Below are 230,686 nucleotides of genomic sequence, written 5' to 3'. Positions count from 1 at the left end.
TAATGTTTCTAACGAACGCTCGATTTCAGTACGTAAAGATTCGTGAATTAATTCTCTGTCAGGATTTGGAGATTCTCCAGAACGTAATACGTCATAAAGGTTAGAGTCTTCACCTTCTACAAGAGGTGCATCCATTGATAAGTGACGACCAGAGTTTTTCATAGACTCTTTTACGTCATTTACAGTCATGTCAAGTTCTTTTGCAATTTCTTCAGCAGAAGGAGGACGCTCATTAGACTGCTCTAATAACGCATACATTTTGTTGATTTTATTGATAGAACCAATTTTGTTTAATGGTAAACGAACAATACGTGATTGTTCTGCAAGAGCCTGAAGGATCGATTGACGAATCCACCATACGGCATAAGAAATGAATTTGAAACCACGAGTTTCATCAAAACGTTGTGCAGCTTTAATAAGACCTAAGTTTCCTTCATTAATTAAATCAGGAAGAGTTAATCCTTGATTTTGATATTGTTTAGCAACCGATACAACGAAACGTAGGTTGGCTTTTGTTAATTTTTCTAAAGCTCTTTGATCACCAGCCTTTATTCTTTGTGCTAATTCTACCTCTTCATCAGCGGTAATTAGGTCAACTTTTCCGATTTCTTGTAGATATTTATCTAACGATGCAGTTTCACGATTGGTTACCTGCTTGGTGATTTTAAGTTGTCTCATGTTATTTGTCTCCTCAATTTTTAAGTGTACAAGTTATTATACGTATGAAGTATCAAAAAAGTTACAACTATTTTAAAAATATTTTATTTTTTTTGAAAAAAGCCTTAACTATTTTTATTTAGTTAAGGCTTTTGTGTTTTTTAGGAAATCAAAAATAAAATCTTAAATAATTGATTTTTATTTATTTGTGTTTATTTTACGGTTATGTTTTTTGAAACATAAACCGGTTTCCCATCTTCTGTAAAACCTTCAAGAACAACTTCAAAATTTCCTTTTAAATCTGAAGTAAAGAAAGATAATGTGTCTTCTTTTTTGTCCAGAGATAAATTTGGTGTCCATAATAACTGATATCTATAATCAGGAATTCTTTTTAAATTATTTCCGGCAGTGTAATCTGGAGTGTAATACACTTTTTCCGGATTTGGTCTTTGAATATCGGTTGACTTTAAATATTTCTTTACATAGTTTGTTGCAAAATCATAGTTTTTGGTTTCAAAACTAATAAGACCGCCGTATAAATCAGAACCATATACATAAGGTTCTGATATAAGACTTACTTTAGTTACATTGGCCATATTATAATCAAAAAGATCATTTGCATTTTGAATTTGAAGACCATCGACCATTATTAATGGAGGACCGTAAGATTCTAAGTCTTTATGGTCATTTCTAACGCGTAAATCATATTTGCCATTATTGCGTCTGTAATAAAGTTCGATAATTACCTCGACTACGTTTTCTTTTAGAGTTGGAAAACGAGTATAATCATCAAGTACATAGGTTTTTTCGATGGTATTAAAAAACGGACTTACAACAGCTTCCTGCATTAAGCTGTCTTTTTTAATTTGATAATACCCATTTTGAATCTGGCTTGCAGTTGAGCGATCTTCAATTTCTTTTTTAAGATCAGGCGTTAGATTCAGCTTTGATGTAAACTGCAATTTTGAGGTATCAAATTGCGGAAGCGGATCTAATGCAATCGTGTAATCATCTGGATTTTTATCCAGAACCTGAATAATCGCACTAGAAAAATTAGGGTATTGATCTAATAAAAAGGCAAATTTTCCCTGAGCATTTGTTTTTACTATTTTCAAAACATATTCTTTTCCCGGTAATGAAAGCGAAAGTGATTTATTACTTAAATCAGAATTTGTTTTAGAGGTAATAGAACCCGTTATCAATTCAGATCTTAATTCAGGAATATAAGTAAATGTATTTTTAATATCGTTAGAATAATTGTTTGCTGTTTTATATGCAAACTCCTGCGGCGTTGTTTGTCTTAAAGTAGGGATCTGGTCTACTTTTCTAATAGAAACAGAATAATTTCCTTTTTCAATAGATTCTGTAAGCGATTTTATCTTTAAGCTGGCCTTTTCTCTCGTATAATAACTTTCTTTATCCAATTCAAAATCAATTCTTTTTTCATTATTAAGAATAGCAGTATTAGATGAATTTTGAGCTGTTATGGTACTGTGTTTTTGAGTAATATCAAAAGTTACATTGTCATTTGGTTCCTGAGTTTGAAAAGGATTAATAATAAAAATATCAATTTCAAAAGCTTGCAAATCAGGATTGTTTAACATCCATTTTGTATAGGCAATTAATTTATAATTACCTGTTTTTAAAGTTGTAGGTATAAAGTAGTCTCCAGAACCAATTCCTTTTTCCAGAAATACTTTGTTTTTTTGAAATGATTTTTTCTCATTGTCTACCAGTTCAATATAAGCTATTTTGCTTATTAAACTAGGTTTGTTATTAAGCGGATTTAAACAATAAACTTTATAAAACAGAGTTTCTCCGGTTAAAAAAGTTGTGGTATTAGAATGGAGGAAAATAGTTTCCTGAGATGCTGTTGTTAATTTACCGCTGCTATTTCCTTGGGCAAAAACCGAGGAAAAAATCAGCAGTAATATTAAAATAAAAAATTGTTTCGTTCGGTCCAAAATTAAGGCTGGATTATATATTGAAAATTGTTTCATAATTTAAAAAAGAATTAATCTACCCAAAAAGGAGGAACAATGTTAGATGAAAAAGAAGTACAGTCTCCGCATGGTGTTTTTACTAAATAAAACAAATCGACATAGTTCCATGAAAACAAAACTTTACCTTTTGTACGAATTAAAGAACGTAATACTGGTCCTCTACACGGAAGGTCTCCATCGCAATCTTTATATTCTTCTGGCTCACAGTCAGATTCGTAGTAAGGAGGCAGGCGTTCATTTGGAAACAAATCGGCATAATTGAAATAAATTCTTTCAGTAGAAACGGAAGAAACTTCAAAGAATCCAATTACTTTTTCTTCAGGATTTTCGACAGATTTTATGTTTCCATAAAAGAATCCGGGTTGTTTTGGAGAAAGAACACTTCCGGATGTTGATAAGTCTCGCAATGTTTTGTAAAAAGTATAGGCTGCTAAATTTTGAACATATTGTTTTACAAGTATGCTGTAACGATGTGATATAATGTAATTTTGATCGCTGATGAAACGTACCGGAAAATGTACGCGGTCTTCACTAAGGCCGCTTGTATTGTTTAAAATTATAGCATCTGATTTTTTAGTAGAAAAGCAAGTTTTAGCCTCTTTAGTTCTGGGCATTACTGAAACTACTTCTTGCATTGGAGATGGCGGTGTTCCTTCAATAGGGTTTCCTGGGTTTGCAGGAATTGTAACTACACTAGCTTCTTCAAAATACCACCTTGGTGCTATAATTTTATAGGTTTCGGTGTATTCGTATCTATAGTATTTGGAAGTATTAGCAGGATCAAAACTGTTTACATTTATTTGAACGCCTCTTTGTCCGTTAACATTTTCAACGGTAGCAGTAACATTATCAATTTTGGTTTCGGTAGTTAAAACCTGTTCATCAGAAGTGTAATTTTTACCTTCTCTTGTTTTAATTTTTAATTGATATTTTCTTCCTGGCTCAGCTCTAAAAGCAGTTATAGAGGCATAAACGGTATCTTTTTCTTCAAACTGGTATTCATTTCCTTTGTCATCGGTTATAAAAACATTTGCGCCTTTTTCAAATCTAGGGCCTGTTTCTTCCAACTGATAAACCTGAGAAACTCTTATGGTTTGATTTTTTAATTCGTTTGTAATGGTTCCTTCTACAACAAGTGCGCTTTCAAAATCAGTATTCTGAAAAACATATTGTTCAGTACAGCCAGTTAGTGCTAATGCAAGAACCAGGAAAAGTGATATTTTGTGAAAATATTTCATGATATTAAAACTTGAAATTATAAGTTATACTAGGAATTGGGATAGAGAAAATGGATGTTTTATAAGCTTTAATCTGTCCTTTGTCTGTTACAAAAAATACAGAATAAGGGTTGTTTCTTCCTAAAACATTATATACTGATATATTCCAAAAACTATGAGCTAATTTTTTTATTTTATGATTTCCTTCGATATTAAGACCAATATCTAATCTATAATAATCCGGGATTCTAAATTTATTACGATCACTGTATACGGTATACTGTGCATTTCCGTAATCATAAGTTCCAATAGGATATGTAATTGGGCGTCCTGTTTGGTAAACAAAATTACTTGAAAAACTATAACGTTTTGTAATTCTGTAATTTAAAACAGCACTAAAGTCGTGAGGCTTATCAAAGTTAGAAGCAAAAAACTTTCCGTTGTTTACTTTTTCTTCATTAAACTGACTGTTTAATTTAATTAATGATCTTGAATAAGTATATCCTAACCATCCGTTAAGACGTCCTTCTGTCTTTTTTAATAAAACTTCAACTCCGTATGCTTTACCTTTACCTTGTAAAAGTTCGGTTTCTATATTTTTGTTTAATAATAATTCAGCACCAACTTTATAATCTAAAATGTTATTCGATTTTTTGTAATAACCTTCCAGACTTAATTCGTACTCATTGTTCTTTAAGTTTTTGTAAAAGCCTAATGAAACCTGCTGTGCGTCTTCTGGTTTAACATTTAAATCTGAAAGTTTCCAGATGTCAGTTGGAGACTGTGTTGTATTATTTGATAATAAATGAATGTACTGATATGTTTTGTCATAACTTGCTCTTACAGAGAAATCATCTGTTAAGAAATAACGTGCAGCCACTCTTGGTTCAAATCCGCCGTAACTTTTAATTACTTCGTTGTTTTTGTACTCTTTTGTTTCTACAACAGTTGCATCGCTAATTGGCAGGTTTTGTTCATAAACGCGCTGTGAAGCTTTTCCTAATGCAGAAAATCTAGAGTAACGTAATCCAAAATCAAGTAAAAGTTTATCTGTGATTTTAAAATTATCTCCTATATAAACCGCAGATTCTATGCCTCTTTCTTTGTCAATTTCTATAGGAATTAAGGTAGATTCCGGATTTTCGGGTCTTAAATATCCTGGATTAATACCATATAATTTACTTGATATACCGTATGAAATTTTATGTTTTTCACTGTATAAGTAAGTCATTTTTAGAGCTGCCTGTGTATCATTAATTTTATATCCAAAATCGAATGAATTTACGCTTGGCGATTGATAATCAATATTGAATTTGTACTCACTGTTGGTTAAAATTAAAGAACCTTTATTTTTTTCATTAAAAGTATGATTCCATTTTAATGTTGCCAGTCTGTTGCTGTATTTGTACAATGAATCTGATGATACACTGAATTTATCATGGCTGTAATAAGCCGTAGCTTCAATATCGTTGTTGGCATTAAATTTATGATTGTACTTTAAGATGATATCATAAAATGAAGCCTGACTATTTTTTAAATCTTCGTCATCCAATGTTTTTAAAATCCAATCAGAATAACTGGCTCTTCCTCCGGCAACAAGACTTGATTTTCCTTTAACAATAGGAGTAGAAATCATGACGTTACTCGTAGCAGGTCCGATACCGCCTTCACCTTCAAATTTATTGAAATTACCTGTTTTTGATGTAATATCGAAAACAGATGACAATCTTCCTCCAAATTCGGCAGGAATACTTCCTTTATAAATGTCAACTTTTTTAGTTGTATAAGGATTTAATGCTGTAAAAAATCCGAAAAAGTGCGACGGATTATATAAAACAGCTTGATCCAGTAAAAACAAGTTTTGGTCTTCTTTTCCGCCTCTTACATTGTATCCAGAAGAACCTTCTCCAGCAGTTTTTATACCCGGCAGAGTTAAGGCTACTTTAAGAATGTCGCGTTCTCCTAATACAAGAGGAACATTTTTAATTCCTTCGGCATCAATTGTGGTTACGCCGGTAATGGCGGCTTTTGCATTTTTACTTTTCGCGGTTTTAATTAAAACTTCGTCTAGTTGATTTACATTGTCAACGAGATTAAAGTTTAATGTTCCGTCATTATAAACCATGATCTTTTTAGATACTTTGTCGTAAGCAAATGTTTCAGTTTCGACCGTGCTGATTCCTGGAGGAACCTGTAGTTTATAATGTCCGTCTTTATCCGTTACGGTAGAAAATTCGGTATTTGGAACTTTCACCATAATATTAGCAATTCCAGCTTTGTTTTTTCCGCCTTTTATATATCCGGAAAGGGTGTAAGTTTTCTTTTTTTGACCTTTTGATTCTTTTCCAATAAGTATGAGGTCCCTCATATTTTTATTAGGATTTCGAGTATTTGTCTTTTTTAAAGAATCGTACTGCTGATAAAATATAGGAACAACAGCAACACCATTTTCGTCTTTTTCAAGAGGAATACCAAAATAATCATCCGGAAGTTCATTATATATAATACTATTGTTAGTTAATATAATTTTATTATCGGCGATGAAATAATTAATGCTGGTATTTTGAAATATGTCTTCGAGAATTTCGGCAATTCGAACTTCTTTAAATTGTTTTGTTATAGAGGTACTGTCAGACTCCATCCATTTTTCGTCAAAATAAAACTTAAAATAAGAGGTTTGTTCTATGTTTTGAATGGCAGTTTTAAGATTAGCATTTTTAAATTCTACAGAAACTTTATCACTAATAATTTGAGAATAAATAAGGTTCTGAAAGGTCAATAAAAATAGTAGTAGCGTAATTTTTTTCATTTAGTTAGAACTTTTTTTAAAAAAACTATTAATTTGTTTTGTTAGATTTTGCATGAACTGGTTTTTATCTGATTGTTCTAACTTTTTTTCAGCTTGGTAGTAATCATTAATTTCTTTTTTAAAGGCTGGAAAGAGTTTTTTTATGTCTTTTTTTGAATCGACCTTGTAGAAAAAGTTGTTGTATTTAAAGATGTATTCTGTTTTATATATAAAATTATAATGCACGATATCAGATTGAAATACTTTTATTTTTTCTTTCTTGTGTTTGATGTAAAGCGAAACATTGGGCCCAATATAACTCTCTTCGTAAATGCCATTTACGATGCTGGGAAACTTAATAGTTTCAGATTTTAGATAGGTGAATTTTTTGTCTTTAATAAAGAAATAATCAATTTTATCCTTTACAAGATTAATTGCCAGATTATCTGTTTGATCTTTTTGTTTAAAAACTACCTGATCATCCAGGATATCGTATTTAAGATTGGAGTTGGAATAGATTTCGCCGTCAAAGCTTATATCTCCAACAGTAAATTCGTTTAAATAGTATCTGTGTGCGTTTGGTATTGGTCGAAATGGTTCACTGTGAAGAACACCATTATTAATGCTTAAATTGTCTTTTCCGACAGCATTGTCAAAATAATCATACAACGAGGCTTTGTCATTAGATTGGCAATATAAATAAGAAACGTTCAATAACATGCTAAATATCAGGAGATATATAGCCTTTTTTTGAGAATTTTTCAAAGGATTAACTGGTTTAAATGATTTGTTTTGGTCGATCTCAAATGTATTAAAAAAAAATATAACAAAGTTTATGTTTTTGTGTTAAATTGTAGTAATATGTTTGCGTTTCCTGTATTTGTTGAGAATTATAGCTAATATTTTAAGAGATGATTGTTGAAAAAACAAAACCCTAATTCATTAGTTTGAATTAGGGTTTTTACATAAAAGAATTTTGGGCAAAAATTATCTTTAATATTGTTTATTCATAAAAGTCATCTGAACTATCCAGAATTTGATCAAATATTTTTTTTAACGATTTTATATATAATGGAAAAGAAATGGCAAGTAAAAAATATTCTATTCTTAAAACGGTTACATCATCTAGTATTTTATATAAACTAGGAATGATAATAGCTAAAGAAACCGCAATACCAACCCAGGGATTGTTTTTTATTTTTTTTAAAGTTGGTAAAATTTTCATTTCCGGTTGTTTTACTGTGGCTGTTTTCATCTATACTATTTTGATTTAGGTAGATCAAAAGTAAAATTGATCTGGGGCTATTGTTATGAAAATGTCATGAAAGCCTTATTTTATGTCACGAAATATGTGAATTTGCTTATCGTTTAAAACTTTTTGCTTCAAAAAACAAAAAATCCTCTTTGTTTAAAGAGGATTTTTCTGTGATGGAATATTTTAAATTCTTACCGTTACGATAGAATGTTCATGTTTTTTATGAAATCCTTATATGTATCGCTTAGGTTTATTCGATGGTTTCCTTTTAATATGATGAGATTATCAGTAAGGAAAATTTCTTCTATTTTATCTGTATTTACAATTGTATTGCGATGTGTTTTTATGAATTTACTTTTATCAAGAAGTTCACTGATTTTGGTCAATGAAATTAAGATTACAAATTTTTCTTTTTCAGTAATAATGTTACAGTAACGTTCCTCGACTTCAATGTAAAGAATATCTTCTAAGGCTACTTTCTTTAAAGAATTTTTCTTTTTGATGAATAATGAATCGTTGCTGATAACCGTATTTTGCTCCTCGCTTAAAAATACATTTGTCTGTTCATAAAATTTTTCGACAGCCATTTCTATAGCATACAAAATTTCCAGTTCATTAAAAGGTTTCATTAAAAAACTGAAAGGTTTGGTAAGTTTTGCCCGTTCAAAAATCTGACGATCCTGAGAACTGGTTAAAAATACAAAAGGTTTCGATGCCTGCGGTATTATATTAATCGATTCAGCAAAGGTTATTCCGTCTGGTTTTCCTTCTAGAAAAACGTCAATAATTATTACATCGACAGAAGTTTCGTAAAATAACTTTAATGCATCTGTGAAGTTTTTTGCCACTCCTGCTACGTTATAATTATTCTGAAGCAATACTTTTGCAAGAGCATCACTTTGTTCAGGAGTATCCTCTATAATTAAAACATTAATATTGTCCATTTCATTTAGATTTAGGGAAAGTTAATATCATTTTAGTTCCTTTATTAAGTTCACTTTCTATTTCAAATGTTCCTCCATTTTTCTTAATCATCTGCTTGCACAATTGCAAACCTAAACCGGTTCCAATGATTTCCGAATTGCTTTTTTTGGCTAGTAATTCGCCTTCCTGAAGCAATTCATCAATAGTATTTCTGCTCATTCCAATTCCTGTGTCCTGAATAATGACCTGACAGAAATCAGCATCGATTTCATTTGCAGAAAAGGTAATTTGTCCGTTTTCTTTAGAAAACTTGATAGCGTTATCTAATAAATTTCTAAAAACAATTTTAAGTGAATCAAGGTCAACAAATAAAAAGATGCTTTTTGAAACCTGATTTTCGAATGTAATAGCTTTGTCGAGTAATAAAGGCTTATAGTTAAATTCGATTTGTTGTATGATAGAAAATAAATGAACTGATTCTTTGTTGAAATAAAGCTGCTTCGTTTGTAATAAAGCCCAATGCAATAAATTATCTAAAAGACTGTAAGCGCCATTTGCAATACTGCTGTTTTGAATAATTAATTGATTTAATTCGTCGTAATTTTTTGTTTCCAGCGTGGCTGATAATTTAGAATTACTGGTTTTTAAAGCATTTACCGAGGAGCGTAAATCGTGGCTGACAATCGAAAACAACTGATCTTTGGTGGCGTTTAATTCGTCGAGTTTGTTTTTTTGACGTAATATCGTTTTGCCATTTTTTACTTTTTGGGCATATAAATATATTCCTCCTGTTAATACCAATAAAAGTCCCGTTGCCGAGAAAAAGAAAATATTACGCTGTGTGTTTTTTAATTTGTTTTCTACTTGTAAAACTTTGATTTCTTTTTGCTTTTGAGCTACAGCAAATTTTTTCTCAAAATCAGCAACTGCCCAGATTTTATTTTGATTGTTTAAAGAATCTTTCCATTGTTCTGCTTCTTTTCTGTAATCTAAAGCTTTTTTGTAATTGCCTCTGTTTTCTTCAACTGCGGCCATGTTTTTTGAAGCAACACTTTTTATATGAAAATCGCTGATCTTTTTAGAAAGTAAATGGGCTTTTTCAAAATATGGTATTGCTTGTTGATCTTTATATTGAACGTAATACAAATTTGCCAGACTATTGTAAGCATTGTAAAGTTCAATGTGAGTTTTTTCTTTTATCAATAGATTTTTTAAAAGATATATTTCGGCTTGATCAAATTGTTTTAAAAAGCTATAAGTATTTCCTAATCCTTCATAGGTCTTTGCTAAACTATAATTTTGTTTTTGTATTTCAGGTAATTTTAAAACCTCATGATAATGCTGAATCGCTTTTGTAAATTCTTTTAATTGAAAAAGAGTTCCTGCTAAATAAATTTTGTTTAAAGTTGAAAAAATAAAACTATTAGAGACTAAACGAAATTCATATTTCGCTTCCTTATATAGATTTTTTTGATAAAAACTTACTCCTCTAAAAAAATGGCTATAATCTAAAAGTTCTTTTGCAGAACCAGAAGTTATTTGCTTCATAGAGTAAATGAGAGTTGAATCCCAATCCTTTTTTAGAAAAAAAGATTGGGACTTAACAAAATTATAGTCTGATTTAAACTCAAAAGATTTTTTAAGAAGTATAGTTTTTAATAAATCATTTTCTGATTTTACTTGAGCATAATTTGTTGTAAATATTGTCAGTAAAATAAAAAGGACATTTATTTTTTTTACCATCTCATTCTAAGTTATTATAATCTTAGGGTTTTACATTTACTTCTGTTCCTCTAGAAGTTTCTGGGTCAACATTTCTAAGATAAGCGATAACTGTTTCTATTTGAGTTACGTCAGTAGAGTAATAATTAATTTCTACGTACCAAACATCACAAGTTTCAGGAGTGTCTTCAGTATAATCGTAATCGAAATAAATTTCAAGAGTTGTGCCTTTTAGTGTGGGAACTGAAACGATAGGATTTTGGGTAAATTCAGAGTTTATGTATAAAGTAGCTCTAATCTTTAATGTAGGTAGTCCTCCTGCGCTAATGTAGCTTTCTACCGAAACAAGTGGAGGTAAGGGGTGTTGAAGGTGGTTTGTGTCTTCAAACGTAAATTCTTTGGTATTAATTCTTGTGTTTTGAACAACTTTATAACGCGTTGATTCTAGGGTTGCTTCCATGAATAGGGGTTTTAGGGTTAATAAATTTATTTTTGGTAGGTTAAAGATATTTTATTTCTTTAAAAAAATGTAAGTTTTGCCCTCTTTTTTTATAATTTTTACATTTTCTTCATGAAATAATGTATAATATTAACATTACGGTACGTTTTGAAAAACGAAAAACCCCAACTCAAATAAATGAATTGGGGTTTTCTATAAATAAACCTTTAGTAAACTAAGATCTGATTACTCTTTTTTGTCCTCACGCGGAGGTCTTGGCACAAGTGCTTTTTTAGACACTTTTTCTTTTTTAGTTTTAGGGTCAACTCCTAAGTATTTTACTTGGAATACATCTCCCATTTTAACTACATCGGCAACATTTTCAGTACGTTCCCAAGCAAGTTCAGATACGTGAAGCAATACTTCGTTTCCTGGGGCAGCAGTATATTCTACTACAGCTCCAAAATCAAGCATTTTAATTACTTTAACTTCGTAAGCTTCTCCCATTTGAGGTTTGAAAGTAATAGATTGGATTTTTGCCAATACTGCTTCAATTCCAGCTGGATCTGTACCTAAGATTTCAATAACACCTTGCTCATCAACTTCGTTAATCACGATAGTTGTACCAGTAGCTTTTTGTAATTCTTGAATTACTTTTCCACCAGGTCCAATTAATGCTCCAATAAAGTTTCCAGGAATAGTTCTGGTAATGATTTTTGGTGCGTGTGCTTTAACGTCAGCTCTTGGAGCTGCAATTGTCTCAGTTAATTTTCCTAAAATGTGTAAACGTCCGTCGCGTGCCTGACCTAAAGCCTGCTCCATAATATCATAACGTAATCCGTCAATTTTGATATCCATTTGACAAGCAGTAATTCCATCTGCAGTTCCGGTTACTTTAAAGTCCATATCTCCTAAGTGATCCTCATCACCTAAAATGTCTGACAATACAGCAAATTTCTCTCCATCAGTAATTAATCCCATAGCAATTCCAGAAACTGGTTTTACCATTTGAACTCCAGCATCCATTAAAGCCATAGTTCCAGCACAAACAGTTGCCATAGAAGAAGAACCGTTAGATTCTAAAACTTCAGAAACAACACGAATTGTATAAGGACAATCTGCAGGAATCATATTTTTTAATGCTCTTTGAGCTAAGTTACCGTGACCAACTTCTCTTCTTGAAGTTCCTCTTAATGGTTTTGCTTCACCAGTAGAGAAAGGAGGAAAGTTATAGTGTAAGTAGAATTTTTCTTCACCTTGTTCAGACGGAGAATCGATTTGGTTTGCTTCTCTAGAAGTTCCTAAAGTTACAGTTGCCAAAGCTTGAGTTTCTCCACGTGTAAATAAAGAAGAACCGTGAACTCTTGGTAAGTAATCCGTTTCACACCAAATTGGTCTGATTTCTGTAGTTTTTCTACCATCTAAACGAATTCCTTTTTCAAGGATTACATTACGAACAGCTTCTTTGTTTGTTTTGTAGAAATATTTCCCTACTAAACCAGCTAGATCTGCGTTTTCAGCATATTCTTCTTCTGTAAATAAAGCTTTAGCTTCGTCTTTTACAGCTGCGAATTTTTCGCCTCTTTCGCTTTTTCCAGAAGCTTCTTGTGCAATTGCATAGCATTTGTCGTAAGCAGCAGCTTTTACTTTTGCGTAAACAGCTTCGTCTTCGATTTCACCTTCGTATGTTCTGTATTCTGGAGCGCCAATCGCTGCTCTTAGTTTTTGCTGAGCAGCAATTTGAACTTTAATAGCTTCGTGAGCAAATTTGATAGCTTCTACCATTTCTGCTTCTGAGATTTCTTTCATTTCACCTTCAACCATTGCAACAGAATCCATAGAAGCTCCAATCATCATATCGATATCAGATTTTTCTAAGTCTTCTCTACTTGGGTTGATAACAAATTTTCCGTCGATACGTGCAACACGTACTTCAGAAATTAAGTTATAAAAAGGGATATCTGAAACAGCTAATGCTGCAGATGCCGCTAAACCAGCTAAAGCATCAGGCATAACAGTTTCGTCATGAGACATTAATTGAATCATAACTTGTGTTTCAGCGTGGTAATCGTCTGGGAAAAGCGGACGTAAAACACGGTCTACTAATCTCATTGTTAATACTTCGCTGTCGCTTGGACGAGCTTCTCTTTTAAAGAAACCTCCTGGGAAACGACCAGCGGCAGCAAATTTTTCGCGGTAATCTACCGTTAATGGTAAAAAATCAACGCCAGGGTTAGAAGTGCGAGCTGAAACTGCTGTTGCAAGTATCATCGTGTCGCCCATTCTTACTACTACAGAACCGTCAGCTTGTTTAGCTAAACGACCTGTCTCGATTGTGATGCTTCTGCCATCACCTAAATCGATCTTTTCTACAAATAATTGTGGAATCATAATTTTTCCTTATTGGTTATACAATGGGTTTTAGTTGTGTTGTAGTTGTTGTTGTGTGTAGTTGTTGTTTCTAAAACCCAATGAAAAACCAAACTTTTTTTCTTGTAAAATGCTTGTAATGTAAAAACAAAAAGAGGCACTCTCGCACCTCTTTTCTATATTGATTATTTTCTGATATTCAATACTTTGATAATCTCACGATATCTGTTGATCTCTTTCTTTTTCAAGTAATCTAACAAAGCTCTTCTTTTACCTACTAATAGTACAAGAGAACGCTCAGTGTTGTAATCGTGACGATTTTTTTTCAAGTGTTCAGTTAAGTGAGAAATTCTGTAAGTGAACAATGCAATTTGACCTTCTGCGCTTCCAGTGTTTGTTGCACCACCGTGTTGTGCGAAAATCTCTTCTTTCTTTTCTTTAGTTAAATACATTCCAATATTATTTAATGATTTTTATGTATGTCATTACAACTTTTGTAAGACGGGTGCAAAATTAGATTAAAAAAACAGAAAAATCAAAAAAAAATAAAAGAATCTAAAAATAAGGCTGTAAGAAATTCTATTTTAATGATTTGGAGACTTTTTTACCGGTTAGTTTTTCATTTTGAGACGAATAAGACAGTTTTATATTGTTTGCATCTATACTTGTTCCCGAAACTAAAATTCCTTTATCATAATTATCTGTAAATGTGATTTTACGCGCAAGGTCATTTCCTTGCCAGACACCTTGTTTCAATCCGGCTTTAACAGTTCCTTTTTGCGTTATGAATTTATCGGTTTCTTCATATTCTCCTTCGCCATCAACTACACTTTGATTTTTATTTTCATCCCAAAAATTTAGAATCAAAGTTTGTGTCTTTTTGGTTTTAGGATCCCACGAATTTTGTTTCTCCCATTTTTTACTTTGGTTTTCGTACCAATTAATCTCCTTACCTGATTTATGATCGTCAGAATAATTTACAACAGCTTCTTTTGCTCCGTTTTTATAATAATAAATAAACTCTCCATCTTTCTTTAAAACATCTCTGTCTAAAGTTGTTCCGGTCATTTTCTTTCTTCCGTTTTTGTAAAAATCAGTTACAACATAACGAACGCTTTTTTGAGAATAATTTGTAATTACTCTGGTGTAGCTGTAGTTTTCGGGCACAGTTTCATTATTTAATGAGTCTAGAAAAATTTTCTTTGAGACTACATTAATTTGAGCAAATAGGCTTACTGAAAAGACAAGGTGAAATAAGAGGATTATGGTTCTATTCATTTAGACCTATTTTTTATATTAAAAATAGTGCTTTTAGAATAGTTTAGCAACTTCTTGGTTTACAAACTCCAGAAATCTTTCGTCAGCTTCTGTAAAAGGATCAATAACGTGACTGTCAATATCGATTTGACCAATATTTACTCCGTTTACAAATAACGGCACTACGATTTCAGATTTTACCGTTAAACTGCAGGCGATATAATTGTCTTGTGCTTTAACATCCGGCACTACAAAATTCGCATTGCTTTCGGCAACCTGACCGCAGATTCCTTTTCCAAAAGGAATAACAGTATGATCAGTTTCTGCACCCACATAAGGACCCAAATGAAGTGTTTTGTTTTCGTGGTTGGCGAAATAGAATCCTACCCAATTGTAATATTCTACATTTTCGTTTAATAATTGGCAGACAGCTAATAGTTTTTCGTCTCTAACTTTATTGTTATCAGATACTATAGTGCTTATTTTTGGTTGTAATTCTTGAAATGTCATGATTTGAAAATTTTATACAAAAGTATTTAAAGCTAAACTCAAAAAATACATAAATTTGAAAAAAAAATCTGTTGAGAAAATATCTACTCCAATTCAAACCTTTTTTAATTTTTATAGGTACTTTTTTTACTGCTTATATTGCACTTACTGTTGCGTATAAATTTTATCTAAACAGTTTAAGAGCTGATGAAGTTGATGCAGTTACAAATTGGGTTGGCCGTAATGTCGAGCAATTACTTCTGTTGTTTGATTATGATATTAAGGTACAAAAAAGTTTTGCATCTCCCTGGTTAGAAGTTTGGTTCAATAACCAAAATATCATTCGTATTGTGGAGGGCTGTAATGCTGTGAGTGTTACAATTTTGTTCGTCTCTTTTGTGCTTGCTTTTTCGGGTAAATTAAAAGCCACATTACTTTATATTTTGTTTGGAATCGTCTTTATTTATATTTTAAACGTAATTCGAATTGCATTGTTAACGGTTCTGTTATTTTATTTTCCTGAAAAATCACACTTTTTGCATGGCGTTTTGTTTCCATTAGCTATTTATGGTTCTGTATTTCTTTTATGGGTTGTTTGGGTTAATAAATTCTCAAAGTATGCTAAGTAAATTAAAAGAACAAAAAGGGAAAATTTTCATTTCAGTGCTAATTGTTTTCTGTTTTGGTTTAATAAGAGCTTTTGAAAAATCGTTGTTCTACGATCCATTTTTAGAATATTTTGAATCTAGTGCTAAAAATTTGCCTTTGCCCAAAATCGAATCGTTTAAGCTTTTTTACAATCTGGTATTTCGTTTTGTTTTAAATACAGTTTTGTCACTCGCTTTAATTTATACGCTTTTTAGAGATAAAGGAGTCTTGAGCTTTAGTATCTTCCTATACGGTTTTTTTGCGATAATACTTTTCGCATTGTTTTTTATAATAGTTGGTTATTTTCCTGAAAACACCTGGCTTCTTTTCTACGTACGCAGATTTATAATTCAGCCTATATTTGTGCTTTTGTTTATTCCGGCATTTTATTATCAGTTTCAAAATTTAAAAAAATAACATTTTATTAGATTTTTATTCGAGACATTTTAGGTATTTTTGCCGTATGAGTAAAAAGTGCACAGTATTATTTTTAGCGTTCCTACTGTTGGTTTCCAACATTGGGTTTGCTTTTGATGTGCATTATTGCGGCGGAGAAATAGCATCTGTTTCTTTAAACACTTCTGTTTCTGCATCACCTGAAAAGAAATGCTGCGGCGATGCTAAAGAAGAAAAATCTTCTTGCTGTAAGGATAAAGTGGTTCATCTTGAAAAAAAATCAGATGATGCTACTTTTAAAATTTTCTTTTTTCAGCTTGCATTTCCGGCGGTAATTCAGGAATACACACCGATTACGTTTTTGTCAATTCCAAATTTCAAAAACAATCAAATCATTTCGTATTATTCTGATGCGAATGCGCCCCCCTTATTCAAACTATATAATCAATACATTTTTTATTCCTGATTTTAATTTTTTAGAATCAAGCCTTCTTTGTATGGCTTGTACCTTATTGTTTGGGTTTTTTAGTTGAGAAACGTCAAACAAAAATTTTCTAAAAACATTAAAATCTTTTTTTATGCAAAAAAATATCATGCTTTTTGTGGTGTTTTTGCTTTCTGTTTCTGCGTTTTCACAAGAAAACTTAGAGGAAGTAAAAATTACAAAAAAGCAAAAAGGAATTAAAAAATCGTATACACTTACTTCAAATACCTCTTTAATTACAAGCAAAGAATTACTAAAAGCAGCTTGTTGTAATCTAGCCGAAAGCTTTGAAACGAATCCGTCAATCGATGTGAATTTTTCAGACGCATTAACGGGAACTAAGCAAATTAAAATGCTGGGATTAACAAGCCCGTATTTAATGATTACCGAAGAAAATATTCCTTCGGTGCGTGGTGCTTCTCAGGCGTATGGTTTATCTTTTACGCCTGGAACCTGGATAGAAAGCGTTCAAATTACCAAAGGTGCCGGAAGTGTTATTAATGGATACGAAAGTATTTCGGGACAAATTAATACCGAATTGTTAAAGCCACTAAATGACGTTCCATTTTTTCTGAATGCTTATGGTTCTACTGATTCCAGATTTGAGCTGAATACGCATTTCAACAAAAAAATATCCGATAAATGGGCGACAAGTTTGTTTGTTCATGGAAATGCGCGTGTGGCAAAAAATGACATGAATAATGACGGATTTCTGGATAATCCGCTAGGGAAACAAATTAATGTTTTAAACCGTTACCAATATTATGATCCGGAAAGCGGTTTGGTAAGTTTTATCAATTTTAGATATATGAATGATAAAAAACAAACCGGAGAAGTTGATTTTGATAAAGACCGTGACCGTGGTACAACCAATCATTGGGGATCTGAGATCAATACAGAGCGTTTTGATGTTTCTACAAAAATTGGTTATGTCTTTAAAGATATGCCGTATCAGAGTATTGGGTTTCAAAATGCATTTAACAGCCACAAACAAGATTCTTATTTTGGGTTGAACTTATACGATATTAAACAGAATAGTTTTTATTCTAATTTAATTTTCAATTCGATTATCAATAATACGATGCATAAGTTTACTACTGGTTTGAACTTTTCATACGATCAATATCAGGAATTTGTGAATGCTAACGATTACAGCCGAATCGATAATTCGGTTGGAGCATTTTTTGAATATACGTATGATAACACCGATAATTTTAGTGTGATTTTAGGCGGAAGAGTTGATAATCATAATCGTTTGGGCTTTTTTGTAACCCCTCGTTTACATGTTCGATACAATCCTTGGAAAAATGGAGTAATTCGTTTTTCTGCCGGTAGAGGAAAACGTTCGGCTAATATTTTTGCAGAAAATCAACAGCTTTTTGCAAGTTCAAGAACGTTCTCAATTTTAGATAATAACGGAAAAATTTATGGTTTAAATCCTGAAATTGCATGGAATTACGGAATCAGCTTTTCGCAGAAATTTAAAATTTTCAATAAAAATGCCGAAGCAGGATTTGATTTCTACAGAACCGATTTTCAAAATCAGGCCGTTGTTGATATCATGCAGAGTCCGCAGGATGTTTTGTTTTATAATTTGAAAGGAAGTTCTTTTGCAAACAGTTTTCAGTTTGAGTTCAATTACGAGCTGATTCATAATTTAAATTTAAGAACGGCTTATAAATATTATGACATCCAAACAGATTATTTAAGAGGAACTTTTCAGCGTCCGCTTCAGGCGAAACATCGTTTTCTTGGAAATTTAGAATACGAAACAACGATGAATAACGATAAACAATGGAAATTTGATTTTACGTTTAACTGGTCAGGAAAACAACAGTTACCTTATACGGCATCAAATCCTGCAGCAGATCAGTTTCCGGATTTCTCACCTTCTTATGCGGTTATGAATGCTCAGGTTACGAGAGGGTTTTCATCGGTTTTTGAAGTGTATGTAGGAGGAGAAAATATTGGAAATTATAAGCAGCAAAAAGCAATCCTAGGTGCAAATGATCCTTTTGGACCAAACTTTGATGCATCTGTAGCTTATGCACCAATTTTTGGGCAGATGTATTATGCCGGATTGAGATTTAAAATAAAATAAGTAAACAATAATAATTTTATAACACTAAATAATAGACGAAATGAGAAATTTGATTTTAATCGCAATGATCACTTTTTTAGGATTTTCAGCTCAGGCTCAAACTAAAAAGAATAAGAATTTAAAATATACAACCGAAGTAAACGGTAATTGTGAACAATGTAAAAAACGTATTGAAAAAGCGGCATACGGCGTTCCGGGCGTAAAGACTGCAACCTGGGATATCAGCTCGCATCAACTGGCTGTAATTTTAAATGAAGAGAAATCTTCTACAGCAGATTTAAATGCTGCAGTTGCAAAAGCAGGCCATGATACCAAAGAGGTTAAAGCAACCGATGTTGCCTACGAAAACTTACATTCTTGCTGCAAGTACGAAAGAGAAAAATAATTTTTAAAGCCCGAGTTTATATTCGGGCTTTTTTAATAGTTAATTTATCTTTAAAATATGGCATTTTATTGTGGTTAAGGCAAATTATTGTTAATTTCACGAACTTATAATATAACCAAATTCATTTTATGAGTAATTTTGATTGGACCCAGTTAATAAACCCTGAATTTTATATAACTTTAAGTATCGGAGGTTTTCAGATTGGGCTGTTTATTGTTCTGTTTATTGTATTTGCAGAAACAGGACTTTTTGCAGGTTTTTTTCTACCAGGAGATAGTTTGCTTTTTTTAGCTGGTATTTATAGCCGCGATCTAATTCAGAATGTTGTTTATATCCCAAGCGATTTCATAAATGTGTTTTTGTTATCAACAGCCGTTGCCATTATGGGGGTTTTAGGTAATATGACGGGTTACTGGTTTGGAGCAAAAAGCGGTTATTACTTGTTTAAAAAAGAAGATACATTTTGGTTTAAAAAGAAATACCTTTTACAATCGAAAGATTTCTTTGAAAAATACGGAGGTAAAGCTATTATCTATGCTCGTTTCCTTCCAATCTTTAGAACTTTTGCACCTATTATTGCCGGAATAGTTTCTATGGATAAAAAGAAGTTTATGTTTTTTAACATCTTAAGTTCTTTCTTGTGGTCGTTCATTTTAATTTTTGCCGGACATTATTTGTACGGAGTTTTCCTAAAACAAGGAATTGATTTAAAACACCATATTGAATACATTATTATTATAATTGTTATTATATCTACATTCCCGGTTCTTATGAAACTTTTGAAGAAGAAACCAGTTGAAAAAATATAATTAAAGAATAAAAATTATAAAGTCCGAAGTTCTAAACTTCGGACTTTTTTTATGGCTGTTATTCAGGTTATTTCTATCAAGTCTTATCATTGTCAGCGATTGAAACCTCTTGTAAATTATAGTAATTATATATTGTGCCCCAGTGGTTGAAACCGCTGGCAATATTTGTATTATGGATATGGATTGGGCTGGACGTTAAAAAGAAGTAATAAAGCTGTAAATCAGATTTTTAAAAATCTGATTTACAGCTTTATATTAAATAGTTTATTGTTCTATACAGAAAGGTTATTTATCTGTAAATTGGAATTTGGAATTTATATTTTGATCATTTAAGTATTACCATTCATTTACTTTATTGGCATCCATTTTTAAGAAGATAAACAGTAAAATTGTGAATCCCCAAAGTCCGGAACCTCCATAAGAAAAGAAGGGCAGAGGGACCCCAATTGTAGGGAAAATTCCAATAACCATTGCAATGTTTACAAAGAAGTGTATAAATAAAATTCCGGCTACGCAATATCCGTAAACCCGGCTGAATTTAGTTTTTTGCCTTTCGGCTAAATAAATTACCCTTAAGAATAAACCGGTAAAAAGTAAAATTACGACTAAAGAACCCGCAAATCCCCATTCTTCACCAACGGTTGTAAAAATGTAATCTGTATGTTGTTCCGGAACGAATCCTCCTTTAGTTTGAGTTCCTTCTAAGAATCCTTTTCCAATCCATCCTCCAGATCCAATAGCAATTTCTGATTGGTTGGTGTTATAACCAATACCTTTCATGTCTACTGTTTTTCCTAAAAGAATATTGAAACGGTCTCTATGGTGTTGTTTAAAAACATTGTCAAAAACATAATCTACAGATAGAACAAAGCCCGAAATTAAGGCCAATAAAATAGCGCTTAAAAGAAGGTTTCTGTCCACAGCCCTGCCTTTAAAATGTATGATTATTAAAACGCCTAATGCGATTAAAATAACTACGTATGGCTCTAAAATAAGAGTTAAAACGAATAATAGAATCGTTATAAATCCTGTCCAAACATACCATGATGGCAGTCCTTCTCTAAATAAAACAAGAATAAAAACGCTGTAAATTAACGCACTACCAGGATCGGGCTGTGGTAAAATAAGCATTACGGGCAGAAATACAATGGCTAAAGCTTGTATTTGCCTATTGGTTTCCTTGAGGTTGATTTGGGTGTCACTTAAATATTTGGCTAGTGCCAATGATGTTGCGGCTTTTGCAAATTCAGAAGGCTGAAGCGTAAAACTTCCAATGGCATACCAGCATCGCTGACCTGCAATTGTTTTTCCGAATAGAAATAATCCGGCTAAAGACAACAGCGCAACCACAAAGATTATACTGGCGTATTTCTCGTAAAATTTTCCATCAACAAAAAGCACAACAAAAATTAAAGGAATAGTACATCCAATAAAAATTAATTGTTTTTGATAGGTTCCATCTGTTGATAATAACGAAGAGGAATAGATATTCAGCCACCCTAATGTTACTAACGCAATGTAGATAAAGACACTTATCCAGTCGATGTTATTTTTTACACTTTGATTTTTCATTTGAAATAATCTTGTTAGTTCTTTTTAGTAGTGTCTATTGTTGTTTTTTTAACTTCAGTTTTCGGTACCGTTGTAACAGGTGCTTTAGGAGTAACGATTTTAGCTCTTAAAACAGAATCTTTTGGTGTAGATTCGATTGCACTTGCTTCGTTCATTCCGCCTAGTTTAGCATATTCGCCGGCTAAGCTTTTGTTTAAAACACGAATCTCTAAATCGGTTCTTGTGATTTTCTTTCTTAAATATTTTTCGATCATCAAACTCGCAATAGGTCCTGCAACAGTTGCTCCAAAACCTCCATTTTCAATCATAACCGCGATAGCGATTTTTGGATTGTCTTTTGGTGCAAACGCAACAAATATCGAGTGATCCTTAAGCTGTGTTCTTTTACCATTAATTTTTGCAAAGTTTTCTGCTGTACCTGTTTTTCCGCAAATATCAATTCCGTTTACCCTAAGTGAAGCTGCTGTTCCTTTGTTGTAAACATCAAATAATCCGCTTATAACCGGTGGGAAATATTTTTGATCAACTGTAGTTACGTGTTTCGTTGTAAACTTCGAGTCGATTTTTTTACCTTCAATTTTTTTAATGATATGAGGCGTGTAATAATACCCTTGATTCGCAACGGTTGCCATCATATTGGCCAATTGAATAGGGGTCATTAAAACCTCACCCTGCCCAATAGCGTTAGATACAATTGTTGAACTTCTCCAGCCTCCATTAGGATAAATTCTTTTATATGTTTTAGAAGTCGGAATATTTCCTTTTTTACCTGTTGGTAAATCGTAACCCATAAATTGTCCTAATCCAAAACTTTTTACGTGGCCGCTCCATACGTCTACTGCTTTGCCCGGATCTTTATATTTGTTAATCGTTAACATATAAGCCTGACCAAAATAGGTATTACAAGAAAGGTAAATTCCGTTATGTAATTGATGAGGTCCAAAACCGTGGCATTTCATAAAACGGCCGCCACCATAACTAAATCCGTGGTGACACATAAAAGTTGTCTGCTCGTTAACAACACCTTCCTGAAGTGCCACTAAACCAGTTAAGATTTTAAATGGCGAACCAGGAGGGTACTCTGCTAAAAGTCCTCGGTCGTATAAAGGTTTTGCAATAGAATCATGATATAAAAGCGTGTAGTTTTTAGATCTTTGTCTTCCAACTAAAATACCCGGATCGTAAGATGGGGCAGTTACCAAAGCTAGAATTTCACCAGATTTTGGTTCAATTGCGACAATTCCACCTCTTTTATTAATCATTAATTCTTCGCCGTATTTTTGAAGCTCGGCATCAATAGATAAATTGATGTCTTCTCCTGCAACAGCGATTGTATCGTATCGTCCTTCTTTATAAGGACCGATTTCTCTATTGTACTTGTCTTTTTGAATGTATTTTACACCTTTTATACCGCGTAAAATATCTTCGTAGCTTTCTTCAACACCTTGTTTTCCAATTAAATCTCCACTGTTATAATAAGGATTCTTTTTAATTAAGTTCTCGTTTACCTGAGTGATGAAACCAAAAATATTCGCACCATAATCTACTTCGTAATCACGAAGTGAACGTTTTTGAAAATAAAAACCTTCATACTTTCTGATTTTCTCCTGGAAAGCGGCGAATTCATTTTTATTTAACTGCGATAAGAATACAGATGGAAGTCTAGGGCTGTAAACCTTTGCCTTTGCAATTCTTTTTTCATAATCCTCACGGGTAATGTTTAAAAGCGAGCAAAATTCATCGACATTAAGGTCTTTTCCAATTTCTCTTGGAATAACCATGATATCGTATGATGCCTGATTAGCAACTAATAATTTACCATTTCGGTCATAAATATATCCACGTTCCGGATAGTCATAGACTTTTTTTATCGCATTATTTTCTGATTTCAATTTAAACGAATCATCAATAATCTGCAGATAAAATATCCGAGTCACTAGCAAAGATGCTGCAATAATAATTAAAGAGGGCAGCAGAACTTTTCTCATCGTTTATTGGGCTTAATAAGATAAATTATTATAATGGAAGTGATTATTGTAAAAATGGTGCTGAACAATGTTCGCAGTAAAATGTCTATTATGAACTTAAACTCAAAAGCTTCTAATGTAAATAATACAATATGATGCAATAAAACAGAAACTAATATGAACGAAAACCGCTCAGGAGTTAAAGAGTCGTTTAGTTTAATGGTTTGATATTCATAACTTAATCCAAACGAGAATTTAAAGAAATAAGGCCTGTAATAGGCTAATATTACGCAGGCTGTCGCATGAATTCCGCCAGAATTACAAAACATATCCATTACTAATCCTAATAGAAAACTAGAGATAATTAATCCGGCTCTGTTACTATTTACGGGATATAAAATAATATACAAGATATACGGAAAAGGACTTATGTATCCTAAAAAATTCATGTTGTTAAAAATAACGACCTGAACTAACAGCAACATAATAAAACGAAAAATATTTACTAACAAAGCGCTATTCATTTTTTTCCTTGCTTTTCTTTTCTAAATTAATAAGTTCTTCTCTGTCTTTACTTTTAATAATATAAACGTGGCCAAGGTTTGTCATGTCGTTAAACAATTTTACCCTTATTACGTAAAAACTTGAATTTTCTTTTTTGTATATGTTTTCTACCGTACCAATGTTAATTCCTTCAGGGAAAATTACAGATTGCCCTCCGGTTACAATAGTGTCTCCTTTTCTTACAGAGGCTAATCTAGGAACATCTTCCAGTTGAACGAATCCGGTGCTTTTTCCATCCCATGTTAAAGAACCAAAGTGATTTGTTTTCTTTAATTTAGCATTGATCTGCGATTTCATGTTCAAAATACTCACCACAGTAGAATATCTTGGCGAAGTATTGTCTACAACTCCAATGATCCCTAAGCTGTTAATAACTCCCATATCCGGTTTAACTCCTTCGTTTTTTCCAGAGTTTAGCGTGATAAAGTTTTCGTGTGTATTGTATGAATTATGGATAACTTTTGAAACGATAATATCAGCAGGTTTTACTCCTTTGATACTATCTGGCAATGGTGCTTTTGTAGTGTCTTCCTTGTTGAATAAAAGACTTTTTAACCTTGCGTTTTCAAGTACAAGTTCGTCATTTTCGGCTCTTAAATTCAAATATTCGTTTACACGATTAATTCTTTCATAAACACCTCCGCTTAAAAAATTAGCTGAACTGATTACTCTGCTTCTGTGATAGGAATGCGATTGAATTGTGAGAGTCAACGAAATACCTAAAAGCAGCAAAAACAGCAATCGATTACTGTTTCTTATAATGAAATTAAAAATTTGCTGCATTTCGTGTCTGGTTATTTTGTTTCAGGATATGCTTTAAGGTTTCAAACTTTACAAGGGTCAAATATTAAAAATCTGACCCTGATAAAAGTATATTGATTGTTATTTTTGAATCTTATTTGATTAAGATACTTTTAAATTTTGCAATGTTTTTAAGCGCCATTCCTGTACCGCGAACAACTGCTCTTAACGGATCTTCAGCAATGTAAACAGGTAAATCTGTTTTTTGAGAAATACGTTTGTCAAGACCTCTTAACATAGATCCTCCACCAGCTAAATAAATACCAGTATTGTAAATATCGGCAGCTAACTCAGGAGGAGTCTGAGATAATGTTTCCATTACGGCATCCTCAATACGCTGAATTGATTTGTCTAATGCTTTTGCGATTTCACGGTAAGAAACATCAACTTGCTTAGGTTTACCTGTAAGCAAATCTCTACCTTGAACTGACATATCTTCTGGCGGTCCATCTAAATCTTCGATAGCCGCTCCAATTTGAATTTTAATTTTTTCTGCAGTACTTTCTCCCACAAAAAGATTGTGTTGTGTACGCATGTAGTAAACGATATCATTTGTGAAAACGTCACCTGCAATTTTTACAGATTTATCACAAACAATTCCGCCTAATGCGATAACTGCAATTTCTGTTGTACCACCTCCAATATCAACAATCATGTTTCCTTTTGGCTGCATGATATCGATACCAATACCAATTGCGGCTGCCATTGGCTCATGAATTAAGTAAACTTCTTTTCCGTTTACTCTTTCACAAGATTCTTTTACCGCTCTCATCTCCACCTCAGTAATACCAGAAGGAATACAAACTACCATGCGTAAAGCCGGAGTAAACATTCTTTTCTTTAATGCCGGAATACTTTTAATGAACATATTGATCATTTTTTCCGAAGCATCAAAATCTGCAATTACACCATCTTTCAAAGGCCTTATGGTCTTGATGTTTTCATGCGTTTTACCTTGCATCATGTTGGCTTCTTTACCAACAGCAATGATTTTGCCTGATACTCTATCACGTGCAACGATAGACGGACTATCAATAACAACTTTATCATTATGTATGATTAAAGTGTTTGCGGTTCCAAGGTCTATCGCAATATCCTCGGTCATGAAATCAAAAAATCCCATAAGTTTTTTAGGGGTTTAAAATGTTATAAAATTATTTATCGAACAAAGTTAAACAAATTAATGTTTAAAATGACGTGTTCCTGTAAATACCATTGCAAGATTATTTTCATTGCAATAATTTATGCTTAATTCGTCTTTTATTGAGCCTCCCGGCTGAATTACAGCAGTTATTCCTGCTTTTTTAGCTAATTCTACACAATCCGGAAATGGGAAAAATGCATCACTTGCCATCGAAGCACCGGTTAAATCAAATCCAAAAGCTTTTGCTTTGTCAACAGCTTGAACTAAAGCGTCAACTCTTGAAGTCTGACCTGTACCTGAAGAAATCAATGTCCCGTTTTTTGCAAATACAATTGTGTTTGATTTTGTATTCTTGCAAATTTTAGAAGCAAAGATCAAATCTTCGATCTCTTGAGCAGTAGGTTCTGTAATTGTAACGGTTTTTAAATGCTCTTTATTATCTGTAATATTATTTCTGTCCTGAATTAACAAACCATTAAGACATGTTCTAACTTGTCTTGAAGGTAATTCAACTTCATTTTTAACTAATATAATTCTGTTTTTCTTTTCTTGTAAAATAGTAATTGCCTCATCATCATAACTTGGAGCAATTACGACTTCGCAGAATAATTTGTTAATTTCTTGTGCAGCAGCTACGTCGATTTTAGTATTTGCAATCAAAACGCCGCCAAATGCTGATGTAGGATCGCAGGCCAAAGCTGCTAAATAAGCTTCGCTGATGGTTTTTCTTGAAGCTAAACCACAAGCATTATTATGTTTTAAAATAGCAAATGTTGGTCCGTCTGTCTTAAATTCATTTATTAAGTTTACAGCCGCATCTACGTCTAATAAGTTGTTGTAAGATAACTCTTTTCCGTGAACTTTTTTGAACATAGCGTCAAAATCTCCAAAGAAAAAACCTTTTTGGTGTGGGTTTTCGCCATATCTTAAAACTTGTCCGCCAGCAATACTTTCTTTGTAGATCGTTTCGTCTGTGTTGAAGTAGTTAAAAATTGCACCGTCATAATGAGAAGAAACGTGGAACGCTTTAGTAGCTAACAATCTTCTGTTTTCAAGAGTTGTAGCACCATTTTGTTCTGTAATTAAATCTAAAAGTAAACTGTATTCGTTAACCGAAGCAACAATTACCGTGTCTTTGAAATTTTTTGCACCAGCACGAATTAATGAAATGCCGCCAATATCAATTTTTTCAATAATATCTTGTTCACTTGCACCAGAAGCAACTGTTTTTTCAAAAGGATACAAATCAACAATTACCAAATCAATTTGAGGAATATCAAATTCTTTCATTTGCTGTACATCACTTTCGTTATCCTGACGATTTAAAATTCCGCCAAAAATTTTCGGATGCAATGTTTTTACTCTTCCTCCAAGAATTTCAGGGAATGAAGTAATATCTTCTACAGGAACTACCGGAATTCCAAGGTTTTTAATGAAATCTTCTGTTCCTCCAGTTGAGTAAAGTGTTACGTTTTGCTCGTGTAATTTTCTAACGATTGGCTCTAATCCATCTTTCGAAAAAACAGATATTAACGCTGATTGTATTTTTTTAGTTGTGCTCATTGTGTAGTTATGATTTTCAGACTGCAAAAGTAGTTTTTTTATATATTATTTTAAAAGATTTAGTGTAACAATCTCTTAAAAAAATCTACTGATGAGTAAGTTAACTTTTATTAGGTTTTTGTTTTTAAATTATTGAATTTTACTTGTTTGAAAAATACTACTATATGCTTCTTTATCTAAGATTATTAAAAGAAAGTTTAAGCTTTGCCATAAACGCATTGCGAAATAATAAATTACGAACTTTATTGTCCTTGTTAGGAGTTACGATTGGTATTTTTTCAATTATTGCCGTCTTGGCTGCGGTTGATTCTTTAGATAAAAAAATCTCTAAAGATTTGAGCAGCTTAGATAAAAATACGATTTATTTAATGAAATTCTGCTTTGGACCGTCTGAAATTCCACAATGGAAGAGAGAACAGTTTCCAAATGTAAAATACGACGAGTATGTTGGTCTGAAAAATTCGCTTAATAATACAGATCAGGTTGGGTATCAGCTTTGGGTTAAAAGTGAAACCTTAAAGTATGATTCTAAAACGGTGGCAGATGTTAAGATTAATCCATCTTCATTTGAGATGGGAGATATCGACGGATTAAGTTTTGATAAAGGAAGATTTTATAACGAATCTGAATCTAATTCGGGAACCGCTGTAATTGTTTTAGGGTATGATATTGCTGAAGGGCTTTTTGGAAGCAGCGATCCTATTGGAAAAAATATTCGTTTATACGGACAGCGCTTTACGGTAATTGGAGTTATTGCAAAACAGGGGGCAGGTTTTTTTGGAGATAGTAACGATACATCAGTTTATCTTCCTGCAAATTTTCTTCGAAGAATGTATGGTGATAACGATGCGATGACTCCAATGATTATTTTAAAGCCGGTAAAAGGAGTCGATATGGAAGCTTATAAAGCGGAAATAGCGCAAAAACTTAGAGCAATTCGAGGAATGAAGGCAGGCGAAATGGATAATTTCTTTATAAATGTGCTTTCTGGTTTTACTGATTTCATTGACGGAATTTTAGGCCAAATGAATTTTGTTGGGTGGATTATCAGTGGATTTTCTCTTTTGGTAGGCGGTTTCGGAATTGCGAATATTATGTTTGTTTCGGTTAAAGAAAGAACAAATTTAATTGGGATTCAAAAATCATTGGGAGCAAAAAACCGATTCATATTATTTCAGTTTTTGTTTGAAGCTATAATTCTGTCTGTAATTGGCGGTATAATTGGGTTGTTAATGGTTTGGGGAATTGCGCTTATTTTAACTAAGGTGCTTGATTTTGAATTTGTTTTAAGTTTAGGAAATATTCTTTTAGGAACTGGTTTAGCTGCGCTTATTGGATTAATTTCGGGAATTCTGCCTGCAATTTCAGCAGCAAATTTAGATCCGGTAGAGGCTATTCGAACCGGAATGTAGCATATCGTTTTTGTTATGTAATATTATTTTTTGAAGATTAGAGTTAGTTGAATTTCATTTTTTGTTAGTATTAATTTAAATCACTAAACAAATGAGCCTTATCCTAAAAACTGTTGATACTGTTGAGTCTATTTCCAGAGATGATTTTAAAAAGAACTATTTAGATAAAAGAAAACCTCTTATTATAAAGGGACTGACAAAAGACTGGCCTGCAAGAGAAAAATGGTCTACAGATTATTTTAAGGAAATTGCAGGCGATATTGAGGTAAAGTTAGTCGATAATTCTAAAGCCGATCCAGCTAAAGTAATTAATGCTTCTATTGCCACTATGAAATTTGGCGACTACCTTGATTTGATAAAAAGAGAGCCAACGCAATTACGTATTTTTTTCTTTAATCTTTTTAAACACAAACCCGAATTGGTTCATGATGTAAAAATTCCAAAAGAACTAATGGGCGGTTTTATAGAAAGTATGCCTGCTATGTTTTTTGGAGGCTCGGATGCTTTTACCTTTTTGCATTACGATATTGATTTACCGCATCTTTTTCATACCCATTTTGGAGGTAGAAAACATATTATCTTGTTTGATTATAAATGGAAAAAAAGACTGTACTGTGTTCCTAATACAACTTATGCTTTAGAAGATTACGATGTTGCGAATCCTGATTTTGAAAAATTTCCCGCTTTAAAAGGTGTAGAAGGTTACGAGGTCTTTCTGGAACATGGCGATACTTTATTCATGCCAACGGGAATGTGGCACTGGATGCGATACATTGACGGTTCTTTTTCTTTAAGTCTTCGTGCATGGGATCAATCTATAACCCGAAAAATGGCCAGTGTTTGGAGTTTGTTTATGCATGGCGCAGTAGACAGTGCTGTAAAAATCATTTTTAGAGAACGTTATGCAATTTGGCGCGAAAAGCTGGCATTTAAAATAGCAGCAAAAGAATTAAAAAAGGATTTGAAAAAAGCAGGATAATATATGCGATTTAGGTAAAAAAAATCCCATCAGCCGAAGCAAATGGGATTTGTATATTTAGAAGTTCGAAAACTATCTAATTGTATTATTTTGAATCAAATCGATATACAAATTAATTTTGTCTTTCAATTCTTTTCTAGGCGTGATAAAGTCTAAGAAACCGTGCTCTAATAAGAACTCAGCAGTTTGAAAACCTTCTGGTAAATCTTTTCCTGTAGTATCACGAACAACACGCGGACCAGCAAAACCAATCAAAGCGCCCGGCTCAGAGATGTTAATGTCTCCTAACATTGCGTAAGATGCAGTTGTTCCTCCAGTTGTTGGATCTGTACAAAGAGAGATGTAAGGTAATTTAGCTTCTGCTAATTGAGCCAGTTTTACAGATGTTTTTGCTAATTGCATTAAAGAATAAGCAGCTTCCATCATACGAGCCCCGCCAGATTTAGAAATCATAACAAAAGGCAGTTTGTTTTTGATCGCGTGATCAATACCTCTTGCAATTTTTTCACCTACAACTGCTCCCATAGATCCGCCGATAAAGGCAAAATCCATACAGCAAATTACAAGTTCCTTTCCTTTAGATTTTCCTACTCCCGTACGTACAGCGTCTTTAAGATGAGTTTTTTCCATTACATCTTTTAATCTTTCTGCATATTTTTTTGTATCCACAAAATGCAGAGGATCTTTAGATGTCATGTTTTTATCTAACTCAACAAATTCGTTGTTGTCGAATAAAATTTCAAAATAGGTTGCGCTTCCAATTCGAACGTGAAAATCATCTTCAGGACTTACGAATAAGTTTCTTGCTAATTCGTCTGCATCAATAATTTTTCCAGTAGGAGATTTGTACCACAATCCTTTCGGAACGTCCATCTTGTCTTCTGTCGCGGTCGTAATCCCTTTTTCTTGTCTTTTAAACCAAGCCATTTTTTTAATTTTAGAATGTAGATTTTAAAGTTTAGATTTTTAATCCGATTCGAAAAATTAGATTTCAGGCTTTTTTAGAAGTCTGAAATCTAAAATCAGAAATCTAAAATTTAAAGCGTGTTTACGTTATTTAAATCTGCAAAAGCTTGTTCAAGTCTTGCGTTGAATGTTACTTCGCTTTCACGAACCCATTTTCTTGGGTCATAATATTTCTTGTTAGGAACATCAGCACCTTCTGGGTTACCAATTTGTGTTTTTAAATACTCGATATTGTTTACCATGTAATCACGGATTCCTTCAGTATAAGCAAACTGTAAATCAGTATCAATGTTCATTTTGATAACTCCGTATCCAATAGCTTCTCTAATTTCTTCAATTGTAGAACCTGAACCTCCGTGGAAAACGAAATCTACTGGGTTAGATCCAGTGTTGAATTTGTTTTGAACGAAATCCTGAGAATTTTTTAAGATTTTTGGAGTTAATTTTACGTTTCCTGGTTTGTAAACACCGTGAACGTTTCCAAAAGCAGCTGCAATTGTAAATTTAGGGCTTACTTTAGATAATTCTTCGTAAGCGTAAGCTACTTCTTCTGGTTGTGTATATAATTTAGAGCTGTCTACGTCTGAGTTGTCAACGCCATCTTCTTCGCCGCCTGTAATACCAAGCTCGATTTCTAATGTCATTCCCATTTTGCTCATTCTAGCTAAATATTCTTTACAGATTTCGATGTTCTCTTCGATTGGCTCCTCAGACAAATCGATCATGTGAGAACTAAATAATGGTTTTCCTGTTTCTGCAAAATGTTTTTCAGAAGCATCTAATAAACCGTCGATCCAAGGCAATAATTTTTTTGCACAGTGGTCAGTATGTAAAATTACGGTTGCACCGTAAGCTTCTGCTAAAGTGTGAATGTGTTTTGCTCCAGCGATTCCACCAGCGATTGCTGATTTTTCACCTGCATTAGATAAACCTTTTCCAGCGTTGAATTGTGCTCCTCCGTTAGAAAATTGAATGATAACCGGTGCATTTAATTTTGCTGCAGTTTCAAGAACTCCATTGATTGTGCTAGATCCTGTAACGTTTACTGCAGGTAAAGCAAAACCTTTTTCTTTCGCATAATTAAAAATCTCCTGAACTTGATCTCCTGTAGCTACTCCGGGTTTAATATTGTGTGCCATTGTAATTTTTTTTATAGTTGTTTTTAGTTTTTAGGTTGCAAAAATAAGAATTAATTAGCATTAGAACGGATAATTTATCCCAAAATTTAAAACCGAGTGACCAAAATTGTATTCTTTAAACCATCTGTCTCCCTCTGGATGCGCCGGATTATAAGTCTTAAAGCCTAAATCCAAACGAATAACAAAGAAGCTTAAATCGTATCGTAAACCAAATCCTGAACCCAAAGCAATTTCAGCTAAATCGTTTACGCTGTTAAATTTTGCCTTATCATCAATAACATTATCGAGCACATTCCAGATATTTCCGGCGTCTGCAAAGATAGCTCCCTTAACATCACCAAAGATTTTAAAACGGAATTCGGCACTAAGGGCAATTTTCATATTTGCCTCGTTAAAATCGTTTAAAGCATTTGTGCTTCCGGGACCAAGAGAGTAGGGCTGCCAAGCTCTGTTGTCATTTGATCCTCCAGAATAATAACTTCGTGAAAACGGAATATAGTTTGAATTACCAAACGGAATAGCAATTCCAAAAAAGCTTCTAACGGCTAATACTTTTTCTTTTCCAAAATCCCAGTGTTTGATATAATCGAATTCTCCTTTAATATATTCAGCATACGCTAAACCAAAGATTTCATAATTACCGTTTGCATTTTTTGGTAAATTCGAAAGACTTGAAATACCGGACAATAAAGTTCCTGCCGATTCTATTTTTGTTTTAAACTGATAGAAATTATTATCGGCTAAATCTTTTTTAGTGGTTTTGGTAAAGGTGTAGCTCGAAGCTAAAATAAAGTCATTCTCTGTTAAACGAACTCTTCTTTCTTCGATACTTTCTACATCTTTATATTCTGCAGATCCTGGCGTTAAAGCCGTTTGTCCGGTTAATACTTCTTTTGTGAAATTATTAGCTCCGGTTGGAATAGTTAAATTTCCAGTTTCCGGATCAATATTCGCAGGATCAATATTGTATGTACTGGCAATATTGTTTAATTCCCTGTAGGATGATGTATAAACATTATAGTAATTATTAGGATTTAGATTTCGAACATATTGAGCGTTCAATAAATCAAATTTTACCGTATTATGTCTTTTAGGAGACCAATTGTATGAAAACCCTCCAGTAAAATTCTCCTTATCTAAACCGATATTTTGCTGTTTTGAAAAACCTGATGTTATGGATGTAGAAGGAATCATTCTTTTTGGAATAATTTTCTCTGTTCCAAAAGGAAGTAGAATTCTTGGGAAATTCAGCTTTAAATCCAATCCATATTCCGAAACGTTAAAAAAGTTATCGTTTGGATTTGCCATATCTTTAGATGAACCAATATTAGCACGTGCCGATATTTCTAATGTTTCCGCCCTGTTAAATACATTTCGGATTGTTTCCGAAATACTGGCTCCAATTCCGAAATCCTGAATATTGGAATGCGTAACATCTAGTGTTGCTCCAAAACTGTATTTTTTTCTTGGTGTTAAATAAACATTCGCAATTAAAGACTGTGCAGTCGAATCGCGTTTGTCTACTTCATATTGAATAGATGGATAATTGAAAATTTTAAGATTGTTTAAATAACGAGACGAAAGCGTTGTTCTGGTGTCAGAAAAAGTACTTCCCTTGTTAATAAAGATGGCATCTGTAATAGCGCGTGGTTTGTATTTTAATTTCTTGTAGCTGTATAAATTGAAATTATTATAGGTTGTACTATCGTTGATTTTCTTTTTTGCATTGGCAGGAGAATAATCAGTATAGATGTTTACATCACTTATAGTATACAATTTAAAAGGTTCCGTTCTGCTTGAATCTCTTTCCTGTATATTATTGTTGTTAATTATTAAAGTTACGTCGGCTTTGTTTTTTTTGCCAATAGTATCAATATCAAAAGTTACATAAGTTGGCTGAAAGAAATAAGCTCCGTGATTTCTAAAATAAGTGGTAATACGGTTTTTTTCTTCTTCAAAATCAGAAGTTTTATATTGATTTCCTGATTTTAAAAATGATGGTTCTGTGTTCGTTCTATGTAATGAATCCAGCGCTGGAGTCAATATCTTGTTTCTAATAGTATCAAGCGTATAAGCCGGACCAGTAGTGATGTTGTAATTTATTTGAGCTTTCTTTCTGGCAACGCTGTCAATTGTGTAATCTGTAGATACATTAAAATAACCATTATTGAAATAGTAGTATTTTAAACGCAGTAAAGATTTTTTAGTTTTAGATGTGTCGATAATTACAGGCGGTTCTCCTGTGTTTTTTAAAAACTCATGTATTCCTTTATATAAAAAAGACTGACCTAATCTGTCTACTTGTTTTGCAGATAAAAATTTTGCCTGACGTTCATATAAACCGGGATTATTTTTGAATTTAGCCTCATAAGTAGAATCCGGATTTAAATTAGCCAGATTGTACATGTTTAAACGTAGTTTATAACCCAAAAGTGTACCATTTGGTTTTTGGTACATTTGATTTGAGGCATTTTCGTCGTTTGTAGACTTTCCGTTTACGAGAATATTGTTTTTTACAAGAAGTTTTTTTCCATCCGGAACTCTTTTTACAGCATTACAAGCGCAAATAAGTATTGCTATTAGGATAAATGCTGTTATTTTTGTGGAATTATTTTTCAAGTGTTTTTTAATATTTAATTCAAAAGTACATTATTTTATGGTTAGTAAAAACCAAATAAAGCTTATATCAAGTTTACATCAAAAAAAGCAGCGTTTCGCAAATCAATTATTTTTTGCCGAGGGAGTAAAAGTAATTCAGGAATTGCTGCAATCCAATTTTGAATTAGAACATTTATACACCACGTTAAATGATTTTGAAGAAGTTCAATCTTCAAAACGAACTCTTATTAATGAACAAGAACTAAAAAAAATAAGTGCTTTAACAACTCCAAATTCTTGTCTGGCGGTTTTTAAAATGCCCGTCGAAAATCAAATTACAAATTCAGGTTTAATTCTGGCTTTAGACGATATTCGCGATCCCGGAAATTTAGGAACCATAATGCGTCTTTGCGACTGGTTTGGGATTAGACAAATCGTTTGTTCTAAAGAAACGGTTGATATTTATAATCCAAAAGTAGTTCAGGCTACAATGGGATCTATTACCAGAGTAAACGTAAATTATGTTGATCTTAAAACTTTTATAAGTCAGACAGAACTTCCTGTTTTTGGAACATTTATGGATGGAGATAACATTTATCAATCTAATCTGCCTCAAAACGGAATCATTATTATGGGTAATGAAGCAAATGGTATTTCTGCAGAGATCGAAAAAATAGTTACCCGCCGACTCACAATTCCAAGATTTGGAGAGCTGCAAAAAACCGAAAGTTTAAATGTAGCTACAGCAACAGCAATTATTCTAAGTGAATTTAAACGAAATAGTTAAGATATTGTTTTAATGAAATGTGAAATTTATTAAAATCGCTCTTGATTTCATTGAATCAATATTATCTGTCCACGGACTTGGGCCGTTTATAGGTTTATCACGAATTAATTCATCAGTAATACCAAACATTCCTCTTATAGAAGGAGAGAAAATAAAGTATTCTGTAAAGAAATCAATTCCAAAACCTACTTCATAAGCAGCGGTCCATTGTTTTACTCTAAATTTATTCTCGAAGTTATCATCTGTAGATTTTGCATTACTTGATAAATTTAGTGTGGTAGACATCCCTCCAACTAAGTACGGGCGAATGTTTCCGGTTCTTAATGCTGAAAACTTTAGTAGTAACGGAAAGTGAATATAAGTACTATTTACTTCACGTAAATAATCTTTTTCGAGAGCAAAATTCGGATAATATAAATCACGTTTTGTATAGTATAAACCAGGTTCGAAACGTAAATTAATGTACTCCTGAAGCCTTAAATCAGCTACAACACCCACATTAAATCCGGTTGTTTTTTTTACCTGAATATCTTCCTGAACGGGAGTTTTGTAATCGAATTTAAAGTCGAAGCTGTTAAAGCCTAAATAATAACCAAAGTAAAGGCGTTGTTTCTGCCAGTTTTCAAGGTTAATAATAGGATCCTTGCTAAACATGCTTTTAGCAAATTGAGAATATCCTTTTGTCGTTAAGACTAATAAAATGACGATTACAATTTTTCTCATACTATTTTTTAGATGCTGAATAAATGGTTGCTACACCAAAAGTTTGCGGCATTGCTACAACATCTATAAACCCAGTTTTTCTTAAAATATTGTTTAAAGCTTCTCCATAAGGAAATGCTGCTGCAGATTCAGATAAGTATCCGTAAGCAGAGTTGTCTTTAGAAAACAATTTTCCTATAACCGGAAGTATATTTTTGCTGTAAAATTTATATCCTTGTTTATATGGTGTTTTATCCGGAACAGAAGTTTCTAAAATAACAAAAACTCCGTTTGGTTTTAAAACTCGTAAAATTTCAGCAAAACCTTTCTCTAGATTTTCAAAATTACGCACCCCAAAACCTACCGTAATGGCGTCAAAGTAATTGTCTTCAAAAGGAATGTTTTCAGAATCGCCTAAAACCAAATCAATAACATTCGATAGTTTCTTTTCTTCAACTTTCTTTTTCCCAACTTCAAGCATTCCGGCCGAAATATCAAGACCAATTATTTTTTCGGCTTTTGTTTGAGCCATTAAAATAGCAAGGTCACCTGTGCCGGTAGCAATATCAAGGATTATTTTTGGTTTAGAATCAGAAACTATTTTCAATACTTTTTTTCTCCATTTAGTATCAATACCAAATGAAATTACGCGATTCAAATTATCGTAGTTCCCGGAGATGTTATCAAACATTTGGGCAACCTGCTCTTTTTTACCTAAAGAAGAGTCTTTATATGGAGTTATTTTTTCAGACATTATTATAATTTACGCAAATATAAACAATCTAGATTAACTGTAATTGAGTTTTTTAAAATGTCATTTAAATGTTTTAAAACAGCTGGAAAAATAAGCTGTTGATACATTTTTGAAGCATCACCTAAAGTGGGTATTTTGAAAAAATCACCTGAAGTGGGTATTGTGTCATGAGGATATAATGCACAACTTTGCTAAAGTAAAAAATGATAAAATTAAATGATTGATAGAATCAATTGACTTAATCAAACAGTTGCTTTTTTTGCACTGGCAATTGTTTGTTCAAGTAAGTAGTTTTTAAAGTGTTGTTCTTGGGGGAATACTATTTTAAAAAGTGCGAAATACGTTCTTAGGATTAAATTTGTTTTTGGAAATTTTAATTTTCTTGCCTTTAATATCTTAGTGGTATTTGTTATTAAAGGCGTCTTTTGAGATTCGTCTCAATTAACATTAAATGTTATTCAGTTATTTCGAATGCTTCTTTGGCATTTGTGATTTTTACAAAAACTATTTCTTGAGCAAGTCAAGATTAAAAAATCAATCGCTTTTTAAAAAACATCCTTCAAAAGAGGATGTTTTTTTTTATCCTTTATTTTCGGATGTAAGTTTCATAAGTATAATCGTAAAGATGTTTTTCGTCTTTAAAATTTTCTTCAGATTCTACTAACTGCCATTCGGTTTTGCTGAATTTTGGAAAAAAAGCATCTGCATCAAAAGTGTGGTGTACTTTAGTAATCTCAATTATGTCAGCAAAAGGCAAGGCTAAATTATAGATTTCGCCGCCGCCAATAACATACGAATCTTCATTTTCAGGACAAGCTGCAATAGCATTTTCAATGCTGTCTACAACAATGCATCCTTCCGGATTGTAATCTTTTTGTCGTGTTATTACAATATGAGTTCTATTTGGTAAAGGTTTAGGGAAACTTTCAAAAGTTTTTCTTCCCATTATGATATGATGATTAGTAGTAAGTGCTTTAAATCTTTTAAAATCATTTGGCAGGTGCCATACTAATTCATTGTTTTTACCCAGGGCATTGTTTTCGGCAACAGCCGCTATCATTATAATCATGGTATGCTGTAACTAAATTTTATTCTCAGTGTCTTCGTTTATTTTCGATTCTAATTGACTTATTCTTTTTTGCTGTAAAGCAACAAGTCTGTCAATTTGCTCTCTTTCCCATTTTTTGTTCATAAAACGATCTGTGATATACACTTTTATGAAATGTAAAATGAAAATAAAAAGCCAGATGGTAATACCCCAAACGCACCAGTTTTGAGTTGTTCCTTGTCCAAAACCAAAAAATCTATTGGCAATAAATAAAAATAAACTTCCAAGCAGGAAAAGAACAAAATGAAGATATAGGATCTTTTTTTGTCTTAATCGTCTTCGGGCATACTCATATTGTTCGTGCGCTTCTTTTTCCATAAGATAAAAATGAGATTATAAAGTTAAAATTTATTTTTAAAAGACAATATTTTGAGTGTAGAATATTTGTTATAAAAAGGCTTATCAATTTGAAATACAAAATTTTAAGCGTCTAAAATTATGGATTCAATTAAAAACATAAGCTGTTTTTTCTATTATCGTAAATCGATTATGTGCTATTCGATGTTTGACGGAATTTACTTAATTTTAGAGGTATAAATCTAAAAACTAAACAGTTATGTCTTTGAAGAAGCAATTTATTAAAACAAAACCAGTTGTTAAAGTTACATTTTCTATTGATGCCAAAGATGCTGATTCGGCAGCAGTTGTTGGTGATTTTAATAATTGGGATGCAGCGGAAGGAACTTTAAGTAAGTTGAAAAACGGAACGTTTAAAGCTACTTATGATTTGGTTAAAGACGCGATTTACGAGTTTAAATACGTAATCGACGGCATTTATATTAACGATCCTGAAGCCGATTTTTACAAATGGAATGATTATGCCGGAAGTGAAAATGGTGTTTTGGTTGTATAAAAAAATCCGCTTAAATTTTAAGCGGATTTTTTTATAATTATACTGCGACACTTCCTTTTATGGCAGGATGCGGATCGTAATCTAAAAGGGTAAAATCATTAAAATCAAAATCAAAAATGTTTTTAATCTCCGGATTTAAAATCATTTTTGGTAATGGTTTTGGATCACGGGTTAATTGCAATTCTAACTGCTCAAAATGATTATTATAGATGTGCGCGTCTCCAAATGTGTGAATAAAATCTCCTGGCTCTAAATCGCATACTTGAGCAATCATCATAGTCAATAATGCGTAAGAAGCAATATTAAAAGGAACACCTAAAAATATATCGGCACTACGCTGGTATAACTGACAAGATAATTTTCCTTTTGTTTCGCCTTTTTCTAAATCTGGTGCTGCCACATAGAACTGAAAAAAGGCATGACATGGAGGTAAAGCAGCTTTGTTATTGGCTACATTTTCTTCAAAAGATTTTTTAGTATCTGGTAAAACCGAAGGATTCCATGCCGAAACGAGCATTCTGCGGCTGTTCGGATTTGTTTTTAATTCGGTAATTAATTCAGAAATCTGATCAATTTCCTCGCTGTTCCAGTTTCTCCATTGATGACCATAAACAGGTCCTAAATCGCCATTAGAATCGGCCCATTCGTCCCAGATTTTAACTCCGTTTTCCTGAAGATATTTTACGTTTGTATCGCCTTTTAAAAACCAAAGCAATTCGTAAATGATCGATTTTAAGTGTAATTTTTTGGTAGTAACCATTGGGAAACCTTCACTTAAATCAAAACGCATTTGGTAACCAAAAACACTTTTTGTTCCGGTTCCAGTTCGGTCTCCTTTTTGACAGCCGTTTTCTAAAACGTGTTTTACTAAATCTAAGTATTGTTTCATGTTTTGTTTATTTGGTTATTCGTTTAATTGTTTAATCGATTTAACGAATAAACAAATCAACGATTAAACAATAATTTTATCTTTTCGAGATTTCGTCTCTAATTTTTGCTGCTTTTTCGTAATCTTCCTGAGAAACGGCCTGATCTAACAATTCGTTTAATTCCTGAAGACTATGTTTTGCATATACATCGCCAGACTGATTGCTTTCTTCTTCGTGCCCGAAAGTTTCAGGATTAGAAAGTACATCGTCGATTTCCTGAGAACCCTGATCAGAATCTGAAGAGTTTGATTTCAAATAAATTCCTGCTTTGTCTAAGATGTTTTTATAAGTAAAAATAGGAGCGTTAAAACGCAAAGCCAAAGCGATTGCATCAGAAGTTCTGGCATCGATAATTTCTTCGATTTTATCTCTTTCGCAGATTAAGCTGGAATAAAAAACACCGTCTACTAATTTATGAATGATCACTTGCTTTACAACAATATCAAATCTTTCGGCGAAATTTTTAAATAAATCGTGTGTTAACGGGCGAGGAGGTTTTATTTCTTTTTCTAAGGCAATAGCGATCGATTGGGCTTCAAAAGCACCAATAACGATAGGTAATTTTCTTTCACCATCAACTTCATTCAAAATTAAGGCATAAGCGCCATTTTGAGTTTGGCTGTATGAAATTCCTTTTATGGATAGTTTTACTAGACTCATATATGTTTGTAAAAAAGGCACTTAGCGCCTCGTTTTAATGCTTTTTTTGATTGGAAAATAAAAGTGCAATTTTAATCAAAAAATATGGAACAAAAAAGCTGCCTATAAACAAAGATACAATATCTTGTTTTTAGGCAGCAATATTTTTAAAGAGAATTCTTGAATTAAGAATGTTGTGCTTTAAAAGCTTTTAATTTCTCTGTTAATTTAGGTACAATTTCGAAAGCATCACCAACAATTCCGTAATCAGCCACTTTAAAGAAAGGCGCTTCTGGGTCGTTATTGATAACCACTTTTACTTTTGATGAGTTAATACCGGCAATGTGCTGGATAGCTCCAGAAATACCTATTGCAATGTATAAGTTTGTTGCAACTGGCTTTCCTGTTTGTCCAACGTGCTCGCTGTGAGGTCTCCATCCTAAATCTGAAACTGGTTTAGAACATGCAGTTGCAGCACCTAAAACAGCAGCAAGATCTTCAACTAATCCCCAGTTTTCAGGACCTTTTAAACCACGTCCGCCAGAAACTACGATATCAGCATCAGCGATAGAAACTTTTCCGGTAACTTTTTCTACAGATTCTACTTTTACACCAAAATCATTGTCTCCAATTGTTGGGTTAAAATTTTCTTCTGCCGCAGATCCTGCGTTTTCGAAAATTCCGTAAGAGTTTTTAGCTAAACCAAGAACTTTTACATCTGTACTGATTTCAGTAATGTTGAAAGCTTTGTTTGAGAAAGCATTTCTTTTTACCTGGAAAGGTGAAGTGCTAACTGGTAATCCTACAACATTTGATGCAAAACCAGCTTCTAAAGCTACTGCAACTAATGATGAAAGGTAGATACTGTCTGTTGTAGAAGAAAGTAAAACCAATTTTGTTCCTTCTTTTTGAGCAGCTTGTTTAATTACATCAGCATAAGCTTTAGCAGTAAAACCAGCTAATTTATCGTTGTTTACTTTTAGAACTTTGTCAACGCCGTATTTTGCTAATTCGCTTACATCGCTGATGTTTACAGTTAAAGCTGTAACAGTTGTTCCTAAACTTTCGGCTACTTTTTTAGCGTAAGAAGCTAATTCGAAAGCTACTTTTTTAAATTTTCCTTCTGCAGATTCTGCATATATTAATATTGACATAACAATTTTAGATTTTAGATTTTAGATTTCAGATTTTAAAAATTGAAATCTAAAAGGATTATTGATTTTAGATTTTGAAGTGAATCAAATGTTGAACTTTAGATTTTGTATTGCAATCAGCAATCTAAAATCTAAATTCTACAATCTTAAATCACCTTAGCCTCGTTGTGTAATAAATTGATTAACTCATCTAAATTATCAGGAGAAACTAATTTCACTGCTGATTTTGGAGCTGGTTTTTCAAATTTCACCGCTTTTGTATTTACAGGAGCATCAACCGGCTCAAGAATAGTTAAAGCTTTAGTTCTCGCTGTCATGATTCCTCTCATGTTCGGGATACGTAAATCTTTTTCTTCAACAAGACCTTTTTGGCCGCCAATAATTAATGGTAAAGTTGTGCTTACCGTCTCTTTTCCTCCGTCGATTTCACGAACAGCTTTTACATTATTTCCTTCTACAGTAATAGCTGTACAAGAGTTTAAGAAGTTTGAGCCTAAAATACCAGCAATCATTCCAGGAACCATTCCTCCATTATAATCTAAAGATTCTTTTCCTGCAATTACAAGATCGTAACCTCCGTTTTTAATCACTTCTGCTAATTGTTTTGCAACAAAAAATCCGTCAGTTGGATTTGCATTTACACGAATTGCTTCGTTTGCACCAATTGCCAAAGCTTTACGCAATGTTGGTTCAGTATCAGGACCTCCAACGTTTACAACTGTTACATTTGCACCTTGCTGTTCTTGAAACCAGATAGCGCGTGTAAGACCAAATTCGTCGTTAGGATTAATTACATATTGTACACCATTAGTGTCAAATTCTGAATCACCGTTGGTAAAGTTGATTTTTGAAGTAGTATCAGGCACATGGCTGATGCAAACTAGTATTTTCATAAGTATATATTTTGAATTTATAATATGCTTTTACAAATTTAGAATTTAATTTGGAATAATTATACTATGCATGCATAATATTTTTTAAAACTATTACGATTTCGAAGATTATATGGTTTTGGCTGATTTTCATCGGAATCTAAAAATAAAAAAGCATTCATTTTATCTGATTATTAGGAATTTTACAATATTTGATGCCTCAAAGATGAATTAAATTTAATGTAATAAATACTAATTTTTGATTTTTTACGTTTTTGTTGGAAGAATTTGGGAGAGACAATAATTAACAAATAGAATAAAGTTTGTATAAAAAAAACTTTAGCAGATTTAAGTGTGAATAATACGCTATTATATCGATTTCGTAAATGGCGCAATTAAGTTTTAAAAGTTAAAAGCTAAAGGGAGAAAGAACTTCATGCGATTTTAAATTCAATTTATGCTTTTAAGTTATTTAAAATATTTATTTTTGCTCTTCAGAAAATTCAACATACAATATAAAATATGAGAACAATACAATTTAGAGAGGCCATTTGTGAAGCGATGAGCGAAGAAATGCGTCACGATGAATCCATATATTTAATGGGCGAAGAAGTTGCAGAATACAATGGAGCATACAAAGCTTCAAAAGGAATGCTTGCTGAGTTTGGTGAAAAAAGAGTAATCGATACTCCAATTGCTGAGCTTGGTTTTACAGGGATTGCAGTAGGTTCAGCTATGAACGGAAACCGTCCTATTGTAGAGTATATGACATTTAACTTCTGTTTAGTTGGTATTGATCAAATTATTAATAATGCTGCTAAAATGCGTCAAATGACTGGAGGGCAATTTAATGTGCCAATCGTTTTCCGCGGACCAACTGCTTCTGCAGGTCAATTAGGAGCAACTCACTCACAAGCTTTAGAAAACTGGTTTGCAAATACTCCTGGTCTTAAAGTTGTTGTACCTTCAACTCCTTATGATGCAAAAGGACTTTTAAAATCTGCAATTCGCGATAACGATCCTGTAATTTTTATGGAATCTGAGCAAATGTATGGTGATAAAGGTGAAGTGCCAGACGGAGAATACACGATTCCATTAGGAGTTGCTGATATTAAACGTGAAGGGACTGATGTAACTATTGTTTCTTTCGGTAAAATCATTAAAGAAGCTTTTATTGCTGCTGATGAATTAGCTAAAGAAGGAATCTCTTGTGAGATTATCGACTTAAGAACAGTTCGTCCTATGGATAAAGACGCCATTCTTAAATCTGTCAAAAAAACAAATCGTTTAGTAATTCTTGAAGAAGCCTGGCCGTTTGCTAGTATTTCTTCTGAAATTACATATATCGTTCAAGAACAAGCTTTCGACTTCCTTGATGCGCCAATTCAACGTATTACAACTGCAGATACTCCTGCACCATATTCGCCGGTATTATTAAAAGACTGGTTACCAAATGCAGGTGATGTAGTAAAAGCAGTTAAAAAAGTATTATACAAATAATACACATTTAAAATACTCACAAAACTTCATCATTCATAGTTAATTGATGAAGTTTTTTTTTGCCCAGACGATGAAAAGAATAATTTTACTCAGCCTATTTTTTGTATTCGCATTTGCGACAATTGCTACTGCACAAACTAAAGTGAGCGGAATTGTTTTGGACAAGTCTAACCAGCCAATACCTTTTGCTAATGTTGTTTTTAAAGGTTCAAATACCGGAATTGTTTCTAACGAAGACGGTCGTTTTTATCTGGAATCTCCAAATACGTATACTGCTTTATTGGTAAGTTCTGCTGGATTTTCGGATAGAGAAGTTCCTTTGCCGAAAGCGGTAAATTATGACTTTAAAATTGTTTTAAGTGAAGCCGAGGTATTAAGCGAAGTTGTAATATATACTGGAAAAACATCGAAAAAAAACAATCCAGCTTTGGATATTTTGAGGAAAATATGGGAAAGAAAACGTAAAAACGGTCTTTATCAATTCAATCAATATCAAATGCAGAAGTATGAGAAAGTGGAGTTCGACATGAATACCATTGACAGTGCTTTTATGAAAAATAAACTCTTTAAAGGAATGGAGTTTGTTTTTAATCATGTTGATACTTCAGATGTTACGGGAAAAACATACCTTCCAATTTTCATCAACGAATCTGTTTATGATGTTTACGGAGATAATAAAATAAAGAAAGTAAAAGAAAATCTTACCGGAAATAAAATGTCTGGTTTCAATGGAAATCAGCAGATTTTAGCTTTCGTAAAAGACCTTTATTCAGATTATAACATTTACGACAATCACCTTAAATTTTTTGATAAAAGTTTTACAAGCCCGCTTTCAAGAACCGGAATTGATGTTTACAATTACGTGTTGAAAGACAGTGCTTTTATTGATAAAAAATGGTGTTACAATATTGTCTTTTATCCAAGACGTAAAAACGAATTGACTTTTAAAGGAGATTTCTGGGTAAACGATACCACTTTTGCCATTAAGAAAATTAATATGGGCGTAACCAAAAGCGCCAATATTAACTGGGTAAAAGATATTTATATCGAACAGGAATTTGAGGTAGATAACGACTCTGTATTTCTACTAACCCGCGATTATATGATGTCTGATTTTGCTTTAAATAAAAAAGAAAAATCAAAAGGTGTTTACGGAAAACGAACGACACTGTATCGCAATCACAAATTCAATATTCAGAAACCAGAGAAATTCTATAAGGAAGAAGTCAATTTTATTGACAATGCAGTTTATGAACGACCGCCTGAGTTTTGGGAAGAAAATCGTTTTGAAAAATTAAATAAAGACGAAGCCGGAATTTATAAAATGCTCGATACCTTACAAACCGTCAAGCGATTCAAGCAGTTATATAGTCTCGTCTCGATTTTAGGAAGTGGTTATGTCGAGTTTAAGAACTTCGATTTTGGACCTATATTCTCTACATTTGGATACAATGAAGTCGAAGGATTGAGGATAAGGGCAGGAGGAAGAACTTATTTTGGACCAAACGATCCGTGGCGTATACAAGCTTATACGGCTTATGGTTTTGATGATAATAAATTCAAATACGGGGTTTCTGGAAAATGGATGGTTGACAAGAAAAACCGACTTATTATTTCGGGAGGAAACAGGCGCGATATTGAACAAATAGGAGCCAGTTTAACCACAACAAACGATATTTTAGGACGAAGTTTTGCGTCTTCGGCTTTGTTTACAACAGGAAGCAACGGAAAATTAACCAATATTAATTTGAGTAACGTTTCGATCGAAATGGAACCTAAAAAGAACTTTATTGTTCAGGCAGGTTTCTCTTATCGAACATTAGAGTCGGCATCAAAAACATTTAGTTTAGATTACTATACTACTTTGCCAAGTGCAGCAAACCCAATGGGTGTTGTTAAAAGTGATGTAAAACAAACGGAAGCTAATATTCAGTTTGAGTATATGCCAAACCGTAAAACTATTGGGTACGGAGTAGAAAGAGATTTAGTCGACAGCCCTTTCAGTCATTTCTTTGTAAACTTTAGTTATGGTCTTAAAGGAGTTCTAGATAGTGATTTTGCTTACGAAAAAATCCAGATTTTCTATAAACAGCCCATTATCATTGGACCTTTAGGAAGATCTAATATTATTTTAGAAACAGGAAAAACATTCGGAACAATTCCGTTAGGATTAATGAGTGTAATTCCGGGTAACCAGACTTATTTTACTATTGAAAATACCTTTAGTAACCTTAATTTCTATGAATTCGTAACCGATCAGTATACCACTTTACAATGGAATCATGATTTTGGCGGAAGATTATTTGCCAGAATTCCATTTATGCGAAAGTTGAACTGGAGAGAGTTTATAGGGGTAAGAGCAGTTCACGGAACTATTTCTAAAGCTAATCGCGAAATAAACGCTTCTGGACTTCCTTATAATGCACCAGAAAATGTATACTGGGAATACAACGCCGGAATTGGAAATATCTTCAAAGTTTTCCGTCTTGATTTTTCATGGAGAGGAAACTATTTAGATATGCCAGATGCTCATAAATTTGCTATAAAAGGATCTTTTGGATTCTACTTTTAATAGTTTAGCAGCAAAGCTTCAAAGTTACAGAGTCGCAAAGATTTAAAATCTTTGTGGCTTTTTTTTATGCTTATTTTTTTGCCCACGGATTTTACAGGTTTAACAGATTAAATCAGATATAGTTTTTCAATTGAGAATTGTTTAATCTGTGCTTATCAGTATAATCAGTAAAATCTGTGGGCAAAAAACGCTGCAAGAATTGCGGCAATTTTTAATTAATTTTGAAATGGACTTAAAACGATTTTATGCAAGAAGCCATTGATTTTCTAACCAATAAAAATCCAATATTTAGCGAAATAATCGAAAAATATGGGTTGCCGCCAATTCCTAAACGTCCGCAAGGTTTCGAAACTTTAGTATTATTAATTCTCGAGCAGCAGGTTTCTATAGATTCGGCGAAAGCCACATTCTTAAAAATAAAAGGATATACAACATGTAATCCGGAAACAATGGCTGTTTTACCAGATGAAGAATATCGAAATCTTGGAGTAAGCCGTCAAAAAACAAAATACATTAAGATTTTATCCGAAGCGATTTTAAACAAAGAATTAGATGTCGAAAGTTTAGCTTTAAAATCGGCAGTACAGGTCCGCGAAGAGCTTATTAAGTTAAAAGGCATAGGAAACTGGACTATTGACATCTATTTGATGTTTTGTCTTCAGGAGCCTGATTTGATTCCGCTGGGAGATATTGCAGTTGTAAATACTATCAAGGAATTACTCGATATTCACGACAAACAGGAAATGGAAATTCATGCCCAGCAATGGAGTCCGTACCGGTCTTATGCGACATATTTACTGTGGCATTACTACCTAAATAAACGAAACAGGAAAATTACATATTAACTGTCTGTTATTTAAAAGAAAAAGTATGTAGATTAATGCAGTTTTTTATTGTAGAAAAGGATTGTTTGGTTACTTTTGCAACCGAAATTATAGATATAATAAAAACAAAAATGACCGCAGACAAACTAACAACTTTCGATGTATTAATCGAAATACCAAGAGGAAGCAGAAATAAATACGAGTACGATTTTGAAATTAAAAGAATGCGTTTCGACAGAATGTTATTCTCTTCAATGATGTACCCGGCAGATTACGGATTTATTCCAGAAACTTTAGCTCTTGACGGCGACCCTCTTGATGTATTGGTTTTAGTAAACGAACCAACTTTTCCTGGATGTGTTATGGAAGTAAAACCAATTGGTGTTTTTCACATGGCAGACGATAAAGGACCAGACGAAAAAATCATTTGTGTACCAGTTTCAGATCCAATCTGGAATTCATTAACAGATTTATCAGATATTAACCCTCACTTAGTAAAAGAAATCGAACATTTCTTCCAGGTTTACAAAGATCTTGAAAACAAAAAAGTAGATGTAGAAGGCTGGGGCGACGTAAACGAAGCGTATGCAATTATCGCTGAGTGTACAAAACGTTTTGATGATATTGAAAATAAACCGGCTGGATTATTTAGTATTAAATAATTTTAACCCTATTCTGATATAAAAAAAGCAATACTGCCGTTAGGAGTATTGCTTTTTTGTTTAAATTCGTTTTAGTTAGTTTATTCAATATTAACCAAAACCAATAATATATTATGAATTCATTTATGATTTACCTGCCAATAGTCATGGCAGTTTTAGGATTACTTTTCATGGGAATAAAAAGGAGTTGGGTTTTAAAACAAGATGCCGGAGATGGTAAGATGAAAGAGATTTCAGATTACATTTATGAAGGAGCCTTAGCTTTCTTAAAAGCCGAATATAAACTATTAACCATCTTTGTAATTATTGCCAGCTTAGCTTTGGCAGGAATTACTTTTATTCCGGGCGTAAAAACACATTTATTAATCGTAATTGCATTCATTTTTGGGGCATTATTTTCGGCTTATGCAGGAAATATTGGTATGAAAATAGCAACTAAAACAAACGTAAGAACTACTCAGGCAGCTCGTACAAGTTTACCGCAGGCATTAAAAGTCTCTTTTGGAGGCGGAACCGTAATGGGTTTAGGCGTTGCAGGTTTAGCAGTATTGGGCTTAACAGGTTTTTTTATAATTTTCTTTAATTTATTTTCTGGCGGAGTCTGGAAAGACACCGAAACCATGACTGTTGTTTTAGAAACATTAGCAGGGTTTTCACTTGGTGCAGAATCTATTGCTTTGTTTGCCAGAGTTGGGGGCGGAATTTACACAAAAGCAGCCGATGTTGGTGCTGATTTAGTAGGTAAAGTTGAAGCCGGAATTCCGGAAGATGATCCTCGTAACCCTGCAACCATTGCAGATAACGTTGGAGATAACGTGGGTGACGTTGCCGGTATGGGAGCCGATTTATTCGGATCGTATGTAGCAACTGTTTTGGCAGCCATGGTTTTAGGAAACTATGTTATAAAAGATATGGGTGGCAGTATCAATGACGCTTTTGGCGGTATTGGTCCAATTTTGCTGCCAATGGCAATTGCCGGTTTCGGAATTATATTCTCGATTATCGGAACGCTTTTAGTAAAAATCTCTGACGATAATGCAAAAGAAGCACAAGTACAGAAAGCATTAAATATAGGAAACTGGGTTTCTATTGTTTTAACAGCGGTTGCTTGTTTCTTTTTAGTTCAATATATGCTTCCTGAAACAATGCAGATGAGTTTCTTTGGTGAAGGATCAAAAGCGATTTCATCAATGCGTGTTTTCTATGCCACTTTGGTAGGGTTAGTTGTGGGTGGAGCCATTTCATCAGTAACAGAATATTATACAGGATTAGGAACAAAACCAGTTATGGCTATTGTTCAAAAATCGTCTACAGGAGCAGGAACAAACGTAATTGCTGGTTTAGCAACCGGAATGATTTCGACTTTTCCAACTGTATTATTGTTTGCCGTAGCAATCTGGATTTCGTATGCATTGGCAGGATTTTATGGAGTGGCGCTGGCAGCTTCGGCAATGATGGCAACAACAGCAATGCAATTAGCAATTGATGCTTTCGGGCCAATCTCTGATAATGCCGGAGGAATTGCAGAAATGAGCGAATTACCAAAAGAAGTTCGTACAAGAACGGATATTTTAGACTCTGTAGGAAACACAACCGCAGCAACCGGAAAAGGATTTGCAATTGCTTCTGCAGCTTTAACTTCATTGGCATTATTTGCAGCTTATGTGACCTTTACAGGAATTGACGGAATTAATATTTTTAAAGCACCTGTTTTAGCGATGTTATTTGTGGGTGGTATGATTCCGGTAGTTTTCTCTGCTTTAGCGATGAATTCTGTTGGAAAAGCGGCCATGGATATGGTTTATGAAGTACGTCGTCAGTTTAAGGAAATTCCTGGAATTATGGAAGGAACCGGAAAACCGGAATACGGAAAATGCGTTGAGATTTCTACTAAAGCAGCTTTACGTGAAATGATGCTTCCAGGAATTTTAACGATTGGTTTTCCAATTGCAATTGTACTTTTAGGAAAATTAGTTTACTCAGACAACAATCAGTTAATTGCTGAAATGTTAGGAGGATATATGGCAGGAGTTACCGTTTCTGGAGTGCTTTGGGCCGTTTTCCAAAACAATGCCGGAGGTGCATGGGACAATGCTAAAAAATCTTTTGAAGCCGGAGTGATGATCAATGGCGAAATGACATATAAAGGTTCTGATGCACATAAAGCGGCCGTAACCGGAGATACAGTTGGAGATCCGTTTAAAGATACATCCGGGCCTTCTATGAACATCTTAATTAAGTTGACCTGTTTGATTGGATTAGTAATTGCACCAATTTTAGGTGAAGGACATTCTTCGTCAGATATAGCAGGAAAAGCGTCTTGCTGTGCTAAAACAGAAATGCATGCCGGAGTTTCTAAATGCGGAGACATGTCTGGAATGACAAAAGAAGAATGTATTAAAATGTGTAAAGAAAAAGGCTGTTCTGAAGAAGAAACAGCTAAATGTTTAGCTCATTTTGATGCAACCGGAAAATATCAAAAAACAGATTGTTTTGATGTAACTAAATACGATAAAACATCAGTTCGTGTTGATTTACGAAATGAAAATGGCAAAGCCGTTGGAACTGTAACAAAAACTGAAAATGGTAAAACAACCACCGAAGTTTACGAAGGAACAGAAGAAGAAGTCGAAGCCAAAATCAGTACAGCAACTGCTAAATAAGATAACTTTGACAAAGTTTAAAACTTTGTCAAAGTTCCTTAAAAATAAAATGCCTCTAAACTATTTAGAGGCATTTTTTTTATAGATTTAAAGCATATTCTTTAATCAGAGTTGAAGCAGGAATATGAAGTCTTTCATTTAAAACCCTTATCTGTTTTATTGTTAAGGCTCTTTTGCGATTAAACAATTCAGATACTCTTGAACGACTGTTTAAAATAATGCCTAAATCAGCATCAGTTAATCCGTTTTGTTCCATCATAAATTTGATAGCCTCAATAGGGTCAGGTTCAGGAATTGGATAATGTATTTGTTCATACTTTTCAATAAGAGTAACTAGAATATCCAGCTCATCTCCTTCAATAGTATCCGGTTTGGCATCAAAAAGAAAATTGACTCTTTCTAATGCCACATTATAGTCGTGTTCTGTTTTTATTGGCTTTATATTCATCTTATAAATTTTTAATATCATTTAAGTCATCGTATTCATTATGTGTTCCAATAAAAAGGATATACACAATTTGTGTATCATAATTAATTTTAACTATTAAACGATAATGATTTCCACATATATTGAAGACAACTTTGTTGTTGCCAACAAAATCTGCGGTACCAAAAAAAGATTTTATAACGTTAGAATTCGCAAAATTGTTTTTATCAAAAACCTGATACCATGCTAACAGTTGTTGTTTTGAATTGGGAAATCGTTCCCAAAAATTTTGCAGCGTTTTCTTTGCTATTATTCTCATTATTATTTTACAAATATAATTATTTTTTTCCCGAATTGGGAAATTGTTTTTTAAAGCATTATAAAAGTAAGAAAATATTTATAATAAAAAATGCCTCTAAAATTATTTAGAGGCATTTTTTATTTAGTGTAAATTCGTGCAATTAGTGTTTTAAAACAAACCGTTTAGTTCAGCATCAATTCTATTAATGATGTCTCCTAAATCTTCTGGATTATCAACAAAATTAATGTTGTCAACATCTATAATTAATAATTTTCCTTTAGTATAAGTCTGGATCCAGGCTTCGTATCTTTCGTTCAAACGGCTCAAATAATCAATAGAAATGGAGTTTTCGTATTCGCGTCCGCGTTTATGAATTTGTCCCACTAAATTAGGGATAGAACTTCTTAAATAAATCAATAAATCCGGTGCTTTTACCAACGATTCCATTAGTTCGAATAAAGACGTGTAGTTTTCAAAATCACGGCTTGTCATCAATCCCATCGAATACAAATTGGGAGCAAAAATATGAGCATCTTCATAAATCGTTCTGTCCTGAATGATTTTTTTACCGCTTTCGCGAATTTGTAAAACCTGGCGGAAACGACTGTTCAGGAAATAAATTTGTAAATTAAAAGACCAGCGTTCCATTTGGTGATAGAAATCGTCTAAGTACGGATTATCAACTACATCTTCATAGTGAGGCTCCCATTTAAAATGTTTAGCTAATAATTTAGTTAATGTGGTTTTTCCTGCGCCTATGTTTCCTGCTATTGCTATGTGCATTACGGTATTACGATTTTATAATTTACAATTTGTTTTGTTGTAAAAATAGATAAAATTTGGTCTTTGTAATAGAATTTGTCAAACGTTTTTTCTAAAATTTCAATTTCAGAACCTGAGTTAACATCTGCTTTGCTAATATCTCTCAAAAACAACAAATTAGCTTTGCTTAAAATGTATTTTTGACTGCTGATTATTTCGATTTTATCAAAATCTGGAACAGCTCCCAGGCTCGAAATTTTTCCGAAAATATCGCACGAAAACCAGTTGTTTTTTTTATCAATCCAAAAGAAACTATTAAAGTCTGTTTGGTAATATTTTATACCTTCGGTTAACGGAATTGAAACCGTTTTGTATTCATTTTTTAAATAATCAAACAGTCCTATCTGCTGATTTAAAGTATTAAAAATCCAAAGCTGGTTTTGAGTCGACATTCCAATTGCGCTGACAACTATAGGAATTGTGTTTTGCGAAAAATTAATCTCGGTCATTTTATTCAGCTGATTGTCTAATAAAACAACGCTGTTAAAATCTTCATAGAATAATACAATTTTTAGCGGATTCTGGATATCAGCTTTTGTAATATTCCCTAAAGAAACATTTTTATATTCGAATATTTCGTTTCCTTTGATTTTGCTGAAAACATTGTTTCGTATCTGATACAAATAGCCAAACGAATCGTAACCAATAAATTGATCGGCATCTGTTTTAAATTTTGAAATTACCGAAGCAGTTATTCTTTGGCTTTGCCCAAAAAAAGTCGAAAACGAGCACGCAATAAATAGCAGTAAGAAAATTTGGCGCTGTGTTTTGCTCATAATGTTATAATTTCGAAAAGCCAAAGTACGAAAACTGTATCAAAGAAAACCTTAAAATTACAGTTTTGGCTCATTTTTGCGTTTAAACCTTTTCAAACTCAGGTAGTCTTACAAATACCCGATTTTGTCGATTCCATTTTGGTATTGATATATTTAACTTTCAGGATCTTAAAATTAATAATAAATTTGAGTGTAAGTTTTACAAGACTTTACCACAAAAAGAAAAACACATGAAAAAACTATCATACTTATTTTTACTACTTGCTTTCAGTCAGGTTCAGGCGCAAAAAGATTTTCAGGGAATGGCTGTTTACGAATCTAAAACCCAGGCTCCTAAATTTGAAGGAATGAGAGCCGGAAATCGCGATATAACACCGGAAATGCAAAAAACGATGGAAGACCGCATGAAAAAGATGCTGGAAAAAACGTTTATATTAAATTTTGATAAAACAGCTTCTATTTATAAAGAAGAAGAAAAACTCGAAAGTCCAGGACAGCAGGGCGGAGGCATGCGAGTTATGATGAACTCGTTTATGGGTGGTGGCGGCACTTTTTATAAAGATGTAAAAACAAAGTCGTATACCGTTGACAAGGAGTTTATGGGAAAAGAATTTCTGGTTGTAGATTCTCTGCCAAAATTAAACTGGAAACTGGAACAGGAAACCAAACAAATTGGCGGTTATAATTGTTTTAAAGCGACGGTGGTAAAAGAAGCGAGTAAAACAGATTTTAGAAACTTTAGACCAAAAAATAACGACGCTAAAAAAGACGAAGTAAAAAAGACTTCGGGAGAAACTAAAACCAATTTTGAAGACAACTTCGAGATACCAAAAGAAATTATCGTTATCGCTTGGTATACACCGGAAATCCCGGTTAATCAGGGACCGGAAAACTATTGGGGACTTCCTGGTTTAATTTTGGAAGTAAACGATGGAAAAACAACGATTTTATGCTCTAAAATTGTTTTAAATGCAAAAGATAAAGTCGAGATAAAACCATCTAAAAAAGGAAAAGTAGTCAGCCAAAAAGAATATGACGAAACGGTAATTAAAAAAATGGAAGAATTTAGAGAAATGAACCGCGGACGTGCAAGCGTGCCGGCAATGCCAATGGGGAGATAAAATTTGTAAAACGGCAAATTCCAAATTCCAAATCTCAAATCCCAAAATCTAAATCCCAAAATCCAACTTCCAATATTCTGATAATGAATAAGACACTTTTTATATTTGCCTTACTGTTTACTTCTATATGCTTTTCTCAAAGTGTTCGTTTTGATGGATTTATTCAGGATGAGAAAAAAAATCCGTTAGAAATGGCCAATATTATGGCGGTTAATAACGCCACAAAAGCCATGGATTCTTATGGGATAACCAACGATAAAGGAAAGTTTCAGCTTACTTTAAAACCCAATACTTCTTATACGGTTAAAGTAAGTTACTTAGGAATGAAATCTAAAGAAATTGCCGTTGCGACAAAAACTGAAAATATGGTTCAGAATATTGTTTTAGACGGCGCCGGAATAGAACTCGAAGGTGTTGAAATTGTTCGCGAAATGCCCGTTTCAATCAAAGGAGATACGATTGTTTACAATGCCGATTCTTTCAAATCAGGAACCGAAAAAAAACTCGAAGATGTTTTGAAAAAACTGCCGGGAGTTGAGGTAAATGCCGATGGTGAAATTGAAGTTGAAGGAAAAAAAGTAACCAAATTAATGGTCGAAGGAAAGGATTTTTTTGACGGTGATACCAAACTCGGCGTTAAAAATATCCCTGCAGATGCGATTGATAAAGTTCAGGTTTTAAGAAATTACAATGAAGTAAGTGCCTTAAAAGGTCTTGAAAACGATCAGGACAATGTGGCTATGAATATTAAACTGAAAGAAGGTAAAAAGAACTTTTGGTTTGGAGATGTAACCGCCGGAATTGGGGTTGCAGAGCTGGACAGCCGTTATATTATTAACCCAAAAGTATTTTACTACAGCCCTAAATACAGTATTAATTTAATTACCAATTTTAATAATATTGGCGAATTACCTCTTACGGCTCAGGATTATTTTAAGTTTATGGGCGGATTTAAAAATATGATGAAAAAGGGTGGCAGCAATTTTAATGTTTCATCTAATGACTTAGGAATTTCGGTTTTAAGAAACAATCGGGCTAAAGAAATTGAAACCAAATTTGGCGCAACAAACTTTTCTTATTCTCCAACAAAAACATGGAATATAAGTGGTTTTGGAATTCTTTCGACTTCAAAAACCGATTTAGAAACCAAATCGCAGACCACGATTTTAGAATCTGGAGATCAGCAAAAACGGGATGAAGAAACACATCAAAAAAATAATTTAGGACTTTTTAAATTAAGTTCTACTTATAAGCCAAATGATAAATTTCAGTTTGATTATGATATCCTGACCAAATTATCTAAACAAGAAGAAAATACAGATTTACTGCGTGAATCTGTCGTGAATGATGTTTCGGGAATTGAGACTATTCTAACCGATAAGAAACAAGATCCAACATCCATAAATCAAAACCTGAGTTTGTATTACACACAAAGCGAGAAGAATATTTTTGCTTTTGAAATGCAGCATTTATATCAGGACGAAAATCCTTTTTATAATGCCAATTTACGCACACAGCCTTTTGACTTGGCGGGTTATACTGCCGGACAGAATAGAAATGACTTAAACCAAAATCGTTTTGTAAAAACCAATAAACTCGACGCAAAACTGGATTACTACTATATGGTAACGCCAAAAAGCAACATCAATATTACGGTGGGAAATACTTATTCGTATCAAAATTTCAACTCTCATATATTTCAAATTTTAGATAACGGAGATAGAAATGATCTCAATGATCCTAAAAATAATAATGACGTAGATTATAGTTTTAATGATGCTTTTGCAGCCTTTTATTATAAAATCCTAACAGGAAAATTTACGCTGACACCTGGAGTAAGCGTCCATTCATATAAAATGACAAATACGCAGGAAGGAACCAGTTTCTCTCAAAACTTCACCAAAATACTGCCGGATTTTTTCGCTTTATATCAAATTAAAAAATCAGAAACGCTGACGTATAATTTCTCCTTAACAAACGATTTTACCGATATTAATCAATTAGCGACGGGTTATGTTTTATCAGATTACAGCAGTTTGTTTCGTGGTAATAGAACTTTAGAAAATGCTACTTCGCAAGTTCATACGCTTCGTTATTTTAAATACAATATGTTCAATTTTGAGAATATTTTTGCCAATGCAACCTATACTAAAAAAGTAGATGCGATTAAAACAGCAGCTGATTTTGATGGAATTAACCAATCTTCAACGCCTTATAATTCAAATTTAGCCGATGAAACTTTTTCAGGAATGGGAAATTACGGACGTTCTTTTTTAAAGAATTATAAAGCCTCTGTAAATGCAAGTTTCAATTGGTCAAAATTCAACAATATTCAAAATGAAAAATTGTCAACAACCGAAAGTTTTGTGCAGAGTTATACCATAAAAGCATCAACAAATTATAAAAACCTCCCTAATATTGAATTTGGTTATAATCTTTTGGTGAACAAATACAGCGGTTCAACTTTTTATACAGATAAGCCTTTTGCCAGATTAGATTATTACTTTTTAGACAGTTTTTCTTTTGTTTCAGAATATGAATTCTACCATTATTATAACGGAAACAAAACCGTTGATAACGAATATGATTTTTTAAGTGCCAGTTTAATTTATCAGAAGAAAAACAGCAAATGGGAATACAAAGTTTCCGCAACCAATTTATTAAATACGACTTATCTTAACGACGACAGTTTCTCGCAGTTCTCTACAAGAGTGTCTCAATACACTGTACAGCCTCGTTACATCATATTTTCTATGAAATACAATTTGTAGTATTTTAATTGCAATATTATAGCTTTTTGTGATTTGTTTAATGCAGAATCAAATATCTTTGTGTTCGACTAATAACAACAAAAACAATAATCATGCGTAATTTTATTTGGAGTTTTTCACTCTTGTTTGCCGGAATGTCTGTTTCCTTCGCTCAAACAAATGGTATCGAAAAAGGAACTTATTTATCTACAAACAAAGGCGAAAAAATAAAATTAAATTTATTAGATGATAATAAATACGAATTGGTTTTTTATTCCGGAGATTACGAAATAAAAGGCGATTCGCTGGTTTTTTCTAAAAAAGCCAAAACACAAAACAGATTTGATATTGCTTACACAAATGATAAAAAAGCAAAAAAAATCAAAATTAAATTTCTAGACCCTTCGTATTATTCATTTTATATAGGAACTCAAAAAGGAGCTGAAGCGGTTCAATACCAAAGAGTTTCGGATATTAAAACGAAAGTAGATCCGGAATGGGCCAAAACAGATTTAGAATTTGATATCGATAAAACAGATTTTCTATATCTGGTTTACGAAGATTATAACGGACAAAGCGATGTAAGTAAATATGCATTGCCAAAAGACGTTTCGGAAATAGCAATTGACTATCAGTTAGAATTGATAAACGATATGAAAATTGCAGGTTTTTATGATAGAAAAACAAACGAGTTAAAAATCTCTGAACAATCAGGAAAAAATCCGCTGGTGTTTGTAAACGAAAAAACACCACAGCCGGTAAAAGTGCCAAAAGTGGTGCCGATAGAAAATCAAACCATAACCAATTGGACCTATCCCGGAAAGCAAAATACTTTATTAGATGACGATTTTGGAACTGCAGTCGCTGTTGACACTACTGCCGTTGCTGGTTATGCCCTTGATACCACAAGTTATACAAAATATGATTTTAAATTTAAAGTAGAAAAAAGCATCAAAAGTGCTATTGCAGCAACAAAAGAAGCAAATAATAAATTTTTGGTAACGCTTGTTGATACTAAAAATGCATCGGCAAAAGAAGAATTTAATACTTTTATTAAAGATCAGGAAATACAAATAGGATACAATATGTATGATAAATACAATCCGTTGTACGATGTTTTTAATTATTATTTGGCTGGAGCCGATGATAAAAAATGGCTGAAAAACAATAAAATTACAAACGACCCGGCTGTATTTGTGGTAAACGGAAATGGCGATGTATTAGCTTCGGCAAAATCTAACCTATCAGACAAACAGTATCAGTTTAGTTATTACGGAGATTTTTACCGAAAACTCTTGCGTGCCGATGCCTTTGTTTCTATCGATAAAACTTTAAAAAACAAAAAAGCTTCGGATGCTGATTTGATTAAAACCTTCAATAAAGCGGCTTTATTAGAAACATCATACGATTACGATTCAGAATTTGTGGTTGACGAAACAAATCCAACTGAATTTATAATTACAAAATCGAATTTAGACAGAAAAGAAGTTGCGCAAAGCTGGAAAAAACTAATAGAAGCACATCAAAAAGATACAAAACCAGATATGTATTTGGTAGAAACTATTGTAAAAGAAATTAAAAATCAAGGTTTTTCAAAACAGCTTTTTAATGAAGATCGAATTCTAAACGATACAGATTTCTTAGCAATCGATTATTTATTAAAACATTCTGATGAAATCGAGAACAATCGTACCGCTTTTAATAGTAAAGAAGGAGAAATCCATAATGTTGGAAATGCCATTGCTGAAATCTCGAATGCATTTCAGCTAAACATATACGCTTCTCAAGATGGAGTTTCGGGGCAGATGAACAAAGACAAAATCAATTCGACGTATAAAAAGATCATTGCAGCAGGGAAAGGAAACTTTGAATCGTACAGAAACTATTTTGACTATTTAGGCCAAACAGAAGATAAAGACGGTTCGAACACCACTTACCTAAGAGAATTTAGCACCTACTTTGATTCTAATTTAGCATCGGCAAGTCCAATTGAAAAATTAGACGCTATTTTTTCTACTTTAGATTCGAGTTCCAGCTATTCTTATGACGGATGGAATTCTTTTAAAGAATATCATTCTAATCTTTGTAACAATGCAGCCTGGACTGCAGTTTTAAAACCGGCAAATTCTAACTTTATTAAAGATGCCATAAAATGGTCTGAGTACAGTTTGGTTGTAACAAAAAATAACCCGTATTATTTAGACACGCTGGCGCAGTTATACTACAAAGACGGACAAAAAGATAAAGCTATTGCAACACAGACTTTAGCCGTGAAATATATAACTGCTGTTGGAGAAGAAGAAACTGCAAATGAAATAAAAGAAACGTTAGGGAAGATGCAAAACGGAACTTACTAAAGTTAAACGACTAGAATAAAAATAAAAACCCGACAAGATTTTAAATTTTGTCGGGTTTTCTTTTTTCTATTTTTTAATGCCTGCCATTACTTTTATCTGGTAATTTATTGGGACTTTTTTATTGTTTTTAATCTTGCCATTAGCACTTAGATAATGAATTAAAATGATGTATTTAGAATTCTCTATTCTTTGTTCAATTTTCTTATTTGATTCATAATCGTTTTTAAAGTCAGGATTTGAATTGATAAAATCGTTTATTTTAAGCGGCATTATATCTTGATTAATTTGTAGTTCCTGACCATAATCTGTGGTTTTTGATTTAATCGTATACGTTGTATTGTTTATAGTAATGCATTTACTGCATTCAAATGAACTGTTTTTACTTAAATCAAACGTGAAATCGTAACCATGAATGTTAGTAACTGCATTATTGTTGCTTTCATAAAAATAATAACTAAAAGAATCATTCTCTTTTGCCTTTTGTTCATATTCAGATCGATACTCAAAACCTAAGCTTGCTACAATCTCACTTGGTCCGGGATCTTTATCTTTTTTGTATAATGGCTCTAATTTTTTAGGCGCGTACGTAACCAAAACTTCAAAATTGTAATTTCTCTTTAGAAAGAATACAACACTGCTTAATTCCTTCTCTTGTTCAAAAGTTAGTTTTTTGCCGTCTGCTTTTTGCAACAGGCTTTCGAATCGCGATAACTGACTGTATTTTGAAACAGAATCAGCACTTTGCGGCCCCACAATCGAGAATAATCCCGCCAAACACATACTTATAGGAATGAATTTTATTTTTGGATGTTTTGAAATTAGAAAATACCCTACAACAACCGCAAGCCAGATTGATAATAAGAGAACATAATAGCGTTCATGCGTAAATCCATAAAGATTAATTCGGTATAGAATGGCCCAAAACAACAACGCTAAAAGCGGAATTAATAAGAAATAAAACCAGCGGTTGAATGTTCGCATCCATAAATTACCATTTTCATTTGCAATAGGATGAACCAGTAAAAAAGAAAGAATTCCGACAATAGCAAAAGCCAAAACCAAATACGAAACCCAGCCTACAGGCAGTGAAAGCGTAATAAGGATCTTAGCTTCATAACATATTAAGATTACCAAATAAATACTTATTAAAGGTAATAAAACAAATTGAGTGAAATTTTTAAGTCCTTTTGGGTAAACTAATTGAAGCGGGAATTCTTTATTATTGGTTTCAGGAACGCCGTTTAAAAAGAAAATAGTATTAAAAATTCCTGCGATAACGAAAAACAGATATCCGTAGATTTTGCTGTCAAATTCTACTTTAAACAATTGATCAACAGCTAAAAATGCTAAAGCTAATCCAGCATAAAGAACAACGCTGTATAAACCTGAAGTAAGAATTCGTAAAAAAAGCTGTTTGTTAAACTCCCAAAACTCTTCCTGATTGTATTCTCTAGGAATAAAACCAGCGAAAGAAACAAGTAAATGCAAAGCAAGGTTGAGTACAAAAAACTGCTGTGTTTCGACATCTGATACTCTTTCTCCAAAATTAAATACAAAAGCAATTAATGGTACACTAAATACTAAGCTGACTGCAAATCGTATGATATTGTTTTTTTGTTTTGCCCCAAAAAACAAACTTGCCGAGAAAAACCATACCAAGCACAATGAACAACTCATGATGGCCTTTAAATAGAATTCGCTATAATTTGTATAATCTTGTCTAATATTTAAAATAGCGAAGATAGTACCGCAAATTGCTGTAATAGTTTCTAAAGGAAATCTCAGAATGGTTTTCTGTGCTGCCTTTAGCACGCTTTGTAACGAAGGAAGTCTGCTCATATTTTAGTCAGTTATTTTGCATAAAGTAAGGTAAAATGTAAAGGATAAGCAAATAAAATAATAAAGCAGAAAACTCAAATTACGCCAAATAAAAAGGCTGTCTATTTTTAGACAGCCTTTCTTGTATATTGAATTTAGATTTTAAAATTATAATCCAAATGCAGTTTTTACCTGGTCAACAAAATCAAGTTTTTCCCATGTAAACAATTCAACAGTAACCGTTTTTTCGTTTCCTCCAGGAGCAGAGAAAGTTTTAGTAACCGTTTCTGGTTTACGTCCCATGTGTCCGTAAGCAGCAGTTTCGCTGTAAATAGGGTTTCTTAATTTTAATCTTTGCTCAATAAAGTAAGGACGCATATCAAAAATAGCTTCTACTTTTTTAGCGATTTCACCGTTAGTTAAGTTTACTTTAGAAGTTCCGTAAGTTTCAATGAAAATTCCCATTGGCTCAGCAACTCCAATTGCGTAAGAAACCTGAACTAAGATTTCGTCAGCAACACCAGCAGCAACTAAGTTTTTAGCGATATGACGTGTAGCATAAGCAGCACTTCTATCTACCTTACTTGGATCTTTTCCAGAGAATGCACCACCACCGTGAGCACCTTTTCCACCGTAAGTATCTACGATAATTTTTCTTCCAGTTAAACCAGTATCTCCGTGAGGTCCTCCAATAACGAATTTTCCTGTTGGGTTAATATGGTAATTGATTTTATCGTTAAATAAGTGAGCGTGCTCTGGATTTTTAGCGATAATTCTTGGAATCAGGATTTCGATAATATCTTTTTTGATTTTAGCAAGCATTGTCGCTTCTTCATCAAAATCATCGTGTTGAGTTGAGATAACAATTGCATCAATACGAGTTGGTTTGTTATCGTCGCTGTATTCTAAAGTTACCTGAGATTTAGCATCTGGACGTAAATACGTGATTGCTGCGTTTTCGCGTCTTAAAATAGCTAACTCTTGTAATAATTTATGAGATAAATCAAGCGCCAATGGCATGAAGTTTTCAGTTTCGTTTGTAGCGTAACCAAACATCATTCCTTGATCTCCAGCACCTTGCTCTTCTGGCTTAGCTCTGTCAACACCTTGGTTAATGTCTGCAGACTGCTCGTGAATTGCCGAAAGAATTCCACAAGAATTCGCTTCAAACATATATTCACTTTTAGTATATCCAATTTTACGGATTACCTCACGTGCAATTTGTTGTACATCTAGATAAGTATTTGATTTTACCTCACCTGCTAAAATAACCTGACCAGTAGTAACTAATGTTTCGCAAGCTACTTTTGAATCAGCATCAAATGCCAGAAAGTTATCAATTAAAGCATCCGAAATTTGATCTGCAACTTTGTCTGGATGCCCTTCACTAACAGATTCTGACGTAAATAAATAAGCCATAATAATTTATTAAATTAACATTAAGCGAGGAAAAGTAATTGCTGAAAGTGCTAAAGGAGTATTCCTGCTTTAGCATTTTTTACTACCAAAATATAGCTTTCGGCATCCATAACGAACCATTTCATTATGAAGAGGTTGCAATCAGTTCAAATTTTTCCTCTGTATTCGCGTGCAAAGGTATAAAACCATTTTGATTTGCAAATCAAAGTTCAACTTTTTTTATTTTTTACAACAGAAATTTAACAGAAGTATATTAGTTTGATAGGGTAATAGAAAATATTTTAGCTTTTGTTTGGTCGATTAAAAAATAGTTCGCACATTTGCCCCAAGAAAATTAAAAGAAAAATGAAATTTACAGTTTGCAATATGATGTCTTGTAAGATGCCGGAGTTATCCGCAGAGACGCTATTGTAATTTTTTATAAAAATACAAAAGGACCTCTGCGAAAAGCAGAGGTTTTTTTTTGTTCAAAATGAAATAAACTATAAATATTCTTTAAGCCAAAAACCACTAATTAATCACTTAAAAGCAATGAAAAAAAATGTACTAATTGTTTTAGGCCTGCTCACATTTTCAGGTGTTTATGCTCAGGAAAATAAAAAAGAGCAGGATAGTCTAAAAAATAATGAATTATCAGAAGTTACAATTATTGGATCTAGAAGTAAGAATAGAGTAAAAACAGAAGTACCGGTTCCGGTTGATGTTTTTAATATTGCCGATATTACAAAAGGAGCACCGCAAACGAGTGTGACTCAAATTTTAAATTATGTTGCACCTTCTTTTACAAGTAACGCAACATCTACAGCAGATGCAACAGATCACGTTGATCCAGCACAATTAAGAGGATTAGGACCAGATCAGGTTTTGATTCTGGTAAACGGAAAAAGAAGGCATACAAGTGCATTAGTAAACATAAACGGATCGCCGGGAAGAGGATCTGTTGGAACGGACTTAAATGCGATTCCATCTTTTGCAATCGAAAGAATCGAAGTTTTAAGAGACGGTGCTGCTGCACAATACGGTTCAGACGCAATTGCGGGAGTTATTAATATTGTATTGAAAAAAGACGCAAAATACCTTTCAGGAGGAATTCAGTACGGAACCAATTTGTCATCAGGATCTAACAATTTTAAAGGCGGAGCCGATGGACAAACCGTACAAGTCGATTTAAACTACGGAACTTCATTAGGTAAACCGGGAAGTTTCTTAAACGTTACCGGAACAGCCGTTACAAGACAAGCAACAAGCAGAGCCGGAATTAGAAACAATGGTGTTTTTAATGCATACAATGCGGTAGAAAACAGAGCAGCCCAAAACGGAGTTGCCATAAATTCATTGTTCAGTAATATTAATACGACTACAAACTCGGCACAAATCCTTAACTCTTTAAAGCAATATGCGCCACAGGTTAATTATTTTACAACGGCACAGCAAAATGCCATCTCATCTGCAACAACAATTGCACAAATGCAGACAGCGCTTAATTTTGATGTAACAAATAACGAATTAGCCTATAGAGGACAAGAGAGAAGTGACTATAATATGAGTGTTGGTCAGTCAGAACTAGCTTCTGGACAAGCGTATTATAATGCAAAATATCCATTAACAGAAACGACTTCATTGTACTCATTTGGAGGATTATCGTATAGAAATGGTAAATCGTATGCATTCAACAGGCTTCCTAATGGTTCAGGAACTTTTACTCAGGTATATCAAAACGGATTTTTACCAGAAATAGAATCGTCTATATTAGATGCTTCGGCAGCACTTGGAGTTACCACAAATGTATTAGGTTTTGATACCGATTTAAGTACAAATCTTGGAACAAACTCTTTTCAATACGATGTAAACAATACGATTAATGCAACCCTTGGAACAAATTCGGCGTCTAGTTTTGATGCTGGTAAAGTTTCGTTTTTACAAAGCACAACCAATTTAGATTTCAGCCGAAAATTTGATTTTCTGTCTGGTTTAAACGTTGCTTTTGGAGGAGAATTTAGATACGAAAATTATCAGATTAAAGCAGGAGAAGAAGCTTCATACGGATTATATGATGTAAACGGAGCTTTGGTTTCGGGAATTCTGCCAAGTACTTCACCATTAATTGTAACTGATTTCTTTGGAAACAAACGTGGAGCAGGAGCGCAGGGATTTTCAGGTTTCCAGCCTTCAGATGCTAAAGAAAAAGACAGAAAAAGCGGCGCAGCATATATCGACTTAGAATTAAATGCAACCGAAAACTGGCTGATAAATGGAGCTGCTCGTTATGAAAACTATTCAGATTTTGGAAGCACAGTTACCTTTAAATTAGCTTCTCTTTTAAAATTGACAGACAATATCAATTGGAGAATCTCTGGGCAAACAGGATTTAGAGCGCCATCATTACAACAAAAATATTTTGAATCAAGTTCAACTCAGTTTATAAATGGATCACCATATCAGGTAGGTTATTTTACAAATGATTCTCAGGCAGCAAAAAGTATTGGGGTAGAAAATTTAAGACCAGAAAAATCAAAAAGCATCAGTACAGGATTTACATTTAAAATTCCGGAAGCAAATATTACAATTGCAACAGATGCTTATTTTACAAGAATCAACGACAGAATTGTTTTATCAGGACAATACGCAAGACCAACAGATGCGCAGATAAATGCAGCAACGTCGCAGACACAAAAAGACGCCTTGACATTGTTTCAGCAGGCATTTGACTTAAAAGGTGTAGAAAGAGCATCGTTCTGGACAAACGGAATTGACTCAGAAACAAAAGGAATCGATGTGGTAATTTCTCAAAAATATGATGTAATTCAGGATTTCGTGATCAGAAACGATTTGGCATTAAGCTATAACGAAACAAAAAGAGTAGGAGATTTGCATGTACCGCAATCTATTATTGATGCAGGAGGAGATCCTTTTAAATATTCATTCTTTCCGGAGTCAAGCCGTATTTATTTAGAAGAAGCAATCCCTAAATTGAAAGCCAATTTAATGACTACTTTCAGCATCAAGAAATTAGACATTTATTTAAGAAATAGTTATTTCGGAAAAGTTACAGATCCTGGAGCTACAGATGTTAATTTAGATGGATACGCTTCTGTTTACGAACATCCGGAATACAGCGCAAAATTAGTAACCGATTTATCTTTAGGATATCAAATAAACGAACATTTTAGAGCCACAATTGGATTTAATAATATAGGAGATGTTTATCCGGACAGAAATAATCCTTCGACTCCGGCATTTACAAATACAACTCCAACTTTATCTCCGGCACCAAGTACAGACTTAACAAATGCAAATCAGTTTGCCTATTCAAGAGCAGTATCGCAATTTGGATTAAACGGAAGATTTGGTTTCGCGCGTTTAAGTTTTAAATTCTAAAAAAGATAGGCCGCAGATTATACAGATTAAACGGATTGGCACTGATTTTTTTTGCATCAATGTGATTTTTTATACTGATAGTATCGGGATTGAACTTAAATTCTAAAAAAAAATAGGTCACAGATTTTAAGGATTAAACGAATTAGCACTGATTTTTAAAATCAATGTAATCTTTTTAATCTGTGGCTAACCTTTTTCAACCCATGTAAATGGTTTTTATAATACATTAAATAAAAAGAAACCCGTGTCAATCCGTTTAATCCGTAATCCCGATAGCTATCGGGAGTGGGCTGTTTTTTAAAGAGGAAGCCCTTATTTACGGGCCTATAAAAAAATTAGTGTTAAATATCAAAATTTTATTTGGCAGTTAAATAAATAAATATTACATTTACTCTATCAAATTAGTCGAGTTTAAAAAGAATTAAATTTTAAATAGAAATGAAAACAATAGCAAGAAAAAATATGATGTGTTGTAGTATGATGCAAATGTGCATCCAACCTTGCTGTTGCCAAAAGTAAAAGATACAATCTTTGTTATAGTTACACTATAAGCCCTTTTGGTCGCCATCCGAAAGGGCTTTTTTCATTTCAACACTTTAAATTAAACATCATGAAAACACTAAATTCAATAGCGGTAGAATATTTATTGAGAAACGATTCTCAAAAAAATAACAATATATCAGAAGAAACAACAAGAGAAGTAATAAGGATAAATACAGAGCAGAATATCAAAGCTCAGAAATCATTACTATTTCAAATGTATGATCTTGAAGAAGAAGGCGAAGATTTTTTAGCCTAAATCTAAATTAAAATTTCAAAAATCAATTAACAATATATATAAGTATTAACAATACCTAAAAAACTAAGAAATCATGAGTACACACAAATTTGCAACAAACGCATTACACGCAGGACACGACGTAACTAAAAACTCTGGAACAAGAGCAGTGCCAATTTATCAAACATCATCATATGTTTTTAATAACGCAGATCATGCCGCTAATTTATTTGGTCTTGCCGAAGCAGGATTTATTTACACGAGATTAAATAATCCAACAAACGATGTTTTAGAACAACGGCTTGCAGCGCTCGAAGGTGGTATTGGAGCAGTAGTTACAGCATCTGGAGCATCGGCAATTTCAACGACTTTATTGACTTTGTTAAGAGCCGGAGATCATATTGTAGCATCAAATAGTTTGTACGGAGGAACTTATAACCTTTTAAATGTAACATTACCGCGTTTAGGAATTACAACAACATTTGTAGATCCTTCAAATCCTGAAAATTTTACCAAAGCTGCAAAAGAAAATACAAGAGCTTTCTTTGTAGAATCTTTAGGAAATCCAAAATTAGATGTTTTAGACCTAAAAGGAATTTCGGCGCAGGCCAAAGCATTCAAAGTGCCTTTTATAGTAGATAATACAGTTGCGACACCTTATTTATTAAACCCAATTAAATATGGTGCCGATATTGTAATTCATTCACTGACAAAATATATTGCCGGAAACGGAACTTCGTTAGGAGGTGCCATTATCGATGCCGGAAGTTTTGACTGGGCTAACGGAAAATTCCCTGAATTTACAGAACCTTCTGCAGGATATCACGGATTAGTATATCACGAAGCTATAGGAAATGCTGCTTTTATTGCAAAAGCAAGAATCGAAGGATTGCGTGATTTTGGAGCGGCTTTGAGTCCGTTTAATGCTTTCCAGATTATTCAGGGATTAGAAACGCTGCCAATTAGAATTAAAAAACACAGTGAAAATGCTTTGGCTTTAGCCGAATGGTTAGAGAAACAAGATGAGGTAGTCTGGGTAAACTATCCAGGTCTAAAATCAAATAAATATTATGATTTAGCCAAAGAATATCTTCCGGAAGGACAAAGTGGTATTATCACTTTTGGATTAAAAGGAGGTTTTGACGCCGCTAAAAAAGTGGTAGATGAAACGAAATTGTTTTCTCTGCTGGCTAATATTGGCGATACTAAATCGCTGATCATTCACCCTGCAAGTACCACGCACCAGCAATTGTCTGAAGAAGATCAATTGTCAACGGGAGTATCGAAAGATTTAGTCCGACTTTCTGTTGGAATAGAAGATGTTGAAGATTTAATTGCCGATTTGAAAGCGGTTTTTGAAAACGTTGCGCAATCGCAATACAGCATCAATAAGAATTAGGTTTTTTTGTTTTTTGTTTGAAAAATTGCCTTTAGCAGCGTGAGTTCTGCTAGAGGTGATTTTTTATTAAAAAATCCACCATAAATTTAAAATTATGTCAAAGCTTAAAATAAATATTATTCTATTTGGAATAGGAAATATAGGAAGCACATTAATCAATCAGATTATAGAAAGTCAGGAGTTTTTTCTGCAAAGTAAAAATGTCGATTTTCATTTTCCCATCATTACCAATTCTACAGTAGCTTTTTTCGAGAAAGAAGGCGTAGGATATGCTTGGGAAACCAATTTTAGAGAATTGGCCGTTCCTTTTAGAGTCGAAGATATTATTGAATTTGCAAAAGAAAACGAATTCGAAAATCTTATTGCAGTTGATGCAACAGCAAGCGATGAGTTAATTGGACATTACAATACCTTAATCGAAAACGGATTTAATATTGTTGCCGTAAATAAAAAAGCCAATACACTGCCAATAGACCTTTATAAGCAGTTAAGAGAAAATCTTAAGAAATACGACAAAGAGTTTTTGTATGAAACATCGGTTGATACAGGATTTCCGGTTTTACAGACTTTAAGAGATTTATATTATTCAGGAGAAAAAATAACAAAAATTAGAGGCGTATTTTCAGATAACCTCAGTTATGTCTTTAATCGTTTTTCTTCCGAAGAAAATACATTTTCGGCTGTTTTAAAAGATGCCAGCCTGCTCGGCTTAATGCGATCTACTTTTAAAGAAGATTTATCAGGAAATGATACCGCAAGAAAACTGTTGATTTTAACTCGTGAAATTGGTAAAGAATTTGAGTTTTCAGACATTAAAATCAATTCGCTTATAGGAGAAGAGCATTTAGAGAAAAACGGAATTCTGAATAAAGAGGCCATAGACAGATCTTTTAAGATTGCCAAAATAACTCAAAAAGACAATCACGTTTTGCGATATATAGGAGAATTTGATGTAGAGAAAAACACTTTAGAAGTAAAATTAGTTTCAGAACCCATAACTTCGGCAATAGGACAATTAAAAGGTTCCGATTCTATTTTTGAAATTTATACCCAGTCGTATGCCAATACGCCAATTGTGCTTCAAAGTGCTTCGCCATGCAAGCAGGCAATTTCAAGAGGCTTAATAACCGATATTTTGAAAGTTGCCGAAAAAATAAAAAATAAAGAAGCCGTCTGGCTGTAGTGTTTTCGATATTAGCGAGTAGTTCTTTGATAGATTGAAACAGAAAAGTTAGTTAAATTTTTGTAAGACAAAACTTTCTTTATCTCAATTCTTAATTTTGTAAGATGTTTTTTAACGTTAAAATACTGTTTTTTAACGTTTTTTAAGAAAAAATGCGCTTTTATAACTTGCGAATCTGAAAAAATATTCGCACATTTGTAAGGCAAGTAAGGTATGTTAAAAACAGCCCGTTAATTGTTAAAATAATTAAACGCTTTTTAGATAATTAATCAGATCAAAAAAGCTCATAAAAAAAACTAAATGCAAGATTTTTTTAAAATAACAGTCAAAACGCAAATGAATAAGTCCCTACAGATGAACAAGATGTTTAATGTCGCACATATTTGTGTACGCGTCTGTTGATACTAAAAGTATATATAAGTTCTATAAAAACTTAAACCCTTTTGGTATTAAAAACCCAAAAGGGTTTTTTTATTCCATTTAGCTTGCATAACAAAGAATTAAAGAAATAATAAAGATTAAAATATAACTAACATAAACTTAAACATCATGAGCACAATTAACTACTTAAGAAAAAAACTTTTCAGAAGCAAAATCGAAAGAAATAATCCCCCGCCAGTAAACGAGTTAATCCACCCAAGTTTCGGAATAACTGAAACAGATAAAAAAGCGGAGAAAAAAGCACCAAATTCATTATTGTTTTTGATGTATTCAAAAGAAAATGAAACCCTTTTCATCTAACTTGAAAAGCACTCATAAATTAGGTTAAAAACCTGCTTAAATTTACTGGGCAATTTGTTCGGTAATTTTTTGCGTACAATAGTTTCTGATTGAAGTATGTTTAAGAAATTGAGCAATCAGTTTCGATAAAATTTGTTAGTTTAAGAAATTAGTAGTTAATTTGCACCGTTAAGTTCAAACACGTATTGAAATGTTATAAAGAAAGGACGAGGGATTAGACCCGATGAATCCTTAGCAACCCTTCGTTAAATCGAAGAAGGTGCTGCATTCTACCACGCCCAAACGTGGAAAGATAACAACAAGAATTTTTCTAGTTTCAACTCTAGACTTTCTTTCTAATATTTCCACACAAATCAAAATTAAAAAGATTTGAAATTGGAAAATATACCAAGTCCCATCCTAATACAAGATTTCATCACCGAAAGTGGTGCACTATATCCGTCGTTACCGTTAAGTTTTACACTTTCTGGTCTTCCTTTGCATACCGCTCCAATTGTTTTGGTTAATCATGCCCTGACAGGAAATGCCGATGTTACCGGCGAAAACGGCTGGTGGAGCGATTTAATTGGAGATGATAAAACAATAGATACCGGCAAGTATACGGTTCTGGCATTTAATGTTCCCGGAAACGGAACAGATTCTTTTATAATCGAAAACTATCAGGATTTTACAACCAGAGACATTGCGAGAATTTTCATCAAAGGATTAAAAGCCTTAAACATAGAACAGGTATTTGCCATAATTGGCGGTTCTGTCGGCGGCGGTATTGCCTGGGAAATTTTGGCATTGGAACCCAACATTACCGAAAATCTAATTCCTATTGCAACTGATTGGAAATCGACTGACTGGATGATTGCTAACTGCTATCTGCAGGAACAAATTTTAAACAATTCGTCTAAACCAATCGAAGATGCGAGAATTCACGCTATGCTGTGTTACCGTTCTCCGGAATCATTCAAAGAAAAATTTCAACGCACCATCAACCAGGATCTTTTGATTTTTAATATTGAAAGCTGGCTGGCGCATCACGGCAAAAAACTGCAGAAACGTTATCAATTAGCATCTTATAAATTGATGAACCAACTGCTTAAAACCATAGATATTACCAGAAATAGCGAGGATTTCGAGGCTTTAATATCCAAAACAAACGCAGCGATTCATATCGTGGCAATCAATTCAGATTTATTTTTTACACCAAAAGAAAATCTGGAAACTTACAATGAATTAAAGAAATTTAAAAACAATGTTTTTTACAGCGAAATAGATTCGGTTCACGGACATGACGCTTTTTTAATCGAGTACAAACAATTAGATCATTTACTTGCCGATATTTTTAAGGCAGAAACAATAGCAAAATAAAATGAAAATATTAAAATTTGGAGGTAAATCATTATCAAACGGAGAAGGACTTAACAAAGTAGTTTCGATCATTTCTGATAAAGTAAATCAAGGCGAAAAAATTGCCGTAGTCGTTTCTGCCCGTGGAAATGCAACAGATGAATTAGAAGATATTTTAAGAATTGCGGCTAAAAACGGAAACTACAAACCGTTGTTAGAAAGCTTTAAAGCCTATCAGATTTCAGATTTTCCTCAAGTTGATCTATCTGAAGAATTTAATATTTTAGATAAACTTTTTGAAGGTGTAAGTCTTATTGGCGATTACAGCAATAAAATTAAAGATCAGATTTTGTCTAAAGGCGAATTGCTTTCGGCTAAATTATTGACTTCAATTTTAGTTGGAAAAGGAATTCCCGCCAATTTTGTAGATACAAGAGAGTTATTAAAAACCGATTCGAAATTTGGAGACGCACAGCCTTTAGAACAATTGTCTAAGAAAAACGTAATCAATTATTTCAAATTACATAACGGAGAAACGGTAAATATCGTTACTGGTTTCATTGGTTCAAATAATAACAACGACACCACAACTTTAGGAAGAAACGGAAGTAATTACACGGCTTCGTTAATTGCTAATTATTTAGATGCCGAAGAACTTCAAAATTTTACACACGTTGACGGAATCTACACGGCAAATCCTGATTTAGTAGCCGATGCTAAAAAAATCGAATACCTGTCGTTTAATGAAGCGAATGAATTAGCCAATTTTGGAGCAACAATTCTGCACGCTAAAACGATTATTCCGTTGTTAGAAAAAAACATTCCGCTTCGTATTTTAAATACATTCAATCACGAAAACCACGGAACTTTAATCACTTCAAATTCGGCTAAAGAAGGAATCAAAACACTTTCTGTTTTAGAAAATGTGTCTTTGGTAAATCTGGAAGGACGCGGATTACTTGGGAAATCAGGAGTAGATGCCCGAATTTTTAAAGTAATGGGCGATCATAACATCAGCGTAAGCATCATTTCTCAAGGTTCTTCAGAAAGAGGAATTGGATTGGTTGTGGCCAAAGATAAAGCAACGCTTGCAATGGTTGAATTAGAAAAAGAGTTCGAAAACGACTTTTATTCTAAAGATGTAAACCAGATTACAGTAACAGATAATGTGTCTGTAATTTCAATTATCGGTCAGGATTTAAGTACTTTCCATAAACCTTATACAGCATTAATTAAAAATAAAATAGTTCCAATATTATTCAACAATACAGTTACGGGTAAAAACGTGAGTTTGGTTGTGAAAAAAGAAGAACTAAACAAAGCTTTAAACGTAATTCACGGAGAGATTTTTGGAGTTTCTAAAAAAATCAACATCGCTATTTTCGGTCACGGATTAGTGGGAGGAACGTTGATTAACCAAATTTTAGAATCGGCTTCTGCAATTGAAAAACGTAAAGATGTTAAGCTGAATGTTTTTGCGATTGCCAATTCTAAAAAATTGCTTTTAAATAAAAACGGCGTAACTTCAAACTGGAAAACAGATATTGAATCTAAAGGGGAGTCTTACACAATAAAAGACATTATCGCTTATGCAAATGAATATCATTTAGAGAATTTAATTGCAATTGATAATACAGCAAGTGCTGCTTTTGTAGAAAATTATATTCCGCTTGTAGAAAGCAGTTTCGATTTAATTTCGTCAAATAAAGTTGCCAATACATTAAGTTATGGTTTCTATAAAGAATTGAGAAAAGCTTTAGCAGAAAATCAAAAGAATTATTTATACGAAACCAATGTTGGTGCGGGATTACCTTTAATTGATACGATTAAGTTACTGCATCTTTCTGGTGAAAACATCACAAAAATAAAAGGAGTATTTTCGGGAACATTAAGCTATTTATTCAATAATTTCTCTGCAAAAGATGCTCCGTTCAGCGAAATTCTGCAGGAAGCAATTGATAATGGATATACAGAACCAGACCCGCGTGAGGATTTATGCGGAAATGATGTGGGAAGAAAATTATTGATTTTGGCAAGAGAATTAGATTTACAAAATGAGTTTGAAGAAATCTCTATTCAAAACCTAATTCCGGAACATTTACGCGAAGGAAACGTTGCCGATTTCTTAACCAAATTAAAAGAATTCGACCCAATTTACGATAAAATAAAAGCAGACCAAAAACCAAATCATGTATTAAGATACATTGGCGAATTGTCTGGTGATTTGCAAAATGACAAAGGAGATCTAGAAGTAAAATTAGTTTCGGTACCTTCAGATACAGCTTTAGGCGGTTTAAAAGGTTCTGATTCTTTCTTCGAAATTTACACAGAATCTTACGGAGATCGTCCAATTGTTATTCAAGGAGCTGGTGCAGGTTCTGCGGTAACAGCAAGAGGAGTTTTTGGAGATATTTTGAGATTGTCAGATAAAGGATAAAAAGTCTAGTTGTCCTTGCGAGGAACGAAGCAATCACATTTGCAAAATCAAGCTTTGTGTAATTGTTAGTGAGGTTGCTTCGTTCCTCGCAATGACAAGAATAAAAAAAAAACAAAAAACAACAATACAATGAAAGTAACTTTGAACAGAGTAAATGACGCTTTTCATTTTAAACTTAAAAATGAACGCGGCCATATAGTTGACGTTGACAGCAGAGCTGAATTTGGCGGAAGCGATTTAGGCGCAAGTCCAATGGAATTGGTTTTAATGGGCGTTGCAGGATGCAGTGCAATTGATATGATTTCGATCTTAAAGAAACAGCGTCAGGAAATCACTTCGTTTAATGCTGAGGTAGAAGGAGAGCGCGTAAAAGTGGGTGAAGCAACACCTTTTAAAGAAATAAATGTGGTTTTTTATTTAGAAGGCGATATTAATTCAGAAAAAGCACAGCGTGCCGCACAGCTTTCTTTCGAGAAATACTGCTCTGTTTCTAAAACAATCGAACCAACAGCTACAATAAACTACAAAGTGGTTTTAAACAACGAAGAATTAGAAAAAGTAAATTAATCAATTTGAGCATTAGATAATTTGGAAATTAGCCAATTAGATAATGCTTGAATTGGTAAATGATTATACTCGTTTTAGTTAAGATTTTAAGTTTTGTTTTTGTTTATACAAAAACTTGAAACCTGAAACTCTGAAACAAAAAACACAAAACAAAAAACAACACAATGAACACAGAAGAATTTGGTTTTGAAACACAAGCCATAAGAACACAATTAGAAAGATCTCAATATCTGGAACACTCGGTGCCTTTGTACCTATCGTCAAGCTTTGTTTTTGAAGATGCCGAAGATATGAGAGCTTCTTTTACAGAAGAAAAAGAAAGAAACATTTACAGCCGTTTCAGCAATCCAAATACAACCGAATTTGTAGAGAAGATCTGCAAGATGGAAGGAGCTGAAGCTGGTTACGCATTCGCAACTGGAATGGCGGCAGTTTATTCAACATTTGCAGCTTTATTAAATGCTGGAGATCACATTGTTTCTGCAAGCAGCGTTTTTGGTTCAACGCATGCTCTGTTTATGACTTATTTTCCAAAATGGAATATCGAAACATCGTATTTTGAAATCAATAAACCGGAAACGATTGAAAGTTTCATCAAACCAAATACAAAAATATTATACGCAGAATCGCCAACAAATCCTGGTGTAGATGTAATTGATTTGCAATTGTTGGGTGATATCGCTAAAAAACACAATCTGATTTTAATTATCGATAACTGTTTTGCAACGCCTTATTTACAGCAGCCAATTAAATTTGGAGCTCATTTAGTAGTGCATTCAGCAACAAAATTAATCGACGGACAAGGACGTGTTTTAGGCGGTGTAACCGTTGGAAGCGAAGATTTAATCAGACAGATTTATTTGTTTTCAAGAAATACAGGTCCGGCTTTATCGCCGTTTAATGCTTGGGTTTTGTCAAAAAGTTTAGAGACTTTGGCAATTCGCGTTGAAAAACATTGCGAAAATGCATTAAAAGTAGCGGAATTTTTAGAAGCGCATCCAAATGTAAACAGCGTGAAATATCCGTTCTTGAAATCGCATCCACAATATGAAATTGCCAAAAAACAAATGAAATTAGGCGGTAACATTATTGCTTTTGAAATTAAAGGCGGAATCGAAGCAGGAAGAAAATTCCTGAATTCAATAAAACTTTGTTCGTTATCGGCAAATATTGGCGATACAAGATCAATTGTTACGCATCCGGCTTCTACAACGCACAGCAAATTATCTGAAGCAGATCAATTAGCAGTTGGTATCACACAGGGTTTAGTTCGTGTTTCTGTAGGTTTAGAAACCGTAGAAGATGTTATTGCTGATTTAAAACAAGCGCTTGATTAAATCATTTTAGATTTTCTAAATATATAATGACGATTTTTGACTGTAAATTTATTACTGTTAAAAATCGTCATTCTTTTTGGTGATTGTTTGAGTAAAAAATATATTTTTGTTAGTAGCGAATCAAAACTATTCATAATTAAACCAATCAAATCATGAGCAATTCTACTTACGTTTTAGACGAAACATTATTGGCTTCCACTGGAGCACGTTTTTTAAATTATATAATCGATTTGATCTTTTTTGCGATCATCTTAATTGCAATTGGAGTTTTAATTGGTATCCTTACCGCATTATTTGAGTTAACTGAACTTGGATTATGGGTTGATAATTTAGGAGATTTAGGCTGGAATATTATTGTAATAGTCATATCTATAGTTTATTATACTGTCTTGGAAGGACTATTTGGAAGATCGATAGGTAAGTTTATTACGGGAACTATTGTTGTAGATGAGAATGGAGAAAAACCAACTTTTGGAACTGCTTTTAGAAGAAGTTTGTGCCGTTTAATTCCTTTCGATGCCTTAACTTTTCTAGGCGGTTCAAGAGGCTGGCATGATTCGATTTCGGGTACTTATGTGGTGAATAAAAAAGGATTAGAAGAAAATATAAAAACCTTTCATGAGTTTAATTTAATTGGCGCAAACGAACCAAATTAGTTAAACTATACTGATTTAGTAGAATTTAAAATTGAATCTGTTATTTTTCTCGTTTAAAAAGCTTATTTTTGTTTCAGAAAAATAGGTAGTTTGTTTATCTTAGATAAAATCTAAAATCTGCATTCTAAAATCTAAAATTATAAATAGTGCTTTCAAAGAAAACAAAATACGGAATTAAAGCTCTTACATATTTAGCCAGGAGAGAAAATAACGAACCTGTACAAATTGCCGAAATTGCCAAAAGTGAACATATTTCGATTAAATTTCTGGAAAGTATTTTGTTATTACTTCGTAATTCCGGATTTCTTGGCGCCAAGAAAGGAAAAGGCGGTGGTTATTATTTGATAAAAGATCCAAAAGATATCAGCATGGCAAAAGTCTACCGAATTCTCGAAGGGCCAATTGCATTGCTTCCATGTGCGAGTCATAATTTCTATGAAAAATGCGACGATTGCGATGACGAATCGACTTGTGCTGCAAGACGTTTAATGACCGAAGTTAGAGATAATACACTGAAAATATTAGAAAGTAATTCTTTAGCAGATATTGCTTTTTAAACATTTACTTAAAATAAAAAATGCCCATTTCAATATTTCTGAAATGGGCATTTTTTTTATTTCTTTAAAAAATCAGTTTATATCCTGCCATAAACAACATTACCGCTATCGCATTTCTTAGGAATAAATCAGGTACTTTTCCGCTCAAACTACTCCCAATATAAATTCCTGGAAGCGACCCAAGTAATAATTGCCCTAAAAGCGCTATGTCTAAATTTCCCATAGAGGCGTGTCCAATTCCAGCAACAAGAGTCAAAGGAACAGCATGCGCAATTTCGGTTCCTACCAAACGAGGTGTAGGCAAAAGCGGATAAAGGAAAAACAAAGTCACAGTTCCTAAAGCGCCCGCTCCAATAGAAGTTAAAGTTACCGTAGCGCCTAATAAAACTCCAATTCCAATTGTAAGCATATTTTGAGTAGTGCTTTCGCTATGGAATTTATCTCCCGCATGTTTCTGAGAATATTTTAAAATTTTATTTTTAAATATAATCGCAACCGATGTAAACAATAAAGCCCAGCCTAAACTATATTTAATGACACTATTTATGGTTTCAATATCTGTTTTAATGCTGTTTAATATCCATAAAGTTACTAAGGCTGCTGGTACGCTTCCTAGTGTCAGCCAGCCGGTAATTTTCCAGTTGATGTTTCCCTTTTTATTGTGAACAAATACGCCTCCGGCTTTAGTAAAAGCAGCATAAAGTAAATCTGTTCCAACTGCCGTTGTTGGCGGAATATTAAAATATAATAAAATAGGAGTCATTAAAGAACCACCTCCAACACCTGTCAACCCAACAATAAAACCAACTACTAACCCGGCGATTACAAGACCAATCTGAAAATCCATAAAAAAAGTTTGGCGCTAAAATACGACATTTTTATAATTATCCTATAGATATTGTAGAGATTAAAATATCTAATTAATACGCAAACATTTTAAGCATTTATATTGTTTAAATATCTTTTAAAATCGCATTATTTGTGAAATTAATCTGCCAAAGTTTTAAATATCTCTTTTAGAATGTAATGCATGCGTAATTAGCGCTTTAAAAAAATCGAAATATTGTTTTGATTATTACAAATAAGTAGTATTTTTGCAAAGTAATCTATTAACCCGATAGGGTAATTGGTTTAAAAACAAATTCAATCGCTGATATGGAGAAAGAACTAAAAATAAATAGTGCTGGCTTTAAGTCAGATACATCAATAAAAGAAAAGCTTTGGGTTGTAATTCCTGTTGTTTTATTAGTAGGTTTATTATCAACATTGATTTACAATCACTACACAGAGTTTTCTGTAGAAAGCTTTATTGAGGGATTTAATCAGGAATTTTTAGTGTTTTTTGCTATTGGAGTTTTTGCTCAATTAGTAGACGGCACATTAGGAATGGGTTACGGAGCAACTTCAACGTCATTTTTATTGGCTTATGGAGTTCCGCCAGTTGTAAGCAGTACGGCAGTTCACGTATCTGAAATGTTTACAACCGGAGCATCGGCACTTTCACATCACCGATTTGGGAATATCAACAAAAAACTGGTAAAACATTTATTGATTCCAGGAGTTTTAGGTTCGATAATAGGAGCTTATTTATTGTCGGATGTTATAAATGGAGATATTATCAAACCGTTTATTGCGGTTTACATGATTATTCTGGCAGTTATCATCATTAAAAAAGCACTGAAAAAAAGCATTGTAAAAAAGAAAACTAAAAAATTAGGCGCTTTGGCTATTTTTGGAGGTTTTATGGATTCTGTTGGCGGTGGCGGCTGGGGTCCAATTGTGACGTCAACTTTACTGGGAAGAGGAAGAAACCCTAGATATACAATTGGTTCTGTAAATGCAGCTGAGTTTGCAATTTCGTTTGCAAGTGGTATCACATTTATGCTTTTTGGCGGAATTCATGGATGGCAGGTAATTATAGGATTAATTTTAGGAGGAGTTATAGCAGCGCCATTAGCAGCCTATTTGGTAAATAAATTTAAAAGAAAACCAATGATGGTTGCGGTTGGGATTCTAATTATATTATTGAGTTTAAAAACATTATCTAAATTATTGTAATTCTTTAGATAGGGAGAAAGAGATTATGAGTGCGATTATTATACAAGAATTATTAGATAAAACTAAAGATTTTTCGCTGGATGAAACCTTAGTTTTTTTAGCAGAAGAATATCCGGGAAAAGTAATTTTCTCTACTTCTTTTGGTCAGGAAGATCAGGTAATTACTGATTTTATTGCAAAAAGTAATACTGATATTACCGTTTTTACTTTAGACACAGGAAGGTTATTTCAGGAAACTTACGACGTTTTTCACAAAACATTAAAAAAGTACAAAAGACCTATTGAAGTTTATTTTCCAGAAGCTGCGGCGGTTGAAAATTTACTAAAAACAAAAGGACCAAACAGCTTTTATGATTCGGTAGAAAACAGAAAAGAATGCTGTTTTATTCGAAAAGTAGTGCCGTTAAGAAAAGCTTTGGCAGGAAATTCAGTTTGGATTACAGGATTAAGAGCCGAACAATCAGAAAACAGACAAGACCTACATTTGTTTGAATACGATGGAAACTTCGAAATTATCAAATTCAATCCACTTCTAAAGTGGACTTTAGAAGAAGTTGAAACGTATCTTTCGGAAAATAATGTACCTCAAAATGCATTGCACAAACAAGGTTTCATAAGTATTGGATGCGCACCTTGTACCAGAGCAATTTTCCCGGGAGAAGATATCAGAGCCGGAAGATGGTGGTGGGAATCAAGTCATAAAGAGTGTGGTTTGCATAGCGCTAAGAAAGAGTAGTTAGAAGCAAAAGGCAAGAAAATAGAGAATAGAATAAAGAATATAGATTTAAAGTTCCGAAGGAACGATTCATATTGTAGCACCGGATTTTAATCCGGGGAGAGGTTGGAGAAGAAATTTATATTTTATGGGTTTTAACCCGATGAAGAATAAAGAGAACAGAATAAATAGTGTAAAGTTTTAGAGTAACTCACAATTTAAAATCTAAAACTTGAGGCTAAAAAATATCAAACAAAAAACAATGAGTTCAGTATTAAAAACAAACGCTTTAGAGAGTGAAGCGATATACATTTTCAGAGAAGTAATTTCACAGTTTGACAAACCGGTTTTACTTTTCTCAGGAGGAAAAGATTCTATCACATTAGTGCGTTTAGCGCAAAAAGCATTTTTCCCTGCTAAGATTCCGTTTCCTCTATTACACGTTGATACGGGACATAATTTCCCTGAAACAATCGCTTTCAGAGATAAATTAGTAGAAGAATTAGGTTTAGAGCTAATCGTTCGTAATGTTCAGGATGCTATTGATGAAGGAAAAGTCGTTGAAGAAACTGGAAAATATTCTAGTAGAAACAGCCTGCAGACGACAACACTTTTAGATGCAATTGAAGAATTTAAGTTTGATGCTTGTATTGGAGGTGCGCGTCGTGACGAAGAAAAAGCAAGAGCTAAAGAACGTATTTTCTCTGTTCGTGATGATTTCGGACAATGGGACGAAAAAAATCAAAGACCTGAGTTGTTTGATATTTTGAATGGAAAAATCGAAAATGGACAAAACGTTCGTGTTTTTCCAATTTCAAACTGGACAGAATTAGATGTTTGGAGTTATATCGAAAAAGAACAAATCGAAATTCCATCAATCTATTTTTCACATAAAAGAAAAGTTTTTTTGAGAGACGGTTTAATCTGGTCACATTCTCCTTTTGTGTATCAGGAAGAAGACGAACAAATCGAAGAAAGAATTGTTCGTTTCAGAACCGTTGGAGATATGAGTTGTACTGCTGCCGTTGAATCTTACGCAGCAACAATCGAAGAAGTTGTAGGCGAAATCAGATCATCAACTATTTCTGAAAGAGGAGCCAGAATTGATGATAAACGTTCTGAAGCTGCAATGGAAAAGAGAAAGCAACAAGGATACTTTTAATAATTGTTAATGATGAATTGTTAATTGTAAATGCAATTCAGAAAGTATTAAAAGTTAGAATCAAGAAAAAACAAAAACATACAGATTTATAAGTTTCGAGAGAACATGAAACATGAAACTTTAAACCTGAAACAATATATAAGATGGACGTTTTAAAAATAGCAACAGCAGGAAGTGTAGATGACGGAAAAAGTACTTTGATCGGGAGATTATTGTACGATACAAAATCATTGACGACTGATAAAATAGAAGCAATCGAAAAAAGCAGCAGACAAAAAGGATACGATTATCTTGATTTTTCTTTGGCAACTGATGGATTAGTAGCAGAAAGAGAGCAAGGAATTACGATTGATGTTGCGCACATTTATTTTTCGACTGCAAAGAAAAGTTACATTATCGCCGATACTCCGGGTCACGTAGAATATACAAGAAACATGGTTACAGGAGCTTCGACTTCTCAGGTTTCTATTATTTTAATTGATGCCAGAAAAGGAGTTATTGAGCAGACTTACCGTCACTTTTTTATCAATAATTTATTGAGAGTAAAAGAGGTAATTGTTGCCATTAATAAAATGGATTTAGTTGATTACTCTGAAGAAGTTTTTAATAAAATCAAAGCCGATTTCCAAGCATTAAATGCTAAAAGTACATTCAAAGAGCAAAACGTAAGTTACATTCCGTTAAGTGCAATCAATGGTGGAAACGTAGTTGACAAATCAGAGAATATGCCTTGGTACGACGGACAGACTGTATTGGAACATTTAGAAGGATTACACGCTTCGGATGTTTTTGAAGCAGGAAAAGCACGTTTTCCAGTTCAAACGGTAATTCGTCCAAAAACCGAAGAATACCACGATTTTAGAGGTTACGCCGGAAAATTATACGGAAACTCAATTAAAGTTGGAGACGCTGTAACGGTTCTTCCTTCATTGACAGAATCAAAAGTATCAAAAATTCACTTTTTCGATAAAACATTTGACGAAGCCGTTGCAGGTTCTTCGATCACAATCGAATTAGAAAATGATATCAATGTAACGAGAGGTGACATGATTGTAAAATCATCAGAACTTCCAAAAATTGAAAAAGATATTACCACAACAGTTTGCTGGATGGACAGTAAAAAACTGGTTCCAGGAACTAAATACTTGGTACAGCATAATACAAACAGAGTTTTAGCAAAAGTTGAAAGCATTAAAAATACAATTGCTACGGATTACTCAGGAACGACAGAAGCTTCTCAATTAGCTATTAACGAAATTGGAGAAGTAACGATCAAATTAAGCAAACCGTTATATTTTGATTCATACAACGAAAACAAATCAAACGGAGCTTTTATCTTAATTGATACAGCAACAAACACAACAGCAGGAGTAGGATTCATTCGCTAGTTGATAGTTGATGGTTTTTGGTTGATAGTTATCTGCCAGCAAACCAACAACCAGCAACTGACAACCAACAACTAAAGAGAAATGGAAAGTTTTAGAACAGAAATAGAAAATCCGGTAGTTCAGAAGGAGATTATCGAATTAGAAAAAAAGATTCATTTATTCCGTGGAGGAAAAATTGATGATGAGCGTTTTCGTAGTCTTCGTTTAGCGCGTGGAATCTACGGTCAGCGTCAGGAAGGCGTTCAGATGATTCGTATCAAATTGCCTTACGGTAAAGTGACCAGCGAGCAATTAGTGCGTATCACACAAGTTTCTGATGAATATTCTACAGGACGTTTGCACATAACGACACGTCAGGATATCCAGATTCACTATGTGAGTTTAGACAGAACACCAGAACTTTGGGCAGATTTGGCTAAAGACGATATTACACTTCGTGAAGCTTGTGGAAACACCGTTAGAAATATTACAGGAAGTGAATTAGCAGGTGTAGACGTAAATGAACCATTTGATGTTTCGCCTTATGCACATGGACTTTTTCAATATTTGTTAAGAAACCCAATTTGTCAGGAAATGGGACGTAAATTCAAAATTTCGTTCTCATCTTCAGACGAAGATACCGCTTTGAGTTATTTACATGATTTAGGATTTATTCCGAAAATTAAAGACGGACAAAAAGGTTTCAAAATCATGTTTGGAGGAGGTTTAGGATCTCAGCCAGCACATGCTGAATTGCTTTCAGAGTTTGTTCCGGTAAACGAAATCATTCCAACAGCAGAAGGAATCATCCGTATTTTTGACAGATATGGTGAGCGTGCAAAAAGAATGAAAGCGCGTATGAAATTCTTAATCAAAGAAATGGGAAGAGATGTTTTCCTTGATTTGGTTGAAAAAGAGAAAAAAGCGATCGCTTTTGAAACATACGAAATTGATACTACTGCTTTTGAAGGACCAATCGAAGAACCAGTTTTAAAAGTGCCTCAAGTTACAATTGAAGATACTGCAACTTATGAAGCCTGGAAAAAATCGAATGTAATCAAGCAGAAACAAGACGGTTATTATGCTATTGGAATCAAAGTTTTATTAGGAGATTTTTATACCGATAAAGCCAGATTATTAGCAGCATTAATTAAAAATTACGCAGCAAATGAATTACGTTTTTCATTGCGTCAAAATATTGTAATACGACACGTAAAAGAAGAGAATTTACCTTTCTTTTATCAGGAATTAGCTAAACTGGATTTTGTTCAATTAGGATACAATTCTACAGGAGATATTACGGCATGTCCGGGTACTGATACTTGTAATTTGGGGATTGCAAGTAGTACCGGTATTGCAGAAGAATTAGAAAGAGTATTAACGGCAGAATATCCTCAGTATTTAAACAACCGTGAAATCGAAATTAAAATCTCCGGTTGTATGAATGCCTGCGGACAGCATAATATGTCTGCAATTGGATTCCAGGGAATGTCTATCAACTCAGGAAAACTGGTTGCTCCGGCTTTACAGGTTTTATTAGGCGGAGGAAGATTAGGAAACGGATCAGGACGTTTTGCCGATAAAGTAATTAAAATTCCAAGCCGTAGAGGTCCAGATGCATTGCGTACCATCTTAAATGATTTTGATGCTAATGCAAACGGAGAAAAATTCCTTAATTATTACGATGCAAAAGGAGAGAAATATTTCTATGAAATCTTAAAACCTTTCGCAGATGTTACCAATTTAACAGAAGCGGATTTTGTAGATTGGGGTAATGCAGACAATTACGTAAAAGCAGTTGGAGTTGGAGAATGTGCCGGAGTGGTGATCGATTTGGTTGCTACATTACTGTTTGAAGCAAAAGAAAAATTGTTTTTAGCTCAAGAATCATTCGACGAGAAAAAATGGTCAGATGCCATTTATCATGCTTATGCAGGATTTGTAAATGGTGCTAAAGCATTGTTATTGGCAGAAAACCAAAAAACAAACCATCACGCAGGAATTGTAGACTTGTTTGATACTGTTTTTATTGAAAATAATAAAATCGAATTGAACTCAACTTTTAAAGACTTGGTTTACCAAATCAATAAAAATGAACCATCAGAAGCTTTCGCTAAAGATTACATTGCTCAGGCAGTAGTTTTCTTTGATAAAATTGAAACCTTCAGAGCTCAGGAATTAGAAAATGCTTAATATAAAACCCAAAATAACTTTAGTTGGTGCAGGTCCGGGCGATCCTGATTTACTTACGCTAAAAGCTGTAAAAGCATTGGCTGAAGCAAATGTGGTTTTATACGACGCTTTAGCCAACGAAGAAATTCTGGATTATGCACCAAAAAATGCTATCCGAATTTTTGTTGGAAAAAGAATTGGAAATCATGCTTACACGCAGGATCAAATCAATCAGCTGATTGTAGATAATGCACTGACTTACGGAAACGTAGTAAGATTAAAAGGCGGAGATCCGTTTATTTTTGGAAGAGGCGGCGAAGAAGTTGATTTTGCCGAAAGCTTCGGAATTGAAACCATTGTAGTTCCCGGAATTTCTTCTGTAGTTGCTGTTCCAGCCAATCAAGGAATTTCGATTACAAGACGTGGCGTTTCAGAGAGTTTTTGGGCGATTACAGGAACAACATCTGATAGAAAATTATCTTCGGATATAGCTTTGGCTGCACAATCAAGCGCGACAGTTGTGATTTTGATGGGAATGCACAAATTGCCTCAAATTGTCGATTTGTTTCAAAAAGAAGACAAAGGAAATTTACCCGTTGCGATCATCCAAAACGGAACAACAGCAGAAGAAAAAATAGGGGTAGGAACAGTAAATTCTATTCTAAATATTGTAAAAGAAAAAGAATTAGGTTCTCCAGCCATTATTGTTTTGGGTGAAGTTGTCCGCGAAAGCAATAAATTAAAAGGATTTTACGAAGAATTTCTATCAAAAGAAATCCGGAAGTAAGAAAAACATAGCCTGAGGTTTCAACCTCAGGAAAGTATGAATATTTAATTCGATTATTCATCAAAAAATCATCTAATTTTGTTTGGATGAAATTAAATTAAAATGGAACAAAACGAATTATATCCAATATTTTTAAAGCTTCACAATTTAAATATACTAATTGTAGGCGGAGGAAATGTAGGTCTGGAAAAGCTTTCCTTCTTGCTAAAGTCAAGTCCGAATGCAAATGTTGAGGTAGTAGCAAAAGAATTTCATTTAGAAATTAAAGTTTTGGCAGAGCAACATCCTTCGATAAAATTGACAAGATCGAAGTTTAAAAAGAAAATGCTCAAAAAGCGTCACATGGTAATTGCCTGTACAGACGATTTAAAAGTAAATAAAAAGGTTTACGATTTAGCGAGAAAGCGTTATTTGATTTGCAACATTGCCGATACACCAGATTTATGTGATTATTATTTAGGTGGCATCGTAACAAAAGGAAATGTGAAAATTGCTATTTCAACCAATGGTAAATCGCCTACAACAGCCAAGAGATTACGTGAGTTTTTTGAAGAAGTAATTCCGGAAGATATCAATCAAATGGTTGAGAATCTGAATGAATACAGAAAAACACTCAAAGGCAATTTTGAAGAAAAGGTTAAAAGAATGAACGAGATTACCTCTTCATTAAAAAATAAAGAGTAAAAAAGTTTCGGAGAGAAATAAATGATAAAAATCATTGAAAGTACAAGGATTTATTCGTTTCTTTGCGTTATTAAGAATGATTATAAACAACAACATAATGATTAAAACAGATATACTTATAATTGGAGCAGGACCAACAGGTTTATTTGCCGTTTTCGAGGCAGGATTGTTAAAATTAAAATGCCACATTTTAGATGCACTTCCACAAGCAGGAGGGCAGCTATCAGAGTTATATCCAAAGAAACCCATTTATGATATTCCTGGATTTCCGGAAGTATTAGCCGGAGATTTAATTGATAACCTACAAGAACAAATTAAACAATTTGAGCCAGGTTATACATTAGGAGAACGTGCAGAAACAATCGAAAAGCAAGAAGACGGAACTTTCATTGTAACTTCAAACAAAGGAACAAAATTCCACGCTCCGGTTATTGCAATTGCAGGAGGTTTAGGAAGTTTTGAGCCGCGTAAACCACTTATTGAAGATATCGAGTTTTATGAAGATAAAGGAGTAAAATACTTCATCAAAAATCCTGAAAAATTCAGAGATAAAAGAGTTGTAATTGCAGGAGGAGGAGATTCAGCACTTGACTGGAGTATCTTCTTAGCAAATGTAGCCTCAGAAGTAACTTTAATTCACCGTAGAAACGAATTTAGAGGAGCTTTAGATTCTGTAGAAAAAGTACAGGAATTAAAAACAGCTGGAAAAATTAAATTAATTACACCAGCAGAAGTTATCGGAATTAATGGTGCTGAGCACGTTGAATCATTAGATATCGAAGAAAACGGGGCACACCGTAAAATCGAAACCGATTATTTCATCCCACTTTTCGGATTAACTCCAAAATTAGGTCCAATTGGAGACTGGGGATTAGAAATCGAAAAAAATGCAATCAAAGTAAACAATGCATTAGATTACCAAACTAACATTCCGGGAATCTTTGCTATTGGAGACGTAAACACATATCCAGGAAAATTAAAGTTAATCCTTTGCGGATTCCACGAAGCAACTTTAATGTGCCAGGCAGCTTATCAAATCATCAATCCAGGTAAAAAATATGTATTGAAATATACAACAGTTTCTGGTGTAGACGGTTTCGACGGAACTCGTAAAGAAGCTCCAAAAGCAGTTGTTAAGGCGATTGTTTAATCGAAGGTGCTGAGGTTCTAAGGGACTAAGGTTCTTAGGTTTTTATATAGAAAGCTCAAACTTGACAACAAGTTTGAGCTTTTTTTTAGAAAACATAATAAAACATAGCCAGTGGTTTCAACCACTGGAACGCAACGAATAGACATATCGCTAATCAAGATGCATGATTACAAAAAAAGGATTATCACAATACGTTTCCCGTGGTTGAAACCACGGGCTATATTAAGAAAACAGTTTTGGCTTTTTTATTAATCCCAGCGGGATGAAATATTTATAGAAAGAAATTGTTCGTTTGCAAAAGAGCTCCAGCGGAGCGAAATATATGCCCCTCCGCTGGAGTTTTTGTTTTGTGCACGTTGTTTTTCTATAAATATTATGCTCCTCCGGAGCTAAATCACGTAAAAGAAAAACCTTAGAACCTTAGCACCTAAGTCCCTCAGAACCTTAGAAAAAAAACATTTGCAAATAGAAAGCCTATTTCATACCTTTGCACTGTTCTTAAAATTATTGTCAGTTATCACGAAAGGCGGAGGGATAGACCCGATGAAACCTTAGCAACCCTTTATCATAAAGAAGGTGCTAAATTCTACTTTATACGACATTTTCCAGTATTAAAGATAGATAACACAAATACATACTCGTATTTCTCAAAACTTTTTCTCGATAACATATAATATTTACTGAAACAGATTCTGTATCAGGAGCGAATCATTGGCGCATTTTTGCAGTCAATAGTTCCCGCTTTTCGTTGCAATTCTTTTGCTTTTTAAAGAAAAAAGCAAAATAATTTCCACTTCAATCGGGGCTAATGAGCCAGCAATAGTGCACTTTTGGAATTAATGTGAAAAAATATCCGAAGCAAACCTAACAGGTTTTAAAAACCTGTTAGGTTTAAACTTCACAATCATAATAAAAAAAACTTAGCACCTTAGCACCTCAGTGTCTTAGAAGCTAAAAAAAGAAGCCATGGCAATAACAATTCAGGAAGCAATAAAAAAAAATATCCTAATCCTTGACGGAGCAATGGGAACTATGCTGCAACGCTATAATTTCTCAGAAGAAGACTTTAGAGGAGAGCGTTTCAAAGATTTTCCACACCCGTTAAAAGGAAATAACGATTTACTATCCCTAACACAACCACAAGCGATTCGCGATGTGCATGCCGCTTATTATGAAGCTGGTGCTGACATTGTAGAAACCAACACCTTCTCTGGAACGACAATTGGTATGGCAGATTATCACATGGAAGATTTGGTTTACGAGTTAAACTACGAATCGGCAAAAATCGCGAGACAAGTAGCCGATGAGTTTACCGCAAAAAATCCGGAGAAACCTCGTTTCGTAGCAGGTTCAATAGGACCGACAAACCGTACAGCAAGTATGTCACCAGATGTAAACGATCCAGGTTACAGAGCCGTAACGTTTGACGATTTACGAATTGCTTACAAACAACAAGCAGAAGCTTTAATGGATGGTGGCTGTGATTTGCTTTTAGTAGAAACAATCTTTGATACATTAAATGCAAAAGCAGCACTTTTTGCAATCGAAGAAGTGAAAGAAGAACGTAATCTTGATATCCCAATCATGGTTTCGGGAACAATTACAGATGCTTCTGGAAGAACACTTTCTGGGCAGACAGTCGAAGCGTTTTTGATTTCAGTTTCGCATATTCCGTTATTAAGTGTAGGATTCAATTGCGCTCTTGGAGCCGATTTGCTGAAACCATATTTAAAAACATTAGCGCATAACACAAGTTTTAATGTGTCGGCACATCCAAACGCTGGATTACCAAACGCATTCGGACAATATGATGAAACGCCGGAACAAACTCAGGCTTTGATCAAAGAATATTTAGACGATAATTTGATTAATATCATTGGCGGTTGCTGCGGTACAACTCCAGATCATATTCGATTAATTGCTGAGGTTGCGAAGGATTATAAACCAAGAGTAGCGCCAGTGCTTGAGTAGAAAATGACAGAGGAACACAATAATAAGCTTGGATATGTCATGGCAAGTGTTTTTTTAGTTGTACTTATTTCATTTATGCTTTTTTCACATTACAGAGGAAATGAGAATAAGAAATATAGAAAGACATTTAAAGGAGAAACAATAGGGCTTACATTAAGAATTAAGCAAGCGGGTAAATCCCATTTTTTAAGATATTGTTTTTATTCTGGCGGAAAAAAGATTTTAGGAGGCGCTTCTATTGTTGATTATAATCTTGTAAATAAGTTTTATAAAGTAAAATATGATTTAGATAATCCCGAAAAAGGACACTATATCATTTTGAAAGAAGAATTAAAACCAGATTCTATTTCACTTGTCAATGCAGGTTTTACAAAGGTCAAATATTATAGATATGATGCAGGTGTAACTTGTAAATATATAGAAAATTCGAAATGGAAATAAATATTCCAAAAAGAACAAATAATAGGTAAAAGGCTGATGAAGTCGAGTTTGCGTGAGGGATAGAAGTGAAAAGCCCACAGCCTGACGAAGGAAGAGCGAGGACTTGTAACGGATAGCCCGACCCGGAGGGACACGCCCAAAATATTAAAAGAATACAGGTTTAAAAACCTAAAAAAATATAGAATAAAAAAAACTTAGAACCTTAGCATCTTAGGATCTCAGTAACTTAAAAGAAAATGACAGAAAAAAGAAGAGACCTTGTATTATCAGGATTAGAACCATTAATTATTACGCCCGAAAGTGTTTTCGTGAATGTTGGTGAGCGTACGAATGTAACAGGTTCAAGAAAATTCCTAAGATTAATCAAGGAAGAGAAATATGACGAGGCGCTTGATATTGCAAGACAGCAGGTAGAAGGTGGAGCACAGATCATCGATATTAATATGGATGAAGGAATGCTTGATGGAGTTACTGCTATGACTAAATTTTTGAATTTAATTGCTGCAGAACCAGATATTTCGAGAGTGCCAATTATGATCGATAGTTCTAAATGGGAAATCATTGAAGCGGGTCTGAAAGTAGTACAAGGAAAAAGCGTTGTAAACTCGATTTCGTTAAAAGAAGGTGAAGAAGCTTTTATTCATCATGCTCGACTAATCAAACGTTACGGAGCGGCAGCAATTATCATGGCTTTTGACGAAGTAGGTCAGGCCGATAATTACGATCGTAGAGTGGAGATTTGTCAGCGTTCGTATGATATTTTGGTGAACAAAGTAGGGTTTCCTCCTCAGGATATTATTTTCGATTTGAATATTTTTCCGGTTGCAACGGGAATGGAAGAACATAGATTGAATGCTTTGGATTTCTTTAGAGGAACAAAATGGGTTCGCGAGAATCTTCCGCACGCGCATATTAGCGGTGGAGTAAGTAACGTTTCGTTTTCTTTTAGAGGAAATGACACGGTTCGTGAAGCGATGCACTCGGTTTTTTTGTACCATGCGATTAAAAACGGAATGACGATGGGAATCGTTAATCCGGAGATGCTGACGATTTATGATGATATTCCGAAAGACTTATTAGAGCACGTTGAAGACGTAATTTTAGATAGACGTGACGATGCGACAGAACGACTTTTAGATTTTGCAGAAAATGTAAAAGGTGAAGCAAAGAGTGATGAAAAAGTAGTTCAGGAATGGCGTTTTGGAACCGTTCAGGAGCGTATTACGCATTCATTGGTAAAAGGAATTGACGCTTTTATTGAAGAAGATGTTGAAGAAGCACGTTTGGCAGCGACAAAACCAATTGAGGTTATCGAAATTAATTTGATGACGGGAATGAATGTCGTTGGAGATTTATTTGGAAGCGGAAAAATGTTCCTGCCTCAGGTAGTTAAATCGGCTCGTGTAATGAAAAAAGCTGTTGCTTATTTACTGCCTTTTATCGAAGCAAGCAAACAAGCCGGAGATAAACAAGGAAATGGAAAAATCCTGATGGCAACTGTAAAAGGCGACGTTCACGATATTGGTAAAAACATCGTTTCGGTAGTTTTGGCTTGTAATAATTACGAGATTGTAGATCTTGGTGTTATGGTGCCTCCTGAAAAAATTATTGCAGCGGCGATTGAACATAATGTAGATATTATTGGTTTAAGCGGACTGATTACGCCTTCGCTTGATGAAATGGTTTATTTAGCCAAAGAATTAGACAAACAAGATATTAAAATCCCAATTATGATAGGCGGGGCAACGACTTCGCGTGCGCATACCGCCGTGAAAATTGCACCGCAATATAGAGAAACTGTAATTCACGTAAACGATGCTTCGAGAGCTGTTACTGTTGCAGGAAATCTATTAGATCATAACCGAAAAATATATGCAAAAGATATTCGTGCAGAATACGATTCTTTTAGAGAAACATTCTTAAATCGTTCGAGGGATAAGAATTTCTTAAGTATTGAAGACGCTCGTAAAAACAAATTACCATTGGATTGGTCTGAATATACGCCGACTAAACCAAAAGTAATTGGGAAACAAACCATAGAAATAGAACTGGATGTTTTGGTTCCGTATATCGACTGGACGCCATTTTTTCAGACTTGGGAATTGTACGGAAAATATCCGGCAATTTTAACGGATGAGGTTGTGGGTAAAGAAGCGACTTCGGTTTTTGCAGATGCTCAGGCAATGCTGAAAGTGATTTTGGCGGAGAAAAAATTAAAAGCAAAAGGTATTTACGGAATTTTCCCTGCGAATCAGGTGGATGATGACGACATTGAATTGCGCGATGAAAACGGAAAAGTTTTGGAGAAATTCTTAACGCTTCGTCAGCAGTCGCAAAAAACAAAAGGCGCTCCAAACATCGCTTTAGCTGATTTTATTCTGCCAAAAGAAAGCGGAATAGCCGATTACATGGGAGCGTTTTGCGTAACCACAGGTTTTGGTGTAGATGAATGGGCAGCGGAATACGAAAAGAATTTAGACGATTATAATTCGATTATGGTGAAAGCGCTTGCCGATCGTTTTGCTGAGGCTTTCGCCGAATATCTTCACGAAAGAGTACGTAAAGATTTCTGGGGTTATGATACCGAAGAATCTTTAACCAACGAAGAATTGATTAAAGAAAATTATAAAGGAATTCGTCCTGCGCCAGGATATCCTGCATGTCCGGATCACCTGGAAAAACCAACCATCTGGAAACTTTTAAATGTAGCCGAAGAAATTGGAGTAACCTTGACGGAAAGTATGGCAATGTGGCCGGCTTCATCAGTTTCTGGATATTATTTTGGAAACCCTAAAAGCAGGTATTTCGGACTCGGGAAAATAAAAGAAGATCAGGTAGTAGATTACGCCAAACGACGCAATGTTCCAACTGATTACGCAATGAAATGGTTAAACCCTAATATAGCAGATTAAAACATAGTTGATGGTTGTTGGTTTTTGGTTGATAGATTTGAACTCAAAGCGCCATCAACCAACAACCATTAACGAACAACTAAAATGGAATACAGTAAATTGGAAGTTTGGATTGAAGCGCGGAAGTTGGTGAATTTATTGTATAGCGGAAGGTTGTGGGCGTCAAACATCAAAAGACACAATACACTTTCTTCATATTTCAAGAGGGTCATTGTATGAATTAGAAACACAGTATTATTTGGCATTGGATCAAAAATACATTGATGAGAATACATTTAATATTGTGTTAGCACAGATTCAAACTTGTAAAAAGTTATTAAACGGTTTTATTAACTACTATAAAAAATTAATATAGTTGAAGTTGTAATTGTTGAGTTCGATAAGAGCCATCAACCATCAACCAAAAACTATCAACTAAAAAAAATGAAAGTAACAGAGCATATAGAAAACGCCAAAGGAAAAACATTATTCTCTTTTGAAATTATTCCGCCTCAAAAGGGGAAAAGTATTCAGGAATTATACGATAATATCGATCCGTTAATGGAGTTTAAACCGCCGTTTATTGACGTAACAACTTCTCGCGAAGAGTATATTTATATTGACCGCGGTAACGGACTTTTGGATAAAAAGCTGACTCGTATGCGTCCGGGAACACTTGGAATATGCGCTTCTATAAAGCATAAATACAATGTAGATACTGTTCCGCATTTGCTTTGCGGCGGATTTACGCAGGAAGAAACAGAATATATGCTGGTTGATTGTCAGTATTTAGGAATCAATAATGTAATGGCACTTCGAGGTGATGCGATGAAAGACGAACAGTCTTTTGTGCCTAAAGCCGGAGGAAATAAGTTTGCAATCGATTTGGTACGCCAAATTAACGATTTAAACTGCGGAAAATACCTGCATGAACTTATGGATAGTGATAATAAAGCTGATTTTTGTATTGGTGTTGCCGGTTATCCTGAAAAACATTTAGAATCACCATCTTTACAATCAGATTTAAAAAGATTAAAAGAAAAAGTGGATGCCGGAGCGGATTATGTGGTAACACAAATGTTTTTCGACAATGCTAAATATTTTAACTTTGTAGAAAAAGCAAGAGAAATTGGAATTACAATTCCTATTATTCCGGGAATCAAACCAATAGCCGTTCAAAGACATTTACAAATTTTACCGCAGATTTTTAGAATAGACCTGCCGGAAGATTTAATTGATGCCGTTGATAAATGCAAAAACAATGCAGAAATTAAACAAGTCGGAATAGAATGGGCGATTCAGCAGTCATTAGAATTAAAAGCTGCAGGAGTTCCGTTTTTGCATTATTATTCAATGGGGAAATCTGAGAATATCCGCCAGATCGCGAGTCAGGTTTTTTAAGGTCATTGCGAGGAATTTTGTCAAAGTTTAAAGCTTTGACAAAGTTATTCAAGTATAGTTTGTCATTCCGAGGAACGAGGAATCTCACTCGGGTGTCGACAAAGATTGGCGATCTACTTTACGGAGTTTCTAGTGTGATTCCTCGTTCCTCGGAATGACAAAAAAGTTGGAATTTGGAATTTTTTAATTGGAATTTAAAAATAACCATTATGAAACAAGAAGAATTACAAGCCATTGCCTCTCAATTAAAACATCCAACGGGAGAGAAAGGAATCGAAATGGGGAATATGATGAACGAAATAAACATCAATATGACCAAACATTCGATTCAGAATCTAAATATATCCAAAGAGAATAAAATTCTGGAATTAGGTCACGGAAATGCCGGACACGTTGAATTCCTGTTTGAACAAGCAGAAAATCTGAAATATTATGGACTTGAAATGTCGGAATTAATGTTTCAGGAAGCGCGTCAGATTAACCGAAATTTTGTCTCTCAAAAACAAGCTTTCTTTTCGCTTTACGACGGAAATAAAATTCCGTTTGAAGACGAATCTTTCGATAAAATATTTACCGTAAATACAATTTACTTCTGGCAGGAACCCCAAAAATTACTTTTAGAAATTTACAGGGTTTTAAAACCAAATGGGAATTTCTGCTTAACATTTGCCGAAGAAGATTTCATGAAGAAACTTCCGTTTACGCAATTTGAGTTTGAATTGTACAGTACAGAAAAAGCGCAGGATTTAATTCAGAAAACGCCTTTTCAAATTGTGTACACAGAAACACAGACAGAAAAAGTAAAAAGCAAAACCGGGGAATTGGTCGACAGGGCTTTTACAACAATTGTTTTGGAGAAATAATTTTTGCCACAGATTAAAAGATTTAAAAGGATTTTTTAATCTGTGTCAATTCTCATAATCTGTGGCAAAAAAATAATTAACTCTAACAGTTTTTGAGTACTTTCATTCTTTATTTATGTTGCTGAATTTATAATCCTAAAAATTTATGGAAGTTAAAAAAATCAATTTTTTACAGAATTACAGCAGCATACTTTTGCTTCTGGGCGGTATTATAATAGGAAGTATTTTTGGATTAGTTTTTGGAGAAAAAGTTTTGATAATAAAACCACTTGGTGATATTTTCCTAAACTTACTTTTTACCGCTATTATTCCGCTTATCTTTTTTACCATTGGTTCTTCGATTGCCAATTTAGAAAAAACAGAAAAACTGGGAAAACTGTTCGTTGTAATGGTATTGGTTTTCCTGGCTACACTTCTTATTTCGGCCATTGTTATGATTTGTGCGGTTTATCTTTTTCCAATTCATCAGGATATAGCGATTACTAAAGTTCCGTTTGAAAATATTCAATCCGGATCTGCCGGAGATCAAATAGCAAAACTGCTTACGGCAAATGATTTCTTCGAATTATTGTCTAGAAAAAGCATGCTGGCACTTATTATATTTTCTTTTTTAATTGGATTTGCAACATTGCAGTCTGGCGAAAAAGGAAATGCTTTTAAGAGTTTTCTTGATTCCGGAAACGAAGTCATGAAACAGCTTTTAAACATTATAATGAAATTTGCCCCAATTGGTTTGGGAGCCTATTTTGCTTATCAGGTTGGCATTTTCGGACCACAGTTGTTTGGAGTTTATGCAAAACCAATGGCTGTTTATTATGCAGCCTGTGTTTTTTATTTCTTTGTGTTTTTTAGTCTATACGCACTTGTTGCCGGTGGGAAAAGAGCCTTTAAAGTTTTCTGGAGCAATAACATTACGCCGTCATTAACCGCTATTGGAACCTGCAGTAGTATTGCGACCATTCCGGCCAATTTGGAAGCGGCGCAAAAAATGGGAATTCCGGCACATGTTCGTAATTTGGTAATTCCGCTTGGTGCGCCTTTGCACAAAGACGGTTCGAGCATGTCATCCATCTTAAAAATAACTTTTTTATTCGCCATGTTTGGCAAAGATTTTACAGATCCTATGACGATTCTTTTAGCTTTAGGAATTACTGTAATTGTTTCAATTGTTGAAGGAGGAATTCCAAACGGCGGTTATATAGGCGAAATTCTGGCCATTACCGTTTATGGTTTCCCAATGGAACAAGCCTTACCGGTTGCCATGATTTTAGGAACTCTGGTTGATCCAATTGCTACTTTATTAAATGCAAACGGCGACGTAATTTGTTCTATGATGGTTTCGAGATTCTCGGAGAAAACCAAGTGGTAGCTTAAAACCAAGTTTTTAAATCCCAAATTCCAAAATTTAAATCTGCTTTATATGCGTGAAGCAAAATTAGCAGTTCATTCAAATAAAAATTCTATGAATTCAATATTACAACACGATCTAAACGATTTCGAAAATATTTTAGAAAAAGCCAAACAACAAGGAATCGACTTTTTGAATAATTTGAAGAATATTCCAACTTCAAGTAAAAATACAATTAACCCAAAACGCGATTTAAACGAATTAGGTTTAGGTTCTCAGGAAGCCTTAAAAGAATTTAATGAAAGATTATTGCCATTGTTGGTTTCGTCTCCTGGTCCTCGTTATTGGGGATTTGTAACCGGAGGCTCAACTCCGGCTTCTATTGTAGGCGATTGGCTGGCATCGGTTTACGATCAAAATACACAATCAGTAAGCTCGCAGGGAGGAAATTCGGCATTAATAGAATTTGAAGCTATTAATTTGTTATTGCAATTGTTAGAACTTCCGGATTCTTTTTTAGGCGGATTTGTAACGGGCGCCACAATGTCTAACTTTACCTGTCTGGGAGTAGCGAGACAATGGTTTGGAAAACAATTTGGAAAAGATTTTGCTAAAAACGGAATTTCAGAATCGATCAATATTTTAACTGCAACTCCTCATTCTTCTTCTATTAAATCATTATCGATGTTAGGAATTGGAAGTCAGAATTATACTGTTGTCAATACAATCGAGGGAAATCGAGAAGCATTGGATATGGCTGATTTAGAAGAAAAAATCAAAGCACTAAACGGAAAACCTTTTATTTTAATTTCGAGTGCAGGAACGGTAAATACAGCCGATTTTGATGATTTTGAAGCGATTTCAAATCTAAAGGAAAAATACAATTTCTGGTGGCATATTGATGCTGCTTTTGGAGGTTTTGCTGCGGTTTCGGAGAAATACAAACATTATATACAAGGCTGGGAAAAGGCAGACAGTATTACAATTGATTGTCATAAATGGCTAAACGTTCCTTACGAAAGTGCTTTTTATTTGATTAAAAAGGAACACGTAAACCTGCAGATTGAAACGTTTCAGAATTCGAATGCGCCTTATTTAGGAAATCCCTTGGATAATTTTAATTATTTAAATGTGCTTCCGGAAAACTCGCGCCGTTTAAGAGCATTGCCAGTTTGGTTTTCGCTTGTAGCCTATGGTAAAGAAGGATTTTGCGATATTATTGAAAAGAGTACTTTGCTGGCGCTTCATTTTGGAAATGAACTAATTGAAAATGGCGATTTTGAGCTTATGGCTCCAATTCGTTTAAACAATGTTTGTTTTACATTAAAAGGCGAGGAGAATCAGGATAAAGTTGGAGCATTTTTGACCAAATTAAATGATACCGGAAAAGTATTTATGACACCTACCGTTTATAAAAACCGAAAAGGAATCAGGGCTTCATTTGTAAACTGGAGAACAACCGAAGAAGATATTCAAATTGTAATCGAAGAAATGAAAGCGATGCTTGACGATTTAGAGTATTAAACCCAAAATAAAAAGAGCCTGTCTAAATTAGCAGGCTCTTTTCTTTCAAAAAAAAATAAAAAACAAAAAAACAAGTTCAAGGGGATTCAAATTCTATATGTAAAGGCTAATGTAGCAATACGATTATCCAGATCGTATCGTTTATTTATTGCCGTTTGTCCAACTACTGAGTTGATGTAAAAGTTATTTGTGTTAAAAACATCGGTGAAATTTAATTTAATATTTCCTTTTCCGGCCAAAACCTGTTTCGAAACTCCAATGCTTAAATCAAAGAATCCATCTCTTTGATATACCCCCAGATTTGATTTTGATTGGTATTGTGCATTTGCTTCTGCTTTTAAACTTTCGGTTATTGTAAACGAGTTTTGTACACTTAAGTTCAACGTTACAATGGGTTCAATTGTAGTTGAATTAAGAACGTTACCCATAAATCTATTTTCAAAAACATTAAACAAGGTATTTACAGACCAATATTTGGCAAGCTCAGCCGTATGTGTAATGTTGGCTCCATAGTTATATGATTTTGAAACATTAATCTGCGATGTAATCGTGGTGTTATTTTCCGGGTTATAAACATAAACCTCCGTAAAAACATCTTTTGTTGTATTAAAATATAGCGAAGCCATAAAAGCGCTTTTCCATGCATATCCTATTTCTGCTGCGTATGTGATTTCAGGAATCAGGTTTGGATTTCCCTGCGAATAATTGAATGAATCATCATAAAAACGAAACGGATTCAAATCGAACTGGCTTGGTCTGTTGATTCTTTTGCTGTATGAAGCATGAACAGAATGATTACTCGTAAATTCATATTTTAAAGAAAGACTCGGAAACCATTTTAAATAATCGTCTTTGTGTTCTTCATTTAATGTTTTTTGCAAAATATCGATCGCCGTATATTCAGTTCTTAAACCACCTTGAATATTTAAATTTCCAAGTTGATATTTATAATTGACATAAGCCGCATAAATTTGTTCTTTATATTCAAAATGATTAGTCGAATTAGGATCAATCAGCCATTGATTATTCTGGTAATATTCGTAAACCGATGGATTATCGTTATTTTTTATGCTGGCTTTAAAACCCCATTCAATAGATTGTTTTTCTTTTAAAGGATTAGTGAAATCTACTTTTCCTGTAAAAACTCTTAATTGCGAAGGGATATAACCTCTACGATCGTTAATGTCTGTTGTACCTATTACATCATTCGCACTTTGAAACTGGTTGGACCTGAATTTTGAGGTTTCATATTCAAAATCAAAAGACATGTTTTTTCCTTCAGTATTAAATTTATGCACTCCAGAGAAAGCATAGGTATAATCAAACCATTTTTCTTTACTGTCATTGTATGTTACAGCATCAAACTGCGACTGATTCATTGCGTTTAAGAGCGTGTTTGTACCATTGGCTATATTTTCATATTGTCCGATTTTTGCATCAAGATAAGCTTCAATATTTGTTTTTGGAGAAATCTCGTATTGCGTTCCAATTTTAAAATTGTTCGAAGTTAGCGGTTCATCTGTAATCGAAGTTTGATAATTTGTAGTCGAAACCTGCTGACGAGTCTGGTCTGTATATTGCGTCTGATTGAATTTTTTACGTTCTTCTTCGCCTCTAAAAGTATAGCTGTAATTACCGTAAATACCCAATTTATCTTTGTTGTAACTTAAGTTTACCCCAGAATTGGTTCTGTTTTTTCGGCCTCTGGCATAACTGGTAAAAGCAGTTCCTTTTAACCCGGAAGTACTTGGCTTTTTGAGGATAATATTGATAATTCCGGCTTTTCCGGCTGCATCATATTTAGACGAAGGATTTGTTATCACTTCGATTTGTTTGATATTAGATGAAGTAGTCGATTTTAAATAATTCGCCAGTTCTTTTTGCGAAAGCTGCGTTAGTTTACCGTTTATCATAACCGCAACGCCTTGTTGTCCACGAATAGACAAGTCGCCGTCTTGAGAAACGACCACACCGGGAGCACGCGATAAAACATCTAATGCGGTTCCGCCTTCAGATACAATGCTATTTTCAACATTAAAAACCAATCGATCTGATTTTTGAGTATATAAAACTTTCTTTTTTGTAATTAAAATTTCATCTAAAACATTTATCGATGTCTCAACTATACTGTCATTTTCCTGCTCAGTCTGCGAGTAGGAGTATACGGAAAATGCCAGCATAATTGAGGTTAAAATATTTTTCATGTCGTTTTGGGCTTTTAATTGGTGTATAGGCTTAATATTATTGTAAAACGATTTGCTCAATTTTATCCGAAAGTTTTTTTTGAAAGCTTTCGGTTTGATTTAAAATTGAAAAGAAAAACATTTTTATATGATCGAATAGAGATGACATTTCTGTGGTATTATTGAGTTTGTGATCGCAAATATAACACTATTTATAACAAGTCTAAATAAAAATAGTTAAAAATTGCACGAAAGAATATCAATCGTTTGATAACGAGTTGTTAAGGATTGAAAAATGAAATCTAATTATTAAGAGAAATAAGAAAAACTAAAAAAGAAACCCAATTTATTCCTAGAAATAAATTGGGTTATAAGTAAACTGAGACTGAAATCTGAGACTGTAAACTGAGACTGAGACTAAAAACTTATTTAGTAATTTCTCTAAAAACAGCTTCGAGGTTTTTATTTTTTTGATTCAATTGCAAAGTCTTTAAACCATTTTCGTTGGCAAAGTCAAAAATTGCCGGACGCATATCTTTTTCGGTAACAAAAGTCAGTTCCCAAGTCATGTCATGCGTATTTTTGTATGACGAGATATTTTCTAATCTTGCCAAAAGCTGTTCTTCTACCTGATAATCAAACTCAACTTCAATAACTTGTTCTTTATTGGCAGCCACTAAATGATCTAATTTATTGTCGGCTACGATTTGTCCTTTGTCAATAATTATGACACGATCGCAAATAGCTTCAACTTCCTGCATGATGTGAGTGGATAAAAAAACCGTTTTATCTTTACCCACATTTTTGATTACATTTCGAATTTCCATTAACTGATTCGGATCCAGACCCGTAGTTGGTTCATCTAAAATTAAAACATCAGGATTATGTAGTAATGCATTGGCAAGTCCCACACGCTGGCGGTACCCTTTTGAGAGCTGACTAATCTTTTTATGGCTTTCCGGTGTCAGTCCTGTCAGTTGAATTACCTCTTCAATTCTTGACTTTGGCACTTTGTAAACATCGGCATTAAAAGCCAAATACTCACGAACATACAAATCCAAATATAACGGATTATGCTCTGGTAAATATCCTATTGATTGTTGCACCAATTTTGGGCTTGTCATGACATCATGGCTATTTACAAGGGCTGAGCCACTATCGGCAAGTAAATAAGTGGTCAAAATTTTCATTAAAGTAGATTTTCCGGCTCCGTTTGGACCAAGAAATCCTACGATTTCTCCTTTCTCAATTTTAAAAGAAATTTTATTTAAAGCTTTTTGCTCTCCGTAACTTTTTGATATACTGTTTACTTCTATCGACATGACTTTTTATTTGTTACAAAAGTAAACAGAAATACGCTCGATTGCTAAAAATTCATCTCTTAAAATAATTATAAAAAAATCGAGAGACCCAGTATTCACGGCATCGTTATTGTTAAAGGAATGCTAAAATAAATTATACCCAAATTATGAAAAAAATTTTAGTGATGGCTGCTTTGGCTATCTGCAGTTTTGCAAACGCACAAAAAGGAACAGTATTAGTAGGTGGAAACATCTCTTATTCTTCTGAAACAAGAGATTTCGGTAATGCTGAAAGAAAATCAAACGAATTTGCTTTTTCTCCAAAAGTAGGTTACCAATTTCACGAAAACTGGACAGTTGGAGGTGAGTTTACAGTTGCTTCTTCAAAAGATGATCAAGGTGTAAATGAATATAAAACAAACAGTTCTAAATTTGGTGCATTTGTACGTTACACAATGCCATTAAGCCAAACTTTCTCAGTATTCGCAGATTTAGGAGCTGGTTTCCAAAATCAAACTGAAAAAGATTACGTTGGATCAAACTACACAAAATACAAAGCAGACGGAATGTATATTGGTGTAGTTCCAGCTCTTTTCATTAACATGAAAAATGGTTTTGGTCTTAACTTTAGCATTGGTGGTTTAGGATACGAAACATTGAATTATGATAACAACGGTCCAGATGTAAGCAAGTTTAATTTCAACTTTGGTAAAACAGCAAGTATTGGAATTTCTAAAAACTTCTAATCTTAGATTATATTCAATTTCAGAAAAAGCATCCGCCACGCGGATGCTTTTTTATTACAACTCATTAGATATAATAAAAAAATAATGTCAACAGAAGTCAAACCGAAACGAATCATAACTCAATTCGGTCTCACTTGTTGGCATAAAAAACAGCGCTGGAATTCTAGACGTTTTATTGTAAAAATCGATTTCGTATTTTTTTCTTTTTTTAATTGAAAACAAGATAAAAATCACATTTTTTGTAAATCCCGGCTTATACATTTGTTAGGTTAACCAATAAATGCATGAGCTTATGAAACAAAAAAATAAATGGACAATTGTTACAGCGGGAATGATGCTGCAATTATCCATAGGTTCTATTTACGCATACAGTGTTTGGATCAATCCCATTCATACGCTTAATAACTGGGACAGTAATCAATTAAAACTTTCCTTTAGTTTAGCCATTTGTTTTCTGGGGCTTACAGCGGCTTTTATGCAAAAGTTTGTTCGTAAAATTGGTCCCAAAAATGCAGGATTACTCGCGGCTTTCTTTTTTGGTATTGGCTTAATTGGAAGCGGATTGGCTATTGCCATACAATCACTAAGTTTATTTTATTTGTTTTTTGGAGTAATAAGCGGAATAGGTTTAGGCTTTGGATATATTACGCCGGTTTCGGTAGTTGTAAAGTGGTTTCCGCAAAAACCGGGATTTGCCGGCGGATTGGTTATAATGTCATTTGCCGTTGGGTCTATTATTGCGTCTCGGCTTATTTTACCTTTAATAGAATGTTTCGGGGTTTCGGGAGCTTTCTACTTTTTAGGCACTGTTTATTTCTTATTAATGGCAGGTTCTTCATTTTGTCTTTCACTTCCAGCTTCTTCAGAAATTGAAGATTGGACCGCAAAAAAAGCAGGGATGCCAATAAAGGAATTATTAACGGATAATCGTTTTTATATTCTTTGGATGTTATTGTTTTTAAACACAACCTGTGGTATTGCCTTAATTTCGATTGCAGCGCCAATGGCCAAAGAAATTATTCATATTAATGATAAACAGGCGATTAATTTTGTTGCTTTAATTGGCTTTTTTAATGGATTTGGCAGATTGTTTTGGTCCAGTATATCAGATAAAATTGGCAGATGGTCTACCTTCTTTCTGTTTTTTGTCATTGGAACTTTCTGCTTTTTAGTATTAAGCCAAACCAATAATTCGGTCTTATTTCAAGCCATGGTCTTTATTATTATAAGCTGTTATGGAGGTGCATTTGCCACTATGCCGGCATTTGCTAAAGATGTTTACGGACCATACAAAATGAGTACACCGTTTGGTTTTATATTAACAGCATGGTCGGCAGCAGCTTTTGCAGGACCGTGGCTCATTTCGCTTACTAAAGATTATACGGTGATTTTTTACTTTTTTGGCAGCACATTATTTTTGACTTCAATTTTGTGCGTATTGACAAAATCAACGGTGTTAAATTACGAATAATTTAATTTTTTATTCAAAAAATAAGAATTGCTGATTTATGTCATGTTTTTAGATGTTTTAATTGACGAAATTTGAGTACAATAAATCTATATAAAAACCAAATTTGAGTTATGGAAACAAGTGTCAAAAAAAATGTATTTACACCCGGAAAATGGGAAACAACATTAAATGTTCAGGACTTTGTATTAAAAAATGTTACTCCTTATAAAGGAGATGCCTCTTTTTTAGCCGGGCCATCACTAAAAACTACAAACTTGTGGAATATCTGTAAAGCCGAGCTTTTAAAAGAACGCGCCAATAACGGATGTCTCGCAATAGATGTAACAACTATCTCAACCATAAATTCATTTCAACCCGGTTATATTAATAGAGAAGATGAAGTTATTGTAGGCTTGCAGACTGACCAGCTGTTAAAGCGTGCAATGAAACCTTTTGGCGGTATTAAATTAGTAGAATCTGCTGTAAAGGAAAGAGGACTAGAAGTGTCAGACCGAGTTTTGGACATTTTTAATTATGCTAAAAATCATAACGAAAAAGTTTTTGACGCTTATGATAAAGAAATTAGAGATTACCGCTCTAAACACATTTTAACAGGTTTACCTGATAATTATGCCCGCGGACGTATTATAGGTGATTTCCGTCGTATGGCTTTGTACGGAGTAAATCAGCTTATTGCTTTTAAACGAGAAGATCATGCAAAGGTTTCGGGAGAAATGACCGAACATAAAGTTCGTTTGCGCGAAGAAATTTCGTCTCAAATCAGTGCCCTGCAGGATATGCTTATAATGGCTGCAGATTATGGATTTGATATTTCGGGTCCTGCACAAAATGCAAAAGAAGCAGTGCAATGGGTTTATTTTGCTTACTTGGCTGCTGTAAAAGAGCAAGATGGAGCTGCAATGTCATTAGGAAATGTTTCATCATTCCTTGACATTTACATAGAAAGAGATCTAAAAGAAGGATTAATTTCAGAAGAGGAAGCTCAGGAATTAGTAGATCAATTTGTGATGAAGCTGCGAATGGTTCGTCATTTACGACCTGGTGCTTACGATGAAATATTTGGAGGAGATCCAACCTGGGTTACAGAATGTATTGGCGGAATGTTTAATGACGGAAGAACAAAAGTGACCAAAACATCTTTTAGATTTCTGCAAACCTTATACAACTTAGGTGCATCACCAGAACCAAATTTAACCGTTTTATGGTCAGAAGATCTTCCGCAGGGATTTAAAGATTTCTGTGCACAGGTTTCAATCGATACATCGTCTATCCAGTATGAAAACGACGATTTAATGAGAACAACCAGAGGTTCTGATGATTACGGAATCGCCTGTTGTGTTTCTCATCAGGAAATAGGTAAATCAATTCAGCATTTTGGAGCACGTGCCAATCTTCCTAAGGCTTTATTAATTGCCTTAAACGGAGGACGAGAAGAACGTGGCGGTACCTTAATCATGAAAGATATTCCGTTTATAAACGACGAAGTATTAGATTATAAAGTAGTAAACATTGCGTTTAAAAATGCCCTTAAAGAGCTAGCTCGAGTATATGCTAAATCAATGTATATTATTCATTATATGCACGATAAGTATTATTACGAAAGAGCGCAAATGGCCTTGATCGATTCAGATCCGCATGTGGATATTGCTTATGGAGCAGCAGGAATTTCTATTATTGCCGATTCCTTATCTGCCATAAAATATGCAACTGTAAGACCTGTAAGAGATGAAAACGGACTTACGGTAGACTTTAATATCGAAGGAGATTATCCTAAGTTTGGTAATGATGATGACAGAGTAGATTCGATTGCTAAGGAAATAACGTCTTTCTTTATTAATGAACTTAGACGTCATGAAGCCTATAAAAATGCAACGCCAACGCTTTCGTTATTAACTATTACTTCAAATGTAATGTACGGAACAAATACAGGCGCTACTCCTGACGGACGTAAAGATGGCGAGTCTTTTGCACCGGGAGCAAACCCAATGCACGGACGTGATTCGAGCGGTGCTATTGCTTCTTTAAATTCTGTTGCAAAATTAGATTATAACGATGCACAAGACGGTATTTCGAATACTTTTTCAATGGTTCCGAAATCTTTAGGAGACACCAGAGAAGAACAAGTAAGCAATTTAGTAAACGTTCTGGATGGCTATTTTGAACAAATGGCGCATCATTTAAATGTAAACGTATTAAATCGCGAAACGCTTCAGGATGCCTACAATCATCCCGAAAATCATCCGCAATTGACCATAAGAGTTTCGGGTTATGCTGTTAATTTTGTGAGATTATCGAGAGCACATCAGCTCGAAGTTATAGCGCGTACTTTTCATGAAGCCATGTAATCAGGCTATGAAAAGTTTAGATAGGCTGGCTGGGATTCGCCAGCCTATTTTTTATTTAATTTTATTAAAAAACTATGTATTTTCCATTGCAAGATATTGATGCTGCTCAACTAAATATTGACGATCCGGATCATTTAAGAATACATTCTCTTGAAACTTTTGGAACTCATGACGGACCCGGCATAAGAATGGTTGTGTTTGTTCAGGGATGTCAGTTTAGGTGTTTGTATTGCCAAAATCCAGATACGCTTGATGTTAAAGGAGGTTCTTTGGTAGAAATTGAAGAATTGGTAAAAAGAGCGATTCGTCAAAAAAGTTATTTTGGAAAAACAGGCGGTGTTACAGTTTCGGGCGGAGAACCCTTGCTTCAAAGAAATAAACTAATTCATTTCTTTAAACGTCTGCATGAAGAAGGAATCAATACTTGCCTTGATACAAACGGCAGACTAAACAACAATCAGGCACAAGAACTTTTTGATAATACAGATATTTTATTGTTAGATGTAAAACACATCAACGACGAAATACACCATCAATTAACGGGTTTAACCAATAAAAACACATTAGAAGTTGCAGCTTATCGAGAATCTACCGGTAAACCAATGTGGCTGCGATATGTTTTAGTTCCCGGCTGGACAGATCAACCGCAATATCTGGAAGAATGGGCACAACATTTTACCTCTTACAAAACAGTCGAACGTGTCGAAATTATCCCTTTTCACCAACTTGGATCTCAAAAATGGGAACTCCTTAAAATGAACTATCTGCTTAAAGATACTCCCGCGCCAACAGCCGAAAGTAAAGCAGAAGTATTGGCAATTTTTAATAAATACTTCAAAAATGTAATCCTAAAATAGAAAGTTGTGTTAGCCTGAAGATGTAGAAAATCCTATTTTAATTCGTCTATTTTGTTGACTGAAATCCTAAATAAAACGTATTTTTGACGTTTAGATGAGAAATCTAAAATCTACAATCTGAAATCTAAAATAACAAATGAACTGGGAACAACTTTTATCATTAAAACGTCAAGGCGATACAAACAAAAGATTACGTGTAGAACAAGACGATACACGATTAGGTTTTGAGGTCGATTATGACCGAATTATTTTTTCGGCTGCGTTTCGATCTTTACAAGATAAAACTCAGGTAATTCCGCTTTCTAAAACAGATTTCGTACACACCAGATTAACGCATAGTTTAGAAGTTTCGGTTGTAGGAAGGTCTTTAGGACGTTTGGTAGGAAAAAAAATAATCGAAAAATATCCTGATTTAAAAGAAGTTCACGGTTATCACATGAATGATTTTGGAGCTATTGTTGCAGCAGCATCTTTGGCGCACGATATAGGGAATCCGCCTTTTGGACATTCTGGAGAAAAAGCAATTGGAGAATATTTCTCTACCGGAAAAGGATTAAAATTTAAAGATAAACTAACGGCAAAACAATGGCAGGATCTAATTGATTTTGAAGGAAATGCCAATGGATTTTCGGTATTAACGGCAAGCCGTCCGGGAATCGAAGGCGGACTTCGAATTTCATACGCTACTTTAGGTGCTTTTATGAAATATCCAAAAGAAAGTCTTCCGAAAAAGCCAACCAATAATATTGCAGATAAAAAATACGGTTTCTTCCAGACAGACAAAGCTTTTTTTGAAGAAGTCGCTGCTGATATGGGATTAATCGCCAATAAAGAAGATGGAGATATAGGTTTTGAAAGACATCCTTTGGCTTATTTAGTCGAAGCAGCAGATGATATCTGCTACACGATTATCGATTTTGAAGACGGAATAAATTTAGGCTTAGTATCTGAAGATTATGCTTTAGAATATTTAATCAAACTTGTAAAAGATAATATCGGCGTTGCTAAATACAAATTACTGGAAACAAAAGAGGACAGAATTAGTTATTTGCGTGCTTTGGCCATTGGAGCTTTAATTAATGATGCTGTAGATGTTTTTATAGAAAATGAAGAAGCCATTATGGCTGGAAATTTTCCTTTTGCCCTAACGGATAAAAGCAAATACAAAGCACAGATGAATGATATCATCAACTTGAGTGTTGAAAAAATTTATCAGAGCCGTGAAGTTATCGAGAAAGAAATTGTAGGTTATCAAATCATTCAAACATTGCTGGATAAGTTTATCACGGCATTTAATAACAAATACGAAGGAACGGCTTCAAATTATGATAAATTGATCCTGAAAATGCTGCCGGAAAAGCACCATTTAGACAAAGGCAATTTATATGAGCGCCTGCTTCATATCTGTCATTATGTTTCTCTTTTAACAGATGGGAATGCATTAGAATTATACGAAATGATTCAGGGACGAAAAAAGAATTAAAACCTGATTATACCATAAAAAACAGCCCGTAAAATATTTTACGGGCTGTTTTTTTTATATGAAATGTTGTTATTTATTGAAAAGCATAAACTAAACCAACTCCTAAAACTTGTCTTAACTGAGCTCTCGGTCCGTCGTTAACCTGAGATTTTGCTCCTGTTGCAGGATCAATCACATCTTTTTTAGTTTTAATATCATCATCATACACTAAGTGAACTCCAATATTTGCTTTTACATAAGCATTTACCACAAGATCCAAACGAGTATCATAATCGACATCGACATTTCCAAAACGGTTTAAATAATCCGTATACAAGCTTAATCTGTTTTCGTAAAAAATGTTTTTATAGATTTCGTTTTTCATATATCCCGTAAGAAGGATACCAAATTCCGCTTTTACTTTTTGCCCTTCCTTAACCAAAATTTGATTGTTTGGGTCTAAAGGATCTGGCTCATATATCGCTTTTTTAACACCAAAAGAACCTTGATTTGCTAAATATTGATCTAAAACCAAAGTAGTTTTTAATGTAATAGGAGAGAAGTAAAAAGTTCTGTTTTTCTTTTTGTTTGAATTCTCAGCTCCGGCTCCAAGGAATACATAAGCTGGTGCGAAAGGCTTAGAGATTGCAATATCACGATTTGGATAATTGTAACCGTTTGTAAATTGCGTATTGAAATTAAACTTAGCCGAATAATACCAATTTGAAATCGTATCTTTTCTAAATCCGTATGTTGAATTGATTAAAAGAGCGTCATCTGTTTTTCTAAGTTCTGTACCGTCTTGTTTATTTAAACCATATTTAACGATCATCTCGTTGAACCACTTATGATTGCCTTTTATGTAAGTTCTTCCAAATTCGCCTTTAAATAAACCCGAAATAGAACTTGTTCCCCCCGCACTCCAGTTTACAAATGCGATTTCAGAAATGTCAAAACCAAGCTGATTTTTTTTAGTCCAGTTAGAAGGTGGTTTAGGCTGTTGATTTGGGTCTAATGTTGTTTGTATAATTTGTGCAAAATTCTTTGACGTACACAAAAGCAACAAAAGCAAGAAGGTGGAACGTAATAATTTCATTGATTTTAGTTTTTTTTTATGGTGCCGCAAAATAATTATTTTGTGCCGTTAGAAAAAAGATTTATTAAACTTTTAACGTCAATTTTACACAATTGTTGCAGTTGCGGTACGGTTCCGTGCTCAATAAACACATCAGGAATACCTAAAATTTCGACGTTATTTTTATAGTTATTTAAAGCCGCAAATTCTAAAACGGCGCTTCCAAAACCACCATTTTTCACACCATCTTCTATTGTAATAATGTTTTCAAAAGTTGAAAAAATAGTGTTTAATAAATTGATATCCAAAGGTTTAATGAATGGAAAGTCGTAATGGGCAAGAGTTGCTGCATTTTCGCATTCGGCTAAAGCCTGAATTACATTATTTCCAATTGTTCCTGTAGATAAAACGGCTGTTTTTGTACCGTTTTTTAGACAATTTCCTTCGCCGATTTTAATTTTTTCATAATGTCCGAAATTTTCTACTTCCCAATCAGGCACAAAGCCGCGCCCTCTCGGATATCGTATAGCAATAGGATTATTCAGACCCAATTGGGCAGTATATAAAATATTTTGAAGCGCAATTTCATTAATTGGCGCATAAATAATCAGGTTAGGAATGCAGCGCAGATAAGCAATATCAAAAACACCATGATGCGTGGCGCCGTCTTCGCCAACTAAACCTGCCCTGTCCAGACAAAAAATGACAGGTAAATTCTGCAAAGCCACATCATGAATAACCTGATCGTAAGCGCGCTGTAAAAAAGTCGAATAAATAGTACAGTAAACAATCATTCCCTGCGTTGCCATTCCTGCAGCAAGAGTTACGGCATGCTGTTCTGCAATTCCAACATCAAAAGCACGATCCGGCAGTTCATCCATCATAAATTTTAAAGAACTTCCAGATGGCATTGCAGGCGTGATTCCTATTATTTTTTCATTCTTTTTGGCTAAATCTAAAACCGTTAAGCCAAAAACATCCTGAAATTTTGGAGGAAGATTTTCTTCTTGTTTTAAATGAATTTCTCCCGTTGAAGCATCGAACTTTCCAGGAGCATGGTATTTTACCTGATTTTCTTCGGCTTGTTGCAGACCCTTTCCTTTTGTAGTAACAATGTGAAGAAATTTAGGACCTTTTATTTTTTTCAGCCTGTTTAATTCTTTAATCAAAGCTGGAAAATCATGTCCTTCAATAGGCCCCGAATAATCGAAATTCAGTGATTTTATAATATTATTCTGTTTCGGATTTTTTCCGTTTTTAACCGCAGTCAGATATTTTTTTAAAGCCCCAACACTAGGATCAATTCCAATAGCGTTGTCGTTTAAAATTACTAAGATATTAGCATCTGTAACTCCCGCGTGATTTAAACCTTCAAAAGCCATTCCGCTTGCGATTGAAGCATCTCCAATAACCGCAATATGCTGTTTATTGATATCGCCCTTTAGTTTTGAAGCAATCGCCATCCCGAGTGCTGCCGAAATAGAAGTAGAAGAATGCCCAACGCCAAAAGTATCATAAACACTTTCGTCTCTTTTTGGGAAACCGGAAATCCCGTCTATTTGTCTATTGGTATGGAAAATTTCTCTCCTTTCGGTTAAAATTTTATGTCCGTAAGCCTGATGCCCAACATCCCAAACCAATAAATCATCGGGTGTATTAAAAACATAATGCAGTGCGATTGTCAATTCAATTACGCCTAAACTCGCTCCCAAATGTCCTTCTTTTACAGAAACAACATCAATAATAAACTGGCGGAGTTCCTGAGCAACCTGAGTAAGCTGTTCTTCTTTTAGAAGACGTAAATCAGCAGGATTTTGTATGTTAGAAAGTAAATTGCTTTTCATTGTAAGGTAAAAAGCAAATTTACGGTTTTAAATTTAATTTCCTTGCGGAGTCTTATTTCAATAAAATAGGAACAGAATATTGCATTCTGATTTTTTTTCCATTTGATTCTCCGGGCATCCATTTAGGGCATAAACTCAAAACTCGGATAATTTCTTTTTCCAAAGGTTCTTCAACCGCTGGAGAGCATTCAAGAAAAGAAACTGAACCATTTTTTTCGACTGCAAATGCAAGTGTAAAATTGAGTTTCCAATAATTTACGCTTTCTGGCTTTTTGTATTCTTTCATAAAAAAGCTATGAAATTGGTCAATACCGCCTGGGAATTCGGCGTTAGAATTTGAAGGAGATTTTACAGGCACCGAAGAATCTTCTTTTTTTGATTTATCGGACTTTGAGGTTTTGATGTCTGTAATTTCTTTTTCAGTTATTGGTGTTGCATTTTTAAGTTCGACGTGATTTATTTTAGATGATGTTGGAACAATAGTGCGGTCGGTGTTGTTACTATCTATTGAAATTTCTTTAGAAACCATTTGCTTTTTTTTAATGGTATCTTTTACAGTTTGGGCATTTTTAACTTTCAGGTTTTTATCTTCTTTATTTTGACAGCTGAATAGAATTGTTCCGATAACTACAGACAACGGCAGTAAAAAAATGATATAATACTTGGTTTGAGTAGTTATTTTGTATTTTCTTTCCATGTTTGAATTTCAAAGTTTAAATGTAATAAAAATTAAAATGTAAAGTTTTACTTTTGCAATTATGATAAATCCTTTTACCGACGAGTATTTCATGAAAAAAGCTTTGCAGGAAGCAGAAATGGCCTATGAAAAAGGCGAAATTCCTGTTGGAGCTGTAATTGTTGTTGCCGATAAAGTAATTGCAAGAAGTCATAATTTAACCGAATTACTAAATGATGTTACGGCTCATGCCGAAATGCAGTCGATAACCGCAGCAGCAAACTTTCTAGGCGGTAAATATTTAAAAGATTGTACTTTGTATGTTACGCTTGAACCTTGTCAAATGTGTGCAGGAGCTTTGTACTGGAGCCAGATTTCTAAAATTGTATTTGGAGCACGAGACGAACAAAGAGGTTTTTTGGCAATGGGAACAAAACTGCATCCAAAAACTACTGTAGTTTCCGGCGTAATGGCCAATGAAGCTGCAGATCTTATGAAACGTTTTTTTCTCGAAAGACGTAAATAATTCCTAGATTAGAATGACAGACTTCTCTATAATAAAAAAGCTTTTTGGCATCACTGAATCTAATGGTTTTGCTGAAAATGAAATTCAGGCTGTAAAAGATATTTTTGGAGATCTTCCAGAAGTTTTCACTGATTATTATAGGGAATTGGGGAAGATTCAAAATCTAAACTACACTCAGGATTATTTAATAATTCCGGAACGTTTTCAGTATTATAAAGATAACGACTATTTGATTTTTTATACCGAAAATCAGCGTGCTTGTGTTTGGGGAATTCATAAAGACGATTTGTCGATTCCGAATCCGCCGGTTTACATGAGTTATGATCAGGAAGAATGGAATTTGGAAACCAAAACCTTAACCGATTTTTTTACTGCAATGGCTTTTCTTCAGGCTGGTTTTGCGTTGGAATTTCCAGATAATACATTTTATGAAATAGAGCCTACGGATCTTGATTTTATCATCAAAAATTATTCAGACAAAGCAGTGTCATTTAAACAATGGCTTGAAGGAATACAATTTTACGGAAACCATGATGATGAGGTTATTATAATTACGGGTGGTAACCAAATGTTTTACGCAGCAAATTCGCAACAACATTTTACCGACATGGATGAGGTCTTGTCTAAACTTGGAGAAGAACTTTAATAATTTCTGGTTTTTTTATTGTATTAGAATAAGTATGTCATGTAAAGACATACAAATAACAAAAATCCGTTAAAACAGACAATATTGTAAAATGTATTTTCAGAAAAACCGTTTTTTGAGAGTAGTATTTTTATGCTTATTCCCAGTGAAAAAAGGAGGATAAGGCAGGTATAGAATTGAATTCCATTAATACTTAAGCCACTGGAAAGTATGTTGGTATAATCTCTTGTTTCAGACTTAACCTTTGTTACAATTTTAAATAATAAAGAAGTTTCAGTTGCGATATTATTTTCTTCAATTAATTCTTTTGCTGTAGAAAAAGTTAATCCACTTTGTGTGTAATAGTGATAAGAAATTTTTTGTTTAGATTTCCCGGAAGTTTGAACAGTGTAATGAGTAATTACATCATTAGTTTTTGAAGCGGGTAAAATATAATAATCTGCAAAAATAATTAAAACGAAAAATATTATTACACCTAAAAGATATATAATTACATTTTTGTTTTTAATAATAAATTGATTTTCAGAGGAATATTTTTGTGAATTGCTTGGCATCATATAAAAATTAAAACGTACGAAATATAGTATATTTATTATTTAATTTCCTAGAAAACTTCAACAAAAGTTAAATAATCATTACTAGAGAATTTTCTTCTTAAAGCAACGGGAAAATATTTTACATTTATCGTAATTTAATTTGTAATTTGCTGTTATTGCTGATAATGGTAAATTATATTAAATTTCTAATTGCTAACCCATAACTCCAGATAAAAGTGAAAGTAAAAGGATTAAGTCTCGTATTTTTTGTGTTTTTTATTTTTCAGTCCTGCGGCAGAAAATCGGCGGCAGATTTCAATTCAGATTTTTCACTATTTAAAGATTATATAACCAGTTTTACGGGCGGCATCGTTTCTTCGGATTCTGATATTCGTGTGGTTTTGGCTTTCGATAAAAACGACTGGAAACCCAATCAGGAATTAGATGACGATTTGTTTGATATTTCACCAAACGTTCACGGAAAAGTGGTAGCGCTTTCTACCAATACAATTGCGTTTATTCCGGAGAAAAAGCTAAAAGCAGGAACAGAATACCAAGTTACTTTAAACCTGGATAAACTGACTGCTATTCCGAAAGAGAAAGAAAAAGAGTTGTCTAAATTCAACTTTACGGTTAAAACGGTTAAACAGGATTTTACCATAAATACAGGTGATATTCAATCGTACAACAAAGAATACCAATATTTAAACTGCGTTTTAAAAACAGCAGATAATATTGATCTTGAAACAGCAAAAAAATTAGTTGAGGCCAAACAAAAAGGGAATGATCTTAAAGTTAAATTTGAGAAAGTATCCGGTCCTGCAAAAGAATTCCGTTTTATAATAGACAGTATTCAGCGTCATTCAGAAGCATCAAATCTTGAAATTATTTACGATGGAAATGATTTTGATATCGATCAAAAAGGGCAAATCGATTTTCCTATTACGAGCATAAACGAATTTAAAATTGTAAAAGTTGAGGTTCCGGACGGAAACAATCAGCAGGTTTTAATTAATTTTTCTGAACCATTAGAAAAAGGTCAGGATTTTAAAGGATTAGTTTCCATTCAAAACACCAATAACTTGAAATTTTCTACACAAGGAAATTTATTAAAGGTATATTTTACAAATGAAGCGGCAGCCAAAAAAGAACAGCCGGCTCCGGTTGTTGAAGAAGTTGCCGCTGTAACAGTAGATTCTGCAGCAGTTGCCGTAGACTCAGCAGCTGTATCGGTAGATACTGCTCAGGTTGAAGATATAGTAGAGGTTGTTCCAGACCAAGAACCGGAGCAAGTGATTACGGGAGAATTGCTTCTGGAAGTTTTTCAGGGAATTGAAAGCCAGTACGGCAAAAAAATGGAAGCGAACTATACAGAGAAAATTTCTTTCGACCAGATAAAACCAAATGTTCGTTTTATTAAAAACGGAACGATTCTGCCGAGTTCAAATAATTTAAAATTAAATTTTGAAGCTGTAAACTTGAGTGCTGTTGATGTAAAAGTGTATAAAATTTACAAAAACAATATTCTGCAGTTTCTTCAGTACAATGAATTAAACGGCGGACAAAATCTTAAGAAAGTAGCGCAGCCAATTGCTAAAACGACTCTTAATTTAAAAGAAAGCACACTCGTAAATCTTACCAAATGGAATACGTATGCTTTAGATTTATCTAAAATTATCAAACCAGAACCGGGAGCAATTTACAGAGTTGAATTTGAATATAAAAAGAAATATTCGCTTTATAAATGCGAAACATCAGACGGAAATGATGACGAAACAGAGGAAGAAGAAGTAGATGAAAATGATGTAAACTACAGCGGTAACTCTTACGACGATTATTACTATGATGATTACGACTGGAGAGAAAGTCAGGATCCGTGTACAGGATCGTATTATTATAATGCCAAAATTGCAACCAATATTTTGGCTTCAGATTTAGGCGTTATTGCCAAAAGAGGAGAAAATAAATCGTATTTATTTGCTGTAAATAATATCGTTACGACAGAACCAGTATCAAACGCAAGAGTAGATTTGTATAATTTTCAACAGCAAAAAATAGCCTCGCAAGCGACAAGCAGTGAAGGAATTGCCTCTTTCCAGCTGGATAAATTTGCTTATTTTGCGATTGTTACTTTAGGCGATCAGTCTACTTATGTGAAACTTGACGACGGACTTTCGTTATCGGTTAGTAATTTTGATGTTGCCGGAGAGACTTTACAAAAAGGATTGAAAGGATTTATTTACGGAGAAAGAGGTGTTTGGCGTCCGGGAGATAATTTGTATTTGTCTTTTATTTTAAATGATGCTTCGAATAAACTTCCAAAATCGCATCCAATTAAATTTAGGCTGAATGACCCGAACGGAAAAACGGTTTATCAAACGGTTCAAAAAGCAAATGACTTAAATCATTATGCCTTTACGGTTCCTACCAATCAGGACGCGCCAACCGGAAATTGGGAAGCCATGGTAAGTGTAGGAGGCGCAAGATTCTATAAAAGCATTAAAATAGAAACGATTAAACCAAATCGTTTAAAAATCAAAAATACATTTACCAGAAAAACACTTTCATCATCGTATCCAAATACAGATAATATAGAAGTAACTTGGCTTCATGGCGCTATTGCAAAGAACCTGAATGTAGAAATGCAGGCTAAGTTCTCGCAGCAGACTACGACTTTTAAAGGATATGAAAAATATACTTTTGATGATTTGGTTCGTCAGTTTAGTACAGAAGAAATCAATGTTTTTTCAGGGAAATTAAACGAAAACGGAAAAGCATCAGTCAACATTCAGCCAAGATTACAAGGTCAGGCACCGGGAATGCTGCGTGCTTCGTTTATCACAAAAGTATACGAAGAAGGTGGTGATTTTAGTACCGATGTTATTTCGACAACCTATTCGCCATACAAAACCTATGTCGGGCTTAAAGCACCTGAACCAAACAAATACAGTATGCTTGAAACCAGAACAGCAAATCGTTTTGATATTGTTACGGTTGATGAAAACGGAAGACCAAAAGCGGTTAGAAATCTGGAAGTAAAAGTATTTAAAGTAGATTGGCGCTGGTGGTGGGATTCATCAAGCGATAATTTATCTAATTATAATTCGTCGAATGCTACAACTTCCTATAAAACTTTTATAGTTAATACGGATTCAAACGGAAAAGGAAGTATTCAATTTACCTTGACTGATGAAGAATGGGGACGTTATTTAATTCGAGTTTCAGATCAGCAAGATGGTCATGCAGCAGCTTTAACCGTAAATATCGATTGGCCAATTTGGTCTGGAAAAACACGTAACAGAGATGCTTCTACAGCCAATATGTTAGTTTTTTCTACAGATAAGAAAAATTACGCCGTTGGAGAAAAAGCACAAATATCTTTCCCATCAAGTGAAGGTGGACGTGCTTTGATTTCTATAGAAAACGGTTCAAGAGTAGTGCAGACGCTTTGGGCAGAAACTAAAAATGGCGAGACAAAAGTCGAAGTTCCAATTACCGGAGCAATGGCGCCAAATGTTTATTTTAATATTACATTATTACAGCCTCACGCTTCGACTAAAAACGATTCGCCAATTCGTATGTACGGAATCGTGCCAATTGAAGTAGTAGATAAAAATACCATTTTGGCACCAACCCTTAATATGCCGGATGTCTTGAAACCAGAACAGCCGTTTACTGTTAAAGTAGGCGAGAAATCAGGCAGAGAAATGACGTATACAATTGCGGTTGTCGACGAAGGGCTTTTAGACTTAACCCGTTTTAAAACACCAAATGCATGGGATAGTTTTTATGTTCGTGAAGCACTTGGAGTAAAAACATGGGATGTTTACGATGATGTAATTGGCGCTTATGGCGGAAAAATAAATCAGATTTTCAGTATTGGAGGAGATCAGGATTTAGGTGGTGGAAAAGCTAAAAAAGCAAACCGTTTTAAACCGGTTGTATTGTATTACGGTCCGTTTAAATTAGGAAAAGGAGAAACGAAATCACATCAATTAAAATTACCAAAATACATTGGTTCGGTTAGAACGATGGTAGTTGCCGGAGATGCTGCAACAAGTGCTTACGGAAGCGTAGAAAAAGCGACTCAGGTTAAGAGTCCGTTGATGGTTTTAGCTTCGTTGCCGAGAAAAATTTCGCCATCAGAAAAAGTGACACTTCCGGTGACTGTTTTTGCTACCGAGAATAAAATCAAAAACGTTTCAATTCAGATAAAAACCAGCAACGGATTAAAAGTAGCTGGAAGTGCCGTTCAAAAACTGAGTTTTGCACAGCCAGACGAAAAAATGGCTTATTTCAATTTAGTTGTTGGCGCTGCAACCGGAATTGCAAAAGTGCAGGTAATCGCGACTTCAGGAACCGAAAAATCGGTTTATGAGGTTGAAATCGATATGACAAATCCAAATCCGGTTACGAGTACTTTTACCGATATTATATTGGCTCCAAACAGCACTAAAACACTTTCGTGGAAAACATTTGGAGTGGCTGGAAGTAATAAAGCGAGATTAGAAGTTTCGTCTATGCCATCAATGAATTTGAACGGAAGAATGCAATTTTTAATTCAGTATCCGCATGGTTGCGTAGAGCAGACAACATCATCGGTTTTCCCGCAATTATTTTTAGGCGATGTTGCTGATATTGATACTAAACGCAAAGAAATCATTCAAAAGAATATCACAGCCGGAATTGCAAGATTGGGCAACTTTCAGTTATCAAACGGCGGATTGCCTTACTGGCAGGGGAATGCAATTGCTGATGATTGGGGAACTTCTTACGCTGGACATTTCTTAATTGAAGCAGAGAAAAAAGGATATGTACTGCCAATTAATTTCAAATCAAAATGGCTTTCATATCAGCAAAAAGAAGCAAAACAATGGCGTTTTGAACCAAAATACGGAAATGATTTGGCTCAGGCGTATAGATTATATACTTTGGCTTTAGCAGGAAATGCTGATTTATCTGCCATGAACAGACTTCGTGAAACAAAAGGTATTTCGAACGAAAGTAAACTTCGTTTGGCAGCTGCGTATGTTTTAGCCGGACAAAAATCGGCAGGGCAGAGTTTATTCCTAAAAACAAGTATTGATGGAGATTCAGACGGATACAATTATTACTATTATGGTTCAAGCGAAAGGAACAGAGCAATGGCGCTGGAAACAATGCTGCTTTTAGGACAAACGCAAAAAGCATTTGCAATGGCGGTAAAACTAGCCAAAGAAATGTCGGCTAATCAATGGATGAGCACGCAGACAACTGCGTATTGTTTGTATTCGATGTCGAAATTTGCAATCAGCAACGGTCCAAAAGGAATCAATATTCAGTTTAGTAAAAACGGAAAAGAAGAAACAATAAATACTAGTAAATCGGTTGCAGATCGTAGTTTGTCAGTTTCGTCAGGGACTAATAGTATTACGCTGAAAAGCAACAAAAACAATACGATTTATGTTCGTGTTCTAAATACTGGAATATTACCAATAGGACAAGAAAATGCGGTTCAAAGTGATGTTTCGGCTAGTATTGTGTTCAAAGACAGAAAAGGAGGCGTAATTAATGTTTCGAGAATTAGTCAGGGAACAGAATTTATTGCCGAAGTTACCATTAAAAACCAAAGAGGAGAAAGTGTTCAAAATGTCGCGTTATCTCAAATTCTGCCTTCCGGATTCGAAATTGTCAATACGCGTTTTACGGATTACGGAGATGCAGTAAATAATATTGCCGACTATATTGACATTCGCGACGATAGAACCAATTTCTACTTCGGAATGAAATCAAGAGAAACCAAAGTTTTCCGAATTCTGCTAAACGCATCATATTTAGGGAATTATTATCTGCCTGGCTTACAATGCGAAGCAATGTATGATAATACATTCCTAGCCAGAACAAAAGGGTTCTGGGTTGAGGTTGTGAAATAAATTATTAGTACACATATCCTAACAGGTTTCCAAAACCTGTTAGGTATTATATTAAGTTTTTAGAAGAAGAAAAAAACATACCTAACAGGTTTTGGAAACCTGTTAGGATAATAAAAAGAATAAGATTGTGGAGAAGGATGTTTTTGAGGCAGGCCAATATTATCATGTTTATAATAGAGGAAATAATAGTGAGAATATTTTTATTGAAGAGAAAAACTACAATTATTTTTTAGAAAAACTTAAAAAATATATTTTGCCAATTGCCGATGTTTATGCTTATTGTTTGCTCAAAAATCATTTTCATATTGTTCTGCGAATAAAAGATAAAATTGACCTACCCGAAAAGTTTAAAGAAAAGATACATTTACCATTTTCGAATTTATTCAATTCTTATTATAAAAGTATAAATAAGGCTTATGATAGAACTGGAAGTTTGTTTCAGGAACATTTGCAAAGGAATAGGATTGAAAGTGAAAAATATTTGAAACAATTAATCATGTATGTTCATTTGAATCCTGTAAAACATAAGTTTTCTAAGGATTTTCAATCGTATAGACATTCATCTTATCGTTCTTATTTATCGGACAAACAAAGCAGTCTTGATCGGGAATTTATTCTGGAATTATTTAACGATTTAGAAAATTTTATATTTTGTCATGATGAAAGGAAGTTAATTTATGAAGGAGTTCTTAATGATGTAAATTTACTTGACCAATAGAAAATTGTATTCGACTATCCTACCAGGTTTCCAAAACCTGTTAGGTATTTTAGATAAAGAAGATGTTTTTTTTGGAATGAATAAGGAATATATAAGAGGTTTTCAAACCTGTTAGATATTGCTAGATAAAGAAGATGTTTTTTTGGAATGGATAAGGAATACCTAACAGGTTTTTAAAACCTGTTAGGATACGAAACAACAATGTAATTTTGAAAAATAAACTTATAGCGTTTTTCCAACGCATTATAAACTGGATAAAAAGAAATAAAATAAAATCAGCAATTGCATTTGTGCTCTTGCTGATTTACTATTTTTCGATACCCCGAACTTTATTTAAAGAACCTTACTCGACCGTTATTGAAAGTAGAGAAGGAGAATTACTCGGCGCTAAAATTGCCCGCGACGGACAATGGCGTTTTCCTGCGCAGGACAGCGTTCCGGATAAATTCAAAAAATGTATTGTTTATTTTGAAGACGAATATTTTTATAAACATCCGGGATTTAATCCGGTTGCCATGGTAAATGCTTTTAAACAAAACAGAAAAGCAGGAAAAGTGGTTAGGGGAGGAAGTACTTTAACCCAGCAGGTAATCCGATTATCCCGAAAAGGAAAAAACAGAACCTATTTTGAAAAAATAATCGAAATTATTCTCGCAACCAGACTAGAGTTGGGTTATTCTAAAAATGAAATTCTCGAAATGTATGCAGCCCATGCACCATTTGGAGGAAATGTTGTAGGACTGGAAATGGCTTCGTGGCGGTATTTTGGCGTGCAGTCGAATCAATTATCGTGGGCAGAAAATGCAGTTTTGGCCGTTTTGCCTAATGCGCCAAGTTTAATTTACCCCGGAAAAAATCAGATAAAATTACTCAACAAACGCAATCAGCTTTTGCTAAAACTGCATAAAGAAGGAGTAATCGACAAGCAGACTTATGAGCTTTCGGTAGAAGAACCTTTGCCTCAAAAACCGTACGATCTGCCGCAAATTGCACCGCATTTATTGCAGAGAACAGCCAAAAATGAAGAAGGAACCAGAGTAAAAACCACGATTGATTATGCGCTGCAGAACAGAGTGAATCAAATCGCGAGGTATTATTACAATCAGTACAAACAAAATGAAGTTCATAATCTGGCTATTTTGGTAATTGATGTTCAAAATAGAAATGTAATGAGTTATGTTGGGAACGCTCCAACAGACAAAGATCATCAAAAAGATGTTGATATTATTGATGCGCCAAGAAGTACAGGAAGCATCTTAAAACCGCTTTTATACGGTGCAATGTTAGATGACGGCGAATTATTGCCTAATACTTTAGTAGCAGATATTCCAACGCAGATTTCCGGATATACGCCTCAAAATTTCAATCTCACTTTTGATGGCGCGGTGCCTGCTCATAGAGCTTTGTCGCGTTCGTTGAATATTCCGGCCGTTTTAATGCTTCAGGAATTTACGGTAAATAAGTTTTATGAAGAACTGCAAAAATTCAAATTAAAGAATATTAATAAAACGCCGGATCATTATGGATTATCGCTTATTTTGGGCGGAGCCGAGAGTAATTTGTGGGATTTATGCCGAACCTACGCTAATTTGTCTTCGACATTAAATTACTACTCTAAGCATCAGGATAAATACCGAACAAATGAGTTTACAGAACTAAATTATAAAAATGATTTTAAGCCCGATTTTGGATCAGAAACTGATCAGAAGAATATTTTGGGTGCAGGATCAATTTGGTTAACGTATAACGCAATGGAAGAAGTTAACAGACCAGAAGGAGACGAAGCCTGGAAGTTTTATGACAGCTCATTGAAAATTGCCTGGAAAACAGGAACAAGTTTTGGGAATAGAGATGCATGGGCAATAGGAACAAATTCCAGATACGTAGTTGGAATTTGGGTTGGAAATGCAACAGGAGAAGGACGTCCGACATTAACTGGAGTTACCAGCGCCGCACCAATTTTATTCGACGTTTTTAATTTACTGCCAAGACAAAGATGGTTTGATACGCCTTATAAAGATTTGTCCGAAGTTGAGGTTTGCCGTTTAAGCGGTTATTTAGCAAAAGAAAATTGTCCGAAAATCAAACAGTGGGTTTCTAAAAAAGGAAAATCGACAAAGGTTTGTCCGTATCATAAAACCATTCATTTAGATAAAACAGAACAATTTCAAGTAAACAGCAGCTGCGAAAGTGTCGAAAATATTGTAACTAAAAATTGGTTTGTACTGCCTCCGGTCATGGCTTGGTATTACAAAAGCCAGCATATCGAATATCTGCCTTTGCCTCCATTTAAAGAAGGCTGCGAAGGAACGCAAACCACCACAATGGATTTTATTTATCCAAAAGCAAACAGCAAAATCTACTTAACCAAGGATTTTAACAGCAATGTACAGCCGGTAATTTTAAAAGTAGCGTATTCTGAAAGAGATAAAGAATTATTCTGGTATGTTGATGATGTATATAAAGCAACAACCAAAACTTTTCATGAACTGCCCATTACACCAACAACAGGAATTCATTATATTACCGTTGTAGATGGTTCCGGGAATGAAATCAGACGCAGAATTGAGATTGTTAGGGAATAAAAATTTAAAGAAAATTCCAAATTCCAAGCTTTTTGTCAGGCTGAGCGAAGTCGAAGCCCACGTACCAATTGGAGTGCCCTTCAACTTCGCTCAGGGTGACATCAAAATAGTTTTACAATAATTCGTGAATTCGTGGCTAAAAAAAAGGCACAAAAAAACCGTCTCGTTAAAAAACGAGACGGTTTTTAATTTATTCTGAAATAACATTTCCTTTTTTATCATAGAAATGGTATTCTAAGTACGTGTAAGCGTCACGAGGTATGATTTTCACCCATTTCTTATGTTCAAAAAACCATTTTGAACGTAATGATGGAAAACCTTTGCTGAGGTATGCAGCCACAAAAGGATGTGTGTTTAACACAACTTTATTGTGGGTTTTTAGAAGTCTTTCTAAATCAGAAGTGATCTTGTCAATTATTAATATTGGTGCTTCAATCTCACCGTTGACTTTATTAGGATCTTCTTCTCTTGTTTTTATATTAACTTCTGGTCTTACTCGCTGTCTTGTAATCTGGACTAAACCAAATTTACTTGGCGGTAATATTTTATGCTTTGCTTTATCGTCGCTCATTTCTTCTCGCAAGAAGTCGAACAAAACTTTCCTGTTTTCAGGATTAGACATATCGATAAAATCAACTACGATTATACCGCCCATATCTCGCAGACGAAGTTGTCTTGCGATTTCTGCTGCAGCAATCATATTTACTTCCATGGCCGTGTCTTCCTGGTTGGTCGCTTTATTCGAACGGTTTCCGCTGTTTACGTCAATAACGTGAAGAGCTTCAGTGTGTTCGATAATAAGGTAAGCGCCCTTACTCATAGAAACGGTTCTGCCAAAAGAAGTTTTGATTTGTCTCTCTATATTGTATTTCTCAAAAATTGGAGTGTCATTTGATTGATAAAACTTAACAATCGATTGTTTTGAAGGTGCAATTTCTTGCAGATATTCCTTCGTTTGATGGTACAACTCTTCGTCATCTATTTGAATACCGCTGAAGGTATCGTTGAATACATCTCTTAATATCGAAGAAGCTCTGTTAAGCTCTCCTAATACTTTTGATGGATGATGAGCAGTTGGTAATTTTTTACACATTGCAGACCATCTGCCAAGCAGGTTCTGCAAATCTTTTTCTAATTCGGCTACGTTTTTGCCTTCGGCTACTGTACGAACAATAACACCAAATCCTTTTGGTTTGATCGATAGAACAAGTTTTTTTAGACGATCCTTTTCTTTTTTGTCTTCTATTTTTTGAGAAATAGAAACTCGGTCAGAGAAAGGAACTAGAACGATAAATCTTCCAGCCAATGAAAGCTCAGCACTTATTCTTGGGCCTTTGGTCGATATAGGTTCTTTAACTACTTGAACTAAAACAGATTGATTGGCACTTAAAATATCAGTAATGATGCCATCTTTGTCAATCTCTTTTTCAAACTGAAAGGTTTTTAGGGAGAAATCTTTTATTTTACCTGCGCTTACAAGTTTTATGAATTTCAGCTGAGAAGCTAAGTTTGGTCCTAAGTCATGATAATGTAAAAAGGCGTCTTTTTCGAAGCCTACATTTACAAAAGCAGCATTAAGTCCGGCAACTGGTTTCCTGATTTTGGCAATAAAAATATCACCAACCTGAAAGTTGCTTTTCTCTTCTTCTTTGTGTAATTCAATTAGTTTTCCATCTTTTAATAAGGCAAAATCTACGGCTTCAGAACTAGATCTAATGATTAATTCTTTATTCACACTGTAAATTTTTATCTGTTTTTTCAGAAAATAGAAAAAGAGAGAAGAGTATAGATTAATAAAAATCTAAAATCTTAAGTCTAAAATCTAAAATCTTATCTACAGATGGATTAAACAATATTTTAACAGGTATTGAACCCGGGGGAATTTTAGTTGGCAGTTTTCAGTATCAGTTAGCAGTTTTAGGCTGCATACTGTGACTGTTGACTGAGACTAAATTCCAATTTCAATGAACGTTTAAAAAGAAAAAAGTAGTTTAAAACTACTTTTTCTTTTTGTGACGGTTAGCTCTCGCTCTTTTTTTACGTTTGTGAGTAGCTACCTTATGTCTCTTTCTTTTTTTACCACTTGGCATATCGTGTCAGATTTTATGTTAATTAATAGTATTATTTTGCTTCGTTGTTCGTTTTTACTCCTTCTACAAAAACTTTTGCAGGTTTAAACGCAGGGATGTTGTGTGCTGGAATTTTGATTGTCGTGTTTTTAGAGATGTTTCTACCAGTTTTTTCAGCTCTAGTTTTTACAATAAAACTACCAAAACCTCTTAGGTAAACATTGTCTCCAGTTTCTAAAGAAGTTTTAACTTCTTCCATGAACGTTTCTACTGTTGCTTGAACATCTCCTTTTTCAAGACCTAGTTTTTCCGAAATTTTCGCTACGATATCTGCTTTCGTCATTTTCTTTCCTATTTTATTTTATAAATGGTGTACTATTTTTTTGAGTTTGCAAATATAGGAATTAAAAAAATAATTAATCAAGCTAATTCGTTAAATTTTAATTACATAAACATTTACTTTTGCATTTTAATGATTTGCCGATGGATTTTCATAACAAACTGATAAAATGGTATTTACAAAACAAACGTGATCTCCCATGGCGAAAAACGGCCAATCCGTACGAAATTTGGCTCTCAGAAATTATGCTCCAGCAAACGAGAGTTGCGCAAGGAATGCCTTACTTTTTTGCATTTACAAAGGAATTTCCTACTGTTTTTGATTTGGCAAATGCATCCGAAGAACAGGTTTTAAAGCTTTGGCAGGGACTAGGATACTACTCCCGCGCAAGAAATTTGCATCAAACTGCTAAATATATTGCTTTCGATTTAAACGGAATATTTCCTCAATCCTATAAAGAATTACTTCATTTAAAAGGAGTAGGCGAGTATACAGCGGGCGCAATTGCTTCTTTCTCGTATAATGAAGCCGTTCCTGTTGTCGACGGAAATGTATTTCGTGTGCTTTCCCGTTATTTTGATTTAGAATTGGATATCGCCCTGCCGGCAACCAAAAAAGAATTTACGAAATTGGCTTATGAATTAATGCCAAAAGATAACCCAGCAGTTTTTAATCAGGCGATAATGGAATTTGGAGCACTGCAATGCGTGCCTAAAAGTCCAAATTGTTCGATTTGTGTTTTTAATGACAGCTGCTTGGCGTTACAGAAAAAGAAAGTGGACAGTCTTCCTGTAAAATCTAAAAAAGTAAAAGTTACTAATCGGTTTTTTAATTATTTGATTTTAGAAGATGTTTTAGGAAATACTTCTATTCAAAAAAGAACTGCAAAAGGCATCTGGCATAATCTGTATGAGTTTCCTCTTTTGGAAACCAGCGAAATTGTAGATTTTAACTATGTTTCAGAAGCGACATCAAAAAATATATTTTCTTCCTATACTATAATAGGTATAGAAGAATGCAGTGAAGCGACCGTAATTCATAAACTTTCGCACCAACATCTTCATATTCAGTTTTGGAAAATTAAAATTAAAGAAACAATCGAAAACGGTATTAATTCCGTACAATTAAAAACTTTTCCTTTTCCAATTGTTATTTACAATTTTATAGAAAAGCAGGAAATAATTTGCTAAAAAAATGTATCTTTGATAGAAATACAACCAAAAACTATGAATGGAACATTAAATAAAGTCATGCTTATTGGGCATTTGGGTGATGATGTAAAAATGCATTATTTTGATGGAGGAAACTGTATTGGCCGCTTTCAGCTGGCTACAAATGAAGTTTATATTAATAAAACAACCAACGAAAAAATAACCTCTACAGAGTGGCACAATCTTGTTGTGCGCAATAAAGCTGCAGAAATTTGCGAAAAATACCTTTCTAAAGGAGATAAAATATATATTGAAGGACGTATAAAATCACGTCAATGGCAGGCAGAAGACGGAACTACAAAATACACAACCGAAATTCAGGTTACGGAGTTTACTTTTCTGACTACCAAAAAAGAAACTTCAAATCAGAGACAAAATCACGATCAGGAATCAACAAAAAATACTAACTTTGATGCTCCCAGCGAAGGCCTGCCTATAAACGACCTGCCTTTTTGATTGTTTAACTAATCTTATGTAATTTGGACCCGGAGCCCAGTTTATTTTTAAATACCACTTTAGACATCAATTTGATAATTGGTTTTGTCGGAATATTTATTTTGCTGTTTTTGTCAGCAATTGTTTCAGGTGCCGAAGTTGCACTTTTTTCTTTATCTCAAAAAGATATCGACGAGACGCTTCAGGAAAATGGTTCAAAAGGAAAAATTATTTCTGATTTACTGGATAAACCCAAAAAACTTTTAGCAACATTATTAGTAGCTAATAATTTTTTAAATATTGGAGTTGTTATCCTGTTCTCTTTTATAGGAAGAAATATTTTTGGAGGCATAGACTCTGCTGTTTTAAAATTTATTTTAGAAGTAGCTCTGGTTACTTTCTTAATTTTATTGTTTGGAGAAGTGCTGCCAAAGGTTTACGCAAGCCGAAACAACGTAAAATTTGCCAAGCGTTTTGCTTACTCCATTTCAATTTTAGATAAATTACTCTCGCCAATAAGCTTGCCTATGCGCAGCGTTACTTTATATTTGCACAATAAATTAGGAAAACAAAAGAATAATTTCTCTATAAACCAGCTTTCTCAGGCATTGGAATTAACAGATTCTGAAGGAACATCAACAGAGGAACAAAAAATATTAGAAGGAATTGTTTCTTTTGGAAATACCGATACCAAGCAGGTTATGAGTCCAAGGATTGATATATTTGCTTTGGAAATATCAGAACCGTTTTCGGCAATCTGTCCTAAAATAATCGAGAAAGGATTTTCGAGAATTCCCGTTTATCGTGATAATATTGACCAGATAGAAGGCGTTTTGTTTGTTAAGGATTTACTGCCTCATATTGATAAAGACGATTTTGACTGGGCTTCTTTAATAAGAGAACCGTTTTTTGTTCCTGAGAATAAAAAGCTTGACAACTTATTAAAAGATTTTCAGAGTCTTAAAAGTCACCTGGCAATTGTGGTCGACGAATATGGCGGAACTTCCGGATTAGTTTCTTTAGAAGATGTAATCGAGGAAATAGTAGGCGATATAAGCGATGAATTTGATGATGAGAATTTAAATTTTTCTCAAATCGATGAAAAGAATTTTCTGTTTGAAGGAAAAATTAACCTTAAAGATTTCTACAGGATTGTCGATGTTAATGAAGATATTTTCGAGTCTCGTAAAGGCGAAGCCGAAACATTGGCCGGATTTATTCTGGAAATTTTAGGCAATTTCCCTAAAAAAGATCAAAAAGTAGCTTTTGAAAACTGTGTTTTTACAATAGAAACCGTCGATAAAAAGCGTGTAAAACAAATAAAAGTAACAATAGAATAAATGTTTAAAAGAATAATTTCGGTCGCGTTAATTTTGCTGACACTAACGGTTGTAAGCTGTAAAGACGATGTGCTGCCAAAACCTGCAAGTTTTTTAAGATTAGATTATCCTGAGGCGAAATATGTCAATTTTGAAAACAATTGCCCGTTTGCTTTTCAGATGAATGAAGATGCGGTTATTAAAGGCGAAAAAGAGTGCGGATTTGCGATTACCTATCCAAAGATGAAAGCAACGATATATTTAACGTATAAGCCTGTAAATGGCGATATTGAGAAGCTTTTAAAAGATGCTCAAAAGCTAACTTACGAACACGTTATTAAAGCCGATGATATTTTAGAACAGCCGTATTTAAACCCTGAAAAGAAAGTATACGGAATGTTTTATCAGGTTGACGGAAATGCAGCTACAAACTCTCAGTTTTATGTTACCGATAGTACGAGACATTTTATAACAGGATCGGTTTATTTTTATGCAAAACCTAATTTCGATTCGATTATGCCGGCTGCAAGTTATATCAAAAATGATATGCAGCGATTAATGGAAACTTTAAAGTGGAAATAAGAAATAAAAGAAATAACAAAAACGGCGTTCAAATTTGAACGCCGTTTTTGTTTTGGTAAAGCTTTGAGCTTACGATTTGAAGTTTAAAACTTTATATGTTTTTCCGTCTCCGGTTCCCTGAACTGTCTTAGTTAAGTTTTCCTGATTTTGAACCGTTTTGTCAAATACAACAGTAGCGGTTTTTTTGTCGAAATCTACAGTAGCTTTTTCAACGCCGTCTAAATTAGATAATTCTTTTTCGATTGTTTTGGCACATCCCATTGCACAAGTCATTCCTTCAATTTCGAAGCTTGCAGTTTGTACATTTTCAGCTGCAATTGCTTTGTGTTCTTTAGAAGCTGCTTCCAGAGGTTTTATATTAGCCAGATTTTTATCTTCTTCTTTTTTGCAGCTAACGAATACTAAACCAGCGATGGCAAGCGAAGCTATGATTTTTGTAAATTTCATTATATATGATTTTAATTGAGTAATTGTGTTCTTTGCAAAATTAGTAAAAAACGAGAGGTCAGTTCACAAAAATAGTACAAATTTGCAGGAAAATAGTTTATATGGATGCAAAACAATTAAAGTGGGCTTACTTGCTGGTCTTGTCCTTGATTTGGGGAAGTTCTTTTATTTTAATCAAAAGAGGATTGGTTGGCTTAACCGCAATTCAGGTTGGTTCGTTCCGAATCATTTTTGCAGCACTTTTTTTGTTGATTGTTGGTTTTAGAAGCTTAAGTAAAATTTCGCGCCGACAATGGAAATTTGTCGCCATAACGTCTTTCTTCGGGACTTTTACTCCGGCTTTTCTTTTTGCCATTGCCGAAACCGAAGTTGACAGTTCTATTGTGGCGATTTTAAATTCGCTTACACCTTTAAATACGTTGATTTTAGGAATTCTTGTTTTCGGAATCCAATTTCAAAAGAGACAGGTTTTGGGAGTTTTTGTTGGTTTAGCTGGTTGTTTACTATTGGTTTTAAGCGGAGCATCGTCGCATCCGGGACAGAATTACTATTATGTTATTTTGGTTGTTATTGCTACGCTTAGTTATGCTGTAAATGTCAATTTGATTAAGAAATATTTATCTGATTTAAATTCGTTGAGCATCACAACAGGAAATTTCGCGGTATTGCTTATTCCGGCTTTAATCATTCTTGGTACAACAGATTTTTCGCAGAGAATGCATCTTGAAACGGCACAGCATTCGATACTTTTTGTTATGATTTTGGGGATTTTAGGGACTGGAATTGCGAATGTTTTGTTCTTTAAATTAATTCAGATTTCCTCGCCTGTTTTTGCAACTTCCGTAACGTATTTAATCCCGATAGTCGCTTTTTTCTGGGGATTATTAGATAATGAAATGCTGACGCCAATTCAGTTTTTTGGTGCTTTTATTATTTTGATTGGAGTTTATTTATCGGCTAAGAAGTGATTTTTAGTTATGAATTATGAGTTATGAGTTATGAGTTATGGGTTAGGAGTTAGGAGTGAAGGGGCTTCGACTTCGCTCAGCCTGACAAACGAGAAATAAAAAAGAGCTTTGTCAAAGTTTTAAACTTTGACAAAGCTCTTAAAATCTTAGCGCCTTAGCACCTTAGTCTCTCAGAACCTTAGTCCCTCAGTACCTTTGAACCTCTTCTAAAGAAAATCTTTATCCGAAACTCCTTCGTTAATCTTGATATCAGACATTTTAATATCTAATTCAAAACCGATATTCTGAACTAAGTTAAAAGGAACTTTTACACCTTTTACTTCTCTGTAATCGTTGAAGTTTGTTATTTGTGTAACTGATTTTCCGCCTTGTTCGCGAACTTTCGATTTTGCAACTTTCAATCCTGATTTTACATCATAATAATGAGTTGTGCTGCCATCTTTTATAGCATAAGCATCGCTTCCGTTGATTGGTTCAATGCTGTTTACTTTTAAATCAGTTCTTTTTACTAATTGTAATTCTTCAAAAGGAGCCGCATTTGCTTTCATTTCTTTAAGATCATCTCCTTCAAGATTTTTGCGTTTTCCCTGTTGTTCGATATAAGCGCCTTTATCGTTTACGACCTGTTTCATTAAATCCATAGTTCCCATAGAAAGCGAAATCATCATTTTTCCTTTTGAATCTAATTTTGAAGAAAAAGTCAAAGGTCCCGGAGCTTGCGGAACCGTTGTTGTTCCGTTCATGTAAAGCGTTTTTACGGCTGTAACCGCTTTTTCTCCACCAATAGCTTTTATGTAATTTTCGAAAACAGTTTTTGCTGTAATGTTTGTTGGAGCTTCTTTTTTAACGGCAGGTTTTTCAACAGGATTTCCGTATTTGTCAAAATAATAAATTGGAATTTGAAGTTTTTCTAAACCAGCAATTACATCAGAACCTTTTCCAGCAATAACAATACGCATATTGTCTAGTAAGAAATATTTATTTGCAACACGATAAATATCATCAGCAGTTACGTTGTTGATTGTCTGGATGTATTTTTCGTAGAAATCAGCCGGAAGTTTTTCTGTTTCAATATTCAAAGCATATCGGGCAACGGCTTGCGGTTTTTCAACCTGCATTACAAAACGGCCAATATATCCAGCTTTTACATTTCTTAAAACTTCTGGATCTACTCTTTCGGTGCGGATTCTTTTAATCTCTTTTATAAATTGAACAACTGCACTGTCTGTAACGGTGTTTCTAACGGCAGATGAAGCTTTGAATTTAGTTACATATTTTCCGCTTCCAATACTTGAATTTGCGCCGTAAGTCCAGGCATGCTGTTCGCGTAAATTCATGTTTAAATAACTATTGAAATCACCTCCTAAAATTTGATTTGCAATTACAGCAGGGAAAAAATCAGGATCGCTCATTCTTAAGTTTACCGTATTTACCAAAGAAATTTCAGATTGAACTGCATTTGGAACATCAACAAAATCAATTTGAAGTTTAGATGCGTTCTCTGGATTTGGATAGGTGTCTTTTGGAGCAGCTTGTTTTTTCCATCCGTTAAAAAGTTTTTCTACAGCTGCTTTTGTTTCTTTAAATTTTACATCTCCAATAATAACCAGATAGGCATTTTCAGGGACAAAATAAGTAGCGTAATTCTTTTTAACATCTTCTAATGTTACGTTTTTTACGGTTTCTTCAGAAAGGTATTCTCCAGATGGATGATTTTTACCAAAAGCTAAAACATCAACAACGCGGTTTGCAATTGCCGGAACGCTTTTTTCATCGGCTTTAAGCCCTTCAATTAATTTAGCTTTTTCTTTATCGAATTCAGTTTGAGTAAAATTAGGCTGTAAAGCTCCTTCTGCTAAAAGTTCTAATACTCGTCCTGAATATTTAGAAAGTGAACTGGCATAAGCACCTTGTGATGAAAAGTTTATACTGGCTCCGTAAAAATCAATTTCTTCGTTAAAAGCTTCTTTTGATGTTTTTAGGGTTCCGTTACCAATTAAACTGCTTGTTAATTCGTCAACGCCTTTTTTGTTTCCTTCAGTAAAAGGCGCGTTATCTAGTGTAAGGTTAAAACTTACACGAGGCAATTTATGGTTTTCAACAATTAATACCTTCATGCCATTTGATAAAACAAAGGTTTGTGGTTTTTTTATGTTTACTACCGGCGGATTTCCTGGTTTTGGTTGTGGACGATCTTGTGCTTGCATAATTCCAGTTAGGAATAAAAGGATTAAAAAAGTATGTATATTTTTCATGATTCGATATTCTTAGTTCTGAGATTTTGTAGTAGGAACGTAATCTAAAATTAAGCGTTGATTAGGATTTAAATATTTCTTAGCAACTTCTCTTATTTCTTCTCTGGTTATCGAATGGTAAATATCAATTTCTGTATTAATTAAATTTACGTCTCCATAAAGCAGATAATAAGAAGCTAGATTTTCTGCAATTCCTTCAACGGTTGCGTTCGCGTTCACAAAATTATTATCGAATTTGTTTTGTAATTTTTCGTAATCTTTTTCAGAAATCAAATCGGTTTGAATTTTTACGATTTCTTCATCTATTTCTTTTAAAATGTCGGCAGTAGTATAAGGAGACATTGGCAATCCGTATAATATATAGGTTCCGTAATCTTCCTGGCTAAAGCCTACAGCGCCAATTTGAAGGGCCATTTTTTTGTCGTCGACAATTTTTTTGTACAATTTAGAGCTTTTTCCATCGCTTAAATAAGAAGATATTAAATCTAAAACTCTGGCGTCTCTTGTTTTCATTGACGGCGTTCTGTACGAAGCAACAATCATCGGGATCTGGATGTTTGGATCTTCGTAAGTTGCTTTAATTGTCTGCGTAATTGGTTCTTCGGTAAAAGTTTGTTTTTTTACCACTTCACCTTTTGGAATTGGGCCAAAATATTTCTGAACCCATTCTTTGGCTTTTGTTTTGTCAAAATCTCCGGCAACGACTAAAACAGCATTGTTTGGCGTATAGAATTTTTTATTAAATGCCTGAAACTCTTCAAGGGTTGCAGCATCTAAATCTTTCATAGAACCGATAGTTGTCCAGCGGTAAGGGTGATTTTTGAACATGTTCTTTTTAACTTCCGGAAGAATATTTCCGTAAGGCTGATTGTCGTAACGCATTCTTTTTTCTTCTTTTACGACTTCATTTTGCGTTTCAACTCCAATTTTATTGATAATGGGATGCATTAATCTTTCAGATTCCATCCATAAACCCAATTCTAAATTGTTAGAAGGAAAAACTTCGTAGTAATACGTTCTGTCGTCAGATGTATTGGCGTTGTTAACGCCGCCATTTGCGGTAACGATTTTCATCCATTCGCCGCGTTTTATATTTTGTGTTCCTTCAAATAACAAATGCTCAAAGAAATGTGCAAATCCGGTACGGTCCGGACGTTCGTCTTTTGAGCCAACGTGGTACATTACCGAAGTAATTACTACCGGAGCCGATGGATCGTTATGTAGAATAACATGCATGCCGTTGTCTAAATTATATTCTTCAAAAGCTACCTTTTGAGCATGAGCTACTCCGCCAAGCATTAGTGCAGCACTTAACATCATTATTGAATTTTTCATAAAGATTAATAAATTTTATACCTAATAATTATATTGGTAGTAAAGATTTGTTCATAGTTACATCAAAAGTAACGTTTTTTATGTATGTTTTTTAAATTTCCAAGGAACTGGTTTTAAATTAGTAGTAATTTACGTATGATTACAGGATTGTTTTATTCTAAAAGTGCCTGAAAAACAGACTTTAGAAGGAAATAAATATTTTTGGAACAAGAGATTGCACAGTAAATTAATAGTTGTATATTTGCAACCTTAAAAATCAATAAATCAATTTGGTATGTATGCAATCGTAGAGATAGCAGGGCAACAATTTAAAGTAAGCAAAGACTTAAAGGTTTATGTTCACCGTTTAGCTAATGAAGAAGGTTCAAAAGTTTCTTTTGACAAAGTTCTTTTATTAGATGATAATGGAAATGTAACTTTAGGCGCCCCAGCTATAGAAGGTGCTTCTGTAGAAGCTAAAGTGTTACAACACTTAAAAGGAGATAAAGTTATCGTTTTCAAAAAGAAAAGAAGAAAAGGATACAAAAAAAGAAATGGTCACAGACAATATCTTACTCAAATTGTAATTGAAGGTATTACTGCAGCAGGAGGAACTAAAAAAGCAGCAGCTAAAAAAGCAGTTGTAGCAGAAGAAGCAGCTACTGAAGAAGTAGAAGCTCCAAAAGCAAAAAAAGCAGCTCCAAAAGCAAAAAAAGAAGCTACTAAAGAATAATAACAATATTTAAACTCATACGTCATGGCTCACAAGAAAGGTGTCGGTAGTTCGAAGAATGGTAGAGAATCAGAATCAAAACGTTTAGGCGTTAAGATTTATGGTGGTCAAGCTGCTATTGCTGGGAACATCATCGTTAGACAAAGAGGTTCAAAACACAATCCAGGTGAAAATGTTTACATTAGTAAAGATCACACACTACACGCAAGAGTAGCTGGAGTTGTTAAGTTCCAAAAGAAAAGAGATAACAAATCTTATGTATCTATTATTCCTTTCGAGGCATAATAATTAAGGATTTACTTTTTATAAAAAACCCGTTCTGAAAAGATCGGGTTTTTTTATTTTTGATGGTTTTGTAATTGATGCTTATTCTGTTTAAAAACTTACATTTGCTAATTGCCTTTAAATTTTAGAAGTTGAAAAAAATAATCTTATTTATACTGCTGTCTTGTTTTAGTGTCTATGGAAAAACAGTATCTGACAGCATCGCTGTTCATTTAAGTTCATTAAATGATAAGCAGCAAAATATTCTGTATGAGTTTGAAATTCTTAAAACAAACGGTTTTAGTACAGAACAATTTTGGCTGAAAAATAAAAATCAATTTCCGGAATTAAATATTGCGCTGAGAGATGAATTGGCCAGACAGGTTTTTGCGAATTCTCATGTTGTTTATTCACCGCCAAAAGATTCGGCAGTTCAGTTTTGGATGCAGACACAATTGCTTACAAACTGGATGTTTTATTTGTCGGCATTTATTGCCATCTGTGCCCTTATTGCCCTGTTTAAAAAATATTGGAGTCTGCTGATTGAAGTTTTGATTAAAAATTTAGCTCCTTTGTTTCGTTTTTTGTTTTCGCCGGTTTTGTTAACCTATGAATTGTTTTTAATTGGAGCCGCTTGTATAATTTATGGATGTCTTGTTGAGGAATTTGTGCTTCGAACTGTAATTATTCATGTGGCGTTGTTCTTATTGTGGAGTCAGTCAACGGCTGTTTTTACGAGAGAATATTGGGTTAAAAAGTATGTTTTAGAAATAGAAAATAAATTTTGGGGAACAGATCCGTGGGAAACGGTAAAAACAATTTGTCTTCCAGCTGTTATTGTTACGCTGGCTCTCGTATATGTATTGTATAAAGTTCCTGTCGATGTTTTTTATAATTATGAAATTGTGGTGTCCGGAATTGCAGCGGTTTATGCTTTACCGTTTTGGCGCTCTTTAGAACAATATTTGTATCCTGTTTTGTTTCCTTGGAAAAGCGACTACAGAACAAGAAGCTTAGATTCTCTTGCGGCGTGTACCGTTATAGCGCTTGTTATTACGGTTGTGCTTATATGTCAATGGAATGCTGTTTTCTATAATGTAATAGCGGCTTTATTGAGTTTATTGTTGTTGTCGTTCCTGATATTATCTTTAAAGGCGAATTTTAAACATAGCTATAACAACTATTATTATTTGCAATTTTTGACTGTTCTTTTCCTTGCGGCGGTTTTTCTGTATGGTTTTCATATTCATTTAAACGAAATTATTTGGTTTTCGTTAATAGCGGCAAGTGTATTTGTGATATTGAAGTATTTTGAGGTTTTTTCTTTTTTCTCCGGTTGGAAAAGAGGAAAAGCCTGGGCTTGGAAATTATTAGGGTTGGCTGGTTTATTATGGCTGCTTGGTAAAGGGATCTTGTATGTTTCTAAAGTGATATTTGTAATTTAGTATTCTTTGTAAAAGAAAAACCTTTGCCAAAGTTTTAAACTTCGACAAACGCTGATGTGTTAAGGTTTAATTTGAAATTTAAACTTTAGTTTTCTGTATCTTTTGTTTCTTCTAAATCTTCCGTTTTACGACCTACTTTTACTTTTGGGCTGTCCTGGGTTCCGGTAACGGTTAACGGAATTCCAAATATTCCAAATGGAGGCAGTCCTAAACGCATTTTTAAGTTCAGTTTTCCGTCTAAGCTTGTTGTACCTTCGATTCTGGGTCTAAAGCCTGCAAACTTAAATTTAAAGCGTTCTACGGTTATAATATTGTTTTTGACCGTACTTTTAATATCTACTTTTGAAAGGTCAGGATTCTTCATCGATTCTGAGTTGGTTTGTTTGCTTACGGCATTAAACATTTTCAAGCCTCGAACTTTTACGTCTTTTACAGAAAGAGTTCCGCCTCCAACAAGCGATGGATAAACAGGATCCATATTTCCGTTTAAGCGGCCTTTTAATTGGTAATCTAAAGAAACAATTCCTTGTGCTTTTTCGGCAGCGCTTGCCATTTTTCTAAAAACTTCTATTTCGTTATAGGCCCTTTTAATATCAAAATCAGTTGCTTTTATGGCGTAATCAAAGGTTGCTTTTTGAGGGGTAACGGCTTGGTAATTGGCGTTCATGGTTACATTACAGCCAATTAAATTAAAACCGGTATTCTGCATGGTTAATTTGCCCTTGTTCATGATTAAATATCCAGTTGCATTTTGAAGATTCAGTTTATCGAAATTTACTTTTTGTGCATTGGCTAATAACTGTAAATTTAAATTTGTTGGAATAATGATAACGCCGGTTTGTGCAGGCTGTGTTTTTGTGTCTGCTTTTGGAGCCGGGTTTGTTGTTACTGATGTATTTGCAGTTGTATTCGACATAAATTCGTCTACATTGATGTATCTTGCTGTAACTTTAAAAGAGCCTTTTAAAACGCCTGTATTTGTTGTGGCATAGTTGAAAACATTCTGAAGGTAACCATTCATTTTAAAATCAGATTGTCCGTATGCGGCCAGGAAATTATTGAACGACATTTTATCCTGATTGATTTTGAAAATTCCTTCTTTAATGATGAATTTTTTAGGCAGATATTCTGAGGCAATTCCAATGTTTCTTAATTCCAGAGTTCCTTTGTTATGCAATTTGCTGTAATTGCCTTTTTCGGCATCGCTTTGTTTTCCTTTCAAAACCAAATCGGCTTTTACGAAACCGTCTAAATCCAATCCTTTTTGAGAGAAAACTTTATAAATACGGTTGACATCCAGTTCTCCTTTTGCCTTAATATCGTATGTTAAATTGTTAAAATTGCTCAAATCTGCTTCTACAAAAACAGGTTTTCCTTCAAAAGTAAATTGAGCAGGTTTTAGCTTCACTTTTAAATCATCAAAAGTTCCTTTTTGATTGTCGATTTTAGATTTAATAATGATATTGGTAATTGGGTTTGGATAGTATTTCGTTTTTAGATATCCGTTATCTAAATCAAGAACTCCTTTTGTAACAGGGAAAAGCTTGTTTTTTTGATCGAATTTTCCATTTGCCTGTACATCTCCCGCCAAAGAACCTTTTAGCTCTATTTCTGGAATTCCAAGTGCTTTTGTTAGTTTTTCCAGGTCAATTTTTGCTTTAAAATCGGCATTTATTTCAGGTGTATTTACGCCTTTTACAAAGAATTTAGATTTTAAATAATCTTTGTTGATGTTTAATGACAGGTTTTTAGCGTCAACCGTTACAAGATCAGGATTTAACGATGGAACTTTTGTTTTTATGTCTAAATTTAAATTAGAAACAGGAAAAGCGCTTTTGTTATAATTAACAAATCCGTTGTCGATTTTTACATCAAGATTTAAATCAGGCGCAATATTCTGCGAAGTAATATAATTGCCTTTTAAGGTTAAAAGAAGGTTTGTATTTCCTATTAATTCAGTCTTAGAAAGCCATGTAATGTACTTTGGCGGAAAAGCCGTAAATACATCATATAGATTACTGTTGTCAGATTTAATGACAAAATCCATATTGTAGCCGTCTTTCAAGATGTCAAATTTTCCTTTAAAATCGACCAACAGCTGGTTGATTTTTAAGTTATTCTGCTGGAAGAAAAACGATAAGGAATTGATGTTTACTTTTGTAATTAAGTCGGCATCGACTTTTTTGTTCATTAAATAAGGTTCATTTTCATAAACGATATTCAGTTTTTCGATTTTAGCTTTTGAATACAAATCAAAAACAGCTTTGTTTAAATCTCCTTTTCCAAGATAATTAAAACCAAAAGCATCAAAATGAACTTTTGTAGATTGATCGTCGTAAATTATTTTACTGTTTAAAATTTCAATTCGTTCCAGTTTTAAAGCAGTATCTGTGCTGTCTTTTGTTTCTGTGGCTTGGGCTTGTGATTTATAAATGTTGTAATTGGCTTCTCCGTTTGGATTCACTTTTACGTTTATAAACGAATCCGATAAATAAATCTGGTCAATTTTTACCGATTTACTAAAAATTAAACTCACCACATTTATCCCAAAAGAGACCTCTTTTGCGGTAATGAATTTTTCGCTTTTGTATGGCGCCGAACCGTTCAGACTTAAATTGTCTAAGGTTAAAGTCAGAGACGGAAAATGACGAAAAAACGAAACAGAAACATCAGAATAATTGAGTTCTGCGCTTAATCTTTCGTTGGCTGTTTTTTTGATCTGTTCTTTAATTTGATCCTCAAAAACGATAGGCGTTAAAAATAGTAATCCTAAAATAACGGCGAAAGTTATCCCTAAATACTTCGCAATTTTAAATACAATTGATCTGGATTTGCCTTTTTGCATAGCAATTTGTGGTATTTAAATAAAAAATAGAGTCAAAAAATAGCGTATAATTATCCGTGAACAGTTTCTTTTTTACCATAATTGGTAATGATAGAACCTTCATATTCGATCCATTCTTTCCATCGTTTATCGATGTCGATATTGTCCTGGTATTTTCTGGCAAATCCCAAAAAAGTAGTGTAATGTCCAGCTTCTGAAATCATTAAATCACGATAAAATTTAGCTAATTCCTCGTCTTTAATATTTTCAGAAAGCACTTTAAAACGTTCACAGCTTCGTGCTTCGATCATGGCCGAAAATAACAAACGATCGCAAAGCGCGTCGCGTCGGCTTCCGTCTTTTTTCATGAATTTAAAAAGCTCATTTACATAATGGTCTTTTCGTTCGCGTCCTAAAGTAAGACCGCGCTTTTTAATAACATCATGAACCATTTGTAAGTGTTCCAGTTCTTCTCTTGCAATTACCAGCATTTCGGTTACTAATTCCTCTAATTCAGAGTTGTAAGTCACGATGCTGATAGCGTTTGAAGCGGCTTTTTGTTCGCACCATGCGTGATCTGTCAAAATTTCTTCGATATTTGACTCGACAATATTTACCCATCTAGGGTCTGTAGCTAATTTTAATCCCAACATAATTTCCCGGCATTTTAGTTCTTGCAAAATTAGTGTTTTTTATTACTAAAATCAGGAAATATCGTGCAATTACGCTCAAAAAAGCATTATTTTGTAAGTTGAAAAAAAATACAATGAATCAGATAAAAAAACTTCTCATAATTGGGTTTGTCTGGCCTGAACCAAATTCTTCGGCTGCTGGCGGCAGAATGATGCAGCTGATTTCTATTTTCGCAGCAAATGGATTCGAAATTACGTTTGCCAGCGCGGCTTTAGACAGTGATTTTATGGTTGCTTTGTCTGAATATGGAGTTGCGAAAAAAAGTATCGAATTAAACTCGGCTAGTTTTGACGATTTTATAAACGAATTAAATCCTGATGTTGTTTTGTTTGATCGTTTTATGATTGAAGAGCAATTTGGGTGGAGGGTAACCGAAAACTGTCCAAAAGCGATCCGAATTTTAGATACCGAAGATTTGCATTGTCTGCGTACAGCAAGACAGAAAGCTTTTAAAGAAAATCGAAATTTTGAAATACAGGATTTGTTTTCTGAGGAGGTGGCAAAACGTGAAATTGCGAGTATTTTAAGATGTGATTTGTCTTTGATTATTTCTGATTTTGAAATGAATATTCTAGAGAATGTTTTCAAAATAAATAAAAATTTACTTTTTTATCTTCCTTTTTTGGTTGATAAAATGTCTGAAAATAATCTTTTGAAACTGCCATTATTTGAAGATCGTAAAAACTTTGTTTTCATTGGAAATTTTCTCCATGAACCGAATTGGAATACCGTTCAGTATTTAAAAGAAGCGATTTGGCCTTCGATAAAAAAAGATTTTCCCGAGGCTGTTTTAGAAGTGTATGGCGCTTATCCGTCGCAAAAAGTATTGCAATTGCATCAGCCAAAAAATGGATTTTTTATCATGGGCAGGGCAGAGGATGCTAATGAAGTGGTTAGAAAAGCACGGGTTGTTCTGGCTCCAATTCGTTTTGGTGCCGGTTTAAAGGGCAAGCTGCTTGAAGCGATGCAATGCGGAACGCCAAGCATAACGACAACAATTGGTTCTGAAGCCATGCGTGCTAATTTACCCTGGAACGGATTTGTAGAAGATGATGCGCTCGAATTTGCCAAAAAAGCAATTACGCTTTATCAGGATGAAAATCTTTGGAAAAAAGCACAAATAGATGGTATTGCGATCATTAATGAATGTTATCAGAAAAGCAGTTATTCAGATCAAGTAATGGAAATGGTTAACTCTTTATTAATTGATTCTAAAAGCCATCGTCTTCATAATTTTATGGGGAATTTATTGCAGCATCATGCATATAAAAGTACCATGTATATGTCGAAATGGATTGAAGCTAAAAATAAAAACTAAAAAAATCCCGGATTACATTTGTAATCTGGGATTTTTTTAGTTTTTATTTTAGTCGCAGTTTTCAGTCTCAGTAAGCAGTTAGGTACAGTCTGAAAACTGCGACTGCGACTGAATACTATAAACTGAATACTATTTCAGTAAGTCTTCAACAGCTTGGATCGTGGTAGCGTGATAGCCAGATTTTGCTTTGTCGAAAATTTGTTTTGCCCAAACTTTTCCTTCTGGAGTTTTGGCCATTTCTTTATAAAGCATCATTACAGATCCGGTTCTGCTGCTTCCAATTAAAAATTGTTCAATAGCAGGGTTGGCAGCTTTGTATTGGTGGCTGATTGCCTGAATAAACCATTGACGTTTAATGATGAAATTGCCGCCATTGGTAAAGTTGAACTCTTTATCGATCGCTTCCATTTCTTTTGCTGTAATATCAGCCGGAAGATGGTCTATAAAATGCTGTTTTTCGGCTGTTGTAGTGATTTTTTTGCTTAAACCTGCCACACCAGTTTCTCTCCAGCTTTTTTGGATTTTATCTATTGCATCAAAATCAGCAGAACTTACAGGAGTAATGTTTGATGGAATTCCCGGTTTGTAAATCCAGTCTTCTGCTTTTATTTTATCGGCAAGTGCTTTGTCTCCTTTTATAAGGTTCTCGTTATAGTACTTGATAAAATCTTCTGTTGTAATAGATTTAAAAGCATGTGCATCAAAGTAATTTTTGATAAAAACATCGAATTTTTCGCGCCCAACTGCGTTTTCAATCACTCTTAAAAAAGCATAACCTTTTACATAAGGAATCATGCTGATTCCGTCATCAGGATTTCTTCCTGTAAGACTTACTTTTAGTCTTGTATCCGGACTTGTTTCTCCATATTCGGCTACATTATCTACTAATTCTTTGCGGGTGATCACATTTTGCATTTCAAATTCTTTCTGTCCAAAAATAGCCTCGCCAATACGGTGCTCAACATAAGTTGTAAAACCTTCGTTTAGCCATATATCATCCCAAGTAGCATTGGTTACCAGATTTCCGCTCCAGCTGTGTCCTAATTCATGTGCTAATAAACTAGTTAAAGAGCGATCTCCAGCAATTACTCCTGGAGTAAGGAAAGTTAAGTTTGGATTTTCCATTCCGCCATAAGGAAAGCTTGGAGGTAAAACTAATACATCATAACGTCCCCAACGATAAGGTCCGTAAAGTTTTTCGGCAGCAACAACCATTTTTCCAAGTTCAGCAAATTCCCAAGCTGATTTTTTTAGCATTGATGGTTCTGCATAAACTCCCGTTCTATTATCTATAGATTGAAATTCAATATCTCCAACTGCAATTGCCATTAAATAAGATGGAATTGCTTTGTCTTGTTTGAAGGTGTAAACTCCCATATCGTTTTTCTTTTGAGGATTTACAGCACTCATTACGGCTAATAAATCTTTAGGAACGGTAACTTTAGCGTTGTATGTAAAGCGAATTCCCGGCGAATCCTGACACGGAATCCAGGTTCTTGACCAAACGCTTTCTCCTTGTGAGAAAAGGAAAGGTTTTTTCTTGTCTGCAGTTTGTTCCGGTTTCAGCCATTGTAAAGCTACGGCATCTTTAGTTGTGCTGTAGTAAATGTTTACTTTGGTAGTATTAGGTTCGATGGTAATATGAAGAGGTTTTCCGTGAAACTCAACGTCTGGACCAAGTTCAAATTTGGTTTCTTTTTCTTCGTCGCCTAGCGTTACTTTAGTGATATTTAAAGTGTTTTCGTCGAAAATGATTTCATTTCCTTTGCTAACATTGTCAATCGTCCAGGAAGCTTTTCCTGAGATAGTCTGTGTGTCAAAATCAACTTTAATATCAAGATCAAGGTGTTTCACTACAGCAAGTTCCGGTTTAGAATAGCTGTGTTCGTCTGTAACAACGGCTGGTTTTTCTATTTGGTCTTTTTTCTGGCAGGCAATTGCTGTCAGAAATAAAGCGACAAGGGTTAGTTTCTTCATTTTATGAGGTTTTGAATTTGAGGATGAAAATTAAACAAAAAATCCCGTTTTGAATAAACAAAACGGGATTTTATTATGAATAACCTTCGACTTCGCTCAGGTCGACATTGAAATTATGCCAACATTGTAACCGGGCTTTCGATGTATTGTTTTAATGTTTGTAAGAATTGAGCGCCAGTTGCACCGTCAATTGTTCTGTGGTCGCAAGCTAATGATAACATCATTGTGTTACCAACTACGATTTGACCGTTTTTAACTACTGGTTTCTCAACAATTGCACCTACAGAAAGGATAGCAGAGTTTGGCTGGTTGATAATTGAATTGAATTCAGTAATACCAAACATTCCAAGGTTAGATACTGTAAAAGTACTTCCTTCCATTTCTTGTGGTCCTAATTTTTTGTTTTTAGCTCTTCCGGCAAGATCTCTTACAGAAGCACCAATTTGAGATAAACTCATAGCATCTGTAAATTTCAATACAGGAACTACTAATCCGTCTTCAACAGCTACAGCTACACCAATGTTTACGTGGTGGTTGATGATGATGGCATCTTCTTTCCACTGAGAGTTGATTTTTGGGTGTTTTTTCAATGCTAAAGCACAAGCTTTAATTACCATATCATTGAAAGATACTTTTGTATCCGGAACAGTATTGATTGTTGCTCTTGCACCCATTGCTTCGTCCATGCTTACTTCTATCACTAAGTTGTAGTGAGGAGCTGTAAATAAAGATTCTGCAAGACGTTTTGCGATAATTTTACGCATTTGAGAGTTTTTGATCTCTTCTGTGTAAACTTCACCAGTAGGAACAAATACTTTTGGTGCAGCAGGAGCAGAGGCTTCTTGTTTAGCAGCAGGTGCTGAAGAAGAAGTTGTCTGAGCTTGAGCAGCTGGAGTAAAGTTTTCGATATCGCTTTTCACGATACGTCCGTTTTCTCCTGATCCTTTAACTTGGTTTAATTGGATTCCTTTGTCAGAAGCAATTTTCTTAGCTAAAGGTGAAGCTAAAATTCTTCCTCCGTTAGAGTTGTCAGCAACAGTTTCAGTTGCTTTTTCAGCAGCAGGAGCAGCTTTTGTTTCTTCTTTAGCAGGAGCACTTGCAGTTGCAGCGCCTCCGGCAGTATAATTGTCAGCAATTCCAGAAATATCAGTTCCAGCAGGCCCAATGATAGCTAATAAGCTGTCGACAGGAGCTGTGCTTCCTTCTTGAATTCCGATGTATAATAATGTTCCAGCATTGAAAGACTCAAACTCCATAGTCGCTTTGTCTGTTTCAATTTCTGCTAAAATATCACCTTCAGCTACAGTATCACCTACTTTTTTCAACCAGGTTGCCACTGTACCTTCAGTCATAGTGTCGCTCAAACGAGGCATAGTTACAACGATAACACCTTTTGGTAATTCAGTTGCAGCTTTTGCAGGAGCAGCAGTTTCTGTTTTTGCTTCTGCAGCAGGAGCGTCCGCTTTTGGGGCTTCGGCAGCAGGAGCGTCACCACCAGCTAAAAGAGCCGAAATATCTTCTCCTTCTTTACCAATGATTGCTAATAATGAATCAACCGGAGCAGTTTCTCCAGCTTGAATTCCGATATGTAAAAGAGTTCCTTCGTTAAAAGATTCGAACTCCATTGTTGCTTTATCTGTTTCAATTTCAGCAAGGATATCTCCTTCACTGATTTTGTCGCCTACTTTTTTTAACCAAGTCGCTACCGTTCCTTCCGTCATAGTATCGCTCAAACGAGGCATTGTTACTTTAATCGCCATGATGTTATAGTTTGTGAGGTGTAAATGGATAGTCTTCTTGTGCGTATACTACATCGTATAATTGTTGTAAGTCTGGATATGGAGACTCTTCAGCGAATTTCGCACATTCTTCAACCAAGTCTTTAACTCTTTGGTCAATTACTTCAATTTCTTCATCTGTAGCATATTTTTGATCCTTAATTACATCTAAAACCTGAGTAATAGGGTCGATTTTTTTGTACTCTTCTACTTCTTCTTTAGAACGGTATAATTGAGCATCAGACATAGAGTGTCCTCTGTAACGGTACGTTTTCATTTCAAGGAAAGTTGGTCCGTCTCCACGACGTGCTCTTTCGATAGCTTCGTGCATTGCTTCGGCAACTTTTACAGGATTCATTCCGTCAACAGGTCCGCAAGGCATTTCATAACCTAAACCTAATTTCCAGATATCTGTGTGGTTTGCAGTTCTTTCTACAGAAGTTCCCATTGCATAACCGTTGTTTTCAACGATAAATACAACTGGTAATTTCCATAACATAGCCATGTTGAAAGCTTCGTGTAAAGAACCTTGTCTTGCAGCTCCGTCACCAAAATAAGTCATGGTAACACCGCCTGTGTTGAAATATTTATCAGCAAAAGCTAATCCTGCACCAACAGGAATTTGCCCGCCCACGATTCCGTGACCTCCGTAAAAACGGTGTTCTTTAGAGAAAATGTGCATTGAACCTCCCATACCTTTAGAAGTTCCTGTAACTTTTCCTAAAAGTTCTGCCATTACGTTTCTAGGATCAACTCCCATACCAATTGGCTGAACGTGATTTCTGTATGCAGTAATCATTTTGTCTTTAGTCAGGTCCATAGCGTGCAGAGCGCCCGCTAGTACAGCTTCCTGACCATTATATAGGTGTAAAAAACCTCTAACTTTTTGTTGAATGTATAATGCTGCAAGTTTGTCTTCAAACTTTCTCCAAAGCAGCATGTCTTCGTACCACTTTAAATATACCTCTTTTGTAACTTCTTTCATCTGAATTCTTTCTTTTGCTAAAGTTGTTTGTGTTATCAATTGTTGCCTGTAACGCAAAATAGTTTCCTCCCACAAATTTGCGCCCGAAAGGTCGGGATGCAAAAATAAGACATTCCTATTAAGAACTAAAATTTAAAAGGTCTTTTTTGGCTTTTTTTTACAAGAACTTTTTATCGAACATAAAAGGGAGCAGATTTTTTAGGGATGCCGATTTGTAAACTTCGCCAATTTCGCCCATAAAATAAATTTCGATAGGGGTGTCTTGTTTGATTTCATATTCTGCAATTGACTGACGGCAAGAACCACAAGGCGGAATTGGAGCTTTAGTTTGGTTTGTATCTGATGCGGCCGTGATTGCTATTTTTAAAATTTTGGCTTCGGGATAAGCGCTTCCGGCATAAAAGATGGCAGTTCTTTCTGCGCACAATCCTGACGGATATGCGGCGTTTTCCTGATTAGATCCCAAAATTATTTTACCATTATCGAGAAGTAAAGCGGCTCCAACTCTAAATTGGGAATAAGGAGCGTAAGCTTTTTTACGAATTTCAACCGCTTGATTCATTAAATCTTGTACATCCTGAGAAAGTTCATTGATGTTGTCGTAAATTGTAAATGATGATGTAATGCTTATTTCTTTCATTATATTTTGAGGAAAAAAAATCCAAATTTCTAAAATGCAGAAATTTGGATTGTAATTGTTTGTTATATTTTTTGCTTAATAAACTTCGTATTTGTCGCCAAAGTTAAAGGTTAAAGAGAAGCGAAGTGTATTTTCTAAAGGATTTTTCATTTTTGATGCCGAGAATAAGTAGGAAACATCCACTTTTAGTCTGCTGTATTTAAATCCAGCTCCTAAAGAGAAGAATTGTTTTGCTCCTTTCATTGGGCTTTCATGGTAATAACCTAATCGCATTGCAAAAGCATCTTGGTACATGTATTCTGCAGCGGCGCTGTAAGTGATTTCTTTTAATTCTTCGCTGAATCCGCCTGGTGCATCTCCAAAAGATTTGAAAATTCCGGATACCCACCCAATATCTTTGTAATTTTTATAGTTTGCTGCGTTTGCCTGCGCTTGTGAAATATCTCCCGGATCTGTAAAATCTCCGTCTCCATTAGCATCGTAAGGTGTTCCAGGTCCTGGAGGAGTTGGAACTAAAAGTTTTGTAAACTCTACGCTTACTCCAAGTTTGTTGTATTCATCAAAGATAAAATCGAAACCACCACCCACTCTTAAGTTAGCTGGTAAAAAGTTGGCGCTTAAATCGTCGTTATCATAACTGATTTTTGGACCTAGGTTTTGAATGTTGAAACCTGCTCTCCATCTTCCATTAAAATCAGAATAAGCAATTTCTTCTGATTGATAGAATCCGGCAACGTCAACCGCAAAAGAACTTGCTGCAGATGCGTCAACATCTTCAGAAGCTACTTTTAAATTAGAGTTGATGAAACGTGCGGCAACAGCCATCGAGAATGTTTCACTTAATTTTAATGAATACGATCCGTCAAGGGCAAATTCGTTTGGATTTACCTCTCTGGTTGGTTCGTTAGGATCTCCTGTTTGTCTTAATTCGATTCCTCCAAAACCAAAATAACGAAAACTACCTGCAAAGGCGCTTCGTTCATTAATTTTGTTGTAATATGTTACTTGTCCAAGAGAAATATCATTGGCAAGATCTGTTAAATAAGGAGTGTAACTGATAGAAAGTCCTTGCGCATCTTCTGCAAATGCATACTTGGCAGGATTCCATTGTTGAGAAAAAACATCTGAAGAAGTAGCGACACCTTGATCTGCTAAACCAGCAGCTCTCGCATCTGCTGCGACTAATAAAAAGGGTACTCCGGTAGTAATTGGGCGCTCAATATCTTGGGCTTTTGCAAATACGGTAATTAATAAGCAAATTAATAGGAACGATATTTTTTTCATTTGTGGGCTTAATGGTATTTATGTTACAAATATATACAATGATTATAAAATGACAAGTTTTTCGTATTTTTCTGCTTTTTTATTTGTTAAATTAGATTTAACAGTGAGTTTATAGATATAAACTCCTTTCCCAATTCGATCGCCAAAATCATCTCTCCCGTCCCACGTAATCTCTCTTGATAAAAAGCCTTCTGTTGTTATAATTTGGTTTTTAGTCCAAACGACTTTTCCTGTAATGGTCATTACTTGTACCTGAACATCTAAGGGTTCATAAGGTCTGTTGTGCGAAAACCAAAACTGAGTGTAAGTAGAAAATGGATTAGGATAATTAAGAACGTGTGTTAATGTCAACGCGTCGTCACCTACGACAACAAATTGAATTTCGCTTGTAACGGGATTGTTGTAAACATCCCATGCGGTGAAACTAATTGTGTGTAATCCTGCAGCTAGATTTCGAAGCGGAAAACGTAAATTTCCATTTGTATAATCATCTAATTTTGTCTGATAATAATCATTCAAAATATAAGGATTACTAACGTCTCCGTCTAATACTGCTACAATATCATGCCCAATTCCGCTAGCTGTATTTATACCATTTTCATCCTCTAAAAAGGCTAAAAGAAAAGGAGATGCGTTTGTAATGCCGCCAGACACAAATGTTTCATCGTTCATATATAACTTAACTTTCGGACTTATATTGTCCTGAGGTGCATTTTCATTTATACCCCCAATTTTAATGGCAGTATTGTAGCCTGATTGGTTTTCTAAAGCCTGATTTTTTTTAGAATAAAAACTAATTCTGCCATTGTCAACAGGTATGCGAATGTCTCTTGGTACAACAAAGCTAAATTCAAACTGACCGTTGGTTACTGTTGCATTTCCTCTAAGTATAGTTTCTCCCAAAGTTTTAAATGACATTGCAGGGCTATATCCATCATTATTTAAGGTTGTAGAAGTAATCATTTTGTCGAAAATGGCAGTTGCAAGTTCTCCGTTGTAATTGCTTAAAAGTGTGTTGTTTTCATCGGTAATTTCGCCTGTAATTTTCATTTTTGCCAATGATTTAAAGTCAGGAATTGGCTGCGAAATCACAATGTCATTTACTTTCGTTAAATTAATTCGTGGTTTTGGAATTGAAAGCATTAAAGCGGGATCTCCAATGCAAACCACTACATTACTTGCAGAACTTGGAGTTTCATTTTTTGAAATTCGAAGCGATTCGGCTATACTATTATATTGATTTGAACCGTATGAAAGGAGGTTTTTGTTTAAAACATCATTAAAATTTTCGGCATTAGGCTGTCCAATTTCACGAATTGTGGTTAACATCGAAATGGCGCCTCCTCTTGGATTCCAGAAAACATATTCTCCTGCGGTTGGTCTTGAAGGATCGTCGAATCTTGAAAATTCGCAGGTAATAGTAATAAATAAAGGATATTTATATTGATTGTTCAGGTTTTGTCCATCGGATTTCTCCCAAATTCGCTCGCTTGCCAGTCCGTCCTCGCCTCCGTGGCCTAAATAATTAAAAACTAAAGCGCCTTTTTCGAATGCATTAAAAAAATCGGTTCTTGCTTTTGGATAACGGGATCCGCCAGCAGAAGCTTCTTGAGTATAAGCATCGAGAAGAATTTTATCAATATTAAAGAATGGTTTTTCAGAAGCAATAACATCGGCTAAATTATTTTGGCGCGCTTGTAAGGTAGCATCCGAAGCTCTATCTGAATCGTCGCTTATTAAAACAAAATTGTTTCTCCAGTTTCCGTACGATTTTGTGTCGTGATATTCTAAAACTTTATTGACCATTTCCTGTGCCTGCGCATTGTCTGAAACCAGCATTCTTCCAACAGCAATATCAATTCCGCCAAACGGATAAGCAACTATTCCTTCGTTGGGATCCATAAGCCCAAAGAAATCATCAGATGCGAATCCGGCCTCGCCAATCGTATTGCTTTTTAGGGATTGATATATAGGTACAATATTATTGTTGTTTAAAATTCGGTTTTTATAATCAAACGATGCGTCTCCAAACAGATTTAAGTATTTTATTCTTTTATCTGGAGAAGATGCGTTATTGTAAATGTATCGAATGCAGTTTCGAATCGCGGCAATATCTTGTTTTCCCGAAGAAAATTCCTGATAGATATTTTCCAGCAAAATAACTTTTACGTTTAGATTAGAATAAGTACGATGAAAACTGGCTAATTTTTCTGCTTGAGAGTTTAGGAATTTTGGAGTTACTATTACGTAATCAATATCCTGAAAGCTGTTTTGGTTATTTTTAAAAATGGTTCCTTTTAAATTTTGATTGGCAATTTTTGATTGGTTTTCTTTTAAAGGAGAATAATAATCTGCCGGATCAACTGCGATATATTTTCTAATTTCTCCTAAGCTGGCTTTAAATGAAAAAGTGGTCTGATTTGTGTTTTCTATTTTGGATACATTATATAGGTCTGTAATATCCCAGATTTGAGAAATACCTGCAGCGTTTCCAATCGTGTAATTTACAATTCCAGCTGTTGAACCGGCGAGATCATATTGAAACTTAAATTGTTTACCGGTTCCTAAAAGTTTTCTTTTAGCGGTAAGATTAATATAATCGAGATATCCTTTTGAGCCCGGAACGCCATTATTATTATAGGCAAGTTTGATTTTTATAGTTTCTGCTCCTGTAAATGTGGTGTTGCTTGGGAGTTTTTCGCTGAAATATTTCGTATCTCCATTTGTTATGATATTGCCAAAATTAATGGTTCCGATGTTTTGTCCGTTAGCCGAAACAGCAAATGAAGTTGTCGTAAAAGCAGCCGAAGCGGCGGTTAAGTCTATTTTTACAGGAGTTGTAGTGTCAAGATTTGGAAAATTGAAAGTGAACTCCTGTTCCTGATTGATGTCAAAGGCTTCTCCAAGCCATTGACGGCCTAAATGTGCAATGTTTGTTTGGTCGATTTCATGAAATTGATAGTCATCAAACGTGTTCAGCTGCAGGGTGCTGTTTCCTGCGGGCTGATTTAGGTTAGAAATTCTTTTTCCTTCGTTTCCTGAAATTGTAACATAATAATACGATTTAGTGTCGTATAAATTAAGATTTGTCTGGTTTTCGGCGTCCCAATTTTCTATTCCTTCACCATAAAATAGGATATAGTCTTCGTTATTGAAAATGCCATCACCCTCGCCAATAATCTGAATGGCATTTTCTTGTAAGTCTTCGGGGTAATAGACGTTGTTTGCAAGAGGCAGCATTCGTCCGCCGTTTCCATATATTTTGATTGCTTTGGGGTCAACTTTGGAAGGGTCAAATCCCAGGCTTTGTAAAAAAGACTTTGTGATTTTATAAACGCCTGATTTTTCAATGTAAAATCGATACCAGTCGCCAGATGCTAAAACTGAATTTGAAATTGCAGCAGCTTTTTGAAAGGTAGAAGAATTGCTGTTTCTGGCGGTTGAGCTATTTGTTATAACGTAAGAAAAAGATTTGATTCGTTTAAAGCTGTTTCCTTCTTTAATTATAGGATTAAGGAATAAAAATGCCTGTTTTTGGTCTCGAGAATTAGTGATTTTTAGGGCTTCATTAAGTTTGTCAGGGATGTTTTCTATAGATAAATCTCCTAGATCGGCTCTTGAGACTGCTTCATAATTGACGCTGTTTAGTACGACTGAACTGTTGTCTGAAGCATTAGACTGGTTTAGATTTAGCAGAAACGTTATGTTTTTTTTTGTAGTATCGAACCGAAAAGCACTTCCTGAAAAGTAAGGAATCGTGATTTTGCTCTCCCCGTAATTTATCTCTTTTTTAGTTTGCCAATCAACGGTGAAGCTCCCATTTAACTGAGAAAATGAGAGAGTTGGAATAAGTATAAGGAATAAGAATAGGGCTTGTTTCATTGGTTTCAAAAACGAAATTTAATCAAAAAAAAATTAGTAAGTAAAAATATAGTATTTCATGTTACAGTAAATAATAAAAAGTATATTTTTGCGTTCGTAACTATAGGTTATTTTCTGGTAAAAAACAGCTAAATAAAATTATGAGAACAGATGTTGCTAATTAAATGTTAATTATTATATTGCAGCACCTAAATTTATCACCTAAGAATGAGTATGAAAGTAAACAAAATTGTAGTCTTGCAATTAATGATGTCAATAGTATTGATGTTGGGCACGGCTAGTTGTAGCAAAAAATCTAGTTCCTCTCACGCTTCTAGAGCAACTGGCTGGGATGTAGATAGTCAGAATGGAACAGCTGCTAGAAATGCAGGGAAAAAACAACAGGCTGGACCTGGTTTAGTTTTTGTTGAAGGAGGTACGTTTACTATGGGTAAGGTACAGGATGATGTTATGCATGATTGGAATAACACACCAACTCAACAACACGTTCAGTCATTTTACATGGATGAAACTGAAGTTACTAATGGTATGTATTTAGAATACCTTGAGTGGTTAAAGAAAGTTTTCCCTCCATCAGAAGAAAATTACAAGAATATTTACGAAGGAGCATCTCCTGATACTTTAGTATGGAGAAATCGTTTAGGATACAACGAAACGATGACTAATAACTACTTAAGACATCCTTCTTATGCTAACTATCCTGTAGTTGGTGTTAACTGGATTCAGGCAGTTGAATTTAGTAAATGGAGAACAGACCGTGTAAACGAAGCTGTTTTAGAAAAAAACGGATATCTTAAAAAAGGAGCTAAAACAACTGATGTTAATGCTGAAAATGCGTTTAATACTGAAGGTTATTTAATGTCTCCTAGTACATCACGTGGCGCAAGCGATGAGATCGTATTAAAGAAAAATCCAAGCGGAAGAAGAACAAAAGCAGGAGAAGAAGAGAAAAATGTATACGCACAGCGTTCTTCTGGAATTATCTTGCCAGAGTACAGACTTCCTACTGAAGCAGAATGGGAATATGCTGCAGCTGCTGATGTTGGACAAAGAGAATACAATATTTATAAAGGACAAAAGAAATATCCTTGGTCTGGAGATTATACACGTTCTAACAAACGTAAAAACAAAGGAGATCAATTGGCTAACTTTAAACAAGGAAACGGTGATTACGGTGGAATTGCAGGTTGGTCTGATGATGGTGCAGATATTACAAATGCTGTAAAAAGCTATGCTGCAAATGACTTTGGATTATACGATATGGCTGGAAACGTAGCAGAATGGGTTGCCGATGTTTACAGACCTATTATTGATAATGAAGCAAATGATTTTAACTACTACAGAGGAAATCAATACGCTAAAAACAAAATTGGTAAAGACGGTAAAGTTGAAATCGTTACAACAGCTACTATTAAATACGATACTTTAAGTAATGGTAAAGTTATAGCAAGAAACCTTCCGGGTGAAATTGCTCAGGTTCCTGTTGACGAACAAGAAACTTACTTAAGACAAAACTTTAGTACTAGTGATAATATCAACTACAGAGATGGTGATAAACAATCTTCTAGATATTTTGACTTCGGAGATTCTGAGTCAGGAGCTAAAGCTGATCAAGCAATGTACAACTCTCCTAAACATAATGTAACAACAGACAGTTTAGGTAAGATGATTAGAAAATATGATAACTCTAGTAAACGTACTACTTTAATCGATGATAAAGTAAGAGTTTACAAAGGAGGTTCTTGGAGAGATAGAGCTTATTGGTTAGATCCAGCTCAAAGAAGATATTTCCCTCAAGATATGGCAACTGACTACATTGGTTTCAGATGTGCAATGTCTAGAGTAGGTGCTAAAACTGAAAGAAGAAAATCACCAAGAAACTAAGATTTTAAAATTTCATTAAAAAAATTCCAAATTCCAAAAGCTGAATATTTCAGTACGGAATTTGGAATTTTTTTATTGCTTTTTTCTATTTTTATAGTCTTAAAAAGAAAATTAAATGAATATTCAGGAAATTCATAAATTGTTTTTACAATGTAAATCGGTTTCAATTGATACGAGAAAAATTGAAAAAGATTCTATGTTTTTTGCCATAAAAGGCGAAAATTTTGATGCAAATACTTTTGCAAAACAAGCACTTGATTTAGGTGCCTTATTTGTTGTTATTGACAACGAATCTTACTTTATTGATGAGAGAACTATTTTGGTTGATAATAGCCTGGAGACACTTCAGGGACTCGCAAAATTTCATCGCAACTATTTACAATTGCCTATCGTTGCGCTTACAGGAAGTAATGGTAAAACAACTACAAAAGAGCTTATAAATGTAGTTTTATCGAAGAAGTTTAAAACCAAAGCTACTGTTGGGAACTTAAATAATCATATTGGTGTTCCGTTAACGCTTTTGTCGTTTACAAAAGAAACCGAAATGGGAATTGTAGAAATGGGAGCAAACCATAAAAAAGAAATTGAATTTTTATGCGAAATTGCCCAGCCGGATTACGGTTATATCACCAATTTTGGGAAAGCCCATTTAGAAGGTTTTGGTGGAGTAGAAGGTGTTATTGAAGGAAAAAGTGAGATGTACAAATATCTTGTGGCAAACGATAAATTGGTTTTTGTTAATCTGGAAGATCCTATTCAAATTGAAAAATCCAAAGGCATTAAATCGTTTACTTTTGGCGTAAACAAAGAGGCAGCAGATTTAAAAATTAAAGACATTCAGGCTAATCCGTTTGTGGTGGTAGAATACGACGATTTTAAAGTCGAATCTCATTTAATTGGACTTTATAATGCTAATAATATTAATGCTGCTGTTGCGATTGGAAAATTCTTTAATGTTGAAGATGCAGCTATAAAACAAGCTATAGAAAACTATATTCCTGAAAACAACCGGTCTCAATTACTTAAAAAAGGTTCGAACCAGATTATTCTTGATGCTTATAATGCAAACCCAAGCAGCATGGCTGTAGCGATTACTAATTTTTTACAATTAGAAAATCAAAACAAAATCATGATTTTGGGCGATATGTTTGAGTTAGGAAATGAAAGCGAACAAGAGCATAAAATAATTATAGATTCGTTATTAAATCAAAACAAATCTGTTTGTTACTTAATTGGAAAACATTTTTACGAGAATAAAGTTTTAAGTGAAAACATTCATTTTTTTGAAAGCTTTGATGCATTTGCGGCTTATCTAAAAACAATTCAGTTTAACGACAATACAATTTTAATAAAAGGATCCAGAGGAATGGCGCTGGAACGTACTTTAGAATATATCTCATAAAGAAAAGATCCGACATTTGTCGGATCTTTTCTTTTAAATACTCATTAAAAAACCAATCAGGTTTTCTTTCTTATTTAGTCCCAGTTTTTTTCTAAGCCTGTAACGGGCAAGCTCGACGCCTCCGCCGGAGATATTCATGATTTCTGCAATTTCTTTGGTCGACATATTCATTAATAAATAAGTCGATAAATCCAGTTCACGTGGTGAAATCGTAGGGTATTTTTCCTTTAAACGCTTTAAAAACTCAAAGTGAACGTTCTTGATGTGTTTTTCGAGATCTTTCCAGCTTTTGTCCGTATTAACCTCTTTTACAATGCTTTTATTAAGTTTGCTGACTTGAAATTTGGTAGAATCATCCAGCGCATCAATATCGATTTCTTTTAGTTTGTGAATGATTCCATTCAGGATTTTATTTTTCTTTACAACCTGCAGGGAATTATTCACTAATTCTTTGTCTTTTGCTAAGATTTTAATCTGCAATTTGTCATTTTTCAGTTTCTCGATTTCTTTTTCCAAATCATATTGCTCTTGTCTGATTTTAGATTCTTTTTCAAGATAAAGACGTCGCTGTTCAATTGTTTCGTAATATTTATTTTTTCTAATCTTCATTTTAATTCTATTCGAAATAAAATAGATAGTTATAATCAGCAAGATGAAATACAGCATGAAAGCCAGAAAGTGTCTGTACCACGGTGGTGAAATCGTAAAAGAGATTGTCGACGGTTCTGATTGTATACCGTAACTGTTTCTCACTTTTACTTTCATCGTATAATCGCCTTCGCGCAGGTTTGTATACTCTTTTATCGAAATGGTTGACCAATTGCTCCATTTCTCATCAAACGGCTCTAATTGATACGAAAACTGTACATTTTCGAGGTTTTCATAAGTTGGCGATGAAAATGTAAACCGAACGTGATTGGATGAGTAAGGAACTCTTATATTCTCGGTTTTATTTTGATTGTTTCCTAATACAATCGTGTCGCCGGGAAATGAAAAGCTTCGAACGAAAGCTTTTGGTTTTGTAGTGAAATTATTAAGCAGCTCAGGATCATAATGCGCCAAACCATCGGTTAAACCAATAAAAATATTTCTAGAGTCAATGGTATTTACAGATAAATAATTACTTACCAGATTTCCAGTCAAATTAGAAAATGGAGCCACGATATTGTTGTATTTGCCTTTGTCTTTCATAAGGACCCCAATCGATTCATCAAAAGCATACCATAAATTAGATTGACTATCTTCGCTTAATGCATTTATAACAGGAATGTTTTTGAATAAATCACTCAAATGTTTGTCTTCATAAAACAATGCCTGCTCTGTTGAGTATCTAAAAAAATGATTGTGGGTTTGAAAGTAGATTTTGCCGTCAATTTGCTGAAGACTTCCTATGTTATTGTATTTAGGGGTTAATCGATCTATTTTTTTGATGCTTGAAAACCTCGATAAATCATCGCTCAAAGTCATTCGGTAGATAGATTCGTCTTTTTTAAGCCACAAATAAGATTGATCGAGTTCGAAGCTGTTTGATGACTTATCAAAACCTAAAATTTGATTTTTAAAAGTTAGTCCAGCAGCTGTTTTTTGAAAAATAGCAAAACCATCGTAATTTGAGCCTATAAAAAAGCCCGGATGATTGGGTATTTTCTTAAAACCAAAATATCCTTTAGAATCAATTACACGGGTTACTTTTCCTCCGTTTATAACTAATGCTCCTCTGTTGTTGGCACAAATTAATTCATTGTCTATGGTTTGTACATTCCATGATTGTGCTGTAGTTCCTTCTACAAGTTTAAACACATCTTCCTTAAAGCTGTTGTTCCAGGCATGGTAAAAAACACCCTGATTGGTTGCGACATATAAATTGCCTTGATGAATAACAGAGGCGTACACAGTACTAATATCGTAACTAAAGCCAAAATAAGTAAATGGGGAGCTTTGATTAACATAAGCAATACCATTATCTAATCCCAGCCATAAATTGTTTTTGTTGTCGATAAATGAAGTTAGAACAGTATTGTTTTGTAAACCTTTCTTCCTGTTGATGTGCTGAATGATTTTTCCGTTATAATCACAGATGATAATTCCGTCTAGTACAGAATTCAAAACAATAAACTTATTATTGATCAAAGAAGCTCCTAATGAGTTGTTCTTTTTGACAAAATTGTTCGCTTCGGTATTCCACGGAATAACCGTATTGTTCTCATATATAAATAACCCTTTTTCCAGTGTTACAATTAAGGTCTTGTCTTTTCCAATAGAATACATCGCCCATACCTCGGTATTATTTAAACTCTTGGTATTTGGCAAAGCATACAATTTACCGTTTTTATATTCTAAAATTCCTTGTTCGATATCCTGAAAGTAAAGTCTGTTATTTACAATAAAGGAGAATTGAAAACGCTTTGGTGCTTTTAAGATTGTTAATTTATTGTTTTTGAAAATATATGCTCTGGCAAAAGACTGAAAAATGATTTGATCATCTAAAGAATGAATTTTCCAGATAAAGTCAATTATTTTGATTTTGTTCTTGTCTACCTTTTTAGCTAGAGAAGTGTATTTAAGCTTTCCTTTAGTATCAGGCTGAAAAAATCCAAATTCGTTATAACCCCCTACGAAGATCTTTCCGGAGTTATCAATTTTTAAACATCTTACTGAGGTTAGATTTGGCAGTGGATATTTTTTCCATGACGAACCATCAAATTGTAAAAGGCCATTATTGTTTGCAAAGTATAGATTTCCGTTTTTATCCTGGCCAATATTCCAGTTTTGAGTTCCTCCTTTATATTCGTTTCGCTTGTAATTTCTTACATCGGGAAGACCGATGTTTTTTACTTGTGAAAATAATGAAATTGTGAATAATATAAAAAAAGTCGTATAAAAATATGATTTTGTCAATTTCATAGTTTTTTGAATTTGCTAAGGAATTTGAATGTTAAGATGCTTGTTTTTAGTGTTTTAAGGGTGCTTTGTGTAGTACTATCACGATGTAGGAACATGTTTTTTTTATAAAAATAAGGAATCTTAGAGAAGTGTAGTGTTTATTTTTATAATTAACATTTTGCTAACATCCTATATTTTAAATTTATATAATTAAAAATCAATGGATTAAAAAAAATATGATGTGTTTTTGTAATGTATATTATTTTCATTTGATGTGTTTTTGTAGTGAAATTTACATGTTGATAGTAAAAAATTAACGTTATTATTGCATCAAATTACTAATTAATTAACCAAAATTTTTAGAAAAATGAAATTAACAAAATTACTTATTTTTTGTGTTTCGTCTTTATTATTCTCGGTTATAGCTGTGGCTCAGGATATCACAGTAAATGGAATAATAAATGATGAAAGTGGAATGCCGGTTCCGGGCGCAACAGTTGTATTAAAAGGTACAACAAAGTCGACCGCATCAGATTTTGATGGGAAATTCCAAATACAAGTACCTTCAAACGGGGTTTTGACAGTTACTTTTATAGGATATACTACAGTTAGTGAAGCTGTAAACGGAAGAACAAAAATTACAGTTCAATTAAAACCAGAATCACAAACATTAAATGAAGTTGTGGTTGTAGGATACGGTACTCAAAAGAAAGCAGTTGTAACGGGAGCAATCTCAAGTGTAAAAGCGGCTGATCTTGAAAAAGTACCAAACGGACGTGTTGAGCAGTCTTTACAAGGTCGTGCGGCAGGTGTATCTGTAGCAGCGACTTCTGGACAGCCTGGTGCAGCATCAAAAGTTCGTATTAGAGGTATAACTACTTTTAGAGAAGGTGGTAATGATCCTTTATGGGTTGTTGATGGTATTGCTGTAGATGCTAATGCAGTTGGATTTATCAACCAAAGTGATATTGAATCTATCGAGGTTCTTAAAGATGCTGCTTCTGCTGCAATTTATGGTACTCGTGCTGCAACTGGGGTTATCTTGGTTACAACTAAAAAAGGAAAATCAGGAAAAATTTCTGTGAATTATAACGGTTTCTTAGGAACATCTGCTCCTGCGAAAAGATTAGACATGTTAAATTCGCAGCAGTATGCTACTTTAATGAATGAAAGATCTGTTAATGACGGTGGAGCAGTTAAATTTCTTCCAACTGACATTGCTAAAATGGGTAAAGGTACAGACTGGCAAGATGCAATCTTCAATGATTCAGCTTTTAGATATACTCACGAGTTAAGTATTAGCGGTGGTGGAGAAAAATCTACTTTTTATGCTTCTTTCGGAATCCAGGATCAGGAAGGTATTGTGGCAACAGAAATTTCTAACTATTCTAAGAAAAATTTCCGTTTAAACTCTACGCACAAAATTTCTGATTACTTTACTTTTGGACAAACTTTTGGTTACACTCACCAAAAAACAAAAGGTATTGGAAACGTAAACAGCGAGTTTGGAGGTCCTTTAAGTTCAGCAATTAACTTAGATCCATTAACTCCGTTAGTAGAAACAGATCCAAATGAATTAAATAAAGGTTTCTATACAAACCCAAATGTTGTAAGAGATCCTAATGGAAATCCTTACGGAATTTCTTCTTACGTACAACAAGAGATGACTAACCCTCTTGGTTACATCCAAACAAGATTAGGTGGTTTTGACTGGTCTGACGATTTTGTTGGAAACGCTTATTTAGAGGCTAACATTACTAGCCACTTAAAATTTAGAACTACACTTGGTGGTAAATTGTCTTATTGGGGAAAACAAGGATTTACTCCAGTTTTCTTCTTAAATCCAAACATGAAAGAAGACAGAAATAACTACAGCCAGGACAATAATAAATCTCTTTCTTGGACACTTGAAAACATTTTGACTTACTCTAATAAATTTGGAGATCATAATGTGAATATTTTAGCAGGACAAGGAGCTTATGTTGAAAATATTGGAGGTACTATTGGAGTAACTATGTATGGTCTGCCAATTACAAATTATAGAGATGCTTCTTTTAACTTTGATATTCCTCAAACAGACAGAGTAAACAGAGCAAGTGATTTTGATCAACATAAATTAGCATCATTATTCTTACGTGCTAACTACGATTACATGGAGAAATACCTTTTCACAGGAATTGTTCGTCGTGATGGATCAACTCGTTTTGGTGAAAATAAAAAATGGGGAGTTTTCCCATCATTCTCTTTAGGATGGGTAATTTCAAAAGAAGGATTCTGGAAAGAAAACAATACAGTTAACAGTTTAAAACTACGCGGAGGTTACGGAGTTGTAGGTAATGATAATATTGCTGATTTTAAATACAGAGGTTTAGTTGTTGGTGGATATAATTATTCTGTTGGAAATACAGGATCAATTACTACAGGTTACGGAAACTCTACTTTACCAAATGCTGATTTAGGATGGGAAGAAACATCTCAAACAACTTTTGGTCTTGATGCAAAACTTTTTAACGATTTCACTCTTGCTCTTGACTATTACAAAAAGACAACAAAAGGAATCTTAAGAGATGTTGTTATTCCTGGATATGTTGGAGCTGTTGATCCGCCTTCTGCAAATATTGCAGATATGGATAATAGTGGTTTTGAGGTAGAATTAGGATACAAGAAAAAACTTGGAGATTTTAATTTAGGTGTAAATGCAAACTTTGCTTACTTAAAGAATGAGATTACTTACGTAGGTTCATCTACTAACTTTATTGTTGGAGACGCAACTTTCCAATCTATGGGACCTGTAACAAGAACTCAAGTTGGTCACTCATTTAATGAATTTTACGGATTTAAAACCGCAGGTATTTTTCAAAACGCAGCAGAAGTTGCAGCATACAAAAATGCTTCAGGAGGTTTAATTCAGCCAAATGCTAAACCTGGAGATTTCCGTTGGGTAGATTCAAACGGTGACGGTAATATTACAGATGACGATAAACAATTTTTAGGAACTAATATCCCTAAATATACTTTCGGACTTACTTTAAACTTAGATTACAAAAACTTCGATTTAATGGCGTTTGCTCAAGGATCAGCAGGAAGTAAAATTTTCCAAGGTCTAAGAAGACTTGATGTATTAAATGCGAACTACCAAACAAAAGCGTTAGATCGTTGGCATGGTGAAGGAACTTCAAATGATTATCCAAGAATGAGTGCTAATGACCCAAATAAAAATTTCACTAATATGTCTGATTTTTATCTTGAAAATGGAAATTACGTTCGTTTAAAAATTGTTCAGCTTGGATACACACTTCCATCTAGCTTATCATCAAAAGTTGGTTCAGATAAAATTCGTTTTTACTTAACTGGAGAAAACTTAATCACTTTTACCAAATACACTGGATATGATCCAGAAATTGGAGGTCAGGTTTTTGGTGTAGATAAAGGAGTTTATCCACAAGCAAGATCTATTCTGTTTGGAGCTAACGTTCAATTTTAAAAAATTAAAGAATTATGAAAACTAAAAATTTTAAATACATATATATTGCTGTAGCAATGGCTGTCCTGGGATCTTGTTCGGAAGATTTCGTGACCATTAATCCAAAGGGGAAATTTGATACAAGCACCTACTTTTCTAACGAACAACAATGTTACGCTGCTTTAATTGGAACATATGATCCATTAAGAAAAAACACTGGTGGTTTTGAGAATTTGGTAGCAATGCTAAATGCAGGTTCAGATGATTTTTATGCTGGTGGAGGAAACTCATCAGATGGAAATGGAATTCAAAATTTCTCAACGCACTCTCTTACTTCAATTAATATTCCGGGAAGTTTCTGGAACGATCATTATCAAGGTATTTCGAGAGCAAATCTTTTATTGAATAAACTTCCGGCAGCTTCTATGGATGATGCTGTAAGAGCAAGATTTGCTGCTGAAGCTAAAACATTACGTGCATTTTACTACTTTAACTTAGTAAGATTGTTTAAAAACCTTGCTTTGGTTTTAGAACCGTTTACTACACAGACTATTTATAATCCAGAGCAGGTTAAACCAGAGGTAATTTATGCATTAATGGAAAAAGATTTGTTAGAGGCAATTCCTTCTTTACCAAATACTGTTGCTGCAAGCACTGAAGCAGGTAGATTTAATAAAGGAGCTGCTCAGGCATTACTTGGAAAAATATACTTATATGAAGGTAAAAAATCTGAGGCAGCTGCAGTTTTAGCTGAAGTAAACGGTACTCCGGGTGTAAATGTACCTAATCAATACGGAAATAAATTACTGCCTAAATTCAGCGATTTATGGGTAACGTCAAATAAATTCAATGCAGAATCTATTATTGAAGTATCTCACAGTAGTGCAGGTAACTCTGACTGGACTTTCTGGGGATCTGGTAAAGACGAAGGAAATACTTTAAACCAAATGATTGGACCAAGAGGATATTCAAGACCAACAGGTTCTGATGCACCAGATCTTCCTTCAGGATGGGCATTTAACGTAATAACTCAAAAATTGTATGATGCAATGCAAGGTGATCCAAGATTTGACGCTACTATTCTTGATTTAAAAGCTTTAAAAGCTGCCGGAAAAGCAAACTATATTCCAGCTTACCAAGATACAGGTTACTTCTTGAATAAATACCTTCCAAGACAATCAGACGTTCGTACTGGTGGTGGTGTTCAAGAATTGAACTACAAACAAAATTCTTATGTGATCAGACTTGCTGATACTTACCTAATGGAAGCAGAAGCTTTAGGATCTGGACCAAGAGCGCAAGCTTTACTTGATGCTGTAAGAGCAAGAGTTGGATTGCCTTCTGTTCCTGTAACATTAGCTGCTATTAAACACGAAAGAAGAATGGAATTAGCAGGTGAAGGACATAGATTCTTTGACTTAGTTAGATGGGGAGATGCTGCTGCTGCATTATCTGATAGAGGATTTGATGCTGGTACAGATGAAATTTTCCCAATTCCTTACACAGAACTTAATGGTACTAAATTGAAACAAAATCCAAATTACCAATAATAAATAATCATTATAGTGTATGCCTGATGCAGATAGCAGCATTAGGCAGTACACTAAATTGAAAAGATAGTTTTTTTTAATGCAGCTGTTTTTGCTTCATCCTATAATAGGATTAAGTCTTGAATAATTGCGCTAAAAATCTCAGTAAAATTTCTTTCTACGTTTCGTAAAAAAAGAGATCAAAACTGAGAAAAAATAAAGTTTAAGTTAAGTTTAAGTTTGGTTGTAAGTAGCCCATAATCAATATGAGTATGGGCTATTTTTAAATCCTTAAGCCATCAGGGAAGGAGTTCCTGAAAAAACTTCGATTTAAAATTAAATATTAAGGAAAGAATGAAAAAAAATACTTTAAAGTTTTTGTGCCTTTTGTTTTCTATAACAGCTGTTGCACAACAAACAAAAGCCAAAAAGGAATTTACAACCAGCGGGAAGAAAATTGCAGTTTATACTACAGCCGAGAATTCTAATTTAAGATTAACAGCAACGGACAATTTATCTTTTTCAGCATCAAAACAGCCTTTAGAAACTGAGGTTTCTGTTTTTGTTGAGCCGTCTAAAAAATTCCAGACTTTTATGGGAATTGGTGGTGCTATAACTGATGCAAGTGCCGAAATTTTTGCCAAACTTTCAAAAGAAAAACAAACCGAATTCTTAAATGCCTACTACGATAAACAAAAAGGTATTGGCTATTCTTTGCTAAGAACCACGATCCAAAGTTCTGATTTTAGCAGTGGAAGCTATTCTTATATCAAAGAAGGAGACAAAGAATTAAAGACTTTTTCTATTGAGCATGACAGACAATTTCGCATTCCGTTAATTAAGCAGGCAATCCAAAAAGCAGGAGGAAAATTATTAACCTATGTTGCACCATGGTCTCCAAATGCTTTTATGAAAAGCAACGGAAATGTATTAAAAGGAGGAACATTATTACCAGAATATTATCAAACTTGGGCAAACTTTTATGCTAAGTTTATCAAAGAATATGAAAAAGAAGGAATTCCAATTTGGGGAACATCAACTCAAAATGAGCCAATGGCCGTTCAAACTTGGGAATCTTGTATTTATACTGCCGAAGCCGAAAGAGATTTTATTAAAAACTTCTTAGGCCCAACATTAAAAAAAGAAAAACTGGGAGATGTAAAAATCATTGCCTGGGATCACAATCGCGATTTAATGAACTACAGAGCAAATGTAATTTACTCTGATCCTGAAGCTTCAAAGTATGTTTGGGGAATGGGATTTCACTGGTACGAAAACTGGTCTGGAGGAGATTCGATGTTTGATAACGTTGCCAAAGTAAATGAAGCATATCCAGATAAAAAACTTTTGTTTACAGAAGGTTGTGTGGAGAAATTTGATGCTGCAAAATATCAATTTTGGGGTAACGGAGAACGATATGGTATTTCTATGATTAATGATTTTAATAACGGAACTGCCGGCTGGACAGACTGGAATATCCTTTTAGATCAAAACGGAGGTCCTAACCATGTGGGTAATTTTTGTTTTGCTCCAATTCATGCTGATACTACAACAGGTCAGTTAATCTACACGCCATCGTATTATTACATTGGACATTTTTCAAAATTCATTCGATTAAGTGCAGTAAGAGTTAGCTCTGCAGTAAGCAGAAGCGGACTTTTAAGTACTTCGTTTTTAAATACAGATGGTACAATGGCCACTATCGTAATGAATAAAACGGATAAAGAAATGACGTATAATTTGATTATAGCAGCAGAAAAAACTATAGTTAAAATCCCTGCACATGCTATTCAAACACTTGTTTATTAATATTTTTTGAGTTAATACCCGAGGGTTGATCTTCAATCATTCATTTCAACCCTCACTTTTTAACTTAGAATAAAACGTTTTTTGAAGTAACAATGAAAACCATCACTAGAATCTTATTAATATCAATATTAATCTTGCAGGTAAGTTGTTTGCCATCAAAAACTGCAAATGGGAGCGCTGTTTCGGCATCCAAATCAAATAAAAAAATCACGGTTTTTACTACAGCCGAAAATACGAATTTAAGATTATCATCTTCAGATAATCTTATTTCAGAACCCTCTTCACAACAAAAAAAATCAACAGTTTCTATTACTTTAGATACTGAAAAAACAGATCAGACCTTTTTAGGAATTGGCGGTGCAATTACAGATGCAAGTGCCGAAGTTTTTGCTAAACTATCTCCAAAAAAGCAAAAAGAATTCTTAACAGCTTACTACGATAGAAATAAAGGAATTGGCTATTCTTTGGCTAGAACTAACATCCACAGCTGTGACTTTAGCAGTGAAAGTTATACTTATGTTACCGAAGGCGATAAAGATTTAAAAACCTTTAGTATCGATCATGATAAAAAATATCGAATTCCATTACTAAAAAGCGCAATTGAAACAGCCGGCGGAAAACTAACTTTATTTGTCAGTCCATGGAGTCCCCCAGCTTTTATGAAAGACAATAACGATATTTTGCACGGCGGCGTTTTGTTGCCTGAGTTTGCACAGTCTTGGGCAAATTATTATGCTAAGTTTATCAGAGCTTACGAAAAAGAAGGAATTCCGGTTTGGGGATTAACAATTCAGAACGAGCCAATGGCAAAACAACGTTGGGAATCCTGTATTTATACTCCGGAAGCTGAAAGAGATTTTCTAAAAAACTTTTTAGGGCCAACTTTAGAAAAAGAAGGATTGGGTTCTAAAAATGTTATCATTTGGGATCACAACCGCGGCGATATGCTGACCAAAAGAGCCAATTTGGTTTTCTCAGATCCAGAAGTTTCAAAATATGCCTGGGGAATTGGATTTCACTGGTATGAAACCTGGAATGGCGGAACTCCTAAATTTGAATCTGTAGGAGAGGTGCACAAAGCTTTTCCAAACAAAAACTTAATTTTTACAGAAGGCTGCATCGAAAAATTTGATGCTTCTAAATTTCAGTTTTGGGGAAATGCCGAAAGATACGGACTTAACATGATCAACGATTTCAATAACGGAACTGTTGGCTGGACAGATTGGAATATCCTTCTGGATCAAAACGGAGGACCAAATCATGTGGGGAACTTTTGCTTTGCACCAATTCATGCCGATACCACAAAAGATGAATTAATTTATACACCAATGTACTATTACATAGGGCATTTTTCAAAATTCATTCGTCCTGATGCAAAAAGAATAATTCAAACCATAAGCGATAAAAATTTAATAAGCACCTCTTTTAAAAACTCTGATGGCAAAGTAATTACTGTTGTCATGAACCAATCAGACAAAGAGATTGTTTACACCATAATAAACCACGATTTGCAAAATACTATAACTATCCCGGCGCACGCTATACAAACAATTGTATACTAAGTACCGGACCAAAAAACTATAAAAATGAAATTTAATTTTAAAACCACCACAAAGGCATTGTTCTTTGCAATTGCAGTATTTGCACAAGTCAAGTGCTCATCATCAAACGATGCTTTTGATCCGGGGCCGGCTCCTATTTATCCAGAAATTAAAAGTGATGTTGATTTTTGGGTTACAAAAGGAGATCAAAGCCTTTTATTAGCCAAACAATCTTCGGCTTTAGCATTTGGAACTACAAGTAATACTTTTGCCAATATTGAAGTAAACGATACTCAAAAATTTCAAACCATTGACGGATTTGGATATACTTTAACGGGCGGAAGTGTTGATGTAATTAATCAGTTAAACGCGTCAAAAAGAACAGCACTTTTGCAGGAATTATTTGGTTCAGACCAAAATTCTATTGGAGTAAGTTATATCAGAATCAGTATTGGAGCTTCAGATTTAAGTGCTGATACTTTTACTTATAATGATCTTGCTACAGGAGAAACAGACTTAAATCTGGCTAAATTTAGTTTAGATAAAGACAAAAAATTAATTGCCATTTTAAAAGAAATTCTGACGATTAATCCTAAAATATTAATCCTTGCAACGCCTTGGTCAGCACCGCTTTGGATGAAAGACAAAAACAGTTTTGTTGGAGGAAAACTAAACCCTCAATATTACGATGTTTATGCACAGTATTTTGTAAAATATATTCAGCAGATGAAAGCGCAAGGCATTACAATTGATGCCATAACGCCTCAAAACGAACCATTACATGACGGAAACAATCCGAGTATGTACATGTCAGCATCTGAGCAGGCAAAATTTATTAAAAGCAGTTTAGGTCCGGCTTTTAAAGTAGCAAACCTTACCACAAAAATTATTGCTTACGATCATAACTGTGATAATCCTAATTATCCCAAAGAAATTTTGGCTGATGCCGATGCATTCCCTTTTGTAGACGGATCTGCGTTTCATTTATATGCCGGAAATATCAACGCACTTTCGGATGTATATAATGCGTACCCAACTAAAAATGTCTATTTCACAGAACAATGGACATCCTCAACAGGAGATTTTGGAGGAGATTTAAAATGGCACCTTAAGAATGTTATAGTAGGTGCAATGAGAAACTACAGCAGAAATGCTTTAGAATGGAATTTAGCCAACGATGCTTCTTTTCAGCCTCATACGCAAGGAGGCTGCAGTACTTGTAAAGGAGCCTTAACGATAACTTCTAATGATAATTTTCAAAGAAATGTAGCGTATTATATTATTGCCCATGCTTCAAAATTTGTTCCGGCGGGTTCTGTTAGAATCGCAAGTAATATTAGCGGAAATCTGCAAAATGTTGCTTTTTTAACACCATCAGGTTCAAAAGTATTGATTGTGGAAAATGATGGAAACGCATCCGAAACCTTCAATATTAAATTCAACGGAAAATGGGTTGCCGCAACTCTGGATGGTGGAGCTGTTGGAACTTTTACATGGAAATAGAATATCAAATTAATTACTTTTCGCATGAAAAAAATATTGATAACCCTACAGCTTTTAGTTTCGATTGCTTCTTTTGGACAAGGTTTTTTACATAGAGACGGACAAAAGATCGTTGACGGAAACGGGAAGAATATTATTTTGAGAGGTTTAGGTCTTGGCGGCTGGATGGTGCAGGAAGGATATATGCTGCAGACACAGCCTTTCGCGAGTCCGCAGTATATAATCAAACAAAAAATTCAGGACGTAATTGGAGAGCAGGGAACAAAAGAGTTTTATGCTGCCTATAAAGCAAACGGAATTACAAAACGCGATGTCGATTCTCTTGCAAAATGGGGATTCAATTCTATTCGTCTGCCAATGCACTATAATCTTTATACACCGCCAATCGAGCAGGAAAAGAACGGTGAAATTACTTGGATTGAAGAAGGTTTCACCATGACCGATAATTTATTGAAATGGTGCGAAGCCAATAAAATTTATTTGATTTTAGATTTACATGCTGCTCCGGGCGGACAAGGAAATGATGCCGCAATTTCGGACTACGATACTACAAAACCAGCATTGTGGCAAAGTGAAGCCAATCAGAAAAAAATGATTGCTTTATGGAAAAAACTGGCTTCGCGATACAGAGACAGCCAATGGATTGGAGCTTACGATATTATCAATGAACCAAACTGGAATTTTACCGGATCGAATAAAAATGGATGCGATGAAAACTCAAACGGCCCTTTAAGAGATTTAATGGTTGCCGTTACTAAAGCAATCCGCGAAGTCGATACTAATCATTTAATATTTATTGAAGGAAACTGCTGGGGAAATAATTACAACGGAATTTTCCCTTTATGGGATGATAACATGGCATTAAGTTTTCATAAATACTGGAATTACAATACCAAAGAATCAATCCAAAAAATGCTGGATTACAGAACACAATACAATGTTCCAATTTGGTTAGGTGAAAGCGGCGAAAACTCCAATGTTTGGTTTAAAGATGTTTTGACTTTAGTTGAAAGCAATAATATTGGATGGGCTTTTTGGCCAATGAAAAAAATCGAAAATATTGCCGGAGTAACTTCTGTAACCAAAATTCCGGAATACGATGTTTTATTGAAATACTGGAAAGACGGCGGTCAAAAACCATCGGCTGATTTTTCGAAAAAAGCATTAATGAAAATGGCTGATAATTACAAAATGGAAAACGTAACAGTGAAACCAGATGTAATAGACGCTATGTTCAGACAAGTACAAACCAACGATACAAAAGCATACAAGAAAAATGTAATTCCCGGAAAAATTGCGGCAACGCATTATGATTTAGGAACAAACGGATATGCCTATTCTGATACAGATTTTGTGAATTACCGAGTAGAAACCAACAAGTTCGAAGAGTGGAATAAAGGAAACACAATGCGAAACGATGGTGTTGATATTCTGCCTTGCAAAGATGCTGGATCAAATGGTTTTCAGGTTTCATTTATCGACGATGGCGAATGGCTTCAATTTACAACTCAGGTTAAAAAACAAGGTAAATACAATGTTGCGATTCGTTATTCAAGCGAGAATTTAGAAGGAAAACTGTATTTAGAAACAGCAAACGGAACAAAATCGCAAGCAATAACACTGCCTGTAACCGGAGGAAATGAAAAATGGAAAACCATTACTTTATCTGATGTTGAATTGAATGCAGGACAAAATAAGATTAAAGTCGTATTTGAAAAAGGAGGTTTCAATTTGAATTATTTGGATTTTTCAGAGAGTAAAAAAGGAAACGCTAAAAAATAGGATAAAAATTCATGTGCATTAATTATGTAAGAATTTTAAATTGATAATTTGTAAGTGAATAGCGATGATATATTTGATATTGATTATTCTAACACACATAATTAACATAACTTTTAAATAAGTTTTTTTCTTTAAGGCTTCAGAAACATTAGCTTTACGGATTAAAATTTTTTAAACATGAAAAAGATAAACAAAATTATTTTAGTAGTATTCCTACTTTTTGTAAGCGGTGCATTTTATGGTCAAAATTTAAAAATCATGACTTACAACATTCGTTTGGATGTTGCTTCAGATGGAGAAAACGCATGGCCAAAACGAAAAGAGTATTTTACTTCTCAAATACAATTTTACAGCCCGGATATTTTTGGGGTTCAGGAAGCAACTCCAAATCAAGTTGATTATATAGCATCGGCTTTGCCAGATTATAACAAGTTTGGAGTAGGACGAGAAGAAGGAGGAACAGGTGAAGCGTGTACGATTTATTACAAAAAAGATCGTTTTAAAGTAGAAGGATCTAATACATTTTGGTTGTCAGAAACACCAAATGTAGTGTCAAGAGGCTGGGATGCCGCTTGCAACAGAGTTTGTACTTATGCGCTTTTTAAAGATTTAAAAACTAAAAAAACATTTTGGGTTTTTAATCTTCATCTGGATCACATGGGCGAAGAAGCAAGAGTAAAAGGCGTACAGCTTGTTTTGAAAAAAATAAGCGAATTGAATACAAAAAAATACCCTGCTTTTTTAATGGGAGATTTCAATTCAGAGCCTGATACAAAACAAATTACAGAAATTAAAAAAGTAATGGATGATACAAAAGATGTTTCGATAGAAAAACCATTTGGACCATCGGGAACGTTTAACGATTTTAAACATAACGAGCCTGTTACATTATTACTGGATTACATTTTTGTTTCAAAAAACAGTGGATTAAAAATTCAAAAACATGCAGTGTTAAGTGATTCTAAAGATTTAAAATATCCCTCGGATCATTTGCCTGTTTTAATAGAAATAGATTAAAAATGAAAAACATCAACAAAAAACTTCAAATCCTGCTTTTACTGCCTCTTATTGCAGTGCAGATAAAATGCGGATCTTCAAAAAGCGTGGTAACCAATTCGGGAAAAGCAGCATCTTGGGTGACAACCACAGATGAATCTTCTAAACTAAAAAAACAGAACGATTTGGTTTTTACAACAGAAACCAATTCAAACCAGACTATTGAAGTAAATCCTTCTCAAAAATTCCAAACCATCGAAGGCTTTGGGTTTTCGTTAACCGGAGGAAGTGCTCAAACCATTTTAAAATTAGATAAAGCAAAAAAAGAAGCATTGCTTCGCGAATTGTTTTCTAAAAACGATGATGGTATTAGTTTAAGTTACCTGCGTATTAGTATTGGAGCTTCAGATTTGAATGAGAAAGTTTTTTCGTATGATGATTTACCAGAAGGCCAAACGGATTTAAAACTGGAAAAATTTGATTTAGGCCCGGATTTAAATGATGTTGTGCCTTTATTAAAAGAGATTTTAGCCATAAATCCGCAAATAAAAATTATGGGCTCGCCATGGTCGCCTCCAGTTTGGATGAAAGATAACGGAAGCTCAAAAGGCGGCAGTTTACAGCCAAAATATTATCAGGTTTATGCAGAGTATTTTGTAAAATATATTCAGGCAATGAAATCGCACGGAATTGTTATTGATGCCATTACGCCTCAAAATGAACCGCTGCATCCGGGAAATAACCCAAGTTTATTAATGCTTGCAGAACAACAGGCAGATTTTATTGGAAATCATTTAGGTCCCGCTTTCGCGAAAGCCAAAATCAAGACCAAAATCGTGGTTTATGACCACAACTGTAACAAGCCGGAATATCCTTTAACGATTTTAAAAGATGCAAAAGCGAATCCTTTTGTAGCAGGTTCTGCATTTCATTTATACGAAGGAGATATCAGCGCTTTGTCTACAGTTCACGATGCATTTCCTAACAAAGATTTGTATTTTACAGAACAATATACAGGCTCAAAAAGCAGTTTCGAATCTGATTTGAAATGGAGCGTTAAAAACGTCGTAATTGGTTCAATGCGTAACTGGAGTGTAAACGCACTTTCATGGGGATTGGCAAATGACGAATTTTACAAACCTTTTACACCAGGCGGATGCTCTACTTGTAAAGGGGCTTTAATGATCGATCAGGCTCAAAATATCAAAAGAGAAGTTGGGTACTATATCATTGGCCACGCTTCTAAATTTGTACCGGAAGGATCAGTAAGAATTGGAAGTAATATTAGCGGAAATCTATACAATGTTGCTTTTAAAACGCCATCTGGACAAACAGTTCTAATTGTAGAAAATGATGGAATTGCAGCAGAAACATTCAATATAAAATACAATCAAAAACAAATTTCAACTACCTTAAACGCTGGTGCAGTTGCCACTTACGTTTGGTAATCAAAATTAAACTATGAGAAAATTAACCACATTTGCCTTGTTGATGGTCACGTTTTTTGCGGCCGCGCAGCAAGAAACAATCGATCAAAAAGTAAATGCTTTATTGAAAAAGATGACCCTTGAAGAAAAAATAGGGCAGCTTAATCAATACACAGGCGATAATCAGGCAACGGGGCCAATTACAATAAATCCCAACAAACAAACTGAAATCAAACAAGGTTTAATTGGTTCGATGCTAAATATCATCGGAACAAAATATACCAGACAATATCAGGAACTGGCTATGCAGTCACGTCTTAAAATTCCGTTGTTGTTTGGTCAGGATGTTATTCACGGATACAAAACAACATTTCCGCTTCCGTTAGCCGAAGCTGCAAGCTGGGATTTACAAGCAATTGAATTAGCAGCAAGAGTTGCCGCAACAGAAGCAGCCGCAAGCGGTATTCACTGGACATTTGCACCAATGGTAGATATTAGCCGTGATCCGCGTTGGGGACGTGTTATGGAAGGTGCAGGAGAAGATACTTATTTAGGATCTAAAATTGCCTACGCAAGAGTAAAAGGTTTTCAAGGAAACAAATTAGGCGATTTAAACTCGGTTATGGCCTGTGTAAAACACTTTGCAGCTTATGGAGCAGCAGTTGGAGGTAGAGATTACAACTCTGTAGATATGAGCGAAAGAATGTTATGGGAAACGTATTTACCGCCATTTAAAGCGGCTTTAGATGCAGGAGCTGCAACATTTATGAATTCATTTAATGATGTAAACGGAATTCCGGCTACAGGAAATGCACATTTGCAGCGTGATATTTTAAAAGGAAAATGGAACTTTCAGGGATTCGTAGTTTCGGATTGGGGTTCTATTGGAGAAATGGTAGCACACGGATATTCAAAAGATCTTAAAGAAGCAGCGTATTCAGCTATTACTGCAGGAAGCGACATGGATATGGAAAGTAATGCTTACCGATATAATTTAGCACAATTAGTAAAAGAAGGCCGAGTTTCTGTTGATTTAATCGACGATGCTGTAAAACGTATTCTTCGTAAAAAATATGAATTAGGTTTATTTGATGATCCTTATAAATATTCTGATGAAAAGAGAGCTGAAAAAGCATTAAACAATCCAGAACATAGAAAAGCAGCGCTTGAAGTAGCTCAAAAAAGTATTGTTTTGTTAAAGAATGAAAACCAGACTTTACCTCTTTCTAAAAACTTAAAAACAATCGCCTTCATTGGGCCGATGGTTAAAGAATACAAAGAAAACATGGGATTCTGGTCTGTAGAACTTCCAGAAGTAGATTACAATAAATGGATCGTTTCGCAATGGGATGGTTTACAAAACAAAGTAGGTAAAAACACTAAATTGCTTTATGCAAAAGGGTGTGATATAGACGGTACAAATAAAGATGGTTTTGCCGAAGCTGTAGAAACAGCAAAGCAGGCAGATGTTGTTATTTTAAGTATTGGAGAAAGACGCGACATGAGTGGTGAAGCCAAAAGCCGAAGCGATATTCATTTACCAGGCGTTCAGGAAGATTTAGTAAAAGCAATTCAGGCAACAGGAAAACCGGTTGTAGTTTTAATAAATGCAGGAAGACCGCTTATTTTTAACTGGACTGCAGATAACGTTCCTGCAATTGTGTATACTTGGTGGTTAGGAACTGAAGCTGGAAATGCTATTGCAAATGTTTTGTTTGGCGATTACAACCCGTCAGGAAAACTGCCTATGACGTTCCCGAGAGAAGTAGGACAAATTCCTATTTATTACAATCACTTTAGTACCGGAAGACCAGCTAAAGACGAAGATTCAAAAAATTATGTTTCGGCTTATATCGATTTAAAAAACTCTCCTAAATTTCCGTTTGGTTACGGATTGAGTTATACTAAATTCGATTATTCTGGTTTGAAACTTTCTGCATCAAAAATCAAAAGTAACGAAACAATTAAAGTTTCATTTCAATTATCAAATGTTGGAAAAGTGGCTGGAGAAGAAGTGGTCCAGTTATATTTAAAAGATAAATTCGGATCTGTAGTGCGTCCGGTTTTGGAATTAAGAGATTTCCAAAAAGTAAAATTAAATGCAGGAGAATCTAAAACAATCGAATTTACAATCGACAAAGAAAAGCTTTCTTTCTACAATGATAAAATAGAATGGATTGCAGAACCTGGAGATTTTGAAGTTATGATTGGAGCTTCATCAGCAGATATTAAACTAAGATCAAATTTTGAATTACTGGCAAATTAGTAAATCAATAAAAATGGGGCTTAAAGCCCCATTTTTTATATAATAAATTTTTCTATTTAAGACGTTTCTTAAAATTGAATTTTAAAAGATTAAGCAAACCTTGCTCGATAATGTCAATTCCAATTCCAAAATTGCTGTCTGCAATCGTATGATGATCTGTTCTGAATTTTTCGAAGTCCTCTGTTGGAATTTCTAAATTCGACAAAGGCTTAAAATCAATAGATATCGAAGCCCCGTTTTTAGAAACTTTTTTACGGCTTGTAAAATCAAAATAAGGATTGTTGATCGTACTTTCCTGAACTGTAAATTTTTCTTCAGTATCTATTCGCTGATCTGTTTCAAGATTAATTTCATATTTTTCGTTGTCAAAATTATGCCAAAACGGAATATCAGTATGCATAAAATCTCTCGCTCCGTTTTTAACTACATTTCGGTCAAAATACATTAAGAAACGGTTCTTTTGCGCATCTACAAAATAAGGACCTTCGATAGAAGCATTATAGTGAATTGTAAATTCATTCAGCTTTTTATCATCGCTTACAATGTCAATCGCGGCATCTTTAAAAATAGTTCTAATATCAGTTCCGTTTCTGTCATTAGAATAATTCAAAGTATAAAATAAGAAATTATTCCAGCTGTCTATAATTTCTCTTTTATTGGTGTTTTTAAAATATTTACGCATATAATTAGCGCGATTTCCTTTGTACGTTGTAGTAAGTTTTAGCAGTCCTGTATTATTTTGAGCCGTAAAATCTACTTTTTCATTAATGCCATAATAAGAAAATTTATGAGGCGCTTTAATCTGTAATTCCTGATTTGGCTTCACTTCTAAATAATGCATAAAATAGATAAACCCGCGATTTTCGATTAATCCAAATTCGTCTCTGGTTGTTGCATCGATAAAATACGTTTGACCCTTGTAATTAATTTTTAGAATTACGTGATTAAAAGTAAGCAGTGAAGGTAAATAGTATTTAATATAATGATCTGTATTAAAGTTCACCAAAACAACAGATGAATCGATGTTGATGTAATCTAAAATCACTTTCAATAAAACAGATTTTGCCTTACAGTCTCCTTGCTTATTTTCGTAAGTAATAGAAGGTTCCTGAGGTTTATGGCCGTTCATTTCATCGGCATTAAAAATGTAGTAAACATGATTTTGAACATAATCAATAGCAAATTGCAATTGCTCATCCTTGTCTGTAATCGCATCCAGTTTTTCGACCAGTTTAGGTGCGAAATCCTGTAAGGAAGATTTGTTGTAGATTTCTTCGTAAAGCGGTGAAATATAATTAGACAAATCAGTCCAATTGCTGTCTGTAGCAAAATCTATAAAAGGAGCAACCTCTCTATTCGAATCAACATAATTGATATAATTCTCTTTATCAATTATAAATCTTTCGCCTTTTTTAAGGTAATTAATTTCCGGTTCGATTACATTTCCCTGTTCATCTCTAAAAAAGGTTTTTTTGTAGGCAATCGTTTTTTCGCGCTCATTGATAAAAGTAAATTTATAAGAACCGTATGCCCAATAATTATTTGGACTAATCCAAACATACTTAAGGAATTCCTTGCGCATAAAATCACGTTCTGTAAATACCTTAACTCTAGAATCTTCTATAATTAAAACATCATAAAGACGGAGGTCTTTTATCGTAATATTTACTTTTTTATTACTGCTTAAAACACCGCCGTCACTTTGATTTTCGCTGTCTAATACTTTTATTTTGGTATCTGGAATTTTATCAATTAAAACGCCTTCTCTCAAAACGCTGATTCTATGTATAATGTAAGTTTCGTTTTCTTCAACCACAACATCCATTACAGATGCGCTTTCAAGATTAGAAGGTTCGTTCAGCGTATAAGCAACGCAGGCATATTCGCTGTTTTTGATATCGCTTGTGTAATAAATCTTGTCTAGAAAATAGCAATAATCTCTACCTTCTTCAACTTGTTTCGTTGAAAAATCAGACTCTTTTATATGTTCAATTATTTGATCATCAGTAATAACGCTTGCCCAATTTTCCGGCTTTTGAATTTTATAATTTTCTGCTTGAATTGTGTTTTCCATTGTAAATAAATTATTGTTTTTGTGGCTTTTAATTAAGTATAATCGTACTTTTTGTCCTAACAAATGTAGAGAATTTGTGTAGTTGAAGTCTAAAAATAAGCAATAATTTTTCAATAAAAAAAACTCCACCGAAAAGTGAAGTTTAGAGACTTTTTGATTTTAAGATAGTTAGAACAAAATTGTTTTTAAAAGATGCTCTTCTTAAAATACAATAGGATAAAAAATTATTTTAAAACTGTATTTATAAAGTCCATTGCACCAATTCCTTTATAAGAGGCATATAATGCTTTGTCAAAAGCTTCGCGTTTTGCCTTTTTATCTTTTGCTTCAGTTTCAACAATCATTTGGTTGAAGATTTTTTCCTGTTCTTCACTATATTTTAATGACGCTTCTAAAAGATAGGTTTTAGAAACAAATCCAAAAGAAGTCCAAATTTTGGATCGAATCTTTTCGTTGATATTTTTTAACGGATTGGCTATCATATTCACTTGCATTAAGGATCTTTTTACTTCTCAAAAAAATCTATAAACATAAATCTAATTTGTAATTTTATTCTTTCTAAAATTAAAGATTATAACAATTTTAATGTCTAATGTGTTATTATGACGCAATGTACTTATTTTTTCAATTCGTTTCTTAATTTTAACTAAAATTGTGATTTATACACTTTTCGTTCTCATTTTTGCAAACGAGTAAAAACGCTTGTTTTGCTTAAAAATGATCTGGGATCTTAAAAAATAAAGTAAATTGCATCCTCCATTAAAAAGGAAAAGAAATAATTAAAGACTCAAATGCTGCAATCCATTATAGAAAATAATAAAAATTATCAGCCTGGTCTTTCAATAGACTGCGTGATTTTTGGTTTTCATGATAATCAATTAAAAGTTTTATTGATTAAAGTACCACATAACGATAAATGGTCTTTGCCAGGAGGATTTATTCCAATTGATCAGGATATTGATGTTGCGGCAGTAACCGTTTTAAATGAAAGAACTGGAGTAGAGGGCGTTTTTTTGAGACAATTTGCCACTTTTGGAAAAATCAAAAGGAACGATAATCATTTTGGTGAAGAAATTTTAAAACGCTTAAATATTGATGCCGAACAAGGAAAATGGTTTACCCAGCGTTTTGTTACCATAGGCTATTATGCCTTAGTCGATTTTTTGAAAATAGTTCCCAGCCGAATAAACAGTTCCGAAATTGAATGGATTGATCACAAAGAAGTTCCGGAACTCATTTTAGATCATAAAGAAATTGTAGATAAAGCTCTGGATACACTTAGAATTGAATTGAATTTAATGCCGATAGGGTATAATTTACTTCCCGAAAAATTCACAATTCCGGAACTGCAAAAACTCTACGAAACGATTTTAGACAAAAAGTTAGACAGAAGAAATTTTCTTAGAAAAATAACCAACATAGGCATTCTGACTAAGCTTGATGAAAAGAAAAATAATGTAGCACACAAAGCACCGAACTTATATTCTTTTGATAAAGAAAAATACAACGAGGTCTTAAAAAATGGATTAAATCAGGGTTGGTAAATTAAGGTTAAACTTTAAAATTTACAATTATGGTCGCTATCGAAACCTTTAGAAAATTAGCGTTATCGTTTCCAAACTCAACTGAAGAACCTCATTTTGAGAAAACTTCTTTCCGAATCAAAAAGAAAATTTTTGCCACTTTTGATGAAAAAAATAATCACGCCGTTTTAAAATTAAACGAAATCGATCAATCGGTTTTTTGTGCATCAAGCGAGAAGATTTTCTATCCAATTCCAAATAAATGGGGAGCGCAAGGCTGGACAATTGTGGAACTTTCAAGAGTAAGGCCCGAAATGTTTGAGGACGCGTTAATACGATCCTATGAAACTGTGGCTTCGCAAAAGAAGTAATATTTCTATCTCACAATCGTTCTAAAAGTCAAATTTACCCTCGTTTTTTGAGTAGTTTTTGTTGGAGGAAGTCTGTGAAGCCAATGCGTTTGTGTTTCATCTTTCATGACCAACAAACTTCCATGTTCCAAGATTAATGAAACTGTTTCTTTAGATTCTTTGTGTTTGAAAGCGAACTTTCTTTCGGCACCAAAACTAACAGAACCAATTGCGCCGTTTTTTTTCAAATCTTTTTCTGCATCACTGTGCCATGCCATTCCTTCTTCTCCGGAATGATATAAATTGAGCAGACAGGAATTAAACGTTTCTCCTGTTTTTTCTTCAATGATTTTTTTTAGTTTCAAAAGCTCGGGAGTCCAAGGCAAAGCTTTTTTGGTTGTATTCGAATACGTATATTCAAACTCCTGATCGCCGTACCACGCTACTTTTCGTTTGGTTAAGATTAGTTTCCCAAAGATAATGGCTTCATCATTTTTCCATTCAATTGTATTTAATAAAATATCACGGTAGAAATCAGCTTCTGTTCTCGAAAATAGCTTTCCGTAATAATTCACCGTTCCATCTTTAGGAAGCAGATTTGTTGTTTCGTCTATTTGAGGATTAAATAAGTCCATTTTTCCATTTTAAATATTCCGGTTTCATGCAATGTCCGCAAGGTCTAAAACCATTTTGTTTCGCTTCATTCTGGGAAGAAAAGAAAACCCGATTTTCACGTTTCATTCTTTTCCCCGAACTGCATTTAAGCGTTCCGTAGATTTTTAATTTTTGGTTCCCACCGAAACAAATTTCTGCATTTTTAATTTTATTCTGGAGATCAGAGTCGGGAATTTTATTGTGTTGTATCATTTGTTCTTTAAGTTACAAAGGTTCAAAGCAGCAAAGGTTCAGAGGTTTTGGGTAGGTTGTAAAACTTTGTCGCTTTGCGCCTCTGAACCTTTGAACCTTAATTTAACGCATCATGAAAAATAATCCCTAAGGTATGTCTTTCACCAGAATGAATTTCGCTTACACCATGTTTCATATTGACACGATAATATCCTTTTGAACCTTTTACGGGTCTGAAATTGGTTGTAAAAATGAGAATATCTCCTTTCTTTGGTTTTAAGACAATCGCTTTAGATTGTGCTCTTGGAGTTTGCTGTGTTAGAACAAATTCACCGCCAGTAAAATCTTCATCAGGTTCATTTAGAAAAAGCACAATTTGAATAGGGAAATAAATATCGCCATACAAATCCTGATGCAAAGTATTAAAGCCGCTTTTGCCGTATTTCAGAATTAAAACAGTGGCTTTAAGCTGGTTATTATCATGGCATTGTTTTAATAGTTCTTCGTGTTTGTCCGGAAAAATAGTATTGATATTTAGCGCTTTCATCCATGCATTGGCAACAGCTGCCAGCTTTGGATAGATGGAAGAACGAATATCCTGAATCAAATCTGGCAGAGGATAATTGAAATACTTGTATTCGCCTAAACCAAACCTGTAGCGTTCCATAACAACCGTTTTTCGGTATAAAGAAGGATTGTCATAATCGAATTTCAGATCTTCACATTGTTCGTTATTTAGGATATTTGGAATTATAGCGAATCCATTTTCATGCATAGATTCGGTGATGCTTTCCCAGTTTTGAGAAGCAATTTTAGATTGTATATTTTGCATAATAATTTTAGATGAAGTAAAGTTTCCAGTGATGAATAATCATTGGAATTTGGAATTTAAAATTTGGGATTTTACAATTATTACAGATTTACCTGTGCGCCTTCCCAGCCAATAATCGCTGTTTTTCGGGTATTTCCCCACATATAACCGCCAAAAACTCCCGAAGATTGGATTACACGGTGGCAAGGAATTAAAAATGCGACAGGATTACTGCCAATCGCAGTTCCAACGGCTCTCGAAGCATTTGGTTTTTGAATTTGATGCGCAATAGTGCCGTATGTAGAAAGTTGTCCCATCGGGATTTTTAGTAAAGTTTCCCAGACTTTCAGCTGAAAATCGGTTCCTTTTAAATGCAGTTTAATTTCAGATAATTTACTCCAGTCATTTTGGAAAATGAAAAGTGCATTTTGTTGTGCTAAATCTAGTTTTCGTGAGAAAGAAGCATTTGGGAATTTATTTTTCAAATCAGCAAAGCCAATAGTTTCATCTTCGGCGAAAGCCATAAAACAAACACCTTTTTGGGTCGATGCTACGATGATATTCCCAAACGGACTTTCGGCAAAACTGTAGTTTATTTCCAGGTTTTTTCCTCCGTTTTTATATTCGGCCGGAGTCATTCCTTCGATATTTACAAATAGATCATGTAATCGGCTGGTGCCCGAAAGACCAGTTTCGTAAGCCGTTTCAGAAATTGTAGCCTGATTTTCTTTGAGTAATTTTTTTGCGTGTTCCAGACTGGTATATTGCAAGAACTTCTTCGGACTTGTTCCTGCCCAATCGCTGAAAAGTCTCTGAAAGTGAAACGGACTCAAATGCACTTTGGCTGCAACCTCATCAAGATTAGGCTGCTCTTTAAAATTTGCTTTGATATAATCTATCGCATCTGCAATACGATTATAATTGATGGTTTCCTGTGTGTTCATTTTCATTCAATTTTATAAAGCAAAGATCGATTGGTTTTTGCGGGTATAAAATCCGAAACTTGCTGAGTTTTTTTCTAACCGCAAAGGCGAAAAGATTTACGCAAAGCTCGCAATATTTTTAATCTCGCAAAGACGCAGAGTCGCAAAGATTTTTCTCAATTTTGTCTTCCTGAGCGAAGTCGAAGGATGTCAAAGTAAGTCTACAAAGATTATAAACTTAAAAAATAAAACTTTGCGACTCTGCGTCTTTGCGAGATTATATTGTTCGTTATAATTCTTTTTTCATTTTATAGTTAATGATTTCAACGTCGTTTACCCTATTTTTTTGTTCTGCTTTTACTACAAATCTTTTCTTTTCAAAAAATGGTTTTGCAGTGATGCTGATATCCGAAGTTATCATTTTTGAATGCTGTTTTTTAGCTTCAAGTTCTAATTCCGTTAAAAGCTTATCCGCAATTCCCTGCCGTTGAAAGTCTTTGTGAATATAAAAGAAATCTATATAATTACCATCTTTTAAAGTTCCAAAACCAGCGATTTGATGATTGATAATTGCAAGCAATACCAATTGTTTGTTGATTACCTCAACCCAGCGTTCTGTATTTTTGACACCAGAAATCCAGGCTTCTATTTGAGCTGTATTATAATCGTTTTTGCAGACAGATTGTATGGTTTCGATATACAATTGCTGCATTTCGGCAAGGTCTGAGATTTTGGCTTTTTTGAAAATCATCAATAGTTTGATTTTTAGCGTAATACTGTTTGTGATAGTGTCAAATGATACTATCATTTGTTGACTCAAAAAGTTTTAATGCGCCGTAGTTTTAGAAAAAACATTAATTACAACAACGCCAATTATAATTAAACTCAATCCAATTATGGCAGGTAAATCTGGTATTTCTTTGAAGAATATAGCACCAATAGCGGTAATTAAAACAATACCAACACCAGACCAAATGGCATAAGCAAATCCAACCGGAATTGTTCTAATCGCAAAACTTAAAAAATAAAAAGCAGCGAAGTAGCCAATAAGTGTAATGATACTGGGAATAAGCTGTGTAAATTGTTCCGACTTTTTTAGTGCCGATGTCGCGATGATTTCGAATATAATGGCAATGAATAAAAATAAAAAATTCTTCATGGTTTACGTTTTTTACAAAGTTAAGCTTTGTTTGAAACGGAAAAGAGTTTATCGAATATGAATTTCATCTTCTTTATTTTTTGCCTCATCAAAGCAGTCAATGCATAGCATTTTAAAATCGGCATTGGCTTGAAAAACGTCGGTCCATTCTTCTCCATTATCCAGAAGATATTGTTCACATTGTTCGCACCAGGCAATCTGCGGAAGGTCTTCTTCTGCTTCAGAATAATAAAAACCTGTTTTTTCTTTTGAATCTATTGTCATTGCAATGTGAATACAGCCGAAAGTCATTTCTTTTGAACCATGTATTTCACATAAAACTTTTTCGATCATAATTTTTTTTGATGTTCTGGGTTTCAAATTTAAACTTAAAATTTTAGTAGTTATAAATAATTAGAAGACTATTTAAAGTTATTGGTCTATGCATGCGTGAGGGATAGTAGCAGGCTGCCGAAGCAGCGCGGATAGCCCGACATGATTTAAGAAAAGGCCTAATGCACGCAAAGTATATTTAGGCCTTTTTTTAAATTATGGCACGCCCAGATGAATTTTTGAATTCAGATTTTAGATTAAAAATTGCTATGGATTGAATGATAATCCTACGCTGAAAAATAATCGTACTTTGTTGATATTATTGATCCATGAAGTGTCAAAATGAATAGGGCCTAAAATGGATTGATAAGAAATTGCTGCGCCTCCGGATAGTACAAGGCTGGGATCAAGGCCGTCATCCCATTTTCCTTTTGGACTAAATGCTTTGTTGATGTATTTCTCAAAAGATTCAAACCCAACAGTTGCAATATTAAAATGGGGAGTCAGGTAGATTTTTCCCATAAGATTTATTTGAGAAGCTATTTTTAAGCCCATATATTGCGAAACATTGAGTTCGTCTTCATGGAGGCCGGGAAATGAAAATCGATTACTGCCGGAGCTTGGTATAATGCCGCCTAAGAAATATTTTGAGGCATAACCAAAATCCGAATAGGGGATTTGATCTTCTTTAAGTTTGTCTTCAAAAATAAAGTAAGAATCGAACCCAATGATTCCTGTAATTTTCTTTTTTAAGAGCGCTCTTTTTTGATAACTGAAACCAAATTTTGTATAACCATTGGTAGCACCAGATATGCTTGAATGATTTGGGTCGTTAAAAGAGGTGTAGACATCTGTTAGCAATGATCGGGCTACATTTGCTTTTATAATTGTTCCATTTTCAGCAAAGAAAACTTTATCCATATCATTATAAGAATAATGCATGTTTAATTCTATGCTGTTTAAGGAATAATTCCTGATATCGATCGAGTTAGGATTGTATTCTCTATCGTATTTTGGTTTTAGATTAGAGTATTGATAATGCAATCCATAACCAAAATAGCTTTTAAGGGAGTTTATATTTCTGTTAATTTCATTAGTAAATTCAACAGAATTATACAGTACATTATCTGAAGCTTTGCCATTAAAGAAAATTTCTTGTCTCAATAAGGCTCCATAAAGTTCAGATGACCACCACCAATCCCGGTTTCCTCCAAAATTTTTCTGATAATTGATTCGTGCTTTTGGCTGCTCGGCTATATCCACTGTTACCAGAAGTCGGGATGCTCTGGCGAGAACATTTCTGGCGGTGTAATTAAAAATGAGTCCAACACCTCGATAAGTGTCGTAATGTACCGATGTGTTTAGTTGGTTTTTGGCACGTTCATGGCCAAAGATTGTAACGCCTAGTTTGTCGCCGTCTTTAATGAAATAGTTGTACGTAATCTCGTCAAAAAGATTGGTTCCCATGGCTCTGTTGATACCTGCTATTAAATCTTTTGTGGTATATTTTACATGTGTTTTAAGATTTATTCTTCCTAATACCAGAGCAAGGTTTTCCGGACTGATTTTTTTGTACACAATCGTATCCAAAATAATTTCTGAAGGCATGTGTGGTAATTCGTGAATTCGCTGTTGATATCCTTTTAATTTTTCGGATAACGCTATTAAAGCCGGAAGATTTTCGTTTGTTGCAATTTTACCATCTTTATAGATTTCGGCACTATCTGCAAAATCTGCAGTCGAAAAACGAAGGTTGGGCATGTGATCTACTAAGATATCACAGAGTTTTCTATTGGCAGGATTCTTAATGTTGCTCGGGAACATACTGGTTTGCGTGAGTATAGTGATAACATTGTTCAGTTTGTCTATGGGTTCCAATCCGCCGCCGACATCACTGCCAATAATAATATCAGCGCCCATTTGTTTGGCAACATCTGTAGGGAAATTATTTAAAACGCCTCCGTCAACCAAAACTGTTTTTTCATACGACATAGGCTTGAAAATAGCAGGGAGCGACATACTGGCTCTCATGGCATAGGCTAAGCTTCCTTTGCTTAAAATAACCTCTTTCCCTTCGGATAAATCAGTAGCCATGGCTCTAAAGGGAATGGGCAGACTGTCAAAATCTCTAATGTTATATACTGGGTAAGTTAACTCAGAAAGATATTCTCTTAAATTTTGATCATTTAATAAAGAGCCAATACTGTTCAGTCTTTTGTTTTTAATCCCAATTCCAACTAAATACCGCTGAAATTCTCTTTTTTCTTCTACACTGACAGATTTTAATGACTGGCCTCCTCCAAGTAATCTATCCCAATTAATGTTTTTGGTTAGTTTTTCTATGCTGTCACCAGAATATCCCATTGCATATAAACCGCCTATTATACTTCCCATACTATTTCCAACAATAAGATCTGGAACAATGTGCAGGGAATCTAGTTTTTGCAAAAGAGGGATATGTGCAATTCCTTTTGCACCGCCGCCACTTAACACTAAGACGACTTTAGGCTTTTTTTCCTGAGAAAAAATAAAGTGCGGAAGACACAACAGAAATAATAAGAGGAATAAATAAGATGTTTTTTTCAAGAGTACAGTTTTTATGTAGTTGAGAAATAGTAACTTATTCTGATTCTTAAAATTAAGGAGTTATTCTTAAAAAAGTATATTTTTTATAGAAATCTTTTTGAATCAGAAATAAGTCTCTCACTTTTTAAAAAGAAAACCCGACAAGTTTAAAAAACTGTCGGGTTTGATATGTAATTAAAGAAATCTAAAATTAGAAATCTATAATCTAAATTTACTAGTATCTGTAGTATTCTGGTTTGAATGGACCCTCAACTGGAACACCAATATAAGCTGCTTGATCTTCTCTTAAAACTTCAAGTTCAACGCCTAATTTAGCTAAGTGTAAAGCAGCAACTTTTTCATCTAAATGTTTTGGTAACATGTAAACTTCATTTTTGTAAGCTGCGCTGTTGTTCCATAATTCAATTTGTGCCAAAGTTTGGTTTGTAAATGAGTTACTCATTACAAAACTTGGGTGACCTGTAGCACAACCAAGGTTTACTAAACGACCTTCTGCCAAGATAATGATATCTTTTCCAGCGATGTTGTATTTGTCAACTTGTGGTTTGATTTCGATTTTAGATGCACCGTGGTTTTTGTTTAACCAAGCCATATCAATTTCGTTATCGAAGTGACCAATGTTACAAACAACAGTTTTATCTTTCATTTGCTCGAAGTGCTCTCCAAGAACGATATCTTTGTTTCCTGTAGTTGTAATGATGATATCAGCATTAGCAATAACAGTGTTTAATTTTTTAACTTCATAACCGTCCATTGCAGCTTGTAAAGCACAAATTGGATCAATTTCAGTAACGGTTACAATAGATCCAGCACCTCTAAAAGAAGCAGCAGTTCCTTTTCCAACGTCACCGTATCCGCAAACGATAACTCTTTTTCCAGCTAACATTAAGTCAGTTGCACGACGTACAGCATCTACAGCAGATTCTTTACATCCGTATTTGTTATCAAATTTAGATTTAGTAACAGAATCGTTAATATTGATTGCAGGCATTGGCAAAGTTCCAGCTTTTACTCTTTCGTAAAGTCTGTGAACTCCAGTTGTAGTTTCTTCAGAAAGACCTTTAATTCCAGGAACTAATTCTGGGTAACGATCAATAACCATGTTAGTTAAATCTCCACCATCATCAAGAATCATGTTCAATGGTTTTCTGTCTTCACCAAAGAATAAAGTTTGCTCAATACACCAGTCAAATGATTCTTCATCAAGACCTTTCCAGGCATAAACCTGAATTCCGGCAGCAGCAATAGCAGCAGCAGCCTGATCCTGAGTAGAGAAAATGTTACAAGAAGACCAAGTAACTTCAGCACCAAGAGCAATTAACGTTTCGATTAAAACAGCAGTTTGAATCGTCATGTGTAAACATCCAGCAATACGAGCACCTTTTAATGGTTGTTCGTCTTTATATTCAGCGCGAAGTGCCATTAAACCTGGCATTTCAGCTTCAGCTAGTTCAATTTCTTTTCTTCCCCAAGCCGCTAGAGAAATGTCTTTTACTTTGAAAGCCACATAAGGCGTAGTTGTAGTACTCATTTATAGTGTATATTTGTATATTGTAAAATTTTTGCAAATTTACGGAATAGGTTTTTAATTTTAGTAATTTCTATAAGATTTGTGAAATCTTTAATTTCTTAATCTTTAGAATGTTACTCTAGAAATTGTTTTTAACCATATAAGTGATGTAAGTTCATTTAAAAAAGATTCTGAAACTATTACCTTTGTCACGAATTCCTTATATTTACTAATGCATTATTTAAGCCAACAGTTATATTTTCTTAAATGACTTATATGGTTTAAAATTTATCACCAATAATTTATAATTAACCATTCATAATTTACAATTAAAAAGTAATGCCTTTATTTCAGACCATACAATTTAACGATACGACTAAAATTTTAATTTGGGAAATAACAGAATCCTTAGAGGAGTTATTGAGTAAAGTTGTGCTGAAAGAAAAAACACAAAAGAGACTGGATGGAATGAGATCTCAAATGCATCAGCGTGCTTTTTTGAGTGTTCGTATGCTGATTCAGGAAATGGGTTTTACAGATAAGGATTTGCATTATGACGAGTTTGGAAAACCTTATTTCGATTGTCATAATTACATCTCAATAACACATTCCTATCATTTTGCGGCAATTATTATAAGCCACGAAACCGTAGGAATTGATATGGAATTGCAGCGCGAAAAAATTCTTCGCATTGCAGATAAATTTGTCGATACAGAATTTGAATACTTAAATCCTGATGTTTTAGAAGAATATGTAAAGAAGCTTACTGTAATCTGGGGAGCTAAAGAAGCGATTTTTAAAATTAGAAACGAAAAAGGAATTAGTTTTAAAGACCATATTAGAGTAGGCGATTTTTCTTTAAAGCAACCGCAGACTCAGGCAAGTCTTCATTTTGATGATTTGGTTAAAGATTTTGATGTGCATTACGAAGAAATCAAATCAGATAATTTTGAAGGAAACTTTACTTTGGTTTATGCTTTTGAGAAATAACCGTAAAGATTGGTCATTGCGAGGAACGAAGAAATCTCATTTGCTAAATCAATTATAGTGAGGTTGCTTCGTTCCTCGCAATGACTGTTGAACTATTAAATCTCACTTTCTTTTTGTCTGTGCTGAAACATACTCATATATAGAAAAGTGCTCATTTTACGGGCACGTCTTTTTAAAATTTCTACATTTTCGCCTTCAAAATGTTCGTCTAAAGTTTGTGCCCAATGATTAAGCCAGATGCCGAATTCGTTTACCGTGATTTTTTCATCAAAATGCTCGTCAACTTCATTATGAACCGCATGCGGATTTCCTTTGTATTTTTTTACAGCAAACAAATTGGTTTCCCAAAAATCAGTTAGTTTTTCCAGGTGTGCATCCCAATCGGTTATTATTTCATTAAAATAAAAGCCGATTTCAGCATCGGCTCTTATTTTGTCATAGAATTGATTCACCAAAAACACGATATCAGCTCTATTTTCTATTTGTTTTTTCACAGAACAAAGGTGTTTAAAAGAATTAGTGCAATACTTATAAATGCACTTAGAATAATAAGATTAAAAACCATTTTATGTTTCATTTGTGCTAATATAGAAGTGTTTGCAAAAACGCAAGCCAGAACAATTATGGCCAGCTGAATCATTTGCGTAATTGAGGTTCCGTTTGCTAAAACATACATTGCTGCAGCGCCTCCTAAACAGCTTTGACCAATTACAGCCATTGCAGCAGAACCCATATAGTTTTTATTGAAATTTTCGAATGTTGTTTGATAAAGTGTCATGGTATTTAGTTTTTATACCAACAAAGGTACGCTCGCAATACCCCTGCTATTTATGACTTAAATCATAAAACGAGAACTTTTTTATCTGTATACTTTCCTGTTTATGATCTTCAATTCGCCTTTCTTTTCTAAGGCTTTTATGGCTCTAATGACCGTTTCGACACGCAAACCGGTTAAATCTCCTATTTGCTGTCTGGTAAAGTTGATGAGGTAGCCGTTTGTATCTTTTTTAAAATTAAAATAAGCAATTCCGTGATCAATTAATTTTAAAACCCGATGTTCCGGTTCGTGCGTAGAAATTTCTGCTGCCATAACCGATTTGTAATACAAACGCTGTGCAAGATTTTCGATTATTTTAATGCTGATTGCCGGGTTTTCTTCCAGCAGTTTCATGAAGTTGGTTTTTGGGAGAAGAAAAACTTCGCTGTCTTCAACCGCAATAGAATTGGCGGGATATTTTTGGTTTAGAAATAATGGAGGTTCTCCAAAAGACTGTTCTTTATAAAAGATACCCTGAATAAATTCGCGTCCGTCATCATTATAATTACTCATTTTGATTTCGCCCGAAATTATCTGGTAATAATGCGCCGGCAGATTTCCTTCTTCAAAAATAATTTCACTTTTGCCGAAAGTCTTTTTTATAGCGCCATATTTTTCTAATAGTGCAGCCGTAATCATAATTTGTTTTTGTTTGATTATTAACAGAGACATTACAAATATAATTCATTCGAAATAGTTCTTCTACGTTAAAAACTTTTTACTTTTACGCCCATTATGGAGCAAAAATTACTTTCGATTCACGAACAAATTTTAGAGGCTAAGAAAAATGGGCAAAAGCTGCTGGCCATACTTCTGGATCCGGACAAAATCGTTTGGGAACAACTAGACCATTTATTAGCTAAAATAAATGAATCTCCGGCTACACATATATTTGTTGGCGGAAGTATTGTTCAAAGCACTATTTTAGAAGATTTAATTGCCCAGTTAAAGCAAAAAACAAACCTGCCGGTTATTATATTTCCAGGTGATCCATCGCAGATTTCCCCACAAGCGGATGCTATTTTGTTTTTGTCATTATTATCCGGAAGAAATCCGGATTATTTAATAGAATATCAGGTCCAGGCAGCTCCAATCTTAAAAAAGACAAATCTTGAAGTTATTTCAACAGGATATATTTTGATCGAAAGCGGCAATGAAACTGCCGTTGCGCGCGTTAGTAAAACCGAACCGCTGAATCGTGAAAATTTTGATCTGGCTCTTGCTACAGCGCAGGCAGGCGAAATGTTGGGAAATAAGTTAATTTATTTGGAGGCTGGAAGCGGTGCAAAAAAGCCGGTTCCTTTGGAAATGATAGCGTTAATTGCTCAAAATATAGAAATTCCTGTAATTGTTGGTGGAGGAATTGTAGATTTGCACGGAATTAAAGAAGCCTATAATGCGGGGGCAGATTTAGTAGTCATTGGAACTGCTTTTGAAAACGACAGCCATTTTTTTGATTCATCAATTTAACAGCACACAAATACCACAAAAATGATTGACTTTTTTCTAGATAGTTATAAAAATACTCCGTTATGGCATATTGCTTTGGAGTTTCTGGTATTTGTTTTTGGAATTTTAAGTGTTTGGTTTGCCAAAAAAGAAAATATTTGGGTTTACCCAACAGGATTAATTGCAACTGTAATTTCCGTGTATCTTTTATATGTCGCTGGTTATATTGGTGATATGATTATCAATGGGTATTTCTCCATTATGAGTATTTATGGCTGGTATGTTTGGGCAAAAGGCGCAACAGTCGAAGATAATCTGCCTATTACAAGAACAAACTTTAATGAAAAAATAATTGGAGTTTTACTGTTTTTCGTAACTGTTTTCGTAGTTTTCGGGATTTATAAATATTTCGATTACGAAATACACAAAGACAATTATGTCGATATGATATCGTCTGGGATATTTTTTGCTGGAATGTGGTATATGGCAAGGAAAAAAATCGAAAACTGGACACTTTGGATTATCGGTGATATTATTGTAGTGCCTCTTTATGCTTATCGCGGCTTAGGGATGCTGTCACTTCAGTATTTAATTTTTACAATTTTGGCTATTTCAGCTTATTTAGAATGGAGAAAAATCTTAGACAGCAAAAAACAACAATCATAAAAATTGCGTTGTTTGGTCCTGAAAGTACAGGCAAAACAACTTTGGCAAAACAACTGGCAGATTATTATGAAACCGAATGGGTTCCTGAATTTGCACGCGATTACCTGCAGGAAAAATGGGAAGAAAATCAGCATATTTGCGTTGCCGATGATATGATGCCTATTGCTTATGGGCAGACTGCTTTAGAAAACGAAAAACTTGCTGCAGCTAAAAAGTATTTGTTCTGTGATACCAATTTAATGGTTACCAAAGTTTTTTCAGAAGTATATTATGGTTTTTGTGATCCGCTTTTAAATGAAGCTGCACTAGATCATGAATATGATTTATTTTTTCTAACAGACATTGATGTGCCTTGGGAAAAAGACGATATTAGAGATACTGCGGAAGGAAGAGAAACCGTTTTTTCTGTTTTTAAACAAGCCTTAATTGATACTAAAAAACCTTTTATAACCCTTTCAGGAGATAAAGAAAGCCGTTTAGCAAAAGCCATAACGATTGTTGATGCTTTGGGTGCTTTGAAAGAAAAAGGATTATCATCTGAAGATTTTGTCGAAATCTACAATCATGGTATTCCTTTCGAAAATATACTAAAACAATTAAAAATATTTAAAAAAGGAATAGCAAAGAGCAACTTAATCAGCCCGGCAACAATTAGCAACGGAATTTTAAGTTTATCTGAAGCTGATTTTGAAGAAAAAGCCGCTTTTTTTGATGATCAAAAAGAAAAATTGAAAATCAAAAAGTTTGTTCCGGCTTCTGGCGCAGCAACCAGAATGTTCAAGTTTTTAACTGCTTTTTTGAATGATTTCGATATTCAAAAAGAAACCATAAATGCTTACATGAACAGACAAAATGACAAGGAATTGGCTATTTTTATTGTAGGTATGGAGAAGTTTCCTTTTTTTAAAACAGTTCACGAAAAACTAAAAGAGATTTATCCGGATTTTGAAACGCTGGAAAGAGACTATAAAAATTACTATTTTATAAAATTGCTATTATCGCAAGACTATTATAATTCAGCAAATAAGCCAAAAGCGGTTTTACCTTTTCATTTATATAATAATACGCATATTGCAAATCCAATAGAAGAGCATTTGAACGAATGTGTACATTATGCTACCTCCGAAGGAGTTTCTAATCTGCATTTTACAGTTTCAGAAATTCATCAGGATTTGTTTGAAACAGCTGTTGCTGAAGTTAGAGAGAAAATAGAAAAACCATCGGGAACAAAAATTAATATTGGATATTCTTATCAAAATAAAAGTACAGATTCTATCAACGTTGACTCAAAAAACAAAATTGTTAGAAGTTCAAACGGCAATTTAGTCTTTAGACCCGGCGGGCATGGAGCTTTAATTGAAAACTTGAATAATCTGGATTCAGACATTATTTTTATTAAAAACATCGATAATGTAATTCAAAATCATATTGATAAAATTACGTTGTACAAAAAAGCTTTAGGCGGCATTTTAATCGCAGTACAACAAAAAGTATTTGGATATTTAAGTGCTATTGATAAGAATGAAATAGCTGAAGCTGATCTTTCTGAAATTATCGATGTTCTGACACAAAAAATGAATATTCAAATGGGAGAAGATTTTAATAAATTTACTTTTGAAAATAAACTTATTAAGATCAAAGAATTGCTGGACAGGCCAATTAGGGTTTGCGGAATGGTTCGAAATGAAGGAGAACCAGGCGGAGGACCGTTTTGGGTAATGAATGAAAAAGGGGAAGTTTCACTGCAGATTGTAGAAACGTCTCAGGTTGATCTGACCAATAAAAAACAGCTTGAAATTCTCGAAGAAGCAACACATTTTAATCCAGTTGATTTAGTCTGCGGTATTAAAAATTACAAAGGAGAAAAATTTGATTTAAAACAATATGTAGATCAAAAATCTGGATTTATTGTTGAGAAAAGCGTTGAAGGAAAAGCGGTTAAAAGTTACGAATTACCAGGATTGTGGAATGGTTCAATGGCGAATTGGTTAACTGTTTTTGTTGCTGTTCCGTTAATTACTTTTAATCCGGTGAAAACAGTAAACGATTTATTAAAACCAGCGCATCAGCCACAATAATGGATAGCGATAAAATCATATCAGAATTAAGTTTTAAGGCCGTTAGAAGCAGTGGTGCAGGCGGGCAAAATGTAAATAAGGTTTCGTCGAAAGTAGTTTTGTCTTTTGATTTGAATGCTTCTCAGGCTTTATCCGAAGAAGAAAAACTGCTTTTACAGACAAATATTGCCTCTCGTTTAACAATCGAAAATATTTTGGTTTTAAACTGCGACGAAGACAGAAGCCAGCTTAAAAATAAAGATATTGTTATAAAACGTTTTTTGGAAATAATTAAAAAAGGATTGTATGTTTCAAAAGTTAGAAAAGCCACAAAAATTCCAAAATCGGTAATCAAAAAAAGAATTAAGGACAAAAAGAATATTTCTGATTTAAAACAATCTAGAAAGAAACCGAACTTGGATTAAATCCCAATTTTATAAAATTCAAAATCCAAATTCCAAAAGTCATTTTAATTTTTGGAATTTGGATTTTTTTTATTGGAATTTCTTTCTTTAGAATTCGATTTTTTAACATTACATTTGCACTGTCTCAAAGGGGTGCTCTAAATAACGAGCTGAGATCATACCCAAAGAACCTGGGCGAGTAATGTTGCTAAGGGAAAAAACGACAAATTACAGTATATCACTATGCTTTGTCGGGAAACAATTTATTAATTTAAAAAAAGAATAATTCCCCCTTTTATTCGTAATTCTTTACGAATGAAAACATTTTTTTTAGGTACTGAGGTACTAAGTTACAAAGGTTCTAAGGTTCAAAAAATGAGCAGAACCAAATCTATTTTCTTTATTCTATTTTCTTTATTCTATTCTCTTTACTCTTTTTCACAAGTACAGGACTCTACCAAAGTCAATCAGCTTGATGATGTGTTAGTTTCGGCGGTTCGTGTTACGACAAAAACGCCTGTTACGTTTAGTAATATGGATAAAAAGGAAATTAAATACCGAAATCTTGGACAGGATATTCCTGTTTTAATGAATTATCTGCCATCTGTAGTAACAACATCTGATGCAGGAGGCGGAATAGGTTATACCGGAATCAGAGTCCGCGGAAGTGATGCTACAAGAGTAAACGTAACCATAAACGGAATTCCGTATAACGATGCCGAAAGCCAGGGAACGTTTTGGGTAAATATGCCTGATTTTGCTTCTTCTGTAGAAAGTCTGCAATTGCAGCGCGGAGTAGGAACTTCTACTAACGGATCTTCTGCTTTTGGTGCAAGTTTAAACATGCTTACAGATAATTATGCATCTAAAGCAAATGGCGAAATTTCAAGCTCTTACGGAAGTTTTAATTCAAACAAAAACACCGTAAAATTCAGTACAGGAATATTAAACGATCATTTTGAGCTAGCAGGACGTTTATCGACCATTAAATCTGATGGTTATGTAGATCGTGCCAGCTCTGATTTAAAATCGTATTTTCTTCAAGGAACTTACGTTGGAAAAACAACTTTAATCAAAGCACTGGTTTTTGGCGGAACCGAAGAAACGTACCAATCCTGGAACGGAATTGATGCTGAAACTTTAAACTCAAATCGTACTTATAATTCAGCAGGAAAGTATAAAGATGAGGCAGGAAACGTTCATTTTTATAATAATGAAACCGATAACTATAAGCAAAATCATTATCAGCTGCATTGGAGTGAATCATGGTCTGATAAATGGAGCAGTAACTTAGCTTTGCATTATACAAAAGGACTGGGGTATTATGAAAATTATAAATATGATGAGCCAATTGCAGGATATGGACCAATTCTGCCTACAAAAATGGTGGAGAATGATTTAGGAGAATTAGTTCCCGGAACCGATTTAATTCGTCAGAAATGGTTAGATAATAACTTCTACGGAACTACCTTTTCAGTAAAATACAAAGAAGAAAAGCTAGATGTTATTCTTGGCGGAGGCTGGAACAAGTATGAAGGAGATCATTATGGTAAAGTAATTTGGGCTCGAAATTCAGGACAGTCAGAATTGGGGGATCATTATTACGATGATTATTCAACAAAAACAGACGGAAACATTTTTGCAAAAGCAAATTATCAGTTTACAGAAAAATTAAGTTTTTATGGCGATTTGCAATATAGAAGAGTACAATACAAAGCAAATTCGAAAGAAACAGGTCTGGTAAATGATACGTTTAATTTCTTTAATCCAAAAGCAGGTTTAAACTACGAAATCAACCAAAAAAACACGCTTTATTTTTCATACGCTCGTGCCAATCGTGAACCAAACAGAACAGATTACGAAGGTGGAAACGTAAAACCGGAAAAATTAAATGATTTTGAATTAGGATGGAGATTTAATTCGGAGAAATTCCAGTTGAATTCTAACTTCTATTATATGGGATATAAAGATCAGTTAATTTTAACTGGAAGATTAGATGATGTTGGAGCGCCAATTCGTGCTAATACTGAAAAAAGTTACCGTTTAGGATTCGAAGTTGACGCAACAATAAAGCTTTCAGAAAAATTTCTTCTTAGACCAAACTTCACTTTAAGCAGCAATAAAAATGTTGATTTAGCGGTTGAAGGACAGTACTACGGAACAACAGATATAGCTTATTCTCCAAATATTATTGCTGGAAATATTATTGTTTACAGCCCTTTAGAAAGTTTACACATTTCGCTATTGCAGAAATATGTTGGCGAACAATACATGAACAATATCGAATTACCATCGGCTAAACTGGCAGATTATTTTGTAAACGATTTGAATGTTTCTTATGAAATTAAGCCAAGATCAATCTTCAAATCAATAATGATAACAGGTTTGGTAAATAATATTTTAGATAAAAAATATGTTTCAAACGGAGCCATGTGGGATATTTATCCATATTATTATCCTCAGGCAGGAATTAATTTCTTAGCCGGATTGACATTGAAATTCTAATAAGTAGAAAATAAAAAAGCCTGAAAGTTTAAATTTTCAGGCTTTTTTTTATTTTAATTGTAAACGTGAATCACAGTTCCGGTTACTTGAACTTTATATTGTTTTAACGGATATTCTTTTCCTCCAAGACCGGTAAATAAGCTGTAAGCAGTTTTATCGCACGAACAAACGGCATTTACTCCATCAATAGTCATGGCAACACAGGAATTTAAATCCTGATTAGGGCAGGCAGCGTCAAAAGCATTGTAACCGCTTCCGGCATTAAAAATAATAATTCCTTTTGCGCCGTAATTTGGAATAATAACACCATTGCTCACAAATTTAAGATTTGAATAAGCAGGCAGATTCATATCTACAGATAAATTAACAGCGTAATTTGGCAAATAAGGGTTTTTATTACTGCGTTCGTGGTCGCTGCAAGATAAAAGCACTGAAACGAAAATAATTAACAGACAGATTTTTTTCATTATTTTGATAAGAATTAGTGAAACAAAAATAATTTATTTAGATTTGATTTTTATATGATTAACATATAATTATGTACTACAAAAAATAATAGTATATTTGTAATACAAAATCCCGTCCCGATGGGATTTTTTCTATTTATATAAACGATGAAGTTATGAGTAAAGTATCTTATTATACCGCAGAGGGGTTAAAAAAGTTAAAAGATGAATTGGAGCATTTAAAAAGTGTAATGCGTCCTAAAGCATCTCAAGATATAGCAGAAGCAAGAGACAAAGGCGATTTATCTGAAAACGCCGAATATGATGCTGCAAAAGAAGCGCAGGGTTTATTAGAAATGAGAATTGCTAAGTTAGAAGAAGTATATTCTAATGCTAGATTAATTGACGAATCACAACTAGATGTTTCGAAAGCTTTGGTGCTTTCTAATGTAAAAATTAAAAACCAAAGCAACGGAATGGAAATGAAATATACGCTTGTTGCGGAAAGCGAAGCAGATTTAAAAACAGGAAAAATTTCGGTAACTTCTCCTATTGGTAAAGGTTTACTAGGAAAATCTGTTGGTGAAGTAGCTGAAATTACAGTTCCAAACGGCGTTTTGAAATTTGAAATTCTGGAGATTTCAAGAGACTAAGTCATTGCGAGGAACGAAGCAATCCCATTATTAAGATTTTAAAAATAAAAGATGAGCACAATATTCACTAAAATAGTAAACGGAGAAATTCCGGCTTATAAAATCGCTGAAGACGATAACTATTTGGCTTTTTTAGATGTAAACCCAAATGCTAAAGGACACACGCTTTGTATTCCAAAAAAAGAAATCGATAAAATTTTTGATATGGATGAAGAATCGTACTTAGGATTAATGAAGTTCTCTAAAAAAATAGCTGCGGCGTTAGAAAAAACAGTTCCTTGCAAAAGAGTAGGAATGGCAGTTGTAGGTCTAGAAGTTCCTCACGCGCACGTACATTTAATTCCGTTAAATGAAATGGATGAAATGCGTTTTCATAATAAAGTGTCTCTTTCAAAAGAAGAATTTGAAGCTTTAGCTAAAGACATTAGCGCAAATCTTTAAACATATTTGTCAGACTTAGCGAAGTCCTTATAAAAAAACACCAATTCAAAATATGAATTGGTGTTTTTTTTATACTGTATCTAAACAGGATCAATAATTTTATAGCTAATTTGAAAAGTAGTTCCTTTTCCAATTTCAGAATGTAAAACCTTAATTTTTCCGTTGTGATATTCTTCTACGATTCTTTTAGTTAAAGAAAGTCCCAATCCCCAGCCGCGTTTTTTGGTCGTAAATCCAGGTTCAAAAATAGTTCTGAATTGATTTTTAGAAATACCGCTTCCGGAATCTTTCACATTTATTTTCACATGATGAGCATCTTGCTCAATCTGCAGTTCTAATGTTCCTTTTCCCTTCATGGCGTCAATCGCATTTTTAATCAAATTTTCAATCGTCCAGCTGTGAAGCGTTGGATTAATTGAGGCAAAAATTGGATTTTCTGGAGCCAGATAAGAAAAGCTGACTTGCTTAGAAAAACGAGATTGCAAGTACTCGTATGTATTTAAAGTTTCTTCGACAATATTATGCGGTTCTAAAACAGGAACCGAACCAATTTTAGAAAAACGATCTGTAATGGTTTGCAAACGTTCTACATCTTTTTCAATTTCAGATGTTATGGACTGATCAATTTCTTCGGTTTTTAAAATCTCAACCCATCCAATTAAAGAAGACAAGGGCGTACCAATTTGGTGTGCTGTTTCTTTCGCCATTCCAGCCCACAATTTATTTTGAGTGGCCATTTTTGTGCTTTTGTAAAAATTGTAAATCAAAGCACCGCATAAAAAGATGATAAGTAATAAGGCTACAGGATAATATTTGAGTTTGTTAAGCAAAGCTGAATTTCCATAATATAAAGTCTGGTATTTTCCAGGGGCATATTCAAAAGTAATGGGTTCGTTTTCGTTTTTCAGCTTATTTAAAAAACTTTTTCTTTTTTTATTGTCATTAAGAATTTCTTCCGGAACATTCTTAGCACTTACTACTTTATCATGCAGTAATAATAAAACAGGAATTGAGGTGTTGTTACTGAAAATTTGAAGAGGAAGTTCTACATCCGTATTTTCATCGGCATTTACAATTGTAATTTGAGCATTCACAAAAAGTTTCATTTTTAAACGTTCCTCATTCTTAAATATTTGAACAAATGTATAAGTGTTCCAGAGAATCAGCGAAATGATTAAAAAGGAAATGAAAATTATAACCCAACGAGTTGTATTTTTACTTTCAGAAAAGCGCATAAACTTAATTTTGTGGTATAAATATAACGAAATAAACACATTTTATATTTCGCCGGGCTTTAAAAGATTTTTGTTTTTATCTTCCAAAACTATTTCTTTGAATTGAACGATTTCTATACTTTTGCAGTACCGAAAAGGAGTTTCGGTTAAACCAGAAAAAATTATGATTAGCATCAATCCAAAAGAAATACCTACGGCACAGCTGCAGGGTTATTTACAAAGTGCCGTTGGACCGAGACCAATTGCTTTTGCAAGTACAATCAGCGAAAAAGGAATCCCCAACCTGTCGCCCTTTAGTTTCTTTAATGTATTTAGTGCCAATCCGCCAATTTTGGTTTTTTCGCCGGCAAGACGTGTTCGCGACAATACTGTAAAACATACTTTAATTAATGCCGAAGCAACACGCGAAGTTGTAATTAATGTTGTAAATTACGATATCGTACAACAAACATCATTAGCAAGTACAGAATATGGAGACGGTGTAAACGAATTTTTGAAAGCAGGTTTAACACAAATTCCATCAGATTTTGTAAAACCATATCGTGTAAAAGAATCTCCGGTTCAGTTTGAATGCAAGATTACGCAGATTATTCCGTTAGGAACAGAAGGAGGAGCAGGGAACCTGATTTTGTGTGAAGTAGTAAAAATTCACATTCATGAATCAATCTTAGACGAAAACGGAGCAATCGATCAGCATAAAATAGATTTGGTTTCAAGACTGGGAGCAAATTGGTATTCCAGATCGAACCAAGGGCTTTTTGAAGTACAAAAACCACTGACAACTTTAGGAGTTGGAGTTGACGTAATTCCTAATTTTATCAAGGAAAGTCCTGTGTTTAACGGAAATGACCTCGGAAAATTAGGTAACATTGAAGCCTTGCCTACAAAAGAAGAAGTTAGTATATTTGTGAAAGAAAATTTTGCTGTGAAAGGAGTTTTAAGCTCAGATGATCAGGAAAAAATCCACTTAGAAGCCAAAAAATATCTCGATAAAGAAGATGTTGTATCGGCATGGAAAGTGCTTTTAGCTAAAAAATAAGAAAAGAAACAATAATTAATATAGACGAAGATGGAAGTTATAGGAAAAGTAAAAGTGGTTAATCCTGAGCAGCAAGTTAGTGCTTCATTCAAAAAAAGAGAGTTAGTAGTTACTACAGATGAGCAGTATCCACAGCACATTTTAATCGAATTTACACAAGATAAATGCGATTTATTAAGCAGCTATAAACAAGGAGAGGCAGTAAAAGTTTCTATCAATTTAAGAGGAAGAGAATGGGTTAATCCACAAGGAGAAACTAGATATTTCAATAGTATTCAAGGTTGGAGAATCGAAAGAATGGCACCAGAAGGTCCTGGACAAACTCCATCAGTTCCTGCAGCAGAAGCTTTTGCTCCAGCAACAAATGTAAGCGAAGACGAACCAGACGATTTACCGTTCTAAGAGTTTAAAATTCAATTTATTAAATTCCAAATTCCAATTCATTCTCGTGAATTTGGAATTTGGAATTTTATTTTTTACTCTCAGTTTATGTAATAGGTATTGAGCCGAACTTTGTCAAAGTTCAAAACTTTGACAAAGTTTCTCTTTCTGCATTTGAAATTTCAAATTTCAATATTTAAAAATTGACTATTATAAAAGATGTATTATTTATTTGAAGATTTATTTTTTCCGCCCGTTTCAGAAGCCGATGAAGAAGGCATTCTGGCAATTGGAGGCGACTTAAATCCTGAACGATTAAAACTGGCTTACAAAAGCGGTATTTTTCCTTGGTTTAATGAAGGAGAACCTATTCTTTGGTGGGCACCGGATCCTCGAATGGTTTTGTTTCTGGATGAATTAATCGTTTCAAAAAGTATGCGTAATATTTTAAATCGAAATCAATTTACGGTTACTTTTAATACCGCTTTTAAAGATGTAATTTTAAATTGCCAGCAGATAAAACGAGACGGTCAAAACGGAACCTGGATTTCAAATAAAATGATCGAAGCGTATTGTAAACTTAATGCCGATGGAATAGCAAAATCTGTTGAGGTTTGGCAGGATGATGTTTTAGTGGGCGGTTTATACGGAATAGATTTAGGCCATGTTTTTTGTGGCGAAAGTATGTTTTCTAAAGTTTCAAATGCTTCAAAAACAGCATTTATCTCTTTGGTAAACCATTTAAAAAAAGAGAATTATAAATTATTAGATTGTCAGGTTTACAATTCCCATTTAGAGAGTTTAGGCTGTCGAGAAATTGATCGTGATGAATTTATGTCCATTTTAAAAAGCAAATAAAAAATGAGTGCCGTTCATGTTGTAAAAGAAATCTATATTTATCCAATAAAAAGTTTAGCAGGAATAAGCTGTGAATCTGCATTTGCACAAGAAATGGGATTTGAAAATGACCGAAGATGGATGTTAATTGATGTAGAGAATCAAATGATAACGCAGCGAGAACACCGAATCATGAGTCAGTTTTATCCCCAGATTTCTGACGGGAAAATCAGTATTACTTTTCAGGATCAAAAGCATGAATTTTGTATCGATGAACATTTAGAAAACCCGATTGAAGTAAATGTATGGAGTGATAAAAGCGAAGTGGTTGAGGTAAATCATGCTGCTTCAAAATGGTTCAGCCAGCATTTAGGTTTTGAATGTAAATTGGTCAAAATAATAAAAAATGGAGATCGTAAGCATGAGAGTTCCAGATTAAAAGAAACTTTCAATGTAAGTCTGGCCGATGGTTATCCGTACTTGTTAATTGGATCAAAAAGTCTGGATTTCTTAAATGATAAACTAGAAGACAAAATCACGGTTTTAAGATTTCGCCCCAATATTGTAGTATCCAGCGAAAATCCTCATGAAGAAGATGATTTTAAAACTTTTTCTATTGGGGAAGTTCAATTTAAAAACGTAAAACCCTGCGGAAGATGCATTATGGTTAATAATGATCCTCAAAACGGACGTTTGAAAAAAGAACCTTTAAAGACTTTAAGCAAATACAGAAATGTAGATAATTCGGTCTTATTCGGAACAAATATCGTGAGTTTGAATAGTGGAAATATTAAAGTTGGAGACACGCTTGTTTTCTAGAAATTCAGTTTTGTAAAATTCCAGTTCAGAGTATTAAAAATGATCAGTTCATTTTTTAAAGAAGGTAACTCTAAAATTAATTTAAGCGTTTCGTGTGCCATCATATTCCCAATAATTCCAGGTAGCGTTCCTAAAACTCCATTCAAATTACAGTTAGGCACATCTTTAGGATCGGGCATTTCAGGAAATAAATCTCTAAGGTTTTTACTTCCGTTATGGTTAAAAACCGCAATTTGACCTTCAAATCCCAAAATACTGCCGTAAACCAAAGGTTTATTTAACTGAACGCACGTATCATTTACCAGATAACGTGTTGTAAAATTATCCGAACCATCTATAACAATATCATATTGCTGAATGATTTTTGAAGCATTTTCAGCGGTTAATTTTTCATTAATTGCAATTGTTTCAATCAGCGGATTCAATTTTGAAACTACATTTTTTGCCACAATAGATTTTTGGTGTCCAATTTCATCTTCGGTATATAAAATTTGTCGGTGTAGATTGTGAATTTCGATGGTATCAAAATCCATAATTCCAATAAAACCAACTCCAGCAGTGGCAATATATTGCAAAATAGGACAGCCCAAACCACCAGCGCCAATTACCAGAACTTTTGCTTTTTTTAATTTTTCCTGACCTTCGTCGCCAATTTCTGGAAGTATAGTTTGTCTGTTGTAACGAAGAAATTCTTTTATAATGCTCATTTTAATTAATTTTAGATTGTTGATTTTAGGTTTTAGATTGATGAAATGAAGAATAAAAAATCTAAAATCTGAAATCTGAAATAAAATTTTTATCCCAGTCTTTCCAAACGGGTTCGTAGCCGGCATTTTTTATAATTCTTGAAATCTCATTTGCTGAACGTTCATCGCTGATTTCGAATTGCTCTAAAGATTGCGGATCGACAACATAACCACCCGGATTGGTTTTAGAACCTGCACTCATGCTCGTAACACCAATTGGAATAATATTGTTCCTGAATTTTTCGTTTTCTCGTGTCGAAATTGAAATTTCCAGATCTTCATTCCACAAACGGTATGCACAGATTAATTGTGTCAAGTCTTTATCGTCCATAATAAAGTTAGGTTCGATAATTCCTTCGGCAGGACGCAGACGCGGAAACGAAACGGAATATTTGGTCTGCCAATATTTTTTTTGAAGATAATCTAAATGCAGCGCGTTAAAAAAACTGTCGGTTCTCCAGTCTTCCAAACCTAATAAAACACCTAAACCAATTTTATGAATTCCAGCGGTACCTATTCTGTCTGGAGTTTCCAATCGATAATCAAAATTTGATTTTTTACCTTTGGTATGATACTTTTTGTAAACTTCCTGATGATATGTTTCCTGATATACCAAAACCGAATATACTCCGGCATTGTGTAAACGTTCATAATCTTCTGTAGAAAGTGGTTGAACTTCAACAGAAATAATCGAAAATTCCTCCCGAATCAAAGCAATCGCGTTAAGAAAATAATTGATGTTAACGGTGTAATTTGCTTCGCCTGTAACCAGTAAAACATGATCAAAACCTGTATTTTTTAAAGCCTCAACTTCGAGTTTTATTTCTGCGTCAGTAAGTGTTTTTCTTTTGATTTTATTATCTAAACTAAAGCCGCAATAGGTACAAATATTTTGGCATTCGTTGCTTAAATAAAGCGGTGCATACATTTGAATCGTTTTTCCGAAACGTTTTTTGGTGATTTCATGGCATTTCTGCGCCATTTCTTCAAGGTAATTTTGTGCAACAGGAGAGATTAAAATCAAAAAATCATCGAGACTGTATTTGGTTTTCGCCAAAGTGCGCTCGACATCTTTTGATGTGGTTTGGTATATTCTGGATTGAATTTGATCCCAATTATATTGTTCAAAAATAGATTTGAATGTGTTCATGGTTATGTTTTTTTTCACGCAGATTTTGCAGATTTAAGCAGATTAAAATTGATTTTTAATTTATTGATATCCTGCGCTTTTTATATTTTATTGGCAATTCTTTTAATATCATTTAAAATATTAAGAGTGTTAAAATTTACGAGCAAGCCTAATTTCTTATTAGAAAGTCGAAGATAGGTTGCAATTTGTTTGTAATGTATTGGAGCTAGTTCTTCGACAGATTTTAATTCAATTATTACTTTATCTTCGACTAACAAATCGAGTCTAAAAGCACCATCTAATATTATTTCTTCATAATTAATAATTATTTCTACTTGTTTTTTGACTTTTAGCTCTAATTTTTCTAATTCATAAAACAAAGCACTTTCATAAACAGATTCAAATAATCCCGGCCCTAAATTGTTGTATACTTTAAAAATTGCTCCTCGCACTAGATATGAGATTTCATTTTCAGTCATTATTCTTTAATTTAAAATTTATTCAAAATTAAAGAATTTTCTTTCTTTTTTATCTAATCGTATTTATGAGAATTTACAGATAAAGAATATATTAATCTATATTAAATCTGCTTAAATCTGCAAAATCTGCGTGAAACAAAATTTTAATCATATAAAAATGAAGTCAAAGGACTTGAAGCCACAGCATAATTTTGCTGATTTGCGACTTTGGCTTCAAAGGCTTTTCTTCCTGCTATTACGGCTTCTTTAAAGGCTTCGGCCATTAATTTTGGATTTCCAGCGACAGCAATTGCGGTGTTAACCAAAACAGCATCGGCACCAATTTCCATTGCTTTTGCAGCGTCAGATGGAGCGCCAATTCCGGCATCTACAATAACCGGGACATTACTTTGTTCGATTATAATTTCCAGGAAATCTATTGTTTTAAGACCTTTGTTGCTTCCAATAGGAGAGCCCAAAGGCATTACAGCAGTTGTTCCGGCATTTTCTAAATGTTTGCATAAAACAGGATCAGCATGTATGTAAGGTAAAACCAAAAAACCAAGCTTAGCCAATTCTTCTGTAGCTTTTAAAGTCTCGACAGGATCCGGCATTAAATATTTTGGATCGGGATGAATCTCGAGTTTTACCCAATTTGTTTCGAGAGCTTCGCGGGCTAATTGTGCAGCAAAAACGGCTTCTTTTGCATTTCTTGCCCCAGATGTATTAGGAAGCAGATTAATATTTGGATGTTTTAAGTGAGATAAAATAGCATCTGTATCAGTTTCAAGATCAATGCGTTTTAGCGCAACCGTAACCAATTCACTTTCCGATGCTAAAATAGCATCTTCCATTTCTTTGTTTGATCCAAATTTCCCGGTTCCTAAAAACAAACGGGATTTGAAGCTTTTGTCTCCAATATTAAACAATGACGTTTGCATATAATTTTTCGTTTAATTGTTGAACTAATATTTTCTTTTCAGGACTTTCTGTGATGATTCCCGAAACGGCAATTCCGTAAATTCCAGTTTCCATTAACGGATTAATATCTTTTAAAGTAATTCCGCCAATGGCATAAACCGGAACATCGATTTTATTCTTTTTCAGTTTTTGAAGAATCTCAAAGTACCCTGATAAACCTAAAATTGGACTTAGTTTTTCTTTTGTATTCGTAAACCTAAAAGGGCCTAAACCAATATAATCACAGCCATTTTTTACATGATTTTGAATATCTTCAAAGGTGTTGGCTGTTCCTCCAATAATTTTTGTACTGCCCAGAATAGCTCGGGCTTCGTCGATTTTCATATCAGATAAACCAAGATGAACGCCATCAGCACCAATTTGCTGTGCGAGGGAAAGATTGTCGTTTACAATAAAGTTGGCCAGATATTCTTCGCATAAAAGTTTTACGGCTTCTGCCAGAGAAAAACTGTTTTTTTCGGTTTGGTTTTTAAATCGCATTTGTATCCAATCGCATCCGGCATCAAGGGCTTGATGAATATTGTACAATTGTTCTTCGATTGTGTTTCCTTGTGAAATGTATTGCAGTTTATTGTACATAATGATATCCTATTAAAGTTGGTGTTGAACTCAGGTATTTTTCAATGTATATTTTAGCATTTTTACAGGCTTCTGAGATGGTTTTATTTAATGCTAAATTGGAGGTAATTGCCGAGGAAAGCACACAGCCCGAGCCATGCTTCTCAAAGCATTTTTTATGAGTTGGAAGTAAATCTAAAATCTCATTTTTTAGAAACAATCGATCAGTTCCAATAGCAGATTCGTTATGTCCGCCTTTTAATAAAACAGCTGTAGATATCCCATTTTGCTGCCAGAGATTCTTTGAAATAAATCCTGGAAATAAAATCTCGATTTCATTGTAATTGGGCGTAATCAAATCAATTTTAGACAAGATTTTATGCAAATAAGAATAATCTTCTATTGTCATAAATTCAAATTTTGTCGTCGATTTTAAAACAGGATCCCAAACAATTTGCGTTGCCGGAGATTGTAATTTTATGGCTGAAATAATTTCGCTCAAATACTCGATTGATGGTACAATCCCAATTTTTATCGCTTCAATTTTATAGCTCGCGAAAAGTGTTTCAATTGATTTGATAACAAAAGGTAAATCAATCCATTCAATGTCGTGAAATTTATTTTCGGTTTGAATTGTATTGGCAGTCGCAATGGCAAAACCGGTAACTTTATGCTGTTCAAATGTTTTGATATCAGCCAAAATACCAGCGCCTCCCGAAGGATCTAAGCCTGCGATTGTAAGTACGAAAGGGCGATCTGCTGACATAATTTAAATTCTTTTATTGGGTTTTCATTGTTCCAAATACTTCCTAAAAGTGCGGCATCTTCAAAACCATTTTCAAGTGTTTTTCGAATGTTTTCAGAACTAATACCACCTAAAGCAATGACTTTTGTCTGGTAATTTGTTCTCGATTTTAATGCTTCAAAAAGATCTGTTTCCGGTTGATAATTTTCTTTTGAAATACTTTTAAAAACAGGACTTAAAAATGCGTAATCAAAATCATTTTCCAGCGAATTAAAATTTTCGATAGAATGTGTTGATGTTGATTTTGACTCACTTTTATTCCTACAGGATTTTAAAAACCTTGCAGGAAATTCATGGCTGTATTTTCTTTCTTTCTCAGGAAAATGGAATCGGTTAATTCCAAAATCTTCTGCCAGTACATGATGATGATGTAATACAAGTTTATTTCGATATTCTGGTTTTATTTGCTCAATGAAATGCACCATTTCCAATTCAGAAAAATCAGGTTTCCGAATATGAAGCAAAGACAAACCTTCTTCAAATAATGAATGAATTATTTTGATTTCATCTGCAACAGCAAAAGGATTAGAAATTACAATCATATCTTTTTCTATTTTCTTTCTTCTATAATCTTGCCTCTATTCTCTTTTAGATGTAAATCTCTTTCCCCTGTTCGATAAACTCTTCTGATTTCTCCTGCATTCCTTTTTCTGCGGCAGCGACATCTCTAATTTCCTGAGATATTTTCATAGAGCAGAATTTTGGTCCGCACATGGAACAGAAGTGTGCCACTTTTGCACCGTCTGCAGGAAGTGTTTCATCGTGAAATTCTCTTGCTGTATCAGGGTCTAAGGCTAGATTAAACTGATCTTCCCAACGGAATTCGAAACGAGCTTTACTCAAAGCATTGTCTCGATATTGCGCTCCCGGATGACCTTTTGCCAAATCTGCAGCATGTGCTGAAATTTTATAAGTAATCACACCGTCTTTAACGTCTTTCTTATTCGGTAAACCAAGGTGTTCTTTTGGCGTTACATAACACAGCATTGCACAACCGTACCAGCCAATCATAGCGGCTCCAATTGCCGATGTGATATGATCGTAACCTGGTGCAATATCTGTAGTTAAAGGGCCTAAAGTATAAAATGGTGCTTCATGGCAATGTTCCAATTGTTTGTCCATGTTTTCCTTGATCATGTGCATTGGTACGTGTCCCGGGCCTTCAATAAAAACCTGAACATCGTGTTTCCAGGCAATTTTAGTTAATTCTCCTAATGTTTCTAACTCAGCGAATTGAGCAGCATCGTTGGCATCGGCAATTGAGCCCGGACGTAAACCATCTCCTAAAGAAAAAGCAACATCATACTGTTTCATGATTTCGCAGATTTCTTCAAAATGGGTGTACAGGAAGTTTTCTTTATGATGAAACAAACACCATTTTGCCATAATAGATCCGCCACGCGAAACGATTCCGGTAACGCGATTTGCGGTTAAATGAATATAACGAAGTAAAACTCCGGCGTGGATTGTGAAATACGAAACACCTTGTTCTGCCTGTTCGATTAAAGTATCACGGAAAATTTCCCAAGTTAAATCTTCGGCAATTCCTTTTACTTTTTCTAAAGCCTGATAAATTGGAACGGTTCCAATTGGAACAGGTGAATTTCTAATAATCCATTCTCTTGTTTCATGAATATTTTTTCCGGTAGACAAATCCATAATGGTATCGGCACCCCAGCGACAGGCCCAAACGGCTTTTTCAACTTCTTCTTCAATGCTCGATGTTACAGCACTATTCCCAATATTAGCATTAATTTTTACCAAGAAATTACGACCTACAATCATAGGTTCGCTTTCTGGATGGTTGATGTTGTTTGGAATAATAGCTCTTCCGCAGGCAACTTCAGAGCGAACGAATTCCGGAGTGATTTTGCTTTTAGGTGTATTGGCTCCAAAACTATGGCCTCCGTGCTGGCATTGCATGGCTTTGGTCTGCTCATTTAAAAGTTCAATACGCTGGTTTTCGCGAATGGCAATATATTCCATTTCCGGCGTAATAATTCCTTGTTTGGCGTAGTATAATTGCGTAACATTTGCGCCTTTTTTAGCACGCTTTGGCTGATGTAAATATTCAAATCGAAGATGATTCAGACTTTCATCTTGTAGTCGGCTTTGTCCGTAATCTGATGTGATTTCGCTTAAAATTTCAACATCATTTCGATCCAGAATCCAGCTTTCGCGTAAGCGTGGCAATCCTTTTCTAATGTCAATTTCAACATTCGGATCAGTGTATGGGCCGGAAGTATCGTAAACCGTTACAGGCGGATTTTTCTCAATACCGCCATTAGAAAGTTTTGTGTCGCTAAGATGAATCTCACGCATCGCCACTTTTATAGGATGGATTTCGCCATCGATGTAAACTTTTTTAGAATTCGGAAATGGGGTTCTGGAGATTTGTTCTTCTGTTGTCATGGGAAAAGAAGTTATAAGTTATAAGTTATGAGTTATTGTAGAGACGCACTGCAGTGCGTCTACATCCAGCGTATAATTGGAATTTGGAATTTTAAATTTGGAATTTTAACCTTTATCCCCCCTGTGTGGCAGAAATAATCAAAATTTCGTCAGTTTCTTGTACGAGGAATTCGTTCCATTTGATTTTTGGAACAACGGTGTTGTTAATAGCAACGGCGATTCCGTTTTGTTTGTGCGGAATTTCGAGATCGAGCAATGATTGAACGCTTAGCGATTCAGCATTGAAATGTTTTGTTTGTTGATTGATTTTTAGTTCCATTCCTTTTTTGAATTTAGTATATAGTATACTTTAGGAATGGCTGCAAGAACGCATAGAAATGCGCGCAGAAGTCATCTTACTTTTCCCTACGCTAGTATGAACTAGATCAGGTTCAGAGGGTAAAATCTCAGCCTACATGTTGTAGACACCCCTAAAGTGTGAAGCAAATATAATGTTTTTTTTAAAGTTTTCAGTCTCAGTTTTCAGTTTTCAGTCTTTAACTGGATATATTAAGCTTAAAAAACTGTAAACTGCCACTGGAAACTGCGACTATTTCCTCTTTCGGGTAAAGCAGTCCTCAATATGATCGTTCATCATTCCGGTTGCCTGCATGTGAGCGTAAATAACGGTTGAACCTACAAATTTAAATCCTCGTTTTTTTAAATCCTTGCTTATAGCATCAGAAAGAGGGGTTGTAGCGGGAACATCTTTTAACGTTTTCGGATTATTATCAATAGGTTTTCCATCGGTAAATTTCCAAATGTAATCTGAAAAACTTCCAAATTCTTCCTGAACTTTCATAAAAGCCTGCGCGTTTGTAACGGCAGATCTAACCTTCAGTTTGTTGCGGATAATTCCTGTATTTTGAAGTAATTCTTCGATTTTATTTTCGGAGTAATTGGCGATTTTTTTATAATCAAAATGATCAAATGCGTTTCTAAAATTCTCTCTTTTGTTTAAAATGGTGATCCAGCTTAAGCCAGCCTGAAAAGTTTCAAGAATTAAAAATTCAAATAAAGAAGCATCGTCGTAAACTGGAACGCCCCATTCTTCGTCATGATATTTTTTATATAAATCACTTGCTGAACACCAGCCGCATCTTATTTGTTCCATTATTTTCCAATTTTCCAGTGATAACCTTTTACGCTTGGTATATAAGCTTTTGTTCCAATGATGATAAGATCAGTGTAGACTTTCTTTTTGTATTTAATTCCGATAGCCTTCCCGGATGTATACATTTTATTGGCTTCAAACTTGATTTTCATTTTAGCATCGGTAAATTTTGCATCTGAAATTCTTTCAATAAACCAAGTCGATTTCCATTTTATTTCAATTTCATCTTCAGCCGTTTTGGTAATGCTTTTAATTAATTTTATTCCCTCTGCAGGAATATTATGATTTTCAATAAGGTCCTTTTGAGTTAAAGTTTCTCCGGTTTTACACTCTGATATAAGTTTTTTGAAAGAAGTAATTCCTAAAAATTTTTCGTTTTCAATTTCAACAGCTGTAATGCTGTCATTTACAGTTTGTTTATTTTGAGGAAGTTCAGTTGTTGTAATTTTATCTACAATTGAATTTTTGTATTCTTTTACAGTTTCTGCAGTACTTTCTGAGATAGTTTCTATTTTATTTGAGATCTTATCTGTGACGTTCTCTATTTGCTTTTTAACATCTTTAGAACAGCCTATAAAAGTTAATAGTATTACAAAGTATATTTTATAATTTCTCATTCTTGTAAATCCTCTTTTTCTTTTTGGAGATCGTCTTTTTCTAAATATTTTTTAATTAAATGATGTCCTAAATAAATAGCAGGAGTAAGCAGAATAGCAATTGATAATTTAAATGTATATCCAATTAGTCCCGAAGAAATAAAAGTGTCGAAATCAATTTTTCCCGGAAGCCAGAATGCGATTCCAAGTACAATAAAAGAGTCAAATAACTGCGATATTACGGTTGAGCCTGTTGTTCTCAGCCATATTTTTTTGTGTCCTGTGCGTTTTCTAAAGAACCAAAAAACGCTTACATCTATTAACTGCGAAACCATAAAAGCGATAATACTTCCGAAAATAATCCACATACTCTGGCCAAATACGGCTTCAAATTGTTCATCATTAACGGGACTTATTCCTTTTGCAGCGGGAATTACAATAGCCATGAATAAAATCAGAAAAGCATAAGCAATTAAACAAGCGGTGATAAAAGAGAGTTTTTTTACTCCTTTTTCGCCAAAGTATTCATTAATTAAATCGGTTGTCAGGAAAACAATCGGCCAGGGCAAAATACCTATACTCATTACAAAAGGGCCAATCTGAATTAATTTTCCTCCAATAAGCTCTGCAACAACGGCATTCGTTATGAATATTCCGGCTAGAATTACGAATACAATTTCTTTTCGGGTTTTAAACATGTTATTTTGGTTATGATGATTCAAATTTAAGCTATTTCTTCAAATGTTCGAAATGGATTAATGAGTTCGTTTGAAGTTTGCTCCCGATTGGTTAATTTTGAGAATCTGTCTCTATTTCTTTTATTGAAAATAATCAGGATAGAAATACATTAATGCATTTTATTATGAAAAAACAAATTGATTTAGAAAATCCGCTTCTTCAGGAATGGGAAGGGCCTTACGGTGGTGTTCCGGATTTTACAAAATATAAAATTTCTGATTTTAAACCTGCAATTGAGTTTGCTATTGAAGAAAAACTGAATGAAATTGAAGCAATTGCTAGTAATCCGGAAGAAGTTTCTTTTGAGAATACAATTGCAGCTTTAGAACTTTCGGGTAAGAAACTAGACCGAATTCATGCTGTTTACGGAATTTACAGATCTAATTTAAGCAGTCCTGAGTTTAATGTAGTTGATACTGAAATGTCACCAAAACTGGCAGAAATCAGCGATAAATTATATCAAAATGAAAAGCTGTTTTCCAGAATTGAGAAACTATATAAATCTGAAGATAGTAAAAAATTAAATGAAGAACAGCAGCGTTTACTTTGGCTTTATTATACTGATTTTGTTCGTGAAGGAGCGGAATTAAATGCCGAAGATAAAAAAGAAGTAGCCGGAATTAACCAGCAGCTGGCCGGACTTTTTACGCTTTTCAGTCAAAAATTACTGGCCGAAGAAAATGATCAGTTTTTAGAACTGAAATCTGCAGCTGATTTGGAAGGTTTGCCGGAAGAATTTAAAGACGCGGCAATTGCTGAGGCTAAAGAAAGAAAATTGACTGTTTTAGCATGCATTGGTAATACAAGATCTTCGATAGAACCGTTTTTAACTTTCTCAGACCGACGAGATTTAAGAGAAAAAGCATTCGACATTTTTGTAAAACGAGGCGATAACGAGAATGCAAATAATACCAATGCAACGCTTGTTTCGATTTTGCAATTACGAGCAAAGAAGGCACAGCTTTTAGGATTTAAGAATTTTGCCGAATGGAGTTTGTCTAATAAAATGGCCAAAGACCCACAGAAAACTTTAGATTTAATGGAGTCTGTCTGGACACCGGCAGTTGAAAAAGTAAAAAGCGATGTTTCGGCTATGCAGCAAATGGTTGATGAAGAAGGCGGTAATTTTAAAATTCAGCCTTGGGATTATCGTTATTATGCCGAAAAGGTTCGAAAAGCCAAATATGATTTAGATCAAAATGAAATAAAACAATATTTACAGTTAGAGAATTTGCGCGAAGGAATGTTCTGGACTGCGGGTGAGTTGTTTGATTTAGGCTTTAAGCAATTATTTGATGTTCCTGTTTATCATTCAGATGTTCGAGTTTGGGAGGTAAATAATAAAAATACAGGTAAACCAATAGGGTTATGGTATTTTGATCCTTATGCGCGGATTGGGAAACGATCAGGTGCGTGGATGAATTCGCATCGTGACCAGCAGAAAGCAGCCGGAAATGTGCTTCCAATTGTGTCTAATAATTGCAATTTTATAAAAGGAAAAGCTGATGAGCCTGTTTTGATTTCCTGGGATGATGCGACAACTTTGTTTCACGAATTTGGGCATGCACTGCATGGTTTGTGTTCCAATGTTACGTATCCAAGTTTATCCGGAACTTCTGTAGCCAGAGATTATGTGGAGTTTCCTTCTCAATTATTAGAGCATTGGCTGGCAGCTCCAGAGGTGTTGAATAAATTTGCGCTTCATTATAAAACAAATGAGCCCTTATCTCAATCATTAGTAGAACGAATCGCCAAAGCGGCTAATTTTAATGAAGGTTTTGCAACTGTAGAAACGATCTCAAGTTCTTTTGTAGATATGAAATTACATTTGACAACTGAAACAATTGATCCTCATAAATTTGAAAGAGAAGTGTTGAGTGAAATTAATATGCCGTCAGAAATTGTGATGCGACACAGAATTCCGCAGTTTGCCCATATTTTTTCTAGTGATGGATATGCGGCGGGATATTACAGCTATTTATGGGCAGATGTAATTAATGCTGATGCTTATGAAGCATTTTTGGAAGGGGATGGGCCTTTTGATAAAAAAGTATCGAAACGACTATATGATACCGTTTTGAGTGTTGGAAATACGATTGATAATGAAGAAATGTATGAAAATTTCAGAGGTCATGCGCCGCAATCAGATGCGTTGATGAGAGCCAGAAATTTTCCAGTTGAGAACTAGAAATAAAAAAGCCCGAATATATAATATTCGGGCTTTTTAATATTGAAAAAATAATATATTAACCTAAAGTAACTCTTTTGAAACCTGTAATTTCAACATTGAATCCTTTTACGTAATCACCAACTTTTTTACTGTCATCTTTGATGAAGTTTTGATCTAAAAGAGCTTTCTCTTGATCTAAAGTAGTGTTATCAGAGATAAAACGTTGAACTTTTCCTGGGATAATTTTGTCCCAAATTTGCTCTGGCTTACCTTCAGCTTTTAATTCAGCTTTAGCATCTTCTTCAGCTTGTTTTAAAACTTCTTCAGTTAATTGAGAGAAAGAAATATATTTAGGAACATTTTTTAAAGTTTTTCCTAAACGTTTTGCTTCTTCATTATCTTTTTCGATTACAGCAATACGAGCAGCCAGTTCAGATTCAACGAAAGCAGGATCAAAATCTTTGTAAGATAATGTATCAGCTCCCATAGAAGCAACTTGCATAGAAACATCTTTAGTTAAAACGTCAGCGTTAGGAATTACAGCAGAAATTGCAGTTAATGCAGCAATTTTGTTAACGTGAACATAAGATCCAACAAAAGCACCTTCTAAAATTTCAAAACCACCGATTTCGATTTTTTCTCCGATAACTCCAGTTTGTTCGATTAATTTTTCAGCAACAGTAATTCCGTTGAAATCTGAAGCTAAGAATTCTTCTTTAGTAGAGAAGTTAATAGCTCTTTCAACTAAATCTTTAGCTAAAGTTACGAAAGCTTCGTTTTTACCTACGAAATCAGTTTCGCAGTTTAAAGTGATGATAGCTCCTTTAGTATTGTCAGCATTGATAAAAGAAACAGCAGCTCCTTCAGAAGACTCACGGTCAGAACGGTTAGCAGCAACTTTTTGTCCTTTTTCTCTAAGGACTTGTATCGCTTTATCGAAATCTCCATCAGCCTCAACTAAAGCTTTTTTACAGTCCATCATTCCGGCACCTGTAGATTGTCTTAATTTATTTACGTCTGCAGCAGTAATTGTTGCCATAATATTTTGAATTTTAATGTTAAAAGTAAAAATTCCATCTTCTAAATCCCAAACTCCAATTTTATTAAATTATCAACATAACGTTTTTAATTTTGTATTTGGAATTTGGAATTTAAAATTTGGAATTTAAAATTTGTTTTATTCTTCAGTTGCAGGAGCAGCAGCCTCAGCTTCAACAGCAGGAGCAGCTTCTTCAGCAGCAGCTTCAGTTTCTTTTTCAGAACCTCTGTCAGAAAGACCTTCGATTACTGCAGTAGTCACTAAAGATAAAATTTTGTCAATTGATTTAGAAGCATCATCATTTGCTGGAATTACGTAATCAACCTCTCTTGGGTCAGAATTCGTATCAACCATTGCGAAAACTGGAATGTTTAATTTTTGTGCTTCTTTTATTGCGATGTGTTCAGCTTTGATATCTACTACGAACAATGCTGCAGGTAGTCTAGACATATCAGCAATTGAACCTAAGTTTTTCTCTAATTTAGCACGTAAACGATCAACTTGCAAACGCTCTTTTTTAGATAACGTCATGAAAGTACCATCTTTCTTCATTTTATCAATAGAAGACATTTTTTTAACTGCCTTTCTGATAGTTACGAAGTTAGTTAGCATTCCACCTGGCCATCTTTCAGTGATGTAAGGCATGTTTGCAGCTTTTGCTTTATCAGCAACGATGTCTTTTGCTTGTTTTTTGGTAGCTACGAATAAAATTTTTCTACCTGATGCAGCGATTTTTTTCAAAGCTTCGTTAGCTTCTTCAATTTTAGCTGCAGTTTTATATAGATTGATAATGTGAATACCATTACGCTCCATATAAATGTAAGGAGCCATGTTTGGATCCCATTTTCTAGTCATGTGTCCGAAGTGAACACCTGCTTCTAGTAATTCTTTTACTTCTATTTTGTTTGCCATTTTTGTACTAGTTTACGTTCTGTTGATTAGCAATGTATAAATGGCGATTTCTCTGGCTTTATACATTTAGATGCTAAACTATGTCCTACCTCGATAGGAGAGCAACAATAACTGTGTTTTTTAATTTCAATAAATAATTGATAATGTCTTGTCCTATTTGAACAAGACAGGTAATATTAACGTTTAGAGAATTGGAATCTCTTACGAGCTTTCTTCTGACCGAATTTCTTACGTTCAACCATTCTTGGATCTCTTGTTAATAAACCTTCTGGTTTAAGGATTCCTCTGTTTTCAATGTTTACTTCACACATTGCACGTGCGATAGCCATTCTTACAGCTTCTGCCTGACCAGTTGAACCACCTCCGTAAACGTTTACTTTTACATCAAAGTTACTAGCATTTTCTGTCATAGATAATGGTTGTAAAACTTTGTATTGTAAAGTTGCAGTTGGAAAGTAAGTTGCGAATTCTTTTTTGTTTACAGTGATTTTTCCTGTTCCTTCAGAAACATATACACGTGCAACAGCGGTTTTTCTTCTACCGATTTTGTGAATAACTCCCATTACTTAAGATCGTTTAGGTTAACAGTTCTAGGTTTTTGAGCTCCGTGAGTATGCTCAGCACCTACAACAACATTTAGATTTCTAAAAAGTTCAGCTCCTAATTTGTTTTTAGGTAACATTCCTTTTACAGCTTTTTCTACTAATAATGCAGGGTTTTTAGATTGCAATACTTTAGCAGTTAAAGTTCTTTGTCCTCCTGGGTAACCTGTATGACGCATGTAAATTTTGTCGTTCATTTTTGTACCTGTAAGGTTAATTTTTTCTGAGTTGATAACAATTACGTTATCTCCACAGTCAACGTGCGGTGTGTAACTTGGCTTGTACTTACCTCTTAAGATCATCGCAACCTTTGAAGCAAGACGACCTAAGTTGTGACCTTCTGCATCAACAACAATCCACTCTTTAGTTACAGTGGCTTTGCTAGCTGAAATTGTCTTGTAGCTTAATGCGTCCATAATATTATTTTAATTAAACATTCCATCCCCAATAAAGGGGATGCAAAAGTACAATTAATTATTTTAAAACCAAATACCTGAAAAGAATATTTTATATCCTGAAAATCAGGCTCTCAGTTTTTATTTTTAAAATCATAAAAAAACCAGCTCCACAATAACGCGAAGCTGGTTTAATATTTGAAATATTTTTGTGTCTAAACAATAAAAATATTTGCAATATCGACTACTTGTTGTGTCGTAAGTGGTTCATCATAAGCTTCTGAGCCTGCAGCAGCGCCAAAAGCACTGGCTGTATTGAATCCGGCCTGAATAGTTACTCCTTCGCCATCGTATACCGCCTGAGTTGCCGCGGGCATACCGGCACCTCTTTCGGCATTAGAGATCCATCCTTTTAAACCGCGCAGTCGGCGAACTTCAGAAGCATGGCGTGCTTCAACAGAATGAATTTGTAAAGCGGCAGTTAATAAATCTGGTTTAGAGATTAAGTTTGCTGCTTGTCCTTTATAAGCTCTAACTCCTGTGTCTTCAAAGGCTTGAGCCAATGCTAAAAAGGTTGGGTAATCTCCAAAAGGATTAAATGCACCTCCAACAGTAAAGTCAAAAGTGGGTTTTGGAACAAAGTTAGGGCTCATTGTACCGCCCAGTCCTGCAATTAAAAAAGCAACGTGGTCTGATTCGTGTGCTGATATTTGTTGAAAAACTTTTAAATCGCGTCCGCCATTTTCGGAAGCCGGGATAACGCCAGAATCTAATGCCATGGCATAGAATTCGTTTTCAAGATATTCTAATGTAAGCGCAAATTGCAAAGCTCCAATAGGAGTTGCAGGTGTTGCTGTGATATCTTTTGCAAATGCTTTACCAGTAAGAGCCGATAATCCGAAAGGGATTGATGCTAATGCCAGATTTTTTCCGATATTCCCAAACTGAGTAAAACTGTCTCTTCTTGAACCAGTGCTGTTCATTAAATTATCATCAGTAAAGGATTCTATAAATTTTAAAATATTCATAATTTCTAAGTTTTAGCTAGTTAAGATTAAGGTAAATATTTGGCTGTGAATTTTGTTGTAATAAATCCGGCTGCAACAGGCAGAATTTTTGAAGGATCTTTTGCTGCATCTAACCCAGTTGAAGCGCTTACGATATCATCGCCTGCAAAATCTTTTGAATTTGGATTAATTAAACTTCGAATTGCAGAAGCATGTCTGGCTTCTACAGAAACAATTTTTCCGGCTAATAATAAATAATCGGCACTTTTAATAAGTCGGCCAGCTCCATTATAAGCGGCAACGCCTGTATCTTCAAGTGCTTTTGCGGTAGCTAAAACTTCAGTACGACTGTTAAAATTTAAAGAACCGTAGCTAAAGGCCAATGAAGGAAGTAATTGAGAGCTTGGATCCGGAAGCGCGCCTGTTAAAGCGGCTTTAAAAAAGTCTCTGTGAATTACTTCATGATGGTATAAGTCTGTTAGAACTTGACGTTCAGTGTCATTAAATACAGTATTGAAATTTGAGGCATTTACAACTTTAGTGTAAAAATCTGCTTCTAATTGCTCTAAAGCATAGGCATAAGAAAGAACACCAAAGTCTCCGGAGCCTAAGTCAAAAACACCATTTCTGACACCCGGTAAAGAATTATCTTCCATTTTGTTGTCGTCGTCATCATTATTGCTGCATCCAGCTAAAACCAAACCTGCGGTAACTAATGTTAGTCCACTGAGCTTAAGAAAGCTCCTTCTGCTATCCAATGAAGGGTCAACTTCATGAATTTTAACTTCGTTTTTCATAATCTAGGTTTTTATTAAGGTTAATAACATTGTATTAAGGTATTAACGAAATTTTAGTAAGGTCGGTTTTAAATAATCGATGTTTGTGAGTATTATTTCGAAAAGACCTTATGATTTGAAATAGTAGCAGTAGTTTTTTGTTTTATTTTCGGTAATTCTACTATATTTGTATTAATTACATAAACTTTTATTAGATGAAAGCTAAAGCAACTCTAAAACAAATTGCGAAGGAACTAGGTGTTTCTGTGTCTACGGTGTCTAAAGCATTGAATGACAGTCCGGAAATAAGTGAGCAGACGAAGGTGAAGATTAAGGAGTATGCCAAACTCAAAAATTATAAACCGAATGTTATTGGTCTGAATTTAAAAAATCGTAAAACCAAAACTATTGGGGTAATTATACCTAATATATTGAACTCTTTTTTTGCTAAGGTTTTTAGCGGCATCGAAAAAGTGGCCGATAAAAAAGGATATAATGTAATTACGTGTATTTCGAACGAATCTTTAGAGAAAGAAGTTCATACGCTGGAAATGTTAAGCAACGGAACGATCGACGGATTTATTCTTTCGGTTTCTGAGGAAGCTCAAAAGCTGCAAGATTACAATCATTTCTCGGCTATTATCAGCGACGGAACTCCAATTGTAATGTTTGACCGTATTGCAGATGAAGTAGATTGTGATAAAGTTGTGGTAGATGATTTTGATTCTGCTTTAAACTCAACACAGCATTTAATTAATTTAGGCTGTAAAAATATCGCCTTAATTTCTTCTGTAGATAATTTAAGTGTAGGGAAACTAAGAGCTGATGGATATTTAAAAGCTTTAAAAGACAATAATATTCCGGTAAACGAAAAAATTATCCTTCGTACCGATTCTGAAGATGATATGAAATCTAAAATAGATGCGATTTTTGATAACAAAATTGATGCGATTTTTGCTTTAGATGAAAATGATTCAGTTGCCGCTTTAAGGGTAAGTTTGAAAAAAGGATTTAGAGTACCGGAAGATATTTCGATAATTGGTTTTGCCGATGGAATTTTGGCTTCAAGACGTTTGTCTCCAAGTTTAACCACAGTAAGCCAGCACGGAATTGAAATTGGAGAAGTTGCGGCAAAAAAACTAATCGAAAGGTTAGAAGAACCGGAAGGCGAGACTTCAGATTACGAAACGATCGTGATCAAAACAAAATTGAAAGAAAGAGAATCGACTAGAAAAGCTTAGTCGTTAAAATATAATCTATAAAAAAAAGGACTGTTTGAAGAACAGTCCTTTTTTTTATATCTAATTTTTGCATTGCGAGGAACGAAGCAACCACATTTGATGAAGGAACGTTATATCATTATTTAGTGAGATTGCTTCGTTCCTCGCAATGACAAGATTGCGTTTATTGTTAATTCAGAAATCTAAAATCAACAATCAGAAATCTAAAATAATTAATGCGCTTCTAACCAGTCTTTGCCTAAACCTAATTCAACTTCTAACGGAACTGCCATTTTAAAAGCATTTTCCATTTCGTGTTTAATCATAGGCTGGATTTTTTCGATTTCATCATTGTGAACATCGAACACAAGCTCATCATGAACCTGAAGTAACATTTTGGATTTCCAGTTTTCGTCTTGTAATTTTTTGTAGATGTTAATCATCGCGATTTTAATAACATCGGCAGCACTTCCCTGAATTGGCGCATTTACGGCATTTCGTTCAGCGGCACTTCTTACAACGGCATTGGCAGAATTGATGTCTTTTAAATAACGACGACGACCTAAAATAGTTTGTACATAACCGTTTTCACGCGCAAAATCAACCTGATCCTGCATGTATGATTTTAATCTTGGATATGTTTTGTAATAAGCATCGATCAAAGCAGCGCTTTCGCCTCGAGACAATGAAGTCTGATTACTTAATCCAAAAGCAGAAACACCATATATAATTCCGAAGTTTACTGTTTTGGCATTACTTCTTTGTTCGCGTGAAACTTCTTCTAAGGCAACATCAAAAACTTTTGCTGCAGTAGCCCTGTGAATGTCTTCTCCGTTTTGGAACGCTTTAATCATGTTTTCCTCACCGCTCAAAGCAGCGATAATTCTTAATTCAATTTGAGAGTAATCGGCAGAAATTAGGGTATGGTTTTCATCGCGGGCAACGAAAGCTTTACGAATTTGTCGTCCTCTTTCAGTACGAATCGGGATGTTTTGCAAGTTCGGATTATTAGAACTCAAACGTCCTGTTGCAGCAACCGTCTGCATATAATCTGTATGAACACGTAATGTTTTTTTATCTACTTGCTCCGGCAGTGCCAGGATATAAGTGCTTTGTAATTTTACCATTTGACGCCAGTCCAAAATTTGTTTTACAATTGGATTGTCGTTGGCTAAATAAGTTAAAACTTCTTCTCCGGTTGCATATTGGCCGGTTTTGGTTTTCTTTTGCTTTGCGCCGCCAATTTTAAGTTTATCAAATAAGATATCTCCTAATTGTTTTGGTGAGGCAAGATTGAATTTTTCTCCGGCAGTTTCGTATATCTGTTCTTCAAGAGATTTGATTTCAATTTCCATCTCTCCAGACATTTGTTTTAAGAAATCAACATCCAGACGAATTCCTTCAGTTTCCATTGCAGCTAAAACGCTTACTAACGGAATTTCGATTTCATCAAATAACTTTTTAGTTTCTGTTTTATCTAATTCTGTTGTAAAGATTTCTTTTAATTGCAGTGTAATATCGGCATCTTCGGCAGCATATTCTTTAATATCTTCTAAAGGAACATCGCGCATCGAAAGCTGATTTTTTCCTTTTTTACCAATTAAGGTTTCAATTGATTTTGGAGAATATTTTAAATATGTTTCGGCTAAAATATCCATATTATGACGCATATCCGGATTAATCAAATAATGCGCAATCATGGTGTCAAAAAGTTTTCCTTTTACCGTAACGCCGTAATTAGCAAGGATTTTTAAATCGTATTTTAAATTCTGTCCAATTTTTTCGATGTTTTCATTTTCAAAAAACGGAACAAATTTGTCTACTAAAATTTTTGCTTCTTCCTGACTTTCCGGAAACGGAACATAAAAGGCTTTTCCTTTTTCATAAGAGAAAGACATTCCCACAAGTTCTGCGTGCAAAGCGTCAATTCCTGTAGTTTCGGTATCAAAACATACAGAAGTTTGTTTTTGTAAATTTTGTAAAAGCAGTTTAATTCCTAAATCTCCCTGAATAGTCTGATACGAATGTTCTGTATTTTCTAAGGTATTATAAAATGAATTTCTCGCTGCTTCGGCGCTTTCGTCAAGAGTTGTGCCGTCTCCGCCAAAAAGATCAAATTGGTCTTCGTTCTTTGGTTGTGGTTTTTTGTATAGTTTGGCATCTTGAGCCGGAGTTGAAGCTAATTCATTTCCGCCTCCCACTTTAAACAAGTTATCAAACTGTTCGGCCATTCTTCTAAACTCTAATTCCTGAAAAATAGCATCGGTTTTTTCGATATCAGGGCGCGAAAGTTCATAGTCGTCTTCATTAAATACAACATCACAGTCGCAAATAATGGTTGCCAGTTTTTTAGATAAAATACCTTTCTCTTTGTTGGCTTCGATATTCTCTTTCATTTTTCCTTTTAGCAAATGGGTATTTTCTAAAAGGTTTTCCATGGTTCCAAATTCTTTCAGGAATTTTTTGGCAGTCACTTCACCAACTCCGGGTAATCCCGGAATATTATCTACGGCGTCACCCATCATTCCAAGAAAATCTATTACCTGCTCAGGTCTTTCGATTTCAAATTTTGCTAATACCTCAGGAATTCCCCAAATTTCGATTCCGTTACCCATTCGGGCTGGTTTGTACATAAATATATTTTCAGAAACCAATTGCGCAAAATCCTTATCAGGTGTTACCATGTAAACCTTATAATTTTGTTTTTCGGCTTGTTTGGCAATTGTTCCAATTAAATCATCGGCTTCACAGCCTTCTATTTCAATAATAGGAATGTGCATGGCTTTTAATAATTCCTGAATATACGGCACGGCAATTTTAATAGCTTCCGGCGTTGCATCGCGGTTGGCTTTATATTCAACGAACATTTCGGTTCTTACGTGGCTTCCGCCTTTATCAAAAGCAACGGCCAAATGATCTGGTTTTTCTCTTTTAATAACATCTAAAAGTGAGTTCATAAAACCCATAATTGCAGATGTATCCATTCCTTTTGAGTTAATTCGCGGGTTTTTTATAAAGGCATAATAGCCGCGAAAAATTAATGCATAAGCATCTAGAAGAAAAAGGCGTTTTTGAGTCGACATATAAAAATTATTAGTCTGTAAAAATAAACAATTGAGGTCTCAAAAATTAATCAAAAAAGAAATTTTTTACCATATAAGGTATATAAGTTCAATTTAGCGATGTGTAACCTGTAGAGGTGCACTGCAGTACGCCTCATATTCATTATAATATGATTATTGGTGAATGTTTAAATGAACTTATATACCTTATATGGTAGAAAACCCGCGAAGCGTTAATATCAAGTTAAAATTTTTTATTCAGGCTTTTCTTCATTCTGTCTTCATTTTGTGAGGGTACTTTTGATCTGTAAAATAAAAGGTATTTAATTTAAATCTTAGAAATCATGAGAAATTTATTGATGTTATTAGTGGCAGTTTTGGGAACAAGCGCAATGGTTCATGCGTTTCCTGCAAAAGATGGTAAAACAGTTTCTGCAAAAGAAGTAAAAGCCACAAAACATCCAAAAAGCAAATCTGATAAAAAAGTAAAATCAGAAAAAAGTGAAGCTCCAAAAGCGGAAACAGCAAAAGTAAAAAAATAAACAAAAAAATAATTTAGGTATAAAGGTTAATTAATTTAAAAATTTAAAGTCATGAGAAAATTAGTTTTATTAGCAGCAGCGGTTCTAGGAACAACTGCAATGGTAAGTGCACAAACAACTCCAGCTCAAGCAGCTCCTGCGAAAGAGGTGAAAGCTACAAAACACCATCACAAAGCAAATAAAAAAGCAAAAGCTGAAACTCCAAAAGAAGAAACCGCAGCCGTGAAAAAATAACAATTACTCTCGTTTTGTTTTCGAAGCATTGTAACGAAGGCAAAACAGGAATAATGATTATGAAGAATGCGATTGAAGGAAGCTGATGAAGAAATTTGTCAGCTTTTTTTTATTCGTTAATTTTTTAATAATGCGTGACAGGACTTTTGATAATTCATTAATTTTAGTAACGCTTAAAAGCCATGTTTATGAACGTTTTGATTGTTGAAGATAATAAGGAACTTGCTGTAGAGGTTTACGACTTTCTGTGCAATGCGGGTTATATTTGTAAAATTGCAAATAATTGTGCCGATGCTCTTGAGGAGTTTGGAAGTAATGATTATGATGTTATGCTGCTTGATCTGGGTTTGCCTGACGGAGATGGTTTTGAGGTTTTGCGGACCATTAGAAAAACAAAATCTAAAATTGCGGTAATTGTACTAACGGCGAGAGGGGAACTGGACGATAGAATAAACGGACTTCATTTAGGTGCCGATGATTATTTAACCAAACCTTTTGCCTTGACAGAACTGGCGGCGAGATTGTTTGCTGTAATTCGACGTATTCATGGATTTACTTTAAATAATTTAAGCATTCACGGATTCTTATTACAGCTTCAGGATTATAAAGTGAGTTTTAACGAAGTGCCGGTAAGTTTAACCAAAAAAGAATTTGATATTTTTCAGTATTTGGTTTTAAACAAAAACAGGGTAATTACCAGACTGCAGTTAACAGAACATATTTGGGGAGATATTCTCGAGATCAATTCCGATTCTAATTTTATAGATGTACATGTTCGAAATCTTCGAAAAAAATTAGACAAACATACTGCGATCGATTGGTTTGAAACCGTTCGAAATGTGGGTTATCGTATTAATGAATAAATAGATTTTTGTGAAGATAAAACATCAATTGGCCATATTTAATGCACTAACAAGATTGTTGGTTATTTTGGTTTTATGGCTTATGCTTCCTATTTTGGTCGAAAATGTGGTTTACAGGCATATTAATAATGGATTGATTGAAAAGAAAACAAAATTCATTGATCACTTAAATCAACAGGAAATTAATGATTTTATTGAAAATGAAGACGATTCTACCGAAACCTATTCGCAGTTTTCTACACTTCACAGCGAGTTTTTAGTGCTTTCTAAGGCTTCTTTAAATCCTCATAAGAAAAGAACAACTTTTAGTAACGAATATAGAATTATTGAAGGAGAGGAAAATGAATACCGAATCCTGCAGCATCATTTTACCTATGGAAATGTAAATTACCAACTCGAAATAGGAAGCAGTTTGAGCGAAGTAAAAGACCTTACTTTTATTATTAAGCTGTTTATTATTGTGGTTTTGGTTGTAATTCTTTTAGTCACTTTTTTGGCAGATACTTTTTATATCGAATATTTGCTGAAACCATTCTATAAAATTATCGATACTAAAATAAGGCGGGTCAATGAGCCTGAAGTTTTTGATCATACACCTATAAATGCAAAGTCGAGAGATTTTAGAGAATTAGATTTGGTTTTAAACCAAATGATGGATCGTATCGGAGAACTTTTTAAAAAAGAAAAACAATTTATATCTAATGTTTCTCATGAATTGCTTACGCCAATTGCTTTATTAAAAAATAAACTCGAAAATTTACTTCAAAATGATTCTTTGGATGATAATGCGGTAGATAAAATTGCGGGTTCTTTAAAGACATTGGATATGCTGAAAAAAATTATCAATAATCTATTGCTGATTTCACGAATTGAAAACAATCAATACGCGGCTAACGAAAATATTTGTCTGAAAGAAATAATAAATGATCTTCAGGAAGATCTTCAGGATCGTATTGAGGACAAAGGCATTCAGTTCGTTAATACTATAGAACATGATTTTGCCTTTACCGGAAATAAAACTTTAATTCATATTCTGATTTATAATTTGGTTACCAATGCGATTAAGTATAATAAACCCGATGGAAATATTATGGTTTCTGACGGCTTTTTGCATAATCATTATTTTATTTCAATTGCAGATTCCGGAATTGGTTTAAGCGAATCTCAAATCGAAAACATCTTTAACCGTTTTGCCAGAGTAAGTTCAGATCAGGAGGGTCAGGGGCTGGGACTTGCTATTGCCAAAAGTATTGCAGGTTTTCATCATATTGAAATTAAAGTTGACTCTGTTATAAACGAAGGAACAACTTTTACTTTGTTGTTTCCAGAGACCTCAAAACACAATTAAGTGTTAATTTTTTCAGATTGATCCAATCTTCATTTTGTCTTCATTTACTGATTATATCTTTGAGGTATAAATAATGAAATAATAATCAAAAATCTACAATCATGAAAAAATTAGTTTTATTAGCAGTAGCAGTTTTAGGAACAACTGCAATGGTAAGTGCTCAAACAACTCCAGCTCAAGCAGCGCCGGCAAAAGAAGCAAAAGCTCCTAAAAAAGATAAAAAAGCAGATAAAAAAGCGAAAAAAGCTGAGGCTAAGCCAGAAGCTGCAAAAGCGCAAAAATAACACGATATAAGTTTAGTAATAGGCTTAGTTGTAGACTAAAGGTTTTAAATAATTTGGTTGTAAAAGCTGATAGAGAAATCTGTCGGCTTTTACTATTTTTGAGTTAAATTTTTGATAATAAAAAGCGATAAAATTTCCTTTCTTTGTTACTTTGCTTAAAACTGTAAATAATGATCCTTCGTTTTGTAATTCTATGTGCTCTTTTTATATTTATTGAGTTCTATTCCTATCAAGCCTTTCGCACTTTAATTAAAATTAGATGGGTTTTAGTTAGTTATCAGGTTATAAGTCTGCTTATTCTGCTATTTATTGTCTATTCATTTTCTCAGGTTGACCGTTCTGTAGGACAAACTAAACAATTTATGTTTACTACAGGGTTGATGCTTTTGGTGTATGTGCCAAAAATTGTTCTTACCTTAGTAATGTTTGGAGAAGATATTATTAGAATAGGGGCAAGTATCTTAAATTATTTTATTTATAATGCACCTCGAAAAGAGATGATGCCGGAGAGACGAAAGTTTGTAAGCCAGATCGCTTTAGGTTTAGCTGCAGTTCCTTTCTTGTCTTTGATTTACGGAATTTTTGAAGGAAAATATAATTTTAAAGTATTTAAGCAAACGGTATATTTTCCGGATCTTCCGGATGAATTTGACGGTTTTAAAATAACGCAGATTTCAGATGTTCACAGTGGCAGTTTTGATAATCCTGAGAAAATTAATTATGCAATTGATTTAATTAACGATCAGGAAGCAGACATGATTTTGTTTACCGGAGATATTGTAAATACGCATGCAAAAGAAATGCATCCGTGGCTGGAAACTTTTAATAGAATAAAAGAATACAAATACGGGAAATTTGCTGTTTTAGGAAATCATGATTACGGGGAATATGTAACCTGGCCTTCTGAAAAAGAAAAAGATGAAAATTTTGCCGAAATTAAAAGCCTTTATGGTAAAATAGGTTTCGACTTAATGCTGAATGAAAATAAATACATTCATAAAGGGGCGGATAAAATTGCTTTGGTAGGTGTTGAAAACTGGGGAGCTAATTTTAAAAAAGCAGGCGATTTAAATAAAGCTTCAGAGAATCTTCATAAAGATGATTTTAAGGTTTTAATGAGCCACGATCCAAGCCATTGGGAATATGAAGTAAAAAAACATCCTAAAAACTTCCATTTAACTTTAGCAGGCCACACACACGGAATGCAGTTTGGAATTGAAATTCCGGGTTATTTTAAATGGAGTCTTGCCCAATATATTTACAAACAATGGGCGGGATTATACGAAGAGGCCGGAAGGTACGTTTATGTAAACCGAGGGTTTGGTTTTCATGCTTATCCCGGAAGAGTTGGTATTATGCCTGAAATCACTGTGATTGAACTAAAAAAAGGCGAGAATGTGGCTTAATTCGTTAAAAATGCTACATTTGTATTAATTATCTCTTTTTAATAGATTAAAAGAATTAAATTTTTGGTTTTATGTCAAAATTTGGAGAACTTATAAATGCTCAGGTTCCAGTGTTAATTGACTTCTACACAGATTGGAACGAATCATCAGTATTGATGCATCCGGTAATTAAGGATGTTGCGGCGGCACTTGGCGATAAGGCTAAGGTAATTAAAATTGATGTCGATAAAAATCAAGAATTAGCCGAAGCATTACGAATTAAAGGCCTTCCGACTTTAATGATATACAAGGAAGGACAAATGATCTGGAGACAATCCGGAGAACTTGATGCAAATACTCTTATAGGAATTGTTCAGGAACAATTCGACGTATAAAAACTTCTAAAATAAGATATTGTTCAGGTTCTAGTGGATGATATCAAACTTATACCCATTTTCTTTTAAAAAATGCAGTGTTTTTGGCAGGGCGAATTTTAAATTTGGTGATGCTTTTATGCTGTCATGAAATACAATTACGCTTCCTGATTTTACATTTTTAGTAACATTTTCAAGGCATTTTTCGGGCGTTATACTTTGGTCGAAATCGGCACTTAAAACATCCCACATAACGATCTTATAGCCTAGTTTTCGTAAAATTTTAGATTGTGCTTTTTTGATTTTTCCATACGGCGGACGGAACAATAAACGATTGGTGTTTATTTCTTCTTCCAGTACTTTTGCGCAATTATTTACATTTTCGATATACTCATTAGTATGGATTTTCCAGCCATTTACGTGGTTCATGGTGTGGTTTCCAATAGAGTGGCCGTCTGTAATTAATTTCTCGAATAAAGATAAATTGGCCTTAATGTTTTTTCCAATGCAGAAGAAAGTGGCTTTTGCATCAAACTTTTTTAATTCAGATAAAACCCAGTCTGTAATCTCTGGAGTAGGGCCGTCATCAAACGTTAAGTATATTTTCTTTTCGTTGTTTGGAATATCCCAACAATATTTAGAAAATACCTTTTTAATGAATGAATTAGTTTTTACCCAATAGAAGCTCATTTTAACTGATTTAACGATACGTAAAAATAAAAAATGCAGCGCTTTTTATCAAGAAGCACTGCATTTTTTTAATCAATATAATTTTCGTATATTATGTTATTCCTTTTCGCGTCCAAAACGCTCAAAAATGTTCACATAAGTGTTGAATGTTGTTTTGTGTTTTTCGTAGAAAGCTTTGTCGTTGTTTTCTTTCATAACATGTAATAAGCTTCTGTAACGCTCAATATCGGTAATGATATCAATTGCTAAATCAGTTTGATCTGAACCGCTTAAAGTTTTATAATAATCCAGATTTTCTCTGTATTTATTAACCAGCTTGTCTAATAAAGCGTGTGCTTTGGCAGTTTCTCCAACTTTATAATAACCTCCGGCAAATGGTTCAACTAAAGAGTAGTAACCGTATTTATCTACAGGCATTTTTGTCATTGCCAGATTGATAACATTTTTAGCCTTATCAATTTTATCTTCGGCAATAAGCTCGTTCATTAAACGAGATAAGTTGGTACGGTACGTAATACTGTTTCTTCTTGTTTCCGGATCGTGATAGATTTTTTCGCTTTCGCTGTTACCCCAATCCCATTTCATTACGATATCATACATTTTATCGGCATCAATTTGCCCCATATCCATTGGTCCGCCATTTTTAGAAGGCGTGTTTTTAATAGGAACTAATTTGTAAACCATACCGTCTAATTGCAGATAGTCTTTCAGCCATAAATAATCTTCATCATCAAAAGCTCCTCCGCTAAAGTAAATTGGACGTTTCCAGTTGTTATTAGCCAAGATGTCAAGCATCATTAATCTGTTTTTGTAAAGAGCACTTCCTTTAATGTCAATATCCATATACGGAACAATTGAATCATTATATCTGGCGTTCACTACTTTGTTCTTGATAATGGTGTTTTTATCAACGTTAACTCTAATTTTATTTGTTGGATAAAAATGGATAGTCTGCCCATTTTGTAAACCTACAGTCGATTTTGGATTTTTAATAAAATCAATAAAATCTTTAATGTTCCAACGTGTTTCAATTTTTGGAATATGAGCTACATAATCTAGTTTATCCCCAACATATTGATCGTGTGTAAATGATATTGGCAGAGGGTCAGATTCGTATGATTTTGCTTTCATCTGGTCGATATACCAATCCGTCATGAAAAGACTGGTGTTTACGATCTTAACATCGGTTCTGAAATGCTCAATTTCCTGTGCATACCAGAGCGGGAAGGTATCGTTGTCTCCAATGGTATATAAAATCGCATCTTTATCGCATGAACTCAAGTATGCTTTTGCCATTGCAACAGCTGTATATCTGTTAGATCTGTCGTGATCATCCCAGTTTTGAGATGCCATTAAAACTGGTGCAGCTAATAAACTTGCAGCAATAATAGCTGGTCCTGCAATTTTTGGAGCAATGTATTTTTGAAGGCTTTCGTATAAAGAATAAACTCCAAAACCTATCCAGATGGCAAAGACATAAAATGATCCTACAAGAGCATAATCTCTTTCTCGAGGTTCAAAAGGTCTTTCGTTAAGGTAAATTTTCAGCGCAATTCCAGTGAATAAGAATAAAGCTAAAAGCACATAAAAACTTTTAAGATCTTTATTAGCATGGTACATTAATCCAATTAAACCTAAGATGAACGGAAGGAAAAAGTAAACGTTTCTTCCTTTATTATTTAAAACGTCAGATGGTAAATTGTCTTGTGAACCTAAATGAAGTGAATCTAAAGCTTTGATACCGCTGATCCAGTTTCCGTCTAAGTTGTCGTATTTTCCTTGAACATCGCTTTGGCGTCCAACGAAATTCCACATTAAATATCTCCAGTACATATATCCAAATTGGTATTCGAACATAAAACTGAAATTATCAACCGTGGTAGGTTTTTCGATAATTAAATATTCGCCGTAGCTTTTTAAGAATTTTACATAACCTTCGTTGTCGATTTGTTTTTGAGCAAATGCATGTCTGAATTCAGAAACTGTTTTTTCAACTTCGTTACGAAGTTGTGCTATAGCCTTGTTGTATTCTTCTTCGCTTAACTGGCTGGCATCGATTCCGTATTTTCCTAAATCATCTTCGTAATCATAATTAGGATTGATTCTGAATTTTGGCGGATTTGTAAAGCTGATGTAGTTTTGAATGTGTCCGGTTTCGGTACTCCACATTCTTGGCAGAATTGCTTTTTGATTGTCGTCGCTGTTTTGTTCTGCATTTTTATAGTTATTGGTAATGATGTATTTACCAGTTTTATCGTCTCTTTCGTAGTTAGGTTTCTTGTCTAAATACGGAGTTTTAGCATCAAGACCGGCAAAAACTTCAGTATACTGAGGACCGTAGAATAATGGATTTACACCATATTGTTCACGATTGTAGTAGGCTAAAACCTCGGCAGCATCTGATGGTTTATTTTCATTAATTACTGTATTGGCATTTGCACGAACAGGAAGCATCATCCAGGTAGAGAAACCAATTAATATAAATAAGGTACAAAGGATGATAGTGTTATAGAAAATTAATCCTTTTTGCTTGGTGAATTTTAATCCGAAATAGAAAAAAGCAATTAATAATAAGGTCACAAAAATAGTTCCGGAATTAAATGGCAATCCTAAACTATTGACCATGAATATTTCGGTTTTACCAAAGAATGCCATTGTTAAAGGCAGTAATAATTTGAAGATAAACAACAAAATTCCAATTACAACAACATTTGCGATAAGGAAGTTTTTGATGGTAACTTTTTCGTAATGTTTAAAATAATAAAGAAATCCAATTGAAGGAATGGTTAATAAAGCCATAAAGTGAACTCCAAAAGAAAGACCAACAACCAAAGAAATGATTAATAACCATTTGTTGCCTTTTGGTTTGTCCATATCTTGTTCCCAGCGTAATCCAAGCCAGAAAAGTAATGCGATTAAAAGAGAAGCCATTGCGTAAACTTCGGCCTCGACAGCATTAAACCAGAAACTGTCAGAGAAAGTATAAGCTAAAGCTCCAACGAAAGAACTTCCTAAAATAACAATTGAATTGTTTTGGTCAATATCGGCAAAACGAGCCACGATTTTCTTTAAAATCATAGAAGAAGACCAAAACATGAATAAAATTGTAAATGCGCTAGAAAAAACAGACATCATATTAACCATTACGGCTACATGCTGGGCATCTATTGCAAACATGGCAAAGAATGCGCCCATCATTTGGAATAAAGGTGCTCCGGGAGGGTGGCCAACTTCAAGTTTAGCTGCTGTGGCAATGTACTCGCCACAATCCCAAAAGCTCATTGTAGGTTCAACAGTTAGTGTGTAAGTAATTAAAGCGATTGCAAATGCAAACCAACCAATAATTGTATTCCATTTATTGAAATTGAATTGTGCCATATTTAGGTGTTAAAATTTTGTATGTTTTCAATCCTACAAAGAAAATGTTTTTTTATGTAAAGAAACGAGCATTAACAAAAAATTCTATAAAACTATGTGTTAAGATTAATGTGTTGGTTATAAGGTGTTTTTGAGAATGGTTGTGATTTTAAAGTGAAAAAAAACATTTTTTTTGATTTTTTTTGATCAAAAAGTTTGCGCAAACTAAATAAAACCTTAAATTTGCACTCGCTTAACAGCACTGCTGGTCTATGGTGTAATGGTAACACAACTGTTTTTGGTGCAGTCTTTCTAGGTTCGAGTCCTAGTAGACCAACATAAAAAGCCTCTCAGAAATGAGAGGCTTTTTTTTATGCGAAAAAAAATCGCTAAAAAATTTGCATAAACTAAATAAAGGTTTAATTTTGCACCCGCTTAACAGCATTGCTGGTCTATGGTGTAATGGTAACACAACTGTTTTTGGTGCAGTCTTTCTAGGTTCGAGTCCTAGTAGACCAACAT

Annotated in this window: 192 protein-coding genes, 2 tRNA genes and 3 riboswitches (1 of these 197 cut by a window edge); of the genes, 100 read left to right on the top strand and 94 right to left on the bottom strand. The window is 34.2% G+C overall.

Annotation, left to right across the window (positions count from 1 at the left end):
* The 13 genes from AC1RRQ_RS06395 to AC1RRQ_RS06335 all read right to left on the bottom strand — a co-directional run.
* Nucleotides 1-678, bottom strand: partial view of a sigma-70 family RNA polymerase sigma factor gene (locus tag AC1RRQ_RS06395; protein WP_007804760.1) — the 5' portion only. The gene continues 186 nt to the left of window position 1, outside the view; the window shows 678 of its 864 coding nt (coding positions 1-678); its start codon is at nt 676-678; its stop codon lies beyond the left edge, outside the window.
* A gap of 191 nt (nt 679-869) precedes the next feature.
* Nucleotides 870-2,657, bottom strand: a complete 1,788-nt coding sequence (locus AC1RRQ_RS06390) for a hypothetical protein (RefSeq protein ID WP_493022177.1) — start codon at nt 2,655-2,657, stop codon at nt 870-872.
* Nucleotides 2,658-2,671: 14 nt separating this feature from the next.
* Nucleotides 2,672-3,898 carry a DUF4249 domain-containing protein gene (locus tag AC1RRQ_RS06385; protein ID WP_493022176.1) on the bottom strand — a complete coding sequence of 409 codons (1,227 nt, stop codon included), beginning with the start codon at nt 3,896-3,898 and terminating at the stop codon, nt 2,672-2,674.
* A gap of 4 nt (nt 3,899-3,902) precedes the next feature.
* Nucleotides 3,903-6,686, bottom strand: a complete 2,784-nt coding sequence (locus AC1RRQ_RS06380) for a TonB-dependent receptor (protein WP_493022175.1) — start codon at nt 6,684-6,686, stop codon at nt 3,903-3,905.
* Nucleotides 6,687-7,430, bottom strand: coding sequence for a hypothetical protein (locus AC1RRQ_RS06375; RefSeq protein WP_493022174.1), 744 nt, complete (start codon nt 7,428-7,430; stop codon nt 6,687-6,689).
* A gap of 238 nt (nt 7,431-7,668) precedes the next feature.
* On the bottom strand, nt 7,669-7,920 hold the full coding sequence (locus AC1RRQ_RS06370) for a hypothetical protein (RefSeq protein WP_493022173.1): 252 nt from the start codon (nt 7,918-7,920) through the stop codon (nt 7,669-7,671).
* A gap of 197 nt (nt 7,921-8,117) precedes the next feature.
* Nucleotides 8,118-8,864, bottom strand: a complete 747-nt coding sequence (locus AC1RRQ_RS06365; RefSeq protein WP_493022172.1) for a LytR/AlgR family response regulator transcription factor — start codon at nt 8,862-8,864, stop codon at nt 8,118-8,120.
* Nucleotide 8,865: 1 nt separating this feature from the next.
* Entirely contained in the window at nt 8,866-10,392 is a 1,527-nt protein-coding gene (locus AC1RRQ_RS06360) for a tetratricopeptide repeat-containing sensor histidine kinase (protein ID WP_493022171.1), read from the bottom strand.
* 217 nt (nt 10,393-10,609) lie between these two features.
* Complete coding sequence (locus AC1RRQ_RS06355; protein ID WP_493022170.1) at nt 10,610-11,026, bottom strand: hypothetical protein; 417 nt, start codon at nt 11,024-11,026, stop codon at nt 10,610-10,612.
* A gap of 225 nt (nt 11,027-11,251) precedes the next feature.
* On the bottom strand, nt 11,252-13,396 hold the full coding sequence (locus AC1RRQ_RS06350) for a polyribonucleotide nucleotidyltransferase (protein WP_493022169.1): 2,145 nt from the start codon (nt 13,394-13,396) through the stop codon (nt 11,252-11,254).
* Nucleotides 13,397-13,560: 164 nt separating this feature from the next.
* A complete protein-coding gene (gene rpsO, locus AC1RRQ_RS06345) occupies nt 13,561-13,827 on the bottom strand; it encodes a 30S ribosomal protein S15 (RefSeq protein WP_007804772.1) in 267 nt (88 codons plus the stop codon).
* Between the two features lie 127 nt (nt 13,828-13,954).
* Nucleotides 13,955-14,653: a toxin-antitoxin system YwqK family antitoxin gene (locus AC1RRQ_RS06340; RefSeq protein WP_493022168.1), complete on the bottom strand. Its 699-nt coding sequence runs from the start codon at nt 14,651-14,653 to the stop codon at nt 13,955-13,957.
* 33 nt (nt 14,654-14,686) lie between these two features.
* The gene (locus tag AC1RRQ_RS06335; protein WP_493022167.1) at nt 14,687-15,142 is read right to left on the bottom strand and encodes a GAF domain-containing protein; all 456 of its coding nucleotides are present in this window, start codon (nt 15,140-15,142) and stop codon (nt 14,687-14,689) included.
* Between the two features lie 71 nt (nt 15,143-15,213).
* Here AC1RRQ_RS06335 and xrtF point away from each other — a divergent pair, with 71 nt between their 5' ends.
* The 6 genes from xrtF to AC1RRQ_RS06305 all read left to right on the top strand — a co-directional run bounded on the left by xrtF (nt 15,214) and on the right by AC1RRQ_RS06305 (nt 19,944).
* The gene (xrtF, locus tag AC1RRQ_RS06330; RefSeq protein WP_493022166.1) at nt 15,214-15,750 is read left to right on the top strand and encodes an exosortase family protein XrtF; all 537 of its coding nucleotides are present in this window, start codon (nt 15,214-15,216) and stop codon (nt 15,748-15,750) included.
* Nucleotides 15,740-16,186 carry an exosortase F system-associated membrane protein gene (locus tag AC1RRQ_RS06325; protein WP_493022165.1) on the top strand — a complete coding sequence of 149 codons (447 nt, stop codon included), beginning with the start codon at nt 15,740-15,742 and terminating at the stop codon, nt 16,184-16,186. The genes xrtF and AC1RRQ_RS06325 overlap by 11 nt, the downstream gene beginning before the upstream one ends.
* A 46-nt stretch (nt 16,187-16,232) precedes the next feature.
* On the top strand, nt 16,233-16,631 hold the full coding sequence (locus AC1RRQ_RS06320) for an HYC_CC_PP family protein (protein WP_493022164.1): 399 nt from the start codon (nt 16,233-16,235) through the stop codon (nt 16,629-16,631).
* Nucleotides 16,632-16,743: 112 nt separating this feature from the next.
* Nucleotides 16,744-18,750 carry a TonB-dependent receptor plug domain-containing protein gene (locus AC1RRQ_RS06315; protein ID WP_493022163.1) on the top strand — a complete coding sequence of 669 codons (2,007 nt, stop codon included), beginning with the start codon at nt 16,744-16,746 and terminating at the stop codon, nt 18,748-18,750.
* Between the two features lie 40 nt (nt 18,751-18,790).
* Nucleotides 18,791-19,135, top strand: a complete 345-nt coding sequence (locus AC1RRQ_RS06310) for a heavy-metal-associated domain-containing protein (RefSeq protein WP_493022162.1) — start codon at nt 18,791-18,793, stop codon at nt 19,133-19,135.
* Nucleotides 19,136-19,263: 128 nt separating this feature from the next.
* The gene (locus AC1RRQ_RS06305; RefSeq protein WP_493022161.1) at nt 19,264-19,944 is read left to right on the top strand and encodes a DedA family protein; all 681 of its coding nucleotides are present in this window, start codon (nt 19,264-19,266) and stop codon (nt 19,942-19,944) included.
* 336 nt (nt 19,945-20,280) lie between these two features.
* Here AC1RRQ_RS06305 and rodA read toward each other — a convergent pair whose 3' ends face one another.
* The 6 genes from rodA to purH all read right to left on the bottom strand — a co-directional run bounded on the left by rodA (nt 20,281) and on the right by purH (nt 27,555).
* Nucleotides 20,281-21,516: a rod shape-determining protein RodA gene (gene rodA, locus AC1RRQ_RS06300; RefSeq protein WP_493022160.1), complete on the bottom strand. Its 1,236-nt coding sequence runs from the start codon at nt 21,514-21,516 to the stop codon at nt 20,281-20,283.
* 14 nt (nt 21,517-21,530) lie between these two features.
* Nucleotides 21,531-23,504 carry a penicillin-binding protein 2 gene (gene mrdA / locus AC1RRQ_RS06295; protein ID WP_493022159.1) on the bottom strand — a complete coding sequence of 658 codons (1,974 nt, stop codon included), beginning with the start codon at nt 23,502-23,504 and terminating at the stop codon, nt 21,531-21,533.
* The gene (locus AC1RRQ_RS06290) at nt 23,501-24,007 is read right to left on the bottom strand and encodes a rod shape-determining protein MreD (protein ID WP_493022158.1); all 507 of its coding nucleotides are present in this window, start codon (nt 24,005-24,007) and stop codon (nt 23,501-23,503) included. Before AC1RRQ_RS06290 ends, mrdA begins: the two co-directional genes overlap by 4 nt.
* Nucleotides 24,000-24,830, bottom strand: a complete 831-nt coding sequence (gene mreC / locus AC1RRQ_RS06285; RefSeq protein ID WP_493022157.1) for a rod shape-determining protein MreC — start codon at nt 24,828-24,830, stop codon at nt 24,000-24,002. Before mreC ends, AC1RRQ_RS06290 begins: the two co-directional genes overlap by 8 nt.
* A gap of 112 nt (nt 24,831-24,942) precedes the next feature.
* A complete protein-coding gene (locus AC1RRQ_RS06280; RefSeq protein ID WP_008466528.1) occupies nt 24,943-25,971 on the bottom strand; it encodes a rod shape-determining protein in 1,029 nt (342 codons plus the stop codon).
* 57 nt (nt 25,972-26,028) lie between these two features.
* The gene (gene purH, locus AC1RRQ_RS06275; RefSeq protein ID WP_493022156.1) at nt 26,029-27,555 is read right to left on the bottom strand and encodes a bifunctional phosphoribosylaminoimidazolecarboxamide formyltransferase/IMP cyclohydrolase; all 1,527 of its coding nucleotides are present in this window, start codon (nt 27,553-27,555) and stop codon (nt 26,029-26,031) included.
* 164 nt (nt 27,556-27,719) lie between these two features.
* On the opposite strand from purH, the gene AC1RRQ_RS06270 reads away from it, so the two are divergent.
* Nucleotides 27,720-28,967, top strand: a complete 1,248-nt coding sequence (locus AC1RRQ_RS06270) for an ABC transporter permease (RefSeq protein ID WP_493022155.1) — start codon at nt 27,720-27,722, stop codon at nt 28,965-28,967.
* 91 nt (nt 28,968-29,058) lie between these two features.
* Nucleotides 29,059-29,946, top strand: a complete 888-nt coding sequence (locus AC1RRQ_RS06265; RefSeq protein WP_493022154.1) for a cupin-like domain-containing protein — start codon at nt 29,059-29,061, stop codon at nt 29,944-29,946.
* Nucleotides 29,947-30,018: 72 nt separating this feature from the next.
* Here AC1RRQ_RS06265 and accD read toward each other — a convergent pair whose 3' ends face one another.
* From accD to tamL, 3 genes are all read right to left on the bottom strand, one after another.
* On the bottom strand, nt 30,019-30,873 hold the full coding sequence (gene accD / locus AC1RRQ_RS06260; protein ID WP_056190173.1) for an acetyl-CoA carboxylase, carboxyltransferase subunit beta: 855 nt from the start codon (nt 30,871-30,873) through the stop codon (nt 30,019-30,021).
* Between the two features lie 110 nt (nt 30,874-30,983).
* Nucleotides 30,984-32,051 (bottom strand): class II fructose-bisphosphate aldolase, encoded by a 1,068-nt coding sequence (gene fbaA, locus AC1RRQ_RS06255; protein WP_493022153.1) that lies wholly within the window; start codon nt 32,049-32,051, stop codon nt 30,984-30,986.
* A 60-nt stretch (nt 32,052-32,111) separates the two neighbouring features.
* Nucleotides 32,112-34,670: a translocation and assembly module lipoprotein TamL gene (tamL, locus tag AC1RRQ_RS06250; protein ID WP_493022152.1), complete on the bottom strand. Its 2,559-nt coding sequence runs from the start codon at nt 34,668-34,670 to the stop codon at nt 32,112-32,114.
* 37 nt (nt 34,671-34,707) lie between these two features.
* Here tamL and AC1RRQ_RS06245 point away from each other — a divergent pair, with 37 nt between their 5' ends.
* A complete protein-coding gene (locus tag AC1RRQ_RS06245; protein ID WP_493022151.1) occupies nt 34,708-35,436 on the top strand; it encodes a TrmH family RNA methyltransferase in 729 nt (242 codons plus the stop codon).
* A gap of 9 nt (nt 35,437-35,445) precedes the next feature.
* Here the strand turns inward: AC1RRQ_RS06245 and porT are convergent, their stop codons facing one another.
* The 4 genes from porT to AC1RRQ_RS06225 form a co-directional block, all read right to left on the bottom strand.
* Nucleotides 35,446-36,159: a type IX secretion/gliding motility protein PorT/SprT gene (porT, locus tag AC1RRQ_RS06240; RefSeq protein WP_493022150.1), complete on the bottom strand. Its 714-nt coding sequence runs from the start codon at nt 36,157-36,159 to the stop codon at nt 35,446-35,448.
* A gap of 1 nt (nt 36,160) precedes the next feature.
* Entirely contained in the window at nt 36,161-36,892 is a 732-nt protein-coding gene (ubiE, locus tag AC1RRQ_RS06235) for a bifunctional demethylmenaquinone methyltransferase/2-methoxy-6-polyprenyl-1,4-benzoquinol methylase UbiE (RefSeq protein WP_493022149.1), read from the bottom strand.
* Between the two features lie 586 nt (nt 36,893-37,478).
* Nucleotides 37,479-37,961, bottom strand: coding sequence for a dihydrofolate reductase (locus AC1RRQ_RS06230; protein WP_493022148.1), 483 nt, complete (start codon nt 37,959-37,961; stop codon nt 37,479-37,481).
* A gap of 12 nt (nt 37,962-37,973) precedes the next feature.
* A complete protein-coding gene (locus AC1RRQ_RS06225) occupies nt 37,974-38,318 on the bottom strand; it encodes a 2TM domain-containing protein (protein WP_493022147.1) in 345 nt (114 codons plus the stop codon).
* A 238-nt stretch (nt 38,319-38,556) separates the two neighbouring features.
* On the opposite strand from AC1RRQ_RS06225, the gene AC1RRQ_RS06220 reads away from it, so the two are divergent.
* The gene (locus AC1RRQ_RS06220) at nt 38,557-38,853 is read left to right on the top strand and encodes an isoamylase early set domain-containing protein (RefSeq protein WP_493022146.1); all 297 of its coding nucleotides are present in this window, start codon (nt 38,557-38,559) and stop codon (nt 38,851-38,853) included.
* Between the two features lie 37 nt (nt 38,854-38,890).
* Here AC1RRQ_RS06220 and AC1RRQ_RS06215 read toward each other — a convergent pair whose 3' ends face one another.
* The 4 genes from AC1RRQ_RS06215 to AC1RRQ_RS06200 form a co-directional block, all read right to left on the bottom strand.
* Nucleotides 38,891-39,742, bottom strand: a complete 852-nt coding sequence (locus AC1RRQ_RS06215; RefSeq protein WP_493022145.1) for a thymidylate synthase — start codon at nt 39,740-39,742, stop codon at nt 38,891-38,893.
* A gap of 76 nt (nt 39,743-39,818) precedes the next feature.
* The gene (locus tag AC1RRQ_RS06210) at nt 39,819-40,442 is read right to left on the bottom strand and encodes a bifunctional nuclease family protein (protein ID WP_493022144.1); all 624 of its coding nucleotides are present in this window, start codon (nt 40,440-40,442) and stop codon (nt 39,819-39,821) included.
* Nucleotides 40,443-40,606: 164 nt separating this feature from the next.
* Complete coding sequence (locus AC1RRQ_RS06205) at nt 40,607-41,575, bottom strand: electron transfer flavoprotein subunit alpha/FixB family protein (protein WP_493022143.1); 969 nt, start codon at nt 41,573-41,575, stop codon at nt 40,607-40,609.
* A gap of 146 nt (nt 41,576-41,721) precedes the next feature.
* On the bottom strand, nt 41,722-42,468 hold the full coding sequence (locus AC1RRQ_RS06200; RefSeq protein ID WP_493022142.1) for an electron transfer flavoprotein subunit beta/FixA family protein: 747 nt from the start codon (nt 42,466-42,468) through the stop codon (nt 41,722-41,724).
* 501 nt (nt 42,469-42,969) lie between these two features.
* Between AC1RRQ_RS06200 and AC1RRQ_RS06195 the strand changes: the two genes are divergently transcribed.
* The 5 genes from AC1RRQ_RS06195 to AC1RRQ_RS06175 all read left to right on the top strand — a co-directional run bounded on the left by AC1RRQ_RS06195 (nt 42,970) and on the right by AC1RRQ_RS06175 (nt 50,668).
* The gene (locus tag AC1RRQ_RS06195; RefSeq protein WP_071636151.1) at nt 42,970-43,947 is read left to right on the top strand and encodes a pyruvate dehydrogenase complex E1 component subunit beta; all 978 of its coding nucleotides are present in this window, start codon (nt 42,970-42,972) and stop codon (nt 43,945-43,947) included.
* Between the two features lie 70 nt (nt 43,948-44,017).
* Nucleotides 44,018-46,519: a DUF5686 and carboxypeptidase-like regulatory domain-containing protein gene (locus tag AC1RRQ_RS06190; RefSeq protein WP_493022141.1), complete on the top strand. Its 2,502-nt coding sequence runs from the start codon at nt 44,018-44,020 to the stop codon at nt 46,517-46,519.
* Nucleotides 46,520-46,764: 245 nt separating this feature from the next.
* On the top strand, nt 46,765-47,364 hold the full coding sequence (locus AC1RRQ_RS06185) for a DNA-3-methyladenine glycosylase family protein (protein WP_493022140.1): 600 nt from the start codon (nt 46,765-46,767) through the stop codon (nt 47,362-47,364).
* 110 nt (nt 47,365-47,474) lie between these two features.
* On the top strand, nt 47,475-48,005 hold the full coding sequence (locus AC1RRQ_RS06180; RefSeq protein ID WP_026728516.1) for an inorganic diphosphatase: 531 nt from the start codon (nt 47,475-47,477) through the stop codon (nt 48,003-48,005).
* Nucleotides 48,006-48,118: 113 nt separating this feature from the next.
* Entirely contained in the window at nt 48,119-50,668 is a 2,550-nt protein-coding gene (locus tag AC1RRQ_RS06175) for a sodium-translocating pyrophosphatase (RefSeq protein ID WP_493022139.1), read from the top strand.
* A gap of 79 nt (nt 50,669-50,747) precedes the next feature.
* Here AC1RRQ_RS06175 and AC1RRQ_RS06170 read toward each other — a convergent pair whose 3' ends face one another.
* From AC1RRQ_RS06170 to AC1RRQ_RS06155, 4 genes are all read right to left on the bottom strand, one after another.
* Complete coding sequence (locus AC1RRQ_RS06170; protein WP_493022138.1) at nt 50,748-51,116, bottom strand: helix-turn-helix domain-containing protein; 369 nt, start codon at nt 51,114-51,116, stop codon at nt 50,748-50,750.
* A gap of 1 nt (nt 51,117) precedes the next feature.
* The gene (locus AC1RRQ_RS06165; RefSeq protein ID WP_493022137.1) at nt 51,118-51,414 is read right to left on the bottom strand and encodes a type II toxin-antitoxin system HigB family toxin; all 297 of its coding nucleotides are present in this window, start codon (nt 51,412-51,414) and stop codon (nt 51,118-51,120) included.
* A gap of 150 nt (nt 51,415-51,564) precedes the next feature.
* Nucleotides 51,565-52,179 (bottom strand): deoxynucleoside kinase, encoded by a 615-nt coding sequence (locus AC1RRQ_RS06160; protein ID WP_071636155.1) that lies wholly within the window; start codon nt 52,177-52,179, stop codon nt 51,565-51,567.
* The gene (locus tag AC1RRQ_RS06155) at nt 52,179-52,994 is read right to left on the bottom strand and encodes a hypothetical protein (RefSeq protein WP_493022136.1); all 816 of its coding nucleotides are present in this window, start codon (nt 52,992-52,994) and stop codon (nt 52,179-52,181) included. The genes AC1RRQ_RS06160 and AC1RRQ_RS06155 overlap by 1 nt, the downstream gene beginning before the upstream one ends.
* Nucleotides 52,995-53,224: 230 nt before the next feature.
* On the opposite strand from AC1RRQ_RS06155, the gene AC1RRQ_RS06150 reads away from it, so the two are divergent.
* The 3 genes from AC1RRQ_RS06150 to AC1RRQ_RS06140 all read left to right on the top strand — a co-directional run bounded on the left by AC1RRQ_RS06150 (nt 53,225) and on the right by AC1RRQ_RS06140 (nt 59,222).
* Nucleotides 53,225-54,115, top strand: a complete 891-nt coding sequence (locus tag AC1RRQ_RS06150) for a GLPGLI family protein (RefSeq protein WP_493022135.1) — start codon at nt 53,225-53,227, stop codon at nt 54,113-54,115.
* Between the two features lie 83 nt (nt 54,116-54,198).
* The gene (locus AC1RRQ_RS06145; protein ID WP_493022134.1) at nt 54,199-56,886 is read left to right on the top strand and encodes a carboxypeptidase-like regulatory domain-containing protein; all 2,688 of its coding nucleotides are present in this window, start codon (nt 54,199-54,201) and stop codon (nt 56,884-56,886) included.
* 92 nt (nt 56,887-56,978) lie between these two features.
* Nucleotides 56,979-59,222 (top strand): hypothetical protein, encoded by a 2,244-nt coding sequence (locus tag AC1RRQ_RS06140; RefSeq protein WP_493022133.1) that lies wholly within the window; start codon nt 56,979-56,981, stop codon nt 59,220-59,222.
* Nucleotides 59,223-59,288: 66 nt separating this feature from the next.
* On the opposite strand, the gene AC1RRQ_RS06135 is transcribed toward AC1RRQ_RS06140, so the two are convergent.
* Both AC1RRQ_RS06135 and metK read right to left on the bottom strand, forming a co-directional pair.
* Nucleotides 59,289-61,061, bottom strand: coding sequence for a DUF4153 domain-containing protein (locus AC1RRQ_RS06135; protein ID WP_493022132.1), 1,773 nt, complete (start codon nt 61,059-61,061; stop codon nt 59,289-59,291).
* 147 nt (nt 61,062-61,208) lie between these two features.
* Entirely contained in the window at nt 61,209-62,459 is a 1,251-nt protein-coding gene (gene metK, locus AC1RRQ_RS06130; RefSeq protein ID WP_493022131.1) for a methionine adenosyltransferase, read from the bottom strand.
* A gap of 531 nt (nt 62,460-62,990) precedes the next feature.
* Between metK and AC1RRQ_RS06125 the strand changes: the two genes are divergently transcribed.
* From AC1RRQ_RS06125 to AC1RRQ_RS06075, 11 genes are all read left to right on the top strand, one after another.
* Nucleotides 62,991-65,837 (top strand): TonB-dependent receptor plug domain-containing protein, encoded by a 2,847-nt coding sequence (locus AC1RRQ_RS06125; RefSeq protein WP_493022130.1) that lies wholly within the window; start codon nt 62,991-62,993, stop codon nt 65,835-65,837.
* Between the two features lie 610 nt (nt 65,838-66,447).
* A complete protein-coding gene (locus tag AC1RRQ_RS06120; RefSeq protein WP_493022129.1) occupies nt 66,448-66,636 on the top strand; it encodes a hypothetical protein in 189 nt (62 codons plus the stop codon).
* A gap of 73 nt (nt 66,637-66,709) precedes the next feature.
* Nucleotides 66,710-68,014, top strand: a complete 1,305-nt coding sequence (locus AC1RRQ_RS06115) for an O-acetylhomoserine aminocarboxypropyltransferase/cysteine synthase family protein (protein WP_493022128.1) — start codon at nt 66,710-66,712, stop codon at nt 68,012-68,014.
* 94 nt (nt 68,015-68,108) lie between these two features.
* Complete coding sequence (locus AC1RRQ_RS06110; protein WP_493022127.1) at nt 68,109-69,197, top strand: homoserine dehydrogenase family protein; 1,089 nt, start codon at nt 68,109-68,111, stop codon at nt 69,195-69,197.
* A gap of 549 nt (nt 69,198-69,746) precedes the next feature.
* Nucleotides 69,747-69,938 carry a hypothetical protein gene (locus AC1RRQ_RS06105; RefSeq protein WP_493022126.1) on the top strand — a complete coding sequence of 64 codons (192 nt, stop codon included), beginning with the start codon at nt 69,747-69,749 and terminating at the stop codon, nt 69,936-69,938.
* Between the two features lie 190 nt (nt 69,939-70,128).
* Nucleotides 70,129-70,237: riboswitch (SAM riboswitch) on the top strand.
* Nucleotides 70,238-70,313: 76 nt separating this feature from the next.
* On the top strand, nt 70,314-71,297 hold the full coding sequence (locus AC1RRQ_RS06100) for an alpha/beta fold hydrolase (protein ID WP_493022125.1): 984 nt from the start codon (nt 70,314-70,316) through the stop codon (nt 71,295-71,297).
* A 1-nt stretch (nt 71,298) separates the two neighbouring features.
* Nucleotides 71,299-73,713 carry a bifunctional aspartate kinase/homoserine dehydrogenase I gene (thrA, locus tag AC1RRQ_RS06095; RefSeq protein WP_493022124.1) on the top strand — a complete coding sequence of 805 codons (2,415 nt, stop codon included), beginning with the start codon at nt 71,299-71,301 and terminating at the stop codon, nt 73,711-73,713.
* Nucleotides 73,714-73,842: 129 nt separating this feature from the next.
* Complete coding sequence (locus AC1RRQ_RS06090) at nt 73,843-74,280, top strand: OsmC family protein (protein ID WP_493022123.1); 438 nt, start codon at nt 73,843-73,845, stop codon at nt 74,278-74,280.
* 164 nt (nt 74,281-74,444) lie between these two features.
* A complete protein-coding gene (locus AC1RRQ_RS06085) occupies nt 74,445-75,617 on the top strand; it encodes a trans-sulfuration enzyme family protein (RefSeq protein WP_493022122.1) in 1,173 nt (390 codons plus the stop codon).
* Between the two features lie 152 nt (nt 75,618-75,769).
* Nucleotides 75,770-76,273: an RDD family protein gene (locus AC1RRQ_RS06080; protein WP_493022121.1), complete on the top strand. Its 504-nt coding sequence runs from the start codon at nt 75,770-75,772 to the stop codon at nt 76,271-76,273.
* Nucleotides 76,274-76,419: 146 nt separating this feature from the next.
* Nucleotides 76,420-76,830 carry an RrF2 family transcriptional regulator gene (locus AC1RRQ_RS06075; RefSeq protein ID WP_012023576.1) on the top strand — a complete coding sequence of 137 codons (411 nt, stop codon included), beginning with the start codon at nt 76,420-76,422 and terminating at the stop codon, nt 76,828-76,830.
* A gap of 64 nt (nt 76,831-76,894) precedes the next feature.
* Here the strand turns inward: AC1RRQ_RS06075 and AC1RRQ_RS06070 are convergent, their stop codons facing one another.
* Nucleotides 76,895-77,677: a sulfite exporter TauE/SafE family protein gene (locus AC1RRQ_RS06070; RefSeq protein WP_493022120.1), complete on the bottom strand. Its 783-nt coding sequence runs from the start codon at nt 77,675-77,677 to the stop codon at nt 76,895-76,897.
* A 308-nt stretch (nt 77,678-77,985) separates the two neighbouring features.
* Between AC1RRQ_RS06070 and AC1RRQ_RS06065 the strand changes: the two genes are divergently transcribed.
* The 16 genes from AC1RRQ_RS06065 to AC1RRQ_RS05990 all read left to right on the top strand — a co-directional run bounded on the left by AC1RRQ_RS06065 (nt 77,986) and on the right by AC1RRQ_RS05990 (nt 97,364).
* Nucleotides 77,986-78,888, top strand: a complete 903-nt coding sequence (locus tag AC1RRQ_RS06065; RefSeq protein ID WP_493022119.1) for a sulfite exporter TauE/SafE family protein — start codon at nt 77,986-77,988, stop codon at nt 78,886-78,888.
* Between the two features lie 25 nt (nt 78,889-78,913).
* A complete protein-coding gene (locus tag AC1RRQ_RS06060; RefSeq protein WP_493022118.1) occupies nt 78,914-79,624 on the top strand; it encodes a phosphoadenylyl-sulfate reductase in 711 nt (236 codons plus the stop codon).
* Nucleotides 79,625-79,865: 241 nt separating this feature from the next.
* Nucleotides 79,866-80,765 carry a sulfate adenylyltransferase subunit CysD gene (cysD, locus tag AC1RRQ_RS06055; protein WP_057117574.1) on the top strand — a complete coding sequence of 300 codons (900 nt, stop codon included), beginning with the start codon at nt 79,866-79,868 and terminating at the stop codon, nt 80,763-80,765.
* Between the two features lie 143 nt (nt 80,766-80,908).
* On the top strand, nt 80,909-82,153 hold the full coding sequence (locus AC1RRQ_RS06050) for a sulfate adenylyltransferase subunit 1 (protein WP_493022117.1): 1,245 nt from the start codon (nt 80,909-80,911) through the stop codon (nt 82,151-82,153).
* A gap of 81 nt (nt 82,154-82,234) precedes the next feature.
* Nucleotides 82,235-84,325, top strand: coding sequence for a ferredoxin-like domain-containing protein (locus AC1RRQ_RS06045; RefSeq protein ID WP_493022116.1), 2,091 nt, complete (start codon nt 82,235-82,237; stop codon nt 84,323-84,325).
* Nucleotides 84,318-85,091 carry a uroporphyrinogen-III C-methyltransferase gene (gene cobA / locus AC1RRQ_RS06040; RefSeq protein WP_493022115.1) on the top strand — a complete coding sequence of 258 codons (774 nt, stop codon included), beginning with the start codon at nt 84,318-84,320 and terminating at the stop codon, nt 85,089-85,091. Before AC1RRQ_RS06045 ends, cobA begins: the two co-directional genes overlap by 8 nt.
* A 102-nt stretch (nt 85,092-85,193) precedes the next feature.
* Nucleotides 85,194-85,775, top strand: coding sequence for a precorrin-2 dehydrogenase/sirohydrochlorin ferrochelatase family protein (locus tag AC1RRQ_RS06035; protein ID WP_493022114.1), 582 nt, complete (start codon nt 85,194-85,196; stop codon nt 85,773-85,775).
* A gap of 97 nt (nt 85,776-85,872) precedes the next feature.
* Entirely contained in the window at nt 85,873-86,925 is a 1,053-nt protein-coding gene (locus AC1RRQ_RS06030; RefSeq protein WP_493022113.1) for an NAD(P)/FAD-dependent oxidoreductase, read from the top strand.
* Nucleotides 86,926-87,436: 511 nt separating this feature from the next.
* A riboswitch (SAM riboswitch) is annotated at nt 87,437-87,553 on the top strand.
* A gap of 338 nt (nt 87,554-87,891) precedes the next feature.
* On the top strand, nt 87,892-88,896 hold the full coding sequence (locus AC1RRQ_RS06025) for a homocysteine S-methyltransferase family protein (protein ID WP_493022112.1): 1,005 nt from the start codon (nt 87,892-87,894) through the stop codon (nt 88,894-88,896).
* A 3-nt stretch (nt 88,897-88,899) separates the two neighbouring features.
* The gene (locus AC1RRQ_RS06020) at nt 88,900-89,337 is read left to right on the top strand and encodes a hypothetical protein (protein ID WP_493022111.1); all 438 of its coding nucleotides are present in this window, start codon (nt 88,900-88,902) and stop codon (nt 89,335-89,337) included.
* A 236-nt stretch (nt 89,338-89,573) separates the two neighbouring features.
* The gene (gene metH, locus AC1RRQ_RS06015) at nt 89,574-92,249 is read left to right on the top strand and encodes a methionine synthase (protein ID WP_493022110.1); all 2,676 of its coding nucleotides are present in this window, start codon (nt 89,574-89,576) and stop codon (nt 92,247-92,249) included.
* Between the two features lie 133 nt (nt 92,250-92,382).
* Nucleotides 92,383-92,604 carry a four helix bundle protein gene (locus tag AC1RRQ_RS06010; RefSeq protein ID WP_493022283.1) on the top strand — a complete coding sequence of 74 codons (222 nt, stop codon included), beginning with the start codon at nt 92,383-92,385 and terminating at the stop codon, nt 92,602-92,604.
* Between the two features lie 68 nt (nt 92,605-92,672).
* Nucleotides 92,673-93,629 (top strand): methylenetetrahydrofolate reductase [NAD(P)H], encoded by a 957-nt coding sequence (gene metF, locus AC1RRQ_RS06005; protein WP_493022109.1) that lies wholly within the window; start codon nt 92,673-92,675, stop codon nt 93,627-93,629.
* 209 nt (nt 93,630-93,838) lie between these two features.
* Nucleotides 93,839-94,492 (top strand): class I SAM-dependent methyltransferase, encoded by a 654-nt coding sequence (locus AC1RRQ_RS06000; RefSeq protein ID WP_493022108.1) that lies wholly within the window; start codon nt 93,839-93,841, stop codon nt 94,490-94,492.
* Nucleotides 94,493-94,637: 145 nt separating this feature from the next.
* On the top strand, nt 94,638-95,861 hold the full coding sequence (locus tag AC1RRQ_RS05995; RefSeq protein WP_493022107.1) for a dicarboxylate/amino acid:cation symporter: 1,224 nt from the start codon (nt 94,638-94,640) through the stop codon (nt 95,859-95,861).
* A gap of 93 nt (nt 95,862-95,954) precedes the next feature.
* Nucleotides 95,955-97,364 (top strand): pyridoxal phosphate-dependent decarboxylase family protein, encoded by a 1,410-nt coding sequence (locus AC1RRQ_RS05990; RefSeq protein WP_493022106.1) that lies wholly within the window; start codon nt 95,955-95,957, stop codon nt 97,362-97,364.
* Nucleotides 97,365-97,450: 86 nt separating this feature from the next.
* On the opposite strand, the gene AC1RRQ_RS05985 is transcribed toward AC1RRQ_RS05990, so the two are convergent.
* Nucleotides 97,451-99,568, bottom strand: coding sequence for a TonB-dependent receptor domain-containing protein (locus tag AC1RRQ_RS05985; protein WP_493022105.1), 2,118 nt, complete (start codon nt 99,566-99,568; stop codon nt 97,451-97,453).
* A gap of 404 nt (nt 99,569-99,972) precedes the next feature.
* On the bottom strand, nt 99,973-100,869 hold the full coding sequence (gene gldA / locus AC1RRQ_RS05980; protein ID WP_493022104.1) for a gliding motility-associated ABC transporter ATP-binding subunit GldA: 897 nt from the start codon (nt 100,867-100,869) through the stop codon (nt 99,973-99,975).
* Between the two features lie 146 nt (nt 100,870-101,015).
* Between gldA and AC1RRQ_RS05975 the strand changes: the two genes are divergently transcribed.
* From AC1RRQ_RS05975 to AC1RRQ_RS05955, 5 genes are all read left to right on the top strand, one after another.
* A complete protein-coding gene (locus AC1RRQ_RS05975) occupies nt 101,016-101,594 on the top strand; it encodes an outer membrane beta-barrel protein (protein WP_493022103.1) in 579 nt (192 codons plus the stop codon).
* Between the two features lie 292 nt (nt 101,595-101,886).
* Nucleotides 101,887-103,065, top strand: coding sequence for an L-lactate MFS transporter (locus AC1RRQ_RS05970; RefSeq protein ID WP_493022102.1), 1,179 nt, complete (start codon nt 101,887-101,889; stop codon nt 103,063-103,065).
* A 110-nt stretch (nt 103,066-103,175) separates the two neighbouring features.
* Nucleotides 103,176-105,410 carry a formate C-acetyltransferase gene (gene pflB / locus AC1RRQ_RS05965; protein WP_493022101.1) on the top strand — a complete coding sequence of 745 codons (2,235 nt, stop codon included), beginning with the start codon at nt 103,176-103,178 and terminating at the stop codon, nt 105,408-105,410.
* 74 nt (nt 105,411-105,484) lie between these two features.
* Nucleotides 105,485-106,267, top strand: coding sequence for a pyruvate formate-lyase-activating protein (pflA, locus tag AC1RRQ_RS05960; protein ID WP_493022100.1), 783 nt, complete (start codon nt 105,485-105,487; stop codon nt 106,265-106,267).
* Between the two features lie 136 nt (nt 106,268-106,403).
* Nucleotides 106,404-107,750: a deoxyguanosinetriphosphate triphosphohydrolase gene (locus AC1RRQ_RS05955; protein WP_493022099.1), complete on the top strand. Its 1,347-nt coding sequence runs from the start codon at nt 106,404-106,406 to the stop codon at nt 107,748-107,750.
* A 73-nt stretch (nt 107,751-107,823) separates the two neighbouring features.
* Here AC1RRQ_RS05955 and AC1RRQ_RS05950 read toward each other — a convergent pair whose 3' ends face one another.
* The 3 genes from AC1RRQ_RS05950 to AC1RRQ_RS05940 are packed head-to-tail and all read right to left on the bottom strand — an operon-like array spanning nt 107,824 to nt 111,345.
* A complete protein-coding gene (locus AC1RRQ_RS05950) occupies nt 107,824-108,825 on the bottom strand; it encodes a DUF3078 domain-containing protein (RefSeq protein WP_493022098.1) in 1,002 nt (333 codons plus the stop codon).
* Nucleotides 108,826-108,860: 35 nt separating this feature from the next.
* Complete coding sequence (locus AC1RRQ_RS05945) at nt 108,861-110,648, bottom strand: 1-deoxy-D-xylulose-5-phosphate synthase (RefSeq protein ID WP_493022097.1); 1,788 nt, start codon at nt 110,646-110,648, stop codon at nt 108,861-108,863.
* A gap of 52 nt (nt 110,649-110,700) precedes the next feature.
* Nucleotides 110,701-111,345, bottom strand: a complete 645-nt coding sequence (locus AC1RRQ_RS05940) for a hypothetical protein (RefSeq protein ID WP_493022096.1) — start codon at nt 111,343-111,345, stop codon at nt 110,701-110,703.
* Between the two features lie 61 nt (nt 111,346-111,406).
* On the opposite strand from AC1RRQ_RS05940, the gene AC1RRQ_RS05935 reads away from it, so the two are divergent.
* Entirely contained in the window at nt 111,407-111,850 is a 444-nt protein-coding gene (locus AC1RRQ_RS05935) for a nucleoside deaminase (protein WP_493022095.1), read from the top strand.
* Nucleotides 111,851-111,863: 13 nt separating this feature from the next.
* Nucleotides 111,864-112,496, top strand: a complete 633-nt coding sequence (locus AC1RRQ_RS05930; RefSeq protein WP_493022094.1) for a hypothetical protein — start codon at nt 111,864-111,866, stop codon at nt 112,494-112,496.
* Between the two features lie 23 nt (nt 112,497-112,519).
* Here the strand turns inward: AC1RRQ_RS05930 and AC1RRQ_RS05925 are convergent, their stop codons facing one another.
* On the bottom strand, nt 112,520-113,050 hold the full coding sequence (locus AC1RRQ_RS05925) for a hypothetical protein (RefSeq protein ID WP_493022093.1): 531 nt from the start codon (nt 113,048-113,050) through the stop codon (nt 112,520-112,522).
* Between the two features lie 218 nt (nt 113,051-113,268).
* Here AC1RRQ_RS05925 and AC1RRQ_RS05920 point away from each other — a divergent pair, with 218 nt between their 5' ends.
* From AC1RRQ_RS05920 to pbpC, 3 genes are all read left to right on the top strand, one after another.
* Nucleotides 113,269-118,944 (top strand): alpha-2-macroglobulin family protein, encoded by a 5,676-nt coding sequence (locus AC1RRQ_RS05920; RefSeq protein ID WP_493022092.1) that lies wholly within the window; start codon nt 113,269-113,271, stop codon nt 118,942-118,944.
* A gap of 127 nt (nt 118,945-119,071) precedes the next feature.
* Entirely contained in the window at nt 119,072-119,662 is a 591-nt protein-coding gene (locus tag AC1RRQ_RS05915; RefSeq protein ID WP_493022091.1) for a transposase, read from the top strand.
* A gap of 209 nt (nt 119,663-119,871) precedes the next feature.
* The gene (gene pbpC, locus AC1RRQ_RS05910) at nt 119,872-122,247 is read left to right on the top strand and encodes a penicillin-binding protein 1C (protein WP_493022090.1); all 2,376 of its coding nucleotides are present in this window, start codon (nt 119,872-119,874) and stop codon (nt 122,245-122,247) included.
* 190 nt (nt 122,248-122,437) lie between these two features.
* Here pbpC and AC1RRQ_RS05905 read toward each other — a convergent pair whose 3' ends face one another.
* Together AC1RRQ_RS05905 and AC1RRQ_RS05900 are read right to left on the bottom strand one after the other, a co-directional pair.
* A complete protein-coding gene (locus tag AC1RRQ_RS05905; protein WP_035645529.1) occupies nt 122,438-123,982 on the bottom strand; it encodes an Rne/Rng family ribonuclease in 1,545 nt (514 codons plus the stop codon).
* Nucleotides 123,983-124,368: 386 nt separating this feature from the next.
* Entirely contained in the window at nt 124,369-124,659 is a 291-nt protein-coding gene (locus tag AC1RRQ_RS05900; RefSeq protein WP_007805026.1) for an HU family DNA-binding protein, read from the bottom strand.
* 140 nt (nt 124,660-124,799) lie between these two features.
* On the opposite strand from AC1RRQ_RS05900, the gene mutY reads away from it, so the two are divergent.
* From mutY to gldD, 4 genes are read left to right on the top strand one after another with little or no spacing between them, the layout of a single operon-like run.
* Nucleotides 124,800-125,846, top strand: coding sequence for an A/G-specific adenine glycosylase (gene mutY / locus AC1RRQ_RS05895; RefSeq protein ID WP_493022089.1), 1,047 nt, complete (start codon nt 124,800-124,802; stop codon nt 125,844-125,846).
* A gap of 36 nt (nt 125,847-125,882) precedes the next feature.
* Nucleotides 125,883-126,323 (top strand): single-stranded DNA-binding protein, encoded by a 441-nt coding sequence (locus AC1RRQ_RS05890; RefSeq protein WP_493022088.1) that lies wholly within the window; start codon nt 125,883-125,885, stop codon nt 126,321-126,323.
* Nucleotides 126,324-126,346: 23 nt separating this feature from the next.
* A complete protein-coding gene (locus AC1RRQ_RS05885) occupies nt 126,347-127,642 on the top strand; it encodes a gliding motility-associated protein GldE (RefSeq protein WP_493022087.1) in 1,296 nt (431 codons plus the stop codon).
* Nucleotides 127,643-128,203 carry a gliding motility lipoprotein GldD gene (gldD, locus tag AC1RRQ_RS05880; protein ID WP_493022086.1) on the top strand — a complete coding sequence of 187 codons (561 nt, stop codon included), beginning with the start codon at nt 127,643-127,645 and terminating at the stop codon, nt 128,201-128,203.
* 69 nt (nt 128,204-128,272) lie between these two features.
* Here the strand turns inward: gldD and AC1RRQ_RS05875 are convergent, their stop codons facing one another.
* Nucleotides 128,273-128,650, bottom strand: coding sequence for a heavy-metal-associated domain-containing protein (locus AC1RRQ_RS05875; protein WP_493022085.1), 378 nt, complete (start codon nt 128,648-128,650; stop codon nt 128,273-128,275).
* 101 nt (nt 128,651-128,751) lie between these two features.
* Here AC1RRQ_RS05875 and AC1RRQ_RS05870 point away from each other — a divergent pair, with 101 nt between their 5' ends.
* Entirely contained in the window at nt 128,752-129,618 is an 867-nt protein-coding gene (locus AC1RRQ_RS05870) for a DMT family transporter (protein WP_493022084.1), read from the top strand.
* A 206-nt stretch (nt 129,619-129,824) separates the two neighbouring features.
* On the opposite strand, the gene AC1RRQ_RS05865 is transcribed toward AC1RRQ_RS05870, so the two are convergent.
* A complete protein-coding gene (locus tag AC1RRQ_RS05865) occupies nt 129,825-131,873 on the bottom strand; it encodes a M16 family metallopeptidase (protein WP_493022083.1) in 2,049 nt (682 codons plus the stop codon).
* A gap of 12 nt (nt 131,874-131,885) precedes the next feature.
* The gene (locus AC1RRQ_RS05860; RefSeq protein ID WP_493022082.1) at nt 131,886-133,208 is read right to left on the bottom strand and encodes a M16 family metallopeptidase; all 1,323 of its coding nucleotides are present in this window, start codon (nt 133,206-133,208) and stop codon (nt 131,886-131,888) included.
* A gap of 274 nt (nt 133,209-133,482) precedes the next feature.
* On the opposite strand from AC1RRQ_RS05860, the gene rplU reads away from it, so the two are divergent.
* The 3 genes from rplU to AC1RRQ_RS05845 all read left to right on the top strand — a co-directional run bounded on the left by rplU (nt 133,483) and on the right by AC1RRQ_RS05845 (nt 135,629).
* Nucleotides 133,483-133,920, top strand: a complete 438-nt coding sequence (gene rplU / locus AC1RRQ_RS05855; RefSeq protein ID WP_073412831.1) for a 50S ribosomal protein L21 — start codon at nt 133,483-133,485, stop codon at nt 133,918-133,920.
* A gap of 24 nt (nt 133,921-133,944) precedes the next feature.
* On the top strand, nt 133,945-134,205 hold the full coding sequence (rpmA, locus tag AC1RRQ_RS05850) for a 50S ribosomal protein L27 (protein WP_012023622.1): 261 nt from the start codon (nt 133,945-133,947) through the stop codon (nt 134,203-134,205).
* Between the two features lie 131 nt (nt 134,206-134,336).
* Nucleotides 134,337-135,629 carry a hypothetical protein gene (locus AC1RRQ_RS05845; protein WP_493022081.1) on the top strand — a complete coding sequence of 431 codons (1,293 nt, stop codon included), beginning with the start codon at nt 134,337-134,339 and terminating at the stop codon, nt 135,627-135,629.
* Nucleotides 135,630-135,714: 85 nt separating this feature from the next.
* Here AC1RRQ_RS05845 and AC1RRQ_RS05840 read toward each other — a convergent pair whose 3' ends face one another.
* Nucleotides 135,715-138,474 (bottom strand): hypothetical protein, encoded by a 2,760-nt coding sequence (locus tag AC1RRQ_RS05840; protein WP_493022080.1) that lies wholly within the window; start codon nt 138,472-138,474, stop codon nt 135,715-135,717.
* Between the two features lie 50 nt (nt 138,475-138,524).
* Entirely contained in the window at nt 138,525-139,106 is a 582-nt protein-coding gene (locus AC1RRQ_RS05835) for a MiaE family protein (protein WP_057117541.1), read from the bottom strand.
* A 113-nt stretch (nt 139,107-139,219) separates the two neighbouring features.
* Here AC1RRQ_RS05835 and AC1RRQ_RS05830 point away from each other — a divergent pair, with 113 nt between their 5' ends.
* On the top strand, nt 139,220-140,464 hold the full coding sequence (locus AC1RRQ_RS05830; protein ID WP_493022079.1) for a glycosyltransferase: 1,245 nt from the start codon (nt 139,220-139,222) through the stop codon (nt 140,462-140,464).
* A gap of 129 nt (nt 140,465-140,593) precedes the next feature.
* On the opposite strand, the gene AC1RRQ_RS05825 is transcribed toward AC1RRQ_RS05830, so the two are convergent.
* From AC1RRQ_RS05825 to porU, 6 genes are all read right to left on the bottom strand, one after another.
* A complete protein-coding gene (locus tag AC1RRQ_RS05825; RefSeq protein ID WP_493022078.1) occupies nt 140,594-142,441 on the bottom strand; it encodes a hydrolase/aminopeptidase in 1,848 nt (615 codons plus the stop codon).
* A 113-nt stretch (nt 142,442-142,554) separates the two neighbouring features.
* Nucleotides 142,555-144,201, bottom strand: coding sequence for a dihydrolipoamide acetyltransferase family protein (locus AC1RRQ_RS05820; protein ID WP_493022077.1), 1,647 nt, complete (start codon nt 144,199-144,201; stop codon nt 142,555-142,557).
* Nucleotides 144,202-144,205: 4 nt separating this feature from the next.
* Nucleotides 144,206-145,204: a pyruvate dehydrogenase (acetyl-transferring) E1 component subunit alpha gene (pdhA, locus tag AC1RRQ_RS05815; RefSeq protein ID WP_057117535.1), complete on the bottom strand. Its 999-nt coding sequence runs from the start codon at nt 145,202-145,204 to the stop codon at nt 144,206-144,208.
* A gap of 157 nt (nt 145,205-145,361) precedes the next feature.
* Nucleotides 145,362-145,844 (bottom strand): cytidine deaminase, encoded by a 483-nt coding sequence (gene cdd / locus AC1RRQ_RS05810; RefSeq protein WP_493022076.1) that lies wholly within the window; start codon nt 145,842-145,844, stop codon nt 145,362-145,364.
* A 75-nt stretch (nt 145,845-145,919) separates the two neighbouring features.
* Complete coding sequence (porV, locus tag AC1RRQ_RS05805) at nt 145,920-147,128, bottom strand: type IX secretion system outer membrane channel protein PorV (RefSeq protein WP_493022075.1); 1,209 nt, start codon at nt 147,126-147,128, stop codon at nt 145,920-145,922.
* Between the two features lie 42 nt (nt 147,129-147,170).
* Nucleotides 147,171-151,010, bottom strand: a complete 3,840-nt coding sequence (gene porU, locus AC1RRQ_RS05800) for a type IX secretion system sortase PorU (RefSeq protein ID WP_493022074.1) — start codon at nt 151,008-151,010, stop codon at nt 147,171-147,173.
* 213 nt (nt 151,011-151,223) lie between these two features.
* Here porU and gldJ point away from each other — a divergent pair, with 213 nt between their 5' ends.
* Nucleotides 151,224-152,894, top strand: coding sequence for a gliding motility lipoprotein GldJ (gene gldJ / locus AC1RRQ_RS05795; protein ID WP_493022282.1), 1,671 nt, complete (start codon nt 151,224-151,226; stop codon nt 152,892-152,894).
* A 115-nt stretch (nt 152,895-153,009) separates the two neighbouring features.
* Complete coding sequence (locus AC1RRQ_RS05790; RefSeq protein WP_493022073.1) at nt 153,010-154,296, top strand: UDP-N-acetylmuramoyl-tripeptide--D-alanyl-D-alanine ligase; 1,287 nt, start codon at nt 153,010-153,012, stop codon at nt 154,294-154,296.
* A 33-nt stretch (nt 154,297-154,329) separates the two neighbouring features.
* Here the strand turns inward: AC1RRQ_RS05790 and AC1RRQ_RS05785 are convergent, their stop codons facing one another.
* Nucleotides 154,330-157,200 (bottom strand): triple tyrosine motif-containing protein, encoded by a 2,871-nt coding sequence (locus AC1RRQ_RS05785; RefSeq protein WP_493022072.1) that lies wholly within the window; start codon nt 157,198-157,200, stop codon nt 154,330-154,332.
* 346 nt (nt 157,201-157,546) lie between these two features.
* Here AC1RRQ_RS05785 and AC1RRQ_RS05780 point away from each other — a divergent pair, with 346 nt between their 5' ends.
* The 9 genes from AC1RRQ_RS05780 to AC1RRQ_RS05740 all read left to right on the top strand — a co-directional run bounded on the left by AC1RRQ_RS05780 (nt 157,547) and on the right by AC1RRQ_RS05740 (nt 173,495).
* Nucleotides 157,547-160,663 (top strand): SusC/RagA family TonB-linked outer membrane protein, encoded by a 3,117-nt coding sequence (locus tag AC1RRQ_RS05780; RefSeq protein ID WP_493022071.1) that lies wholly within the window; start codon nt 157,547-157,549, stop codon nt 160,661-160,663.
* A gap of 14 nt (nt 160,664-160,677) precedes the next feature.
* The gene (locus tag AC1RRQ_RS05775) at nt 160,678-162,192 is read left to right on the top strand and encodes a RagB/SusD family nutrient uptake outer membrane protein (RefSeq protein ID WP_493022070.1); all 1,515 of its coding nucleotides are present in this window, start codon (nt 160,678-160,680) and stop codon (nt 162,190-162,192) included.
* 333 nt (nt 162,193-162,525) lie between these two features.
* On the top strand, nt 162,526-163,980 hold the full coding sequence (locus AC1RRQ_RS05770) for a glycoside hydrolase family 30 protein (RefSeq protein ID WP_493022069.1): 1,455 nt from the start codon (nt 162,526-162,528) through the stop codon (nt 163,978-163,980).
* A gap of 92 nt (nt 163,981-164,072) precedes the next feature.
* Complete coding sequence (locus AC1RRQ_RS05765; RefSeq protein WP_493022068.1) at nt 164,073-165,542, top strand: glycoside hydrolase family 30 protein; 1,470 nt, start codon at nt 164,073-164,075, stop codon at nt 165,540-165,542.
* Nucleotides 165,543-165,566: 24 nt separating this feature from the next.
* Complete coding sequence (locus AC1RRQ_RS05760) at nt 165,567-167,024, top strand: glycoside hydrolase family 30 protein (protein ID WP_493022067.1); 1,458 nt, start codon at nt 165,567-165,569, stop codon at nt 167,022-167,024.
* A gap of 24 nt (nt 167,025-167,048) precedes the next feature.
* Complete coding sequence (locus tag AC1RRQ_RS05755; protein WP_493022066.1) at nt 167,049-168,806, top strand: cellulase family glycosylhydrolase; 1,758 nt, start codon at nt 167,049-167,051, stop codon at nt 168,804-168,806.
* Between the two features lie 177 nt (nt 168,807-168,983).
* Complete coding sequence (locus tag AC1RRQ_RS05750; RefSeq protein WP_493022065.1) at nt 168,984-169,823, top strand: endonuclease/exonuclease/phosphatase family protein; 840 nt, start codon at nt 168,984-168,986, stop codon at nt 169,821-169,823.
* 2 nt (nt 169,824-169,825) lie between these two features.
* On the top strand, nt 169,826-171,250 hold the full coding sequence (locus AC1RRQ_RS05745) for a glycoside hydrolase family 30 protein (protein WP_493022064.1): 1,425 nt from the start codon (nt 169,826-169,828) through the stop codon (nt 171,248-171,250).
* Nucleotides 171,251-171,263: 13 nt separating this feature from the next.
* Nucleotides 171,264-173,495 (top strand): glycoside hydrolase family 3 N-terminal domain-containing protein, encoded by a 2,232-nt coding sequence (locus AC1RRQ_RS05740; protein WP_493022063.1) that lies wholly within the window; start codon nt 171,264-171,266, stop codon nt 173,493-173,495.
* A 52-nt stretch (nt 173,496-173,547) separates the two neighbouring features.
* On the opposite strand, the gene AC1RRQ_RS05735 is transcribed toward AC1RRQ_RS05740, so the two are convergent.
* On the bottom strand, nt 173,548-175,569 hold the full coding sequence (locus AC1RRQ_RS05735; RefSeq protein ID WP_493022062.1) for a DUF3857 domain-containing protein: 2,022 nt from the start codon (nt 175,567-175,569) through the stop codon (nt 173,548-173,550).
* A gap of 224 nt (nt 175,570-175,793) precedes the next feature.
* Nucleotides 175,794-176,063 carry a hypothetical protein gene (locus AC1RRQ_RS05730; RefSeq protein WP_493022061.1) on the bottom strand — a complete coding sequence of 90 codons (270 nt, stop codon included), beginning with the start codon at nt 176,061-176,063 and terminating at the stop codon, nt 175,794-175,796.
* A 297-nt stretch (nt 176,064-176,360) separates the two neighbouring features.
* Between AC1RRQ_RS05730 and AC1RRQ_RS05725 the strand changes: the two genes are divergently transcribed.
* Both AC1RRQ_RS05725 and AC1RRQ_RS05720 read left to right on the top strand, forming a co-directional pair.
* Entirely contained in the window at nt 176,361-177,113 is a 753-nt protein-coding gene (locus AC1RRQ_RS05725; protein ID WP_493022060.1) for an NUDIX hydrolase, read from the top strand.
* Nucleotides 177,114-177,142: 29 nt separating this feature from the next.
* Nucleotides 177,143-177,463: an MmcQ/YjbR family DNA-binding protein gene (locus AC1RRQ_RS05720; RefSeq protein ID WP_493022059.1), complete on the top strand. Its 321-nt coding sequence runs from the start codon at nt 177,143-177,145 to the stop codon at nt 177,461-177,463.
* A 5-nt stretch (nt 177,464-177,468) separates the two neighbouring features.
* Here the strand turns inward: AC1RRQ_RS05720 and AC1RRQ_RS05715 are convergent, their stop codons facing one another.
* The 9 genes from AC1RRQ_RS05715 to ahcY all read right to left on the bottom strand — a co-directional run bounded on the left by AC1RRQ_RS05715 (nt 177,469) and on the right by ahcY (nt 185,610).
* On the bottom strand, nt 177,469-178,077 hold the full coding sequence (locus tag AC1RRQ_RS05715) for an alpha-ketoglutarate-dependent dioxygenase AlkB family protein (protein WP_493022058.1): 609 nt from the start codon (nt 178,075-178,077) through the stop codon (nt 177,469-177,471).
* Nucleotides 178,064-178,309, bottom strand: a complete 246-nt coding sequence (locus AC1RRQ_RS05710; protein ID WP_493022057.1) for an Ada metal-binding domain-containing protein — start codon at nt 178,307-178,309, stop codon at nt 178,064-178,066. Before AC1RRQ_RS05710 ends, AC1RRQ_RS05715 begins: the two co-directional genes overlap by 14 nt.
* A 97-nt stretch (nt 178,310-178,406) precedes the next feature.
* Nucleotides 178,407-179,120, bottom strand: coding sequence for a 2OG-Fe(II) oxygenase (locus AC1RRQ_RS05705; protein ID WP_493022056.1), 714 nt, complete (start codon nt 179,118-179,120; stop codon nt 178,407-178,409).
* Between the two features lie 80 nt (nt 179,121-179,200).
* The gene (locus AC1RRQ_RS05700; RefSeq protein WP_493022055.1) at nt 179,201-180,043 is read right to left on the bottom strand and encodes a bifunctional helix-turn-helix domain-containing protein/methylated-DNA--[protein]-cysteine S-methyltransferase; all 843 of its coding nucleotides are present in this window, start codon (nt 180,041-180,043) and stop codon (nt 179,201-179,203) included.
* 268 nt (nt 180,044-180,311) lie between these two features.
* On the bottom strand, nt 180,312-180,830 hold the full coding sequence (locus AC1RRQ_RS05695) for a GNAT family N-acetyltransferase (RefSeq protein ID WP_493022054.1): 519 nt from the start codon (nt 180,828-180,830) through the stop codon (nt 180,312-180,314).
* Between the two features lie 18 nt (nt 180,831-180,848).
* A complete protein-coding gene (locus AC1RRQ_RS05690) occupies nt 180,849-181,181 on the bottom strand; it encodes a DMT family transporter (RefSeq protein WP_493022053.1) in 333 nt (110 codons plus the stop codon).
* Nucleotides 181,182-181,229: 48 nt separating this feature from the next.
* Complete coding sequence (locus AC1RRQ_RS05685) at nt 181,230-181,514, bottom strand: hypothetical protein (RefSeq protein ID WP_493022052.1); 285 nt, start codon at nt 181,512-181,514, stop codon at nt 181,230-181,232.
* A 246-nt stretch (nt 181,515-181,760) separates the two neighbouring features.
* The gene (locus AC1RRQ_RS05680; RefSeq protein WP_493022051.1) at nt 181,761-184,079 is read right to left on the bottom strand and encodes a patatin-like phospholipase family protein; all 2,319 of its coding nucleotides are present in this window, start codon (nt 184,077-184,079) and stop codon (nt 181,761-181,763) included.
* Between the two features lie 214 nt (nt 184,080-184,293).
* Entirely contained in the window at nt 184,294-185,610 is a 1,317-nt protein-coding gene (gene ahcY / locus AC1RRQ_RS05675; protein ID WP_493022050.1) for an adenosylhomocysteinase, read from the bottom strand.
* Between the two features lie 318 nt (nt 185,611-185,928).
* On the opposite strand from ahcY, the gene AC1RRQ_RS05670 reads away from it, so the two are divergent.
* Nucleotides 185,929-186,579, top strand: coding sequence for a 4'-phosphopantetheinyl transferase family protein (locus AC1RRQ_RS05670; protein WP_493022049.1), 651 nt, complete (start codon nt 185,929-185,931; stop codon nt 186,577-186,579).
* A gap of 95 nt (nt 186,580-186,674) precedes the next feature.
* Here the strand turns inward: AC1RRQ_RS05670 and AC1RRQ_RS05665 are convergent, their stop codons facing one another.
* The 3 genes from AC1RRQ_RS05665 to AC1RRQ_RS05655 all read right to left on the bottom strand — a co-directional run bounded on the left by AC1RRQ_RS05665 (nt 186,675) and on the right by AC1RRQ_RS05655 (nt 188,035).
* Nucleotides 186,675-187,073 carry a group III truncated hemoglobin gene (locus AC1RRQ_RS05665; RefSeq protein ID WP_493022048.1) on the bottom strand — a complete coding sequence of 133 codons (399 nt, stop codon included), beginning with the start codon at nt 187,071-187,073 and terminating at the stop codon, nt 186,675-186,677.
* Entirely contained in the window at nt 187,070-187,357 is a 288-nt protein-coding gene (locus AC1RRQ_RS05660; protein ID WP_493022047.1) for a hypothetical protein, read from the bottom strand. Before AC1RRQ_RS05660 ends, AC1RRQ_RS05665 begins: the two co-directional genes overlap by 4 nt.
* 81 nt (nt 187,358-187,438) lie before the next feature.
* Nucleotides 187,439-188,035 carry a Crp/Fnr family transcriptional regulator gene (locus AC1RRQ_RS05655; RefSeq protein ID WP_493022046.1) on the bottom strand — a complete coding sequence of 199 codons (597 nt, stop codon included), beginning with the start codon at nt 188,033-188,035 and terminating at the stop codon, nt 187,439-187,441.
* A gap of 96 nt (nt 188,036-188,131) precedes the next feature.
* On the opposite strand from AC1RRQ_RS05655, the gene AC1RRQ_RS05650 reads away from it, so the two are divergent.
* The 5 genes from AC1RRQ_RS05650 (at nt 188,132) to AC1RRQ_RS05630 (ending at nt 194,477) form a co-directional block, all read left to right on the top strand.
* Nucleotides 188,132-188,866, top strand: a complete 735-nt coding sequence (locus AC1RRQ_RS05650) for a phosphoglycerol geranylgeranyltransferase (RefSeq protein ID WP_493022045.1) — start codon at nt 188,132-188,134, stop codon at nt 188,864-188,866.
* A gap of 21 nt (nt 188,867-188,887) precedes the next feature.
* Nucleotides 188,888-189,511, top strand: a complete 624-nt coding sequence (gene pnuC, locus AC1RRQ_RS05645) for a nicotinamide riboside transporter PnuC (RefSeq protein ID WP_493022044.1) — start codon at nt 188,888-188,890, stop codon at nt 189,509-189,511.
* A complete protein-coding gene (locus tag AC1RRQ_RS05640) occupies nt 189,472-191,589 on the top strand; it encodes a DUF4301 family protein (protein WP_493022043.1) in 2,118 nt (705 codons plus the stop codon). Before pnuC ends, AC1RRQ_RS05640 begins: the two co-directional genes overlap by 40 nt.
* Complete coding sequence (gene arfB, locus AC1RRQ_RS05635) at nt 191,589-191,993, top strand: alternative ribosome rescue aminoacyl-tRNA hydrolase ArfB (RefSeq protein ID WP_493022042.1); 405 nt, start codon at nt 191,589-191,591, stop codon at nt 191,991-191,993. Before AC1RRQ_RS05640 ends, arfB begins: the two co-directional genes overlap by 1 nt.
* Before the next feature lie 294 nt (nt 191,994-192,287).
* Entirely contained in the window at nt 192,288-194,477 is a 2,190-nt protein-coding gene (locus tag AC1RRQ_RS05630; protein WP_493022041.1) for a TonB-dependent receptor, read from the top strand.
* Between the two features lie 53 nt (nt 194,478-194,530).
* Here the strand turns inward: AC1RRQ_RS05630 and AC1RRQ_RS05625 are convergent, their stop codons facing one another.
* Entirely contained in the window at nt 194,531-194,944 is a 414-nt protein-coding gene (locus tag AC1RRQ_RS05625; protein WP_493022040.1) for a Rieske (2Fe-2S) protein, read from the bottom strand.
* A gap of 155 nt (nt 194,945-195,099) precedes the next feature.
* On the opposite strand from AC1RRQ_RS05625, the gene greA reads away from it, so the two are divergent.
* Both greA and AC1RRQ_RS05615 read left to right on the top strand, forming a co-directional pair.
* A complete protein-coding gene (gene greA / locus AC1RRQ_RS05620; RefSeq protein ID WP_029271926.1) occupies nt 195,100-195,576 on the top strand; it encodes a transcription elongation factor GreA in 477 nt (158 codons plus the stop codon).
* 51 nt (nt 195,577-195,627) lie between these two features.
* On the top strand, nt 195,628-196,017 hold the full coding sequence (locus AC1RRQ_RS05615) for an HIT family protein (protein ID WP_493022039.1): 390 nt from the start codon (nt 195,628-195,630) through the stop codon (nt 196,015-196,017).
* An 80-nt stretch (nt 196,018-196,097) separates the two neighbouring features.
* Here the strand turns inward: AC1RRQ_RS05615 and AC1RRQ_RS05610 are convergent, their stop codons facing one another.
* Nucleotides 196,098-197,252, bottom strand: coding sequence for a sensor histidine kinase (locus AC1RRQ_RS05610; RefSeq protein WP_493022038.1), 1,155 nt, complete (start codon nt 197,250-197,252; stop codon nt 196,098-196,100).
* Nucleotides 197,253-197,415: 163 nt separating this feature from the next.
* Here AC1RRQ_RS05610 and AC1RRQ_RS05605 point away from each other — a divergent pair, with 163 nt between their 5' ends.
* From AC1RRQ_RS05605 to AC1RRQ_RS05590, 4 genes are all read left to right on the top strand, one after another.
* Nucleotides 197,416-198,291, top strand: coding sequence for a flavin reductase family protein (locus tag AC1RRQ_RS05605; protein WP_493022037.1), 876 nt, complete (start codon nt 197,416-197,418; stop codon nt 198,289-198,291).
* A gap of 30 nt (nt 198,292-198,321) precedes the next feature.
* Nucleotides 198,322-198,693: a DUF3127 domain-containing protein gene (locus AC1RRQ_RS05600; protein ID WP_493022036.1), complete on the top strand. Its 372-nt coding sequence runs from the start codon at nt 198,322-198,324 to the stop codon at nt 198,691-198,693.
* Between the two features lie 198 nt (nt 198,694-198,891).
* Nucleotides 198,892-199,530: a leucyl/phenylalanyl-tRNA--protein transferase gene (aat, locus tag AC1RRQ_RS05595; RefSeq protein WP_493022035.1), complete on the top strand. Its 639-nt coding sequence runs from the start codon at nt 198,892-198,894 to the stop codon at nt 199,528-199,530.
* 3 nt (nt 199,531-199,533) lie between these two features.
* Nucleotides 199,534-200,328: an MOSC domain-containing protein gene (locus AC1RRQ_RS05590; RefSeq protein ID WP_493022034.1), complete on the top strand. Its 795-nt coding sequence runs from the start codon at nt 199,534-199,536 to the stop codon at nt 200,326-200,328.
* On the opposite strand, the gene AC1RRQ_RS05585 is transcribed toward AC1RRQ_RS05590, so the two are convergent.
* The 12 genes from AC1RRQ_RS05585 to AC1RRQ_RS05530 form a co-directional block, all read right to left on the bottom strand.
* Nucleotides 200,325-201,035 carry a HesA/MoeB/ThiF family protein gene (locus AC1RRQ_RS05585; RefSeq protein WP_493022033.1) on the bottom strand — a complete coding sequence of 237 codons (711 nt, stop codon included), beginning with the start codon at nt 201,033-201,035 and terminating at the stop codon, nt 200,325-200,327. The genes AC1RRQ_RS05590 and AC1RRQ_RS05585 overlap by 4 nt on opposite strands.
* Nucleotides 201,036-201,096: 61 nt before the next feature.
* A complete protein-coding gene (thiH, locus tag AC1RRQ_RS05580) occupies nt 201,097-202,224 on the bottom strand; it encodes a 2-iminoacetate synthase ThiH (protein ID WP_493022032.1) in 1,128 nt (375 codons plus the stop codon).
* Between the two features lie 80 nt (nt 202,225-202,304).
* Nucleotides 202,305-202,682, bottom strand: coding sequence for a GxxExxY protein (locus AC1RRQ_RS05575; RefSeq protein ID WP_493022031.1), 378 nt, complete (start codon nt 202,680-202,682; stop codon nt 202,305-202,307).
* Between the two features lie 143 nt (nt 202,683-202,825).
* Nucleotides 202,826-203,602 carry a thiazole synthase gene (locus AC1RRQ_RS05570; RefSeq protein ID WP_493022030.1) on the bottom strand — a complete coding sequence of 259 codons (777 nt, stop codon included), beginning with the start codon at nt 203,600-203,602 and terminating at the stop codon, nt 202,826-202,828.
* Nucleotides 203,583-204,221 carry a thiamine phosphate synthase gene (locus AC1RRQ_RS05565; RefSeq protein ID WP_493022029.1) on the bottom strand — a complete coding sequence of 213 codons (639 nt, stop codon included), beginning with the start codon at nt 204,219-204,221 and terminating at the stop codon, nt 203,583-203,585. The genes AC1RRQ_RS05570 and AC1RRQ_RS05565 overlap by 20 nt, the downstream gene beginning before the upstream one ends.
* Complete coding sequence (locus AC1RRQ_RS05560) at nt 204,211-204,966, bottom strand: hydroxymethylpyrimidine/phosphomethylpyrimidine kinase (RefSeq protein WP_493022028.1); 756 nt, start codon at nt 204,964-204,966, stop codon at nt 204,211-204,213. The genes AC1RRQ_RS05565 and AC1RRQ_RS05560 overlap by 11 nt, the downstream gene beginning before the upstream one ends.
* Complete coding sequence (locus tag AC1RRQ_RS05555; protein ID WP_493022027.1) at nt 204,924-205,547, bottom strand: thiamine phosphate synthase; 624 nt, start codon at nt 205,545-205,547, stop codon at nt 204,924-204,926. Before AC1RRQ_RS05555 ends, AC1RRQ_RS05560 begins: the two co-directional genes overlap by 43 nt.
* Nucleotides 205,548-205,593: 46 nt before the next feature.
* Nucleotides 205,594-207,417 carry a phosphomethylpyrimidine synthase ThiC gene (gene thiC / locus AC1RRQ_RS05550; RefSeq protein ID WP_493022026.1) on the bottom strand — a complete coding sequence of 608 codons (1,824 nt, stop codon included), beginning with the start codon at nt 207,415-207,417 and terminating at the stop codon, nt 205,594-205,596.
* 112 nt (nt 207,418-207,529) lie between these two features.
* Complete coding sequence (gene thiS / locus AC1RRQ_RS05545; RefSeq protein ID WP_056208122.1) at nt 207,530-207,736, bottom strand: sulfur carrier protein ThiS; 207 nt, start codon at nt 207,734-207,736, stop codon at nt 207,530-207,532.
* A gap of 66 nt (nt 207,737-207,802) precedes the next feature.
* Nucleotides 207,803-207,899, bottom strand: a riboswitch (TPP riboswitch).
* 107 nt (nt 207,900-208,006) lie between these two features.
* Complete coding sequence (locus tag AC1RRQ_RS05540) at nt 208,007-208,570, bottom strand: DNA-3-methyladenine glycosylase I (RefSeq protein ID WP_493022025.1); 564 nt, start codon at nt 208,568-208,570, stop codon at nt 208,007-208,009.
* Entirely contained in the window at nt 208,570-209,187 is a 618-nt protein-coding gene (locus AC1RRQ_RS05535; RefSeq protein WP_493022024.1) for a hypothetical protein, read from the bottom strand. The genes AC1RRQ_RS05540 and AC1RRQ_RS05535 overlap by 1 nt, the downstream gene beginning before the upstream one ends.
* Nucleotides 209,184-209,864, bottom strand: a complete 681-nt coding sequence (locus AC1RRQ_RS05530) for a queuosine precursor transporter (protein WP_493022023.1) — start codon at nt 209,862-209,864, stop codon at nt 209,184-209,186. Before AC1RRQ_RS05530 ends, AC1RRQ_RS05535 begins: the two co-directional genes overlap by 4 nt.
* Before the next feature lie 164 nt (nt 209,865-210,028).
* On the opposite strand from AC1RRQ_RS05530, the gene AC1RRQ_RS05525 reads away from it, so the two are divergent.
* Nucleotides 210,029-212,092: a M3 family metallopeptidase gene (locus AC1RRQ_RS05525; protein ID WP_493022022.1), complete on the top strand. Its 2,064-nt coding sequence runs from the start codon at nt 210,029-210,031 to the stop codon at nt 212,090-212,092.
* Between the two features lie 58 nt (nt 212,093-212,150).
* Here the strand turns inward: AC1RRQ_RS05525 and tsf are convergent, their stop codons facing one another.
* The 6 genes from tsf to AC1RRQ_RS05495 all read right to left on the bottom strand — a co-directional run bounded on the left by tsf (nt 212,151) and on the right by AC1RRQ_RS05495 (nt 216,826).
* Nucleotides 212,151-213,113, bottom strand: a complete 963-nt coding sequence (gene tsf / locus AC1RRQ_RS05520; RefSeq protein ID WP_493022021.1) for a translation elongation factor Ts — start codon at nt 213,111-213,113, stop codon at nt 212,151-212,153.
* 138 nt (nt 213,114-213,251) lie between these two features.
* Nucleotides 213,252-214,025, bottom strand: a complete 774-nt coding sequence (rpsB, locus tag AC1RRQ_RS05515) for a 30S ribosomal protein S2 (RefSeq protein WP_493022020.1) — start codon at nt 214,023-214,025, stop codon at nt 213,252-213,254.
* Between the two features lie 176 nt (nt 214,026-214,201).
* Nucleotides 214,202-214,588, bottom strand: coding sequence for a 30S ribosomal protein S9 (rpsI, locus tag AC1RRQ_RS05510; protein WP_493022019.1), 387 nt, complete (start codon nt 214,586-214,588; stop codon nt 214,202-214,204).
* Entirely contained in the window at nt 214,588-215,043 is a 456-nt protein-coding gene (gene rplM, locus AC1RRQ_RS05505) for a 50S ribosomal protein L13 (protein WP_026983738.1), read from the bottom strand. The genes rpsI and rplM overlap by 1 nt, the downstream gene beginning before the upstream one ends.
* 194 nt (nt 215,044-215,237) lie before the next feature.
* Nucleotides 215,238-216,050: a ferritin-like domain-containing protein gene (locus tag AC1RRQ_RS05500; protein ID WP_493022018.1), complete on the bottom strand. Its 813-nt coding sequence runs from the start codon at nt 216,048-216,050 to the stop codon at nt 215,238-215,240.
* A gap of 26 nt (nt 216,051-216,076) precedes the next feature.
* On the bottom strand, nt 216,077-216,826 hold the full coding sequence (locus AC1RRQ_RS05495; RefSeq protein WP_493022017.1) for a ferritin-like domain-containing protein: 750 nt from the start codon (nt 216,824-216,826) through the stop codon (nt 216,077-216,079).
* A 194-nt stretch (nt 216,827-217,020) separates the two neighbouring features.
* Between AC1RRQ_RS05495 and AC1RRQ_RS05490 the strand changes: the two genes are divergently transcribed.
* Nucleotides 217,021-218,046 carry a LacI family DNA-binding transcriptional regulator gene (locus AC1RRQ_RS05490; RefSeq protein ID WP_493022016.1) on the top strand — a complete coding sequence of 342 codons (1,026 nt, stop codon included), beginning with the start codon at nt 217,021-217,023 and terminating at the stop codon, nt 218,044-218,046.
* A gap of 212 nt (nt 218,047-218,258) precedes the next feature.
* Here AC1RRQ_RS05490 and polA read toward each other — a convergent pair whose 3' ends face one another.
* Nucleotides 218,259-221,108 (bottom strand): DNA polymerase I, encoded by a 2,850-nt coding sequence (gene polA, locus AC1RRQ_RS05485; RefSeq protein ID WP_493022015.1) that lies wholly within the window; start codon nt 221,106-221,108, stop codon nt 218,259-218,261.
* A gap of 323 nt (nt 221,109-221,431) precedes the next feature.
* On the opposite strand from polA, the gene AC1RRQ_RS05480 reads away from it, so the two are divergent.
* From AC1RRQ_RS05480 to AC1RRQ_RS05450, 7 genes are all read left to right on the top strand, one after another.
* Entirely contained in the window at nt 221,432-221,629 is a 198-nt protein-coding gene (locus AC1RRQ_RS05480; protein WP_493022014.1) for a hypothetical protein, read from the top strand.
* A gap of 51 nt (nt 221,630-221,680) precedes the next feature.
* Entirely contained in the window at nt 221,681-221,863 is a 183-nt protein-coding gene (locus AC1RRQ_RS05475; protein WP_493022013.1) for a hypothetical protein, read from the top strand.
* Nucleotides 221,864-222,051: 188 nt separating this feature from the next.
* The gene (locus AC1RRQ_RS05470; protein ID WP_493022012.1) at nt 222,052-222,726 is read left to right on the top strand and encodes a response regulator transcription factor; all 675 of its coding nucleotides are present in this window, start codon (nt 222,052-222,054) and stop codon (nt 222,724-222,726) included.
* A 10-nt stretch (nt 222,727-222,736) separates the two neighbouring features.
* Nucleotides 222,737-224,074 (top strand): sensor histidine kinase, encoded by a 1,338-nt coding sequence (locus AC1RRQ_RS05465; RefSeq protein ID WP_493022011.1) that lies wholly within the window; start codon nt 222,737-222,739, stop codon nt 224,072-224,074.
* A gap of 101 nt (nt 224,075-224,175) precedes the next feature.
* Nucleotides 224,176-224,358 carry a hypothetical protein gene (locus AC1RRQ_RS05460; RefSeq protein ID WP_493022010.1) on the top strand — a complete coding sequence of 61 codons (183 nt, stop codon included), beginning with the start codon at nt 224,176-224,178 and terminating at the stop codon, nt 224,356-224,358.
* A gap of 170 nt (nt 224,359-224,528) precedes the next feature.
* Entirely contained in the window at nt 224,529-225,764 is a 1,236-nt protein-coding gene (locus AC1RRQ_RS05455; protein ID WP_493022009.1) for a metallophosphoesterase, read from the top strand.
* Nucleotides 225,765-225,835: 71 nt separating this feature from the next.
* Entirely contained in the window at nt 225,836-226,138 is a 303-nt protein-coding gene (locus AC1RRQ_RS05450; RefSeq protein WP_493022008.1) for a thioredoxin family protein, read from the top strand.
* A 30-nt stretch (nt 226,139-226,168) separates the two neighbouring features.
* On the opposite strand, the gene AC1RRQ_RS05445 is transcribed toward AC1RRQ_RS05450, so the two are convergent.
* A complete protein-coding gene (locus AC1RRQ_RS05445; protein ID WP_493022007.1) occupies nt 226,169-226,807 on the bottom strand; it encodes a polysaccharide deacetylase family protein in 639 nt (212 codons plus the stop codon).
* 96 nt (nt 226,808-226,903) lie between these two features.
* Nucleotides 226,904-230,185, bottom strand: a complete 3,282-nt coding sequence (locus tag AC1RRQ_RS05440) for a glycosyltransferase family 117 protein (protein ID WP_493022006.1) — start codon at nt 230,183-230,185, stop codon at nt 226,904-226,906.
* Nucleotides 230,186-230,430: 245 nt separating this feature from the next.
* Between AC1RRQ_RS05440 and AC1RRQ_RS05435 the strand changes: the two genes are divergently transcribed.
* Nucleotides 230,431-230,501, top strand: a tRNA-Gln gene (locus AC1RRQ_RS05435).
* Between the two features lie 111 nt (nt 230,502-230,612).
* Nucleotides 230,613-230,683 (top strand) — tRNA-Gln (locus AC1RRQ_RS05430).
* The last annotated feature ends 3 nt before the right edge of the window (nt 230,684-230,686 follow it).

Source organism: Flavobacterium sp. GW821-FHT12A05 (genome assembly GCF_058807735.1).
This window is presented reverse-complemented; position numbering and strand designations above follow the sequence as displayed.

What these genes read in the sequence shown, in the direction of transcription:
- AC1RRQ_RS06390 (WP_493022177.1), bottom strand. Translation starts at nt 2,657, where the DNA reads ATGAAACAATTTTCAATATATAATCCAGCCTTAATTTTGGACCGAACG.
- AC1RRQ_RS06385 (WP_493022176.1), bottom strand. Translation starts at nt 3,898, where the DNA reads ATGAAATATTTTCACAAAATATCACTTTTCCTGGTTCTTGCATTAGCA.
- AC1RRQ_RS06380 (WP_493022175.1), bottom strand. Translation starts at nt 6,686, where the DNA reads ATGAAAAAAATTACGCTACTACTATTTTTATTGACCTTTCAGAACCTT.
- AC1RRQ_RS06370 (WP_493022173.1), bottom strand. Translation starts at nt 7,920, where the DNA reads ATGAAAACAGCCACAGTAAAACAACCGGAAATGAAAATTTTACCAACT.
- AC1RRQ_RS06365 (WP_493022172.1), bottom strand. Translation starts at nt 8,864, where the DNA reads ATGGACAATATTAATGTTTTAATTATAGAGGATACTCCTGAACAAAGT.
- AC1RRQ_RS06360 (WP_493022171.1), bottom strand. Translation starts at nt 10,392, where the DNA reads ATGAAGCAAATAACTTCTGGTTCTGCAAAAGAACTTTTAGATTATAGC.
- AC1RRQ_RS06355 (WP_493022170.1), bottom strand. Translation starts at nt 11,026, where the DNA reads ATGGAAGCAACCCTAGAATCAACGCGTTATAAAGTTGTTCAAAACACA.
- AC1RRQ_RS06350 (WP_493022169.1), bottom strand. Translation starts at nt 13,396, where the DNA reads ATGATTCCACAATTATTTGTAGAAAAGATCGATTTAGGTGATGGCAGA.
- rpsO (WP_007804772.1), bottom strand. Translation starts at nt 13,827, where the DNA reads ATGTATTTAACTAAAGAAAAGAAAGAAGAGATTTTCGCACAACACGGT.
- AC1RRQ_RS06340 (WP_493022168.1), bottom strand. Translation starts at nt 14,653, where the DNA reads ATGAATAGAACCATAATCCTCTTATTTCACCTTGTCTTTTCAGTAAGC.
- AC1RRQ_RS06335 (WP_493022167.1), bottom strand. Translation starts at nt 15,142, where the DNA reads ATGACATTTCAAGAATTACAACCAAAAATAAGCACTATAGTATCTGAT.
- AC1RRQ_RS06325 (WP_493022165.1), top strand. Translation starts at nt 15,740, where the DNA reads ATGCTAAGTAAATTAAAAGAACAAAAAGGGAAAATTTTCATTTCAGTG.
- AC1RRQ_RS06320 (WP_493022164.1), top strand. Translation starts at nt 16,233, where the DNA reads ATGAGTAAAAAGTGCACAGTATTATTTTTAGCGTTCCTACTGTTGGTT.
- AC1RRQ_RS06315 (WP_493022163.1), top strand. Translation starts at nt 16,744, where the DNA reads ATGCAAAAAAATATCATGCTTTTTGTGGTGTTTTTGCTTTCTGTTTCT.
- AC1RRQ_RS06310 (WP_493022162.1), top strand. Translation starts at nt 18,791, where the DNA reads ATGAGAAATTTGATTTTAATCGCAATGATCACTTTTTTAGGATTTTCA.
- AC1RRQ_RS06305 (WP_493022161.1), top strand. Translation starts at nt 19,264, where the DNA reads ATGAGTAATTTTGATTGGACCCAGTTAATAAACCCTGAATTTTATATA.
- rodA (WP_493022160.1), bottom strand. Translation starts at nt 21,516, where the DNA reads ATGAAAAATCAAAGTGTAAAAAATAACATCGACTGGATAAGTGTCTTT.
- mrdA (WP_493022159.1), bottom strand. Translation starts at nt 23,504, where the DNA reads ATGAGAAAAGTTCTGCTGCCCTCTTTAATTATTATTGCAGCATCTTTG.
- AC1RRQ_RS06290 (WP_493022158.1), bottom strand. Translation starts at nt 24,007, where the DNA reads ATGAATAGCGCTTTGTTAGTAAATATTTTTCGTTTTATTATGTTGCTG.
- mreC (WP_493022157.1), bottom strand. Translation starts at nt 24,830, where the DNA reads ATGCAGCAAATTTTTAATTTCATTATAAGAAACAGTAATCGATTGCTG.
- AC1RRQ_RS06280 (WP_008466528.1), bottom strand. Translation starts at nt 25,971, where the DNA reads ATGGGATTTTTTGATTTCATGACCGAGGATATTGCGATAGACCTTGGA.
- purH (WP_493022156.1), bottom strand. Translation starts at nt 27,555, where the DNA reads ATGAGCACAACTAAAAAAATACAATCAGCGTTAATATCTGTTTTTTCG.
- AC1RRQ_RS06270 (WP_493022155.1), top strand. Translation starts at nt 27,720, where the DNA reads ATGCTTCTTTATCTAAGATTATTAAAAGAAAGTTTAAGCTTTGCCATA.
- AC1RRQ_RS06265 (WP_493022154.1), top strand. Translation starts at nt 29,059, where the DNA reads ATGAGCCTTATCCTAAAAACTGTTGATACTGTTGAGTCTATTTCCAGA.
- accD (WP_056190173.1), bottom strand. Translation starts at nt 30,873, where the DNA reads ATGGCTTGGTTTAAAAGACAAGAAAAAGGGATTACGACCGCGACAGAA.
- fbaA (WP_493022153.1), bottom strand. Translation starts at nt 32,051, where the DNA reads ATGGCACACAATATTAAACCCGGAGTAGCTACAGGAGATCAAGTTCAG.
- AC1RRQ_RS06245 (WP_493022151.1), top strand. Translation starts at nt 34,708, where the DNA reads ATGGTTAGTAAAAACCAAATAAAGCTTATATCAAGTTTACATCAAAAA.
- porT (WP_493022150.1), bottom strand. Translation starts at nt 36,159, where the DNA reads ATGAGAAAAATTGTAATCGTCATTTTATTAGTCTTAACGACAAAAGGA.
- ubiE (WP_493022149.1), bottom strand. Translation starts at nt 36,892, where the DNA reads ATGTCTGAAAAAATAACTCCATATAAAGACTCTTCTTTAGGTAAAAAA.
- AC1RRQ_RS06230 (WP_493022148.1), bottom strand. Translation starts at nt 37,961, where the DNA reads ATGATTATAATGATAGCGGCTGTTGCCGAAAACAATGCCCTGGGTAAA.
- AC1RRQ_RS06225 (WP_493022147.1), bottom strand. Translation starts at nt 38,318, where the DNA reads ATGGAAAAAGAAGCGCACGAACAATATGAGTATGCCCGAAGACGATTA.
- AC1RRQ_RS06220 (WP_493022146.1), top strand. Translation starts at nt 38,557, where the DNA reads ATGTCTTTGAAGAAGCAATTTATTAAAACAAAACCAGTTGTTAAAGTT.
- AC1RRQ_RS06215 (WP_493022145.1), bottom strand. Translation starts at nt 39,742, where the DNA reads ATGAAACAATACTTAGATTTAGTAAAACACGTTTTAGAAAACGGCTGT.
- AC1RRQ_RS06210 (WP_493022144.1), bottom strand. Translation starts at nt 40,442, where the DNA reads ATGAGTCTAGTAAAACTATCCATAAAAGGAATTTCATACAGCCAAACT.
- AC1RRQ_RS06205 (WP_493022143.1), bottom strand. Translation starts at nt 41,575, where the DNA reads ATGTCAATATTAATATATGCAGAATCTGCAGAAGGAAAATTTAAAAAA.
- AC1RRQ_RS06200 (WP_493022142.1), bottom strand. Translation starts at nt 42,468, where the DNA reads ATGAAAATACTAGTTTGCATCAGCCATGTGCCTGATACTACTTCAAAA.
- AC1RRQ_RS06195 (WP_071636151.1), top strand. Translation starts at nt 42,970, where the DNA reads ATGAGAACAATACAATTTAGAGAGGCCATTTGTGAAGCGATGAGCGAA.
- AC1RRQ_RS06190 (WP_493022141.1), top strand. Translation starts at nt 44,018, where the DNA reads ATGAAAAGAATAATTTTACTCAGCCTATTTTTTGTATTCGCATTTGCG.
- AC1RRQ_RS06185 (WP_493022140.1), top strand. Translation starts at nt 46,765, where the DNA reads ATGCAAGAAGCCATTGATTTTCTAACCAATAAAAATCCAATATTTAGC.
- AC1RRQ_RS06180 (WP_026728516.1), top strand. Translation starts at nt 47,475, where the DNA reads ATGACCGCAGACAAACTAACAACTTTCGATGTATTAATCGAAATACCA.
- AC1RRQ_RS06175 (WP_493022139.1), top strand. Translation starts at nt 48,119, where the DNA reads ATGAATTCATTTATGATTTACCTGCCAATAGTCATGGCAGTTTTAGGA.
- AC1RRQ_RS06170 (WP_493022138.1), bottom strand. Translation starts at nt 51,116, where the DNA reads ATGAATATAAAGCCAATAAAAACAGAACACGACTATAATGTGGCATTA.
- AC1RRQ_RS06165 (WP_493022137.1), bottom strand. Translation starts at nt 51,414, where the DNA reads ATGAGAATAATAGCAAAGAAAACGCTGCAAAATTTTTGGGAACGATTT.
- AC1RRQ_RS06160 (WP_071636155.1), bottom strand. Translation starts at nt 52,179, where the DNA reads ATGCACATAGCAATAGCAGGAAACATAGGCGCAGGAAAAACCACATTA.
- AC1RRQ_RS06155 (WP_493022136.1), bottom strand. Translation starts at nt 52,994, where the DNA reads ATGAGCAAAACACAGCGCCAAATTTTCTTACTGCTATTTATTGCGTGC.
- AC1RRQ_RS06150 (WP_493022135.1), top strand. Translation starts at nt 53,225, where the DNA reads ATGAAAAAACTATCATACTTATTTTTACTACTTGCTTTCAGTCAGGTT.
- AC1RRQ_RS06145 (WP_493022134.1), top strand. Translation starts at nt 54,199, where the DNA reads ATGAATAAGACACTTTTTATATTTGCCTTACTGTTTACTTCTATATGC.
- AC1RRQ_RS06140 (WP_493022133.1), top strand. Translation starts at nt 56,979, where the DNA reads ATGCGTAATTTTATTTGGAGTTTTTCACTCTTGTTTGCCGGAATGTCT.
- AC1RRQ_RS06135 (WP_493022132.1), bottom strand. Translation starts at nt 61,061, where the DNA reads ATGAGCAGACTTCCTTCGTTACAAAGCGTGCTAAAGGCAGCACAGAAA.
- metK (WP_493022131.1), bottom strand. Translation starts at nt 62,459, where the DNA reads ATGGCTTATTTATTTACGTCAGAATCTGTTAGTGAAGGGCATCCAGAC.
- AC1RRQ_RS06125 (WP_493022130.1), top strand. Translation starts at nt 62,991, where the DNA reads ATGAAAAAAAATGTACTAATTGTTTTAGGCCTGCTCACATTTTCAGGT.
- AC1RRQ_RS06120 (WP_493022129.1), top strand. Translation starts at nt 66,448, where the DNA reads ATGAAAACACTAAATTCAATAGCGGTAGAATATTTATTGAGAAACGAT.
- AC1RRQ_RS06115 (WP_493022128.1), top strand. Translation starts at nt 66,710, where the DNA reads ATGAGTACACACAAATTTGCAACAAACGCATTACACGCAGGACACGAC.
- AC1RRQ_RS06110 (WP_493022127.1), top strand. Translation starts at nt 68,109, where the DNA reads ATGTCAAAGCTTAAAATAAATATTATTCTATTTGGAATAGGAAATATA.
- AC1RRQ_RS06105 (WP_493022126.1), top strand. Translation starts at nt 69,747, where the DNA reads ATGAGCACAATTAACTACTTAAGAAAAAAACTTTTCAGAAGCAAAATC.
- thrA (WP_493022124.1), top strand. Translation starts at nt 71,299, where the DNA reads ATGAAAATATTAAAATTTGGAGGTAAATCATTATCAAACGGAGAAGGA.
- AC1RRQ_RS06090 (WP_493022123.1), top strand. Translation starts at nt 73,843, where the DNA reads ATGAAAGTAACTTTGAACAGAGTAAATGACGCTTTTCATTTTAAACTT.
- AC1RRQ_RS06085 (WP_493022122.1), top strand. Translation starts at nt 74,445, where the DNA reads ATGAACACAGAAGAATTTGGTTTTGAAACACAAGCCATAAGAACACAA.
- AC1RRQ_RS06080 (WP_493022121.1), top strand. Translation starts at nt 75,770, where the DNA reads ATGAGCAATTCTACTTACGTTTTAGACGAAACATTATTGGCTTCCACT.
- AC1RRQ_RS06070 (WP_493022120.1), bottom strand. Translation starts at nt 77,677, where the DNA reads ATGGATTTTCAGATTGGTCTTGTAATCGCCGGGTTAGTAGTTGGTTTT.
- AC1RRQ_RS06065 (WP_493022119.1), top strand. Translation starts at nt 77,986, where the DNA reads ATGGAGAAAGAACTAAAAATAAATAGTGCTGGCTTTAAGTCAGATACA.
- AC1RRQ_RS06060 (WP_493022118.1), top strand. Translation starts at nt 78,914, where the DNA reads ATGAGTGCGATTATTATACAAGAATTATTAGATAAAACTAAAGATTTT.
- cysD (WP_057117574.1), top strand. Translation starts at nt 79,866, where the DNA reads ATGAGTTCAGTATTAAAAACAAACGCTTTAGAGAGTGAAGCGATATAC.
- AC1RRQ_RS06050 (WP_493022117.1), top strand. Translation starts at nt 80,909, where the DNA reads ATGGACGTTTTAAAAATAGCAACAGCAGGAAGTGTAGATGACGGAAAA.
- AC1RRQ_RS06045 (WP_493022116.1), top strand. Translation starts at nt 82,235, where the DNA reads ATGGAAAGTTTTAGAACAGAAATAGAAAATCCGGTAGTTCAGAAGGAG.
- cobA (WP_493022115.1), top strand. Translation starts at nt 84,318, where the DNA reads ATGCTTAATATAAAACCCAAAATAACTTTAGTTGGTGCAGGTCCGGGC.
- AC1RRQ_RS06035 (WP_493022114.1), top strand. Translation starts at nt 85,194, where the DNA reads ATGGAACAAAACGAATTATATCCAATATTTTTAAAGCTTCACAATTTA.
- AC1RRQ_RS06030 (WP_493022113.1), top strand. Translation starts at nt 85,873, where the DNA reads ATGATTAAAACAGATATACTTATAATTGGAGCAGGACCAACAGGTTTA.
- AC1RRQ_RS06025 (WP_493022112.1), top strand. Translation starts at nt 87,892, where the DNA reads ATGGCAATAACAATTCAGGAAGCAATAAAAAAAAATATCCTAATCCTT.
- AC1RRQ_RS06020 (WP_493022111.1), top strand. Translation starts at nt 88,900, where the DNA reads ATGACAGAGGAACACAATAATAAGCTTGGATATGTCATGGCAAGTGTT.
- metH (WP_493022110.1), top strand. Translation starts at nt 89,574, where the DNA reads ATGACAGAAAAAAGAAGAGACCTTGTATTATCAGGATTAGAACCATTA.
- metF (WP_493022109.1), top strand. Translation starts at nt 92,673, where the DNA reads ATGAAAGTAACAGAGCATATAGAAAACGCCAAAGGAAAAACATTATTC.
- AC1RRQ_RS06000 (WP_493022108.1), top strand. Translation starts at nt 93,839, where the DNA reads ATGAAACAAGAAGAATTACAAGCCATTGCCTCTCAATTAAAACATCCA.
- AC1RRQ_RS05995 (WP_493022107.1), top strand. Translation starts at nt 94,638, where the DNA reads ATGGAAGTTAAAAAAATCAATTTTTTACAGAATTACAGCAGCATACTT.
- AC1RRQ_RS05990 (WP_493022106.1), top strand. Translation starts at nt 95,955, where the DNA reads ATGAATTCAATATTACAACACGATCTAAACGATTTCGAAAATATTTTA.
- AC1RRQ_RS05985 (WP_493022105.1), bottom strand. Translation starts at nt 99,568, where the DNA reads ATGAAAAATATTTTAACCTCAATTATGCTGGCATTTTCCGTATACTCC.
- gldA (WP_493022104.1), bottom strand. Translation starts at nt 100,869, where the DNA reads ATGTCGATAGAAGTAAACAGTATATCAAAAAGTTACGGAGAGCAAAAA.
- AC1RRQ_RS05975 (WP_493022103.1), top strand. Translation starts at nt 101,016, where the DNA reads ATGAAAAAAATTTTAGTGATGGCTGCTTTGGCTATCTGCAGTTTTGCA.
- AC1RRQ_RS05970 (WP_493022102.1), top strand. Translation starts at nt 101,887, where the DNA reads ATGAAACAAAAAAATAAATGGACAATTGTTACAGCGGGAATGATGCTG.
- pflB (WP_493022101.1), top strand. Translation starts at nt 103,176, where the DNA reads ATGGAAACAAGTGTCAAAAAAAATGTATTTACACCCGGAAAATGGGAA.
- pflA (WP_493022100.1), top strand. Translation starts at nt 105,485, where the DNA reads ATGTATTTTCCATTGCAAGATATTGATGCTGCTCAACTAAATATTGAC.
- AC1RRQ_RS05955 (WP_493022099.1), top strand. Translation starts at nt 106,404, where the DNA reads ATGAACTGGGAACAACTTTTATCATTAAAACGTCAAGGCGATACAAAC.
- AC1RRQ_RS05950 (WP_493022098.1), bottom strand. Translation starts at nt 108,825, where the DNA reads ATGAAATTATTACGTTCCACCTTCTTGCTTTTGTTGCTTTTGTGTACG.
- AC1RRQ_RS05945 (WP_493022097.1), bottom strand. Translation starts at nt 110,648, where the DNA reads ATGAAAAGCAATTTACTTTCTAACATACAAAATCCTGCTGATTTACGT.
- AC1RRQ_RS05940 (WP_493022096.1), bottom strand. Translation starts at nt 111,345, where the DNA reads ATGGAAAGAAAATACAAAATAACTACTCAAACCAAGTATTATATCATT.
- AC1RRQ_RS05935 (WP_493022095.1), top strand. Translation starts at nt 111,407, where the DNA reads ATGATAAATCCTTTTACCGACGAGTATTTCATGAAAAAAGCTTTGCAG.
- AC1RRQ_RS05930 (WP_493022094.1), top strand. Translation starts at nt 111,864, where the DNA reads ATGACAGACTTCTCTATAATAAAAAAGCTTTTTGGCATCACTGAATCT.
- AC1RRQ_RS05925 (WP_493022093.1), bottom strand. Translation starts at nt 113,050, where the DNA reads ATGCCAAGCAATTCACAAAAATATTCCTCTGAAAATCAATTTATTATT.
- AC1RRQ_RS05900 (WP_007805026.1), bottom strand. Translation starts at nt 124,659, where the DNA reads ATGACGAAAGCAGATATCGTAGCGAAAATTTCGGAAAAACTAGGTCTT.
- mutY (WP_493022089.1), top strand. Translation starts at nt 124,800, where the DNA reads ATGGATTTTCATAACAAACTGATAAAATGGTATTTACAAAACAAACGT.
- AC1RRQ_RS05890 (WP_493022088.1), top strand. Translation starts at nt 125,883, where the DNA reads ATGAATGGAACATTAAATAAAGTCATGCTTATTGGGCATTTGGGTGAT.
- gldD (WP_493022086.1), top strand. Translation starts at nt 127,643, where the DNA reads ATGTTTAAAAGAATAATTTCGGTCGCGTTAATTTTGCTGACACTAACG.
- AC1RRQ_RS05875 (WP_493022085.1), bottom strand. Translation starts at nt 128,650, where the DNA reads ATGAAATTTACAAAAATCATAGCTTCGCTTGCCATCGCTGGTTTAGTA.
- AC1RRQ_RS05870 (WP_493022084.1), top strand. Translation starts at nt 128,752, where the DNA reads ATGGATGCAAAACAATTAAAGTGGGCTTACTTGCTGGTCTTGTCCTTG.
- AC1RRQ_RS05865 (WP_493022083.1), bottom strand. Translation starts at nt 131,873, where the DNA reads ATGAAAAATATACATACTTTTTTAATCCTTTTATTCCTAACTGGAATT.
- AC1RRQ_RS05860 (WP_493022082.1), bottom strand. Translation starts at nt 133,208, where the DNA reads ATGAAAAATTCAATAATGATGTTAAGTGCTGCACTAATGCTTGGCGGA.
- rplU (WP_073412831.1), top strand. Translation starts at nt 133,483, where the DNA reads ATGTATGCAATCGTAGAGATAGCAGGGCAACAATTTAAAGTAAGCAAA.
- rpmA (WP_012023622.1), top strand. Translation starts at nt 133,945, where the DNA reads ATGGCTCACAAGAAAGGTGTCGGTAGTTCGAAGAATGGTAGAGAATCA.
- AC1RRQ_RS05840 (WP_493022080.1), bottom strand. Translation starts at nt 138,474, where the DNA reads ATGCAAAAAGGCAAATCCAGATCAATTGTATTTAAAATTGCGAAGTAT.
- AC1RRQ_RS05835 (WP_057117541.1), bottom strand. Translation starts at nt 139,106, where the DNA reads ATGTTGGGATTAAAATTAGCTACAGACCCTAGATGGGTAAATATTGTC.
- AC1RRQ_RS05830 (WP_493022079.1), top strand. Translation starts at nt 139,220, where the DNA reads ATGAATCAGATAAAAAAACTTCTCATAATTGGGTTTGTCTGGCCTGAA.
- AC1RRQ_RS05825 (WP_493022078.1), bottom strand. Translation starts at nt 142,441, where the DNA reads ATGAAGAAACTAACCCTTGTCGCTTTATTTCTGACAGCAATTGCCTGC.
- AC1RRQ_RS05820 (WP_493022077.1), bottom strand. Translation starts at nt 144,201, where the DNA reads ATGGCGATTAAAGTAACAATGCCTCGTTTGAGCGATACTATGACGGAA.
- pdhA (WP_057117535.1), bottom strand. Translation starts at nt 145,204, where the DNA reads ATGAAAGAAGTTACAAAAGAGGTATATTTAAAGTGGTACGAAGACATG.
- cdd (WP_493022076.1), bottom strand. Translation starts at nt 145,844, where the DNA reads ATGAAAGAAATAAGCATTACATCATCATTTACAATTTACGACAACATC.
- porV (WP_493022075.1), bottom strand. Translation starts at nt 147,128, where the DNA reads ATGAAAAAAATATCGTTCCTATTAATTTGCTTATTAATTACCGTATTT.
- porU (WP_493022074.1), bottom strand. Translation starts at nt 151,010, where the DNA reads ATGAAACAAGCCCTATTCTTATTCCTTATACTTATTCCAACTCTCTCA.
- gldJ (WP_493022282.1), top strand. Translation starts at nt 151,224, where the DNA reads ATGAAAGTAAACAAAATTGTAGTCTTGCAATTAATGATGTCAATAGTA.
- AC1RRQ_RS05790 (WP_493022073.1), top strand. Translation starts at nt 153,010, where the DNA reads ATGAATATTCAGGAAATTCATAAATTGTTTTTACAATGTAAATCGGTT.
- AC1RRQ_RS05785 (WP_493022072.1), bottom strand. Translation starts at nt 157,200, where the DNA reads ATGAAATTGACAAAATCATATTTTTATACGACTTTTTTTATATTATTC.
- AC1RRQ_RS05780 (WP_493022071.1), top strand. Translation starts at nt 157,547, where the DNA reads ATGAAATTAACAAAATTACTTATTTTTTGTGTTTCGTCTTTATTATTC.
- AC1RRQ_RS05775 (WP_493022070.1), top strand. Translation starts at nt 160,678, where the DNA reads ATGAAAACTAAAAATTTTAAATACATATATATTGCTGTAGCAATGGCT.
- AC1RRQ_RS05770 (WP_493022069.1), top strand. Translation starts at nt 162,526, where the DNA reads ATGAAAAAAAATACTTTAAAGTTTTTGTGCCTTTTGTTTTCTATAACA.
- AC1RRQ_RS05765 (WP_493022068.1), top strand. Translation starts at nt 164,073, where the DNA reads ATGAAAACCATCACTAGAATCTTATTAATATCAATATTAATCTTGCAG.
- AC1RRQ_RS05760 (WP_493022067.1), top strand. Translation starts at nt 165,567, where the DNA reads ATGAAATTTAATTTTAAAACCACCACAAAGGCATTGTTCTTTGCAATT.
- AC1RRQ_RS05755 (WP_493022066.1), top strand. Translation starts at nt 167,049, where the DNA reads ATGAAAAAAATATTGATAACCCTACAGCTTTTAGTTTCGATTGCTTCT.
- AC1RRQ_RS05750 (WP_493022065.1), top strand. Translation starts at nt 168,984, where the DNA reads ATGAAAAAGATAAACAAAATTATTTTAGTAGTATTCCTACTTTTTGTA.
- AC1RRQ_RS05745 (WP_493022064.1), top strand. Translation starts at nt 169,826, where the DNA reads ATGAAAAACATCAACAAAAAACTTCAAATCCTGCTTTTACTGCCTCTT.
- AC1RRQ_RS05740 (WP_493022063.1), top strand. Translation starts at nt 171,264, where the DNA reads ATGAGAAAATTAACCACATTTGCCTTGTTGATGGTCACGTTTTTTGCG.
- AC1RRQ_RS05735 (WP_493022062.1), bottom strand. Translation starts at nt 175,569, where the DNA reads ATGGAAAACACAATTCAAGCAGAAAATTATAAAATTCAAAAGCCGGAA.
- AC1RRQ_RS05730 (WP_493022061.1), bottom strand. Translation starts at nt 176,063, where the DNA reads ATGCAAGTGAATATGATAGCCAATCCGTTAAAAAATATCAACGAAAAG.
- AC1RRQ_RS05725 (WP_493022060.1), top strand. Translation starts at nt 176,361, where the DNA reads ATGCTGCAATCCATTATAGAAAATAATAAAAATTATCAGCCTGGTCTT.
- AC1RRQ_RS05720 (WP_493022059.1), top strand. Translation starts at nt 177,143, where the DNA reads ATGGTCGCTATCGAAACCTTTAGAAAATTAGCGTTATCGTTTCCAAAC.
- AC1RRQ_RS05715 (WP_493022058.1), bottom strand. Translation starts at nt 178,077, where the DNA reads ATGGACTTATTTAATCCTCAAATAGACGAAACAACAAATCTGCTTCCT.
- AC1RRQ_RS05710 (WP_493022057.1), bottom strand. Translation starts at nt 178,309, where the DNA reads ATGATACAACACAATAAAATTCCCGACTCTGATCTCCAGAATAAAATT.
- AC1RRQ_RS05705 (WP_493022056.1), bottom strand. Translation starts at nt 179,120, where the DNA reads ATGCAAAATATACAATCTAAAATTGCTTCTCAAAACTGGGAAAGCATC.
- AC1RRQ_RS05700 (WP_493022055.1), bottom strand. Translation starts at nt 180,043, where the DNA reads ATGAACACACAGGAAACCATCAATTATAATCGTATTGCAGATGCGATA.
- AC1RRQ_RS05695 (WP_493022054.1), bottom strand. Translation starts at nt 180,830, where the DNA reads ATGATAGTATCATTTGACACTATCACAAACAGTATTACGCTAAAAATC.
- AC1RRQ_RS05690 (WP_493022053.1), bottom strand. Translation starts at nt 181,181, where the DNA reads ATGAAGAATTTTTTATTTTTATTCATTGCCATTATATTCGAAATCATC.
- AC1RRQ_RS05685 (WP_493022052.1), bottom strand. Translation starts at nt 181,514, where the DNA reads ATGATCGAAAAAGTTTTATGTGAAATACATGGTTCAAAAGAAATGACT.
- ahcY (WP_493022050.1), bottom strand. Translation starts at nt 185,610, where the DNA reads ATGAGTACTACAACTACGCCTTATGTGGCTTTCAAAGTAAAAGACATT.
- AC1RRQ_RS05670 (WP_493022049.1), top strand. Translation starts at nt 185,929, where the DNA reads ATGCCTTTATTTCAGACCATACAATTTAACGATACGACTAAAATTTTA.
- AC1RRQ_RS05660 (WP_493022047.1), bottom strand. Translation starts at nt 187,357, where the DNA reads ATGACACTTTATCAAACAACATTCGAAAATTTCAATAAAAACTATATG.
- AC1RRQ_RS05655 (WP_493022046.1), bottom strand. Translation starts at nt 188,035, where the DNA reads ATGATTACGGCTGCACTATTAGAAAAATATGGCGCTATAAAAAAGACT.
- AC1RRQ_RS05650 (WP_493022045.1), top strand. Translation starts at nt 188,132, where the DNA reads ATGGAGCAAAAATTACTTTCGATTCACGAACAAATTTTAGAGGCTAAG.
- pnuC (WP_493022044.1), top strand. Translation starts at nt 188,888, where the DNA reads ATGATTGACTTTTTTCTAGATAGTTATAAAAATACTCCGTTATGGCAT.
- AC1RRQ_RS05640 (WP_493022043.1), top strand. Translation starts at nt 189,472, where the DNA reads ATGGAGAAAAATCTTAGACAGCAAAAAACAACAATCATAAAAATTGCG.
- arfB (WP_493022042.1), top strand. Translation starts at nt 191,589, where the DNA reads ATGGATAGCGATAAAATCATATCAGAATTAAGTTTTAAGGCCGTTAGA.
- AC1RRQ_RS05630 (WP_493022041.1), top strand. Translation starts at nt 192,288, where the DNA reads ATGAAAACATTTTTTTTAGGTACTGAGGTACTAAGTTACAAAGGTTCT.
- AC1RRQ_RS05625 (WP_493022040.1), bottom strand. Translation starts at nt 194,944, where the DNA reads ATGAAAAAAATCTGTCTGTTAATTATTTTCGTTTCAGTGCTTTTATCT.
- greA (WP_029271926.1), top strand. Translation starts at nt 195,100, where the DNA reads ATGAGTAAAGTATCTTATTATACCGCAGAGGGGTTAAAAAAGTTAAAA.
- AC1RRQ_RS05615 (WP_493022039.1), top strand. Translation starts at nt 195,628, where the DNA reads ATGAGCACAATATTCACTAAAATAGTAAACGGAGAAATTCCGGCTTAT.
- AC1RRQ_RS05610 (WP_493022038.1), bottom strand. Translation starts at nt 197,252, where the DNA reads ATGCGCTTTTCTGAAAGTAAAAATACAACTCGTTGGGTTATAATTTTC.
- AC1RRQ_RS05605 (WP_493022037.1), top strand. Translation starts at nt 197,416, where the DNA reads ATGATTAGCATCAATCCAAAAGAAATACCTACGGCACAGCTGCAGGGT.
- AC1RRQ_RS05600 (WP_493022036.1), top strand. Translation starts at nt 198,322, where the DNA reads ATGGAAGTTATAGGAAAAGTAAAAGTGGTTAATCCTGAGCAGCAAGTT.
- aat (WP_493022035.1), top strand. Translation starts at nt 198,892, where the DNA reads ATGTATTATTTATTTGAAGATTTATTTTTTCCGCCCGTTTCAGAAGCC.
- AC1RRQ_RS05590 (WP_493022034.1), top strand. Translation starts at nt 199,534, where the DNA reads ATGAGTGCCGTTCATGTTGTAAAAGAAATCTATATTTATCCAATAAAA.
- AC1RRQ_RS05585 (WP_493022033.1), bottom strand. Translation starts at nt 201,035, where the DNA reads ATGAGCATTATAAAAGAATTTCTTCGTTACAACAGACAAACTATACTT.
- thiH (WP_493022032.1), bottom strand. Translation starts at nt 202,224, where the DNA reads ATGAACACATTCAAATCTATTTTTGAACAATATAATTGGGATCAAATT.
- AC1RRQ_RS05575 (WP_493022031.1), bottom strand. Translation starts at nt 202,682, where the DNA reads ATGACTGAAAATGAAATCTCATATCTAGTGCGAGGAGCAATTTTTAAA.
- AC1RRQ_RS05570 (WP_493022030.1), bottom strand. Translation starts at nt 203,602, where the DNA reads ATGCAAACGTCATTGTTTAATATTGGAGACAAAAGCTTCAAATCCCGT.
- AC1RRQ_RS05565 (WP_493022029.1), bottom strand. Translation starts at nt 204,221, where the DNA reads ATGTACAATAAACTGCAATACATTTCACAAGGAAACACAATCGAAGAA.
- AC1RRQ_RS05560 (WP_493022028.1), bottom strand. Translation starts at nt 204,966, where the DNA reads ATGTCAGCAGATCGCCCTTTCGTACTTACAATCGCAGGCTTAGATCCT.
- AC1RRQ_RS05555 (WP_493022027.1), bottom strand. Translation starts at nt 205,547, where the DNA reads ATGATTGTAATTTCTAATCCTTTTGCTGTTGCAGATGAAATCAAAATA.
- thiC (WP_493022026.1), bottom strand. Translation starts at nt 207,417, where the DNA reads ATGACAACAGAAGAACAAATCTCCAGAACCCCATTTCCGAATTCTAAA.
- thiS (WP_056208122.1), bottom strand. Translation starts at nt 207,736, where the DNA reads ATGGAACTAAAAATCAATCAACAAACAAAACATTTCAATGCTGAATCG.
- AC1RRQ_RS05540 (WP_493022025.1), bottom strand. Translation starts at nt 208,570, where the DNA reads ATGGAACAAATAAGATGCGGCTGGTGTTCAGCAAGTGATTTATATAAA.
- AC1RRQ_RS05535 (WP_493022024.1), bottom strand. Translation starts at nt 209,187, where the DNA reads ATGAGAAATTATAAAATATACTTTGTAATACTATTAACTTTTATAGGC.
- AC1RRQ_RS05530 (WP_493022023.1), bottom strand. Translation starts at nt 209,864, where the DNA reads ATGTTTAAAACCCGAAAAGAAATTGTATTCGTAATTCTAGCCGGAATA.
- AC1RRQ_RS05525 (WP_493022022.1), top strand. Translation starts at nt 210,029, where the DNA reads ATGAAAAAACAAATTGATTTAGAAAATCCGCTTCTTCAGGAATGGGAA.
- tsf (WP_493022021.1), bottom strand. Translation starts at nt 213,113, where the DNA reads ATGGCAACAATTACTGCTGCAGACGTAAATAAATTAAGACAATCTACA.
- rpsB (WP_493022020.1), bottom strand. Translation starts at nt 214,025, where the DNA reads ATGGCAAACAAAATAGAAGTAAAAGAATTACTAGAAGCAGGTGTTCAC.
- rpsI (WP_493022019.1), bottom strand. Translation starts at nt 214,588, where the DNA reads ATGGGAGTTATTCACAAAATCGGTAGAAGAAAAACCGCTGTTGCACGT.
- rplM (WP_026983738.1), bottom strand. Translation starts at nt 215,043, where the DNA reads ATGGACGCATTAAGCTACAAGACAATTTCAGCTAGCAAAGCCACTGTA.
- AC1RRQ_RS05500 (WP_493022018.1), bottom strand. Translation starts at nt 216,050, where the DNA reads ATGAATATTTTAAAATTTATAGAATCCTTTACTGATGATAATTTAATG.
- AC1RRQ_RS05495 (WP_493022017.1), bottom strand. Translation starts at nt 216,826, where the DNA reads ATGAAAAACGAAGTTAAAATTCATGAAGTTGACCCTTCATTGGATAGC.
- AC1RRQ_RS05490 (WP_493022016.1), top strand. Translation starts at nt 217,021, where the DNA reads ATGAAAGCTAAAGCAACTCTAAAACAAATTGCGAAGGAACTAGGTGTT.
- polA (WP_493022015.1), bottom strand. Translation starts at nt 221,108, where the DNA reads ATGTCGACTCAAAAACGCCTTTTTCTTCTAGATGCTTATGCATTAATT.
- AC1RRQ_RS05480 (WP_493022014.1), top strand. Translation starts at nt 221,432, where the DNA reads ATGAGAAATTTATTGATGTTATTAGTGGCAGTTTTGGGAACAAGCGCA.
- AC1RRQ_RS05475 (WP_493022013.1), top strand. Translation starts at nt 221,681, where the DNA reads ATGAGAAAATTAGTTTTATTAGCAGCAGCGGTTCTAGGAACAACTGCA.
- AC1RRQ_RS05470 (WP_493022012.1), top strand. Translation starts at nt 222,052, where the DNA reads ATGAACGTTTTGATTGTTGAAGATAATAAGGAACTTGCTGTAGAGGTT.
- AC1RRQ_RS05460 (WP_493022010.1), top strand. Translation starts at nt 224,176, where the DNA reads ATGAAAAAATTAGTTTTATTAGCAGTAGCAGTTTTAGGAACAACTGCA.
- AC1RRQ_RS05455 (WP_493022009.1), top strand. Translation starts at nt 224,529, where the DNA reads ATGATCCTTCGTTTTGTAATTCTATGTGCTCTTTTTATATTTATTGAG.
- AC1RRQ_RS05450 (WP_493022008.1), top strand. Translation starts at nt 225,836, where the DNA reads ATGTCAAAATTTGGAGAACTTATAAATGCTCAGGTTCCAGTGTTAATT.
- AC1RRQ_RS05445 (WP_493022007.1), bottom strand. Translation starts at nt 226,807, where the DNA reads ATGAGCTTCTATTGGGTAAAAACTAATTCATTCATTAAAAAGGTATTT.
- AC1RRQ_RS05440 (WP_493022006.1), bottom strand. Translation starts at nt 230,185, where the DNA reads ATGGCACAATTCAATTTCAATAAATGGAATACAATTATTGGTTGGTTT.